This window comes from Acetobacter ghanensis, assembly GCF_001499675.1.
Taxonomy (GTDB): Bacteria; Pseudomonadota; Alphaproteobacteria; order Acetobacterales; family Acetobacteraceae; genus Acetobacter; species Acetobacter ghanensis.
On record NZ_LN609302.1, the window covers coordinates 2479269 to 2645395 of the forward strand.

140 protein-coding genes, 2 tRNA genes, 2 rRNA genes, 9 pseudogenes and 1 riboswitch (2 of these 154 cut by a window edge) are annotated in these 166127 nt (G+C 59.0%); of the genes and pseudogenes, 67 read left to right on the plus strand and 86 right to left on the minus strand.

Going from position 1 to position 166127, the window contains the following annotated elements:
* The 7 genes in view from xdhB to AGA_RS11545 are tightly spaced (at most 60 nt apart) and all read right to left on the minus strand, a layout consistent with a single transcriptional unit that may run on beyond the window.
* On the minus strand, nt 1-1499 hold the 5' portion of the coding sequence (gene xdhB / locus AGA_RS11515; RefSeq protein ID WP_059024413.1) for a xanthine dehydrogenase molybdopterin binding subunit. The gene continues 880 nt to the left of window position 1, outside the view; 1499 of the gene's 2379 nt are visible here — the first part of the coding sequence; it begins with the start codon at nt 1497-1499; the stop codon falls past the left edge of the window.
* Entirely contained in the window at nt 1492-2997 is a 1506-nt protein-coding gene (gene xdhA, locus AGA_RS11520) for a xanthine dehydrogenase small subunit (RefSeq protein ID WP_059024414.1), read from the minus strand. Before xdhA ends, xdhB begins: the two co-directional genes overlap by 8 nt.
* A 60-nt stretch (nt 2998-3057) precedes the next feature.
* Nucleotides 3058-4470, minus strand: a complete 1413-nt coding sequence (locus AGA_RS11525) for a nucleobase:cation symporter-2 family protein (RefSeq protein ID WP_083503697.1) — start codon at nt 4468-4470, stop codon at nt 3058-3060.
* A gap of 51 nt (nt 4471-4521) precedes the next feature.
* Entirely contained in the window at nt 4522-4854 is a 333-nt protein-coding gene (gene uraH, locus AGA_RS11530; RefSeq protein ID WP_059024415.1) for a hydroxyisourate hydrolase, read from the minus strand.
* Nucleotides 4851-5369, minus strand: a complete 519-nt coding sequence (gene uraD, locus AGA_RS11535; protein WP_172793743.1) for a 2-oxo-4-hydroxy-4-carboxy-5-ureidoimidazoline decarboxylase — start codon at nt 5367-5369, stop codon at nt 4851-4853. Before uraD ends, uraH begins: the two co-directional genes overlap by 4 nt.
* The gene (gene puuE / locus AGA_RS11540; RefSeq protein WP_059024416.1) at nt 5366-6262 is read right to left on the minus strand and encodes an allantoinase PuuE; all 897 of its coding nucleotides are present in this window, start codon (nt 6260-6262) and stop codon (nt 5366-5368) included. The genes uraD and puuE overlap by 4 nt, the downstream gene beginning before the upstream one ends.
* Before the next feature lie 24 nt (nt 6263-6286).
* Entirely contained in the window at nt 6287-7705 is a 1419-nt protein-coding gene (locus AGA_RS11545) for an NAD(P)-binding domain-containing protein (RefSeq protein ID WP_059024417.1), read from the minus strand.
* A 150-nt stretch (nt 7706-7855) separates the two neighbouring features.
* On the opposite strand from AGA_RS11545, the gene AGA_RS11550 reads away from it, so the two are divergent.
* Nucleotides 7856-8758, plus strand: coding sequence for a LysR family transcriptional regulator (locus AGA_RS11550; RefSeq protein WP_059024418.1), 903 nt, complete (start codon nt 7856-7858; stop codon nt 8756-8758).
* Nucleotides 8759-8777: 19 nt separating this feature from the next.
* Entirely contained in the window at nt 8778-10106 is a 1329-nt protein-coding gene (gene guaD, locus AGA_RS11555) for a guanine deaminase (RefSeq protein WP_059024419.1), read from the plus strand.
* Between the two features lie 15 nt (nt 10107-10121).
* Here guaD and AGA_RS11560 read toward each other — a convergent pair.
* Nucleotides 10122-11713, minus strand: a pseudogene (locus tag AGA_RS11560) (gamma-glutamyltransferase family protein).
* 170 nt (nt 11714-11883) lie between these two features.
* On the opposite strand from AGA_RS11560, the gene AGA_RS11565 reads away from it, so the two are divergent.
* The 3 genes from AGA_RS11565 to AGA_RS11575 all read left to right on the plus strand — a co-directional run bounded on the left by AGA_RS11565 (nt 11884) and on the right by AGA_RS11575 (nt 14355).
* Nucleotides 11884-12471: a nucleoside 2-deoxyribosyltransferase gene (locus AGA_RS11565; protein WP_059024420.1), complete on the plus strand. Its 588-nt coding sequence runs from the start codon at nt 11884-11886 to the stop codon at nt 12469-12471.
* Nucleotides 12472-12608: 137 nt separating this feature from the next.
* The gene (locus tag AGA_RS11570) at nt 12609-13859 is read left to right on the plus strand and encodes an FAD-dependent oxidoreductase (protein WP_059024421.1); all 1251 of its coding nucleotides are present in this window, start codon (nt 12609-12611) and stop codon (nt 13857-13859) included.
* Nucleotides 13852-14355, plus strand: a complete 504-nt coding sequence (locus AGA_RS11575) for a c-type cytochrome (RefSeq protein ID WP_059024422.1) — start codon at nt 13852-13854, stop codon at nt 14353-14355. The genes AGA_RS11570 and AGA_RS11575 overlap by 8 nt, the downstream gene beginning before the upstream one ends.
* Before the next feature lie 25 nt (nt 14356-14380).
* Here AGA_RS11575 and AGA_RS11580 read toward each other — a convergent pair whose 3' ends face one another.
* Complete coding sequence (locus AGA_RS11580) at nt 14381-14767, minus strand: hypothetical protein (protein WP_059024423.1); 387 nt, start codon at nt 14765-14767, stop codon at nt 14381-14383.
* 141 nt (nt 14768-14908) lie between these two features.
* Between AGA_RS11580 and AGA_RS14225 the strand changes: the two genes are divergently transcribed.
* The 3 genes from AGA_RS14225 to AGA_RS11590 all read left to right on the plus strand — a co-directional run bounded on the left by AGA_RS14225 (nt 14909) and on the right by AGA_RS11590 (nt 16671).
* On the plus strand, nt 14909-15208 hold the full coding sequence (locus tag AGA_RS14225; protein ID WP_231945799.1) for a hypothetical protein: 300 nt from the start codon (nt 14909-14911) through the stop codon (nt 15206-15208).
* Nucleotides 15205-15696 carry an META domain-containing protein gene (locus AGA_RS14230; protein WP_231945801.1) on the plus strand — a complete coding sequence of 164 codons (492 nt, stop codon included), beginning with the start codon at nt 15205-15207 and terminating at the stop codon, nt 15694-15696. Before AGA_RS14225 ends, AGA_RS14230 begins: the two co-directional genes overlap by 4 nt.
* Nucleotides 15697-15996: 300 nt before the next feature.
* The gene (locus AGA_RS11590) at nt 15997-16671 is read left to right on the plus strand and encodes a hypothetical protein (RefSeq protein ID WP_059024424.1); all 675 of its coding nucleotides are present in this window, start codon (nt 15997-15999) and stop codon (nt 16669-16671) included.
* 43 nt (nt 16672-16714) lie between these two features.
* On the opposite strand, the gene AGA_RS11595 is transcribed toward AGA_RS11590, so the two are convergent.
* Nucleotides 16715-17110: a hypothetical protein gene (locus tag AGA_RS11595; RefSeq protein ID WP_059024425.1), complete on the minus strand. Its 396-nt coding sequence runs from the start codon at nt 17108-17110 to the stop codon at nt 16715-16717.
* A 175-nt stretch (nt 17111-17285) separates the two neighbouring features.
* Between AGA_RS11595 and AGA_RS11600 the strand changes: the two genes are divergently transcribed.
* From AGA_RS11600 to AGA_RS13870, 3 genes are all read left to right on the plus strand, one after another.
* Nucleotides 17286-18005, plus strand: coding sequence for a YoaK family protein (locus AGA_RS11600; RefSeq protein ID WP_231945803.1), 720 nt, complete (start codon nt 17286-17288; stop codon nt 18003-18005).
* A gap of 5 nt (nt 18006-18010) precedes the next feature.
* Complete coding sequence (locus AGA_RS11605; protein ID WP_059024426.1) at nt 18011-18640, plus strand: hypothetical protein; 630 nt, start codon at nt 18011-18013, stop codon at nt 18638-18640.
* Between the two features lie 190 nt (nt 18641-18830).
* Nucleotides 18831-19007 carry a hypothetical protein gene (locus tag AGA_RS13870; protein ID WP_172793744.1) on the plus strand — a complete coding sequence of 59 codons (177 nt, stop codon included), beginning with the start codon at nt 18831-18833 and terminating at the stop codon, nt 19005-19007.
* A gap of 79 nt (nt 19008-19086) precedes the next feature.
* On the opposite strand, the gene AGA_RS11610 is transcribed toward AGA_RS13870, so the two are convergent.
* Nucleotides 19087-19383: a YggT family protein gene (locus AGA_RS11610; RefSeq protein ID WP_231945805.1), complete on the minus strand. Its 297-nt coding sequence runs from the start codon at nt 19381-19383 to the stop codon at nt 19087-19089.
* 118 nt (nt 19384-19501) lie between these two features.
* Here AGA_RS11610 and AGA_RS11615 point away from each other — a divergent pair.
* The 4 genes from AGA_RS11615 to AGA_RS11630 all read left to right on the plus strand — a co-directional run bounded on the left by AGA_RS11615 (nt 19502) and on the right by AGA_RS11630 (nt 24240).
* Nucleotides 19502-19577 (plus strand) — tRNA-Ala (locus AGA_RS11615).
* Nucleotides 19578-20348: 771 nt separating this feature from the next.
* Nucleotides 20349-20810, plus strand: a complete 462-nt coding sequence (locus AGA_RS11620) for a (2Fe-2S)-binding protein (protein ID WP_059024428.1) — start codon at nt 20349-20351, stop codon at nt 20808-20810.
* Nucleotides 20807-22993 (plus strand): xanthine dehydrogenase family protein molybdopterin-binding subunit, encoded by a 2187-nt coding sequence (locus tag AGA_RS11625; RefSeq protein WP_059024429.1) that lies wholly within the window; start codon nt 20807-20809, stop codon nt 22991-22993. Before AGA_RS11620 ends, AGA_RS11625 begins: the two co-directional genes overlap by 4 nt.
* Entirely contained in the window at nt 22993-24240 is a 1248-nt protein-coding gene (locus tag AGA_RS11630; RefSeq protein ID WP_059024430.1) for a cytochrome c, read from the plus strand. Before AGA_RS11625 ends, AGA_RS11630 begins: the two co-directional genes overlap by 1 nt.
* 99 nt (nt 24241-24339) lie before the next feature.
* On the opposite strand, the pseudogene AGA_RS11635 reads toward AGA_RS11630, so the two are convergent.
* From AGA_RS11635 to AGA_RS11685, 11 genes and pseudogenes are all read right to left on the minus strand, one after another.
* Nucleotides 24340-25685, minus strand: a pseudogene (locus tag AGA_RS11635) (aldehyde dehydrogenase family protein).
* Between the two features lie 199 nt (nt 25686-25884).
* The gene (locus tag AGA_RS11640) at nt 25885-26748 is read right to left on the minus strand and encodes a LysR family transcriptional regulator (protein WP_059024431.1); all 864 of its coding nucleotides are present in this window, start codon (nt 26746-26748) and stop codon (nt 25885-25887) included.
* Nucleotides 26749-26761: 13 nt separating this feature from the next.
* The gene (locus tag AGA_RS11645) at nt 26762-27598 is read right to left on the minus strand and encodes an aldo/keto reductase (protein ID WP_059024432.1); all 837 of its coding nucleotides are present in this window, start codon (nt 27596-27598) and stop codon (nt 26762-26764) included.
* Nucleotides 27599-27783: 185 nt separating this feature from the next.
* The gene (locus AGA_RS11650; RefSeq protein WP_231945808.1) at nt 27784-28392 is read right to left on the minus strand and encodes a thioredoxin domain-containing protein; all 609 of its coding nucleotides are present in this window, start codon (nt 28390-28392) and stop codon (nt 27784-27786) included.
* A gap of 31 nt (nt 28393-28423) precedes the next feature.
* On the minus strand, nt 28424-29785 hold the full coding sequence (locus AGA_RS11655; protein ID WP_059024433.1) for an outer membrane beta-barrel protein: 1362 nt from the start codon (nt 29783-29785) through the stop codon (nt 28424-28426).
* 123 nt (nt 29786-29908) lie between these two features.
* A complete protein-coding gene (locus tag AGA_RS11660) occupies nt 29909-30397 on the minus strand; it encodes a c-type cytochrome (RefSeq protein WP_059024434.1) in 489 nt (162 codons plus the stop codon).
* A gap of 2 nt (nt 30398-30399) precedes the next feature.
* The gene (gene mauA, locus AGA_RS11665) at nt 30400-30990 is read right to left on the minus strand and encodes a methylamine dehydrogenase (amicyanin) small subunit (RefSeq protein ID WP_059024435.1); all 591 of its coding nucleotides are present in this window, start codon (nt 30988-30990) and stop codon (nt 30400-30402) included.
* The gene (locus tag AGA_RS11670; protein WP_059024436.1) at nt 30977-31582 is read right to left on the minus strand and encodes a redoxin family protein; all 606 of its coding nucleotides are present in this window, start codon (nt 31580-31582) and stop codon (nt 30977-30979) included. Before AGA_RS11670 ends, mauA begins: the two co-directional genes overlap by 14 nt.
* Entirely contained in the window at nt 31579-32169 is a 591-nt protein-coding gene (locus AGA_RS11675; protein ID WP_231945810.1) for a MauE/DoxX family redox-associated membrane protein, read from the minus strand. The genes AGA_RS11670 and AGA_RS11675 overlap by 4 nt, the downstream gene beginning before the upstream one ends.
* Nucleotides 32166-33365: an amine dehydrogenase large subunit gene (locus tag AGA_RS11680; protein ID WP_059024437.1), complete on the minus strand. Its 1200-nt coding sequence runs from the start codon at nt 33363-33365 to the stop codon at nt 32166-32168. Before AGA_RS11680 ends, AGA_RS11675 begins: the two co-directional genes overlap by 4 nt.
* Before the next feature lie 129 nt (nt 33366-33494).
* Nucleotides 33495-34394, minus strand: a complete 900-nt coding sequence (locus AGA_RS11685) for a LysR family transcriptional regulator (protein ID WP_059024438.1) — start codon at nt 34392-34394, stop codon at nt 33495-33497.
* 94 nt (nt 34395-34488) lie between these two features.
* Here AGA_RS11685 and AGA_RS11690 point away from each other — a divergent pair, with 94 nt between their 5' ends.
* The 4 genes from AGA_RS11690 to AGA_RS11705 all read left to right on the plus strand — a co-directional run bounded on the left by AGA_RS11690 (nt 34489) and on the right by AGA_RS11705 (nt 37154).
* Nucleotides 34489-34950, plus strand: coding sequence for a PACE efflux transporter (locus AGA_RS11690; RefSeq protein ID WP_059024858.1), 462 nt, complete (start codon nt 34489-34491; stop codon nt 34948-34950).
* A 170-nt stretch (nt 34951-35120) separates the two neighbouring features.
* Complete coding sequence (locus AGA_RS11695; RefSeq protein ID WP_059024439.1) at nt 35121-35357, plus strand: (2Fe-2S)-binding protein; 237 nt, start codon at nt 35121-35123, stop codon at nt 35355-35357.
* Nucleotides 35358-35438: 81 nt separating this feature from the next.
* On the plus strand, nt 35439-36419 hold the full coding sequence (locus tag AGA_RS11700) for an NAD(P)H-dependent glycerol-3-phosphate dehydrogenase (RefSeq protein WP_059024440.1): 981 nt from the start codon (nt 35439-35441) through the stop codon (nt 36417-36419).
* A 201-nt stretch (nt 36420-36620) separates the two neighbouring features.
* Nucleotides 36621-37154, plus strand: coding sequence for a Dps family protein (locus AGA_RS11705; protein WP_059024441.1), 534 nt, complete (start codon nt 36621-36623; stop codon nt 37152-37154).
* 90 nt (nt 37155-37244) lie between these two features.
* Here AGA_RS11705 and AGA_RS11710 read toward each other — a convergent pair whose 3' ends face one another.
* Together AGA_RS11710 and AGA_RS11715 are read right to left on the minus strand one after the other, a co-directional pair.
* Complete coding sequence (locus AGA_RS11710) at nt 37245-38876, minus strand: bifunctional aspartate transaminase/aspartate 4-decarboxylase (RefSeq protein ID WP_059024442.1); 1632 nt, start codon at nt 38874-38876, stop codon at nt 37245-37247.
* A gap of 131 nt (nt 38877-39007) precedes the next feature.
* A complete protein-coding gene (locus AGA_RS11715; protein ID WP_373319909.1) occupies nt 39008-40204 on the minus strand; it encodes an AI-2E family transporter in 1197 nt (398 codons plus the stop codon).
* A gap of 247 nt (nt 40205-40451) precedes the next feature.
* Between AGA_RS11715 and AGA_RS11720 the strand changes: the two genes are divergently transcribed.
* Nucleotides 40452-41219 (plus strand): TetR/AcrR family transcriptional regulator, encoded by a 768-nt coding sequence (locus AGA_RS11720; protein WP_157065352.1) that lies wholly within the window; start codon nt 40452-40454, stop codon nt 41217-41219.
* Between the two features lie 7 nt (nt 41220-41226).
* On the opposite strand, the gene msrB is transcribed toward AGA_RS11720, so the two are convergent.
* The gene (gene msrB, locus AGA_RS11725) at nt 41227-41670 is read right to left on the minus strand and encodes a peptide-methionine (R)-S-oxide reductase MsrB (protein WP_059024444.1); all 444 of its coding nucleotides are present in this window, start codon (nt 41668-41670) and stop codon (nt 41227-41229) included.
* Nucleotides 41671-41961: 291 nt separating this feature from the next.
* On the opposite strand from msrB, the gene AGA_RS11730 reads away from it, so the two are divergent.
* From AGA_RS11730 to AGA_RS11745, 4 genes and pseudogenes are all read left to right on the plus strand, one after another.
* Nucleotides 41962-43458 carry a sodium:solute symporter gene (locus AGA_RS11730; RefSeq protein WP_059024445.1) on the plus strand — a complete coding sequence of 499 codons (1497 nt, stop codon included), beginning with the start codon at nt 41962-41964 and terminating at the stop codon, nt 43456-43458.
* A pseudogene (locus AGA_RS11735) lies at nt 43455-44421 on the plus strand (N-acetylmuramic acid 6-phosphate etherase). Before AGA_RS11730 ends, AGA_RS11735 begins: the two are co-directional and overlap by 4 nt.
* Complete coding sequence (locus AGA_RS11740; RefSeq protein ID WP_059024446.1) at nt 44421-45401, plus strand: N-acetylglucosamine kinase; 981 nt, start codon at nt 44421-44423, stop codon at nt 45399-45401. Before AGA_RS11735 ends, AGA_RS11740 begins: the two are co-directional and overlap by 1 nt.
* A 93-nt stretch (nt 45402-45494) precedes the next feature.
* On the plus strand, nt 45495-47666 hold the full coding sequence (locus tag AGA_RS11745) for a beta-N-acetylhexosaminidase (RefSeq protein WP_231945818.1): 2172 nt from the start codon (nt 45495-45497) through the stop codon (nt 47664-47666).
* Nucleotides 47667-47693: 27 nt separating this feature from the next.
* Here AGA_RS11745 and AGA_RS11750 read toward each other — a convergent pair whose 3' ends face one another.
* Nucleotides 47694-49391, minus strand: coding sequence for a Na+/H+ antiporter (locus AGA_RS11750; RefSeq protein ID WP_059024448.1), 1698 nt, complete (start codon nt 49389-49391; stop codon nt 47694-47696).
* A 99-nt stretch (nt 49392-49490) separates the two neighbouring features.
* A complete protein-coding gene (locus AGA_RS11755; RefSeq protein WP_059024449.1) occupies nt 49491-50036 on the minus strand; it encodes a DUF4142 domain-containing protein in 546 nt (181 codons plus the stop codon).
* Nucleotides 50037-50446: 410 nt separating this feature from the next.
* On the opposite strand from AGA_RS11755, the gene AGA_RS11760 reads away from it, so the two are divergent.
* The gene (locus tag AGA_RS11760) at nt 50447-50944 is read left to right on the plus strand and encodes a hypothetical protein (protein WP_059024450.1); all 498 of its coding nucleotides are present in this window, start codon (nt 50447-50449) and stop codon (nt 50942-50944) included.
* A gap of 27 nt (nt 50945-50971) precedes the next feature.
* Here the strand turns inward: AGA_RS11760 and AGA_RS11765 are convergent, their stop codons facing one another.
* Nucleotides 50972-51877, minus strand: coding sequence for a LysR family transcriptional regulator (locus tag AGA_RS11765; protein ID WP_059024451.1), 906 nt, complete (start codon nt 51875-51877; stop codon nt 50972-50974).
* Nucleotides 51878-52018: 141 nt separating this feature from the next.
* On the opposite strand from AGA_RS11765, the gene AGA_RS11770 reads away from it, so the two are divergent.
* Both AGA_RS11770 and AGA_RS11775 read left to right on the plus strand, forming a co-directional pair.
* A complete protein-coding gene (locus tag AGA_RS11770; RefSeq protein ID WP_059024452.1) occupies nt 52019-52792 on the plus strand; it encodes an SDR family oxidoreductase in 774 nt (257 codons plus the stop codon).
* Between the two features lie 236 nt (nt 52793-53028).
* Nucleotides 53029-55290: a TonB-dependent receptor gene (locus AGA_RS11775; protein WP_059024453.1), complete on the plus strand. Its 2262-nt coding sequence runs from the start codon at nt 53029-53031 to the stop codon at nt 55288-55290.
* Here the strand turns inward: AGA_RS11775 and AGA_RS11780 are convergent.
* Both AGA_RS11780 and AGA_RS11785 read right to left on the minus strand, forming a co-directional pair.
* The gene (locus tag AGA_RS11780) at nt 55287-56483 is read right to left on the minus strand and encodes an MFS transporter (RefSeq protein ID WP_231945820.1); all 1197 of its coding nucleotides are present in this window, start codon (nt 56481-56483) and stop codon (nt 55287-55289) included. The two genes, AGA_RS11775 and AGA_RS11780, sit on opposite strands and share 4 nt — an antisense overlap.
* Before the next feature lie 184 nt (nt 56484-56667).
* On the minus strand, nt 56668-57207 hold the full coding sequence (locus AGA_RS11785; protein WP_059024860.1) for a DUF1269 domain-containing protein: 540 nt from the start codon (nt 57205-57207) through the stop codon (nt 56668-56670).
* 215 nt (nt 57208-57422) lie between these two features.
* Here AGA_RS11785 and AGA_RS11790 point away from each other — a divergent pair, with 215 nt between their 5' ends.
* Complete coding sequence (locus tag AGA_RS11790; RefSeq protein WP_059024454.1) at nt 57423-57821, plus strand: hypothetical protein; 399 nt, start codon at nt 57423-57425, stop codon at nt 57819-57821.
* A gap of 93 nt (nt 57822-57914) precedes the next feature.
* Here the strand turns inward: AGA_RS11790 and nhaA are convergent, their stop codons facing one another.
* The 3 genes from nhaA to AGA_RS11805 are packed head-to-tail and all read right to left on the minus strand — an operon-like array spanning nt 57915 to nt 60740.
* Complete coding sequence (gene nhaA, locus AGA_RS11795) at nt 57915-59135, minus strand: Na+/H+ antiporter NhaA (RefSeq protein WP_059024455.1); 1221 nt, start codon at nt 59133-59135, stop codon at nt 57915-57917.
* 57 nt (nt 59136-59192) lie between these two features.
* Complete coding sequence (locus tag AGA_RS11800; protein WP_059024456.1) at nt 59193-59801, minus strand: histidine phosphatase family protein; 609 nt, start codon at nt 59799-59801, stop codon at nt 59193-59195.
* Between the two features lie 6 nt (nt 59802-59807).
* Nucleotides 59808-60740 carry a ribose-phosphate pyrophosphokinase gene (locus tag AGA_RS11805; RefSeq protein ID WP_059024457.1) on the minus strand — a complete coding sequence of 311 codons (933 nt, stop codon included), beginning with the start codon at nt 60738-60740 and terminating at the stop codon, nt 59808-59810.
* A gap of 660 nt (nt 60741-61400) precedes the next feature.
* Between AGA_RS11805 and AGA_RS11810 the strand changes: the two genes are divergently transcribed.
* From AGA_RS11810 to AGA_RS11825, 4 genes and pseudogenes are all read left to right on the plus strand, one after another.
* The gene (locus AGA_RS11810; protein WP_059024458.1) at nt 61401-62864 is read left to right on the plus strand and encodes an MATE family efflux transporter; all 1464 of its coding nucleotides are present in this window, start codon (nt 61401-61403) and stop codon (nt 62862-62864) included.
* 22 nt (nt 62865-62886) lie between these two features.
* The gene (locus AGA_RS11815) at nt 62887-63096 is read left to right on the plus strand and encodes a hypothetical protein (protein ID WP_059024459.1); all 210 of its coding nucleotides are present in this window, start codon (nt 62887-62889) and stop codon (nt 63094-63096) included.
* 9 nt (nt 63097-63105) lie between these two features.
* Complete coding sequence (locus AGA_RS11820; protein WP_059024460.1) at nt 63106-63684, plus strand: YqaA family protein; 579 nt, start codon at nt 63106-63108, stop codon at nt 63682-63684.
* A 153-nt stretch (nt 63685-63837) separates the two neighbouring features.
* A pseudogene (locus AGA_RS11825) lies at nt 63838-64847 on the plus strand (SDR family oxidoreductase).
* Between the two features lie 48 nt (nt 64848-64895).
* On the opposite strand, the gene AGA_RS11830 reads toward AGA_RS11825, so the two are convergent.
* The 4 genes and pseudogenes from AGA_RS11830 to AGA_RS14345 form a co-directional block, all read right to left on the minus strand.
* Entirely contained in the window at nt 64896-66773 is a 1878-nt protein-coding gene (locus AGA_RS11830) for a Hint domain-containing protein (RefSeq protein ID WP_059024461.1), read from the minus strand.
* Between the two features lie 125 nt (nt 66774-66898).
* Nucleotides 66899-67803: pseudogene (locus AGA_RS11835) on the minus strand (4-(cytidine 5'-diphospho)-2-C-methyl-D-erythritol kinase).
* Nucleotides 67800-69614, minus strand: coding sequence for a tetratricopeptide repeat protein (locus tag AGA_RS11840; protein ID WP_231945823.1), 1815 nt, complete (start codon nt 69612-69614; stop codon nt 67800-67802). The pseudogene AGA_RS11835 and the gene AGA_RS11840 overlap by 4 nt, the downstream one beginning before the upstream one ends.
* A 29-nt stretch (nt 69615-69643) precedes the next feature.
* Nucleotides 69644-69775, minus strand: coding sequence for a hypothetical protein (locus tag AGA_RS14345; protein WP_264811874.1), 132 nt, complete (start codon nt 69773-69775; stop codon nt 69644-69646).
* A 38-nt stretch (nt 69776-69813) separates the two neighbouring features.
* On the opposite strand from AGA_RS14345, the gene AGA_RS11845 reads away from it, so the two are divergent.
* Together AGA_RS11845 and AGA_RS11850 are read left to right on the plus strand one after the other, a co-directional pair.
* On the plus strand, nt 69814-70671 hold the full coding sequence (locus tag AGA_RS11845) for a uracil-DNA glycosylase (RefSeq protein WP_194299244.1): 858 nt from the start codon (nt 69814-69816) through the stop codon (nt 70669-70671).
* A 211-nt stretch (nt 70672-70882) separates the two neighbouring features.
* Nucleotides 70883-72823, plus strand: coding sequence for a transglycosylase SLT domain-containing protein (locus AGA_RS11850; protein ID WP_059024464.1), 1941 nt, complete (start codon nt 70883-70885; stop codon nt 72821-72823).
* Between the two features lie 142 nt (nt 72824-72965).
* Here the strand turns inward: AGA_RS11850 and AGA_RS11855 are convergent, their stop codons facing one another.
* Nucleotides 72966-74267 (minus strand): hemolysin family protein, encoded by a 1302-nt coding sequence (locus AGA_RS11855; RefSeq protein ID WP_059024465.1) that lies wholly within the window; start codon nt 74265-74267, stop codon nt 72966-72968.
* A 255-nt stretch (nt 74268-74522) separates the two neighbouring features.
* Entirely contained in the window at nt 74523-75734 is a 1212-nt protein-coding gene (gene hpnH / locus AGA_RS11860; RefSeq protein ID WP_059024861.1) for an adenosyl-hopene transferase HpnH, read from the minus strand.
* 437 nt (nt 75735-76171) lie between these two features.
* Between hpnH and dxs the strand changes: the two genes are divergently transcribed.
* From dxs to murA, 9 genes are all read left to right on the plus strand, one after another.
* A complete protein-coding gene (gene dxs, locus AGA_RS11865) occupies nt 76172-78214 on the plus strand; it encodes a 1-deoxy-D-xylulose-5-phosphate synthase (RefSeq protein ID WP_059024466.1) in 2043 nt (680 codons plus the stop codon).
* Between the two features lie 2 nt (nt 78215-78216).
* Nucleotides 78217-78870: an ABC transporter substrate-binding protein gene (locus AGA_RS11870; RefSeq protein ID WP_059024467.1), complete on the plus strand. Its 654-nt coding sequence runs from the start codon at nt 78217-78219 to the stop codon at nt 78868-78870.
* Nucleotides 78871-78944: 74 nt separating this feature from the next.
* A complete protein-coding gene (gene hpnI / locus AGA_RS11875) occupies nt 78945-80120 on the plus strand; it encodes a bacteriohopanetetrol glucosamine biosynthesis glycosyltransferase HpnI (protein WP_059024468.1) in 1176 nt (391 codons plus the stop codon).
* 143 nt (nt 80121-80263) lie between these two features.
* Nucleotides 80264-81691 carry a hopanoid biosynthesis associated radical SAM protein HpnJ gene (gene hpnJ, locus AGA_RS11880; protein ID WP_172793745.1) on the plus strand — a complete coding sequence of 476 codons (1428 nt, stop codon included), beginning with the start codon at nt 80264-80266 and terminating at the stop codon, nt 81689-81691.
* A gap of 122 nt (nt 81692-81813) precedes the next feature.
* The gene (gene hpnK / locus AGA_RS11885) at nt 81814-82668 is read left to right on the plus strand and encodes a hopanoid biosynthesis-associated protein HpnK (protein ID WP_059024862.1); all 855 of its coding nucleotides are present in this window, start codon (nt 81814-81816) and stop codon (nt 82666-82668) included.
* Between the two features lie 382 nt (nt 82669-83050).
* Complete coding sequence (locus AGA_RS11890; RefSeq protein WP_059024470.1) at nt 83051-84808, plus strand: carbohydrate porin; 1758 nt, start codon at nt 83051-83053, stop codon at nt 84806-84808.
* 124 nt (nt 84809-84932) lie between these two features.
* Nucleotides 84933-85157 (plus strand): hypothetical protein, encoded by a 225-nt coding sequence (locus tag AGA_RS11895; protein WP_059024471.1) that lies wholly within the window; start codon nt 84933-84935, stop codon nt 85155-85157.
* On the plus strand, nt 85148-85702 hold the full coding sequence (gene dcd / locus AGA_RS11900; RefSeq protein WP_059024472.1) for a dCTP deaminase: 555 nt from the start codon (nt 85148-85150) through the stop codon (nt 85700-85702). The genes AGA_RS11895 and dcd overlap by 10 nt, the downstream gene beginning before the upstream one ends.
* A 4-nt stretch (nt 85703-85706) precedes the next feature.
* Nucleotides 85707-86969 carry a UDP-N-acetylglucosamine 1-carboxyvinyltransferase gene (murA, locus tag AGA_RS11905; protein ID WP_059024473.1) on the plus strand — a complete coding sequence of 421 codons (1263 nt, stop codon included), beginning with the start codon at nt 85707-85709 and terminating at the stop codon, nt 86967-86969.
* Nucleotides 86970-87071: 102 nt separating this feature from the next.
* Here murA and AGA_RS11910 read toward each other — a convergent pair whose 3' ends face one another.
* The 9 genes and pseudogenes from AGA_RS11910 to budA all read right to left on the minus strand — a co-directional run bounded on the left by AGA_RS11910 (nt 87072) and on the right by budA (nt 98412).
* The gene (locus AGA_RS11910) at nt 87072-87665 is read right to left on the minus strand and encodes a LutC/YkgG family protein (RefSeq protein ID WP_059024474.1); all 594 of its coding nucleotides are present in this window, start codon (nt 87663-87665) and stop codon (nt 87072-87074) included.
* Entirely contained in the window at nt 87662-89068 is a 1407-nt protein-coding gene (locus AGA_RS11915; protein ID WP_059024475.1) for a lactate utilization protein B, read from the minus strand. Before AGA_RS11915 ends, AGA_RS11910 begins: the two co-directional genes overlap by 4 nt.
* On the minus strand, nt 89065-89808 hold the full coding sequence (locus AGA_RS11920; protein WP_059024476.1) for a (Fe-S)-binding protein: 744 nt from the start codon (nt 89806-89808) through the stop codon (nt 89065-89067). Before AGA_RS11920 ends, AGA_RS11915 begins: the two co-directional genes overlap by 4 nt.
* Before the next feature lie 29 nt (nt 89809-89837).
* On the minus strand, nt 89838-91535 hold the full coding sequence (locus AGA_RS11925) for a thiamine pyrophosphate-binding protein (RefSeq protein ID WP_059024477.1): 1698 nt from the start codon (nt 91533-91535) through the stop codon (nt 89838-89840).
* Nucleotides 91536-91593: 58 nt separating this feature from the next.
* Nucleotides 91594-92928 (minus strand): glycolate oxidase subunit GlcF, encoded by a 1335-nt coding sequence (gene glcF / locus AGA_RS11930; protein ID WP_059024478.1) that lies wholly within the window; start codon nt 92926-92928, stop codon nt 91594-91596.
* A gap of 11 nt (nt 92929-92939) precedes the next feature.
* Nucleotides 92940-94148, minus strand: coding sequence for an FAD-binding protein (locus tag AGA_RS11935; RefSeq protein ID WP_059024479.1), 1209 nt, complete (start codon nt 94146-94148; stop codon nt 92940-92942).
* Between the two features lie 21 nt (nt 94149-94169).
* Nucleotides 94170-95657, minus strand: coding sequence for an FAD-linked oxidase C-terminal domain-containing protein (locus tag AGA_RS11940; protein ID WP_456303784.1), 1488 nt, complete (start codon nt 95655-95657; stop codon nt 94170-94172).
* Nucleotides 95658-95845: 188 nt separating this feature from the next.
* Nucleotides 95846-97534 carry an acetolactate synthase AlsS gene (alsS, locus tag AGA_RS11945; protein WP_059024481.1) on the minus strand — a complete coding sequence of 563 codons (1689 nt, stop codon included), beginning with the start codon at nt 97532-97534 and terminating at the stop codon, nt 95846-95848.
* 96 nt (nt 97535-97630) lie between these two features.
* A pseudogene (gene budA, locus AGA_RS11950) lies at nt 97631-98412 on the minus strand (acetolactate decarboxylase).
* A 120-nt stretch (nt 98413-98532) separates the two neighbouring features.
* On the opposite strand from budA, the gene AGA_RS11955 reads away from it, so the two are divergent.
* Nucleotides 98533-99465, plus strand: coding sequence for a LysR family transcriptional regulator (locus AGA_RS11955; protein WP_059024482.1), 933 nt, complete (start codon nt 98533-98535; stop codon nt 99463-99465).
* 45 nt (nt 99466-99510) lie between these two features.
* Here the strand turns inward: AGA_RS11955 and AGA_RS11960 are convergent, their stop codons facing one another.
* On the minus strand, nt 99511-99972 hold the full coding sequence (locus AGA_RS11960; protein WP_059024483.1) for an Lrp/AsnC family transcriptional regulator: 462 nt from the start codon (nt 99970-99972) through the stop codon (nt 99511-99513).
* Nucleotides 99973-100350: 378 nt separating this feature from the next.
* Between AGA_RS11960 and AGA_RS11965 the strand changes: the two genes are divergently transcribed.
* The 3 genes from AGA_RS11965 (at nt 100351) to AGA_RS11975 (ending at nt 103741) form a co-directional block, all read left to right on the plus strand.
* Complete coding sequence (locus AGA_RS11965) at nt 100351-101841, plus strand: amino acid permease (protein WP_059024484.1); 1491 nt, start codon at nt 100351-100353, stop codon at nt 101839-101841.
* A 106-nt stretch (nt 101842-101947) separates the two neighbouring features.
* Nucleotides 101948-102520, plus strand: coding sequence for a TetR/AcrR family transcriptional regulator (locus tag AGA_RS11970; RefSeq protein WP_059024485.1), 573 nt, complete (start codon nt 101948-101950; stop codon nt 102518-102520).
* Nucleotides 102521-102619: 99 nt separating this feature from the next.
* Complete coding sequence (locus AGA_RS11975) at nt 102620-103741, plus strand: glycosyltransferase (protein ID WP_059024486.1); 1122 nt, start codon at nt 102620-102622, stop codon at nt 103739-103741.
* Between the two features lie 42 nt (nt 103742-103783).
* Here the strand turns inward: AGA_RS11975 and AGA_RS14350 are convergent, their stop codons facing one another.
* From AGA_RS14350 to AGA_RS12015, 8 genes are all read right to left on the minus strand, one after another.
* Nucleotides 103784-104287, minus strand: coding sequence for an RcnB family protein (locus AGA_RS14350; protein WP_059024487.1), 504 nt, complete (start codon nt 104285-104287; stop codon nt 103784-103786).
* A gap of 83 nt (nt 104288-104370) precedes the next feature.
* Nucleotides 104371-104829 carry a 23S rRNA (pseudouridine(1915)-N(3))-methyltransferase RlmH gene (locus AGA_RS11985; protein ID WP_059024488.1) on the minus strand — a complete coding sequence of 153 codons (459 nt, stop codon included), beginning with the start codon at nt 104827-104829 and terminating at the stop codon, nt 104371-104373.
* 53 nt (nt 104830-104882) lie between these two features.
* Complete coding sequence (gene rsfS, locus AGA_RS11990) at nt 104883-105431, minus strand: ribosome silencing factor (protein ID WP_083503637.1); 549 nt, start codon at nt 105429-105431, stop codon at nt 104883-104885.
* 17 nt (nt 105432-105448) lie between these two features.
* Nucleotides 105449-106108, minus strand: coding sequence for a nicotinate-nucleotide adenylyltransferase (locus tag AGA_RS11995; protein WP_059024863.1), 660 nt, complete (start codon nt 106106-106108; stop codon nt 105449-105451).
* 29 nt (nt 106109-106137) lie between these two features.
* A complete protein-coding gene (locus tag AGA_RS12000) occupies nt 106138-107451 on the minus strand; it encodes a glutamate-5-semialdehyde dehydrogenase (protein WP_083503701.1) in 1314 nt (437 codons plus the stop codon).
* Between the two features lie 96 nt (nt 107452-107547).
* The gene (ychF, locus tag AGA_RS12005) at nt 107548-108642 is read right to left on the minus strand and encodes a redox-regulated ATPase YchF (protein ID WP_059024490.1); all 1095 of its coding nucleotides are present in this window, start codon (nt 108640-108642) and stop codon (nt 107548-107550) included.
* Complete coding sequence (pth, locus tag AGA_RS12010) at nt 108642-109223, minus strand: aminoacyl-tRNA hydrolase (RefSeq protein ID WP_059024491.1); 582 nt, start codon at nt 109221-109223, stop codon at nt 108642-108644. The genes ychF and pth overlap by 1 nt, the downstream gene beginning before the upstream one ends.
* A gap of 94 nt (nt 109224-109317) precedes the next feature.
* Nucleotides 109318-109923, minus strand: a complete 606-nt coding sequence (locus AGA_RS12015; RefSeq protein ID WP_059024492.1) for a 50S ribosomal protein L25/general stress protein Ctc — start codon at nt 109921-109923, stop codon at nt 109318-109320.
* Nucleotides 109924-110089: 166 nt separating this feature from the next.
* Here AGA_RS12015 and AGA_RS12020 point away from each other — a divergent pair.
* From AGA_RS12020 to AGA_RS12030, 3 genes and pseudogenes are all read left to right on the plus strand, one after another.
* A pseudogene (locus tag AGA_RS12020) lies at nt 110090-111168 on the plus strand (threonine aldolase family protein).
* Between the two features lie 156 nt (nt 111169-111324).
* Nucleotides 111325-113121, plus strand: a complete 1797-nt coding sequence (gene aspS / locus AGA_RS12025; protein ID WP_059024865.1) for an aspartate--tRNA ligase — start codon at nt 111325-111327, stop codon at nt 113119-113121.
* Nucleotides 113122-113195: 74 nt separating this feature from the next.
* A complete protein-coding gene (locus AGA_RS12030; RefSeq protein ID WP_059024493.1) occupies nt 113196-114041 on the plus strand; it encodes an EipB family protein in 846 nt (281 codons plus the stop codon).
* Between the two features lie 19 nt (nt 114042-114060).
* Here AGA_RS12030 and AGA_RS12035 read toward each other — a convergent pair whose 3' ends face one another.
* The 10 genes from AGA_RS12035 to AGA_RS12080 all read right to left on the minus strand — a co-directional run bounded on the left by AGA_RS12035 (nt 114061) and on the right by AGA_RS12080 (nt 126178).
* Entirely contained in the window at nt 114061-115479 is a 1419-nt protein-coding gene (locus AGA_RS12035) for a hypothetical protein (protein WP_059024494.1), read from the minus strand.
* 111 nt (nt 115480-115590) lie between these two features.
* A complete protein-coding gene (locus tag AGA_RS12040; protein ID WP_231945835.1) occupies nt 115591-116133 on the minus strand; it encodes a hypothetical protein in 543 nt (180 codons plus the stop codon).
* A gap of 14 nt (nt 116134-116147) precedes the next feature.
* Nucleotides 116148-117368 carry an aminopeptidase gene (locus tag AGA_RS12045; protein WP_231946141.1) on the minus strand — a complete coding sequence of 407 codons (1221 nt, stop codon included), beginning with the start codon at nt 117366-117368 and terminating at the stop codon, nt 116148-116150.
* Between the two features lie 154 nt (nt 117369-117522).
* Nucleotides 117523-118104, minus strand: coding sequence for a DUF1643 domain-containing protein (locus tag AGA_RS12050; RefSeq protein ID WP_059024496.1), 582 nt, complete (start codon nt 118102-118104; stop codon nt 117523-117525).
* Nucleotides 118105-118192: 88 nt separating this feature from the next.
* On the minus strand, nt 118193-118783 hold the full coding sequence (locus AGA_RS12055) for a sugar O-acetyltransferase (RefSeq protein ID WP_059024497.1): 591 nt from the start codon (nt 118781-118783) through the stop codon (nt 118193-118195).
* 176 nt (nt 118784-118959) lie between these two features.
* Nucleotides 118960-120189: an MFS transporter gene (locus AGA_RS12060; protein WP_059024498.1), complete on the minus strand. Its 1230-nt coding sequence runs from the start codon at nt 120187-120189 to the stop codon at nt 118960-118962.
* A gap of 258 nt (nt 120190-120447) precedes the next feature.
* Nucleotides 120448-122430 (minus strand): acetate--CoA ligase, encoded by a 1983-nt coding sequence (gene acs / locus AGA_RS12065; RefSeq protein WP_059024499.1) that lies wholly within the window; start codon nt 122428-122430, stop codon nt 120448-120450.
* A 52-nt stretch (nt 122431-122482) separates the two neighbouring features.
* Nucleotides 122483-123415 (minus strand): methylisocitrate lyase, encoded by a 933-nt coding sequence (gene prpB, locus AGA_RS12070; protein ID WP_059024500.1) that lies wholly within the window; start codon nt 123413-123415, stop codon nt 122483-122485.
* A complete protein-coding gene (gene prpC, locus AGA_RS12075; RefSeq protein ID WP_059024501.1) occupies nt 123412-124581 on the minus strand; it encodes a bifunctional 2-methylcitrate synthase/citrate synthase in 1170 nt (389 codons plus the stop codon). The genes prpB and prpC overlap by 4 nt, the downstream gene beginning before the upstream one ends.
* 34 nt (nt 124582-124615) lie before the next feature.
* Complete coding sequence (locus AGA_RS12080) at nt 124616-126178, minus strand: MmgE/PrpD family protein (protein WP_059024502.1); 1563 nt, start codon at nt 126176-126178, stop codon at nt 124616-124618.
* A 130-nt stretch (nt 126179-126308) separates the two neighbouring features.
* Between AGA_RS12080 and AGA_RS12085 the strand changes: the two genes are divergently transcribed.
* Entirely contained in the window at nt 126309-127727 is a 1419-nt protein-coding gene (locus tag AGA_RS12085) for a helix-turn-helix domain-containing protein (RefSeq protein WP_059024503.1), read from the plus strand.
* A 471-nt stretch (nt 127728-128198) separates the two neighbouring features.
* Here AGA_RS12085 and AGA_RS12090 read toward each other — a convergent pair.
* A pseudogene (locus AGA_RS12090) lies at nt 128199-128849 on the minus strand (YfdX family protein); the annotation flags it as partial.
* Nucleotides 128850-129324: 475 nt separating this feature from the next.
* On the opposite strand from AGA_RS12090, the gene AGA_RS12095 reads away from it, so the two are divergent.
* The 5 genes from AGA_RS12095 to AGA_RS12115 all read left to right on the plus strand — a co-directional run bounded on the left by AGA_RS12095 (nt 129325) and on the right by AGA_RS12115 (nt 135066).
* On the plus strand, nt 129325-129900 hold the full coding sequence (locus AGA_RS12095) for an RNA polymerase sigma factor (protein ID WP_059024504.1): 576 nt from the start codon (nt 129325-129327) through the stop codon (nt 129898-129900).
* Nucleotides 129851-130786: a FecR family protein gene (locus AGA_RS12100; RefSeq protein ID WP_059024505.1), complete on the plus strand. Its 936-nt coding sequence runs from the start codon at nt 129851-129853 to the stop codon at nt 130784-130786. The genes AGA_RS12095 and AGA_RS12100 overlap by 50 nt, the downstream gene beginning before the upstream one ends.
* A 121-nt stretch (nt 130787-130907) precedes the next feature.
* On the plus strand, nt 130908-133385 hold the full coding sequence (locus AGA_RS12105; protein WP_231945837.1) for a TonB-dependent receptor domain-containing protein: 2478 nt from the start codon (nt 130908-130910) through the stop codon (nt 133383-133385).
* Entirely contained in the window at nt 133382-134650 is a 1269-nt protein-coding gene (locus AGA_RS12110) for a histidine-type phosphatase (protein ID WP_059024506.1), read from the plus strand. Before AGA_RS12105 ends, AGA_RS12110 begins: the two co-directional genes overlap by 4 nt.
* Entirely contained in the window at nt 134647-135066 is a 420-nt protein-coding gene (locus AGA_RS12115; RefSeq protein WP_059024507.1) for a hypothetical protein, read from the plus strand. The genes AGA_RS12110 and AGA_RS12115 overlap by 4 nt, the downstream gene beginning before the upstream one ends.
* Before the next feature lie 5 nt (nt 135067-135071).
* Here the strand turns inward: AGA_RS12115 and AGA_RS12120 are convergent, their stop codons facing one another.
* Nucleotides 135072-135755, minus strand: coding sequence for a Fe2+-dependent dioxygenase (locus tag AGA_RS12120; protein WP_059024508.1), 684 nt, complete (start codon nt 135753-135755; stop codon nt 135072-135074).
* Nucleotides 135756-136042: 287 nt separating this feature from the next.
* Between AGA_RS12120 and AGA_RS12125 the strand changes: the two genes are divergently transcribed.
* Together AGA_RS12125 and AGA_RS12130 are read left to right on the plus strand one after the other, a co-directional pair.
* The gene (locus AGA_RS12125; protein ID WP_172793746.1) at nt 136043-137377 is read left to right on the plus strand and encodes a GGDEF domain-containing protein; all 1335 of its coding nucleotides are present in this window, start codon (nt 136043-136045) and stop codon (nt 137375-137377) included.
* A 338-nt stretch (nt 137378-137715) separates the two neighbouring features.
* On the plus strand, nt 137716-138384 hold the full coding sequence (locus AGA_RS12130; RefSeq protein ID WP_059024510.1) for an HD-GYP domain-containing protein: 669 nt from the start codon (nt 137716-137718) through the stop codon (nt 138382-138384).
* Between the two features lie 14 nt (nt 138385-138398).
* On the opposite strand, the gene AGA_RS12135 is transcribed toward AGA_RS12130, so the two are convergent.
* Nucleotides 138399-138995 (minus strand): PadR family transcriptional regulator, encoded by a 597-nt coding sequence (locus AGA_RS12135; RefSeq protein ID WP_059024511.1) that lies wholly within the window; start codon nt 138993-138995, stop codon nt 138399-138401.
* A 107-nt stretch (nt 138996-139102) separates the two neighbouring features.
* A riboswitch (Fluoride riboswitch) is annotated at nt 139103-139183 on the plus strand.
* A 138-nt stretch (nt 139184-139321) separates the two neighbouring features.
* On the opposite strand from AGA_RS12135, the gene AGA_RS12140 reads away from it, so the two are divergent.
* Nucleotides 139322-140140, plus strand: a complete 819-nt coding sequence (locus tag AGA_RS12140) for a universal stress protein (RefSeq protein ID WP_059024512.1) — start codon at nt 139322-139324, stop codon at nt 140138-140140.
* Nucleotides 140141-140172: 32 nt separating this feature from the next.
* Nucleotides 140173-140586, plus strand: a complete 414-nt coding sequence (crcB, locus tag AGA_RS12145; RefSeq protein WP_059024513.1) for a fluoride efflux transporter CrcB — start codon at nt 140173-140175, stop codon at nt 140584-140586.
* Nucleotides 140587-140614: 28 nt separating this feature from the next.
* Here the strand turns inward: crcB and shc are convergent, their stop codons facing one another.
* Nucleotides 140615-142618, minus strand: coding sequence for a squalene--hopene cyclase (gene shc, locus AGA_RS12150; protein ID WP_059024514.1), 2004 nt, complete (start codon nt 142616-142618; stop codon nt 140615-140617).
* A gap of 140 nt (nt 142619-142758) precedes the next feature.
* Nucleotides 142759-143319, minus strand: coding sequence for a TetR/AcrR family transcriptional regulator (locus tag AGA_RS12155; RefSeq protein WP_059024515.1), 561 nt, complete (start codon nt 143317-143319; stop codon nt 142759-142761).
* Nucleotides 143320-143516: 197 nt separating this feature from the next.
* On the opposite strand from AGA_RS12155, the gene AGA_RS12160 reads away from it, so the two are divergent.
* The 6 genes from AGA_RS12160 to AGA_RS12185 are packed head-to-tail and all read left to right on the plus strand — an operon-like array spanning nt 143517 to nt 151713.
* Nucleotides 143517-144182 carry a TetR/AcrR family transcriptional regulator gene (locus tag AGA_RS12160; RefSeq protein WP_231945839.1) on the plus strand — a complete coding sequence of 222 codons (666 nt, stop codon included), beginning with the start codon at nt 143517-143519 and terminating at the stop codon, nt 144180-144182.
* On the plus strand, nt 144179-145285 hold the full coding sequence (locus tag AGA_RS12165) for an efflux RND transporter periplasmic adaptor subunit (protein ID WP_083503642.1): 1107 nt from the start codon (nt 144179-144181) through the stop codon (nt 145283-145285). The genes AGA_RS12160 and AGA_RS12165 overlap by 4 nt, the downstream gene beginning before the upstream one ends.
* A complete protein-coding gene (locus AGA_RS12170) occupies nt 145263-148385 on the plus strand; it encodes an efflux RND transporter permease subunit (protein WP_059024517.1) in 3123 nt (1040 codons plus the stop codon). The genes AGA_RS12165 and AGA_RS12170 overlap by 23 nt, the downstream gene beginning before the upstream one ends.
* Nucleotides 148382-149818 carry an efflux transporter outer membrane subunit gene (locus AGA_RS12175; protein ID WP_059024518.1) on the plus strand — a complete coding sequence of 479 codons (1437 nt, stop codon included), beginning with the start codon at nt 148382-148384 and terminating at the stop codon, nt 149816-149818. Before AGA_RS12170 ends, AGA_RS12175 begins: the two co-directional genes overlap by 4 nt.
* A 43-nt stretch (nt 149819-149861) precedes the next feature.
* A complete protein-coding gene (locus tag AGA_RS12180) occupies nt 149862-151178 on the plus strand; it encodes an Hsp70 family protein (protein WP_083503643.1) in 1317 nt (438 codons plus the stop codon).
* Nucleotides 151179-151233: 55 nt separating this feature from the next.
* Complete coding sequence (locus AGA_RS12185) at nt 151234-151713, plus strand: YaiI/YqxD family protein (protein WP_059024519.1); 480 nt, start codon at nt 151234-151236, stop codon at nt 151711-151713.
* A gap of 36 nt (nt 151714-151749) precedes the next feature.
* On the opposite strand, the gene AGA_RS12190 is transcribed toward AGA_RS12185, so the two are convergent.
* The 3 genes from AGA_RS12190 to AGA_RS12200 form a co-directional block, all read right to left on the minus strand.
* On the minus strand, nt 151750-152730 hold the full coding sequence (locus tag AGA_RS12190; protein ID WP_059024870.1) for a COG2958 family protein: 981 nt from the start codon (nt 152728-152730) through the stop codon (nt 151750-151752).
* A 195-nt stretch (nt 152731-152925) separates the two neighbouring features.
* Nucleotides 152926-153198, minus strand: coding sequence for a hypothetical protein (locus tag AGA_RS12195; RefSeq protein WP_059024520.1), 273 nt, complete (start codon nt 153196-153198; stop codon nt 152926-152928).
* A gap of 262 nt (nt 153199-153460) precedes the next feature.
* Nucleotides 153461-155782, minus strand: coding sequence for a TonB-dependent hemoglobin/transferrin/lactoferrin family receptor (locus tag AGA_RS12200; RefSeq protein ID WP_059024521.1), 2322 nt, complete (start codon nt 155780-155782; stop codon nt 153461-153463).
* 160 nt (nt 155783-155942) lie between these two features.
* Between AGA_RS12200 and AGA_RS12205 the strand changes: the two genes are divergently transcribed.
* Nucleotides 155943-156530, plus strand: a complete 588-nt coding sequence (locus AGA_RS12205) for a biliverdin-producing heme oxygenase (RefSeq protein WP_059024522.1) — start codon at nt 155943-155945, stop codon at nt 156528-156530.
* Nucleotides 156531-156608: 78 nt separating this feature from the next.
* Here the strand turns inward: AGA_RS12205 and AGA_RS12210 are convergent, their stop codons facing one another.
* The 11 genes and pseudogenes from AGA_RS12210 to AGA_RS12260 all read right to left on the minus strand — a co-directional run.
* Complete coding sequence (locus AGA_RS12210) at nt 156609-156929, minus strand: antibiotic biosynthesis monooxygenase family protein (RefSeq protein ID WP_059024523.1); 321 nt, start codon at nt 156927-156929, stop codon at nt 156609-156611.
* Between the two features lie 24 nt (nt 156930-156953).
* Complete coding sequence (locus AGA_RS12215) at nt 156954-157763, minus strand: ATP-binding cassette domain-containing protein (protein ID WP_059024524.1); 810 nt, start codon at nt 157761-157763, stop codon at nt 156954-156956.
* Nucleotides 157760-158812 (minus strand): annotated as a pseudogene (locus AGA_RS12220) (FecCD family ABC transporter permease). The gene AGA_RS12215 and the pseudogene AGA_RS12220 overlap by 4 nt, the downstream one beginning before the upstream one ends.
* On the minus strand, nt 158809-159702 hold the full coding sequence (locus AGA_RS12225; RefSeq protein WP_059024871.1) for a heme/hemin ABC transporter substrate-binding protein: 894 nt from the start codon (nt 159700-159702) through the stop codon (nt 158809-158811). The pseudogene AGA_RS12220 and the gene AGA_RS12225 overlap by 4 nt, the downstream one beginning before the upstream one ends.
* Before the next feature lie 80 nt (nt 159703-159782).
* Nucleotides 159783-160100 (minus strand): antibiotic biosynthesis monooxygenase family protein, encoded by a 318-nt coding sequence (locus AGA_RS12230; protein WP_231945843.1) that lies wholly within the window; start codon nt 160098-160100, stop codon nt 159783-159785.
* A 148-nt stretch (nt 160101-160248) separates the two neighbouring features.
* Nucleotides 160249-161088 carry an alpha/beta fold hydrolase gene (locus tag AGA_RS12235; RefSeq protein WP_231945845.1) on the minus strand — a complete coding sequence of 280 codons (840 nt, stop codon included), beginning with the start codon at nt 161086-161088 and terminating at the stop codon, nt 160249-160251.
* 185 nt (nt 161089-161273) lie between these two features.
* Nucleotides 161274-162416 carry an SMP-30/gluconolactonase/LRE family protein gene (locus AGA_RS12240; protein ID WP_231945846.1) on the minus strand — a complete coding sequence of 381 codons (1143 nt, stop codon included), beginning with the start codon at nt 162414-162416 and terminating at the stop codon, nt 161274-161276.
* A gap of 189 nt (nt 162417-162605) precedes the next feature.
* Nucleotides 162606-163730 (minus strand): DUF1176 domain-containing protein, encoded by a 1125-nt coding sequence (locus AGA_RS12245; protein ID WP_059024527.1) that lies wholly within the window; start codon nt 163728-163730, stop codon nt 162606-162608.
* 153 nt (nt 163731-163883) lie between these two features.
* Nucleotides 163884-163961, minus strand: a tRNA-Met gene (locus tag AGA_RS12250).
* 53 nt (nt 163962-164014) lie between these two features.
* Nucleotides 164015-164130: ribosomal RNA gene (gene rrf, locus AGA_RS12255) — 5S ribosomal RNA — on the minus strand.
* Nucleotides 164131-164242: 112 nt separating this feature from the next.
* Nucleotides 164243-166127, minus strand: a 23S ribosomal RNA gene (locus AGA_RS12260) (it continues 856 nt past the right edge of the window).

Consider the following 166127-nt stretch of genomic DNA (forward strand, 5'->3'; position numbering starts at 1 on the left):
ACCATTTTGGTGTGCAGCCCCTGCCCCATTTCCGTGCCGCCGTGGTTCACCTGCACGGAACCATCGGTATAAACATGGACCAATGCGCCTGCCTGATTGAAATGCGTGGCAGTAAAGGAAATACCAAATTTGACCGGCGTTAACGCAATACCCCGCCGTAGATGGGGGCTTGTTCGGTTAAATACCCTTATCTGTTCACGACGTTTTCGGTAATCACAATCCGCTGCAAGCTGGGTCATAATCTCCCCGGCAATGGAATCCTCCACCGTCATATGGTACGGGGTCACATTACGGTCTGTTGTGCCGTAAACATTGCGCAACCGAACATCCAGCGGGTCCAGTCCGGTGGCAAACGCTATTTCCTCCATTATGCGTTCCGCTGCTGCCGCTCCCTGCGGACCACCAAACCCACGGAACGCGGTGTTGGACTGCGTGTTGGTGCGCAAGGGGATGGAGCGCAGGCGGACATCGGGGTAATAATAAGCGTTATCCGCATGGAACATGGCGCGGTCTGTAACCGGGCCGGACAAATCAGCCGACCAGCCACAACGTGCGGCCAGTTGCATATCCACTCCCAGAACGTGGCCCTGCGCATTAAAACCCACGTCATAATCAATAACAAAATCATGCCGCTTGCCTGTCACCAGCATGTCATCATCCCGGTCCATACGCAGCTTTGCGGGTTTGCCCGTGCGTTCTGCGGCTAGGGCAGCAAGGCAGGCGGCTATATTGGCCTGTGTTTCCTTCCCACCAAAGCCGCCCCCCATGCGCCGTACTTCCACGGTTACAAGGTTGTTGGGGCGGCCCAGAATATGCGCCACCATATGCTGGGTTTCGGTCGGATGCTGGGTAGATGAGCAGATGCGTATCTCCCCGTCCTCTCCCGGCCATGCCAGAGCGGCCTGCCCTTCCAGATAAAAATGCTCCTGCCCACCTACGGCAAGCTGGCCCGCAAGCCGGTGCGGAGCCTGTGCCAGTGCGTGGGGTGCATCCCCCCGTGTCATCTCCAATGACCGGCAGACCAGAGGGCTTCCCTGTGCCCGCGCCTGCTCAATGTTGAGGATAGCGGGCAGGTCTTCGTATTCCACCTGCGCCAGCACGGCGGCATGGCGGGCAGCGTGGCGGGTTTGCGCCACGACGGCAAACAGAGGCTGCCCGCAAAAGAACACCGTGTCCTCTGCCAGCAATGGCTCATCCCCCGCACCCACGGGGCTGACCTGATTATGACCGGGTATATCCTGCGCAGTCAGCACACAGACCACGCCAGGGTAAGCCCGGACCGCATCCAGCCCCATATGTGTAATACGCGCATGGGCGCGGCTGCTCAGGCCCAGTGCAACATGCACGGCCCCCTGTGGCAGCGGCACGTCATCCACATACCGGGCGTCTCCCGCTACGTGCAGATGTGCGCTTTCGTGCCGGAGGGAGGAGGACGCTGCTCCTGCTGGTGATTTTGGCTGTGCTTCGGTTTGCTGTAAGACTGTTGTTTGCTCAACCATGCGCCACCTCCTGCCAGTTCTGAAGTGTTTGCGCAGCAGGCGGGCTGCCGGGCATCAATGGCTCAAACAGACGGGCCAGCAGATTGGCGGCCACCGTTGTGCGGTACCACGCACTAGCCCGCATATCGGACAGGGGAGTAAAATCCTCTTTGACGGCAGCCTGCGCTGCATACAGGGTTGCCTGTGTTGCGGGCTGACCACGCATGGCGGCTTCCGCCCCACTTGCCCGACGGGGTATGCCCGCCATGCCGCCATAGGCCAAACGGGCATCCTGTATGGTGCCATCTGCCCCCATGCGCAGGACAAAAGCCCCCATAACGGCGGAAATATCCTGATCAAACCGTTTGGAAACCTTATACACGCCGCACACACTCCCCTGTGCCAACGGAGGGACAAGCACCCCCTCTATGAACTCACCGGGTCTAATGTCCTGCTTGCCGTAATCGAGAAAAAAGTCTTCGAGCGGTACAACTCTGCGCTCCTGTGCGCAACGCAGATGCAACTCCGCCCCAGCAGCCATAAAAATGGGAGGACCATCCCCAATAGGGGACGCATTGCCAATATTGCCGCATACCGTGGCGGCGTTCCTGACCTGAGTGGAGCCAATACGCCGCAGCGTATCTTCCGCCGCGGGCAGATGCGCCACCAGCAGCGGCATGGCCTCGCTATAGGTTACAGCCGCTCCAATCCACAATGCGCCATCGGGGCGGAGGCCACACTGGTGTAGGTCCTGCGCGGACCGCACGGCAATAATATGCGGTAGCCTGCGCAGCCTTTTGGTCACCCATAGCCCCACATCCGTGCCGCCAGCCACCAGCACGGCGGCCGGGTCTGCCGCATAGGCCGTGGCCAGCGCATTTGCACTGGCGGGCAGCGTTACGCGGCCTTCCCGGCTGGTCAGTTCCACTGTCTGCCCATCGTGCAGTTGCCGCAAACGGGCGGTTATTTCCGCAGTGCGCGCACCAATGGGCTCCCCGTTGCGGGCGCAATACAGGGCGGCTTTTTTCATGGCGCGCACAATGGGAGCATAGCCGGTACACCGGCACAAATTGCCTGCCAGCGCCTCGTTTATAACCCGCTCGCCATCCAGCGTGCCTTCCAGCTCCGCCAGATTGGCCCGTGTGGACAGCGCCACCATGGACATGACAAACCCCGGTGTACAGAACCCGCATTGTGACCCATGTTCATCCACCATGGCCTGCTGCACGGGGTGCAATGCGCCATCAGGCCCGCGAATATCCTCCACGGTCAGAAGCTGCGCGCCATCCAACATCCACATAAGATGAATACAGGCGTTAACGGCGCGCCAGACCAGTTGCCCCTGCTCCAGCCGCCCGACCAGCACCGTGCAGGCCCCGCAATCTCCTTCGTTACACCCTTCTTTGGTGCCCGTGCGGCCCTGCTGGTCACGCAGCCAGTCCAGCAAGGTGAGTTCCGGCGGCAGGTCAGACAGATGGTGGAGCGTATCCCCCACATAAAAGCTGATGTGGTGGCGCATGTGTGCCCTCCGGTAAGTATTTTTTTGTGTATCTGGCAAAGGGGCCGCAAGGGCCTGTGATTATTCCGGCTGAGTGCGCCCGATCTGCCCACCTGCTACGGTCGGCTTGTCCTGCGTGCTCACCACGTTCCACACCGGGGTTTCCAGTATAACCGCATCCTGTTCCTCCTCCTGCGGGGTGGAGCACAGGTTGCCGAAGTTAAACACCAGATGCAGCAGAATGGCGGACATGGCGCCCAGCGTAATGCCACTGCCAAAGATAACCTGCATCCACGCGGGAAAATGGTCAGCAATGTGGGGCTGAGCGGTTGCCAACATACTTAGCCCAATGCTGGTGCCCACAATAACCGTGTTGTTCAGGTTATCGAAATCCACTTTAACAAGGGTCTGAATCCCAACCACCGCCACGGCAGCAAACATGGCCAAGGCCGCCCCCCCCAGTACCGGCAGCGGCACACTGGCAATAATGGCAGCCAGTTTGGGCAGGCAGCCCAGCGCCATCATAATAAAGGCTGCAGCCACCACCACCCAGCGGCTGGTGACACGTGTGAGCCGCACAAGACCCACGTTTTCCGCAATGCAGGTGTAGGGGAAGGAATTCAGCACCCCACCAATAATGGTCGCCAGACCATCTGCCCGGATAGCGCGCGTAATATCCTCTGACGTAATATCTTTTTTGACAATGGAACCGGTTGCAAACACATCACCCGTTGTTTCCAGCATAGTGATGATCATAACCACAAGCATGGACAGCACAGGCACCACATGGAAGGTGGGCAGACCAAAGTAGAACGGTTGCGCCACCGTAACCCACGGCGCGGTCATCACACCATCAAAACTGGCATCACCCAGAAACCACGCGGTCAATGTGCCCGCCACCAGCCCGAACAACACGGCAATGCTGGCGATAAACCCCTTGAACATGCGCTGGATCAGCAAAATGGAGGCCAGCGTCCCCAGCCCATATGCCACATTGCGCATGTTGACCGGGTTTTGCATGACCCCCGTGCCCTGCCCGTTCACAATATCATTAGCCGCTACAGGCAGCAGAGCCAGCCCGATAACCAGAATGACAGACCCCGTAACCACGGGCGGGAAGAACTTGACCAGCTTGCCGAACCACGGAGCCGCCAGAAAAGTAAACAGCCCCCCGGCAATAACCGCGCCAAAAATCTGGGGTAATCCCTGCACACCCCCACCAGCCGCCACACCAATGGCGATCATGGGGGTAACAGCCACAAAGGTAACGCCCTGCAACAGCGGCAGCTTGACCCCAATGTAACGCCCAAGCCCTGCGGACTGGATGAAGGAGGCAATACCGCAGGTAAACAGATCCGCCTCAATCAGATGTTCAAGGGCGGCACGGGGCAGCCCCATGGCCCCCGCCAGCAGAACAGGCACAATAACGGCGGCTGCATAGAATGTGAGCACATGTTGCAGGCCATAGAACCCGAGCTTCCATGCCGGAAGCATCTGGTCCACAGGATGAACGGCGTGTGGCTTGTTGCTGGCAGGTTGCACGTGTCAGCTCCCCCTGTAGGTCGAATAGGCGTATGGGGCGACCAGCAGCGGCACATGGGCGTGCCCGCTACCGCCAAGACCAAAGTGGATTGGCACAATGTCAAGAAACGGCGGGTCTGCCAAAGGCGTACCCTGCTGGCGAAAATATGATGCCACCTCAAACTCAAGGCAATAGGCCCCGGCGGGCAGGTCCAGCGTCTTCAACTCCGGGCAGCGGCCATCCGCATCGGTTCGCCCTGTAAACAGAACACCCTGCGCACCACTAAGCCGGAACGCCACCCCCGCAGCCGGACGGCCGGAGACCGTATTGAGGACGTGGGTTGAAAGAGAACTCATGCCACCACCTTATCGTGCAAACGTAACGCGGCTATCGCGTCAATCTGGTTCAGGGCTTCGGCCAGTTCGCACTCTGGCGTACTGGCAAGCCGCCGTTCCATGGCCTGGGCAATAACCTGTTTGGCATTTCCGCCAACCTTGCGCACGCAGATAACAAACGGCATGCCAAATTTTTGTCCGTACGCATCATTCAGGGTCCGAAAATGCGCGTATTCCTCCGGCGTCAACCGGTCCAACCCTGCACCACCCTGCTCCCGTGCGGATGCATCGGTCAAACCCGGGTCCACTCCCAAACGGTGCCCCAGTTCGGGGTGGGCACGCACCAGAGCGTAGTGCTCGGCAACGCTTGCGCTCCGCATGGCGGCGGAAAAAGCCCTGCACATACCATCAACATCAGCAAAAGGCCGGCTACCTGCCGCCTTGGCCGCAACCCACGGTGAGTGTTCGTAAACACTCCCGAATGCCTCCACAAATGCTGCGACCGGCATGGTGTTAATGTCTGCCAGCGTCATCATGCCGGGTGGACCTTAAGCCAGTGGCGGGCAATGTCGGCCCGTGTTGCCACCCAGACATCCGCATGGTTGGCAACGTGCTCCAAAAAGCGGGCAACAGCCAGTGCCCGCGCAGGTTTGCCAGCCAGACGGCAGTGCAAACCGATGGACATCATACGCCCGCCCTCACGGTAGAGCATGTCAAAATTATCGCGCAGGTAGTGGAAGAACTGCTCGCCCTCGGTAAAGCCATTCAGGGCGGCAAACTTCATGTCATTCACATCCAGCGTGTACGGCACGATCAACTGGGGTTTGCCGTAGCGCCGGTCGTAATAAGGCAGGTCATCGGCGTAGGAATCTGCATCGTACAGAAAGCAGCCTTCCTCCACCACCAAACGGGCGGTGTTGGGGCTGGTGCGCCCCTGATACCAGCCTAGCGGCGGCGCACCAGTAACCTGCGTGTGCAGAGCTATGGCCTCGCGCATATGGGCGCGTTCCACATCCTCGGGCACATTCTGGTAATCTATCCAGCGCAGGCCGTGGGTTGCCATTTCCCACCCCCTGGCCTGCATGGCTGCTACGGCCTGTGGGTTACGGGCCAGAGCCATGGCAACACCAAAAACCGTTACGGGAAAACCTGCTTTTGCAAACAGGCGATGGAGCCGCCAAAACCCTGCACGGCTGCCATATTCATACAGACTTTCCATTTGCATGCAGCGCGCACCTGCAATGGAACTGGTGCCCACCATTTCGGACAGAAAGGCCTCGGACCCGCGATCTCCGTGGAGGATGCAGTTTTCCGCCCCCTCCTCGTAATTGATGACGAACTGCACGGCAATCCGTGCGCCACCGGGCCACTGTGCATCGGGCGGGGTGGCGCCATAACCGATCATGTCACGCGGGTATGTCTGGCTCATTTCTGTCCTGTTTTACGCTTGGTTTCAGGCCTGCTCAGGCGGGTCAAAACTGGTAAGTTCATCCACATCATAGTCCAGCAGGCTTTGCAGATGCAGGGCTCCATCTTGCACAAACAGGCTGCGCCCGATGCATGTTGTCAATTTTTCCACCCCAAAGCGCATACCGCTGATGGACGCACCGGAAAGCCCCATGCTGGGCATGGCGGAAAACGTAAAGTTGTAAATGCACGCAAGCATGGGGGCCAGCGGGTCATCCTTTTCCAGCGGCTGGAACTGGAACGACCGGCTCAAATAAGGGTGGCTACCCAGCAGGGTGCTCTGCTCATCCGTCGGCGCTTCAAACCGGTCTCTCCACAGGGCAATACGGCTGGCGACACGCGCCAGTTCAGGCCGCTGGGCAAGGTCGATGACAAACCCGGTGCCAATAATCAGGAAGTCGAACGTCATCTCCCCATGCGGGGTGGTCACAACAACCGCACCGTTTTCTTCCCGCACGGACAGCCACGGTGTGCCGGGGTGGAACGCAAAGTTGGGGTGCTTGCGGCACCGCCAGAACGTATCCTGCGGGGGCGGCTGGTTCAGGTCGTAAATCCGGCGCATAAACCGCCAGCGCAGAATATCCGGCAGGTCGGACAGGTAGCTCAGGAAGCCCGCATTCTCCATCCAACGGTAAGGGTTAACCGTGGGGATCTGCTTGCGGCGCAGGCAAAGGTCCACACTGGCCGCACCGTGTTCAAGCGCTGTTGCCGCGTTATCAAACGCCGAGGCACCAGCACCCAGCACACCAATGCGCTTGCCACGCAGGGCTTCAAAGTCGATCTGCTCACAGGTGTGGGCGTAACGGCTTTTGGGCAGGACGCTGGTAATAAAATCGGGCACATGCCACGCACCACCCCCTTCTATGCCGGTGGCCAGCACAACGCGGCGTGCCCACACAACATGTTCGGCCCCACCTGCACAGGCAAAGGTCAGCTTAAGCAGCCCATCTTCCCATGCAATATCAGCCAGACGGTGTTCGTTCTTAACCGGCAGGTCCAGAACATCCCGCAGCCAGTCCAGATAGTCCTGCCAGTCCTGACGGGAGATTTTATCCAGCTTCCGCCATGCTTCCTCGCCGTATTTTGCCTCATACCAGGACTGGGGCGTCAGGCTGGGAATACCAAGGTCGGGACCGGTAACATGCTTGGGCGTGCGCAGGGTGATCATGCGGGCAAAAGTGACCCACGGCCCTTCGGCCCCCTGTGGGGCCATGTCAAAAATGCACGTGTTGGTTACGCCACGCCGCCTTAGCCCAAAGCACGTGGCCAGCCCACCCTGACCACCGCCAATAATGGCCACATCCAGCACATCCTTACCGTCGTGCTGGTGGGGAATACACCAGTTGCCAGAAGCAAACTGGATTTTGGCAAGATCGTCCCGGACGCGTCTGTTAAGATGTTCCATACCTGTTTATCAGTCCACATTATGCACATCGGGAATCCTGTGTGGTTCCTGATCATGCCAATAAAATCAGACTTACTGTTTCACACACGTATCGTTCTTGTATATGATTTAATTCAGCATGGTGCGTTCGCAAAAAGAGAGCAAAAGCTGATGCCCGTTTTCTCCCGGTTCCTGCGTTATTTTATGGCGGTGGCCCAACATGGCTCCATCAGAAAAGCCTCGGACGAGTTGCACATTGCCGCCTCCGCCATAGACCGGCAGGTGTTGCAGGGGGAAAAAATTCTGGGCACCCAGTTGTTTGAACGCCTGCCCTCCGGCCTGCGGCTGACCACAGCGGGGGAGCTACTTCTAACATCCTGCCGCCGCTGGTCGCGCGACCTGAACGCCCTGCAAACACAGCTTGATAACCTCAAAGGCTTACGGCAGGGCGCTACGGATATTCTAATCCCCGATGCCCTGACAAAAGGGTTTTTACCCACTCTGCTCGGCAAGCTGCGCCAAACGCACCCCGGCATTATGGTGAGTGTACATGTGCGCAAAAGCCATGATATGGGCGAGCTTTTGGTCAAAGGTCATGCCGATTTTGCGTTGATGTTCAACCCCGGCCACATGCGTGAACTGACCGTGCGGACCCACAAGGAAATTCCACTCGGCTTTGTCTGCCTTCCCTCGCACGAGATCGCCACTCTGGCCGAGGCGCGCTTCAGCCTTGCGGCGGAATACCCGATGATTATTCCAGCCCCCCCACTCGCCCTCTGGCGGCCCATTGGCGTGCTGGAAGCAGAAACAGGCGTCAAGGTCGCAACCGTGGCCAAGGCGGACAACATCCAGATGATCAAATCCATGGTGCTGGAAGGGGCCGGTGTGGGTATTCTGAGCTACCTTGATGCGTATGATGAGGTGCAGAAAGGCCAGCTTGCCTTTACCCCCATTGTTAACCGCAAGCTGCCCCCTCTTACGCTCGCCCTGTGCGTGGACCGCTCGCGCCAGCTTTCCACGGCCGCGCGGTTCATTATTACCGAAATTGAAAACTTTTTTGCCGAACAGTTTTAACTGCCAAAAAGCCATTACCATGCCACACCCCCATGACCGCCGCGCCATACGTGGCAGCTACATCACCTTCCGCGCCAACCCGTTTGATGTGCCCGCACACGATGCGCTGGTGTACGAGGAGGATGGCCTGATTATTATGGAGCATGGGCGCATTACGCATTGCGGCGCCTATGCCAGCCTGCACGGACTGCTGGGGGACAACACCCCCCTGACCCATTACCCTGACAGCCTGATTAGCGCAGGGTTTATAGACGCGCATGTGCATTACCCCCAGATTTCGGCCATCGCCTCATGGGGGGAGCAGCTTCTGCCTTGGCTGGAACAATATATTTTTCCAACCGAGGCCGAATTTTCCAATAAAGATGTCGCCCGGCAGACCGCACGCTTTTTTCTGAGCGAACTGCTGCGCAATGGCACTACCACGGCAGCGGTGTACTGCACGGTGCACCCGCAGTCTGTTGATGCGTTTTTTGAAGAATCCGCCCGCCTAGGCACCCGCATGATTGCTGGCAAAGTGCTGATGGACCGCAACTGCCCCCCCAACCTGCGCGACACAGCCCAAAGCGGGTATGACCAGTCCAAGGACCTCATCAGCCGTTGGCATGGCAAGGACCGCCAGCTTTATGCCGTAACCCCGCGCTTTGCCATAACCAGCACACCAGAACAGCTGGAACTGGCGGGGGACCTGCTCCGCAGCACACCCGGCCTGTACATGCAGACCCATCTGGCCGAGAATCTGGATGAAATGGCCGCCGTGCGCAGCCTGTTCCCCAACCATGCGTCCTATCTGGATGTGTATGCCAAAGCCGGATTGGATGGACCACGCGCCATATTTGGCCACGGTATCCACATGACCGAGCATGACTTTGCGCACTGCCACCATTCAGGCTGCACACTGGCCCATTGCCCCACCTCCAACCTGTTTTTGGGCAGCGGCAGTTTCCGCCTGTTTGAGGCGCTCAACCCTGCCCGACCCGTGCATGTTGCTCTGGGCACAGATGTTGGGGCGGGCACATCACTCTCCCTTCTGGCCACAATGGGGGAGGCTTATAAAGTGTCTCTCATGGCGGGGGATGCGCGGCTTTCGGCCATTCAGGCGCTTTGGCTGGCAACAGCGGGGGCAGCCCGTGCGCTGCACCTGCATGAGCAGATCGGTCGTATAGCGCCGGGTATGGAGGCTGATCTGTGCGTTATGGACCCGGCCGCCACCCCGCTTATGGCGCAACGTACCGCACGCTGCACCAGCCTGAGCGAACGCCTGTTCGCCCTGATGGTGCTGGGCGATGACCGGGCCATCCGCGCCACATGGGCAAATGGCCGCCCGGTCTATGAAAAACCTTTGGATTAAACGGAAGGTTTTAAACTAGAAACCCGCCACGCAGCCATCGCTACGGGGGTCTGCTGCACCTTCCAGCAGACCGCCCGCATGGCGCACAATGGCCCCGGCATGGCCCATCATGCTGGTAAAGGGCGCCACGCGTTCCACCACATGGCCGGCCTGTTCCAGCCAGTCTACAACGCCGGCGTCAAACCGGCTTTCTATTTTGAGCGAATGGCTGTTGCTGCCCCATGTGCGCCCCAGCAGCCAACGTGGCGCGGTGACCGCCTGCTGCACCGGCACACCAAACATGGCATAACGCGTAAACAGGGCCGCCTGTGTTTGCGGCTGCCCCTCGCCCCCCATGGTGCCGTAAACCATCACCCGTCCATCATCAAACCGGGCAAGGGCCGGGTTAAGGGTATGAAAAGGCTTGCGTCCGGGCACAAACGCATTCCACGCTCCCTCCTCCAGTTGGAAGGACGCTCCGCGGTTCTGCCACAAAAGTCCTGTTTGCGGCAGAAAGACACCGGACCCGAACTCAAAATACAGGCTCTGGATCATGCTAACAGCAACACCGGCGGAATCCACAGCCCCCATCCATGTGGTGTCCCCCATTTGGGATGGGGCAGGCCACGGCATGGCCCGATGCGGGTCAATGCGAGCGGCCATGGCATCAAACCGGGCATCATCATCCAGAAAAGCCTGCGCATCTTCCGTCATCCAGCGTGGGTCCCCCACATGCGCGTTGCGGAAGAGGAACGCATGTTTGGTGGCCTCTACCAGCCCATGCACATACGCAAAGCCATCCACCTCCTGCACGTTGAGTTTTTCAAACAGCTTGAGAATGGCAAGGGAGGCCACGCCCTGTGTGGGAGGCGGAACATTATACACCTGTGCACCCGCCACACTTGTATGCAGGGGGGAGGCGTTGCAACTGCGTGGTGTGCAAAATCCTGCGCGCGGAGCGGGCTGCCTGCGCGGGCCAGATCGGCCAGCAGGCTGCGCCCGACCTCGCCTGTATAAAAACTTTCCAACCCATCCCGAATCAGGCTTTGCAATGTTGCGGCCAGAGCGGGGTTTTTGCGTATATCACCCGCAGCAGGCAGGCGACCCTGCGGGGCGTAGGCAGCTGCAAAATCTGCATTACCCAAAAGTTCCGCCTGCTTTTCCGCCAGCAATGCGGCCTCGCTCCCCGTCAGCGCGTAGCCATTACGGGCGTACCATATGGCATCTTCCAGCACGGCCTCCAGCGGCAGAGCGGGCTGGAGTGCGGCACTCCGCTGCAATGCCGCCTGCCAGCCGGAAACAGCACCCGCCATGGTATTGGCCGCCCAGCCCCCACGCCACGGCACAGTCCTGTGGCCTGCTGCGGCATAATCCTGCACACTGGTGTGCAACGCCGCCGCACCACAGGCCTCCAGCACCTCCGTTCGACCATCGGGGTAGGAGATCAGCCAGAAGGCATCCCCCCCCATCCCCGTCATATGGGGGTAAACCGCGCAGAGCGTGGCCGCCATGGCGGTCACCGCCTCCAGCGCCGTACCGCCCTTTTTTAAAATAGCCAGACCACTCTGGCTGGCCAGATGGTGGGGGGATGTCACCATCCCTCGGGTGGACTGAAAACTGTGCAGCATGGTCTGGGTCACTCCCGCTTCGGTCTGGCCTGTGTCTTGCGTTCAGGATACCGCGCTTTTCTGCCAGCCCCCATAAGCAAAAAAAGCACGCCCCCATTGCCAAAGAGCGAGAGGGCTGCTGGGTTGGGCACTTATACCCGCAAGACCCCACAGGCCGGAGGACCACCCCCATGCCAGACCTGACAGACCAGCCACACAGCCCTGCCGTTTATCTGGCTGGCCCAGACGTGTTCCGCCAGAACGCCATGGAACATGGGGCGCAACTGGTCGCCACATGCGCGCAGGCAGGGCTGAAAGGCCTGTACCCTCTGGATGCCGAACTGGGGGCGCACACCCATGACAGCCCTTCCACTCTGGCCGCAGCCATTGCCCGCGCCAATATGGGGCTCATCCGGCAAAGTTGCGCCGTTATTGCCGACCTCTCCCCATTCCGTGGTCCCAATGTGGATGACGGCACAGCGTTTGAAATTGGATATGCCCATGCGCTTGGCCTGCCGATTTTTGGCTATGTTTGCACCGGCGCACACACCGCACCTTACCCGGAGCGGGTGCGGGCCAGTGGTGAAAAACTGACCACCATCACGCATGACAATCGCCCCACTCTGGTGGATGAAACCGGGATGATGGTGGAAGACTTTGGCCTACCCGTAAACCTGATGATCGCCACCATTCTCCATGAACCCGGCCACATTTTTACTTCTGCTACAGCGGCCATTGCGGCGGCGGCCACCCATCTGCGCAGCCAGAACCGCCCGTAACGTGCGCCTGCACGCCTGATTTTTCCATATCCGGCGCCATATGGACTGTTTTACCCTCGGGGGTAGCGCAGGCGGGTCAAACTCCCTTATGGTAAGAGTCTTACCCGCCAGTTGAAACACCATTAGGAATACGCAGATTGAAACGTAGAGACCTGTTTGCGGCCTCTCTGGCAGCCGGGATTGTGGGAAGCACGCGCCGTGGCTGGGCAGCCGCCCCCGATGCAGCTGCCGCCCTTGGTCGCACCGCGCTGCATGGCACCATTCCCCGCCTTGTGCCCATTCGTGCCCATGCCGACCAGATTATGGATATTAAGGTCTGTCTGCGCCCCTTCCGCCCCGCAGGCCCCCGGATGGATGTGGAGCATGTCGCGGGCAAGACCGTGGTGCACAATTACGGCCACGGCGGTAGCGGCTGGTCCCTCTCTTGGGGGGCGGCACATATGGCCGTTGGCCATGCCGCCACCACGCTGGAGCGCAAGGTAGCGGTGATAGGCTGCGGCATTATTGGCCTGACCTCGGCCCTGACCGCGCAACGCGCCGGGTTTGATGTTACCATTTACACCCGTGACCTGCTGCCCCACACGCGCTCCGTCCGCGCCAACGGAAGCTGGACCCCGGATTCCCGCATAGCCCTGACCCAGCAGGCTGGCCCCGGCTTTGCCCAGACGTGGGAAAAAATGGCCCGTTACTCTTGGCAGACATACCGCGACTATCTGGGCCTGCCCGGCAACCCGATCGACTTTAGGGATAATTATACCCTGTCCGACACACCGTTGGATGCGGCCGACCATGCCCCTGCCCCCGTGGACCCCGCCAAAGGCACCTTTGCCACCACAGGCGCACCGCAAAGCAATGCTGAATTTGCAGAATACGGCAGCCGCATAGCGGACATCATCCCCGCATCCGAGCTACTGGCCGGGGCCGATAATCCGTTCCCCGCGGCTTATGCCCGCCGCACACCGTTGATGATCTACAATTTTGGGGCATACAGCCACCTGCTGCTCTCGGAGTTCCATCAGGCTGGTGGACGTATTGTGATCCGTGAGTTCCATAGCCCGTCTGATCTGGCGGAACTGCCCGAACGGGTGGTGATCAACTGCCCCGGCTATGCCGCGCGGGACTTGTGGAACGACAAATCGCTTATTCCCGTAAGGGGGCAGACCTGCTGGCTGCCACCCCAGCCAGACGCCCTTTACGCGCTGGAATACAAGGGCGCTGCCATGATCTCCAAAACCGATGGTGTGATGATTCAGGGCTACGACCTGAACGGACTGGGCGACATGGATGGCGTAGGCAACAGTTTTGAACGCCCCGACCGCGCGGAAGCGGAAAAGGCGATTGCGATTGTTGAAGACCTGTTTTCCCGCTTTCAGCCACGCAATGGGTAAGGGCGGTATGATGAGCTTTGTATTCCCCCTGCGCACAAGCCTGCTGGCCTGCGCACTGGCGTGCCTGCCTCTTGCCCATGCGGCATGGGCCGACCCGCAGCACACCTCCCGCACCGGCAGCCGTGCGGGTAATGGGCAGCCCGTCTCCTTCTCTGCCGAGCAGGTCGCACATGGTGCCCAGATTTACGCGGGTGCTTGCGCCATGTGCCACGGCGCTGACCTTGAAGGCGGGCATGATGTGCCCGATCTGGGCAATTATTTTGCGGCTCGCTGGGCCAACACGCCGCTCGACAGGCTGGCCGGGTATATTACCCACGCCATGCCACTTATGGCGCCCGGCACCTTGCCCCCGCAGGATACGGCAGCCCTTGTTGCCTTCCTGCTCCACCAGAACGGTGTAACCTCAGCCAGCAATGCCCCGCTTCCCATGGAGGAGGACAGGCTGGCCAAAATGCGTTTTCCCGCTCCCGGTCAGAGCACAGGCAACAGGCCCTGACAAAGCCTGAGGCTGGGCCACAGCATTAGCCCTGTGGCCCAGCCTCCAGCGCTGCCTGACAACGGACATAGGAATCCTTGTCCCTAAAAACAAACAGCACATAATAATCCAGCGCCCGCCCGCGCCTACGGGTGGTGTGGGTATAAAACGGGTAAACATCCTGCGGTGCGTCATACCCGGTCGGCAATGGCTCCGATGCCATTACCGTATCCACCCGGAACAGTGGCACATACACATGGACAGGGCCGGGGTTGCGGCGCACATGCCATAAATGACGACGGAACTTGCGCAGCCGGTCTGGCAGAATGAACACCATGTTCTCTTCAATAAACCGTTCATCCGGCTGGGCGCGGCGCAGGTAGCGTGCATCCTCCGGCATATCGCAAAAATAATTGTAGCCCTGAATAATCATACGCCGCTTTTAATCCGCCCTTGCCGGAAGGAACACCCCATCTGCACTGCGCCTGCTGCCACCAAGGGAAAGAAACCCGTTGTGCCCGCGCGCCAAACAGCCATACTGCTGGTGTCCGTAATAAAGAGGAGGAGCCGCTTCATGGCCCTGCCACGCATTCGTTCTTTTTTGGCTCCTTGTGCGCTTGCCTTTGTGGCGGGGTGTGCAGCGCAGTCTCATCCCATAGCCCTGAACGGGGCAGACAGCAGCGTCTATGAAGCACGAGGGAACGAGCCATTCTGGAACCTCAGCATGGCGGATGGCACATTGGCCCTGACCTCCCCTGACAGCCCACGCCTGACACGCACAATAAGCCGGGCCTACACGCGCGGCCATTCCCGTTATTATGAAGCGCCCGACATGACCGTGGTTACAGCCCCTCCCGCTGCGAGGACACCATGAGCGGGCAACTGTTTACGGAGACTGTGCGCATTACAACCAAAAACCGCACACTCAAAGGGTGTGGTGGCAGCCTTCTGCCCCCCACACGACTGAACGCCACGCGCTGGGTTGCCACAGAACTGGACGGCCACAAGCTGAAGAATGGCAACTTCCTGCCCGATGCGCATGATAGCGCCACGGATGAAAACCCCGATCCGGCGGCCGATATGTTCACCCCCACGCTGGATATTAACGATAGCGGTAAAATATCGGGTTCGGATGGCTGCAACCGTTACGCCGGGGGGCTTGTATTTGGTGATGCAGGCAAAGTAACACCCGCACAGCAGGCAGGCATAAGCACGCTTATGGCCTGCCCCGGCGCCCATGGCCGCGTCTCTGGCCTTTTCCTCAGCCTCCTGCACACTGTGCAGTCGTGGACAATTGAGGATAACGCACTTGTGCTGCAAACGCGGGACGGAAAAACCATACGCCTGCGCCAGACCTTTTAAACCATAGGTGGCATTTCCTCCTGCGCGGCATGAGGTATGCCACCCTCTGGTCCTTGCGTAAAATACGCACAAACATCCCCTCGCAAGGCACCGATCCTGACAGATTTTTCAGCTATTCTGAAAAAAATATTCCATTTTGCAGTAAAAGTTAATTGTTAACGCAAAATTCACATTTTCTGTGCCATAAACGGATGAGCGTATTTTAAGCATGGCATCCTTCAAAGGATTCAAACGCACACCATGATACCCCCAGTTTTGCAAACCCTACCTGTTTCAGACCCTTTTTCCTGAAGTACCATCATGCCCAATCCCCAGCTTTCAGGGCCTTTCATCCTTACCAAAGCCAGATTTTACGATAAATTTGTCGAATTAACCCATGCTCCGAGCCAAAATTTCCGCACAGTTGTCAATGGCATTAATCAAGACGAATTACTTGCCGTAACACTGCGCGCATTCCGGGCCTCGCAACTTCGGGTTTCCGGTATTTTAAGCGTAGCAAAGCGCTTTGCCGATCTGAATGACACCCTGCCCTTTGAGGTCTGCGCCTGCCTGTATAAGAATTTTCTCAAGGCAACGGCGCGTGATATTGGTATTTATACAAAAATTACATTTTCGGAATATTTATACTACTCGATCCATTACGAAAAATGCAAAGAAACCTATTCTGCAGATACCCTCATCCCGGCCATTTATAGCCCGGAGCAGCCGTTAGGCCGCGTTATGGGCGGCCACATTGCGTTGGAAATTGTACTGCTCACCATCTGCCAGGCCAACGCCAGACGCCTGAATGACACAGAGTGGCTGGACACAATACCGGACATGGGATGCCATGCGCATATCATGCACATTCTGCTACGCAACCAGTTGCTGACCTTTGAGGATGTGCAGGAAGAATTCGAGCACATCATGCTCTGCGCAACCGAATTCATTTTTGATGCAGTCAGAACATCATCCAGCAAAAACCCCCTTGGCTGAACCAAGAGGGTTTTTAAGGCATACCGGATAAAATACCTGTGCGTTACAGGTGTTCCTCACCCTGCTGCGTAGCTGGCTGCTGCGGCTGAGCTGGCGCGGGCTGCCCCTCCGGCTTGGCTGTTGTGCTGCCGGGGCTGGTGGAATGTTCCACGTCATAGGCCGTGGCTTTCTGCTCATACGTGCCTTTTGCGCCGGGATGTTCCTGATCGTACAGTTTGGCCTTGTTCTTGGCTTCCTTGCGGTATTCGTGCCGCCGGTACATGCCGGTTACGCATCCGGCAGCCGCACCCATAACGGCGTGGTTGGCCAGATGCCCGCCAACCGCACCCGCGGCACCATATTTAAGACAGCCGCCCGGTTCAGCCTGAACAACAGTGCTTCCCACTGTTGCGGCCATAAGCCCTGCCAGTCCCAGTGTCATCACGCGGTGCAGTGTCATACGCTTTCTCTTTTCTCTCAACAAACTGGCCCGACTGTATGGGCCAATCCTTCTGATACCTGTATCTGGTGGCAGGATTATGGTTTTTAAAGCCCTGCCATCTTATGCGGTCCAGCCATAGCGGCCTGCCATACCAGGCGGAGTTTACACGGTTTTGCACCATAGGGCAGTATGCTTGAAGCGGTTCCACTTTCTGCTGGTCCAAAACCTGCCCATGCCAGATGCCCAGACACCTTTAACTCCCATAGCTGTTTCCGCGCGCCGTATTCTGGTGCTTGGTATTCTGGCGGGGCATGTGGATGCACTCAGCTTTGCCCATCTGGGAGGGCTATTTGCCAGCGCCATGACCGGCAACACCACGCATCTGTCCGCGGCACTCACCCATGCCAACTGGCATTACGCCGTACGGCTGACCTGTGTGCTGGGCATTTTTTTTGGCACGGCTTTTCTGGTCAGCCTTGGCCGCCTGCGCTGGGGTGTAACCAAAAGCATCGGGCTCATGGTGCTGTTGCTGGTTATTGTGCAAGCTGCGCAGTTCTCCCCTCATGCACGCCTTGCCGAGCTTGTGCTGCTGCCTGCCCTTATGGCTGTGCAGGGGGCAAGCTTTGCCCGTTTTTCCGGCAACGCCATTCAAACCGTGGTTATTACCAGTAACATGCTCAAATGCGCCTCTGCTCTGGCATCTGCCGTGGCCGTACACTGCAAAAGCACCAGAGCCGCACCACCTGCACCCGGCGCCATTGTGCTACCTGCCCTCTCATGGGGTGGGTTTGCCTGTGGAGCGCTTATTGGCGCGCTGGCCCTGCTATGGGGGACGCCCATGCCTTTTCTGTGGCCATTACCGTGGCTGGCTATTCTTTATATTGACATAAAGCGGGCAGGAGCCAGAAACTAAGAGGCATGACGTCTCGCCTTGCCTCCCGCTTTTCCGCCCCTCTTCCCCACGTTTTCTCCCGTGCCGCCCTTGCCAGCCTTCTGGCTCTTGGTGGGTGTGGCTACTATTCATCCCGCGTTGCCCATAAAGGGCAACTGGTTGTGCTGGGCATGACCAACGAGGACCTGCAAGCCTGCATTGGCGTACCCGACAAAATGCAGACCATTAACAAACATGTGCAGATCTACCAGTACACACGGGGCACCAACATACCTGCCACAAACGATTCGACACTGATCCCGCTGCAAACACTGGTAAATCTGACGCAAACAACCCTTGGGGGCGCAGGGGCAACCTGTGTGGCATCCATCCGACTGGTAGATGGCAGGGTGACGGACATGCATTACAGCGGCGATAATGACCAGATGATTGGCAGCGATGGTGTTTGTTCCACCATTGTAAAAGGGTGCCTGAACACCCCTGTAGCCTCTGGGCATAACGTATCGAGCAACATTTTTGGCCCGGTCTCGGCCTTTCATGCCCCTGATATTTCTCAATATACCAAGCAGCAGAAAATGGTCCTGCCCAAAGAACCGACCGAACCCGACACGCAGCCAGCAGGCCCAGCACCAACCACCCAACCAACAGCGCCATAACCCGCAACCTGCGCCGCACCGCCCGAAAACGCCGGAACGCCATGCAACAGATAGCTGTTGACCCCCAAAATCAAAGGAGTAGTGTGACGCTGTCAGATTTGTGAATGAATCCGGCAGGTTCTGCACAGTAGGCTTTCCCCGCCAGAACACCAGCAGCTCCTGCCTTACAGGCTACAAAAGGGTTTTTGGAATGGGCATTTATCTGTGTGTAACACTTCTGGGTCTTGACCTGATTGCTTACCTGCTGGGTGGCAACACCACTGCCTTTGGCATTGCGGTTGTGGCCTTCCTGATTCCGGTTGTCATCATGAGCAGCTACACGCTGACCCATATTGAAAAAGACGGCTCCCCCTCCGCTCATCACTGAGCCTTTACGGGTTATCCGTTAAAAAAGCCGCCAGCCCGCAAGGACTGGCGGCTTTTTTGCGCCGGGAAAACCAAAAAAACTAATGCAGGATAAGCGCGCGGAAAATATCTACCAGCAGCGGCTGCACGATGTACTGAATACCCAGCAGCACCACCATGGGGCTAAAGTCCACTCCCCCCGGTGTTGGTAGCACACGCCTGACGGGCGCAAGAACAGGTTCGGTCAACCGTTCCAAAAACATGCCAATCTTCCAGACCAGCTGGTTGCGGCTATCCAGTATGCCAAACGCATACAAATTAACAAAAATGCAGGATATGAGGAGAATCCAGCAATAAATCTCCAGTATCCGCGTCAGCACCATGAAGAGCAAAAACACGATTAAAAACCAGCTCCTTACGAACAGCCCACAGGCATACCACCTTTGGTTATACACATTACAATACAGCTTGACAGAAAATTGGTAAGCCCTATAAACCACTCGCAACAAAACAGGCGGGGCTGTAGCTCAGATGGGAGAGCGCCTCGTTCGCAATGAGGAGGTCAGGGGTTCGATTCCCCTCAGCTCCACCAACCGCCTTGTTTTCCTGTTATTGTCTTCCCAAAATTCCCAATGACTGTAAACCGCAGACAACAGGGTTTACAATTATCGCCATAGGGTGAATTTCGTTTTCTCTCGTCTGGCCCCAAGAGAAACTGACATGGCCATTTTCCCCAAGGTCAGCAAAATGGCATGACCAACGGCGCTCATGGGCAGCGGAGAGCCGTTGGCTGCGGCACCTTACCACATGCGTCATTTCCAAGGCAGGGTCCGCCTCCACACGCAAGAAGTATTTCCAAAATACGCGCAGAACGGCTGGGCAGACTGTGCCCGCCCACACCAACGCAAACCATATGACCACAATCCCCAAATACTATATTTAAATATCGTATAATTGATTATGGCGTAAACAACACGCTACCTTGCACCGCCGCCACATACCGCGTTAATCTTCTATTTCTAAAATCTTCCTATATATAAAATATGTATTGCAATTCCAACGCATCCGCTCACCCTATTTAGTTCTGATGCAGAAGCGCAAATTCCATTCACAATCATTGGAAAACAGACTATAAATACTTGTATTTTCATATTTTATGGATCAATCCACCTCACAAACCTCCGGCAGCAAATGACCTTCAGGATATATGATATATCCGCGTCTTCATTTCTTCATCTCATACAAATATATTCTTACATATACAGATAAAATTTCGAAAACCGCTTACTTTCGTCATCATTCCCATTTCGAAAACAAATCAGTTCCATTACATTACAGTTCCGATAGACCCCAAGGAGCCCCCATGCTGACCCTGAACATAAACGGACAATCCCACCAGGTGGATGTCGATCCAGACACCCCTCTTCTGTGGGTTCTGCGCGATGTTCTGGGCATGAACGCCACCAAATTTGGCTGTGGCATAGCGCAGTGCGGCGCCTGCACCGTGCATATGGATGGCCGCGCCGTACGGGCCTGTAACCTGCCTGTGGGCCTTATTGGGGACCAGCACATCAGCACATTGGAAGGGCTGGACACCACAGACCCCGTGGCAAAAGCCGTGCAGACCGCTTGGATTGCGCTGGATGTGGTACAGTGCGGCTATTGCCAACCCGGGCAGATTATGGCCGCCGTTGCCCTGCTACGCAGTGTTCCCCACCCAACGGATGAGCAGATAGACAGCGCCATGTCCGCCAACCTGTGCCGTTGCGGCACCTATATGCGTATCCGCGCCGCAATCCACCATGCGGCAGGAGAACTGGCATGACATCTCACACCGTTCCCAACGCCAGCCGTCGGCAGCTTCTGGGGGCCGGAGGCGCGCTCCTGCTGGCTACCCTGTGGCCCGTCCCACGTGGGCGAGCACAATCCTCCCCCCGGCCCGAGCAGGGTATGCTGGTGGAAAACGCACCGGGAGCCTTTGCCCCCAACGCCTATATCCGCATTACAGCAGACAACCGCATAACGCTCATCCTCCCTAATGTGGAAATGGGTCAGGGCATTTACACCTCATCCGTCATGCTGATTGCCGAAGAACTGGGCATAGATCTGCCGCAGGTGGATATTGAAGCAGCGCCGCCCGGTGCCGGGGCCGAAATTACGGGTGGCTCCACTTCCGTCATGACCGAGTGGCTACCGCTGCGTCAGGCTGGGGCAGCAGCACGGAGTATGCTGGTTCAGGCCGCTGCCACGCGCTGGCACGCCGCACCGGAGGACTGCATAACCCGCTCCACCACCATTATTCATGTGCCCACCAAACGCACACTGCCCTTTGGTGCAGTGGTTGCGGATGCTGCCGCCCTGCCCGTGCCGCAAAAACCAGCACTCAAGGACCCGGCCAGCTATACCCTTCTGGGCCGCTCCCAACATCGGATAGACAGCGCCATAAAGGTTGAAGGACGCGCCATTTTTGGCATGGACGTTCAGATTCCGGGACAAAAAATTGGCACCGTGGCCGCCTGCCCCGTGGAGGGTGGCACCCTGTCCGGCATGAACAAGCAGGCTGCGCTAGCCGTTCGGGGCGTACTGGCCGTTCTGGTCAACGAACCCGGCAACACCGTATGCGTGGTGGCCGAGCATTACTGGGCCGCACGCAAGGGCCTGCGCGCCCTCAAGCCCCAATGGCATTATGGCCCCAATGCCCACGTAACCACCCAGACCATTTACGACCAGTTGCACGATGGGCTGACCGGGCCGGCCATTGTTGCCAATACCAAGGGGGATGCCCCGGCCATTCTGGCCCATGCGCCCACAACGCACACCGCCATCTACCAACAGCCCCTGCTGGCCCATGCCCCCATGGAGCCCATAAACTGCACGGCGCATGTCCGCACCGATGGGTGCGACGTATGGACCGGCACGCAGATTGCCGACCGTGCGCGGGACACAGCCGCAGAGCTGACCGGCCTGCCCAAAGAGAAAATAACCGTCCACTGCCAGTATATTGGTGGGGGCTTTGGCCGCAGGCTGGAGCATGAATATGTCACCCAGTGCATTCAGTTTGCCCGGCAGGTGCCCTACCCGCTCAAAATCATCTGGAGCCGTGAGGAGGACCTGACGCGGGACCGCTACCGCCCCGCCTATGTGGACCAGATGACCGCAGCACTGGATGACAAAGGCTTTATTACCGCCCTGACTCACCGCATTGTCGGCCCCGCCGTGGTGGCACGCTGGGACCCGCCAGAACTGACCAAGGACGGATATGACGAGGACCTTTCGGTCGCCACCGTCATCACCCCTTACACTTACCCTGCCTACAGGCTGGAATTTGCCCGGCGGGAAGCCCCCGGCATTGTAACCGCATGGTGGCGCGGCGTTGGCGGCACACGGGGCCTGTTTGTGGTTGAAGGGTTTATTGACGAACTGGCCCACCGCGCAGGCATGGACCCCGTAGCCTACCGGCGCGCCATGCTGGCCGAAAACCCGCGTGCTCTGGCCGTGCTGGACAGAGCCGCACACGCAGCCGGATGGGACACTCCCATACCACAAGGGCGCGCACGCGGCGTGGCCGTGCAGTTTGCCTTTGGTTCCTACATGGCCACCATTGCAGAGGTGGAAATGCCCAGCCCCGACACGGTCATTATCCACCGCGTAACTGCTGTGGTGGATTGTGGGCGTGTGCTCAACCCCGATCAGGTTGTCTCGCAGATCGAAGGCGGGCTGATCTTTGGCTTTAGCGCCGCCCTGTATAATGAAATTACGTTGGAAGGCGGCCGGGTGCAGCAAAACAACTTCAACACATGGCGCGTCATGCGCATGAACGAAGCGCCCCGCCAGATTAATGTCCTGCTTATGCCCAGCACGGAAGACCCCGGCGGCATTGGTGAAGTTGGTACGGCGGCGGCTGCCCCCGTGCTGGCCAACGCCATGTCTGCCGCACAGGGGCGGCGTTACCGTACGCTGCCTCTTCTCTCCCCCCGCAATGGGGCAGACGGCAAGGAGCAAGGCTGATGCCCACACGCCACACACCTTACCTGCTGGGCATGCTTGCGGGTGTAGCCCTGCTGGCAGCCAACCCGGCCCATGCCGCCACATCCGCCGCTAATGTGGAAAACGGGCGGTATCTGGCCCACGCGGCAGACTGCGAGGTTTGCCATACAGCGGAAGGCGGCACGCCCTACGCTGGTGGCCGCGCCTTCAACCTGCCGGGTATTGGGGTTATCTACTCCCCCAACATCACACCGGACAAAGCGGCAGGCATTGGCGCATGGACAGACCAGCAGTTTGTAGATGCCGTGCGCAAAGGCATATCCCCCGGCTGGAAGCACCTCTACCCCGCCATGCCCTACCCCGCCTATGCCCGCATGACGGACGCACAGGTGCGGGATATGCGCGCTTATCTGGCGACCCTGCCACCTTCCTCCAACAAAACACCAGCCAACAGCCTCAAGTTTCCGTTTTCCATACGCAGTTTCATGGTGTTCTGGAACGTATTAAACGGCCCAGCCTCCACTTATCCGGATGATCCGGGCAAATCGGCGGAATGGAACCGGGGGCGGTATCTGGTGGAAGGCCCCGGCCATTGTGGAGACTGCCACACACCGCGCACCTTCTCCTTTGGGCTGGACAGTAGCAAGGCTTTGGGGGGCAGCGTGGTCAATGGCTGGCGCGCCTATAATCTGACGTCAGACAAACAGAGCGGCCTAGGCGCATGGACGGATGAGGAACTGGCCCAGTACCTTTCCACCGGCCATGCAGATGGGCACGGCACGGCGTCGGGGGATATGGCGGATGTGATCGGCCATAGCCTGCGCTACCTGAACGCGCAGGATATTCACGCCATGGTGGTCTATCTGCGCAGTATTCCCCCGCTCCACACGGCAGCGGATACGGTGGAAACCAGAACTCCTGCCGCGGGGGACGCCACATTACCCCAGAACACGCGTGGCGCGCGCCTGTATGCCTCTGCTTGCGCCGGGTGCCACATGCCAGACGGTACAGGCCGCCAGTCCAGCTTTGCCACCATAACCGGGGCGCGCTCACTGGGGGCCGATAACGGGCGCAACCTTGTACAGGTATTGGTGCAAGGGAGCGGTATGCAAACCGCCACAGGTGTGCAGATTATGCCGCACTTTATTGGCGGAGGCCTTAGCGACCATGATCTGGCCGATATTGCCAGCTTTGTCATGACTCACTTCACCACGGCCACCCCCACCAACATGGAACGGGCCGTGCAAAACGCCAGACAGGCCCCTTAAGCTACACCAGAACGTAGGTTAGGAAGCCCCAAAAGCAGACAGGCTGCGGAGCCATAAAGCGCCGCAGCCTGCACCAAATACCAAGGTCGTTAACGCCTATCAGGCATTCAGGTAAACGGTCTTGGTCTGCACGTAGGCTTCCAGACCGTGCTGGCCGTCTTCCCCTCCAAGACCGCTGTTTTTGTAGCCGTGGTGGAAGCCCTGCGGTTCCTCCCCGGCACCACGGTTGACGTACACCTCACCAAACTCCAGTTCGCGCGTCATCCGCAGCACCCGGCCCAGATCCTTGGTGAACAGGTAAGCGGAAAGGCCATACTGGCTATCGTTCGCCAGCTTCAGGGCTTCATCAAAATCACGCACCTTGAGTAGGGACAGAACAGGGCCGAACACCTCATTCTGCACAATGTCCATACCATGCTTCACATTGCTCAGCAGGGTCGGGGCATAGTAGGTGCCGTGGTCATACGCGCCGCCTGTCAGCCGGTGGCCGCCCAGTTCCAGCTTGGCGCCCTGCGCCACGGCCTTCTGCACCATGGCATCCACCTTTCCAGCTCTGCCAGGCTCACCTTTGGCCCCATATCCGTGCCATCCTGCATGGGGTCGCCCACCTTCAGCTTGGCAACGCGTTCACGCAGGCTGTTGGCAAAGCGGTCATAAACTGCCTCGTGCACATAGGTGCGTTCGTTGGAGGTGCAGACCTGACCACCGTTGAAGAAGCGCGCGCTCACCGCAGCTTCTACCGCAGCATCAATATCCGCATCTTCCATAACAATAAACGGCGCCTTACCGCCCAGCTCCAACCGCACTTCCTTCAGATGTTCGGCAGCAGCAGCCATAATCTTCTTACCCGCAGGGGTAGAGCCGGTCATGGTAATAAGCGGCACATCCTTGTGCGCCACCAGCGGCACGCCCACATCCGGGCCATCACCCGTTACAACGTTCAGGACACCTTCGGGCAGACCGGCTTCCTCTGCCAGTGCGGCCAGCGCCAGACCGGAGAGCGGGCTTAACTCGTGCGGCTTGATGACAATGGTATTGCCCGCGGCTAGGGCCGGGCCAATTTTACGGGCACACAGGGCAAGGGGGAAGTTCCATGCGGCAATCCCGCCCACAACCCCATGCGGCACGCGGTCGATGAGAATTTTTTCCCCTTCGCGTTCACCCGGAATAATCTCACCTTGCAGGCGACGTGTATTTTCCGCGGCAAAGCGCAAGAGCCCTGCTGCAAAATCCACTTCCACCCGTGCTTCTGCAATGGGCTTGCCCATTTCCGATGTAATGATGGTGGCGAGTTTTTCCTTGTCCCGCACAAGCAGTTTTTCCAACGCGTACAGGTAGTCCGCCCGTGCGGAGGCTGTCTTGCGGCTCCATGCGCCAAAGGCTGTGCGGGCTACGGCTACCGCCTTGTCCACATCCTGCGCATTCCCTTTGGCAACGGAGGCCACCTCGGTTCCATTTGCCGGGTTTTTGATGGTGATATAGTCACCAGAGCTGGGTTTAACCCACTGACCATTTATGAACAGGTCATGTTTTTTCAAAGACATTTCCAATATTCCTCTAACAGTGTTGTCATGATTATTGGGAAAAAGACGACACTTTAAAAGTGATGATATGTGAGCAAACAGCTTACAAAAACTGAACAGGCTAAACCGCGGCTGCGCTCAGATGCTCCACAAGGCGCATAAGCAGCGGCATTGTGCCATCTCGCCGCCATACGCTGTACACCGGGGCTTCTGGCAGATCTGGCGGGGTCATAACGTGCAACCCCTGCGCGTAGGCAACAGGCAACATTACATCCGGGCAGCAGCAGACCCCTAGCCCTGCCTGCACGCAGGAAAAAATAACGTGGTAGGACTCGATAGTCTGCACACGCCTTGGCACAATGCCGTTCCTGCGCATCCAGTTTTCAAACACGCTGCGGTAATAACAATCCGTATTAAACAGCAGAACATCCGTTTCTGCCCAGTTGATCTGGGCAAAGTCAGCCACATGTGCCGGGGCCACAAGGCGGAGATGTTCCGTAAAAGCCAGACGACTTTCCAGCAACGGGTGTTCAATCGGGCCATCGGTCAGAGCCAGATCAATCTCCCGCGCCATCAGCATCTGCTCCAGCGTGTAACTGGCCCGTTTAAGCAGATGCAGTTCCACATCCGGGCAGGCCTGCATGAAGGAGGGGAGCTTTTGGGGCAGAAAATGGCGCAACGCCACATCCAGCGCCCCCAGCCGGAGCAGACCACGCGGCACGTCGGGTTCAAAAAAATGCTCCAGAGCCGAAGCCTGGCGCACAACCTCCCGCGCCTCATCATAAAAAGCCCGGCCTGCTGGCGTTTCAATTAACCGGCCTTTTTCCCGCAGGAACAACGGCTGGTTAACAACCTGCTCCAGCTCCCGCAACCGAGCCGTTACGTTGGATGCAACGCAGTTGAGGCGGCGGGAGGCGGCCACAATCGACCCCTCCTCCATGACCGCGCAAAAAAACCGGAGCTGCGCAAGTTTGAGGCTGTCCATACCTCAGACGCCCTCAGAACTCCTCATACGTGGCCGGGTCCTGCCCAAAGGACCGGCCATCTGGGCGGGCCAGCGTGGCAATATCCTTCATATCCTGTTCAGTCAGTTCAAAGTCGAACACGGACATGTTCTCAATCTGCCGTTCACGGTGCGAGGCTTTGGGAATGGGCACGGAGCCAACCTGAACATGCCAGCGCAACACAACCTGAGCAGGAGTTTTGCCCAGCCGCTTGGCAATACGGCCGATCAGATCATCCGACAGGATTTTACCGCCACGGCCAATGGGGCTCCAGCCCTCGGTCACAATGCCGTGTTTCTTATGGTAGGCCCGCATATCATCCTGCGGGAAGTAGGGAGAAAGCTCGATCTGGTTGATAACGGGCAGGATGCCGGTTTCCTGCTTCAGCTTGTCCAGATGTTCGGTCAGAAAATTGCACACGGCAATGGAGCGCACATAGCCCCGCTTCTGGGCTTCGATCAGCGCCTGCCATGCCTCCACGTACAGCCCTTTGCTGGGGTTGGGCCAGTGAATGAAGTACAGGTCGTAATACTCCAGCCCGGCACGGTAGAGGGATTCCTCAATACAGGTCAGGGCTTCGTCATACTTATGGTGGCGGCCGGGCAGCTTGGATGCAATGCTCAGGTTCTCGCGCTTGTGTCCGCTTTTGCGCACAGCCTCGCCAACGGCACCTTCATTTTCGTAATTAAAGGCACTGTCCAGCGCGCGGTAGCCCACATCCAACGCGCTGATCATGCTTTTAACACCTGCCGCGCCGTTTAGTTTGTATGTACCAAAAGCTATAAGTGGAAAGCTTCGGCCATCGGTCAGGGTTAGTTCAGGAATGCTCACGCCTGCGTTCTCCTTGAGTATGGATGGACCCTGTGCAGTAGCTGCACAGTTGCCCTCAACGCCATTATGTGCATGAAGGTTCCGTCATCCACAAGACAGGAACAGGCAATGCGGCTGCATCCACAGCGGGGCAGACAGCCGCACGGCGGAGCATAACCGTAAACGCGGCTTATGCTCCTACGCTCTTAAACCCGCTTTGTTGCGCGGTTGTGGTTGATGTAGGCCTGCACCGTATCAAACCCGCTTTCCCACGCGTTCAGTAGGCTTTCCAGATGCTCACGGTTATTAACCAGCCCGCGTGCAATCAGCACGCCCTGCTGGTCCAGCAGGAAAGCCGCAGGCAGCTTGTCCACCTCCAGCGCACGCCCAAGGGCCGGGTCATTCACAAACAGAGCGGGCGGTGTGCCGGTCTGCTGTGCAAAATGCGCCTGCGCCACCGGGTTATCATCCCCCGCCAGCACAAGCTCCAATTGCTCCTTGGCGCAAAAGTTACGAGCAATGGGAATGACCTTGCGAGAGATGGGGCACGTGGCAGACACAAACAGCAGCAGGCGGGGCCTGCTTCCACCCGCCAGCACCATTGCCTGACCATCCAGTGTGGCAAAAGGCTGAGCAGGGCAGACATCCCCCGGCTGGGGGCCACGCGCATTGGTCAATGCGCCAACAGGCGCAATTTCCTGAAAAAGCCTGCGCAGTCTGAGCATCATGCTGTAGGCCACGCCAAACGCGGCCAACAGCAGCACAGTCAACATGCCGTTAATAACAACAAGGGTTTGCAGACTTGCCTGTGTCATACGTCAGACCTTGAGCCAGTGCGCGCGCACATCAGTAAGACCAGATGGCATCGCAGCTAAACCAGAACATGTTGTTGGTACCGTTATTAGCGTAATTAACCATTGGGTCATCCGTGGGAGAAACACGGTTGAACGGCCGGGTACCATTCAAAGACTTGTCCAGCCGCACTTCCGGACGAATGGAGAAGCTGCCACGTGGCAGTTTGAGGAATTCTGGCCGGTAGGTCACCCCTACCGTCAATTCCCCATAGGTGGTGCCGGGGGCATAATCGTAGGAATAATTCCGCCCACGCAGTTCGTTTACGTAAGACATGGTGGACGTGTTGTTGCCCACAACGCCACCGTTATTATCCCGAAAGATTTCGCCACGTGCGTTGAAGGTTAGAGACGGCGAGAAATCATGCGAGAAGTACGTGGTAATCCCGTACACGTCATCCTGCAGGTAGTCATCGTGGAAGTAGGTGCCGTTTAGGGTAATCGTACTGGTGTCGTTCAGCTTATAGGTCGCCAGAATGTCACCAATATATTCCATCTCGTGGTTGGCATCACTCCCAATGGCATACACACTCTGCTGCGGGCCAAGGTAGGCAATAGCGGCAACATCCAGCTTGCCATCGGCAAGACCACTAAGCTGCACACCAAAATACCCTTTGGGCCGCGTATTGTTTTTGGCGCCGCCAAAGGTGGTGGAGTTACCCGCGTTAACACCCAGAACCCATGCCACTGTATCGGTCATGTGCCACGTAGCCAGCACACCCACCGTTTCAAACGGCACAATGTAATCGGATGAATAGTTGTAGGAATAAAAAGGACGTTCCAGCGCATCCGTGCCTTCAAAGCCCTGAATACCGTATTGCTGGCCAATCTGCAGGTCTATGCCACCCTTGCTCAGCCACGGCAGGTGGGCATCAATATGGGCCTGCGTGGGGGTCCACTGGTACATGCCCGTCAGATTGCCATCGCCCATACCAATGGTCGGGTTAAAGCGCGCATCCGAACCGTAAAGCACCTCGAACACAAACCCTAGACCATACCCCCCACCAATATCGGTTGTGGGGTGGGAGATTGTTCCCGTAATCTGGTTAAGGGTGGCCGTATTGGCCCGGTCCACATAGGACTGCGCCCAGTTACGCCCTGTGTGCGTCCACGGGTTACCGTTAACACCGGCCTCGACCACCAGATGCCCCTCAAGGTCATCAAACCATGTGTGGTTTTTGGATGGCTTGAGGTTCACCTCATCCTTTTCGGCCTGCGATTTTTCCGCCGGGGTTTCTTCCAGCACCAGAGGGCGTGCGGCATCACCGGGGGTTATTTTTTCCTGCGCAAATGCGGGCAGCGCCGCCAGTTGCAGGGTAAGCCACATCCCTACGGGTAATGGGCGGCGAAGAAACATCCTATTTTTGCTCCACAAATCAGAACGACATAACCCAACAGGACCCGACCAACCGGGCGAATACAGTTTTTGGCGGGTACAGGCTGAATGATGCCTGATTAAAAGTCATTTTAAGTTTTGAAGTCATTTTGCCTTTTTACAGGCAGCAAGTGACCGTTCCAGCACATGCGCACGCAGGGCCAGAAACTCCGGATCGGAAAGTGGGTGCTGCCGCCATGTATGAACTTCCGCCGCCGTATAAGGCCGAAACCCCGGTGGCGTGCTGGTGCCGCCCAATGTGATCAGCACAAAATTCATGACATCCGCCAGCGTCTGGTCATCCCGAATAAGGGACATGGAAACACCGGGAACCCGTATAAGGTACTCACGCCCTTCATCCGTGCAGGCAAAGCTGCCTACGGCATTCCGCAGCATGGGTACAAAGGTCGGGCCGGATATGCCCTCAATCCCGTGGCACCCACCACAATGGGACACGTAAACGGATTGCGTATGACTCAGGGTGGTTGCGCCGGGCACGGCATCCGGCCCGGCATGGGCGCTGGCGGTGCCAACCAGAATGGCAAGCACCGCAGCAAAACACCCTGCAACGCAACGTAACAACGTTGCAGGCATGATCAGGAAGATTTCCCGATCACGGCAGCCGTGGAACAGTTGTACATTTCCGACGTGCCCGTGCCAAAGCACCAGATGATGTCGTTATTGGCCATGGGGCGGTAGGACGGCTGGTCACCATCCGTGCCAAGGCAGGTCACCTCGTTACAGGAATCCTGACCACAGCAGTCACGGTAGGCAATCATGTAGGAATTGCCATCCTGCGGGTTATAGCAGCTCCCGATCCATGATGTGGGAGAAGGTGCCGTACCGGGCGGGCAGCTATGTACGCCACCACCGCAGGAGGTGCACAGGTTGCCGTCAATGGCGCAGTAACGCCAGTAGTCACAAGCGTTGGGGTCCTTGGCCTGCGCCTTGGACGCAAAAGGAGATGGGGCTTTGGACGCAGCCTTGCCAGCCGTGGTTGTTGCGGCTGAAGCACGGCTAACCGGCAGCAGCGGAAACAGCGGCACAGCAGCCGCAAGCCCCCCCAGCCGGGCCACAACACCACGGCGGGACGTGCGGCCAGCAAAACGGCGCAGCACGGTTTCGGTCATACGGTCGAACAGGGAAACACCCTGTTCTGTGTTTTGAGTTTTCTCAGAAGGCAACATGGGCATTCGCTCCTGTATCGCTTGGCAATGCGGGGTGGGTGGCGGCAACACCGTCCAGCACCCCTTCAATCTGACGGCGGGTATTCACTAGGTCTTTGGCCAGTATGGTGCCCCGCTCGTCCAGCAGCACCACAGAGGGCATACGATTGATTTGAAGAACCAGAGCCAGCTCAACCCCGGTTATAAGCGGCACACCCTGCATTTCCGGCCGGGCCTTCTGCATGGCGGCAAGCTCGGGTTCCGGGCCATCCCCCACAAACACCAGATCCAGCCCACGCTCGGCGGCAATCTGCCGCGCAATGGGAGAAACGCGTTTACACACAGGGCATTCCGCCGCCACAAACAGCAACAGTTGCCTGCGGCCGGGGGGCAGCACATCCCCCACGGTAAACGGTTTGCCATCCAGTGTATGCAGGACCAGACGCGGGACAATCTGCCCAACATCCAGACCGGGTTTGACCTCCTGATTACCCAGCGGCGCCAACCGTTCGTGCAGAACACCAATCTGGCGTGCTAGGGCAACCAGAACCACGGCCAGAACCAGAACCAGCAGCACAAGCAGCGCCTGCCATATGCTCAACAGCATTATCATGCGCTATGCTCCTGCCCAGCGGAACCGGGCACCTGTACCGGCGGCAGAACCTGTATGGCCTGCCATAGCAAATACAGGCACACACCCCCTGCAACACCCTGCCCCCATAGAGGCAGAGCAAGCCCTCCCCCAGCAGCAAGACCCACGCATGGCACCAACGCCACACCGGCGCAGGCCACAGTACGCAACACCACGGCCCATGAGAGCTTTTCGCTCACAACACCCGGCGTGCACCCGCAGGAAAGGTCGGTGCGTCCACGCAGAACGTTCACCCCCATGGCAAGAGCAAACACAACCAGCAGGGTGGCTGCGGCAAGGCCACCGACCAGCGCACCAAAACCGGAAAACAGAAGAAGAGCCACTCCAGTTTCAGCAACCGCCAGCGCCCATGCCACGCTCTCGTATGACCAGTCAGGCAGCAGGCGGTAAGAGGCCAGCGTGCCCAAAAACGTGTCATGATCGCGCAGCTTGGCAACCCCTGCCACCAAAAACATGGTGCCAATGCAGCCAGCACTTAAAGCCGCAGCCAGTTGCCCAGCCTCAGCGCACCATGCAGGCACCAGAGAGACCGAAGCCGACAGGCTCATCCTTCACCCGGCGCAACCGTGAAGATAAGAGACGTGCCAAGCCCTTTCATCGTACGCAAAAGCTTGCCCGTGCGCGCATCGGAGATAAAGAAATTGCCGCTATCTTCATCCGCAGTAAACATCAGCGGAGCGGCATCCTGCGTTACACCCACCATGGTGCTGGCAACCTTGAGCGGCATACGGCGGATACGCTTGTGCGTGTCCGTGTTGTATACCCATACTTCGGTCCCGGCATCCTTGTGAGTCCAGAAGGTACCGCGGTGCATAAGCACATAGAGTTCGTGCGTATCCTTATGCAGGGCGGACATCTGCCAGCCACCCGGACGCCACGTTACCTCAAACGGAGCGGACGCATCGGATGCGGGCTTGATGCCTGCACCTTCCTGCAAGGACCAAGGGGCCTGCACCGTGCTGTTGGCGGACAGGGTGGTTGGGTAAACCTTGCCGCTATAGCTGATGAAATACGTTTGCCCGTCTTTGGCAACGCTGGGGCTCTGTTCAAAAATACCGTCTTTATCCGGCTCAAAGAACGGGGCGCTGTGGGTCACACTGGCCTTGCCATCTGCTCCGAGGCTGACATTGGTCAGCGTGCCATCGGCACACAGGGAGGAGAAGCCGGAGTTGCCCCATGCGTATGTCAGCGCGCAGCCGGGAATTTCTACCGTCTGACTGACCTTGTGTTCCTTTGTGTCCACCACTTCCACCGCGTTGGCGGGGCTCATCTGGTACACATAAACACGGCCACCATCGGCACTGATTGCCATATTGTTACGCTTGGGCGTGACCAGTGCGCGGGAAGGCAGTTTTTCATCTGCCGTGATTTTCAGCGTCTGGGCATCGTATTCGGCCAGCAGATCATTCCGCGCACCGCGGTTACCGCGTTCCCATGTGGTTTCCCCCACATAAAAACGGCTGGCGTCTGGCGTCATAACCATGTTGGCGTTGTAGGCCGCCTGTACCATACCTAGCAGAACGCCACGGTCGGCATCTACCACGTCAACACGGCCATCCTTGTTATGGGTGTAAACCGCGTCTTCCACCAAAATGGTGTGAGGGCTGTAGGGCTTGAGGGTTACAACATCGCTCTGCTCCGTCTGCAGAACGGGTTCGGCAGCCTGAACGGCAGCGGCTGAAATAAAAGCCGCGCTCCCTAGGAGCAGGCCAAGCCAAGATTTTCGGGGGCGAAGAAAGGACATGCGGACCTGTTTTTCTCTCTCGTTTCCAGCAGGATTTTCATATCATAGTCGTTACTGTTGCATTTTCAACACAAAATATGAACACACCATGCGCTTTACTACCGCCACCCCTCACAACCCGCAGGAAACCTAAGTTCCGCTCGAAAAACTGCCTTCTTTTTTGAAGAATCGTTGCAAAAGCCACCGGGTCGCAACGCCGTGGGAACCTTTGGCGTGCCAGACCACGGCAAGCGGCACCAAACGGTGTCCTGCGTCAAATTGTTGCGGCAATACAACAATATCCGGCGCAGCGGGGGACGCTGCCAGAACATGGTCGGAAACAAAGGCCCAGCCTATGCCGTGGCGCACCAGTTCCAGAATGACCCAGTGGCTCTCCACCCACCAGACTTCCCCCGCCACGCGCAGGTAATGCCGCTCCCGCTCCTCGCCCCGCGCGGCCACCAGAATCTGACGGTGCCGCTTGAGGTCTTCCCACGCCACGGGGCCACCCTGCGCCAATGGGTGGTTGCGTCCACACACCAGCTTGAGCGGCACACGCCCGATGGTGCGAAATGCAAGTTCGGGCGGCATACGGTGCTGCTGCCACATAACCCCAAGCTGGGCGGCTCCATCGCGCACCAGTTGGCCGACATCCTCCATAAGCGGGAACAGGATTTCCATTTCCACATGGGGGAAGGCCTGCGCAAATTCGGCAAAAACAGGGCCAAGGGCATGTTCGGGGTAAAGCTCGTCTATGGCGACAACCAGCTTGTTTTCCACCCCGCTTTCCAAAGACCGGGCAACGCCTATCAGATGTTCGCGCCGGTCCAGCACCACACGGGCCTCCCGCAGCAAACGCTCCCCATCCACGCTCAACACCGGGGTGCGGCCTGTACGGATAAACAGCACCACCCCCAGGTCCACCTCCAGATTGGCAACATGCGTGCTTATGGCGGACTGTGCCCTCCCAAGTTTGCGCGCAGCCGCGGAAAAGGACCCCGCATCCACCGTGGCGACAAAAGCCTCAAGCTGTTCGAGAGAAACATTCATCTATCTGTTTTTCCGATAGGTTCCATCTTTTCTTTAGCAGGAAGGAAGATAGATTGCCCGCATGTCAATCATATCTTCCAGCCAACCTCATACCATGACGACCCCAACCACTCAGTCCGCAGCACCTCTGGTGCCTGCCCGCTCGCGCATGGACCGTCTGCGCCATGTGCTTTTGTTTGAACTGCTGGCCCTGAGCATAGCCATTCCGGCAGGGAGCAGCCTGTTTGGCCTGCACGAATCCACCATGGGCTTTATTGGTATTGGCAGCGCCATAACGGCCATGCTGTGGAACTACCTGTACAATCTGGTCTTTGACCGGGTGATGACGCATCTTTACTGCACCACCCACAAAACCCTGCGCATCAGGCTTGTGCACACGCTGCTGTTTGAGGCCGGATTACAGGTTGTACTGCTGCCGGGCATTGCGCTGTACACCCATGCCCCGCTGCTCCAGACCTTTTCGCTCTCGCTATCACTTGCGCTGTTTTATCTGGTTTACGCCTTTGTGTTTAACATGGCTTACGACCGGGTTTTTCCCCTCGCCCACAAAGCCTGACTCCGCGCCGTAGCGGGAACACCCGGTATGCGCGCCGGGTGGTGCAGCGCCCTCCTCACGCCCAATCACTTTTTGGCCGGGTGGCGCAGTCCGGCAAACAGAAGGTATTGCGACTAATTATCATTTATGGTTCAGTATCGGCAGACTCGTAATGTAGAGGTGCCTAAGGAATGGTTGTCTGCTCCTGCAACCTACTGACACATAAAGATGTTGAAGCCGCTGTGGCCGATGGCGCAAACCACCCGCGCGAGATCTATGCTGCCCGTGGCTGCAAGGCCCAGTGCGGTAATTGCGTTAAAGGCGTGGTGTGCCTGCTGCGTGAGGCCAAACTCCGGCACATGCAGCAGGCCGAACTGGCCGCCCTTGCGGCCCGCCAGCAGGGCACTGCACTGGCTGCATCCGCCTGATCCACCACGCCGGGGACCCACCCGGCCCAGCCACTGTAACCCCGCTTGCGCAGGAGCTGCGCTTCTGGCACCGATGCTGTCATGAGCAATCCTGTTTTTGTACTGGGCGGTGGTGCCTGGGGCACTGCACTCGCACTCCATGCAGCACGCATTGGGGCAGAGGTGCACCTTTGGGCCCGTAATGCCCAGACCCTGCCCAACGGGGCCATGCCCCGCCTGTCGGATTATCCGCTCCCCCCCACCGTACATGTTTGCAGCACCCTGCCGCAGGTAACGCCAGACTGTGTTCTGGTCGCCATCCCCACCCAATATCTGGCCTCCGTTCTGCCCATGCTGCCCGCAGGCGTGCCCGCCGTATTGTGCTGCAAGGGAATAGAACGCCAGACGCTGGCTTTTCCGCTGGATATTCTGGCGCGTGAGCGGGCGGACGTGCCCGGCGCCGTGCTGTGCGGCCCCAACTTTGCGCGCGAGATTGCTGCAGGCCTTCCCGCCGCCGCAGTGCTGGCTGCCCTGGAGCACGCACGCGCCCAAGCCTTGAGCAGCCTGCTCTCCTCCCCCCTTTTTCGCCTGTATGCCAGTACGGACTGCATTGGCGTGCAACTGGGAGCCGCGGCCAAAAATGTTATTGCCGTAGCCTCCGGCGTGACCATTGGCGCAGGGCTGGGCGAAAATGCCCGCGCCGCCCTGATTACCCGAGGACTGGCCGAAATAACGCGGCTGGCTACGGCCCTTGGCGGGCAGGCCGCCACACTGGCGGGCCTTGCCGGGTTGGGAGACCTGCTACTGACCTGCACCGGGGCCGCCTCCCGCAACTATCAGATGGGGCTGGCCCTTGGCCGGGGTATGAACACCCATGCTGCGCTGGGCAGTCTGCCGGGTGTGGCCGAGGGCATTACAACCGCCGCCGCCCTGCAGGCTCTGGCCCGCGCACATGGGGTGGAAACCCCTATTACAGACTGCATCGCCGCCTTTATGGAAGGGCAGATAACCCTCCCACAGGCCACGCACAGCCTGCTCAGCCGCCCGCTTAAAAGCGAGCAGGAACCCTCATCACCCGTCTGATGTAGCCCGGCCTCCAGCCCCCTACGCTACCAGAACGGGAGGCTGATAATACGCAGGGGTATGGCGTGTCACGTTTGTGTGAGAGCTGGAGTCTTTGCCCGCATGGCCTTGCATCTGCCCCCGTACTTTCCACGTTGAATGAAGCGGCGGAGGACACCCTCGGTCCGCAGACTGACATTTATTGGAAAGGCTGGCATTCCCATGACCAAACCCAATGCCTCGGAATTACATATCAAAGAATATCTTGGCACCCCCACAGACCTGAAGGCCGACAAGGTCAAGGCTGTTGCCGCAGGGCTGGCCGAAGTTCTGGCCGATGTGTTCGCCCTTTACGTCAAGACAAAGAATTTTCATTGGCACATGAGTGGCCGCCACTTCCGTGACTACCACCTGCTGCTGGATGAGCAGAGCCAGCAGATTTTTGCCATGACCGACCCCATGGCCGAGCGTGCGCGCAAAATTGGTGGCACCACCCTGCACTCCATTGGCGAGATTGGCCGCAAGACCGCCATTCTGGATAACGATGCCCTCTACGTTACGCCGGAGGACATGCTGGCCGAGCTGCGGGATGATAACCTGACCCTGACCAGACGCCTGCGCGCCGTGCATGACCTGTGTGATGATGCGCACGACGTGGCCACGGCCAGCCTGCTTGAAAACTGGATTGATGAAACAGAGCGCCGCACATGGTTCCTGTTTGAATGTACCCGCCCGGTTTTTGGTAAGAACGACTAACACCCCACAAGGCTGGAGCCCCAATGGGGGCAATGGCCAGACCGGCTGACTGGAGCAGGGTTTACCCCTGCCCCGGTCCCACCCGGCAGGTTAGTGGGTATCGGGCTTGCTTGCGGTTCCCCGCGCGGCCTTTTGCTCACAATACTGCTCGTAATATTCATCCGCCATACGCCGCAGGGCGCTGCCGATGGCGGCATACTGATACTCGCTCAGATTAGCGAGCGATGCGCGGGCCGATGGCCGTTTGACGGCAAACCCATCCCCCGGCAACAACACCACCCCCGTTTCCTCCGCAATGCGGAACAGAATGGTCTGGTAGTCCACCCGGGTTATCAGCCAGCGTGCAAAGCGGCGGCCATAAAGCTGCGTCACCACCTTGGACAGGTCTATGAGCGTATAATAGTGGGTGCTGCCATCATCATCCGGGGCTTTTACGCCCAGATCGCGGTACAGGGCCAGTTCGCGCCGGTGTAGCAGGCGCTTGAGCGCGTTTTTATACGCATCCCGTCCATCCATCAGCGCAAACAGGGCAAACAGCACCATTTGCACCTGTTGTGGGGTAGAGAGGCCCGCCGTGTGGTTCAAAGCCACGGTGCGGCTGTCCGCCACCAGCCGGTCTATGAACTTCAGCCCCCGCACATCCGGCGTCAGGGACGCATAGCGTTTATCCAGTTCCTGTTTTTCGGCTTCTGGCAGGGCTTCCAGCGCCCGGTCCAGCACGTTGGACTGGTGCGTGGCCACAACCCCAAGCCGCCAGCCGGTCGAGCCAAAATACTTGGAAAAGGAATAGACCAGCACCGTATTGTGCGGGCAGGTGGCGTAAATGGACCGGAAGTCATCGGCAAATGTGCCGTACACATCATCGGTCACAATAATCAGATCAGGGCGTTTTTTTACAATTTCGGCAATATGGGCCAACCCAGCGTCACTCATCCGCACCGATGGGGGGTTGCTGGGATTGACGACCAGAAAAATTTTAACCGAAGGGTCCAGCAGTTTGTCCAGCTCTTCGGGCGGGTACTGCCAGCCTGCCTCCGGGTCCGCATTAATAGCTACTTCCTGCAACTGGTAGTCCCGCAGTTCGGGAATTTCCACATAGGGGGTAAAAACCGGCATACCGATGGCGGCCTTGTCCCCCGGCCGGATCAGCCCGTTCTGCCGCAGGGAGGCAAAAATATAGCTGATGGCGGCCGTCCCCCCTTCCAGCGCAAACAGGTCTGTCGTGTGTTCGGGCATGGTCCCGCCGGCCATTTCATGCAGCAGGTAGTGGCGCACCACTTTTTCCGCATAGCGCAGCATACGGGTGGGGTTGGGTAGTCGCACCCTAAAATGCCCGATGTCAGCTCCAGCAAAAAACCAATCTGCGGGCAGCCCCATCTGGTCCCGCACGTAGGAGAGTGCGCGCCGCAGGAAGGAAACTCCGGGCACATCCCTGTTGGCGACCAGGAAAGCCTCAAACCGCGCCTCTATCCCCTCCCGCCGGGGAACACCGCCCACGCCCTCCGCCATGTAGGAAAACGTGAGGGCAGAATCGGCTGCGGCAAACATGCCAAGCTGAAAAAACCCCTGCCGGGGCAACGTTGCCAAAAAGTTGGGGTTGCCACGCCCGGCATCCAGCATGGCCCGCTGCGCACGCCCGGAGGCCAGCCGGATAAGCTGGTCCTTGAGTTCAAACGGGCTGAGATGCCTGTATTTCTGAAAATCATCGGCTGGGGTGGACATGCCGCGCTTCCTTCAAACGGATATTCTTGTTGTTAGGAAACTTGCATGGACAGGGGGAGGAAAACCACCCCCAAAAACGCGGCGTGCCCCTGTGTTGCGCGGTTTAGTCCCCTTTGCCCCCCATCCGTGCGTCAGACCTGCTCATCCTCAGGCAGCGGGGCGGTCAGATGGTCTATAACCGCCAGCAGCACCGCTGTAATGGGCGAGGCAAAAGCAAACCCCCACATGCCCAGAAATGCGCCAAAGATGGTCTGGGACAAAATGGTGAGCGCCGGCGGCATACTGACAGCCCTCTTCTGAATAAAGGGGGACATGACATACCCTTCAAACGCCTGAATAAAGGCATACAGCCCCGCTACCATAAGCGCCTCACGCGGGCTGATGGACAAGGCGATAAGCAGCGCGGGCAACGCCCCTATGAACGTGCCCAGATAGGGAATGAAGTTGGCCGTCCCCGCCACCAGCCCAAGCGGAAACGCCAGCGGCATCCCCAGCAGGGAAAGGCCGCCCCATGTCAGCACGCCCACCACGGTCATATCCAGCAACTGCCCCGCCACCCAGGCAGACAGTACATGCGCCGTGGTGCGGATAAGCCCGCGCGCCGTATGGCGGTACCGCACGGGCACCAGCCGCAACAGGCCATTGGCGTACAGGTGGGGCGAAAGAGCGAAGTAAACCCCCGCAATCACAATCACCACAAGCGTACCTGCGGACCCAAAAGTGGAGGTAAGCACGTTGGTCATGGACCCGGCAAAGTCGATCCCACCTCCGGCTCCTTCCGACCCAAGGGGGCCGGAGGTCTGGTTACCACCAAAAAAGAGAGGAACGTGGTTGAGGACGGAATGCCCGATGGGGTTCTTGTCCAACGCAGCATGGAGCGCATCACGCTCATGGGTTAGCGCTGCGTAGAGGTGGGAAAGCTGGGTGACAAGTTCCGGGCCGGACACGTGCACCACAAACGACACCCCACTCACAAGGGCGGCCAGAAACAGCACCACAGCCACCCATTGCCGCACAGGCAGCACACGGCAGATCAGCCTTGCAGCACCATGCAGCACCACAGCCACAAGGGCGGCGGCAAACACCACCATAACCACGGCCCCGCCCGCATAAATGAACAGCCCCACACACAGGGCCGCCACCACCACAAGGGCAAGCTGGTAAAAACGCCGCAGAATACGCTCCAGCTTCTGGGCGGACTGCGCCAGAGCCGCTATGTGCGCCGCATCGGCCGCACCAATACCGCTGCCGGTGTCTGGCGGAGGGCGTGGGCCGTCCTGTGCGTCGGTCTGGCTGGCCTGTTCCGCCCCGTTATCCTGCTTACCCACGAATGTCTGCTGTTCCACTGGGGTTATTTCCTGACATGATCGCTTGCCACATGGTGTGCCTGCTTTGTGTGTGGCCGAAAAGAACGGCCCGAACACCCCCTTTTCTTGCAACACATTCTTGCATTGCATTCTTGCACCGCGCGGAAAAGACCTCGAAATAAAAGTAGGACCCGGATATAAAACGGCCACATTGCACGTGCGTTAACACTCTTCCTCCTCTGCCCAGCTCACACAAAGCGGATAATCGTTGTCTCACCCCCCTCCCCGGTCGCCCAAAAGCTACCTTAGCAAGGCCCTTACCTTTGCCTCCCGTCCGCTGGACATGGCGAACCCATGCCTACAGGGGCGCAAGCGGCGCTGTGGCCGACCAACAACCGAGGTAACGGAAGACCTTGACCTGTACCTGCTGGAAATAGCAGCGGGGCTGTTTGTGCAGCACGGCTATGCAGGCACCTCCATAGACCAGATTGCCCGCAAGGCGTGCGCCAGCAAACAAACCCTCTACCGGCGTTACCCGTCCAAGGAAGCGCTGTTTATTGCTGTTGTCACCAACCTGACCGGGTCCGTGCTGCGGGCTATGGAAGAAACCCCGCTGACCAACCCGCTGGAAGAGCTGCGCCACATCAGCCGGCTGATGCTGGACCTGACCCTGCGGCCAGATGCGCTGGGCACCTACCGTATTCTTATTGCGGACGGGCACAGGCACCCCTCTTTGCAGCAGCAGGCGGTTGCGGCCATTGGCCAGCCCTTCCACAACAACTTTGTTCGCCTGCTCAAGGCTGCGGAGCAGAAGGGGCAGATCAACCCCGGCTTCGCCAACGATACAACTGCCCGCCTACTCACCGGCATGATTACCGGCTGGCCGATGGAAGACAGCCTGTTCGGCCTTGACCCTCTTAAGACCGAGCAGGAAAAGGAAGCCTTTTTCAACGAGGCATGGTCCTTCTTCCTCAGCGCCGTGGGGGGCAAGCAACCAGCCCCCGCAGCACACGCGCAGGAAGACGCACAGGTCTGAGCGGGCGTCAGGCGCTCCAGCCGCCTTGCTCCACCGGACGGGTGGCCACGTTGGGCTGCTCATCTGGCCGAAAATCCAGCGCAAGCCCGTTCATGCAGTAGCGCAGCCCCGTGGGAGGTGGCCCATCGGGAAAAACATGGCCCAGATGCCCCTCGCACTCCGCACAATGCGCCTCCTCACGGACCATGCCGTGGCTTGTGTCGCGCCGGGTGGCCACACCGCCGGGTTCCGCCGCCCAGAAGGAGGGCCAGCCGCTACCGCTCTCATATTTGGTTGTGGAGCGGAACAGCAGGGTCCCGCAGGCGGCGCAATGGTAGGCCCCTTCCCTTTTTTCCGCATTAAGCGGGCTGGAGCCGGGGTATTCCGTCCCGTGGCCCAGCAGAATCTGCTCCTGCTCGGCAGTCAGGGGCGCGCGTGGACCACACCCGCCAGAACTACAGTTTTGGGTCATAACGGTTCCTCTTTAAGCCAATGCTTGCTGCCAACAGTGCGCTGGCCGCAGCCCCTGCAAAATGTCCCACACGTTACCGCCCGCCAGCCCCGCGCGCCAAGCACCCTCTTTTCACACTCCGGCGATTGGGCTGTCATAAGCCACAGGTGACGCAACAAACAGATTGAGGGTTGATGCGGGGTCCGGCTGTTCCTACAGTTGGTCCCTCATCCGGCACAGCCTGCACGCCCTCCGGTTCGGCCTCCAGCCATCCGCGGGCTCCCCCAACACGGCGTAAAACAGGACCGTACCATGAGCCTTACAGACCTGCTGGTCATGCTGGCCTATCTGGCGGCCATGCCGGTTGTAGCCCTTGTGCTGGCGGGCCGTCAGTCCTCCCCCCAAAGCTATCTGGAAGGGCATGGAGACCTGCCGTGGTGGGCCTTGTGCCTCTCACTCGTGGCAACAGAAACCTCGACCCTGACCGTTATCAGCGTACCGGGCATTGCCTACGGCTCCGGCATGGTTTTTGTGGGGCTGGCACTGGGCTACCTGCTGGGCCGGTCCATTGTGGCATGGCTGTTCCTGCCCCTGTACCAGCAAGGTCAGATGCTCAGCGCATATGACTGGCTGGGCCAGCGTTTTGGTGCCCCCATGCAACGGCTTGCATCCGCCACGTTTCTCATAACCCGGCTGCTGGCCGAGGCCGTGCGCCTGTTTGCAGGCATGTTACCCCTTGCCACCATGCTGGCGGCCATGCACTGGCACCTCCCCCAACCCGTGGTGCTAGGCGCCATCATGCTGCTGACCCTGCTTTACACAGTTTGTGGCGGTCTGCGGGCTGTAGTGTGGTCGGACAGTTTGCAGTTCTGCCTGTACCTGTCCGGGGCAGCCGCGTGTGTGGGACTACTCTGGCACGCGGCCCCAACGGGCACATGGCATACCCTGCAACAGGCCGGACGGCTGCACCTGTTTGCCCACCATGCCTCCCTACTGAACAACCCTTTTACCCCTCTGGCGGCCATTGGCGGGGGCGCTCTGCTCTCCGTGGCATCCCACGGCACAGACCAGCTTATGGTCCAGCGCGTACTGGCGGCTCGCAGCCTGCGCGATGCCCGACTGGCCCTGATGGGCAGCGCCGTGGGAGTGGCCATTCTGTTTGCCCTGCTCTCCCTGACCGGCGTGCTGCTCTGGGTGCACAATGGTGGGCGAACACTGGAGCAGGCTGGCTTTTCCGCCCCGGATGCCATTTTTCCCGCCTATATTGTGTATGGCCTGCCGCCCGGACTGCGTGGGCTTATGCTGGCCGGCATTCTGGCCGCAACCATGGGATCACTGTCCGCCACGCTGTCCGCCATGACCGCCGCCAGTGTGGGAGATTTTGCCCCCCTGTGCGCCCGTGCCACCCGCGCCTTACGCTGCACGCCGCTAGGCTTTGCCCGACTGGTCACGCTGGCATGGGCTATGGCGCTGGTTGGCTGTGCCGGGCTGTTTGCCCATGGCAGCCAGTCCGCCATCATGCTTGGCCTGTCCATTGCCGCATGTGGGTATGGCCCCATGCTGGGCACCTTTGTTGCGGGCATGGCCATACCCCGCACCACAGCCCGTACGCTGGCCCCTGCCTTTGCCATGAGCGTGCCACTTATGGTGTGGACCATGCTGACGCTACGCCCTTACGGGCAGGCCCTTGCCTTCCCATGGCTTATCGTGCTGGGCATGGTAGCCCTGTTTGGGTTGGCAGGGTTATTCCATATAATGCACCTTATGTTTTGCACCCTGCGTGCCCGCAACCGGAAGCCGCTACCATGACCACTTTGCAGACCCCCAACCCGCTCATCCGCACGGAAATGCAGGACCCGCGTTACGATGGGCTGGACACATGGCCCACCAACACCGTGCTGGAAGCCCTGCTGGAAAGCCAGCTTGCCGCCACGGCTTCGGTCAAGGCCGCCCTGCCGGACATGGAAGCCGCCATTGCACAGGCCGTGCCCCGGCTGGAACGTGGGGGAAGGCTTTTTTACGTCGGGGCGGGGCACATCGGGCCGCATAGGGTTGCAGGACGGCGTGGAGCTGATTCCCACCTACGGGTGGCCGTCCGAGCGGCTGGTGCTGCTGCTGGCCGGAGGAGAGGCCGCCCTGTTCAGCCCCGTGGAAGGTGCGGAGGATGATGAGGAGGAAGCCCAGCGCGCCATAACCAGCCACAACCCCAAGGCGGATGATGTGGTCATTGGCATTGCCGCCAGTGGCGGCACACCCTACACCTGCGCCGCCCTTGCCAGCGCCCGCTTCTGCGGCAGCCTGACCATTGGCCTGTCCTGCACCCCCGGCGCGCGCCTAATGGCCGAAACCGATGTGGGAATCCTGACTGAAACAGGACCGGAGGTGGTTGCTGGCTCCACACGCATGAAGGCAGGCACAGCGCAGAAAATCTGCCTCAACCTGCTTTCCACAACACTCATGGTCCGCCTTGGCCATACGTGGCGGGGGCATATGGTGGACATGCGTATTGTCAACACCAAGCTGGTGCACCGCGCCCTGCGCATGATTACACAACTGACCAACTGCTCCGACGAGCAGGCGCAGGCGGCCCTGCTTAAGGCGGATGGTTCCATCAAACTGGCCATATTGCTCCGCCACGGGCTGGAACCGGCACAGGGCCGTATGCTGCTGCGCCTGTGCGATGGCCACCTGCGCAGAGCGCTGGAACTGCTGGCCGTGCAGGCCGCACGGGGCGTTGGCCCTACCGCCCAGCAAAGCCAGACGGTATCCTGATGGCTCATGCGCAAACCATTCTGGCGCTGGATGGCGGGGGCACCCACACGCGGGTTGCACTGATTACGCAGGATGCCCGCGTGCTGGCCCACGCCAACGGGCCAGGCTGCAACCCCTACGACAGGCCGGAATGGGCGCATAACCTGCGGAACCTGCTGCTAACCGTCCCCCATACGGGCCTATGTGCTGCGGTGCTGGGCATGGCGGGGTATGATGCAGCCCGACCCTCCTCCCACCAGCAGGTGGACGTGGCCCGCGCCGCCCTTGGCCCCCACATCCCCATAGCGTTGGAAAACGATGTGCAAACAGCCCACCGCGCGGCCTTTGCTGGTGGTGCAGGCATTTTTGTGCTGGCTGGCACAGGCTCCGTAGCGCAGGCCAGCACGGCTGATGGGCGTACCGCCCGCGCCGGAGGCTGGGGCTGGCTGTTTGGAGATGAAGGCGGAGGCTACTGGATAGGCTGCCACGCCCTTAACCATGCCGCCCGCTTTCTGGACGACCCGGACGTTCCATTTGCCCCGTTCGCACGTGGGCTGCTCCATGCGCTTGACCTCCCCACGCAGGGAGCTGGCGCGGCAGATGCCCTGCGAGAATGGCTGCGCACACGCCCCCACCCACGCTCCGCCGTGGGGGACGTGGCCCCAACGGTGCATATGCTGGCCCATGCGCAGGACCCCCACGCCCGCGCGCTCCTCCATGCGGCGGGGGACCATCTGGCCAATCTGGCCCGAACGGCCAGCAAAGGCATAACGGCTGACCAAACCTCCACCCTGCCGTGGAGTTATGGTGGTAGCGTTATGAACAGCCCATTTGTACGCGAGCGTGTTGCCACCATGCTGGAACGCCCCCCGACCGCCCCCATTCTTCCCCCGCTGGGGGGAGCCGCCCTGCACGCAGCCCAACTGGCCGGATGGCAGGTGGATACGGCATGGGTCCATACGCTGTCCCTCGCGCTCTCGACCCAAAAAATAGCAGCATGACCCAATCGTTTTCAAAAAACTTCCATCCGAACCCTGCTGCTGTGTGGGCTTGCTCTGGCAGGGGCCACACCCCATACGGCTCTGGCGCAGACCGTGCTGGATGCACGCCAGAACAACCTGCCACCTACCTTTGCCCGCAACGGAGTGCGCCTGCCGCAGGTCATGCCCAGCCCTGCCGTTATGCAAAGCACCGGGGCCGCCTTTGCCCTGCCCCAAAGCCTGACCCTGAAATGGAACACGCCACCCACGCCGCTGCTGCTCCGTGCGGCAGAGCGGCTGCGCACCCGGCTTTCCATCCTTGCAGGCCGCACGGTGGACTTTACCACTACACCCGATGCACAAGGCGGGCTTGAGCTCACAATCCAGACCACAAAGGATACGGCATTCCCCGGCCCAACCATGCGGGAAGGCTATATGCTGGATGTTGCGCCCACCGGCATAACACTCACGGCGCAGGGGCCTGCGGGCGTGCTGCACGGCATGGCCAGCCTGAGCCAGCTTGTACGGCAGGAGCTGGATGGCCCCGTTCTGGCACAGGCCCATATGGAGGACGCACCGCGCTTTGCATGGCGCGGCCTCATGCTGGACACAAGCAGGCACTTCATCCCGCTAGCGGACCTCATGCGCCAACTGGACGCCATGGAAATGGTCAAGCTGAATGTGCTGCACCTCCATTTGTCCGATGGCGCAGCCTTTAGGGTGGAAAGCAAAAAATTCCCACGCCTGCATACCGTAGGCAGCCACGGGCAATATTACACGCAGGACCAGATCCGCCAGCTTGTGCGCGAGGCAGCGGATAGAGGCATACGCATTGTGCCGGAATTTGATACGCCGGGACACAGTTACGCCATGCTGCTGGCCTACCCGCGCTATGCCGCCAACCTGCCGCTCAACACCACCGACCGGGCGGAGATCAACCGCGCAGCACTGGACCCCACCAACCCGGCAACGGCAGGCTTTGTTAACGCAGTGTACGCGGAGATGGCCTCCCTATTCCCCGACCCTGTATTCCACATTGGGGGGGACGAGGTGGTGGCAAAACAGTGGACGCAATCCCCCCATATTGCGGCCTATATGAAGCAGCACCACATTGCGTCGGTCGCGGCCCTACAGGCGGACTATACCCGCCATGTGGCGCAGGCCCTCCGCCTGCGGGGCAAAACCGTTATGGGCTGGGACGAGGTGCAGGAGGCGGACATCCCGCCTGACACCATTATAGAAAGCTGGCGTGGCCCCGCCCACACCGCACAGGCCACTGCCGCAGGCCGCGCCACGGTTATATCCGGCCCCTATTATCTGGACCGGCTTCTGCCAGCCAGCGCCTATTACACCACCGACCCGATGGATACGCACAAAGGCGCGGCGGAAGCACAGGCCGCGGCACAAACCACCGGCCCCGCCCCGCCCGATACCCCGGTGGCCACAGCGCCAACACCCGCTGTGCCAGACCAGACGGCGGACGCCCCCCTGCCGCCGCTCAGTGACGCGCAGAAAAGCCATGTGCTGGGGGCCGAGGCCGCTTTGTGGACCGAAGTGGTCTCGCCCGACATGCTGGATGCGCGCCTGTGGCCCCGTGTTATTGCCGTGGCGGAACGCTTCTGGTCGCCTGAAACATGCTGCGATGTTGCCACCCTGTACCCCAGACTGGCCATGATGCAGGACCGGCTGAACCTGCTGGGCCTCAAAACCCGTTCCAACACCCTGCGTATGCTGGACCGGCTGGCACCGGGGGAAACAGAGGCTGCGGACATTCTGCTCTCCGCCGTCTCACCCGTGCGCAATTACGCGCATAACCATGAATTTTTGCAAATCCGGCACAAGCAGACCGCCACCTTACAGCCCCTTGGCACTCCAGCAGACATTGCCAGCCCCGACAGCTTTGAAGCCGAAGCCTTTAATGCCGAAGCGCAGGCCTTTATCAGCGGCCACACCGAGTTACGCCCGGAGTTGGAGCGGATGTTAATCCTGTGGGCTAATAATGACAGCGCGTTTGAGCGGGCCGCCGCACACAATGCGGGCCTGACACCCGCACTGGCGGCCTCCACCCAACTGGCCCGGCTGGCCCGCGCGGGGCTTGCCGCCCTTGGCCCCATCCACCCCCTGAACTGGCGTGAAGATGCGCGGGACGCCCTGAATACGGCCAAAAAGGATATTGCCGCCTCGTCCAGCATTCATGTGGTCACCAATACGCCCCAACCGGAAGGGGATCTGATCCAGCGTATTGTACCCGGCGTGGAAGTGCTGCTTGATCAGGCCATACCCTAAGCGGGGCGCAATGGCGCAAGTCGGGCTTTACCCCTCCCGTGGCAGACGTTGGACGAGGGCGTGAATAACCTCTTCCTCGTAATCAAGCTCTTGCTGGAGCTTCCATTCCGTCTGGTCATTAATCTCCTGCCGGGCAACCAGTTCCCGCATGGTCTGCCGCTCCGCACGCAGAATTTGTAACCGCAGGGCCAGCTCCATACGGGCGTGCCTTATGGCGCTGCGTCGGTCGGCCTGAGCAATACGGGGAGTAGCGTCCTCCTGCTCCAACCGGCTCTGGTAGAGCCGGGTCAGGCGGTCGATCACCTCCATACGCGCGGCTTCTATAGCCGCCTTGTCCTCCTCCGTTTCTGGCGGGGTTTCTATGGCAGGTGTGCCTTCCGCCTTGTGCAGCAGGTCCAGCGCCGCACGCAGCAGCTTCTGCCGGGCCAAGTTTTCTTCCTCTGCGTTTTTGTCCACCTCCTCGGCGGGCACAAATCTGAGGCACAGGGGGATAACAACACTGGCCACCAGCAAGGAGAGAATAATAACCCCAGCCGCAATAACCACCACCGGCTCACGCGTGGGGAATGGCATGGTGCCATCCTCCCCCGTGGGCAAAGACAGCACAGCGGCCAGTGTCACCGCGCCGCGTACACCGGCAAAAGTCAGCAATAGGCTGGCAGCAAGCCCTGTTGGCTCAAACGGAATGTTATTAATCCGCGCCACGGCCCAACGGCAGGCAATGGACAGCCAGACCCCGGCCAGCCGCATAAGCAGCATGATGCCGTAAATTTCCACCACCAGCAGGCCAAGCCGCCACATACCAATATGGTGGGCCAGTACCAACGTACGCGCACTTTGCAGCAGGCTAGGCAGTTGCAGCCCTAAAAACAGAAAGATAAGCGCGTTAAACACGTAGCTGATCATGGTCCACACCGTGGTGGATTGCAGGCGCGTAGTGGTGGATGCGTCCTCTATGATCCCCGAAAGCTTGATGACCATGCACCCCGCAACGGCTGCCAGAATACCCGAACACCCCAAAGCCTCTGCTGCGGCATAAACCAGAAAAGGCAGCAGCAGCACAAACACGATCTGGGACTGTGTCTCATCATACCCGGAGTTGGTCAGCATCTTGTTTAGGCGGGCGGCAACCCATGCCATACACCCGCCAATGGCCAGCCCGCCAAATGCCACAAGCAAAAACGTGCCAAAAGCCTGCTGGTAGGAGAACTCCCCCGTAAGCGCATCCGCCATGGCAAAGCGAAAACACACAAGGCCCGAGGCATCGTTAAACAGCGCCTCGCCCGACAGAAGCTGCAACAGCCGCGTGGGCACACGCCTACCCTTGATAAGGCTGGAGACGGCCACCGTATCTGTGGGGGAGAGCGCCGCCGCCAGTGTAAAGCAGACCGGCAGGCTCATAACCGGCAGAATCCAGTGGATGGCATACCCGCACAGCAGGGTGCTCAGGACCACCAGCCCAAACGCCAAAAACAGGATAGGCCCGCGCAGCTCACCAAACTCGCGCAGCGGCATACGGAACGCATCCGCAAACAGCAGGGGGGGCAGAAAAACGAACATAAACAGTTCGGGGTGCAGCCGCACATTCATGCCCGCCAGCCCAGCCCCCACACCCAGCGCAATCAGAATAACGGGTTGCGGAACCTTCTGGCGCAAGCGCAGGGTTATCAGGCTGCTGACGGCTGTCAGCAGCAACAGAAGCAGGATGAGTTCTATGGTCAGCATGGTGCGCGCCCTTTGCAGGGCTTCCTGCTTTTTTGCAAGCGATTATCAGCTTGTTGCGGCATATCCGGCTACCGGCGGCAGTCAGCCGCAAACAGCGCCTTAGTGCAGTTGTGCCTGATAGGTGGCCAGTTTAGCCTGCGTATCCCGCGCGATTGCAACCAGATCGGTATCTTTGGAGGCTGCTATTTGTTTGGCCAGAACTGGCTTTATTCTGGCATCCGCGCTGGAAAAATAACGGATATAGCGTTTATCAAACGCGGCTCCGTACAGATGCTGCATCTGATCTATCTGCTTTTGGTCAGTGGCGGAGGGCTTGTCTGTTAGGGTCAGGGCGTGGCTGGTTGCCAGTTTGGTCAACCGGGCCTGAAGCGCGGTCAGGTCCTGCCCGATGGTTGCGGCAACAAGCGCAATGTCACTCCGCCCTGCATGGGTTCTGGCGTTTTTGGCCGCGGCAATCTGGGCCAGATTCAGGGCGTTGAGCTTTTGGGCCAAATCCGCGTCCGCAGCGGTAAAGGGGGCGGGCTTTGCAAGCGCGGGCAAAGGCGGGGCAATAGGTTGTTCGGGCGCAATATAAGCGCACCCACCCAACACCATGAGCAGAATGGGAGAAAACACACGCGCCTTATGGCGGAACAGAAACGACATGACTGGGCAGTTCTCCCTGCGGCAAGGTCCAAAAGCGTGGCACAGCTACGCCCAGCATTGGGAGTGATGTTTGCATAAAGCAAACAGGCAGGCTGCACTTGTAACTTTTACATTTGTAACAGTAGCCACCCATGTGACTGCATAACCTATGATGAAAGCTTACGCCGCGGAAGGCAAGACTACGGCGCGTGTTTTACACTTCGGTTTGCGCCTTGCATCTGGCGGACAGAACACAGTAGGCTGGGTGTGGCTAACATGCCGCGCGGGGGCATGCGCCCATTCTGGATGTTGGGATATTCCATTATATGAACTGTCGTCTTTTAAATTTACTCGCTCTTTCCTCTCTCTCCATCGGGTTAAGCGGATGCGGCTATTTTGATTCACGGGCCGCGCACAAGGCGCAGATCACCATGATCGGCATGACCTCCTACGACCTTCAGTCCTGCGCCGGTCTGCCAAGTGCCACCAAGCAGATTAACGATACAACGCAGATTTACATCTACAACGGCACGCAGCCCCAACCGAGTTATGGCGGCTCCACCCTTATTCCCATAGGGGACATTGCAACAACCATTGCCCAGCTTGGCGGCGGCGGCGGCACGACCTGCTCGGCCGTAATCCGGCTTGACCATGACCGGGTGGCCGATGTGCATTACACCGGCAATAATGATGAACTGATTGGCACGGATGGCATCTGTTCCATTATTACCCGCGGTTGCTCCCGCCAGCCCGAAAGCACCATGAACAAGTCCACCGGCAGCCTGCTGTTTGGTCCTGTTTCCGCCTTCCACCAGCCCAAGGCTCCCAACCAGTCCACCAATGCCACCTACTCCCCTCAGGCGGGAACGGTGGAAATGAACACGGATAAAAACTCCAAGGACCCGGCTATTATCCCGCGCAAACAATAAGGCTACCCACGCTCTGGCTGGGCGCCATCAGACCAGATGCCCGGCCAGAAGCCCCTCCAGCCAACCGGCAAATGCCTGCAACCGGGAGGAAAGATGCCGCCTGTGGGGGTATAACAGCGTAACCGGCATGGCGGGCGCGCACCATTGTGGCAGTACCGCACACAGCCTACCGCTCTCCACCAGGGCACGCACATCATACTGCGGCACCTGAATAAGCCCCAGCCCGGCAAGGCAGCAGGCTATTTGTGTTTCCGAGCTGTTCACCGTGACCGGCCCCGGCAGGTCCAACGTGTGGAGTTGGCCATCCGCCTCCCACTCCCACGCCTCCACCCGCCCATTGGCGGGGGACATGTAACGCACGGCAAGGTGTCCGTCCTGCACCAGATCCGCCGGGATGCGGGGCACACCGTGCCGGGCAAGGTATTCCGGACTTGCCACGTTAAGCAGCGTCATCTGCCCCATACGCCGCGCAATCAGCCCTGAATCATGCAAAACGCCGACCCGGAGCACACAGTCCAGCCCTTCCTCCGTCAGGTTAACGGGCCTGTCCGTTACCCCCAGCTCCAGCTTTATACCCGGATAGGCCGCCACAAACTCCGGCAAAGCGGGGGCAACAATCAGCCGGCCAATACGGGCTGGCAGGCTGACGCGCAGCAGGCCCTGCACATGCCCCCGTTCGCGGCGGAAGAGGTCCTCCGCCTCGTCCATATCCGCCACCAACCTGATGCAATGTTCGTAAAAAGCCAGCCCATCGGGCGTGGGCGTTACGGAGCGGGTCGTGCGGGTTAACAACCTTGCCCCCACACGCCCCTCCAGCGCCTGCACAGCCGTGGATACGGTGGAACGGGGCAGGCCCAGCGTTTCTGCCGCACGGGTAAAACTGCCCGTTTCCACCACCCGCGCAAAAATGCGGCACTGATCTATGCGGTCCACCAGCCTACCTCCTGCCCATATTGTTCGTAAAATCTGACAAGTCTTATCATATAGGGGAACTTTATCTGAAATTCACCAATGATACTGTGAGAGGCAGAAAAACGGGCATGGGCCTGTTTGTACCCAAAAGGCAGTCCAGACATGACCAAACACAGCATTGCCGGCAAAACCGTCCTGATAACAGGCGGCGCCAAAAATCTTGGTGGCCAGATTGCACGCGATCTGGCGGCACAAAGGGCCAAAACCATTGTTATTCACTACCACAGCGCCGCCAGCGAGGCAGATGCCAAGGCAACCCTACACGCCATCCAGCAGACCGGCGCACAGGCTTTTGCTTTTCAGGCAGACCTGACACAGCCGGGCGCTGTTGCGGGTCTGTTTGCAAAAACCCTGCACGCTGCGGGGTCTTTGGATATTGCTATTAACACCGTAGGCAAGGTGCTTAAAAAAACCATAGCGGACACAACGGACGAAGAATACGACGCCATGTTCGCCATTAATACAAAAGTGGCGTACCAGTTTATCCGCGAAGCAGGCAAACATCTGAACAACAATGGCAAGCTGCTCAGCATTGTTACCTCCCTGCTTGGGGCTTACACGCCATTCTACAGCACCTATGCCGGGGCCAAGGCTGCGGTTGAACACTTTACCCGCGCCGCCTCCAAGGAGCTGGGGGCACGCGGCATTTCGGTCAACGCCATTGGACCGGGGCCAATGGATACCCCCTTCTTTTACGGGCAGGAAGAACCTGAGGCCGTGGCCTACCACAAAACGGCTGCCGCACTTTCCTCCTTCAGCAGCACGGGACTGACCGAGGTGGGGGACATTGTGCCCCATGTGCGCTTTATGGTCTCTGATGGTTGGTGGATGACCGGGCAGACCATTCTGGTCAACGGTGGATACACCACAAAATAACCCTGTATTATCTCTATTTTTTATAAAACGGCTCTTCCTGCGTCCAAAGCGGGAGGAGCCGTTTGGCTTGGTGGCCCACGCCCCTCCCCCTTGTGTGGCCGCCCCCGCCATACGTTGCACAAATACAACAGACGTTTTGCCGCGTTGCGTGAACCACATAATTTTAGTTGTTATGTTATATTATAACTAATAGCTATGCGGCCCTTGGCTCACTCCAGTTCAGGCAACATGCAACCATGACCTTCCGACCCTCTGGTCTTCTCCTTTGCTCCTCTTTCCTGAGCGGTCTGGTGGTAACGGGCCATACGGCAGCAGCCCAGACGGCCACAACCACACCGCAGGTTACGGCTACAGCCAACACCCAGCCCTCCTCCACCACGGCCAAAAAAATTCCGGTCCGTAAAGGAAGCGAGACTGTAAAGGTTATTCCTCAAAACACTACGCACGAGGCGGAGCAGGTTATTGTAACCGCACACCTTGACCGCGCACGCTCCGAGCTTTCGCCCACCACGGGGGCCAGCGTTTACCGGTTTAGCCGTCAGTCTCTGGAAAACATTCCGGGTGGGGATAATGCACCGCTTAATCAGGTTCTTTTGCAAGCCCCCGGTGTTGCGCAGGATAGTTACGGACAGATCCACGTTCGTGGAGACCATAACGAGGTGCAGTTCCGGCTGGATGGCGTGCAGCTCCCCGAAGGGCTAAGTGTATTCGGGCAGGCGTTGATGACGCGTTTTGCCAACAACATGTCCCTCACCACCGGTGCACTACCTAGCCAGTTCGGTTTTCTACAGGCTGCTGTGGTAGATATTACAACCAAAAACGGCACCACCAATGCAGGGGGCAACCTGTCCATTTACGGCGGTGCGCGGGATTACTTCTTCCCTTCCCTGCAATACGGTTTTCACAAAGGGAAGTGGGATTTTTTTGCCACGGCGGATTTTGTGCATGACCGGGTGGGGATTGAAAACACCACAGGGTCGTTTAATGCCCTGCATGACCTGAGCAACCAGTACCACTTTCTGGGCCACACCCGTTACACGGTGGATGAAGACACGCGTATAAGCCTGATTGCCGGGGTCTCCAACGCGGAATACCAGTTGCCCAACAACCCGGGGCAGGACTGGAACCATGACTACACGCCCCCCGCCAATGTAACGCCAAGCAGCAACAGCCTGAACGAGCACCAAAAGCAGATTACGGACTTTGCAATCCTGTCCCTGCAAAAGGAAATTGGAGCCTTTAGCCTACAGGATTCCGTATTTACCCGTTACAGCAGCCTGCGTTATTCCCCCGACCCAACGGGAGACCTGTATTACTTTGGCAACGCCCAGTGGGCTGCACGGTCTGTTTTTTCCACCGGCACACAGCATGATGTAACGTGGCGGGCCGCACGGGACCACACCGTACGGTTTGGTTTTCAGGTTTTTGTGGAGCGGAACGTTTCCAAATCCACATCCTCCGTGTTCAGTCAGGCGGCGGATGGCTCATACGATGCCACCCCCATCAGTGTGCATGACGGTAGCGGCAAAACCGGTATGGTTTATGGCCTGTATGCGCAGGATGAGTGGCAACCGCTCAAGAACCTGACCATAAACTACGGTCTGCGGTTTGATGGTGTGAGCGAATACACATCCGAACATCAGGTCAGCCCACGTGTGAACGTTGTGTGGAAACCGTGGAACGGCGGCACCCTGCACGCCGGATATTCGCGCTACTTTACGCCGCCTCCGTTCGAGGTTGTCAGCAGTTCCTCGCTTTACCGTTTTGCGAACACAAGTGGCGCGCCGCAGAACTACCAGAATGACAAAGTCCGTGCTGAACGCGACCATTATTTTGATGCAGGCTTTGACCAGACCATTCTGCCCGGCTGGCACGTTTCGTTCGACGCGTATTACAAGCTGGCCAAAAACCTGATTGATGAAGGCCAGTTTGGCGCGCCCATCATCATGACCGGCTTTAACTACCGGCATGGGCAGGTTAACGGGTACGAGGTCAGCACATCCTACGACCGTGGTCCGCTTTCCCTTTACGGCAATTTTGCATGGTCACGCGCCATAGGCAAAGACATTACCAGCGCTCAGTTCAACTTTGACCCCAATGACCTGAAATACATCAGCAACCGCTGGGTCCATCTGGACCACGACCAGCGCTGGACCGCCTCCGCCGGGGCAGCCTATACGCTGTTCCACAAAACGCGCTTTCCGCTCCGCCTGTCCGCCACCATGGTGTATGGCAGTGGCCTGCGTGCGGATGATGATGCCAACGACATCCCCAACGGTCTTGCATTAACCCCTTACGCCACAGTCAATTTTTCTGCCGTGCAGACTATCCATAATACTTTTGGCACCGCATGGCAGGGGGATACGCAGCTGCGTCTGGATGTCATCAATCTGGGAGACCATACCTACCTGCTGCGTGATGGTTCCGGCATTGGCGTGGGCGCACCCCAGTATGGCCTACGCCGGACCATTCTGTGCGGGATTTCCCAAGGGTTCTAACGCCACTCTGGCTGGCAAAGACCACCATACGGCTCTTTGCCAGCCCCCCTGATCAGGCCTGTTTTCTGGCCCCAACCACAAACCGGCCCGCGCCCAGTACCAGCAGGGCCAGCACGGCAATGCCAGCACTCCACGCCAGCACCGCATAAGGGCCGGAGCCCCCCAGCACGACCCCACCACACAAAGCCCCCATACCAATCCCCGCCATTAAAGCCGGTTACGCTAAAGGAGCAGGCGGCCTCCCGCTCATCCGGAGCCAGCTCCATGGCGTAGTTCTGGGGGGCCATGTTCATAAATGCGCTCACAATCCCCCACACAACCATATCCACCCAGATCAGGCCGGGCATCCACCCTGCGGCCACCATAACCCCGTGGCTGGCAACAAGAGCCGCCGTTGCAATGCCAATAAGGCGGCCGGACGAACAGGGCAGCCGCGCCCCAACCCAGTTGCCACCAATGCCGGAAACCCCATAAACCAGAAGCAGAACGGGTATAAGATGTTCCGGACTATGCGGAATATCCTGCAATAACGGCACAACATAAGTATAGGCGGTAAAGTGCGCGGTAATAACCAGCATGGTCAGCACCGCAATATACGCAAATACCGGCTGACGGAGCAGACGCCGCAGGTCAAGGTGCCTGCGCTGCGCGGGCATGGCGGGCAAAAGTGCCAGCACGGCGGCAAACACCACCAACGCACTGACACCGCAAACAGCAAAAGCCGCACGCCAGCCCAACCACTGCCCAATGGCGGACGCCAGCGGAATACCCGCGGCAAACCCAACAGCCACCCCGCCAAAGGCCCAGCCCGTTGCCCGTGCAACCGGCATATCCGGCGCCAGCCGGACCGCAACCCCGGCAATAACCGACCAGAAAATACCATGCCCAAACGCCAGTATAATGCGCAACACGGCCATAACGGCATAGTTGGTCACAAAGGCGCAGGCCACATCCACACACCCGGCCAGCAGTAACAGACCAGCAACAAGCGTGCGCCGGTCCACGCCGGACGTTAACAGGGTTAATGGTATGGCCGTCACCGCCACCAGCCACGCATACCCCGTAACAAGCAGCCCCGCTTGCCCGGGCGAAACGTGCAGGCCTTGCGCAATGTCGGTCAGCAGACCAATGGGCATGATCTCGGTCACAAGCCAGATGAATGTCCCGACCGAGAGTATGACAAGACGTACCATGGTGACAAAACCCGACACAAAAAAGGAGTAAAAGCCACCGAGGCCCTACTATGCCCCACCACCGTACACAACGCTCCGCCGCATAAAGTCTGCTCCAGCTCTACGCGGTGCTCCCAACGGGGCACAAAAAAGGGCTGGCAGACCTATGCCTGCCAGCCCCTTCATAACCACCTGTAACGGCTGTTCAGGCCGTTGGCTGCGCAGCGGTGGACGTATCGCCCAATGCGGCTTTGAGCTTTGTTTCCGCCTCGGGGGAGAGGGACGTCTGAAGAATGCGGGCGTGGCCCTTGAACTGCTGCATGTCGGCCAGCACTTTTTCCGGCTGGGACTTGCGCACCAGCACAAACAGGGCGGATGTGTTGGGCGGAATGGTGTCGCTCAGTTTGGTAATAAACCCGTCATCAATCCCGTAATCGGACATTTTGCCTGCCAGTGCCCCAGCCCCGGCGCCAACGGCGCTACCAATCACAAATCCGGCCAGCGGGTTAAGGCACAGCAACCCAACCACAGCACCCCAGAACCCGCCCGAGAACAGCCCCCAGGATGCCCCTGCCTTTTCCAAATTCACGCTCTGGTGCAGGTGCACCTTGCCGTTGGCATCCCGCGTGACCACAACGGCGTCTTCCAGATCCAGCAGATATTCCTTCTGGAGTGCGCGGCATTCCGTCAGCACCTTGGTGGCGTCATCAATATGGTCAAAGCCCAGAACGATCAGATCAGACATGGTATTTCCTTCTCTTGCGCCCTGCTCCCCAACGGAACCAGCAGCGTAATGCCCATTAATGTAGGGAGCAGCCAAAACCTTTGCCAGAGCCACCCGCACAAGGCTGCCCACACAGAAGGGCCAGATGTGTTTTATTTTTAATGTTCGTGCCCGCAACTCTGCCACCCTGCGGCCCGTTGCACCTGTATCTCCTTTTCAACGACAGGGGGCTTCCAATGACATTCCTTCACTCCGTCACCAATGCCATCACGCATGTTGGGGACTTCATCACCGGGGCGACGTTGGACAGGTCCGGCCTGTTAACCGCCCTGAACGAAGTGCTTGGCCCAGTGCCACGGCCAGACCAGCCCAGTAAGCTGGAAAAACGTGCACAGGCCATGGGCATGACCGACACAATCCGCCGTTGGCAGAGCGCGCCCAACAGCGCACCCGCAACGGAAGAAGAAGTGCGCGGGTTCTTTTTGCAGGAAGAACTGGACTGGTTTTCCGAACAGACGGGTCTGTCTGATCTGGCTACCATGAAAATGATCCGCCGGATGCTGCCGCAATGCGTCAGACTCCGCGCCTTGCATGACCCGTCACTCTTTTCTCAGCCCCCCAGAACGCGGGTATGAGGGCGTTGGCGGACTGCACACGGTGTGTGGTGGCCACACGGTTTTGCCCCCACACCGTGCCTGCTTGCACAGGCCGTTGGACATAGTCTACCGCTACTGAACACCAGCCTGTTGTGGCGGAAGCACGTTGCGCCCATGCAGGAAACGCAGCCATAGCCACCCCATAATAGCGGACAGCACCGACCCAGAAAAAATCCCTATCTTGGCTGATGTAACAAGCCATGTTTCCGAAAACGCCAAATTGGCAATAAACAGGCTGATTGTAAAACCGATACCGCAGAGTAGCGAGAGACCAAACAGCATGGACATGGGTGTTTGGGCTGGCAATGTGGTGATCTTCAGTCTGGTGCACAAAACTGTCGCACCAAAAACGCCCGCAGGTTTACCAATAACCAACCCGGCCATAATCCCCAGCGGAACAGCCTCCAGCATCATGCCTGCATGAACCCCTGCCAGCGAGACACCCACATTCATAAAACCAAAAAGCGGCAGAACCACCCATGTCACAAAAGGGGACAAGGCTGCTGAGGCCCGTGCGAGGGGGCTGGCCTGTGCGGCATCCTTTCCATGTGTCGTGGCGGGCAGGCACAGACCCGTGACCATGCCAGCCAGTGTTGGGTGCAGGCCCGAAGCCAGAAGTGCGCCCCACAGCAAAGCGCAGCCAAGGCCATACCCCCTTAGGGTTCTCACCCCTACCCTGTTTGCACCAATCAGAGCGATTGAGGCCAGCAGAGCTGCCACCATGGCAGGCCAGTACGGGGCACTACCGTAAAACAGGGCAATCACCACAATGCCCAGCACATCATCAAAAATGGCAAGGGCCATCAGCCAGATTCTGGCACCGGGCGAGACATGCCGCCCAAGGGCAAGAATAATGGGCAATGTAAACGCGGCATCGGTTGCAACAGGAATGGCCCAGCCACGCATGGCTTCGGAGTGCCCGTATGTAACCAGCAGGTACAGCAGCGCAGGCACGACCATGCCCCCCAGCGCACCAATAAGCGGCAGGGCAATACGCCGGAGTGATGAGAGATGACCGGAGACGATTTCGGTCTTGATTTCGAGAATGACCACCAGAAAAAACAGGGTCATCAACCCATCAGAAACCCATGCTTCCAGAGTTTCCGGCCCGTGAGCACCAAGGATGGAAAGCCGCATGGGGGTTGTTATCAACGCAGCATAGCCCGCCGCCCATGCCGAATTTGCCAGAACAAGCCCGGCAAGAGAGGCCAGCAGAAGAGCCGTTGCCCCACCAGCGGGAGAGAGTAAAAATCGCCGGATGGATGCAGCCTGTATGCCAGAAGGGTCAGTCATTCACTCTTGTTGAATGAGACCAGCTCGGCACGCAAGCCAGTCACGCCCAAAACGGACTTAGCGCGAAAGGGGGAGTTCGGTCAGGGTCCAGCCCGCCTGCCCGTTATGCTCAGCACTTAGGGGAATGGCGTTGGGCAGGCGCACATTGGCCGGTAATGCCATAACCGCACGCAAAGCGCGGAACAGCGCACCATGCGCTACAATGAGGGGCAGCCCCTCTGGCGCAGTCGCCCGGTTGACTGCCTGCGCCGCCCGGCTTTTGAGCTCCGCAAACGGCTCTGCTCCCGGTGGGGTGTATTGCTCGGCAATCCAGTCATCATACCAGTCGGCAATCGGCTGGCCTTCCTGCTCCCCAAAGCAAACCTCGGCCAGCCCATCATCCACACTCAGCGGCAAAAGGGGCAGGCCGTGGGCTGCCAGTTCGTCCCGCACAATGGATGCGGTCTTATGGGCGCGCTCCAGAGGCGAGCAGACAATACGGGTAATGCTACTCCCCTGCCCTGCCGCACGCACGGCCTGTTCAATCAGCCGACCAGCCTCCACCGCCTGTTCAATACCGGTCTCGTTCAAGGGCACATCTGTGCGCCCTTGCGAAAGACCAGCCCGGTTCCAGTCCGTCTGACCGTGACGCAGATACCAGTAAGGGCGGGGGAGAAGCTGGCTCATGACACCTCAGTCAAACAGGGAGGACACGGAGCTTTCGTCCGCCACGGCACGCATGGCGCGGGCCAGCAGACCGGAAATGGTGATCTGGCGGATATTGGACGCTGCCGTAACGGCTTCCGTTGCCTTGATGCTGTCCGTCAGGGTCAGCATTTCAATCGGAGAATCGGCAATACGGGGAACAGCCTGCCCGGTCAGCACACCGTGGGTCACATACGCCCCAACGGAGGCCGCACCCTGTTCGGCAATGGCGCGGGCCGCGTTGCACAGCGAGCCGCCACTATCCACAATATCGTCCACCAGCAGGCAGTGGCGTCCCTTAACATCCCCGATCACGTTCATGACCTCGGACACACCAGCGCGTTCACGCCGCTTGTCAATAATGGCCAGATCTGTGTTCAGGCGCTGGGCCAACTGGCGCGCACGCACAACCCCACCCACATCGGGGGAGACAATCATCAGGTCACGGTCCCCATACTGTGCATGAATATCGCGCACAAACAGCGGAGCAGCGTACAGGTTATCAACCGGAATATCGAAGAAGCCCTGAATCTGCATGGCGTGCAGGTCCAGTGTCAGCACACGGCTTGCCCCGGCTTCTACCAGAAGGTTGGCAACCAGCTTAGCGCTAATGGGGGTGCGTGGCCCGGACTTGCGGTCCTGACGGGCATACCCAAAATACGGAATAACCGCAGTAATGCGTTTGGCCGACCCGCGACGCAGGGCGTCCAGCATGATCAGCAGTTCCATCAGGTTGTCATTCGTGGGCGTGCAGGTGCTCTGGATGACAAAGACATCCTCACCACGCACGTTTTCATGAATTTCAACAAACACTTCCATGTCCGCAAAGCGGCGCACGGTTACGTTACACAGGGGCAGGTTCAGCTCTGCGGCAACGGCCTGGGCCAGTGGCAGGTTGCTGTTACAGGCGACGATTTTCATGACAAGGACGGTTCCCGGCCTCAGCTGTTACACGAATTAGGAAGGAAGGCTGCAGCGAGGGGGGTTTAGCAACCACACGCCCTATTGTCATCCATCCTTCGGGCCTGCGGGGGCATATGGCGGGTTAGCGTGTCTTAAAAGCCGCGCATCCCCCGCATATGGCCTATCCATTACTTGCGCAAACCTGCCGCTTTCTCTAAGGGGGAGCGTTACGACCAAGCACGGCCCATGCCTATACCGCTTGGTCGCAGCGTCTTACCATTTATGGGGCGACCTTACGGTTTTACCCCCAGCATCTGGCACAAAACAGCAGGGTATTATGTGTTTTCCGCCCTGGCAACATGGCTGGGGCATGGCCAGACCAGCCCTGCACCGCGATAATTCACCGGTAAAGCGCCACCTTGCACGGCACAGGGCGCAGGTGGGCACTCCATACGCGGTACGCATAGCAGGTCGCAGTACACAGCATAACGCATCCCCCGCCCCTTACGCGCAAATATCGCCTCCTCCGGCGCGGACTGCCCCAAAAATCAGCCTTGCCATGCGGTTTAATCCACGCACAGGTTATTCGCAGCGCCGCAAGGACATGACATACTGCCCCACCTTAACAGTCCGTCCACGCGTACCCCTACGCAGGAAGCCAGCCCCAACGGAGCCAGCATGATCCGGCCCTCTTCGCCCGGTAGCCGCCCCAAAGCCTGTTTTACAACAGGCAGCATCATGCGGCATGTGCTGGTTATGGCCGGAACCGGGGCCATTGGGCTTATGGCCGTGTTTGCGGTTGATATGCTCAACATGATCTATATCAGCCACCTCAACAACACGGCCATGACCGCCGCCATAGGCTTTGCCAGTGCTGTTATTGGCCTACAGATTGCCATTTCCATCGGGCTGACCATTGGCATAAGTGCGGCCACAGCGCGCGAGATCGGGGCAGGCAGGCACGAGGAGGCCCGGTGCCTTGCCTCCTCCGCCATGATTGTCATGGCCGGTGTAACCGGGATTCTGGGCCTTGCCACGGCACTGGCCGCCACTCCCATACTCAGTCTGTTTGGCGCACAGGGGCAAACCCTGACCGAGGCCACAGCCTATTTGCGCACCCTGAGCGTGGCGCTGCCCCTGATTTGCGTGGGCATGGGCTGCTCCGCCCTTATGCGGGTTGTGGGGGATGCCAAAGGCTCCATGCACATTACCCTTATGGGGGCCATGGTGGCCGCCGTGCTGGACCCGCTGTTTATTTTTGGCCTGCATGAGGGGCTTATGGGGGCGGCCATCAGTTCCATCCTGTCCCGTCTGGTTGTGGCTGGGGCCGGGCTGCGTGGGGCTTTGCGGCACAGTATGCTTGCCCGCCCCTGCCTGCACCGCATTGTGCCCGACACCCGCCGGGTTGCTGGCATATCGCTCCCCGCCATACTGACCAATCTGGCAACGCCTGCCGGGGGCGTTTACGTCACACGGGCCATGTCCGGCTTTGGGCTGGAAGCCGTGGCCGGGCAGGCCTCCATTGAGCGTATGGTGCCGGTTCTGTTCTCGCTCGTGTTTGCCTTAACGGGTTCTGTTGGCCCCATTATGGGCCAGAATCTGGGCGCAGGCCGCCCCGACCGTGTGCGTGAAACACTGGTGGCCGCCCTTAAGCTGGTCGTGCTGAGTGTGGGGCTAACATGGGGCGCCCTCTATTTTGCACAGAATCTGATTATTGCCATGTATAATGCACAGGGTAACGCCGCGGCCCTCCTGCACCTGTTCTGCACATGGACCATTGGCAGCTATCTGTTTGTGGGCATGTTGTTTGTGGCCAATGCCGCATTCAACAACCTTGGCTTTCCACTTTACTCCACCGCCTTTAACTGGGGGCGGGCGACGCTGGGAACCATTCCGTTTGTTCTGCTGTGCGCGCGCTTTGGCCCGCAGGGGGTACAGGTGGGCCAAGCTATAGGCGCGGTGCTGTTTGGCTCATTTGCCGTCTTGACTGCTTTCCATGTCACGCGAACACTAACAGCTGTTCCCGTGCCGCGCCCTCCGGCGCCGGAACTCCGGAGCACGCCAGTTTCCGACGTGCCAACCACAAGTGCAGAAGCCGCCATGGCGGAACTGGACGAAGTGGAAAGTGCCTCCGACCTTTAACCGAGGGAACAGGAATACGCACATGTCCAAGCTGACCACGGAAGAACGCAACGCCCTGCCCGACAGCGCCTTTGCCCTGCCCGGCCGCCGTTACCCCATACCAGACGCCACCCATGCCCGCGATGCCCTTGCCCGTGCGAGCGAAATGCTGCATCGGGGCAACCTGACACAGGCTGAATACGACCTGATCCACAGCAAAGCCGAAGACGTGCTACGCAGAGAACGACTGTAACTGACAAGAATGCTCGACAAACTTTACGCCCGCGTTCTGCGGCACGCCGCCAGCCCACATGCCCCGTTATGGCTGGCGGCACTGGCTTTTGCTGAGGCCAGCTTTTTCCCCCTCCCGCCCGAAACGCTGCTGGTCCCCATGGTACTGGCCCAAAAGGACAAGGCATGGCGTTATGCCGCCATCTGCACCATGGCAAGCGTTGCCGGTGGCCTGCTGGGCTGGCTGATTGGCGCACTCCTGCTGGATACACTGGCCAAGCCCATTGTACATTTTTACCATGCCGAACACACGCTGGCCGCGCTGCAGGACAAATTCCGCCAGTGGGGGGTATGGATCATCCTGTTCAAGGGGCTAACACCCATCCCCTACAAGTTTGTCACCATTGCCAGCGGCATGGCCCACTTTGCCATTGTCCCCTTCCTCTGCGCCAGCCTTGTCACACGCGGGCTGCGCTTTGCGCTGGTGGCGGGCCTGCTCAAACGGTTTGGCCCCGCCATACAGGGATTTCTGGAAAACCGGCTGCCATTGGTTACAGGCGCTTTTGCCTTACTGCTGCTTGGCGGTTTTCTGGCCCTGCGCTACCTGTAAACACAGCATAAGGCCAAGCCGGAGCCACCTGCACACACAAGGCAGGACCGCTCTGGCGCGCCTTGCACTCCTTCCCCTGCTCGCGCAGGTAGGAAAACATCGTTTCAACCACGCATCCACACCATCACAACCAACGCGGGAGGCACAACAGGCATGGCAACTCAGATTGCGGTCATTACGGGAGCAGGGTCGGGTATTGGCCGTGCGGCAGCCCGTGCGCTGGGGCGCGCAGGGTTTGACGTCGCTCTGCTTGGGCGTGACAAGGCACGCCTGGAGGCCACGGCGCAGAACCTGGCCCAGCACTCCATCCGCACTCTGGTTGTGAGCGTGGATGTAACCGACGCGCAGGCCGTGCAGGATGCCGCTGACCATATTGAGGCAGAACTGGGCCCCATTTCCGTCTGGGCCAACTGTGCTGGTGCTACGGTTGTGGGGCAGGTTGCCGCGTTAACCGCGCAGGACATCCAGCGCGCAACGCAGGTAACCTACCTTGGCAGCGTTAATGGCACACTGGCGGCACTGAATGTGATGCGGCGCAGAGGGCAAGGGGCTATCATCAACCTTGATCTGGCCCCCACCCTGCGCGACCTGCCCCTGCAAGCGGCAGAAAATGGGTCCCGCGCAGCGTTGCGAGCCTTCTGCAATAGCCTGAGAACAGAGCTGCGCCACGATGCGGACCATATTCGCGTTGTTATGGTGGATCTGCCCGCCATTAACACCCCGCATTACAACTGGACCCGCAACCTGACCGGCAAGCGCCTCAAACCCTTTGGTCCTGTCTATGAGCCTGAAGTGGCGGCGGAGGCTATCTGCCGGGCGGCCTTTACTACCAGCCGCTCCATTTCCATTGGCTGGGCCAACAGCTTTGCGGCGCTGTGGCGCTTTGCTGGCCCCGGCTGCCGGGAGGCCCATCTGGCCGACCGGGGTTACAAAGCCCAGATGAGCCATGACTGGGGCAGACGGCCCCCAGCCCAGATGACCTGTACGAACCCGTACCCGGCGCTTACGGGTCCGAAGGTCCGTTTGAGGCCAAGGCCCGCAGGCTGAACAGCCCGTTTACGGTTTTTGTCTCATCCGGTCTGCGGGCCAGCCTGTTTGGTGCGTTGGCCGCCATGGGGCTGAGCGCGGTTTTTAACCATATCCGCCAGTGCCATAAGTCCTGATCCCGCTTTAAATGTGGGGGGCATTTTATTCCCCCCATACCAGCAGGGTCAGGCGCGCAGCTTGTCCGCTTCCACCCTCTCGGGTTGATCCACCTTATAAGGACCGGCTGCAAGGACCTGAATGGTCAGCAGCCCCATCTGACCCTCTTTCATGCCTTTAAGCGGCAACTCGGCATAGCCGGAGGTCCAGCGGCTAGCCCCAGCGGCCTCCACCGTATGCCAGCCGGACCATGCAGCCCCTTCGGCCTTAAGGTGCTGGGTCTGCGCTACATGGCGGCCGCCGCTAAACAGGGTTATGCCTCCAATGGATACCCCCAGCACACGCCGGTCATCGACATAAGGGCCAATGACCCCGGATGGCTTACAGGTGCGTGAGGCCAGAAAAACTTTTTCCACCCCTGCTGGCAGCATGTAAAAAAACTTGTCTCCATCCCGCCGCAGCAGCCGAACGCGCTGCCCCTTGTCCGTAACCAAAAACAACTCCGGGTCCATGCTCAGTGGGGGCGCATCCACACGGGGCCTGCAACCGGGCACACCGGGACTCCGCTCCTGCAACCGGGCAAAAGCCTCTGCCAACACCTGTTGCCCGCCAAGCTGGGGGAGCACTTCCTTTTCCCACACATGCGGGGCGGCATGGCCAATGCGCAGCATATCCCCACCCCACACAGGATTCTGCCTGTGGTCCTGCGCCAGATAACACTCCGTTGGCACACCCTCGGCTACCAGCACTGCGTGAGTTTCTGTTTGTACAAGTGTGTAATTGTAAGCAGTAATACTGTGGTCATAGAAAATACTGCCACCATTAACCAGCGTCCGTACGGGCACAAACTGCCCGTCATGCAGCACACTATGGTGGGGAGTAAGCAGCAGATCCCGCTCCGGCCGGTTTGGCCCCAGCGCGTGCCGCAAAACCCGGATGGGGTAACCTGCCTCTTCCTCCGGCAACGCGGGCCGGACCTGCACATGCCCACGCTCAACCCACAAAAGGCGTTGTGTGGTTGTTCCTCCCTGAGTCCACACATCCACAAGACTGCCGGTCTGGAGTGTGTCCAACATGACCTCGCTCCGGCCAATGTTCAGATGTGTGCCCTCAATAAAGCAGGCTTTTGTGCGGGCCTGTGTTCTATCCTCTGCGACACGGAGCGGGTGCAGGGTATCCGCCACCCGGTATTCCCCCGCCGCCAGCACTGCGTCGTGGGCCAGTTCCACCGTAAACCGCCCAACTTCCGCGTTGTCCGCCCCATGCAGCACAATCGTCCGGCAGGAGCCGCTGGCCGTAATATGGTACGCCGCAACAGGCTGGCTGGCGTGGCGGACCTCAATCATGGTCTGTTCGGGGTTGTAATCCAAAATCGCGGTACCAGACAGGTCAAACACCCTGTGGTCCGCGTTGACGACCAGCGTGCCACCCCCGGCCCCAAAGCGCACCGTGGCGCCACACAGCACATCGGCCGCACCCGTGCCGCAGGTAAACACGCCGCCATAGGCAATATCCAGCACCACACCATTCAGCGTTGCATCAGGTTCCGCTGGCGCAAACATGGCGCAGCCCCCCACAACATGTACGCACAGGCCAGCGGGTACGCCCAGCGCAACACCCAACACGGCATTGCCCCCAATATAAAATGCGCTACCCGACGGCACGTGCCCTGTGGCCGGGCCTATGCCAAATGTTGCCTGTACCCCCGGCGGCACAATGTAAGTGCCCCCTGCCGGAGCGGGAACAACACAAGGGCCACCCTGTTCGTCCAGCAACACGTTTCCATTTGTGCACGCCCCAAAAATGGCCGGATGAATGACACCATCATAAATCCGTGCGCCATCGGGGGCCGTGATGGCCACATGGTACCCATCCCGCACACCCAGAAACCCCTGATGGTCCGTGATCTGGTAAGTGACACCGTTTGTGTTGACGTAATGCGCCATACCCCGACACCTCCCCTTTTGAGAAATACACATGAAGGTGAAGGCATAATGACCGAATTATAAAAATTAGTTAATGAATTTTTATAGATAATACGCGTTGACGATAAATTAACCCTATGGGCTGGTTAAACCAGCCCGCCACCCCACACCCACCATGCCGGGTGCGCGTCTTCCAGCCTGTCGGCCGCCTGCCGTGCGGCCTGCGGTGTGGCAAAGATGCCAAAACACGTTGCGCCAGACCCACTCATCCGGGCCAGCACGCATCCATCCTGCCCGGCAATATCGGCCAGCACATGGCCCACTGGGGGGCATACCACACAGGCTGGCTCTTCCAGACTATTGCCCTGCTGTTTCAAAAACGTCACCACATCCGCAAGGCTGGACCAGCCATCGGGCATGGTGGCACGCGGCAGAAAATCACCCTCCCGGCGGCGAAACACTTCCGGCGTGGACACAGCCTGCCCGCAGTTCACCAACACCATGCCGCATTCCGGCAGGTGGGGGGCCGGAGTCAGGTTTTCACCAATACCTTCCATACGGGTGGTCTGGCTTAACAGGCAGACCGGCACATCTGCACCCAGTGTTTCTGCCACTTTAAGCAGGTCCGCCCGGCTGGCCTGCACGTTCCATGCCCGGTCAAGCAGACGCAGGGCGGCTGCGGCATCGGCCGAGCCACCACCAATGCCAGACGCCACAGGCAGCTTTTTTCCAGCACCAGCCGGCCACCCTGCACATGCGCCTGCGTGCCGCACAGTTCCTGCAAGGCCCGTGCGGCTTTGAGCACAAGATTATCCGCCCCGGCGGCCGAGGAATCCAGCGCACGGCCGAACCGCCCCGTAATCTCCAGTTGCAGAGGAGTGGGGCCGGGCTGGTAGTGCAGCACGTCTCCCGCGCCAGCAAACACCACTAGACTATCCAGCAGGTGGTACCCATCTGCCCGCCGACCTGTGACATGCAGGTACAGATTGACCTTGGCGGGCGCGGCCTCTGTGAATGCAAAGGTGGAAACGTCCAATGCTGCAACAGTCACGGCGTATGTTTTCCTTGTTCCTGAGCGGGTTGAGCAGGCGCGGCCTGCCCGGTTGTCTGGGGTGTTGGGGTTACACCCGCTTTCTGTAACGCAGTGCGAATAAGAGCTTCATCCGCGGGGCTTGGGTGCAGGCCAAGCGCAACATTCCACTGGTCCACCGCCTCGGCCTTGCGGCCCACACGCCAGTAGGCCTCACCCAGATGATAATTCACCTCCGGGTCCTCTGGCGTCTGCTCGGCTGCTTTTTCCAGCAGGGGAATACCACCGGCCAAATCGCCCTGCTCCACACGCACCCAGCCCAGACTGTCTGTTATGGCGGCATCCTGCCCGTCCAGCTCATGAGCCTTGCGTAAGAGTTTTTCGGCTTCCTTCAGGTCTTCATGCTGTTCGACCATGCCGTAACCCAAAAAGTTGAGAAGGAGCGGCTCATCCGGCGCGTAAGCCAGCGCGGCGCGGGTGTCGCTCTTGGCGTGTTCCCAGTCCCCCGCCTCGTGGTAGGCCATGCCGCGCAGGAACAGGAGCGTCCAGTCCGGCGTCTTCTGCGCATTGGCCAGATCAATCGCACGGGTATAGGCCGCTATGGCGCCGTTCCAGTCTTTTGTCTGGCTCAGCGCATTGCCCAGTGCACGTTCAATAACAATTTGCCCCGGCGCCTGCTGGGCCAGATGCTGCAACAGGGGAATGGCGTCTGCCGGGTGGTCGTTGGTGGTTTCCAGCACGGCCAAACGCAATGTTGCTACAATGGCCAGCGGGTCCTGCGGAGGTACACGCACCAGTGTTTCCCGCGCAGCGTCAAAATGCTGCTCATCGTCCTGAATTTCAGCCAGCATCAGGCGGGCATCAACCAGTGTAGGGTCCATGGACAGGGCAAAGCCCAGCATCAGGCGGGCAGCCTCATTAAACTGGTAAAGGTTCAGGGCCGCGCCTTCGGCCCCTCCACCCTGCTGTGCCTGCTCGTGGGCTTGCTGACGCAGCAAAAAAGCCGTCAGCACATAAGCGCGGGCAATGCCCTCCCGCGCGGATGTAACAGGGTAATGGCTGATATTGGCCTGCAACGCTGGACCAGCCAGCCCCAGAATGGAGTCTGTTTCCACCAGTTTACGAATAATGGTGCGCGCTTTGTCCTGCTGCCCGTGGTTCCACAACCATGCTGCATAGGAGCGGGTTAGCAGCATGTCATAACCCGGCATACTCTTCTGCGCCTGCTCAAACAGAGCGCCAGCTTTATCGGACAGGCCAGAAACCTGCGCAATAATGGCGGCGTGCAGGGCATTAAACGGCATAAGCACGGAGCTTTGGGCGTGCAGCAGACTGTCTATTGCCACATCTGCATGACCCTGCGCCTGCTGGCACCACGCCAACAGCAAAGGCATGATCAGATGGGCCATGGGGTCGGCCCCCGCGCGGTGGTAATACTGCACCGCATCGGGCCATGCGCCACGGGTTGCGGCGTCATTCCCCAGAACCAGTGCTGAGATAACGCTGCGGTCCTCGGGGGTTTTGTCCACCAGCCGCGCCAGTTCCACTGCCTGCGGGTCCCCCGCCATAACGTTCCGCACAAAGGCCTGCCGCAACAGGTCCATGTTTGCCGGGTCTGCCTGCAATGCGGTGCGGAAGGCCTGCGCGGCCTCCAGATCATCCCCCAGACGCACGGCTACGATGCCACGCAGGAAGGCTTCCGAATCGACACGCCCTTTGGCGGTCTGGTCAACCGGACCATCTTTATGGTGCAGAACGTGAGCAGGCTCGGGTACGGAGGCAAGGGCGGGCGCCACCAGCATTGTGGCGGACAACAGGAAAACCGTAGGCATAAGGCGACAAAACAGCATAAGAACCCTATTCAAGCTGAGGCGGCAGCACCGGGTTGCCGCGGCAGCCGCCCCACACCTGCCAGCATAGCGGAGAGGAACGACATGAACGGCTGGCTTTTCTCTACCGCGCTCATGCCAAACCGCCAAACCATCCGCGCCATATTCTGCTCCACCCCCTGCTTGTGATACGGTCGGGATAATGCAAGACGCCCTCTCCCTGCTCCGCCTCTATACTGAATGGGGCGTGGATACCGCCGTTACCGACAACGCCACGGACCACCGTCTGGCGGAGGCAGGGGCATTCCGGCTTCCGCCTGTGCGTGAGCAGGGCAGACGCACCGGGCAGCCACAGCCCGCAACCGCTCCTTTACAACACTCCCCAGCACCCGCCACCCCTCCTGCCGTCCAGCGGCCCACCCCGCCCCCACTGGTGGAAGGCGGCATTGCCAGCCTGAGCGAGTCCGTGGCCCTTGCCCAGCAGGTTGCGGCACAGGCCACCACCCCGGACGCCCTGCGCAGCGCCATGGAGCAGTTTGACACATGCTCGCTGCGTGGCACCGCCATGCACACTCTGGCGCCGTCCGGCCCGTTCAACGCACCGCTCATGCTCATAGGTGACGCCCCGGATGCGGATGAGGACCGGAGCGGGCAAGTCTTTGCCGGTCTGTGCGGCACTCTGCTAGACACGCTACTGGCCCCGCTCCCGCTGGAACGCGGCCAACTGGCCCTGAGCACCGCGCTCCCGTGGCGCCCGCCCGGTGGCCGCCCCCCGTCCGAGGCGGAACAACGCATCTGCCTGCCGTTTCTCCAACGCGCGATTACCTTGTTCGCGCCCCGCCGTGTGCTGCTATGCGGCCGCCTGCCCGCCACCATGCTGCTGGGCAAGGACGCCACGCTCCCCAAGCGGGACTGGGGGACGCTGACCCTACCCAATGGTCCAACCCTGCCTGTGCTGGTCATGCGGCACCCACTCCAGCTTCGGGCCTCCCCCACCGCCCGCAGGGAGATATGGCAGACGTTGATGATGGTGATGAAAACACTGCGAGACACACCATAAAGCAACCACAACCACGCCTGTAATAACCTCATACCTGTCACAAAGAATTACAGCATGAAATAACGCCAAATACCTTGGGAAAACAAAGAACTCCGCAAGGAACAACCGGCGCGTTACGGCAAACTTCGTAACGGTTTCTGAAACACGCCAACCAATGTTTACACAGAGTAAACTTGCTTTTTGCGCACAAAACGCCTAGACCCCGCCAGCCATGCGAGCGATAGGTCAAATTCCTCATCAGATCGCGGCAAAAGCCTTTTTGGCTGGTGCCGCTCTTTTGGCCAGCGCTTCCGTCAACACGACGAGAGCCCACGCCAGTTCCCCGGACCACGGGGCAGAACCGCACAGCGAAGAGCTGGCGATGGTTTTGCCGCGCCGGGCTTTTCCGGAAGGTGATGATCTCACCCTACCCAGGCCACTTCCACCGGATGTGGCAACCCATATCCGCTCCATTATCCGACTTCAGCGCATGGGTGCGTTTGCCGAGGCCATCAGCAGCACCACCCATCTGACCGATTCACTGCTGCTGGGCGAGGTAGAGGCCAACCGCTACCTCAACCCAAGCTACCACCCCAGCGCGACAGAACTGCGCAACTGGCTGAAGCAATACACCAGCTACGCGGATGCACCGGCTGTGTGGGCCCGTCTTGCGGCCCTGCCTGACCGGGGTGGGCCCATGCCCGCTGCCCCTTCCACCGAGCATCTGGCCCCCGAACACGCGGCCCTTGCAGCAGGGCCGTTGCAGGAATTCACCCGCAACCCCATGCTGGACCGCACTTTGCGCGAACGCACAACATGGGGCCTTAAAGGTGTGCATAGCGCCCTGCACCTCATCAGCATTACACCGGGCATGACCCCGGCCTATGCCGCCCAGTTGCAGGCGGAAACGGCACAGGCCATGCTGGCTGCGGGGGAAACAGACCTTGCGCTGGACATAAGCCGGACGGCCAACACCGTCTCCCACGGGCAGAATGCGCTGGCAGGCTACGTGACCGGGCTGGCCCTGTGGCAGAAGCAGGCTTACAGCGAAGCGACCGAGTTTTTTGAGCGTGCCTCCCACGCCCCGCGCGCCACGCCGGAAATGCGGGCTGCAAACGCCTTCTGGGCCGCCCGCACGTACGAAAAGACCAACAACCCCCATAACCACCGCTTGTGGCTCCAACATGCGGCTACCTTCCCGCGCACGTTTTACGGGCTTCTGGCCAGCAACATGCTGCGCACGGGTAGCGGCACGCCACACAAGCTGAGCGAACGCCACGGCCTTGCCAGCTTTGCTCCGCTGGAAAGCTCGGGCAATGCCAGCCAGAGCGCGGCCTCCGCGCCGGTTCTGACAGAAATTGACCTGGAGGCCGTGGGGAACACCAATGTCGGCCGCCGCGTCTTTGCCCTGCTACAGGTCGGGGAGCCAGAAATGGCGGAGAACGCCATGCGCCGTGCATGGCCCAGCCTGCACGATGTAACATTGGCCCGCTCCTTCCAACTGGTAGCCGATGCCGCCGGGCTGCATGACCTTGCGCGGGAGATGGAAGACTCCCTGCAAAGTCAGGCCACCACCGCACAAAACATGGATGATGCGCCACTCCCGCAGCTCCGGCCCCGCAACGGCTTTACCATGGACCCAGCACTGGTTTATGCGCTGGCCCGTGTGGAATCCAACTTTGACGCGCGTGCCGTATCCGGTGCAGGCGCACATGGGCTGATGCAGATCCGCCCCATAACGGCTGACTTTGTAACCAGCGCATCTGCCTCCAACCCCAACCACCGGTTCGAGCGCTCGGCCTCAGCTCTGCATGACCCCAGCCTCAATCTGGAAATCGGGCAGCGCTATGTGCAGTATCTGGCCAAGCTGACCCAGCAGGCCAACCATACGGAAGCACGGGGCGGAGACATTATCCGCCTGCTGGCCAGCTACAACGCAGGCCCCAACGCTCTGGCACACTGGGAAAATCTGGCAGCCTCCTCCGATGACCCGCTCTTGTTCATGGAGCTGCTGCCAAACCAGGAAACCCGGAACTACGTGCACCGGACCCTGACCTACCTGTGGCGCTATGCCGCCAAGATGAAGCTCCCAGCGCCCTCCCTGAGCGCTCTGGCGCAAGGCACATGGCCCGACTTTGCGGATGAAACCGCACTGGCCAGCACCCTGCACTAACGAGCCCGGCCTATTCCCCGGCATCCGTACCCTCGCAAGGGGCAACGCAACCGGGGCCGTTAATACCAAAAAGGGGCGCAGCTTTGGCTGCGCCCCTTTTTGTCTTCTCCACTCTGCCCCGCCCAGCGAGGCAAAGAGCCTGTTAGTTCTCCGCCAGAGCCTGACGGCTAGCCCGAACGCGGGCCACACGCCGCCCCTCCACTTCCAGCACCTCAAACAGCCACCCATCGTAAGCGACCTTGTCCCCGGCCGCAGGCACACGCCGCAGCAGGGCCAGCAACAGGCCACCCAACGTATGGTAGCTCCCCTCTTCTGGCAGGGAGCGCAAGCCCAGCATGTCCTTAATTTCATCCACTGAGGCCGTGCCTTCCAGCACAATAACCGCATCCGGGGCGGGCACATTGGCCGCATGGTGGCTGGACTGGGGCTGCTCGTGCGAGGTCTCGCCCACAATGGCGTCAAACAGGTCGGCTGGTGTCACCACACCTTCAAACGCGCCATATTCGTCCAGCACAAAGGCCATGCCCAAGGAGATGCTGCGCATCCGTTCCAGCATATCCAGCGCGGAAATACTGTCCGGCACGACAACCATCGGCCGCATCCCCGCCTCTATGGACACGGGCATACCCTCCAGCACCCGGTCCAGCATATCCTTGGCCAGAATGACCCCTACGGGGTTATCCACCCCTCCTTCGCACACCACGATGCGGGCATAGCTGGTCTGCTTGAGCAGTTGCACCAGCGCCTCGCGCCCGGCATGGCGGTCTATCCAGCACAGTTCATTTCTGGGCGTCATAATGGCCCGTACAGGGCGGTCCGCCAGACGCAGCAGCCGTTCAATCATGCTGCGCTCCTCGTGCTCCAGCACGCCCAGACGGGCGCCCTCGGCAATGTAGGCTTTCAGCTCCTCTTCCGTCAGGCTCTGGTTAACCGCATCACTCGCCCCCATCAGCCGCAGCACCATGTTGGAGGACGCCCGCAGCAGCATGACCACGGGGCCGGTCACCTTGGCCAGCAGTTCCAGCGGCATAGCCAGACGGGCCGCCATTTTTTCCGGCTCACGCAGGGCCAACTGCTTGGGCACCAGTTCCCCCAGCACCAGCATAATGGCGGTAATGAAGACCACCACCACGATCATGGAAATCTGGGAGGCAAAAGGCCGCAGAACAGCAAACTGCTCCAGAATGGGGGTCAGATGTGCCTCAACCTGCACCCCGCCAAACGTCCCCTCCAGAATGGAAACCAGCGTCATACCCACCTGCACCGTGGGCAGAAAAATCTGGGGGTCTTCGGCCAACCGCATAGCCCGGTCCGCACCGCGCACGCCGTTTTCCTGCAACTGGGCCAAACGCGGTTTGCGAACGGAAATAAGAGCCAGTTCCCCCATGGCGAACACCGCGTTGAGGATAACCAGAAAGAAAATAATAAGAATGGAAAGTGCCATGGATAAAACCAACACGCCTTTTGCTGTAGCGGGCTTTGCACAACAAAAGCCCCGCCGTGCAGGATAGGGGATGATCCGGCGTGAGACCAGCGCCGAACATGCGACCCTCCCTACCCGCCATGTCCATGCGGGCAGTGTATGCCTGCCCATCCAATAAAGCGGACCAAATTGGTATTCTTTTTCCGGCAGGCACAAAAAAACGGCCCCCGAGGGGGCCGTTCCTTGTCGCACAAAACCGATTCGCTATAGGGCGAATCAGTCAGCCGCAGTGCTTTCGGCCGGTGCAGCGGCCTTGGGGGCCTCATCATTAGCACCTTCGGTACGCACCACCTTAACGCGCGGAGCCTTGGCAGGCTTGCGGGCTGCAATGGCGTCCATCTGCTCTTCAACCTGCTTGGAGAACACGTACTGAGCAGGACGCTGGTTAGCCAGCGAGATTTCCGGCGCCATCGGTTTTTCGGTTTCGGGGCCAAACAGCGCGACCTTGGCAATGTGCCAGGGGCGGCGAACGGCATCCATTACGGCGGTGGATTCATAACCGGAATGCACCATGCAGTCGGCGCATTTTTCGTAGTTACCGGTGCCGTAATCGTCCCACTTCGTGTCTTCCATCAGCTCACGGAAAGACTTGGCGTAGCCTTCACCCAGCAGGTAGCACGGGCGCTGCCAGCCAAACACGTTACGCAGGGGCTTGCCCCACGGCGTGCAGTGGTACTGCTCGTTACCGGCAAGGAAGTTGAGGAAGAGCGGAGACTGCGTAAACCGCCACTTCTTGCCCTTGCCCAGACGGAACACATCGCGGAAGAGCTGCTTGGTTTTCTGCCGGTTGAGGAAGTGCGCCTGATCGGGTGCACGCTCGTAGGCATAGCCCGGTGCGGTCATGATCCCGTCCACGCCCATGGCCATCACTTCATCAAAGAAGTTGGCCATACGCTGGGGGTCTGCCCCATCGAACACGGTGCAGTTGATGGACACGCGGAAACCGCGCGCCTTGGCCTTTTTAATGGCGGCAACTGCGCGTTCGTACACCCCGTCCTGACAGACGGAGGCATCGTGCATGGTCTTGTCGCCATCCAGATGCACATCCCACGAGAAGAAAGGGGATGGTTCGTAATCGTCCATCTTCTTTTCAAGAAGCAGGGCGTTCGTGCACAGGTAGACGTACTTCTTGCGCGCGATCAGCCCACGGATGATTTCGGGCATTTCCTTGTGCAGCAGCGGTTCCCCGCCGGCTACGGCAATAACTGGTGCGCCTGCTTCCGCATCCGCATCCAGACATTCCTGCACGGTCATGCGCTGGTTGAGAATAGCCGCTGGGTAATCGATTTTTCCGCAGCCTGCACAGGCCAGGTTGCAGCGAAAAAGCGGCTCAAGCATGAGCACCAGCGGATAGCGCTTGCGCCCCGTAATATGCTGTTTGACAACGTAACTGCCGACCCTGACGGCCTGCATTATCGGTACGGCCATAAACCCCCGCTTTGGCGCATCCACTTAACGCCTGTATCGTGACTGGTAGTAAGACAAGTCAGTATTGAGTATGTCCATAAAGCGCGCGACCGGACCTGCTGCCTGCCTGGCCTGCTACTCCACCCGTGGACTGTTAGAAGGAGCAACAGGCGCGGAACATGTATAGCCACGCGTGTATGAGGTATTCGCCTGCATATAGGTGGCCTCGTTTGTCAAGCTCAAGTCTTTTTCGCTACCTGTTGCAAAAAAGACACAATCAGCAGCGAGTTTTGTTTCCGTGCTTGCGTTCTTTCACAAAACATTAAACCAAACCCCATTGGTTCGCGATGTCTGTCGGCATGTTAACGCGATGTAAGGCACGCCGGGGAACAGCATACCCTGCCTGAAAAAGGCAGTTATGTGCCGTTTTCCGCTAAAAAGAAGATGGAAACAATCGCATGGACAGTTCTAAAAACCAGAACGCCGCGTCACCGATTCCCACTTTTGGCCGTTTTCCTGCGCTGGATCGTGTTCGGGTTCCTGCGGACCTGCGCAACCTGTCTGTTGAGCAGCTCAAGCAGCTTGCGGACGAACTGCGGGCCGAAACTGTGGACGCGGTCTCCACCACCGGGGGGCACCTTGGGGCCTCGCTTGGTGTTGTGGAGCTGACCGTAGCCCTGCACGCGGTGTTCGACACGCCCGATGACCGGGTGATCTGGGATGTGGGCCATCAGGCCTACCCGCACAAGATTCTGACCGGACGGCGCGAGCGCATCCGCACCCTGCGCCAGCCGGGTGGGCTGTCGGGCTTTACCCGCCGCTCCGAGAGCGAATACGACCCGTTTGGCGCGGCCCATTCCTCCACGTCCATTTCCGCAGGGCTTGGCATGGCGGTGGCGCACCACCTGCGTGCCGAGGATGACCCCTCCTACCGTGAACGCAATGTGATTGCGGTGATCGGCGATGGCTCCATCTCTGCCGGCATGGCGTATGAGGCCATGAACAACGCCGCAGTGGCCGGGCCGGGCGCTGAACGCCTGATCGTGATCCTCAACGATAACGAGATGTCCATTGCTCCGCCGGTCGGGGCCATGTCCAACTACCTCTCGCGCCTCATGTCGTCGCGCAAATTCATGGAACTGCGCGAACTGGCGGGTAAATTCGTCAAGAAGCTGCCCGCTCCGGTGGAACGCACCGCCCGCAAGGCGGACGAATACGCCCGCGGCATGATTACCGGCGGCACACTGTTCGAGGAGCTGGGCTTTTACTACGTTGGCCCGGTAGACGGGCACGACCTGCCGCAGCTGGTCAATATCCTGCGCAACCTGCGCGATACGGATAAAGGCCCCATCCTGCTGCATGTGATTACGGAAAAAGGCCACGGCTACCGCCCGGCAGAAAACGCGGGCGACAAATACCACGCCGTAGCCAAGTTCAACGTCATTACCGGTGAGCAGAAGAAAGGCCCCGCAGGCCCGCCCAGCTACACCTCGGTGTTTGCGCGTGAACTTGTCCGCCGTGCCCAGACCGACAAGCGCCTGACCGCGGTTACCGCCGCCATGCCGTCCGGCACCGGGCTGGATGCGTTTGCCAAGAACTACCCCGACCGCTTTTTTGACGTAGGCATTGCCGAGCAGCACGCCGTAACCTTTGCCGCTGGTATGGCGACCGAAGGGCTGCGTCCGTTCTGCGCCATTTACTCCACCTTCCTCCAGCGTGCGTATGACCAGGTCATGCACGATGTGGTGTTGCAGAACCTGCCGGTTCGCTTTGCCATTGACCGTGCCGGTCTGGTTGGGGCCGATGGCGCCACCCATGCCGGGTCGTTCGATATTGCCTATCTGGGCTGCCTGCCGGGCATGACCATCATGGCCCCTTCGGACGAGCTGGAACTGCTGCATATGACAGCCACAGCCATTGAGTTTGATGAAGGCCCGATTGCCCTGCGTTACCCGCGTGGCAACGGGCTGGGTCTGGACCTGCCTGCCGAAGGGCAGGTGCTGGAAATTGGCAAGGGCCGCATTATCCGCGAGATGGGTCGCCAGTTTGGGGCAGAAACGGGTGGCATTGCCATTCTCTCGCTCGGGCCAAGGCTTGGCGCGTGCCTGAAGGCCGCCGACATGCTGGCGGCTCAGGGGCTGCCGCCCACGGTGGCGGATGCCCGCTTTGCCAAGCCGATTGACACCGCCCTGCTGGAAAATCTGGCCCGCAACCATGCGGTGCTGATTACCATTGAGGAAGGGTCCGAAGGTGGGTTTGCCACACAGGTCTGCCACCATCTGGCGCGCACCGGTCTGCTGGATCAGGTCCGATTCCGCCCGATGACCCTGCCCGACCGCTTTATCGACCACAACACGCAGGACGCGCAGTATGACGAGGCCGGGCTCTCCGCTCCACACATCGTCGCAACCGCTCTTAACGCACTGGGTGTGAGCGCTACGGGCATCGGAGACATGCTCGAAGCAACCTTGTCAAACCGCTCAACCGGGACAAAATCGTAAGCATGAAACGTATTTCTTTACGCGCAGGGCTTGTGCTTGGCATGAGCATGGCGCTCCTTCCCGTGGTTGGGGCTGGCGTGTCCGCCCCGGCTGCTTTTGCTCAATCCGCTCCGAACAGCCCGGTTATTGCACCCGTGCAGACGCTCTACAAAGCGCTGGACCAGATCGTGCAGTCCCACGGCAGCTTTGCAGAGCGTAGCCAGATTGTGGCGGCCGCTGTTGACCAGTCCTATAATCTGGAAGCGGTGCTCAAGGCCTCCATCGGCCCGCGCTACGCTGGGCTGAGCGCTGACGAGAAGCAGAAACTGCTTGTCGCGTTCAAGGACTATACGGTTGCGCGCTATGTCAGCAACTTCAAGCCCGGTGCGGACGTCAAGTTCACCATCCAGCCCACCGTGACTGACGCCCCTATTGGCGGTAACAAAATTGTGGTCACCGACCTTGGCGCGAGCGATGGCTCAACCCCGACCGAAGTCAGCTACATCATGAACAATGCTGGCGGGTCATGGAAAATTGTGGACGTGCTGCTGAGCGATGCCCGCATCAGCCAGACGGCCGCCCAGCGCGCGGACTTTAGCTCCACGCTCACCTCTGGTGGTGTTTCTGGCCTTATCAGCGTTCTTGAACGCAAGGCTCAGGCCTACTCCAAAGGCTAAAGGAACAGGACAAGGCGCGTGCGGCAACGCAAACAGACACCAATCCCCATTACGGGGCGCATAATGGTTGGGGCATGGTAGCGGTTTTTCCGATTCTGGCAGCTGCCAGCGCGCTTCTTTCTGTTACCGGCTGTATACAGTCCTCGCTGGGGGCTGGTCTGCTGGCACGCTTCCGCCGCAATGAGCGGCGGCCAGTGGTGCTGGGCAGCACCCCCCCGGTGAGTGTGCTCAAGCCTCTATACGGGTCCGAACCCCTGCTGGAAGAAGCGTTGGAAAGCTTCTGCACGCAGGACTACCCCCAGATGCAAATCCTGTTTGGTGTGCGCGATGCGGATGACCCCGCCATTGCCGTGGTGCGCCGCTTGCAGGAACGCCACCCGCATCTGGATATGGAGCTTGTGGTTGACCCCGCCCTGCACGGGCTTAACCGCAAGATCAGCAACCTGATGAATATTCTGCCCAAGGCGCGGCACGATATTCTGGTTATTTCCGATTCCGACATCCATGTGCGGCCGGACTACTTGCGCCACATTGTCTCGGCCCTGCACCAGCCCAATACCGGGCTTGTCACCACCCTGTATGCGGGCCTACCCGCCAGTGGCTCCATTGTGCAGATGCTGGCGGCCTGCCAGATCAACCACAACTTTCTACCCGGCGTCATGCTTTCCCGCTATCTGGGGCGGCAGGACTGTTTAGGGGCCACCATGGCCCTGCGGCGCCAAACGCTGGATGAGGTAGGCGGGCTGGAAGCCCTTCTACCCCATGTTGCGGATGACGCCCTGCTTGGCAGGCTTGTCCGGCAGACAGGCATGAACATTGCCATTGCCGAATGCATGACATGGACCACCATTGCCGAGTCCAGCCTTGGCGAGCTGCTCCGGCATGAGCTGCGCTGGGGCCGCACGGTGTGCACACTGGCGCCAGCGGGCTATGCGGCTTCCTCCATCCAGCTTCCGCTGTTCTGGGCCTCTCTGGTTGTGCTTTTTCAGCCACACGCGGCATGGAGTTTGCCATTCTTCTGGGGCATATGGGCCATGCGTGCCCTTACATCCCTGCTGATTGACCGCGCCGTGGGCGCTCGCGCACTGTGGCCGCTGCTGCTGCTCCCCCTGCGGGACTGGCTGTCTGCCGCCATTATGGTAGGGAGCGCAAGCGGTACGGAGGTCCACTGGCGGGGGCAGACCATGCACATAGCACCCCACCCGCCAGCGGCACCTGCCCCGGTGCGCAGCCTCTCCCCCGGCCCATAGCGAACGCACGCAAAGGCTTGCCTTCTTCATATGCGCCAGAGTAATTGCCTAAACCAAAGCAGACGGAAGTCCTTGAACCAGCATTTATGCCGGAGCTTACCGTTGGACCCCACCGTTCTACGCCCTTGTCAGGATAGAAACCGATGACGATGAGAACCCTTTTTCTCCAGCCGCCAACTTTTGATGGTTTTGATGGCGGCGCAGGCTCGCGCTATCAGGCACGCCGTGAAATCAAATCTTTCTGGTATCCGACATGGCTGGCCCAACCTGCCGCTCTGGTCGAAGGCAGCCGCCTGATTGACGCGCCGCCCGCCAACATGGGCATGGAGCCCATTCTGGAAGACGTGAAGAACCGCGATCTGGTGGTACTGCACACCTCCACCCCGTCCTTTGCCAAGGACGTGCAGGTGGCCCAGATGCTCAAGGACGTTAACCCGAACCTGAAGATTGGTATGGTTGGCGCCAAAGTGGCCGTTCAGCCGGAAGAAAGCCTGCTCAAGGGTGCGCCCATCGACTTTGTTGCCCGCAATGAATTTGATTACACGATCAAGGACATTGCCGACGGCATGGACTTCAAGGACGTGGACGGCATTACGTGGCGCAACAAGAATGGCGAAATTGTCGCCAACCGCGACCGCGCCATGATCGAAGACATGGACTCCCTGCCCTTCGTGACCGAAGTGTACAAGCGTGACCTGCGGATTGAAGATTACTTCATCGGCTACCTCATGCACCCGTACATCTCCATCTACACGGGCCGTGGCTGCAAATCGCGCTGCACGTTCTGCCTGTGGCCGCAGACCGTGGGTGGCCACCGTTACCGCACCCGCAGCCCGCAGCATGTGGCAGCCGAAATCCGTCTGGCCATGCAGTACTTCCCGCAGGTCAAGGAATTCTTCTTTGACGATGACACCTTCACCGATGATCTGCCGCGTGCGGAAGCCATTGCCCGCGAACTGGGCAAGCTGGGTGTAACCTGGTCCTGCAACGCCAAGGCCAACGTCCCCTATGACACGCTGAAAGTCCTGCGTGACAACGGCCTGCGCCTGCTGCTGGTTGGTTACGAAAGCGGCAACCAGCAGATCCTGCACAACATCAAAAAAGGTATGCGCGTTGAAGTGGCGCGTGAGTTCACCAAGAACTGCCACGAACTCGGGATCAAGATCCACGGCACCTTTATTCTGGGTCTGCCGGGCGAAACGAAGGAAACCATTCAGGAAACCATTCGCTTCGCGCAGGAAATCAACCCGCACACGTTGCAGGTATCCCTTGCTGCTCCGTACCCCGGCACGGCACTGTTCAAGGAAGCCACGGAAAACGGCTGGCTGGACGAAAGCAACGCCGAGCTGCTGGACGAAAACGGCGTGCAGATTGCACCGCTGCACTACCCGCACCTCTCGCACACCGAAATCTTCAACAGCGTGGAAGAATTCTACAAGAAGTTCTACTTCCGCGCTCCCAAGATTGCGTCCATCGTTGGGGAAATGGTGCGTTCGCCCCAGATGATGAAGCGCCGCCTGCGCGAAGGTGTGGAGTTCTTCCAGTTCCTTAAAGGCCGCAAGGCTGCCTGATCTGGCATAATCTACGGCGCTGGGTGGGGGTGGCGCATAAGTCCCCCACCCAGAACAGCCATGACAGCCCCCGCCCGCCGGTGTTAGACACAGGCAAAGCTTACCAAGGGGCCGCCAGAACCATGAAACGCGCCATTATTTCCGCCGATGATTTCGGCATGTCGGTTGAAGTGAACGAGGCCATTGAACAGGCCCACGTAAACGGCGTGCTCTCAACCGCAAGCCTTATGGTTTCCGGCCCCGCTGCGCAGGATGCGGTGGAACGGGCCAAACGCCTGCCCTCCCTAAATGTTGGCCTGCATCTGGTGGTTATTGAAGGACCATCGGTTCTGCCCCACAACCGCCTGCCGCTGATTACTGGCGATAATGGCTGGTTCTCCTCCTCCCAACTTGGGCTAGGCGTGGACTATTTTTTTCGCCCTGAAGGACGGCGGGAGCTGGAAGCCGAAATTACCGCCCAGTTCGAAGCCTTCAGCCGTACGGGGCTAGCGTTGGACCACGCCAACGCCCACAAGCACATGCACCTGCACCCGACCGTGGGTAAGCTGATGATCGGCATTGGCAAAGGCTACGGGCTGAACGCCGTGCGCGTGCCGCTGGAACCCCCTAAACCGCTCTACGCCGCGGGAACCTATACAGACACGCTGGGCGATGCGGCCCTGCGCCGCTGGACCGCCCTGCTGCGGCATCAGGCCCACGCGGCGGGCATGGCCACCAATGACTGGTGCTTTGGTCTGGCATGGAGCGGGCATATGACCACAGAGCGGATGGCGGCCCTTGCGGCGCACCTGCCCGATGGGGTGTCCGAAATCTATTTCCACCCCGCTACCCACAAGAACCCCATGCTGGAAAAGCTGATGCCGACCTACGAGCACGAGGCCGAATTTCAGGCGCTCTGCTCACCGGGCTTTCGCAAGGGGCTGGAACACGCAGGGGCGCAACTCTGCGGCTGGCAGGATATAGCACGGAGTGCATAGCAACCACGCCCATGTTGCAAATTTATCGTTATAACAAAAATTTGCATTCATATTTTTCTAAAATGCTCATTTTTGGTCGTTTTGGGTAATAATATTTCAAACCCTCCCTTGACCGGGCATTTCCCTTCATGCTCCTGATGGCAGACCGACAACAACAAAAACAATGACGGTCTGCCCCATGGTCGCACATTCTGCCCACCGGAATATCCGCCTCCGGTCTTATGCCGCCCGACCCAGTACGCTCTGGTGCGGACTCTACCCTGCGCCTGCTGCCACGGTTGTTCTGACCGTCTGAACATCAGGCCCGAAGTCTTTCCCCAGCGGAAACACTGCACGCACAAGACAACTCCCTCCAGCAAGAGCGAGAGGAAGCGGAATAACAATGTCAAAAACACACCGCCCCCTGCGCCGCCGCACGCCCGAGCGTGCGTTGTGCGCCCTGCACACCAGCACCGCCGCCGCCATTGCGCTGGCATCCGTCTGGCACGCCCCGTTTGGTGCGGGAGCGGCAAAGGCCCAGACGACCCATGCCTCGGCCCTTACAGCCCAGCCTGCCGTTGCGCCCATTTCCGACACGATCATCAACCCCGGCAGCAAGGTCCATGCCCTGCCTGCGCAGTCCCTACGCCCGCTAGATGCGGAGACCATTGGCCCGGACCTGAGCGCCATCCGCCGCCCGCCCAACACGCCCATCCCACCCAGCGGGGTGCCCATTCTGCCATCCCCCGGTCTGGCTCCTTTGAGCGTGATGCCGATTATGCCGTCGGAAACCCCACACTCCCTGCACCAGATCGAACTGGACGCCCTGAGCAATAGCGAAGGCCCCTCCGCCCTGCTGCCCGCAGGAGTGGACGCCCAGCGGGACTACGACCTGCCAGACCCGTACTACGTGCCCACAGCCGGTACGGGGCACCTTATTCCGCAGCTCATGCCCTTCCGCGACCGGTTGAGAGACAAGGGGTTTTCGTTCTCGTTCTCCTACAAGGGAGAAGCCATGGGGCTGGCATCTGGCGGGTTACCCGGCCAGAAAGGCATCAGCTACGTGCATGAGTTGACCTTGCAGACCACGTTTGACCTTGGCCGCATGAACGCCGCCCTTAACGGCTGGTCCGTGCATGGGTTGGTTATGGAGCGTGCAGGCCGTGCGGCGCAGAATGTGCGCGTGGGCGAATACTATGTGGCCCTGCAGGAGGTGTACACGCTCTCGGGCAACGTGGCGGCCCATCTGGTGGACATGTACGCCGAGAAAAAGATGCTCAACAACAAGCTGGACATCATTTTTGGCCGTATGTCGCTCACCCACGTCTTCGCCACATCTCCGCTGCTGTGCTCCTTTATGGTCACCTGCTCCGCTCCTGTGGCCATCAAGCAGTTGCCGGGCATGAGCGTGTACCCAAAGGCCACATGGGGCGCACGGGCGCGCTTCCGCCCCACGCGGGACACGGCCATACAGGTGGGCGCTTACTCCGTGAGCACCCTGACCGAAAACCCCTCTGGCTGGTCATGGGGGTCCGAGAACGCAACCGGCCTCTCCCTGCCTATCGAATTTACGTGGGCGCCGTTCCTCACCCGCAACCGCCTGCCCGGCCACTACGTGCTGGGGTATGAGCATGACACCACCCGCTACGCGGACAAGATTGGCTCGGTCCTGCCCAAAAGTGTAGCCAACACACTGCCGGGCACACATTCCGCACCATCCGACTCCATGTGGCTGGAAGCAGACCAGATGATCTATCGCCTTGGTGGGCGTAACCAGATGGCCGGTGGTTACCTGATGGCTGGGTACGTGCACGCAACCCCGCATGTGGTGAACATTTCTGACCAGGCTTATGGTGGCCTGTCATTTGTCGGGCTGATTCCCGGCCGTCTGACGGACCGGTTTGGTGTGCTGTATTCTTGGTACAAAGTTAGCCGCAGGCGGCGCGAAAGCCAGATTCTGGCCGTGGACAACGGGTATTCCCTCGGCTCAACCATCCGCGGAATCCAGAACGATTCAGAGCTGATCGAAGCCTATTACGGCATTGATGCAACCCATGGCGTGCTGGTCCAGCCTGAATTTCAGTACATGATCCACCCGGGGGAAACACACAACATCCCCAATGCAGCGCTTGTTGGGCTTAAAGTCATCGCGGCTTTGTAAGACGGTGGACTTACCCGCCATAAATGGTGGCTGCCCCCGTGGCAGGCTCTAGGCATGGCGGGCCGCCTCTGCTAGTCAGCTAGGCGAACGTTCAACCTGTACGCGACTGGCCTGCTGCATTGGCATGACTGATACGCCCGACACCACTCCCCCACACGGACAGACCCTTTCTGCCAAAGCAGAAGCGGCCCGCGCCGAACGGCTTGCCCGTCAGGCTGCGGCACTGCGCGCCAACCTGCGCCGCCGCAAGGAGCAGGCCCGGACAAGACAGGACCAGACGGCGGGGGACCAACCCCCGACCACCACACAGCCCACCCCCGGCAATGGAGAGAGCAAGACATGCCCGTGATGCCCGATACATGGATCCGCCAGATGGCGCACGATCACGGCATGATCGAACCGTTTGTGGAAAACCAGAAGCGCGAAGGCGTTATTTCCTACGGTCTGTCCTCCTACGGGTATGATGCCCGCGTGGCCGATGATTTCCGTATTTTTACGGATGTGAACAACGCCATTGTGGACCCCAAGAACTTCAGCCCCGAAGGCTTTGTGTCCCGCCGTGCGGATGAATGCATTATTCCGCCCAACAGCTTTGTGCTGGCCCATACCATTGAATACTTCCGTATCCCGCGGGATGTGCTGGTGGTCTGCCTTGGCAAGTCCACCTATGCGCGGTGCGGCATTATTGTAAACGTGACCCCGCTTGAACCGGAATGGGAAGGGCAGGTCACCATCGAGATCAGCAACACCACACCGCTGCCCGCGCGCATTTACGCTAACGAGGGCATCTGCCAGTTCCTGTTCTTCAAGGGCGATTCCCCGTGCGAGGTCAGCTACGCCGACCGGGCGGGCAAATACATGGGCCAGCGTGGCGTTGCCACGCCACGGATGTAAACACATGGATCACTTTGTCATCCGGGGTGGACGCCCCCTGCATGGGGAAATTACCATTGGCGGGGCCAAGAATGCGGGCCTCAAGCTACTGGTGGCGGGGCTGCTGACATCCGAACGGCTGGTCCTGTCCAACGTGCCCCATATTGCCGACATTGGCACCATGCGTGCACTGCTGGAGCAGCACGGGCTGGAAGTGCGCGACGTAACGGGCGATGGCTCCACCCTTTCGGTCGGTGGGGAAATTACCAATACCGAAGCCCCGTATGACATTGTCTCCAAAATGCGGGCGTCCATTCTCGTGCTCGGCCCTCTGCTGGCCCGCTGCCGGGAGGCGCGCGTGTCCCTGCCCGGTGGGTGCGCCATTGGTACCCGCCCGGTGGACCTGCACCTTAAAGGGCTGGAAACACTGGGCGCGGAAATTACGCTGGAAAACGGCTATATTAACGCCCGCGCCCCCAAGGGACTTGTTGGCGACCGCATTATCCTGCCTTTTGCCTCGGTCGGGGCGACTGAAAACCTGATGATGGCGGCAACGCTGGCTCAGGGTAAAACCGAGATCATCAACGCCGCGCGTGAGCCGGAAATGGTGGATCTGGCCAACTGCCTGAACGCCATGGGCGCACGCATTACGGGTGCAGGCAGTTCCGCTATTCTGATTGATGGCGTGGAAGCCCTGCATGGGGCCGAACACCGCATTATGCCTGACCGTATTGAATGCGGCACCTACGCCTGTGCGGCCGCCATTACGGGTGGCGACCTGCGGCTGGTAGGCGGGCAGATGGACCACCTTGGCGCTGTTGTGCGCGCGCTGGAAGAATGTGGGGTTGAAGTCACGCAGGATGGGGACACCATGCGCGTGCGCCGCACGGGGGCCTTGCGCGGGATCGACATCATGACCGAGCCTTACCCCGGCTTCCCGACCGATATGCAGGCCCAGTTCATGGCCCTGCTCTCGGTCGCTGATGGTGCATCCATGATTACCGAAACCATTTTTGAAAACCGGTTCATGCACGTGCCCGAACTCAACCGTATGGGTGCGCGCATTAACGTACACGGGTCGTCCGCTATTATCCGTGGCGTGCACAGCCTGTCTGGCGCACCGGTTATGGCAACAGACCTGCGGGCCTCGTTCTCGCTTATTCTCGCAGGGCTTGCCGCCCATGGTGAGACCATTCTGAGCCGCGTGTACCACCTGGACCGGGGGTATGAGGCCGTGGAACGCAAACTGGCCAAATGTGGCGCATTAATCGAGCGCGTGCGGGACTGAACACCCTCGAACAAACGCCGTAAGTGCAAAAAAAGCCGAGGCAGACGTAACGTAGCGTACGGCCGTTTTACTTTGTCTTCAGGCAGAATGGGGGGACAATACTCAGTCTTCCCACCACACGCTCAAAGTACGCACACCCTGCGCACCACGGATCAGCACACCCTGAATATCCGCCGTGGCGGATGGCCCGCTCATGAGCACACCGTAATTGGCGGTATGGAATTCCGGGCGGTCCATATAGGCCGTGTGCATGTTGGCCGTCAGGTTTTTGGGCGAGAGAATGACCACAATATGCTGGGTCAGATGAGCGGCCGAGTTCAGGTCATGCAGTTGGGCTTCGCTCAGGTAGATCGAGCCCATTTCCGCAATGCCGAAGGGGGAGCGCACAACCAGCACATCCACCGATGCCGCCTGCTGGGGAGTGCCCAGCTCTTCTATGCGGATCGTGCCTTCAAAATCCGGCACGGCGGAGCAGATAACCTTGGAATCGGGGAAGCGGCGGGCAATGGCGGTTGCCAGTGTATCCCCTTCCTGCCGTTCCAGCACCTGCCCACCCAGAATCTGGAGGCTGTTCTCAAACCGGGCCTGCCCGTTATCCATATCCCCCAGCCGTGCAACGGGGGGGAGCGGGTGGGCCTTGGGGTCCGGCCGGTTATCCCGCAGCCGGGTCAGAATGGCATCGCGCGAGGTGCTCATGCGCCTTCCCCTTCCTTCTTTTTGGTTTTCAGGCGGTTCTGCTTGTACCAGCTGTGGAATGTCTGCTTGACCGGGTGCGGCAGTTCACGGTGTTTGCCCCATGGATTAAGCCAGTTATACAGCACAAAGCGCGGCATGGTGCTTAACGCGACTTCCGTGCTGTTGATGGCAGCACGGTACAGGGTCGGCTGCCCCATAAGCTTGCCCGCCATGTGCATGACCTCACGTTTTACAAACGGCAGTTCATGGTGTTCGGCCAGAACCCTGCGCCATTTGTAAAGCTGCTCATGGATGTTGATCTTGACCGGGCACACATTGGTGCAGCTCCCGTTCATGGTCGAGGCAAAAGGCAGTGTGCTGTATTTGCGCTCGTTAAACGTGGGGTCAATAATCGCGCCAATAGGACCGGAATACACAGCACCGTAGGACAGACCACCCGAGCGGCGGTAAACCGGGCAGGTGTTCATGCATGCGCCGCAGCGGATACATTTGAGCGAGGTCCAGAAGTCCTCCATGCCCAAACGGTGCGAACGTCCGTTATCCACCAGTACCACATGCATCTCGCTCCCCTTCTGCGGGCCGCGGAAATGCGTTGTGTACTGCGTAATGGGCGACCCAAGTGCGGAGCGGGAGAGCATACGGATGAACACGCCCATATCCGCCATACGCGGCACAAGCCGTTCAATCCCGATTGTGGCAATGTGCAGCCCGGGCACAGTAGCACTCAGGTCGGCATTGCCCTCGTTGGTGCAGACCACAAAGGACCCGGTTTCGGCCACCACAAAGTTGCCGCCAGTCATGCCCGCATCGGCAGACAGAATAACCGGGCGAGCCGCCAGCCGCTGCTGCCATGCAAGGGACTGCGCACTGTTGTCGTTAGGGTCCGTATGGTAGTATTTGGCAAAAATCTTGGCCACATCGGGGATCAGCTTGTGTACGGCTGGCACCACAATGTGGCTGGGCATCTGGTCATCCAACTGCTGGATGCGCTCGCCCAGATCGGTTTCTGTCACCACAACGCCGCGTGGTTCCAGATACTCGCGCATACAACATTCTTCGGTCACCATGGACTTGCTCTTGATGAGCGATTTGGCACCGTGTTTTTCCAGAATTTCGCCAACTATGCGGTTATGTTCCGCACCATCGGCAGCCCAGTGCACATGAATACCGTTCTTTTTGGCGTTGGCCTCAAACTGTTCCAGATATTCTGGCAGATTGGCCAGCGTGTGTTCCTTAATGGCGGATGCACGCGCGCGCAGTTCCTGCCATTCTGGCAGAATGTGCATTTGCTCATCGCGCTTCTGCCGCAGGTCCCACAGCCGCTCGTCATGGAAGTCCATGTGGGCGGTGTCTTCAATAAACTCTTCTGCCGCCTTGGCGTGGTTGACAGGTTTGACTTTCATTCCCGCGCTCCATTCAGAATTTCAGCAATATGAATGAAGCGGATGGGAACACCGGCCCGCTCCGCACACCCCTGCTGGTGCATCATGCATGACGTATCGGCCGAAACAATGTACTCCGCCCCGGCATTATGGTGGTCCCGCACCTTGTCCGTGCCCATCTTGGCCGAAACAGCCTCCTCCGTAACCGAGAAGGTGCCGCCAAAGCCGCAGCATTCATCGGGCCTTTTGGGCGTTGCAAAGGAAATACCCTTGACCTTGCTAAGCAGATCCATGGGCTTGGAGAAGAACGGCTCCCCCAGTTCGGACATGCTTGCCGTGCGCAGCGCACGCAGGGTGCCACAGCTATTGTGCAGCCCCACCTTGTGGGGGAATTCGGCCCAGGGGAAGTCTTCCACCTTCAGCACGTCATGCAAAAACTCAACCAGTTCAAACGTGTTTTCACGCACATGGCGCACTTCGTCCGTCTGGTCGATGGCGTCAAAATTATCCCGCACATGATGTGTGCAACTGCCTGACGGCATGACAATGACATCATACTTGGCGAAGTTTTTGACAAACAGAGCCTCTGCCGCAGCCGCATCCTTGTTACAGCCGGAATTGGCCATGGGCTGGCCACAGCAGGTCTGGTTCATGGGGTATTCCACGTCCTGCCCCAGCTTTTCCAGCAGTTCCAGTGTGGCAATCCCCGCGTTTGGATAAAACGCGTCTATATAACAGGGAATAAACAACCCGATTTTCATACGCACCCCCGGTAAAGAAGCGAGCCTCCTCAGCCCGCTGCAATCACAATTTCCACTAAAGATGGGCCATCAGTTGCCAGAGCCGCCTCCAGTGCAGGGGCAATATCGGCTGCCCGTGTCAGTCTGGTCGATGGCACACCCATGGAACGGGCAAGCGCCTGATAGTCTATGCTCGGGTTCACAATATCCATGGCTGGATAAGTATCCTCCCGCGCGGAAATATAGTCTTTTTGCTGCCGCATGAAGTTCTTGAGCACATTGTACTCCTGATTATTCATGACCACAAAAGTAACAGGCAGCTTCTCATGTGCCGCAGTCCACAACGCCTGAGGCGAGTACAAGGCTGCGCCATCCCCCACAAGAGACACAACCCGGTCACGCCCAAGGCCAAGCGAGGCCCCAACGGCAGCAGGCATACCCCAGCCCAGTGCTCCCCCCCGAAGGAAGGAATACTGGGCAGACCATGCACTTTCCAAAAACAGGCGCACATCGGAGGATGTGGCTATGGCCTCGTCCACAATGGCGATTTCCGGCCCAATGGCGCGCACCACCTCCCACGCAGCAACTCGTGGGGAGATCACGGCATCATGGTAATGGGCCTGCACATCGGCCCGGGCCTGCGCCTTTTGGCTCCTGCGCTCCTGCGCAACCTGCTGGCCCACCTGCCTGTAACGGCTGGCGTTGGCTTGCGTAGCCCGGTGCAGCTCGGGCAGCAACGCCTGTAACGAGGCCTTTACATCCCCCACGACCGAGAGCGGGGTCCAGAACGTCCGCCCCAGATCCCGCACATCGGATGACATCTGATACACCGCACAGCTTGGCGGCAGGGCCGGGCCTTCTGTGTACAGAATGGTAATGAGCGACTTGCCACCCAGTGCAAAAATAGCGTCATACGCGCTTAGTTTTTCAGCAATGGCGGTCGCCTGCGTTGGCAGGTTGCCACACCACAACGGGTGGGCCGTTGCAAACGGAATGCGCGATGGCCAGGAAGACCCATACACCGGCGCACCAAGGCACTCGGCCACAGCCGCGACTTCCGCAGCCGCATCGGAGCCATAAACCTCGTCCCCTGCAATAATGGCCAGCCGCCCTGGCGCTATGCCCGCCAGCGCCTGTGCCAGTTCGGGCAGGCCACCCGCCACAGCCTGACGGTTAATCTGCGATGGCACACCAATATCCACCGCGCTCAGTTCTTCCATCACATCCATTGGCAGGGACAAAAACACCGGCCCGCTGGGGGCTGCCGTGGCATCATGAAAAGCGCGGCGCAACAACACGGGCAACTGGTCCGCGTGGGCGACTTCCTGCGCCCATTTAACGGCGGGGCGGGCAATCTGCACCAGATCCCCAAACAGCAGCGGGTCGGAGATGGTGTGGCGCGAATCCTGCTGCCCTGCGGTCACCACCAGCGGGGTTTGGGACACACTGGCATTCAGCAGGTTGCCCAAGCCATGCCCCAGCCCTCCTGCCGTATGCAGGTTGAGGAATCCGGGCTTGCGGGCCGCCTGTGCGTAACCATCGGCCATGGCCACCACGCTGGCTTCCTGCAAACCCAGAACGTAATGCACATCCGGCACTTCCAGCAGGGCGTCTATTAACGGAAGTTCCGTCGTACCGGGGTTGCCAAAAATGTAATCAACGCCCTCGCTACGCAGCACCTCCAGCAGCACCGCAGCGCCCCGGCGCAAGCTGCCTCCGGCCGTATCCACACCTGTTATGCCTGACATGCCTTTTGCTCCCCCGCGCTGTTTGCCCGCTATACCTGCCCCAACCTACTGCTGGCGGTTACTCCGCCGCCAGCTTCTGGCCTTTGAGGGCCGCAGGTTCCGGCCCGCCGGTGGCCCAGTCCAGCAGTTCCACCGTGTGCACAAATGGCAACCCGACCTCGCTGGCCAGTTGGGTCATGCAGCCAATGTTCCCGCTGGCAGCAATCTGGGCATCAACCGAGCGGATGTTGCGCAGCTTGCGCTCCTTAAGCTCATTGGCAATTTCTGGCTGCAACAGGTTGTAGGTGCCAGCAGACCCACAGCACAGATACCCTTCGGGCACATCCAGCACGGTAAACCCTGCCTCGCGCAGCAGGTCCTTGGGCTGGTTCACAATCCGCTGGCCGTGCTGCATGGAACACGCGGAGTGGTACACCACCCGCAGCCCGGTGGGGGTAGTGGGTTTTTCCAGCCCGATCTCGACCATAAACTCGGTAATATCACGCGCCATGGCGGATACGCGGGCAGCCTTGTCTGCCCATTCCGGGTCCAGCCGGAGTGCATGGCCATAGGCCTTGATGGATGTGCCACAGCCGGATGTGTTAATAACAATAGCATCCAGCCCGTTGGGGCCATCGGCCTCGCGCAGCCATGCGTCAATATTGGCTTTGACCAGTGGCAGGGCCTGTGCCTCGTCCCCCATATGCTCGGCGGGGGCACCACAGCAGCCTGAACCTGCGGCAACCACCACTTCCACTCCGTGGCGCTGGAGCAGGCGGATTGTGGCCTCGTTAATGGCGGTGTCCAGCACAGTCTGCACGCAGCCGTTAAGCAGCGCTACACGCTTACGCGGTTTGACCGCCTTGCCCCCCTCTGGCGCGGGCAAGAATGTTTGCGGCCGGTCCACCGGGCTGGGGGCTGGTAGCGGCGTGGTTGGCACCATGTCCAGCATGGCGCGCAAGGTGCCCGAGAACAGCCCGCGGAAGGGCCGCCCCAGACGCCCGCCAAAAATAGCCAGACGGAACAGCCGCGCATTGGGAATAAGCCGGATCAGCAGTTCACGCACCGCACGCTGGAAGAGCGGACGCTTGTAATGCTCCTCCACATATTCGCGGCCATGCGCAATAAGCTTGGAATATTCCACGCCTGAGGGGCAAATGGCCTCACACGCAAGGCAGGTCAGGCAGCGGTCCAGATGTTCGACCGTTTTGGCATCGGGGGCCCCACCTTTTTCGTACATGTCCTTCATCAGGAAAATACGGCCACGTGGGCTGTCATTTTCCTCATGCTTTACGGCGTATGTGGGACAGCGCGAGAGGCAAACGCCGCAATGCACGCAGTTGCCAATAATATCTTTGGCCAGTTTGACGTTCGGGTCCGCATCCAGCGCGGCCTGAGGAATATGGCTGAGCATTGGTGCGTCTCCTATGCCTGAACGGTCATGCGGCCGGGGTTGAGAATACCGGCCGGGTCAAAGGCTTTGCGGGTACGAGCGGCCAGAGCCGCCACACCTGCGCTTACGGGTGGGAACGCACCAAACTGCGCGCGCACGGCATCTGGCGCACGCAGCAGGGTAGCCCGCGCACCTGCCTTTTCCGCCATTTTGCGGTAGCGCAGCGTATCCACTTCCGGCTGCACACCGCGCATGGTGGAGAACACCGCCCCACCGGCCCAGTCCACAAAAAAGCGGTTGATACAACCTGCACTGCGCGCCTGCTCCACAAAGGTGGGCATGGTTGTAGCGGGCAGGTTAACACGCCAGACCAGCTCATCCGGCTGGGCGTTCAGGCAATCCAGTTCGCGCACACCGGCCCACAAGGCATGGCTTTGTTCCTGCTCCAGCACAACCATGGCTCCACGGGTAGCCAACATACCGTTAAGCACCTGCTGGTTACCGGCAACACCGGGCACTGTGCCTTCCACCCGCACCAGCACCTCACACGCTCCTGCGGCATTCACCCGGCGGGCAAGCCCACCTATGCCCAGCGGCAGGGCGCGCATTCTGGCAAACAGGGCCACGTCCTCTTCCAGACTGGCGGCGGGCAGCACCAGCGTAACCTCTGCCCGTGGGGCGGGCAGCACCTTGAGGGTTACAGTTGTCAGTGCGGCCAGTGTGCCGTTGGCACCAGTAACCAGTTTGCTAATGTCGTAGCCGGTCACGTTCTTCATGGTACGGCCACCGGCCTTGAACACGTCTCCCTGACCGTTCACGCCCTCAACACCCAGAACAAAATCACGCGCAGCACCGGTTAGAATCCGGCGCGGGCCAGACAGGGCGGTGGACACAGCCCCGCCCAGCGTGCTGCGTGCGCCATTGGTGCCATACAGCCCGGCATAGCGTGGGGGTTCAAACGGCAGGTACTGCCCTTTTTGTGCCAGAACCTGCTCCACCTCATCCAGCGTGGCCCCAACACCTGCGCGAATAACCAGATCATCAGGGTCATAAAAATCTATCTGGTCCAGCCCGCCCAGCTCCAGCACGCGGGTTGAGGCAACGGGGTTGCCCAGCCCGGCACGGGTCCCATTGCCCCGCACCACCAGAGCCTCACCCCTGCTGGCCGCGTCCATAAGAATATCTGCAACATCCTGTGTAGTGGCAGGACGCATGGATGCAGTAATTTGTGTGTCTGTCATGCTTGCAATGCCCTACCAGAATCAGAAACGCGGAACGTCCGCAAAACGCAGGTTACCGTTGTGCACGTGCATCCGCCCGAACTCCGCACAGCGGCACAGGGTGGGGAACATCTTGCCCGGGTTCAGCAGGTCTTTGGGGTCAAACGCACATTTGACCATCTGCTGCTGCTGCAAATCTATTTCGGTAAACTGGTGGGTCATCAGGTCACGTTTTTCAACGCCAATGCCGTGCTCACCACTGAGCACCCCGCCCGCATCCACGCAGGCAATCAGAACATCCGCACCAAATTCCTCGGCTTTTTCCAGATCCCCCGGTTTGGCTGCATCATACATAATAATGGGGTGCAGGTTGCCATCCCCCGCATGGAAGCAGTTGGCGTAATCCAGCCCGTATTTTTTGGACATGTCCGCCATCTTGTTCAGAACTTCGGGCAGTTTGTTACGCGGGATGGTGCCGTCCGTGCAGTAATAATCCGGGCAGAGCTTGCCAATGGCGGAAAAAGCCAGCTTACGGCTGCTCCATATCCGCTGGCGCTCTTCTTCCGTGGTGCTGACCTTGAGCTCGATCGCCCCCTGCCCGCGTGCCACATCGCTGACCACGCCTACCAGGGCGTCCACCTCAACCGCTGTGCCGTCCAGTTCGCACAGCAGGAGAGCTGCCGTCCGGTCGTCGAATTTTTCCTTGATCAGGACCGAGACGGCATCCAGCACCTTGCGGTCCATGAATTCCAGCCCGGCGGGAATAATGCCAGCACCAATAATGGCACCCACACATTCACACGCCTCCTCCACGGAGGAGAAGCTCATGGAAATAACACGCGCCACCTCGGGCACAGGCTCCAGCCGCACGGCAATTTCCGTCACCACAGCCAGCAGCCCTTCGGAACCGGTCAGAACCCCCATAAGGTCCAGCTCGCCTTCCGCCGCGCCAAGGTAGGCACCGCCCAGTTCCACCATTTCGCCGGTCATCAGAACAGCCTGAATGCCCAGAATATGGTTGGCGGTCACACCGTATTTGAGGCAATGCACGCCACCCGCATTTTCCGCCACGTTACCACCAATGGTGGAAATAAGCTGGCTGGACGGGTCGGGCATATAACACAGCCCCAGATGGCTGACTGCCTCGGTAATTTTGATGTTAGGCACACCGGGCTGCACTCGCGCCACACGGTTATGCTCATCCACCGACAGAACATGACACAGGCGCGATGTCACCAGCAGCACGCCATCTTCCAGCGGCAAAGCCCCGCCAGAGAGCGATGTGCCAGAACCACGGGGGACAATTTTGACCCCTTTTTCGTTACAAAAACGCAGAACAGCCTGCACTTCCTGCGCAGAACCCGGCAACACCACCAGCAGCGGCACGGCCATGTAGGCGGTAATGCCATCGCACTGGTAGGGTTTACGCTCGGCATCGTCGGAAATGACCCAGTCTTTTCCCACAATCTGCCGCAGGCCATGCGCCAGTGCATCACGCTGGCTTATGATGGCCTGACTTGGTTCGGGCATCTGCATTTTTGTTCTCTTTCATACTGCGTTGCCGCGTCATGGAAGAAAAAAGGCAGTGTGCCTGCCTCCTTTGCTCCGTCCGCCAGTAGTGCCGTGTTGTGGTGTTATAACAACATTGTCGCGCTAATGAAACGGACGGAGCGGATGACAGCAATAGAACCTGTTCTGCGTCAAGCGCAGCCCTTTTGTCAGGCTGCTGCCGTGGTTTCTCCCAACTGAGCCAAAGGCTGCATCAGCAGGTGGTTGTGGGAGTAGTCAACCGGCACGGCAATAACCACCGGCCCTTCCACGTCCATGGCCTCCCGCAGAGCCTGACGCACCCCATCCTCCGTGGTGGCCGTAATGCCTTTTGCCCCGCAGGCTTCTGCATATTTTGCAAAATCAATCGGACCAAAATGCACGCCCGACCCACGGCCGTATTTTTTCTGTTCCTGAATTTCAACCATGTTGTAGGCCTGATCAATCCAGACCATATGGATCAGGTTGCACTTCAGGCGCACGGCTGTTTCCAGCTCCATGCTGGACATCATGAATCCGCCATCGCCAGAAATTGAAACAACTTTTTGCGAGGGGTTCACAAGGCTGGCGGCAATCCCCCACGGCAGGCCCACGCCCATGGTCTGCTGGCCGTTGCTGATCAGCACCTGACGGGCACGGAAGGACAGCAGGTAACGGGCCAGCCAGATGTGGAAGGTCCCCATATCCAGACACAGGGTCATATCCGGGGTTACAAACTGTTCCAGCTCACGCACGATCTGGAGCGGATGCACGGCGGAGTTGCTGCTGCTACGCGCATCCAGCAGAGCAGTGCGGCGGGCTTTTTTATACCCTTCCAGCACGGCTTCCAGTTCTGGCGCGCGGGCAAGACCACCCGCCTTGCCACCCAGCCCTTCAAGGGTCAGTGCAATGTCACCAATCAGTTCAATGGCGGGTACAAAAGCGTTGTCCAGCTCGGCGGGAACAATATCAACATTAATAATCTGGCGGGCGTCATTCACGTTCCACAGCCACGGGTCATATTCCACCGGGTTGTAGCCCACGGCCACCACCACATCGGCCTCGTGGAGCAGCTGATCACCATGCTGGTTGCGGAACAGGCCAATACGGCCGCCAAACCGGTCCACCAGCTCTTCCGACACCGCACCAGCGGCCTGATATGTGCCCACAACCGGCACGCCTGTCAGTTTAACAAAGGCGCGCACGGCATCGGCCACGTCCGGGCGGCTGGCCAGCATACCCAGCAGCATGACCGGACGTTTGGCTTTTTTAAGCAGCGTTGCGGCCTCGGCCACCACATCCGCCGGAGCGCCACCCATACGCGGAGCCAGACGGTCGGCCAGAACCGGCGCATTGGCAGGCATGGACAGCACATCCATGGGCGTGCTGACAAATGCTGCACCCGGCCGCCCACTTTCTGCAAAGCGGAAGGCATTGGCCATAACTTCCGAAATGGCGGTGGGAGTGGTCAGCTCCACGCTGTATTTGGTTACGGGGCGGAACAGGCTGACCGTGTCCATGGTCTGGTGGGTCAGCTTAAGCCGGTCGGCCAGCTTGACCGCGCCACCAATGGCCAGAACGGGGTCGCCTTCGGAATTGGCTGTGGCCAACCCGGTTACAAAATTGGAAGCACCGGGGCCGGATGTTGCAATGCACACCCCTGCCTTGCCGGTAATGCGGCCAAGGCCACCAGCAATAAAGGCGGCGTTCTGCTCATGCCGGGTCACTACGGTTTCGATCGAGGAATCGACCAGTGCATCAAACAGCCGGTCCACCTTGGCGCCGGGAATACCAAACACATGGGTAATGCCATGCGCTTCCAGATTTTTGACAATAAGCTCCGCACCGCATTGTGCGGTGGTGTCTGCCGTTTTTGACATTGTAGAAAAACCTCGGATCAAGGTGGGCTACCGGGAAACAAAGCGCACAGCAGCCCAACACCATTCAGAAAAAAAACAGGTTAGCCCCAGAGAACGTCAGCCACCTTCGGCAATGCGAATGGCCTCACTCAGGCTTTCGGGGTTCAGGTTGGCCTGCGCAAACTGCTTGGTGCGCGGCAACTGCACCTGAAGGTCAGAAATTGTTGCAACTTCCAGCATACCCTTAACAATTTTGTATTCCGTAACATGCCCACCACGTTTGTGATCTTCGGACAGGAAGTGCAGGTGATACCCCGCCACGTTCACGCCCTGCATGTACACTGGGGTGCGGAAGCCGATCATGGTTCCACTGACCGATTCCATAGTAAAAGTCGGCTGTTTTTTAACAACTTCCAGCATATGGGGGTATGGCTTGCACTGGCAGAACACCGTGCGGGTATCCACCCGCTCGAACAGGCCGGTAAAGCGCACGGCACCAAACAGGTTGGGGTTGCCCAGAAGCTGGTCCACCAGCGCTTCAAAACTTTCCTTATCCTTGGGCGTATCGACCGTCACATTTTTTCGGGTTCAAAATACGTCACGCAGGCAAAAGGTGTTTTAAGGGAGCCGGGCACTTCCGCCGCCAGCCCTTCCGCACGGAACTGGCGCACAACGCCATCCGTTACAATCATCTCCCCATCAAGGGAGTTAAAGGTGCCAAGGCCAAAGTTGCCGTGCTGGAGCAGCTCATCCAGCGTGGTTTCGCCATCGTACACCGCATCCAGCAGAGCGGCCATGGTGGAGGTCTGATAAAGACGGTTGATCGGAGGCTTGCCAGAAACTCCGTTACCCAAGGCAGAAGACCGTAGGTCCATATCCGCCACTGGCTGCTTTACCATCGTCCGCACTCCTTCAAACTCATACTGGGTCTAAAATCATCTGACGCAGATGTTATAACGGCTTGAAGCAGTCTTCCAATATATCTTGGCGGTGTTATCCATATCGGATATGTATGGGTTATGGACATCCGACACCTCCGCTATTTTGTGACCGTAGCCGAGCATGGCAGCATTACCCGCGCGGCCGAGGCACTGGGCATGGAGCAGCCGCCGCTTAGCCAGCAGATCCGGCAACTGGAGAAAAACCTTGGCGTGGTACTGTTTGAACGCCTGACACGCGGCGTAAAACTGACCGACATAGGTGCGGTTCTGCTGCCTCGCGCCAAAACCATACTGGAATTGCAGGCCCAGTTCCTTTCCACAGCGCAAGGCTTAGCACGGGGGGAAATGGGGCATATCCGCCTAGGGCTGGCGGGCGCGGTCTCGCTGTTGCCGGTTATTCCTTTCACCATCCGCCGGTTTCGGGAAATGGCTCCCGATGTCACGATTTTTCTGGAGGAGAGCAACACGCCCTCGCTGTGCACAGCACTGCATGAACCCAGCGTCGACATTGCCATTGTGCGCCCCCCCGTGCCCGACCCGGTAAGGCTTTCGGTTTTTCACCTACTGGACGAACCCACGGTTATTGCCTTGCCCCGCGGGCACAAGCTGGCGGATACGCCCGTGATCAGTCTGGACATGGTGGCGCAGGACCCTCTGATTATCTTCCCGCGAGAACTGGGGCCGGGTTTTCACGATGCCATTTTGTCCGCCTATCAGCTTGCGGGAGTTACACCGGTTATGGGCCAGCAGGCACCACAGATTGCAGGCACCATTCCCCTGGTTGCGGCAGGGCTTGGGGTTTCGGTCGTGCCACGCTCACTCAGCCAGATTCATGCGGGCGGGGTGACCTTCCACACAATTAGCGAACCCGCACCCTGTGCAACGCTGGCTGTGGCCATACGGGCGGGGCAGAACATGCCACTGGTCACACGCTTTGCCCGTGTGCTTCGCACGGCCTGCCGCAAATGGACAAACCGCCAGCCCGGTCAGGATTTTTTTGATCTGGAATAGGCTTGCTCCGCATAGTGGCGGGCCGCACACCCCATAAGCCTCTGCCTAAAAAGCGTATTCTCTGGCATCTGCCACAGCCCGGAGTACAAAAAACGTGCGTGTCTGCCGCACATGGGGCAATGTGCTCAGCACATCTGCATGGAACTGGTCAAAACCTTCCATGTCCTTGACCCGTATTTTCAGAAAATAATCAAAATCTCCGGCAACAAGGTAGCAGTCCAGCACGGCGGGCTGTTCCGCCATGGCCGCCTCAAACGCGGGAAAACTGTTTGCCGTGCGCTCCAGCACCACCCCGACCAGCACAACCATACCAAGCCCGACCCTGCTGGCGTTAACCGTGGCCCGAACGGAGGAAATATACCCTTCATCAAACAACCGCTGCACCCGGCGGTGGCAGGTTGCGGGGCTGAGCTGCACCTTGTCCGCCAGTTCCGCATTATGGATGCGCCCATTATTCTGCAACAGGCGTAAAATCTGCCGGTCCGTCTTGTCCAGACAGTTCTCCATGAAATAGCCCCCTCCAATTGCCTTAATATATGAAATTTTGTTATTTATATTCCGTTATAAAAGAAATATTCCGCCAAAAAATCCGTCCTTTTTGAAAAAAAGACCGCCCAGACCGGTTCCGCAGCATTTCATACTCTTATTCGGATGCACAAGCGCAAAAATGAAGAGCCACACACCGTGCCAGCACGGGAGAAAACGATAAAATTATTTGCTGGTCAGGACGGATTTTGCTTAATTTATATAAGTTGCAAAAGGACTTACACCCCATCCAGTTTGTTGCGGCCCCGGAACCGCCAACCACGCCTTTCGCCCCACCGGCTCCATACCGGAACAACCGGGCAAGCCCCGTTCCCGCTGCCAGCACGGAGACAGAAAACCTTGAACGCCACACCCCCGCCACCACCCCATGCCACCCCAAACCAGACGGCGGAAGGTTACCGGCAAGGTCTGGGCAAACGGCAGATCCAGATGATCTCCATTGGAGGGGCCATTGGCACGGGCCTTTTTTTGGGAGCAGGCAGCAGGTTGCAAGCCGTTGGTCCCTCGCTTGCCATTGTGTATCTGGTCTGTGGCGTTTTTTCCTTCCTCATGCTCCGCGCTCTGGGGGAACTGGTTATGTACCGCCCCACCAGCGGCAGCTTTGTTTCTTACGCGCAGGAATTTCTGGGGGATAAAGCCTCCTACGTGGCGGGGGCGCTCTCGTTCTTCAGTTGGGCCATGACGGGTATTGTCGATATTACCGCCGTGGCGCTTTACATGCACTTCTGGGGTGTTTTTGCCGCCGTGCCCCAATGGGTCATGGCGCTTATGGCGCTGGTCGTCATTACCTGCATGAACCTGATTGGCGTTAAATGGTTTGGGGAGATGGAGTTCTGGTTCTCCATCATCAAGGTTGCGGCCCTGCTTGTGTTTCTGGTGGTGGGCACCGCCATTTTGGGCCTGCGTATGCCGGTGGATGGACACGCCACGGGGTTACAGCTTGTTACCGAGCATGGTGGCCTGTTCCCCCACGGTATTCTGCCTGCGCTGGTGCTGGTTCAAGGTGTTGTGTTTGCCTATTACGGCATAGAGATGATCGGCACCGCCGCGGGCGAATGCAAAAACGTGCGGGATGTTCTACCCGCCGCCATTAACAACGTTATTTGGCGGATTATGATTTTTTATGTGGGCACGGTTACGCTGCTGGTCCTGCTGCTGCCCTGGTCCTCCTACCAAGCTGGGGTCAGCCCGTTTGTGACCTTCTTCTCCCGCCTTGGGGTGCCGGGGGTAGATTCGGTCATGAACATGGTGGTGCTGACCGCAGCCCTTTCCAGCCTGAATTCCGGCCTGTATTCCACCGGGCGTGTGCTACGCGCACTGGCCATGAACGGCACAGCCCCCCGGTATCTGGCACATATGAACAGGCAGGCCGTGCCATCCGCCGCTATTCTAACAACAGTTGCCATTTATCTGGTTGGGGTTGGGCTGAACTACCTGCTGCCCTCCCAGATTTTTGAAATTGTTTTGAACATGGCCTCCGTTGGCATTGTCAGCACATGGTGCTTTATCCTGCTTTGCCAGATCAGGCTGCGGCAGGCCATTCGCGCAGGGCGCATTGCCCCCACGGGTTTTGCCATGCCGGGTGCGCCGTTTACCGCTTGGCTGACCATTGCCTTTTTTGTCAGCATTCTGGGCATGATGCTGTTTGACTACCCAACAGGCACCTACTCCATTCTGGCCATCCCCGTACTGGCCGCCCTGCTGTTTGCGGGGTGGAAGGCGGCCAGCCATACTCCGCTTAACGTGGTGCCCCAGACCATTCCCTCGGCAGAATTAACGGATGATGCCGACTTTACCCCCACACCCAGACCCGACCGTTTGGGCCAGTAAGCCTGTGCCCCCGCTACAAGGCGGGGGCTAACGCCCCCAACACGGCGCCGCACTGGTATGCAGGCGCCACCTTTACACAAAACCGTCCGGACGGTATGTTTTGTGTATGAAGACGCATAAGACCCTTACCAACGACCCGGAAGCCGTTAAAAACGGCCTTCTGGATGCCGCAGCCGAGATACTGGCAACAGACAGTGTGCAAAAGCTCACACTCAGTCTGGTTGCCCAAAAAGCGGGTGTGAGCAAAGGCGGCCTTCTGCACCACTTCCCCAACAAGGAGCAGCTTCTGGACGGGTTATTCCGCCGTGAGCTTGACCTGATGCGGCAGGAAATGCTGACCGCCATGCAAAACGACCCGCTAGAAACCGGGCGGGCCGCGCGGGCCTATATCGGCTTATGTAACCCCAATCCCCCAGCGGACAAAAGCTACCTTATTCTGCGGCAGCTTTTGTCCGTCATGCTGTCGGACTACCAGTTGTCTCAGGAATGGACGCGGATTTACTGGGACACCATCAAATCCACCGGGCTCTTCAAGGACAGTTCTCCCCTCAGCCTCATGTGCTGCCTGGCAGCAGATGGCATGTTCCTGTGGGAAATGCTCGGTATTGAAAAAATAGATGGCTTCAATACTGACGATTTTTACAAACTGGCCGATAAAATAACCAGATCAACAGAATAAAATAAAAATCCAACCAGTATAAATCTCTAATTCCTGAGCGCATTGCATATCCTGCAATGTTTTGTCATGCCCACTTCACTTATGCGGAACAGAAAACCCGTGCCTGCAAACAAAATTTCCATTGGTGTTGTACTCCGGGACTTCAGACTGGGAGGCAGCGAGCGGGTGGCTATTGGCCTTGCCAACTGCTGGTCCATGCTGGGTTTTCCCGTAACTGTTTTTGTCGGCCGGGCAGAAGGGGATATGCAGGATTTACTGCACCCCGGCATTACCGTGCACAATGCGGCGCTCTCCCCCCATATTCCAGATGGCAAACTGGGCGACAAAACAGCCCATGCGGCCGAGCAGTATTTTTATGCTCACCCGGTCAAAGCCTGTTATGTGCCGGGGAATGGCCATTGGCCCGTGGCACGCCGCTTGGCACGCCTGCCTCTTCCGCTGCGGCCTGTTATTGTTACGCAGGTCAGTTCACCCATCTTCAAAAAAGGGCGGAAGGCCATAGGGCAATGGCTTTACAACATGCGTATGCGCTTTCTGTTACGCTACAGTGACCATGTTGTGACCATAAGCCAGCTTCTGGCGCGCAATACCCGCACCGTGCTCAGGCGGAACGACATTAACGTTATCCCCCTGCCCGTTGTATGGGACCCACAACCGCCCCGCCCCGTGCCCACCGGCACGCAGGAAATTCTGGCAGCCGGACGGCTGGTGCCCATTAAAGGGTTCGACCTGCTTATTCAGGCCATTGCGCTGGTCAAACAGCATATTCCCACCATCCACCTGACCATCTGCGGCAAAGGGCCAGAACATGCCAACCTGACGGAACTCATCCGCAAGTTGGGCCTTCAGTCCAATGTAACGCTTCAGGGGTATGTCTCGTGCATTCGGCCGTGGCTGGATAGAAGCCGGCTGTTTGTGCTGTCCTCCTACGCGGAGAGCTACGCCGCCGTACTGGTTGAGGCACTGGCCGCCGGACGCCAGACAATTAGCACGGACTGCACACCTGCGGTGGAAGACCTACTGCAAAACCCCGATACGGGGGCCGTTGTCCCCGTTGGCGACGCACCAGCACTGGCCGAGGCCATCCTGCGCACACTCAAAACGTCCCCACCCTCATGCACGTATCTGGCAAACCTCGTCAGGTCTTTTCATCTCACCAGCGGGGCAAACCGGTATCTTTCTCTTATGTCCCGCTACCGCTACGACCCCGTGCCGAATTAAAAAAGGGGGAACCAATACGGCCCCCCCTCCCTGTTCGTCAGATCAGTAACCCGGTGGAGGGGGATACGGCACAGGTGCCGGCGCCACCGGATAAGCACCATACGCGGGGTACGGTGTGGCAACGGGGTACGGCGTAGCCGGGTAAGCCCCGCCCGTAATCACATTGGAAATAATGCCCGTGGCAATGGCCGCCAGCAAAAAGCTGCCACCATAGTTGATCCAGCGGTAACCCGGCGGGGGAGCATACAGGCCACGGTAACCGCGCCAGTTGTCCACAAAAATACCGCCACCATCATACCGGTCGCCCGAGCGCCACATGCCGCCATGCGGGCCTCCCCGTGGACCGCCGCCCCAACCACCGCCAGGACCACCTCTTCCACCACCATGAAAGCCGCCGCCACCGGGGCCACCGCGACCGTGCCCATCGCCCGGACCGCCACCGCCGCCCGGCCCGCCGGGGCCATGTTGTGCGTGCGCGGCAAGTGGGGCCGCCGCCAGCGCCAGCCCCATAAGGAACGCCATTGAACTTTTTGCCTTGAAGATCATCGTCAATCTCCTTCCTTCTTCTACCATTCAGATACCATGATGTGGCGGAAGTTTGTCGACATCATAGCCGAATAACGATGGGCTTAATCCGGCCTGCCAGCCCTATGGTACGGGTGGCCTGCCGCAATGGCCTGCGCACGGTAAATCTGCTCTACCAGCATAATCCGTACCAGCATGTGCGGCCATGTGAGTGTGCCAAAGGAGAGGGTCGCCCCGGCCCTTTGCAAAACAGAGGCATCCAGCCCCTCTGCCCCACCAATAACAAAACAGGGCGTGCGGCCCGTGGCCTGCCATGTCTGCATGGTGGTGGCAAAAGCCACACTGCTGTAGGTGCGCCCGCCCTCATCCAGCGCCACAACAAGGCTCTGGGCCGGGCAGGCCGCCAGAATGGCCTGCGCCTCGCGGCGTTTGATCTCGTCCGGGCTACCGCGCCCGTCGGGCAGTTCCACAATATCCAGCGCCGGGCGCAGGCGTTTGAGGTACCGCTCGACCAGCGCGCGCTCGGATTTGTCCTTCATACGCCCGACTGCCACCAGCCTCATGTCTGGCTTCCGTGGCAGCGGGGCGTGAGATGTTGTAAACCGAACACCAGCACTTACAGACGGGTTACGCCGTCTTCGTTGCTTTCATCCAGTTCCGCACCCCACATTTTTTCCAGACCATACAGCGTGCGTGCTTCGGGCTTGAACAGGTGGACCACAATGTCCCCCGTATCCAGCAGCACCCAGTCGGAACCATTAGCGCCTTCAACCAGCACACGCTTGATGCCAATATCACGCAGTTTGCGCTCAATATGCTGGGCCATGGCGGCAATCTGGCGGTCAGCCAGACCTGTGGCGATCACCATCTTGTCGGCAAAGGATGCGCGGCCGGTCAGGTCGATGACAACCAGATCTTCCGCCTTGTCATCTTCCAGACTGGTGGTGATGATAACCAGCGACTGCTCCAGCAGATCGGGGGCCACCGCCTCGCGCTTGGTGGGTTTTTTAGGCCCGGCAGCGGCAGCTTTTTTACGAACAGACCCCGGAGCAGCAGCGGCTCCAGAAACTGCGGCGGCGCGGGAGGCGGCCGTGCGGCCCCCTCGGGCGGAGGCCGTGGACGGGCGGGCGCGTGCCGGCGTCTCGGCGGGTGGCTTGGTGGTTATGACCGTTCTCCTGAAAACTAGATAACTTGTGGGGTGGTGGGCTGATCCGTGGTGGCGTCAAACCCGCCCCGCTGACGAATGGCTGTTGCAGATATACTGTTTTGTACCCCCGGAAGGAAAGCCCAAGCTGGGGGGGAAAGTGTGGCAAGCCGTGCTGCCTGCCGTGCAGGCACGCGCCAGCGGGCCAGATAATGCGCCGCCAGACCGCCCAAAGCCGCAACATTCTGCCCCGGACGGGGGAAAACCGCCAAAGGCACGGCCTGGACCAGTTGCCGCCAGTGCTTCCAGCGGGGCAGGGTTACCAAACCATCTGCCCCCATCAGCCATACAAACCGCACATGGGGAAAACGGGCCTTAAGCCGGGCCAGCGTATCCACCGTATAACGGGTACCGAGTCGGGCTTCCAGATCCGTCGCCACCACATGCCGCCCATCCGCCAGTTGGCGAGCTGTTGCCAAACGGGTGGCAAAAGACGCCATCTCCCGCCCCGCCTTAAGCGGATTACCGGGAGAGACCATCAGCCAAACCTGATCGAGCCGTAATTCACGCAGGGCGCGACGGGCAATGGCCTGATGCCACCTGTGACCGGGGTTGAATGACCCCCCCAGCAAACCAACGCGGCTACGGCGGTTATCCCCCCATGTGGGCAGGTTGGCCCCCTGCCCGCTGCCCCCCATAACGGCGCGCACACTATGGCGGAGCGCAGTCAGGGACGAACCTGACCGTTGCCGATAACCTCGTAACGGAAGGTTGTCAGCTGTTCCACACCCACCGGGCCACGTGCATGGAAGCGCCCGGTGGCAATGCCAATTTCCGCCCCAAAGCCGAATTCACCCCCATCACAGAACTGGGTAGAGGCGTTCCACATAACCACGGCGCTGGTCACACCGTTCATAAAGCGGACGGCAACGGCCTCATCCGCCGTCACAATGGCCTCGGTGTGGGAGGAGCCAAAGCGGGCAATATGGTCCAGCGCCTCGTCCACGCCGTCCACAACCGCCACGTTCAGCACCGCATCCAGCCACTCGGTTGCAAAGTCCTTCTCGGTTGCGGCGGGCAGGTCGGGCATAATCTCCCGCGCCGCAGCATCGGCCTTAAAGGTGCAGCCATGCTCGGCCAGATCAGCCACAATCTGCGGCAGCAACACGGAGGCAATGGCCGCGTCAACCAACAGGGTTTCGGTCGCGCCACAAATGCCCACACGGCGCATTTTGGCGTTCAGCACAATACGCCGCGCCATGGCGTGGTCCGCCGCCGCGTGCACATAGGTGTGGCACAGCCCTTCCGCATGAGCCAGAACGGGCACGCGGGCCTCGCGCTGCACACGCTCCACCAGAGAACGCCCCCCACGCGGAATAATCAGGTCCACAAGGCCAGATGCGGTAAGCATATCCGCCACATGCCTGCGGTCAGAATCCGGGGCAATCAGCACCGCATCTTCTGGCAGGCCCGCGTTACGCAGCCCTGTTTGCATGGCGGCATGAATGGCGCGTGCACTATGCAGGCTCTCGGACCCACCACGCAGCAGGATGGCATTGCCGGATTTAATGCACAGGCCCGCTGCATCCGCCCCCACATTGGGCCGACTTTCGTAAATAACGCCAATAACGCCTACGGGTGTGGCCACCTTGCGAATACGCAGACCATTGGGGCGGGACCATTCCTCCAGTATCTGCCCTACGGGGTCGGGCAGATCGGCAATGTTTTCCAGCCCACGGGCCATAGCCTCCACCCGCTCCGGGGTCAGGGTCAGGCGGTCGCGGAAGGCGGCATTGGCCGTTGATGCCTCCAGATCGCGCGCGTTGGCCTCCAGAATGGTGGCCGCAGACTCACGCAGCGCACTGGCTGCGGCCCACAAGGCCTTGTCCCGTTCGGAGGAAGAACTTTGCGCCAGCGTGCGGGCCGCCAGCCTGGCCCTGTGCGCCAGACCGTGCATGGGGCATGGCGATGGCACGCCCTGTGCGGGTGCGTGCGCTTCTGCCGTGGCCATGTGCAGCCGACTGTCTTCCTCCGTATTCATGCTGGCGTCCCTTATCTCCATTGCCTTGTTTTCTTTTTTGTCTCTCATGGCCCGCCCCGTGTGAGCGGGCCTATCTGGTCTGTTTAGACTGCCGTATCAGACATTAAAGCGGAAGAGCAGAACGTCACCATCCTGAACAACGTAATCCCGCCCTTCAATACGCAGACGCCCGGCTTCCTTGGCGCCTGCCTCCCCACCATAACGAACATAATCGTCAAATGCGATGGTTTCGCAGGCAATAAAGCCACGCTCAAAATCATTGTGAATAACAGCAGCAGCCTGTGGCGCCTTGGTGCCGACCGTAATGGTCCATGCGCGGGCTTCCTTGGGGCCAACCGTAAAGTAGGTGTTCAGCCCCAGCAGCTTGTACCCGGCGGCAATAACGCGGTCCAACCCGCTATCCTTCAGACCCAGCCCTTCAAGGAACTCACGCCGTTCCTCATCTTCAAGCTGGCTCACTTCGGCCTCAATGGCAGCGGAGACAATAACCACCGCAGCCCCTTCGGCTTCGGCCTTTGCCTTCACCTTTTCGGAGAACGCATTGCCTGTAGCGGCGGAATCCTCGTCCACATTGCACACATACAGCACGGGCTTGGAGGTCATGAGCTGGAGACGGCGGACCGTTTCCTCCTCCCCGGCGGGGATGGCGGTGCGGGCGGGTTTGCCATCACGCAGGGCGGCCAGAATGGGGTCCATAATGGCAAGCTGGGCCGTGGCCTCCGCGTCCTTGTTGCGGGCGCGCTTTTCCAGTGCGGGCAGGCGCTTTTCCAGCGAGTCCAGATCTGCCAGCATCAGCTCGGTTTCAATAATTTCAGCATCACGCACGGGGTCCACGCCGCCTTCGACATGGGTGATGTCATCATCCTCGAAGCAACGCAGAACGTGGATAATGGCGTCCACCTCGCGGATATTGGCAAGGAACTGGTTGCCCAGCCCTTCCCCGCGGGATGCGCCGCGCACAAGGCCTGCAATATCCACAAACTCAAGGCTTGTGGGCACTTCGCGCTGGGACTTGCCAATAACCACCAGCTTGTCCAACCGGGGGTCTGGCACGGCCACGCGGCCCACGTTTGGCTCAATCGTGCAGAACGGGTAGTTGGCGGCCTGCGCCGTTGCCGTTGCTGTAAGCGCGTTGAACAGGGTGGACTTGCCCACGTTGGGCAGACCTACAATACCGCAGTTAAATCCCATCAGCCCTTGCTCCCTTGTGGCAGTGCAACCTGAGTCATAAACCGGTCAGCATGACCTTCCGCCAGCAGCGGGGCGGCATCGGCCATGCGGTCCAGCAAATGATCGAGCCATTCCTGCTGGTCTGTCTGTGTAAAATTACCAAGCACCCAGCCATGCACCCGTTCCTTGGCGCCGGGGTGGCCTATGCCAATGCGTACGCGCCAGTAGTCCGGCGTGCCCAGCATTTTGTCTGTCGAGCGTAAACCGTTATGGCCCGCAGCGCCGCCGCCACGCTTGATGCGCAACTTGCCCGGAGCCAGGTCCAGCTCGTCATGAAAAACTGTTATCTGCTCGGGGGCTATTTTGTAAAAAGCGGCAGCCTCCTGCACGCTCTCGCCCGAGCGGTTCATATAGGTCATGGGCAGCAGCAGCAGCACCTTATGACCACCTATGCGGCCTTCGGCCACCTCGCCCCTAAAGCGATTGCGCCAGGGCGAAAAACCATATCTGGCGGCAATAGCCTCAACCGCCATGAAACCAACATTGTGCCGGTGCCGGCGCATGGAGGACTCGGGATTACCCAGTCCGACCCAGAGCAGCATTACGGATTCTGCCTTACGTTATGAACAGAAAGGGGGGCACATGCGCCTGCACGTGCCCCCGCGTTCCATCAGACTCGGATTGCTCCGCCCCCGATTAGGAAGCGTCAGCTTCTTCCGCCGGTGCTGCTTCAACAACCGGAGCAGCAATGGAGGCAACCACAAAGTTGGCTTCGTGAGAAACCGGGGTTGCGCCTTCCGTGCCCTGCACATCGTCCCAACGCACGTTGTCGTTGATGTCGAGCTTGCTCAGGTCAACCGTGAAGAATTCGGGGATGTTTTCCGCCGCCACTTCCACGTCAACCGTGTGGCGCACAACGTTGAGCATACCGCCACGCTTGATGCCGGGGCTCTTTTCTTCACCCACAAAGTGCACAGCCACTTCAACATGCACGCGTGAGCCAGCGGACAGACGCAGGAAGTCGATGTGGATGGGCATGTCTTTGACCGGGTGGAGCTGCACGTCACGCACCAGAGCGCGCTCGGTCTTGCCGCCTTCAACCTTGATGTCATACACGCGGGAGCGCCAGCCAGAGGTCTGGATTCCCTTAATGACAATGCGCGGGTCAAGCGCGATCAGTGTGGCTTCCTGCTTACCGCCGTACACAACGCCGGGCACCAGGCCAGCACGCCTCGTCGCCCGCGCTGCCCCCTTACCAGCCTTCGCGCGCGCAGAAGCTTCGATTGTTGTAATTTTGGACACCTTGACTTCTCCTGAAAAACTTGAGCACGCAGGCCTCCAGGGGTGCCTGCGCGATGGCTGCGGCCTTACAGCAAAACCCCGCCACAAGCAAGGTCCGGCATCATGCCGCGTACCGTGCCCAGCCCGTGCCAACAGGCACACCTAACCCTAAGCCGGAGAGTTTGCCATGACCCTTCCCCAGCCGGCAGCACCCCGCCAGCCCCCCGCCACCATCCCCCACCAGCAGTTTGGCAGCGACAACTACGCAGGCGTGTGCCCGCAGGCGCTGGAGGCCATGAACCGCGCGGCATCTGCCTCCGCCCCGCCTATGGGGACGACCCGTGGACCCGCCTTGCCGCCAAAGCCGAGGCCGAGCTGTTTGCCGCCCCGCAGGCGCGCGTGTTCTTTGTATTTAACGGCACGGCCGCCAATGCGCTGGTGCTGGCAACGCTGTGCCCGCCCTATTGCAGCATCATCACATCAGAAATCGCGCATGTGGATACATCCGAACGCGGGGCGGCGGAGTTCTTTTCCGGCGGGGCAAGGCTCATTACCCCGCCCACGCCAGATGGCAAGGTCACCCCGGCCTCCATTGCGCAGGCCATGCGCCGCACGCGGGACTTTGATGCCTCCACCCCGGCGGTTGTCAGCATTACCCAGCCTACCGAAAACGGGTTGCTCTATTCGCTGGATGAGATCCGCGCCATTGCCAATGCCTGCCACGACAACGGGCTGCGCCTGCACATGGATGGCGCCCGCTTTGCCAATGCCGTAGCCGCGCTGGAATGCACCCCCGCCGCCATGACGTGGCAGTCCGGTGTGGATGCGCTCAGCTTTGGCGGCACCAAAAACGGTATGGCCGTGGGCGATGCCGTGGTGTTCTTTACCCCGCAACTGGCGCAAGGCTTTGCAGAGCGCGCCAAGCAGGCCGGGCAGATTGCCTCCAAAATGCGGTTTCTGTCCGCCCCGTGGCTGAGCATGGTCCAGTCCGGCGCATGGCTGGACAACGCACGCCACGCCAATGCCAGCGCGCAGGCTTTTGCACACGCCATAGCGGGTATGGATGAGGTGGAACTGGCATGGCCAGTGCAGAGCAACGCGGTGTTCCTACTTATGCCAGAACGCGTAGCCAACGCCCTGCGTGCGCAGGGGTGGCGATTCTACACCATGTTTGGGGGGGTGTACCGCTTTATGTTCGCGTGGGATGCACGGGCAGACTCCATTGCCGCCCTTGCAGCGGAGCTGGGCCGGTGCGTGCGGGTCTGAACCCTGCGTAAAATGCCCCTTGGTAGCAAAACAGGCCGGGTTACCCCCGCTCCAGCCTTGACATAAGGCCCCGGCCCCTGCTTCCTCCACCCCAATTGAACTATGGCAAAACCAACGCCCGCCCGCAGGCCGGGCCACAAAATTCGGGACAAGACCATGCACCCTTACCGTACCCATAGCTGCTCGGCCCTTCGCGCGGGCGATGCTGGCACCACCGCGCGCCTGTCCGGCTGGGTGCACAGTAAGCGGGACCACGGGGGCCTGCTGTTTATTGACCTGCGGGACGAAACGGGAATCACCCAGATTGTCATCCCCGCTGGCTCCGAAGTTATGCAGACAGCCGAGCACATTCGTGTGGAAAGCGTAATTACGGTAACCGGCGATGTGGTCCTGCGTGAGGAAGGTACGCGCAACCCCGACCTTGCCACGGGTGATATTGAAGTGCGTGCAAAGGACTTTGTGGTGCAGTCCCACGCCGCCGTGCTGCCCCTGCAGGTTGCCGGGCAGGAACATTATTCCGACGAACTACGCCTGCGTTACCGCTACATCGACCTGCGGCGCGAAAAAGTGCACGCCAACATCCGCCTGCGTTCCGCCGTTATTGCCAGCATGCGCCGCCGCATGACCGAGCTGGACTTTATTGAGCTGCAAACCCCCATCCTGACCGCCTCCTCCCCCGAAGGGGCGCGCGACTTTCTGGTGCCCTCACGCAACCACCCCGGCAAGTTCTACGCACTGCCGCAGGCACCGCAGCAGTTCAAGCAGCTGGCCATGGTGGCGGGGTTTGACCGCTACTTCCAGATTGCGCCGTGCTTCCGTGATGAAGCCTCCCGCGCAGACCGCTCCCCCGGTGAGTTCTACCAGCTTGACTTTGAAATGGCCTTTGCCACGCAGGACGAAATTTTTGCGGTGATGGAAGAGGTCATGAGCGGGCTGTTTACCGAGTTTGGTAATGGCCGCACGGTCAGCACCGCTCCGTTCGAGCGTATTCCCTACGCCCGCGCCATGAAGGTGTATGGCTCCGACAAGCCGGACCTGCGCAACCCGCTGCTGATTACGGACGTAACGGAAGACTTTGCAGGCTCGGGCTTTGGCCTGTTTGCCCGCATTGCCGCCGATGGTGGTGAAATCCGCGCCATTCCCGCTCCCGGTGCGGGCGACAGGCCCCGCTCCTTCTTTGACAAGCTCAACGCCTGGGCGCGTGAGAACGGGGCCGGTGGTCTGGGCTACATCACCTTTAACGCCGAAGGTGGGCAGGGCCCGATTGCCAAAAACCTGGAAGCCGACCGCGCCGAGTCCATTCGCACCAAGCTGGGGCTGAAAGCCGGGGACGCCGTGTTCTTTGCCGCTGGCAAGGGGCTTGACGTAGCCAAGTTCTCCGGCCTTGTGCGCACCCGCATTGCCGAAGAGCTGGACCTGATCGAGAAGAACGCCTTCCGCTTCTGCTGGATCACGGACTTCCCCATGTATGAGCTGAATGAGGAAACGAGGCTGGTAGACTTCTCCCACAACCCGTTCTCCATGCCGCAAGGTGGGCTGGAAGCGCTGAATACCAAAAACCCGCTGGATATTCTGGCCTACCAGTATGACATTGTGTGCAACGGGATCGAACTCTCCTCCGGTGCGGTGCGTAACCACCTGCCAGACGTGATGGTGCGGGCGTTTGAAATTGCAGGCTACCCCGAAAGTGAAGTGGAAGCCCGCTTTGGTGGTATGCTCAACGCCTTCCGCTACGGTGCCCCCCCGCATGGTGGCTCCGCTCCCGGCGTGGACCGCATTGTAATGCTGCTGGCCGATGAGCCGAACATCCGCGAGGTTATCCTGTTCCCGCTCAACCAGCAGGGCGAAGACCTGATGATGGGCGCACCAGCCCCCGTGCCGCCCGAACGCATGAAGGAACTCTCCCTCGCGCTCAACCTGCCCAAGCCCAAGCCAACGGTCAAAAAAGACTGATAAACGCCCCTTGGGCCAATAAACACGCATCCGGCCGGTTGCATGACCGCGCCGGATGTTTTTTTGTAGCGGGTATGACAATACGCTCCCTGCGCAACCGCTCAGCCGTACTGGCCGCCACCGTGGCAGCCCTTACCCTTGCCCTGCCAGCCATAACCGCACAGGCGGCCACGCCTGCTTCCGCCCTTGTCTCGCAACAGGCGGTGTATGATCTGGGGTTAGTGGAATCGGCCGGGGGGCAAACACTTTCCGCCACCGGGCATATGCAATACGCGGTGCTCAAAACATGCCTCGGCTGGTCCTCCCACCAACGGCTGGACATCCAGAGTGTAACCCGCAAGCAGGGCGAGGAGCACCTGCTGTCCGACTATGCCGCGCAGGAGAGTCTGGACGGGCGACACCTGACCTTTAAAAGTCAGGAGGCGCGTAACGGCAAACTGTTACGGGTTGTGAGCGGGGAGGCCAGCCTCAACCCCGATGGATCGGGCCTTGTGCAATACCGCCAGCCCCTTGCCAAAACACTGCACCTGCCTGCGGGCACCATGTTCCCCATAACGCACACAGCGAGCATTCTGGCCGCAGCGGAAAAAGGCGAGCGGGAACTGACCACCCCCCTGTTTGACGGCACCCTGCCTGATGGGCCGGAAGATACCTATGTCTCGCTGCTCAACTGGGCACAAACCCCTAATGACAGCCCTTACCGGCCGTTGCAAAAACTGGCGGCAGGGCACGTGCACATCGCTTTTTATGACCGTAATGCCCACACCATGATGCCGGAATACGAAATGGGTATGCGCTATTTTGCCAATGGCGTGTCGGACCAGCTGCATCTGGACTTTGGTGATTTTAAAATGCAGGGCACGCTCAGCACACTGAACCTGCCCGCCACCCCCACCTGCTCGCAGGATGCGCAGCCCTAAGGGCGGATACCCCGCCCCCCTAAGCCTGCGCGTCCACCGCATTGCCCATGAACAGCAGGTTCTGAAAATCCATTTTCTGGTTCTGTTTTTTCCTGCGCCACTTCTTCTTGTTCGCACGCCGCCTCACACGCGGCACAAACGAATAGGCACGCGGCAGAAAGCCCGATAGCAGGGCCGCCCAGCTCATAATCAGAATAGGGGTCAGGCTTGTGCTGGCCAGCGCGCCCATATAGGTGGATTCCGCCATAAGGTCCTGCGATGACACCAGAATGGCGCTGGACTGAAGGGCCTCTTCCGCCAGTTGTTCGCGGCTGAGCTGGGCCGTGCCCCACCCTGCCAGCCCGGCCTCCACCGTCTCGGCCTCCTGCCTTTGAGTGAGCTGAAGCACATGGTTCAGCAGTGGTTTTTGCACCGATGCCAGATACGCGGCGTTTCTGGCCAGAACAGCCCGCAGGCCACCCGCCCCGGCGGCAAAGCGGCCGGATACTTCGGCCTCCTCCGTTTGCCCCATATCTTCCACGTCTTCAGCCAGAGCAGCACGGACCAGCCGCCCCCGTATGGATGGGCTGACCGCAGGCATAAGCGCCGCAGCCAGCAGGGGGTTCAGAAGGGCTTGCGGGATCTGGGTAGAATCATCAGACGCCTCAAACGTCTGAAGCAGGGCTGTGGCAGCCTGCTTTTGCTCGGTTGTGGCGTTTTCGTCCGACAGGACAGACGCCATCGCCTCAAACAGTTCGGGCAAAAGGGCGTTTGACAGGGCATTGCCAGACAGTTCGGACAGGCCAGCAGCGGAAGCCGCAACCGCCTCCTCCGTGTTCTGGGGAAGTTGCACAATGCCGCCGGGCAGCACAATTTCCTCCGCCTGCGCTGTGCTTGTGCCCAGCAAAGCGGAGGCCATGTTCCGCGCACTCTCCTGCATGGCCGTGCTGGTCAGGCCGTACAACCCCGATGAGGTCACAACAGCCCCACCAAGCAACCCGCCGGGCTGCGCGGCCAATGTGGACTGCCCAGCCAGTTGGGAGGCAGACGTGCCAGCCGCACCACTAGCGCTTTGAGTGGTCATGGTTGTGGCCACCTGCATAAGCTGCTTGGCCATGGCCTTTTGCTCAACCGTGGCGGACGGGTCATTCAGCACCGCATCCGCGGCCTGCATCACATCTGCCGCCAACGCATTGGTGCCTGCGGTGGCCACCACAGCACCGGCTGCGCCGCCATTCGCCAGCAGACTTTGCGCCCCTTCCGACAGGGTGAGCATAACATCCGCCTGCTGGGCCTGCGCATCGGCCACAGTAGAACGGAGCGAGAGGGATTGTGCGGCAGAGGATGCCCCGGACTGGGGCTGCACGAGCGACTGCCCTGCCCCCTCCACCATAGCGGCACCCAACCCGGCCCAGTTCCCCGAGCCGGACAGACCGCCTGATCCTGCTGTTGCCGTCATGGCCTGCTCCGTCACACTTCAGAACAGGGCGGGCGGGGTGCACACGCCCCTACGCTCCTGTTCGCCAAGCCTGCCACAACCCGCAGGCTCAGGCCAACAGGAGATCGGGCGTTAGTTTACCTGTGCGCTGCTGCCTGCCGCAGCCCCACCACGCAGAACGCCCACCAGTTCCTGCAAGGCCTGCGGATTGTTCTTGAGGATAGCCACATTGGCCGGGTCCGGCACAGGCATATGGGCACCGCCCTGACCGGGAGGAACGTTGAGCAGGCTGCCGGTCAGGCCCACGCAGGTCAGGCTCATAACAAAGTCCCGCGCGCTCATGCCGTGCGCCTTGAGAATGGCATCCAGCCCCGGCACCTGCCCCACCAGGGCAATCTGCTGGTCAAGCGACATACCAACCCGCCCCGGTGGCTGAATGTTGGCGGCCTCAATGGCTTTGAGGGTGGCGCTCAGGCGGGGCAGCACATCCGGGGCCAGCTTGTAGTGCAGGGCGGTGTCCATATCATGCTGCATGGTTGCCACCTGTTCTGGGGTAAGGGAGGGCGCCTGCGGCGTAGCTCCCCCCACAGGGGCCACGCTCTGCGCCTGTGCAGCGCCTGCGGCCAGCAGGGCCACAGCCCCCAGAACAGTTGATGCCTTGCGGATAAAACCCATGTTGTCCAACCTTATCATGCTGCAATCACCCATTCGCCTTTGCGCATGAGCGGCACGCGGCCACCCTGCGCATCCAGCCCGTCCACATCAATCTCACCCGAGCCGATCATCCAGTCTATGTGGATCATGCTGCTATTAGCCCCACGGGCGGCCAGTGCGGCCTCATCCTGCCCCTGCGTGTCCCGCATACATTTGGAGTAGGACTGGCCAAGGGCAATGTGGCTGGCGGCGTTTTCGTCAAACAATGTGTTCTGGAACAACAACCCGCTGCGCGAGATGGGGGAGGAATGAGGCACAAGGGCGACCTCGCCCAGCCTTCTGGCTCCTTCATCCGTATCCAGCACGCGTTCCAGCACGTCCTGCCCACGGGTTGCGTGCATTTCCACAATGCGCCCGCCCTCAAACCGGACCTTTATCCCGTCAATCAGCGTGCCTTGGTGCGAGAGCGGTTTGGTGCTGGCCACGGTCCCTTCCACGCGCAGGCGATGGGGGGTGGTAAACACCTCCTCGGTCGGAATGTTGGGGTTGCACACAATGCCGTTGCCGGCTTTTTCCGCCCCGCCTGCCCAGTCATGCCCATCGGCCAACCCAACCAGCAGGTCCGTGCCGGGGCCGGAAAAATGCAGGGCGTCGTAACGCACATCGTTCAGAAATGCAGCACGGCGGTGCAGAATGGCGTTGTGTGCCTCCCACTGGCCTACCGGGTCATCCCCGTTCAGGCGGGAGACGGAAAAAATAGCCTGCCAGAGTTTTTCCACCGCCTGCTGCTCGGGCAGGTCGGGGAACACCTGCATGGCCCATGCCGGGGTTGCTGCGGCAACAATGCACCAGTTCACATCAAAATTGGTAATGATCTCCATAGCCGGGCGGTTGACCTTGGAGGCCGCCTTACTTGCACGGGAGACATGGTCCGGGTTTTGCCCGGCCAGCAAGGCGGGGTTGGAGCCGGTAATGGCCATACGCGCTGCACCGGAGCGAAAGCCCTCCGCCATACCGGCGGCCAACCAGCCTGCGGCCGTGTCAAACGTGCTTTCCTCGCCATACTGGTAGCGGGCCAGCGTGGTTTCCTCATCCGAGTAGAATGTGGTGACCAGCGATGCACCTGCCTTGTAGGCATGTTCCGTAATACGGCGCACCAGCGGCACCGCATACAAAGGCGCTGTCATAATAACCTGCTGGCCGGGAGCGACGTTCAGCCCCGTGCGGGCAGCCACTTCGCCCAACCGGTCCAACATGGCTGCAAATTCGGCCGAGGCCAGATAGCCACCTGCGGCCTGCGTGTTCTGTTCTGTCACGTTTTTGTCTGTCCCTTTATGTGGCGCAATTCTTTGGAGGTATCGGATACCCATGGGGCGCGTGCGTCAACTCCCGCTATGTTGCCCCCTGCCCTTATGCGCCTGCAGGCTGAACCTCCGGCTGGTCCACTGGCAGTTCAAACGGCTTGAGGTCCGCTGGGAGATACAGCGGGTGGCAGGGCCGCCCCCCTGCACTCAGCCGCAGCGCGTACACGGCAATACCGTGGCTTTGCAGCATATGCACAACCTGCGGCCCCCGCGCGCGCAAAGCCTTGTGGTGGGGGGAGCCATATGCCGCCACCACAAGGTCCGCCTGCCGGGCCATATCTAGCAGGGCTGCGTCATTCTCTGGGCCAACGGGGTCCGGTGTTTCCACCAGCCGCATCTGATCGGTGCAGCGGTAGGCAAAGGTATTGCCCACAAACAGGCCACCATAGCCCCATGCACGGGCATAACGCTGGCATTTGGCCACGGTTCGGTCATCACCATATTCGGTAGCGACGGAAGGGTTCATCATCAGCCACATGACCAGAGGCTTCCCCTCCTCCCACACGCGGCGCAGGGTGTAGCGGTAACATTTGTCTGGCCCGCCATACGTGGCCGTGCTGACAACATCCCCCGATAGTTTGAGCGGGCGGGACTGGCCTACATGGTGGCCTGTAAACAGATCTTTCATCACTCTTCCGGCTGGCAGGGGTTAGGCACGTCATTTTCCCCCACGTTTACGGCGCAATGGCGTGTGGCACAAACCCACATGCCCCGCCCTAGGGGGCAAACCCTGTACGATCGGCCGGAGTAAGCGCGCGCAGCACCCGGCACGGCACACCGGCCGCCACCACCCCTACGGGCACATCGCGCGTAACCACACTGCCCGCACCAATAACGCTGCCCTCGCCAACGCTCACACCGGGGGTCACATGCACCCCTGCTCCCAGCCAGACACCGCTGCCAATGCTGATGGGCTGCGCGTAACATCCCCCTGCCGCGCGTTCGTGCGCATCCAGCGCATGGTTGGCTGTGTACAGGCCCACACGTGGACCAAACAGAACATTATCGCCAATTGTAATGGGCGCGGCATCAAGCAGAATACAGTCAAAATTAGCGTAAAAATTATTACCAATGCTAATATTGCGCCCGAACTCGCACCGTAATGCCGGTTCAAAATGCACCTGCTGCCCAACACGGCCCAGCAGGGTACGCAGAAGCTCCTCCCGCTCGGCTGCCGGGCGGCCAAAACTTGCATTGTAGCGGTTGCTCAGCACAACGGCATCTGCACGGGCCTGCACCAGTTCTGGCGCAAGGTCATTGTACATTGCGCCCGTTTGCATAAACGCCATGTGGTCTTCCAACGTCATGGCTTGCCATTCTCCCTGCTCTTGCCCGGCACCTGAGCACACAAGAGAGCATGTGCAGGCCTAGCCGGGATGCGTTGCATGCCAGTGCGCCACATAAGCAAGCACGCAGAATACTGCACAGGTTAAGAGGCCAAATGTTTAACCTGTGCATAAACACGCATCTTTTTGCGACTTCTTCAGCCCAGAGTGCTCTGCGGATGCAAACGGGCGTTAAGCAAGGTTAACACCAGCACGGTCAGGGCGGCCATCCCTACCGTGAGCATAAGGGCCGGAGCAAGGCCAACACCCATCCATGCTGCCAGACGGGTTTGCAACAGCGCGTTGCTGGCCGCAATCAGATTACCGCACTGGTAAGCCAACCCCGGAAACGTGGCGCGGACAGATGCGGGGGACAATTCGCTCAGATACGCCGGAACAACGCCCCATGCACCCTGAATACAGAACTGGATGCACACCGCCCCAACCCCAAGCCAGATAACGGAATGTGGTAGCGTCCATAAGGGCAGAATTGGCAGGGTCAACAGGGCCGCAAGGGCAATGGAATACTGGCGGCCAATACGCTGGGAGAGCACGCCAAACACCACCCCACCCGCAATGGCGGCCAGATTGTACAGCACCGCGAGCGACGTGATGGAGGACGGTGGCACATGCCGCTCAAGCGCCAGAAATACCTTGGGGTACAGGTCCTGCGACCCGTGGCTCATAAAGTTAAAGGCCGCCATAAGCACCACGGCAAACACGCAAAGGGCCATGTTCTGCCGGACAACTTCCAACATACCGGGCTGGTGCTCGGCCTCCGCCCCCTGTGCCTGACGGGCAAGCCAGTCCGGGCTTTCGGGCACGGCCAGCCAGATATAAATGGCCGAGACAACCGCCCCGCCCCCTAGTATGAACAACCCGCGCCAGCCCAGAACGGGCAGCAGCAGAAACATAAGTGAGGCCAGCAGATACCCCGCCGGGTAACCCGCCTGCAAAATACCCGATGCCGTGCCCCGCCATGATGGCGGCACGCTCTCCATGATCAGGGAGGTCCCCACCCCCCATTCCCCGCCAAGGGCTATGCCAAACAGGGCGCGCAAGACCAAAAAAATGGTCAGCGTTGGGGCGAAGGCTGAAAGCACCTCGATAAGCGAGTACACGGTAATTGTGCCGATCAGCACAGGTTTGCGCCCGTACTTATCCGCCGCACGACCGCACAGAAAAGCCCCAACAGGGCGGGTTATCAGGGTTAATGTGGGAGCAAGCAGCACGGCCTCCAGCGAGGTTGAAAAACTGTGCGCCACATTATCCAGCGTGAAGAGAACAATAAAAAAATCGCACGCATCAAGCATCCACCCCAAAAAGGAGGCAGCCACAACATGCCGGGCTGTTGTGCGGTCGATGGAAGAGAGAGCACTGGCGGACATGGGTTACTCCTGCTTGCCGGTTCCCCACCTTGTTGCATGTCTCCCCTGCGCTCCGCCACGCAGGCGTGATCACGAATACGCCAGTATTTTAAACAGATTTTTCATAACATTATAAAAAGTGCAGCCCCTCCGCCGCAGGCCGCACAAAAACTGACACCATGGAAAAGCGCCATAAATGCAGAAGGGCCGGGGCGTTCCCGCCTCGACCCCCCGGTCTTGCCGCGCAAAGCAAGATTTCTTCCGTGTCAGTCCATAAGCCTAGGCTCTGGCCTGCACAACGCCTGACTGCCCAAAAGCCATCTGCCCCCACACGCGCTCGCGCAGCATGGGTACAATGGACTGATCGCTCAAGGCAGACAGATCACCTAGTTCATTCGTATCCCCACTTGCAATCTTACGCAACAGGCGGCGCACAATTTTGCCTGACCGGGTGCGGGGCAAGTCGGGCACAAGGTACACCGCTTCCGGCGCAGCGTACCGCCCGATCAGATGAACCACCAGACGGCTGATCCCCTCCTCATCCAACCCGGCGGTTACATCCTTGCGGGGGATGGCAAATACAACCAGCGCCTGCCCTTTGACCGGGTGCTCCACCCCCACGGCCGCGCATTCCACAATTCTGTGGTCCTCGCCCAGCGCATCCTCCACCTCTGCCGTGCCAAGGCGGTGCCCGGCAATGTTGATCACGTCATCCATGCGGCCGGTTATCCAGTAATAGCCATCCTCATCCCGTCGTGCGCCATCACCCGTAAAATACAGGCCGGGGACCAGCGCAAAGTACGTCTGGCAGAACCGGGCGTGATCCCCCCATATGGTGCGTGCCTGACCGGGCCATGAGCGGGCTATGCACAAGGCCCCCTCGGCCTCTCCCTGCTCTACCTTGCCCTGCGGGTCGGTTATGACCATCTCCACCCCCGGCAGGGGCATGGTGGCTGAACCGGGTTTGAGCGACTGCACACCCGGTATGGGGCCAAGCACAATGCCCGCCGTCTCGGTCTGCCACCATGTATCGGCCACGGGGCAGCGTTTTTTGCCTACGACATTATGGTACCACAACCACGCATCCGGGCTTATGGGTTCGCCCGCCACACCCAGCAGACGCAGGGAGCCGAGGTCATGCCTGTTCACCACCTCATCCCCTTCCGCCATCATGGCCCGCACGGCGGTCGGGGCGGTAAAGAACATGCTCACCTGATAAGCATCTATCAGGTCCAGCCACCGGCCGGGCTGGGGGTATGTTGGCAGGCTGTCCGAGATCATGGTGGTGCCACCATTGGCCAGCGGGCCATACACGACCGAAGTATGCCCCGTAATCCACGCCACATCGGCCGTGCACCACAGCACGTCACGCGGCTGGTGGGTATACACCATGCCCATCGTATAGGCGGCCCAGACCATATACCCACCGGTTGCATGGACAACCGCCTTGGGTTTACCCGTGCTGCCCGAGGTATAGAGCATAAACAGAGGGGCTTCCGCCTGCATGGTTACGGGCACAAAATCTGCCTCAAAATTATCTACAAAATCATGAAAATCGTAATCCCGGCCGGGGAGCATGGGCACCGCCTCGTCCGATGTGCGCACGACCAAAACAGACTGCACGCAGCTTTTGCCGCCTGCCCTGCACAGGGCATCGTCCATGCTCTGTTTGTAGGCCACCGGTCTGTTGCCACGCCACGCCATGTTGGCGGTAATAACGGCAACGGCCCCACTATCCACAAGGCGTTCGGCTATGCCCTCGGCCGAAAAACCACCAAACAGCACCACATGCACCGCCCCTATGCGGGCACAGGCCAGCATGGAGACAACCGCCTCCGCCACCATAGGCAGGCAAATGGCGACCCGCTGCCCTTTTTCCACCCCCAGATGGGTAAGCGCATTGGCTAGGCGGCAGACCCGTTCGTGCAGATCCCTGTATGTCAGTTTTTCAGAGCGGTCCGGTGCTTCGCGGTGGCTGATCAGGGCAATCTGGTCGCCCCGGTCGGTCAGATGCTGGTCTATGCAGCAGACCGAGGCGTTCAGCGTGCCATCCGCAAACCAGCTTATGGACACGTCTTTGTCAAAACTGCCCTCAAACCCCACGGTAGGTTTACGGCACCAGTGGATACGCCGCGCCTGTTGCAGCCAGAAGGCATCCGGGTCACGCGCAGCCTGCTCCCGCATGGCCTGCAACTGTTCCGGCGTCATCAGTGCTGGGTAGTCCGGGTAGGCGCGGGTTGGAATAATGGTATGGTCCGTCATGGTCTTGTATCCCCTGTTCTTTTTGTTGTGTTCGGGACAGAAGTCTGCGGTTTTAGGCGGCGGTGCGGTCAGCCTGCCCGATATGCGGGAGAACCGTGGCCACAATGCCTGCGTCCAGTGTTTCGTAATCATAATACCGGAGTGTTTTGTACAGTTCCTCACGGGTTTGCATCCGCTCCAGCATGGCCTGCGTGCCACCCGTGCGCGCAATGGTGGCAAATAGGTCCGCCTGAGCCCTGTTGGCCACGCGGAGTGAACTGACCGGCCATATGACCATGCTGTAGCCCATTGCCTCGAACTGGGACGCCGTAAAATAGGGTGAGCGTCCAAACTCGGTCATATTGGCCAGCAGCGGCACATCGGGCAGTCGTCTTGCAAACTCCCTGAACATATCTTCCGATATCAACGCTTCGGGGAAAATGGCGTCCGCCCCGGCCTCGTAATACAGTCTGGCGCGGGCCACTGCGCCATCCAGCCCTTCCGAGCTGGCAGCATCGGTGCGGGCGATTACCACCATATCCCGCCGCGCACGGGCGGCGGCGGCCACTTTTTGGGCCATCTCCTGTGGGGAGACGAGTTTTTTGTCATTCAGGTGCCCGCATTTTTTGGGCAAAACCTGATCTTCAATATGCACGGCGGCGGCCCCGGCCTCCTCAAACGCGCGGACCATGTTCATCACGTTCAGGATTTCACCATAGCCGGTATCGCCATCCACCAGCACTGGCAGGCCCGTGGCACGCACAACCTGACGGATGAAAAAACACACCTCGTCTATGGTAATAATGCCTAGGTCAGGCAGCCCCATGCTGGCGGTCATGGCTGCACCCGAAAGGTACAGGGCCTCAAACCCGCAATCCTTCGCCTGCAGGGCAGCCTGCCCGTTATGCGCACCGGGGATTTGCATAATGCCCTTGCGGTGCATCATGTTCTTAAAACGCTGGCCCGCAGGCGTTGCGGGCAGGTCTTTGCCTACCAGATAGGTCATGCGGCGTACTCCAGTCCGTCACGTTCACGCAAAGGGATGAGCGGGCGGGCATCCGGCCCAGTATAGTTGGCGGATGGACGGATGATTTTTCCATCCATGCGCTGCTCCATAATGTGCGCGCACCAGCCGGTCACGCGGGCCATGACAAAAACAGGTGTGAACATGGCTGTGGGAATATTCATGGCGTTGTAGGAAACAGCACTGAACCAGTCGAGGTTAGGGAACATCCTCTTCTGTTCAGCCATAATTCGCTCTATGCGCTCGGCCACGGTATAGAGCCGCATGGTGCCGTTACGGCGGGAGAGGTCCCTTGCCGTTTCCTTGATAATTTCGTTCCGCGGGTCGGCCAGAGTGTACACCGGGTGGCCAAAGCCGATAATCACCTCTTTGGCCTCCAGCCTGCGGCGAATATCTGCCTCGGCCTCATCCGCCGTGTGGTAGCGTTGCTGGATGTCCAGCGCCACCTCATTCGCTCCCCCATGTTTGGGGCCACGCAGCGCGCCAATGGCAGCCGTTACGGCGGAATACATGTCCGACCCAGTGCCCGCCACAACACGCGCGGCAAAGGTGGAGGCGTTAAACTCGTGCTCGGCATACAGAATGAGCGATGTGTGCATGGCCTGCACCCAGTCCGATGGCGGCACCTGACCATGCAGGAGGTGCAGAAAATGCCCGCCCACGCTGCCATCATCCGTACGGGTTTCTATCCGCCGCCCGTGGTTGGAATAATGGTACCAGTAGAGCAGCATGGAGGCCGTGGAGGCCACAAGCCTGTCTGCTATCTCCCGCGCACCGGCGACCGGGCAGTCACTCCGTTCCGGCAGGGCACAGCCCAGAACGGATACCGCCGTGCGCAGCACATCCATGGGGTGGGTGGAGGCTGGCAGACGTTCCAGTGTTGCCCGCACAATATCGGGAATATCGCGCATACCCATCAAATGCCGCCTGTAACATTCCAACTCCGCTGTGTTGGGCAAGTAGCCATGCACAAGCAGGTAGGCGACCTCCTCAAACGTGCAGGAGCGGGCAAGGTCTTTTATGTCATACCCACGGTAGTGCAGGTCATTCCCGCTGTGGCCAACCGTGCTGAGGGCTGTATTGCCTGCCACGGTGCCGGACAGAGCAACGGATTTTTTGGGTTTGGTACGGTGCAGTTCGGTATGCATTGTTCTTGCTCCCCTGCGTTTTAGGCTGCGTCTATCAGGACGTAAGGGCTGCGGGCTTTTGGGCCGCTTTTGTGCCCATGCCAGACTGACCAAAGTTAAAAATGCCTTCCACCCGGTTAAGCTGCATGTCCTGCGGGGGAATATGCAGTTCAAGCTGGTAAAGGTCCCCCGCTCCCAGTTCTGGCAGGCGCTGCACGACTGCCAGAAAACGCTCCACTTCCGCAGAAGGCACGATTCCTTCCGACAGGGTGCGGAATTTTTGAATATAGTCCGCCCGCTGCCACGGCGTTGCCCCAAGCGTGTGGGCGTTGGCTACCGCCAGTTCATCCTCCAGCACGCTTCCATCCTTCATGCGGATGATAATGCGGCCGCCAAAGGCCTTTTTTTCCGGGTCCGTCTGGTGGTAGCGTTGTGTCCACTCGGGTTTTTCAATCGTGTGGATTTTCTTCCATAGCCGGACCGTATCGGGCCTGCGGGCACGTTCTGGCTCGTAAGAGCGCACGTGGTGCCAACATCCGTCCTGCAACGCCACAGCCACAATATACATAATGGAATGGTCCAGCGTTTCCCGCGTGGCCTGCGGGTCAAACTTCTGCGGGTCGTTGGACCCTGTGCCAATAACGTAATGCGTATGGTGGCTGGTTTCGATCAGCACATCTTCCACATCATCCCAGTTGCTGATTTTTTTGCCCATGCGGAAGGCAAGGTCGATCAGGGCCTGACTCTGATATTCCGCCGAATGTTCCTTGGTAAAGGAGGAGAGAATAGCCCGCTTTGGCTCGCCCATGCCGGGCAGGGGAACGGTGTAGTGTGCATCCCTACCATCCAGCATCCAGGCAATAACGCCATCTTCCCCTTCATAAATTGGGGCTGGAGATGTCTCACCCAGCATCGCACGGTCCACCGATTCCACGGCCATTTTTCCGGCATGGGCCGGTGCGTAGGCCTTCCATGACGAAATTTCGCCCTTGCGGCTTTGGCGTGTGGCGGTGGTTACATGCAATGCCTGCCCAATGGCCTGATAAATGACCGAAGGCGGCAACCGCAAAAGCGTGCCAATCCCCGCCGCGACCGAAGGACCGAGATGGGCGACGTGGTCAATCTTATGTTTATGCAGGCAGATGGCGCGGGTCAGATCAATCTGGATTTCATACCCCGTGGCAATGCCTCGGATCAGGTCTGCGCCACTCCGCCTGCATTGCTGGGCTACCGCCAGAATACCGGGAATATTATCCCCCGGATGGGAATATTCCGCCGCCAGAAACGTGTCATGAAAATCCAGTTCCCGCACAGCGGTGCCATTGGCCCAAGCCGCCCACTCCGCATGGACCTGCACATCCGGCCCCATGCCAAACACCGTTGCACCACCCGGCCGACTATGGGCCAGCGCCTCGGCCCGCGCGCTCATGACCGAATGGCGGTTGACTGACGCCATGGCAACAGCGGCATTATCAATCATACGGTTGATAATCATATCCGCCACGGCGGGTTCCACCGGCACGGGGTCCGCTGCAACCTGCGCAATCTTCCAAGCCAGTTGGTCTGCGCGGTTCAGTCTGTCGCTCTCAGGGTGTACGCGCACATTATGATTTTGCATTGTTCCATCCCTTGCCATCTTGTGATCTGGGGAAACAGTTGCAGACTGTTGCGTAAAGCAGCAGAGGAATAAGAGTAAAAAGAGGCGAAGGAATTTGCCCCTGTTGCAAAGTCTGTAAAGGTTGGTGTGCATGGCCAGAACAAAAACCAAGCTGTTTGCCGGCAACAGGCTGCGCCAGTTACGCCAGCGCGAGGGTATGACACAGGCCGCTCTGGCCGAATGTGTGGGCATTTCCCTCAGCTACCTTAATCAGTTGGAACGCAACCACCGCCCCCTGCCCGACCACCTGCTGCAAAGCCTGTGTGAACGCTTTGCCGTTGGCACGTCATGGTTTTCCGACACGCGAGAGGCCCATGCCGTGCAGGCCCTGCGCGAGACAATGGCTGACCCGGTTTTTAAAACTGCGCCCCTCTCCCTTGTGCAAATGGCCGAGGCCGCACGGCATAGTCCGGAACTGTGCGAGGCTTTTTTAACTCTTTACCGCGCTTACACGTTTGATCAGGAGCGCCGCTCCCATGCACCTTCTGCCAATACGCCACCGCTGGAACCCTACGAGGCCGTGGGCAACTGGGTGCAGGACCACAACAACTATTTTCATGAACTTGATTGTGCGGCCGAGTCTTTTTACGAACACCTTTTTTCTGATGATGTTCCGCTTGCCACAGCCCTTGCACAACATTTGCAAGACCGACACGGGCTAAGCATAACCCACAGCACGGCCCTACAGGCACGCGGATTGGTCTGGCGCATAGACCGGCACAAACACCAGATCCAGCTCCCCCACAACCAGCCGCCAGAAAGCACTCTGTTTTTTCTGGCCCAGATTATTGGCCAGCTGGAACACAACCGCCTGATGACGGACATTTTGCGCAAGGAAGGACCAAAAGACCGCAACGCGCAGGAACTCGCCCGCGTGTATCTTGGTAACTACTTTGCCGGGGCTCTTATTTTACCCTATGCCCGTTTTCTGCACACAGCGGAAACGCTGCGTTATGATGTGGATGAACTGCGCCGCCACTTTGAAGTCAGCTTTGAACAGGTGTGCCACCGGTTAAGCACCATGCAGCGCGTTGGTGCGGAAGGGATTCCCTTCTATTTTCTCAAACTCGATATTGCAGGAAATATTCTTAAAAGTTTTTCAGCCAACCGTTTTTCACAAGCCCGCTTTGGTGGCCCCTGCCCGTTGTGGAACGTTTTTCGCGCTTTTGCCACACCGGGGCAGATTCAGGTCCAGCTTTCGCAAACAACGGATGATTCCATCTATCTTAATGTTGCCCGTACAGTCGGGCGGGAAGGGCTGAGCTATGCAGACCGCCCCCGCCAGATTGCCATGGTGCTGGGCTGCACCATAGCCGATGCCACAAAAACCGTTTACGCCGCTGGCCTTAATCTGGAGGACCACACATTGGTGGTGCCTATTGGACCGGGATGCCGTGCATGTGGGCGGGAGCAATGCAGCCACCGCTCGCTCCCTGTATCTGGCCGGGCGTTGGATACGGGCAGCAATGCCAGAGGTGTTGTACCCTACAGGGCTTTACCCGAACATTAAAAAACCCGCTGCAAGAGCGGGTTTGGGCTGGTGGGGCAAGGGGGAGGAGTAGAAAGAGATCTTACGGACTGACCGGGGATGCAAAACAGCCCGTAAGTTCGGGGGGATAGTATTTTACGGTATAGTCACGACAACCACAGATTGTCGCGGTGATGCCCCTTGCCCCACCAGCAGAAACGCCTTCATCACCGCGACAAGTTAATAATAAGAACCATTCTCATTAAAGCGCAAGCAAAAAATAGAGGGCGGTGCATTTTTTTTTGCACCGCCCCACCTACTTTTCTGTAAACCTTTGTTTGGTAAGGTTTTTTACTGCGCGCTACCTGTAGCAGACTCCGCCTTGGGAGCAGCCGGTGCGGGTGCCGCAGGTGCAACCGGCGCCGCAGCAGGCGCGCTGGCCGGAGCCGGAGCGGCAGCAGCATTGCCAGTTGCGTGATCCGCAGCCTGCCCTTTGCCCGAAGCCTGCCCGTTTGCGGGCTGGTCAACATAGTCGTCCGAGACGAACACAATGCTATCCAGCAACTGGTCCAGCGCTTCCTTTGCCTGCGCAGCCTGACGGCCTTCCGTCAGCACGCGAGCGCGGTACAGGGTGCTCTTGGTCTGTTCCAGCGGGGCCAGCGCAACAATAAAGTCCGCGTCCTCACCCACAACCTGTAGGTTCTGCTGGGCCTGCGTGTTCTGCCCGGCCTTGAGCGCCTGATTAGCCTGCTGGGCTGCTGCTTTTTTCTCGGGGGCCAGTGTTTCGGTCAGGATGAATTCACCCCCAACAGGAATCCACGTAATGGCCCCTGTTATGGGTTTGTGCGTAGCCGAGGCGGGGTGCTGGGGAGCAGGCTGCAACTGGTCTTCTGCTGCAAAAAAGCGACGGTTATCTTTTTGCGCTGCCACAAAACGCTTCTGCGCATCATAAAGAGGGGGAATGGCCGCATCCGTTTTGCCCTGCGCCAGCAGGTCACGCGCCTGCAACACATCCTGCATGGCCTTCTGTCCATCTACAGAGAGGTGGTGCAGCGCACGACCGGCCTTGAACTTTTCCCAATCTGTGTGAATAGCGCCAGCATGTGCAGCAGAGGCACCGAGCATAAGAGCGGCCACTGCCGCTAAAGGTGTTTTAAACCGCATAAAAACAATCCTGACCGAAAATGTTGACCTGTAACAAAGGATTCAAACCCAATATTTGGTTAGTGCAACATATTTCTCAAGACGTTGGCGAGAAAATGGCCAGCATTAAAAAATTTATTATTTTGTGTAATAGGCCCCATACCCTGCGCCTTCTGACCATGACTTTAGAATTATGCAATACAGGCATGTTTTAAACACACACACTCATTTGCCGGACCGAAACACATGTGCGCGCGTGTTTTTACACGCCCCTCCCACCGCGCAAAATTAGTCTTTCCGTTAGATTCGTCCACAGATTCTGCGGATGCTCCGGTGCATAAGCCTGTGGATAATGTGTACAGTTGGTGTGAAAGCCGGGAACCCGCAGCGCCACCCTCCCCACACCCTGCCTTTGTCATGCAACTGTCACACTGCTTCAGCCATGTGCTTGCTACATGCCTGCCAATCAACCACACCGGCGGGGCAGAGGGTTCGATTGTTAGACAACACAGACGAGTGCAGCATCTGGCTGGCCACCCATATTCTCCCGCATGAAGGCCATATCCGTACATGGCTACGCCGTTATGGTGATATTGAAGCGGATGACATTATCCACGAGGCCTATGTGGTCATGGCGCAGGCGGACTGGGCGGCTGTTACCAACCCACGGGCCTACTTTGTGTCCATCTGCCGCAATCTGGTTATGCAGCATTACCGGCGTGCGCGCGTGGTGCCTGTTACCAGTCTGGCGTTAATGCAAACAGACACCATGCCAGACACCACCCCTTCCGCCGAACGCGTGGTCCATGCCCGGCAGGAAATTCGTTTTCTGGAAAAAGCCATTGCAAAACTTCCATCCCGATGCAGAGATATTTTTATTCTGCGCCGGGCCAGAGGGCTGACACAGAAGGAATGTGCGGCACAATTAAGCATTTCAGAAAATATTGTAGAAAAACAGCTTGCACGCGCGCTTGTTTTTCTTTCCAAGACATATTCGGAATCAGACAGGGAGATGACCGTTGATGAGGAGAGGCGCCCGCGTCTCGCCCACTCTCGCAAACGCCAGCCCTGAAGAGGCGGCAGCAGGATGGACGGCCAGGCTAGACAAAGGCCCCCTGTCCACAGGCGAACAGCAGGCATTCCAGCACTGGCTGGATCAGGATATACGACACAAGGGAGCCTTCCTGCGTGCAAAGGCCATATGGCATGCAAGCGGCAGGCTGGGCGCGTTACAGGGGCCAAAAGGGCCAGCCATTGCGCACCCGGAGCGGCTGCCTACCCTGCCCCGCCGCCGCTTTTTTGCTGCGGCCGCCGCCGCGGTTGTTCTGCTTGCAGCCCCCAAACGGCAAGGCAAGGCCAACAGCCTGTACACCACCAACAATGCCGTATCCGCCCCGCTGAACACCGCATTTGGCACCATTACGCTGGATTGCTTCTCCCGCCTTAAAATGGGGTTGGAGAGCAACCGCCTTGTAAACGGCCGTTGCTGTGTGCAGGGCCGCACTGGCATGATTATGAAGGCGGGAGATTTTATTTTTGCGCCCCATGGCCGCATGTTGCTGTCCTGCACGCCAACACAGGTTATGGCCACGACCGTTTCTGGCACGGTGCGGCTGCGCAGGCACCACTCGGATGAATGGTGGACCCTGACATCGGGCGCACAAATAACATTGCGCGGAGACCTCCCCCCAGAAATCCGCAGCCTTCTGCCCGAAGAACTGGACTCCCAAAACGCATGGAGCATAGGGCGGCTGGAAGTGCATGATGAGAGCATGGCCAGCATTGCCAACACGTTCAACCGCTATAACCAGCGGCAACTCCACGTGGCACCCGCTCTGGCCAACCGCCGCCTGACAGGCGTTTTTAGCCTGAACCACCCCGAGGAATTTGCAAGTGCTGCCAGAACAATACTGGGCGCGCGACTGACCGAAAACACTCAAAGCCTTTTATTATATTAGGTTTTTTTAAATACCCCCAACGCCACTCCCTTTGACTTATTTGTGTAACAAAAAAAAGCAGCGGAAAACACAGCGACTTTGACTCTTAACGGTATGTTCCGTCACTTGCAGGGCCACTACCGTGCGATCTTTTACCTTACGCCTTTCCTCCCTTTCCCTCTGCCTTTCTGGCGTATCCTTTTTGTCTGCTTCCCATGCTCTGGCGGCTCCGGTTCCTTTTGCCATTCCCGCAGGACCGCTTAGCCAGACGGTTGTCACCTTCAGCCGCCAGTCCGGCCAGCAGGTTGCGCTGGATAGCGCGCTGGCCGCCAAAGCCACCTCCGCGCCGGTGTACGGCACCATGGAGCCCGAAGCGGCAATAAACCATCTGCTGCAAGGCACAGGACTCAATGTGGCAGCACATCAGAAAAACATGCTGATCCTGCAAAAAGCGCCTGTCTCCAAGGCGGCGGCCCATACATCTGCTTTGAAAAAAGAGAAGAACACAGACGAGCACATTACCGTTCTGGGCCGCGCCATGCGCCTGTCCCCCGCTGTTGTGCCGCTGGATATTACAGAGCCGACATCGCGCATTCAGAGCAACTTCATCAACAACAACATCATCCCACTGGCCAGCGTGGATGATATTATCAAATTCCAGCCCAGCATATGGACACAAAACCCCAACGGTCCGGGCATGGGCAAAGCCGAAACCATGAGCCTGCGCGGTTTTCAGGACGGGCAGTATAATATGACTTACGACGGCATTCCGTTTGGAGATGCGTCGGACCTGCACCATACAACATCCTCTTTGTTTATCTCGCATTTTTTGGGTGAAGCACAAATTGACCGTGGCCCCGGTACGGCGTCTACCATTGGTAACGCCACCTTTGGCGGCACGGTTGGCTTCCGCTCCAAAACGCCGCCCAGCAAGGCAGGCGCTCAGCTTTATGGCACCTATGGCAGCTTCAACACCCGCGCGGGTGGGTTGGAACTGGACAGCGGACAAACCCGCTTTGGCAAAGCCGTGCTGGACATGCAGCATGAGGAAACCGACGGCTACCTGACCAATTCCTACGAAAAACGCAGCAACATCCTGTTCAAAGATGAGATCAAACTGGCGGAAGACACAACACTAACCGTCCAGACAACCTATAATAAGGAATGGCAATACACCACGCAGGGCGCCACGCTGGCCGAATACGCCACCTATGGTAAAAATTATGGTCTGTGCGACGACCGTGCCAGACAGTGCTATTACGGCTACAACCCCAGCACCTATACTTCCGACTTCAGCTACATTGCGCTCAAAACCCGCCTGAATGACTGGCTGACCCTGCAAAACAGTGTTTACACAACAGGGTTTGAGCATGAATACACAGAATCAACCGATGCCAGCCAGCGTTCACTCAGCGCCAATGGCGTGACTTTTTACAGCACGGCAGGCAAAAAAGTCGCGACATATGCGGATGATATTCCCGGCAAATATGCCGATGCCCACTTCCGCAATTATGGTGATACGCTGAACCTGACAGCCAAAACCCACTACGTGGATGTGCAACTGGGGATGTGGGCCGATGTGCAAAAGGACAGGCGCATAAGCTATGCTGTGGACCTTTCCAAAGGGTCCATCCCTGTTCCCGGCAAAACGGGCTCTCCCTACAGCTACAATATTTCGGACACCAACACCACGCTCCAGCCTTATCTGGAACTGGACGTGCACCCCCTGCCGGGCATGACCATAAAACCCGGCGTCAAATGGTCCTACTTCCATCGGGACTATGATGCGGCTTTGAACAAGTCCACCAAACAACCGCTGAACGCTACACAGACTTTTACATCCTGGCAGCCATCCATTGCCATTAACCAGCGCATCATGAAGCAGTGGAGCGCTTACGGGCAGATTGCCCGTGGTTTTCTTGCGCCCCCCATCTCGGTTTTTCAGGTTGGTGATATTGGCAATGTCAAACCGGAAACAACCATGAACTATCAGGTTGGCACCGTTTACCGGGATAAAAAATGGATGCTGGCGGCAGATGCCTACTACATCAACTTTTCCAACTACATTGCCGCAGCCCAGATTAACGACCCCATTCAGGGCGTAACCAGCACCTACGTCAACAGCAGCGGCGCCATTTACAAAGGGCTGGAGCTGGAAGCCCAGTATGTTATTGGCTATGGTCTGTCTGTTTATGGCAACTACAGCGTTAACAGTGCACGCTACAAACACACGCAGGTGCATGTTGCCGCCAGCCCCAACATGCTGGCCTCCTTTGGCCTGCTGTATGAGAACGACAGGGGGGCTTACCTCTCCCTTATCGGAAAATACGTGGGCAAACACTGGGGGCTGGACAGCGTGACCAACGGCAGCGGCAACACACAGTTTGCCAACCAGTATAAAATTGGCAGCAATGTCACCGCCGACCTTGCCATGGGCTGGCGCATCCGCAACGTTGGCAGTGTTTTCCGCGAAATTACGCCAAGCCTTAAAATTGGCAACCTGTTCAACAACCGCTCCGTCAGCAACTTTGCAGGGAACCAGAGCGTGGGAGATGCCCCCCTTTACTGGCGCAACCCCGGACGGAGCGTCTTCTTCAATCTGGCGGTGACCATACCATGAGACACCTTACGCTCCTTTGCGCGCTGCTTGTGGCAACACCTGCCCTTGCAGCCGCCCCCTCCGCACCGCAGGACGGCGCAGTGCTGGAACGTGTGGTGCTGGTAGCCCGCCACGGCATACGGAGCCCCACCAAAGCACCGCAAACGCTACAAACCCAGACCGGCCATGTATGGGCACAATGGCCTGTTGCACCGGGTGAACTCACTGACCACGGCAAACAGGCGCTGGCACAAATGGTGGGCATGGTGCGCCAATACTACACGCAGGCCGGGCTGCTCCCCTCCGCTGGCTGCCCCCAGCCCGGCACCGTTGCCATATGGGCCGATGCCAAGGACCACCGCACGCGGGAGAGTGGCGCCATATGGGCAAACCAGTTGGCGCCATCCTGCGCCGTGCAGGCACAATCCCTTGCAGATGGGCAGGAAGACCCGGTTTTTGCTGGGCCATCCACCCCGTTAAGCCAGCAGAACCAAGCCGCCATTACGCATGAATTTGACCAGCGCGTAAGCACCATACCCCCAGGCATTAGGCAGAGCCTAAACACGTTGCAGGCTGTTCTGGCTCCCACCGCCTGCACCACGGACAAGCCTCATTGCCTGAGCGCCAACATGGCCGCACTGGCATGGAAAAAAGGCAAACCCCATCTGGAAGGCGGATTGGCAACTGGCGGTACTGCGGCAGAAAACCTGCTGCTGGAATATGCGCAGGGGATGCCCAAACAGGCTGAACCCTTTGCCCCCCACGACCCCGCCCCCCTGATTGCGCAGGTTTTTCCGCTACACACGGAAGAAAGCTGGCTTATCCGCCGCCTGCCCACATTGGCGGCGCGCAAGGGGGCCGTTATGGCGGCCATTGTGCAGAATACCCTGTTTGGCAAACCCGATGGAACACTGCCCAACGTAACGGAGCAGACAAAGCTGCTCGTGCTTTCGGGGCATGATACCAATCTGGACGTGCTGGCGACCCTGTACGGGCTGGACTGGTCCTTTACCGACCAGCCAGACCCCACCGCGCCCGATACAACACTGGCCTTTGAGCTATGGCGCACGGCCAGTGGCCCCAAAGTTACCGTCCGGTTGTTCCATCAGGGGTTGGAAGACCTGCGCACGCTGGCCCCCCCACCCCTGCTGCGGATATGCAGGTTATTGCCAAAGGCGCTTCCCTCCAGACGCTGCGCCCCACCGCCACGCAGTAAGGCTGGGGCGCACATTCTGTGGCCGGGCGCCTTCCCAACCACCCGGCCACGCCCCATATTGATACTATGACGGATGCACGGAACCGCGCCGGGGCCAACGCCCCCTCCGAACTTGTGCGGCAGCGCCGCATGGCTCTCCTGCTTGTCCGGCTGCCGGACAAAACACGGGGCTGGCTCTTCTGGCTGCGTGAACCCCGGCAGAAGTGGCTCCGCCTGCCAACTGGCATTTTGCTTATAGCAGGGGGCCTGCTCTCCTTTTTACCCATACTCGGCCTATGGATGTTACCGTTGGGCGTTGCCCTGCTGGCGGAGGACTTTGCCCTCTGCCGCAAGGCCAGTGCACGTATGCTGGACTGGGTCATCCGGCGCAAACCACACTGGCTCGGCATTGCCCCGGACGAGACAGAGGAGGACGCCTACAGCCGTATCCGCCCCCTTATTCCGCCCCACCACATGCCGGAAATGGCGGAACAGGCGGGCGGATAACCCGCTTACAACTCGGCCCATTGCCGCATAAGGTTATGGTAGGTGGCCGTCAGGCCCAGCACGGCGGAGTGGTTATCTGGCAAACTCTGCCGCGTTTCCATAATGGCGCGGTCAAACTGGTAAAGCAGCGCGCGCTGCGTATCATCCCGCACCATGGACTGTGTCCAGAAGAAGGACGCCCAGCGGCTCCCCCGCGTAATGGGACTTACCGCGTGCAGGCTGGTGGAAGGGTACACCACCATATCCCCCGCTGGCAGTTTGACGGTCTGCTGGCCGTAGGTGTCCTGTATAACCAGTTCTCCCCCATCGTATTCATCCGGCCCGCTGAGAAACAGGGTGGAAGACACATCCGTACGCACACGGAAGCCGGTGTCCGGCACAGGACGAATGGCGTTATCCACGTGCATGTCAAACTGCATACCCTGATCGTAGCGGTTGAACAGCGGCGGATAAACGCGCAGCGGCAGGGCAGCACTATGGAATACGGGGTTCCGGCCCAGTGCCTGCAAAATCAGGTCTCCCAGATGTTTGCTGGCCTCGCTCTCCTGCGGGATCTGAAGGTTGTATTTGGCTTTGGCGGACTGGTCCCCCGCCGTTACCTTGCCATCCACCCAGCTCTGCTGCTCCAGAATCTGGCGGAAATAGGCGACCTCATCCGCTGTCAGAACCTTGGGAATATGGACCAGCATACGCGTGTGCTCCTTGGCTGAATGCGTTGGCTGGTTATAGGTTCATTTGCGAATGATTATCAAACAAAATGAGCGATGAAAGAGCAGACCCCCAACAGGGCACCTTTATTGTGGTATGCGCAAATACCGCAGCCCCTGCTTTGTGTTATAAACGGGGTTCGTATTATACTGGAGCGCGTATGTTCTGATACGGCGTTTGGCTTTCTCTTTAACCATCCTCGCGCAAACACATTTTATACTTTTATATCAAAGGGTTCTGCAAAAATATGTCTCCCGCCTTCATGAATATGTCCCCACTGAACCAACTAAAGGAGACAATCAACGGAACCCCGGGCCATATCCGGCAGATTTTACGGTCCGTTGTGCAGGAGACCGGGCCACACTGTGTGGACCTTTTTTATAAAACCCTGTTCCACCACGAACGTGCGGCGATTTTTTTGGAAAAGGAAACCGTTGAGGTCAAAATGCGGCCTCAACTGCTGGCGTGGATTCAGAGCCTGTTTTCCACCGAGGCCGATCAGGCGGAAGACCTGAGCGAACTCCAGTGCCGGATTGGCGCGGTCCATGCCCGGTTGGACATTCCGACCGACATTGTTGTGTACGGCATTTACATTATAAAACAGGCACTTGTTGTGGGGATCAAAGAGGCCACCACAAACAAGGATGATGTTATTGACGCCATTATCTACCTGAACACCATGATGGACTTCGCCTTCAAGTTCATGATCAAGGCGTATGACATCAACTTCCGCAAGAAGGTGGAAAGTGACGAGGCCTTCCGCCTTGTCTCCCTCGGCCACAATATTTCCTACGAAAAAGAAACGCAGATCAGCACATTTTCAAGCTGGAGCACGCAGGCTTTCTTCTGCCTGTGCAAAGGGCACGCCACGGACCTGCCCACCATTGCGGAATCTGAATTTGGCCTATGGCTGACCCATAAGGGGATGAGCCTGTTCAAAGGCACGCATGAAGCAACGGAAATTCAGCACAAGGTGCGCGATCTGGATACCAAGATTGAGGCCATTCAAAAAAGCGGCGTCATTCCGCCCGAATTCCCGACCGAGCTGCACGCCACCATTACCAACCTTACGTTTCTGATCGGCCGCGTCTTCCGGCATCTGGAGGAAGTGGAAAACGGGCGTGACCCGCTGACCAAGGTGTTCAACCGCCGGTTTCTGGAGGTGGTCATCCAGAACGAGATCACCTTTGCCCTCACGCATGAAAAGCCGTTCAGTCTGGTTATTCTGGATATTGACCACTTCAAAAAAATCAACGACCGGTTTGGCCATCTGGTTGGGGATGAAGTGCTGTGCTTTGTGGCAGAAATTATTGCCGCCAACGTGCGCGCCAACGACTTTATCTTCCGTTACGGCGGGGAAGAATTTTTGGTTGTTCTGACCGAAACCACAACAACGGAAGCCCTCGCCTGTGCAGAACGCATCCGCCGCGCACTGGCGGAACAGGCCCTGACTCTCTCCTCCAACGACAAGGTGACCGTCACCCTCTCTGGCGGTGTGACGTCTTTTGCGGGGGAAACCAACAGCCGTCTATTGATCCATCAGGCGGATGAGGCACTCTACAAAGCCAAGAATTCAGGCCGCAACCGCATTGTTACGGCATAGGGCTGGCGCAAAATTTCTCAAATTTACGAATAAATTACCATACGCATGTAGCATTTCTTCTACCAATAAGAAGAAACGCTCTTGCGGATATCTGCATCCCACTTATGTGCGGTGCAGATATAATCCCCTGATTAAAAACAATTTTATATCGCTCACACCTGCATTTTTCCATACGGTTGGCTGGAATTCCTTTCTGGCATTGCAACAGTTGCAGTGCAGAGACGCCATGTTTTCTTGGTAATAATTTTTTTTCCGAGTTTACGGCGAATTTTATTGCTTATAAAATCGTCCAACGAAAACTGAATAAATCACTTTCAATCTCCACGAGTACACTATGTATGCCTGACTGCACCATCGCCTCCATGTGGGATGCCGGAACGCTTCCCCCTCCCACTCTCCCCCATAAGGATTTCATCAAAGGGGTGAGCAATATCCAGAACGGGCATGGTCGTCGTGTTGGGCTGCTGGCTGTACGAATCAACCAACTGGCGCGGCTCGGGCTGGACCCTGACACCATGCAACTGGCTGGAGAATTGCATGATACCGGCAAGGTACTGACCGGGCGGGACATCCTGCACGCCCCCCGCGCCCTGACGCCGGAAGAAAAAAGCATTATTCGCAAGCACCCCCTGCTAGGGCTGGGTGTGCTGCAATGGTACGAACACTCCTTCCCGCGGGAGGTCATGGATGCCGCCCTGCTCCACCACGAACGATGGGACGGCACAGGCTACCCGCTGGGGCTAAAGGGCCGGAACATTCCGCTCTGGGTGCAGGTCATATCCGTTGCGGATACTATTGATGCCTGCCTGTCCAAGCGCAATTACAAACATTCATGGACGCCGGATGCCGTCCGGCAAATTCTGCAACAGGAGGCCGGGCGGGCGTTTGAACCCAAGCTGGCCACGCTGTGTGCAACCCATATGGATGAATTGCTGGACGTGTGGAAAGCCGATTATGCTTGGCAGAATGCGGGTAACCACCCGCCCGCCAACCAGCACGCCAACTAACCCCCGGCAGCCCCTCAGACCTGCCCGATTGTGCGGGCTGCCTCATCCAGCAGGGCGGCAATTTTGTCTTCTGCCTGCGGGTCCAGCCCGCCATTGCGCAGCTTAAGGCGCAGGGCGGTTTTCAGGTTTTCCATCGCACGCACCACAGGCACAGAGGCATGACGCCGCCCACTCCGCCCTTCTTCCGGGGCTTTTGCCACGCGTGAGAGAATTTCGGCCAGTCCGGCGTGGTTTGCGTTTACAAATGCCTCGCCTTCTGGCGTGACGTGGTAAGTCTTGCGCCCGTCTTCCTCAACAGGGCGAATATAGCCAGCCTCTTCCAACCATGTGAGTGTTGGGTAAATAACGCCGGGGCTGGGCGTATAGCTGCCTGCAAATTTCTCCTCAATGGTTTTGATCAGTTCGTACCCATAGGTTGGTTTTTCCCCAATCAGATTGAGGACGAGCAGGCGCATCTCCCCATAATCAAAAAGCCGATGGCGGCCACCCCGCCGGCCAGCGCCGCCACGACCATGATGATGGCGACCACCACCTGTTAGAGCGGGCAGACCTTCAGGAGCAAAAAACTGGTGGCGGTTACGACCGCCTGCGTGTCTGTTTTTGTGTTTCATAATTCCGATATAGGTTCCGATATATCGTAAGTCAAGATATATCGGGATATAATCTTTATTCCGCCTGCTTCCGGGTCATATTGACTTGTCTGCTGCGTTTTCTTCATACTACGCACGGCAATGGACTCTGCCGGATTTTGGCTTCCCGAAATCGAACCGCCCTGTTGGCTGATGATTCCTACCCCGCAAAAACCATGCGTGAGGGAGGAGTGTGTCCAGCGCCATGCGCCCACAAACAGATTTGCCACCCCGCGCCAGTGCAATGCCCGTGGTGTCTCCGCTCCCAGCCCTGCCACCACGCCCTTACCGAGAGGCCAGAGCTGCCTATGCGTATTCTCGCTGTTCTTGACCAACCCGATACCGCAGCCCTAACGCTGGACACAGCCAGACAACTGGCGGAACGCGTGGCCGGTACGGCAATATGCGTCCTTCACCCCAAACTGGCCACCAACCCGGATTTTCAAAGCCCGGATGAAGGTTTGCCAGACGCAGCCGAACAAGCCCGCTTTGCACAAAGTGTCACAGCCCGCGCCACGGCTTTGCACCAGATTTTTGACAACTGGCGCACAACGCACTCCGACATAGCCAACGCCCAATGGGAAGAACAAGCGGGAGACACGCGTGCACTGGTCCGCCTTGCGGCAGAAAAAGCCGACCTTGTTGTGCTGGACCGCCCGACAACTACCACCCCAAAAACAACGGAGCAGGCGTTTACCGCAGCACTTTACGATGCACAGGCAACCGTTGTGCTGGCTCCATTAGCAGCACAGGCCACACTTGGCTTGCACCCGGTCATTGCATGGCAGGACACCGCCAACCTTGCCCACGCCATCCACAGCGCACTCCCTCTTTTGCAAAAAGCGCTGCATATCACTTTTATTATTGGAGAATCTTTTCCCCTCACAGTTCCTGACCCTGCCTTGGTTGCAGAACTCCGCGCTGGGGGAATTACGGTCACCGTGGAGCGGTTCATACTAACGGATGAGCCGGTTGGGGAGCAGATAAAGGCCCACGCTCTGCGCGCCGGAGCGGACCTGCTGATTATGGGCGCTTATGGTCGGCCCCGCTTTATTGAATGGCTATGCCATGGCCCAACGGTGGATATTCTGGCCCACACATCCTTGCCTATCCTGACCCACCATTAACAAAAACCCATTACTGGAGAAAATGTTTTCCTATGTCCGCCAATATCTTCCCTTCTCTTCTCATCGGCCTTGCAGGGGCGGCTGGTACATTGCTGCGCTACTGGGTCGGGCTGGCCACCATGCGCTGGAGCCAGGTGCTACCTTGGGGCACAATTTTGATAAATGTTACGGGGTCTTTTGCCATTGCCTTTTTTGGCACCCTGACCGCAGCCAGTGGCCGCCTGCCTGTATCCGAAACCGGCAGACTGGTTTTTATGGTCGGGCTATGCGGTGGCTACACCACCTTTTCGTCCTTCAGCCTGCAAACGCTCGATCTGTTGAAAAATGGCACACCGGGCCGCGCACTGCTGAACATCGGTTTATCCGTGGTGCTGTGCATGGCCAGTGTAACCGCAGGCTACATGGCTGCTCAGGCCATAAATGGCCTGAGCGATGGTAAAAGCTAAAGCGAAAACAACAGAAAATTAAAAGCGCTTAGTTCTTTATGGGAATAATCCGGGCGGCCCGGCTAAGCGCCATAAGCGGGAAGAACTGGCGGTACAGGTCATACCGCAGCATGAATGCGCGGGAGAGTTCCGCCCCCTGCTGCAACCGTTTGGCCACCGCCGGGTCATCCAGCTTAATGGTCTGCCCAACCCCATAACCGGGGAAGCCAGTGCCGGTAAATTCTTCCTCCGTCCAGCTCCCGTCTTCTTCCTGACGGTCAATCAGGAACCGGCAGCCCCGCGCAATGGCCTCATGGTCCTGCGGGCGGTTAACGGCAATCAGCCCCATAAGCGCCCATGCAGTTTGCGAGGCTGTAGGCGTGCCATGACCAATGGATGCAACATCCATATAAGATGCACAACTTTCGCCCCAACCGCCGTTTTCCTGCTGGTGAGCAACAAGCCAATCACACGCACGAGTAATGTACGGCTGCGTCATGTCCTCGCCAATGGCGGCAAGGGCGGGCAGCACGGCCCCGGTGCCGTACAGGTAGTTCACACCCCAACGGCCAAACCATGCCCCGGACGGCTCCTGCTCTGCACGAATATATGCCAACCCGCGCTGGATGGAGGGAGTCTCCCTTGGCAGGCCAAGCAGGCCAAAGGCTTCCAGCACATGGGCTGTCACATCCACAGAGGGTGGGTCCAGTGCTTCACCAAAGTCACAGAACGGAATTTTGGAAAGCAGGCTGCGGTTGTTGTCCTTATCAAACGCCCCCCAGCCGCCGCATGTGCTCTGCATGGCAATCAGCCAGTTCACACCGCGGGTAATGGCGGCTTCTACGCCTTTTTTCTTCCATTCCTCCCGATGACGGCAGGCGGAAAGCGCAATAAGAGCCACGGCCGTATCGTCCGTATCCGGGTAGCGGTCATTGGCATATTCAAACGCCCAGCCGCCCGGTTCCACACCCGGCAGTTTGATCGACCAGTCCCCCGTCACACGCACCTGCCGCTGGAGCAGCCAGTCCAGCGCCTTGTCCATTTCTGGCGTGTAGCGTTCTTCCGCCCCGGCGTCATGCAGGGCCATAAGGGCCAGCATAGTGTCCCACACCGGGCTGTTGGTTGCCTGAACCCACGAGGCATCGCCCCGGTCCTGCCGCCAGCCGGGGTCATCCAGCGCGGCAAGGGCTTTGGCCATAACGGGGTGGTGGAACTGGTAGTCCTCCCCATGCAGGGCCATAAGACCATAGACCCACGGGGGTTGAATTCCACCCCAACCGCCATCCGCATCCTGATGCCGGATAATCCATTCCAGCATGTGCTTAATGGCTGCCTCACGCAGGGTGTTGCGTTTGAGGAATTTGGACTGGAGCCAGTGCAACCCACGATCTGTGGTACGGAAAAAGCTTGACCACAGGTCCATCCCATCCCTTTTGGGCAGAACGTAATCAAAGTTCTCACGCCCACCGGGGAAGAGTGCATCCAGCCGGTCCTGCGGGCGCAGGGGGCGGCTAGGCCTACGGGCGGACAAAATGGCCAGCGGCACCAGCGTTGCCCGCGCCCACTGCGCAAAATTGTAGATTGAGAAAACAAATTTGTTGGGGAACCAAATAATTTCCGGCGGGAGGTTGGGGGTCTGCTCCCACGGCCATTCCCCAATTAATGCCAGCCAATAACGGGTAAACACCCGGATGTTCCTTAGCCCGCCCATGCGCATAATCCATGCACATGCCTTGCTCAGGGCTGGCGTATCAGCCGGGTAACCCAGCGAGCGCAGGGCCGCGTAGGCCTCCACCGTTGCGTTAATATCCCCGTTCCCTGCACCCCAGTAAATGCCCCAGGACCCGTCCTCTCGCTGCATTTGCAGCAGGGCGTTACCAAGGCGGGGGCGCAGCGGATGGTCCTCCAGCCCTAAATACCACAAAGCCAGACACCACTCCGCCTCCATGGAGGCATTGGAGGCAACTGGCCCAACCCAATGCCCATCGGCCTTCTGCTCCCCTATCAGCCAGTCACAGGCCGCAGCCACGGTGTGGGCCAGACTGTTATCCATGCCTTTAAAAGGCGTGGGCGTTGCAGAGGTGGGAGTATGAGAATCAGACACGGCCGCCTTCACTTTCGAGGGGTGAGAAATCGTATTCATCTGAGAATACCCGAACGTCATATCAAAGTATATTCATGCAGGCTCAGGGCTTATGCGGCACCCGCCTCCACTGGTAAAGTGAGTTTTTGAATATCCTCAAAAACGCTGCTCCACTCAGCATCCTGCATATCGACAAAACCGAGGCTTCTTAGGAAAAAAGCGCCTTCTGCGGCAAAAATCATGGTGCGTATCTGCCGTGCTTCCACGGTATGGCCCTGCCCCGCCTCCAGCCAGCGGGTGTACCACGCCCGAACCCGCGCAAGATGCCGGGGGGACTGAAGCAGGGTGACAAGCATACCCACCATCCGCGCGCGCGTTGCATCATCTATCTGGCTACAGGCGCGGGCATAGGCGCGGGCAAGGTTGGTGGGGTCTTCTGCTTCCGCCCCGCGGCAATGCTCCACCTGCGTATCAAACACCAGAATCCAGCGGTCAATCAGGGCGGCAATCAGGTCATCCTTGCTGCCAAAGCAATATTGCAGCCCCCCTTTTGTAATACCGGCCTCACGGGCCACGGCGTCCAGCGTCAGGGCTTTTGCACCATTGCGCTGCACAAGCTGCTCCGCACAGGCCAGCACTTTTTCCCGGTCTATGGTTCTGGGGCGTGCCATAGGCGACCTCAATCCAGTTTAATTCCGTCCGGATGGAATTAAATAAAGCCGCTCCCCTTTTCAAGCCCCTGTCTGTTCAGCCCTGTTCCGCATCATTTTAGCGCACACAGCACATTGCGAGACGATACGGTCCCGTTTATTAATTCGGAACGTCAGAGTGATTCGGCACACAACCAGCGGGGGGAGCCAGCATGGGTATGAAGCGGCACGGAGGACGGCCAGATACAAAAATGTCTGGCGAGCTGGACCGGCTGATCCTGCAAACGGCCAGCCAACTGTTTGGCGAGCAGGGTTATGCGGCCACATCCATGGAGCAGATTGCCTCCTGCGCGCAGGTCAGCAAGCAGACCATCTACCGCCGCCATGCCTCCAAGGAGGCCCTGTTCATGACCGTCATGACCGATCTGGGCCAGAGCTTTCTATCCGCTGCGGCTCCAGCGGCGGACATGCTCTCCACCGACCCGCTCCAGGCCCTGCGCCAGACCATGCGCAGGCTGCTGGACCTTGTTCTCAGCCCCCGGACCATAGCGCTAAGCCGCACCTTTGTGGCCGAGGGCTGGCGGTTCCCCGACCTTGTGCAACATGCGGGTGTGCATATTTTTGAACCGCTGGAACGCCTGACATACGAACTGCTGGTTGCCGTGGAAAAAGCGGGCCTGCTGAACGGCATTTATGATCTGGTCGAAACCAGCCGCGCCCTGTCCGCCCTGCTGCTGGGTGGCCCACACCAGAACATGCTGTTCGGCCGCAACACCTTTGCAACGGCAGAGGCACGCGACCACTACCTTAATCAAGCGTGGGCCGTGTTCATGACCGGTATTCTCTCCCGCAGGACCACAACAGAACAGGGCATAACAGCATGACCCGGCACAGGCCCTTCCGCCACGTGGCTCCCCTTGTTGCAGGCGGTTGCCTGCTTGCCCTGCTCTCCGGCTGCCATAAAAAACCCACCCCGCCGCCGGAGGTACGGCCCGTGCGCTCCGTTGTGGTGCAACCACAGGACAGCACACAGGGCGACCTACTGAGCGGGCAGGTCGCAGCCCATAAAAGCGTCAACATGGCATTCCGCGTTCCGGGCAAAATTGTCGCGCGGGAGGTTGATGCAGGCAGCACGGTCCATGCCGGGCAGGTTCTGGCCCGGCTGGACAACACCGTAGCCCTGCAAACCCTGCGTGCCGCCACAGCGGATGCACAGGCGGCGCGGGCGGCGGTCGCACAAGCGGCGCCATTGTATAAACGCGCCACAGCGCTGCTGCCGGTCCGCGCCATCTCCCGCAATGATTATGACGAGGTGGTGCGCCGCTACAAAACCGCGCAGGACGCCGTGCAGTCCACACAGGCGCGGGAGCGGATTGCGCAGGAGGAGTTGGACCACACCCTCCTGCGGGCAGATACGGACGGGCTGATTACGGAGCGTCTGGCTGAGGTGGGCGAGGTTGTGGCTGCGGGCCAGCCGGTCCTGCGTATGGCACAAGCCGCCGGGCGGGATGCCCTGTTTGATATGCCCGCCGACCTTGTGCGGGCAGGACTGGCCACCGGCACGGACCTGTCCGTCTGCTTGGATGCGGACCGGCACATCTGCACCAATGCCCGCCTGTATGAACTGGCCCCCGATGCGGATCTGCTCACCAGAACCTACCGTGCCAAGGCCCTGTTGCAGGCAACACCCCCGGCCATGGTGCTGGGTTCCATTGTGGTGGGGCGCGTGGTCCACGCGGCACCCTCCGCCATCCACCTTCCCCCCGCTGCCCTGACCACACAGGGCAGCAACCCGGCCGTATGGGTCATAGACCCGGCCAGCTCCACCGTAAGCCTGCGCCCCGTTACCATTGCCAGCTATGGCGTGCAGGACGTGGCCATTGCCTCCGGCCTGCAACCGGGGGAGCGGGTGGTTACGGCGGGTGTGCAGGCCCTTTACCCCAACCAGAAGGTCTCCCTGCTGGATGAAGCCGATGTCCGACCCTAACAAGCCCACCGCCCCCACGGGCATCAACCTGTCGGACTGGTCCATCCGCCACCGTGCGCTGGTCCTGTTCTTCATGCTCGTTATTGCGGTGGCGGGCATCCGCTCCTACTTCAACCTTGGCCGTAACGAGGACCCGCCCTTTACGGTCAAGACCATGGTCATTGAGGCCATGCTTCCGGGGGCATCGGTTGAGGAAACCACGCACCAGCTTACGGACCGGATAGAAAAAAAGCTTCAGGAAACACCGTATTTTGACTACGTCAAAAGTTATACGGTTGCAGGCAAGACCACCATTCTGGTCAACCTTCTGGGCAGCACGCCCAAGGCGCAGGTTGCAGGCATATGGTACCAGGTCCGCAAAAAGGTGGGAGACATAAAACCCTACCTGCCCTCCACCACCGTTGGCCCCTTTTTTGATGATGAATTCGGGGACACCTACGGTATTATCTACGCCTTTACGGCCGATGGTTTTTCCCACCGTGAGCTGCGCGATTATGTGGAGACTGTGCGGGACGAACTGCTGCGTGTGCCCGATGTTGCCAAAATTGACACGCTGGGCGCGCAGGATGAGAAAATCTACGTCGATTTTTCCACCCACCACCTCTCCCGCCTTGGCATCAATGGCGTCATGATTGCCGCCGCCCTACAGGCCCAGAATGCACTGGTGCCCTCCGGCACAATGGACACCGGCAAGGAGCAGATTCTGGTCCAGCCCACAGGGCGCTTCAACACCGTGGATGACGTTGCCCGTGTGACGGTTTACGCAGGCGGCAAAAAAATCCGGCTGGGCGATATTGCCACCATTACCCGCACATATTCAGACCCACCGCAAACCCGGTTCCGTGTGAACGGGCACGATGCCATAGGCCTTGCCCTCTCCATGACCACAGGCGGCAATGTACTGGCGCTGGAACAAAACATTGTCGCCAAAATGGCCGAACTGCACGCCAGAATGCCCGTGGGCATAGAGGCGCATCTGGTGGCCAACCAGCCCAAAGTGGTCAAGGACGCGGTGGGTGACTTTACGGAGGCTTTGTTTGAGGCCATTGCCATTGTGCTGGGGATCAGCTTTCTCAGCCTTGGCGGGCGGGCCGGTACGGTGGTTGCGTTCTGTATTCCCTTTGTGCTGGCCGTTGTTTTTACCTGCATGGAAATACTGGGCATTGACCTGCAACGCGTCTCCCTTGGTGCGCTAATTATTGCACTGGGCCTGCTGGTAGATGACGCCATGATTACGGTGGAAAGCATGGTCAGCAAGCTGGAGGAAGGCTGGAGCCTGCCCCGCGCGGCCACCTTTGCCTACACCTCCACCGCTTTTCCCATGCTTACGGGCACGCTGGTTACGGTAGCGGGGTTTATTCCAGTAGGGTTCGCCCACAGCATTGCGGGGGAATACACGTTCTCCCTCTTTGCCGTTGTGGGGCTGGCGCTTATTGTCTCTTGGTTTGTAGCGGTGCTGATTGCGCCCCTTATTGGTGTCACCCTGCTGCGCGCCAGACCGGCCCGCAAAACGGCGGACACCAGCACCACGCCCCCCAAACGGGGGCGCATTATGGCGCTGTTTGAGCGGTGCCTGCTGACCTCCATGCGCCACCCCCGCACAACCGTGCTGCTGAGTGTGGGCGCACTGGGCATTTCTGTCCTGCTGGTCCCCCTTATACCGCAGCAGTTCTTCCCCGCATCGGACCGGCCGGAGCTGCTGGTCAACCTCTCCCTCCGCCAGAGCGCCTCCATTCGCGCAACGGATGCGGTCTCGCAAAAGCTGGACGCCATGCTGCGCGGAGACCCCGATATTGACCACTGGAGTTCATACATCGGGCGGGGGGCCATCCGCTTTTACCTGCCGCTGGACGAGCAGCTCCCCAACGACTTTTTTACCCAGACCGTCATTGTCACCAAAAGCACGCAGGCGCGGGAGCGTGTGCAGCGCAAGCTGGATGCCGCCCTAAGCCGGGACATGCCCGATGTGGTGCACGGCCTGTTCCCACTTGAGCTAGGACCGCCCGTTGGCTGGCCGGTGCAGTACCGCGTAAGCGGGCGCGACCCGGACAAGGTGCGCCAATACGCGCATGACGTGGCGCGGATTATGGCAGACGGTGGCAACCTGCACCTGATTAACTTTGACTGGGGCGACCCTGCCAGAAAACTGCGCATAGACGTAAGGCAGGAAGAGGCGCACCGCCTTGGCCTGTCCTCCGCCGCCATTGCGCTGGCCATTAACTCCGCCGTAACGGGCACGACCGCCACACAGGTGCGCGACAGCATTTACCTTGTGGATGTGGTGTTGCGCGCCAACCATGATGAGCGCCAGTCCATTGAAGGGCTGCGGAATCTGGACATACGGCTCCCCAATAACCTGACTGTCCCCCTCTCCTCCGTGGCGACAGTCGGCTATGTGGAGGACTATCCCCTTATCTGGCGGCGTAACCGCCTGCCCACCATGACCATTCAGGCCCAGCTGGCCAATGGCGTACAGGCCAATACCGAGGTCTCGGCTCTGGCAGGCAAGATTGCCGCCTTTGCTGCCCACCTGCCCCCCGGCTACTCCGTTGCGGTTGGCGGCACGGTGGAGGAAAGCACCAAATCGCAAAAATCGGTCATAGCGGTCATGCCTGTTATGGCGCTGATTATGATGGCGGTGCTTATGGTCCAGCTTCAGAGCTTCAAGCGCCTGCTGCTGGTGCTGAGTGTGGCCCCCTTTGGGCTGATTGGGGTGGTGGTAGCCCTGCTTATAACCCGCAACCCCATTGGCTTTATTGCCCTGCTTGGCCTTGTGGCCCTTGTTGGCATGATCATTCGCAACTCGGTCATTCTTGTGCACCAGATTACGATTGAGCAGCAGGAGGGCCGGTCCGAATGGGATGCGGTGGTGGCTGCGGCCATGATCCGTTTCCGCCCCATTATGCTGACCGCTGTTGCCGCCATTCTGGGCATGTTGCCCATTGCCTCCAGCGTGTTCTGGGGGCCCATGGCCGATGTGATCATGGGGGGGCTGGCGGTTGCCACGGCGCTGACACTCATCTTCCTGCCCTCGCTGTATGTTCTGTGGTTCCATGTGCGCGAACCCGCGCCGCCCAAGGTGGAGGGCCAAGCGCCATGAAAAAACTGCTCGTCCTGACCCCGCTGCTGCTGGCAGGGTGCGCGTGGCTTGCGCCGGACTACAAGCGCCCCGTCATGCCCCTGCCCAAAACATGGCAGAACGCCCCCACCACCCAGCGGGACGACAGCACATGGTGGCGCAGCTACAACGACCCGGTGCTGGACCAGTTAATTACGCAGGCCCTTGCCGGGAGTGATGACATTGCTCTGGCCAAAAACCGGCTGGGGCAGGCACAGGCGCAGTATAATTACGCCTTTGCCAACCAGCTCCCCGTCCTGTCTGTGGCGGGGACAGATGCCTACGGCAAGTTTGCCAATGGCCGGGTCAACGCGCTGGGGCAGTCCTTCCACTTCCCCAATAAAACAAGCAACTTTGGTTTTGTCGGCGGGATGCTCAACTACGAGCTGGACCTGTGGGGCAAAAACGCCAGCCTGAGCAACGCAGCCAAGGCCGGTGTACACGCGGCCCTGTATGCGCAGGCCGCAGCCCGGCTGAGTGTTGCCGCAGGCGTTGCCCAGCTTTACTTTACCCTGCGCGCACTGGATGCGGATGTAGCGCTGCTCCAGCAGACCGTACAAACGCAGGACGCCCTTTTAGCACTGGTGCAACGCCAGTACGATGTGGGCGCGGTAGATGCGCTAACCCTGCAACAGGTCACCGAGCAACGGGATGCCGTACACGCAACCCTGCCAGATATGGAAGACCGTAGAGACAAGACGGAAAGCGCACTGGCCGTGCTGGTTGGCCAGTCCCCGCAGGACATTGTGCAAAACGCAGTCCAGCGCGGGCAGGCCATACAGGCGCTGGTGGTGCCAGACCCCACGCCCTCTGTCCTGCCTTCGGCCCTGCTGGAACGCCGCCCGGACATTGCCATGCATGAACAGATGCTGATTGCGAGCAACTTCAATATTGGCTACGCGCGGGCGGCCTACTTCCCCTCCATTTCACTCGCCTCTCTGGCGGGCGTGAACAATATTGATATTGATAACCTCTACCGCGCCTCCAGCCGGTCATGGACATTAGGGGCCGCCATGGCCGCCCCCGTGCTGGACTTTGGCCGGACGGAAAGTGGTGTCAAACTGGCCAAGACAGGGCGGGACGAGCAGATCGTTCTGTACAAACAATCCATCCGCACCGCGTTCAAGGAAGTGCGGGATGCGCTGCTGGCCCAAGCGACCGCGCAAACGCGCGAGCAGGATACGCATGACCGGCAGACCGCGGCACAGGAGCGCCTGAACCTGACAAACCTGCGTATGGAGCAAGGCTATGCAAGCCAGATTGATGTTCTGGCGGCGCAGTCCTCCCTCCTTCAGGCCCAGCTTTCCTGCGTGACGGCCCGGCTGCAACGGCTGACCGCCTCGGTCGATCTGTATAAGGCAACGGGGGGCGGATTCCACACCTCTCCCTTAACAAACGCCAGACAGCCCCATTAACCCGGCAGGGAGCCCCATCCCGCCCACATATCGCACACAGGGCATGGACAGCATGGCAGGCGGGCTCTATTTTCCGCCGGTCATGACCTCCATACCCAACCTTACCCGCATTGGCATCGACTTTGGCACCACCAACAGTGTCATTGTCATCGCACGGCCTGACCGGACAATTCAGACCATCCGGTTCCCCACCCCTGATGGGGACACGAGCGAAACATGCCGCACATTGCTGGCCTTATGGCAGGAGCTGGAAGGCGGGCGGCGCGTTAACGAGCGGGCTGTGGGGGCGCACGCCATTGAAGCGCACCTTGATGACCCGTCCGAGACGCGGCTCATCATGTCCATGAAGTCCTATCTGGCGCAGGCCAGCTTCCGCGAGACACAGGTGTTTGGCCAGCGCCTGTCGCTGGAAAGCCTGATTGCGACCTTCTTGCAGGAATTCATGGCGCTTGGCGGCCTCTCCCCCGCTGACTGCCACGTAACAGTGGGGCGGCCTGTCCACTTTGTGGGTGACAATGCCGATGATGCGTTGGGAGAAACCCGACTGCGGGCTGCGTTTGCTCAGGCCGGTTTTGCCCAGATCTCCGTCATGATGGAGCCAGAGGCCGCAGGCTGGCGCTTTATGCAACGGCTGGACCGCCCGGCAACCGTGCTTGTTGGGGACTTTGGCGGCGGCACAAGCGATTTTTCGGTCGTACGCTTTGACCCCACCAGCCAGGACGCCACCCGCCCGCTAGGCCACGCAGGCGTGGGGCTGGCGGGGGACCAGTTTGACTTCCGTATTATCGACAACGTGGTAGCCCCTTTTCTGGGCCGGGACTGCACATTCCGCATTATGGGGGGCGAGCCGCTCCCCGTGCCGATTGAATGGTACCATGCCCTTGCCCGCTGGCACCGTCTCTCCCTCATGCGTACGCCGCGCATACTGAACGAAATAGCGGATGTGACCCGCACGGTCTCCGAGCCTGACAAGCTGAAAAACCTGATCGAGCTAATCCGCGAACAGCGTGGGCAGGAGCTCTACAACGCTGTTTCGGCCACCAAACGTGCGCTATCCTCCAACCCAACGGCCGAACTTGCCTTTTCCCAACCTGGTCTTGATATTCGGGCTACCGTCTCCCGCGCGGATTTTGACCGCTGGATTGCCCCCGACATTGCCCGTCTGGGCGCGGGCATTGATGCCGCACTCAACGAAGCATCCCTAAGCCCGGACCAGATCGACCGCGTCTTCCTGACCGGGGGCACATCATTTGTGCCTGCCGTACGGGCACTATTCACCTCCCGCTTTGGCGAGGAACGAGTGGAACTGGGAGGCGAATTTGTCTCCGTTGCCGAGGGGCTAGCTCTGGCAGGCGCATAACCTCCCCTCCCCCAAAAGGTTTACTCTGCGTCCCAGTCGGGGCAGTTCTGGGGGTATGACCCGTATTTTTATCGATTCCGATGCTTGTCCCGTCAAAGACGAGGTGTATCGCGTGGCTGGCCGCTACGGCCTGCATGTTTTTGTTGTCGCCAACCGGATGATCGCGGTGCCAGATGCCCCATTGGTGGAACGCATTGTGGTGGAAGCCGGGCCGGATGTGGCGGATGACTGGATTGCCGAACACACGCAGGATGCAGACATTGTCATTACCGCCGATATTCCACTCGCCGCACGCTGCGTGGAAAAAGGCGCTTATGTGCTGGAACCCAAAGGCCGCCTGCTGGATGGAGATGCCATAGGCATGGCGCTGGCTATGCGGAACCTGATGACCGACCTACGCTCCGCGGGAATGATGACACCGGGCGGCGCCCCCTTTGGCAAGGCAGACCGCTCCCGCTTTCTGTCCGCGCTGGATACACTGGTCATCAAGGCCCGCAAACCACGCCCGCGCCCGCTTACACCCCCGGTCTTTTAACCAGACTGACCAGCGGCCCCCTCCGGCTTGGTAGGCTTACTTCTTCTTTTTCCCCTGCTGGGGTTCACGGTAATCCCAGTCCTGTGGCCGCAGGTCCTTGGTCTGGTAGAACTGCCGGACAAGATTCAGAAAATGCGTAAAGTCCCGGCTGGACGCTGCCAGCCGGTTGGCACTGTTCCAATCAATGGCAGTCCGTTCCAATGCGGGAATCAAAAGTTCACTCTCGCTCGGGTTAGCCTGATCAAGCCGAATAACCCCAATCCCATGTGTGCCAGACAGCACCCGTAACTCACTAAGCGTTTCGCTTCCCTGAATTTCCGCAGCAACCAGATAGGGAAAATTCGCCCATGACGAATTGCTGACAGCCTGAAAAAAGGCTTCGCGCACATTGGCACGGTTAAGCAGCAGCTTGACCTCAAACGAATACAGCTTGCTCCGTGTTTCCGAACTGGCGGAAACGCAGTCTATAATCTCCCGCTCCCAGTTTGCTGTCAGATCTTCAATGCCGACCAGATCGGGATAAAGCCATTTGTTCCCATCCGACCCATGCTGGTTGCGTGCCCGTTTTTCATCAATGCGCATGGAATAAATGCCCAGTTCCGTTAGCAGAAACTGGGACAACAGGGGATACAGATCAAACTCACGCAGCCGGACCGGACCAGCAACCTGCGTATCGGCCTGCCCCGCCTCCTGCAAAGGGGCTTCTTCCCCTTCCACGGCTGCAACCTCATCGGAGTCAGAGTTCGTGGAGTAATAATATTTACGTGGCCGCTCCTCGGTTGTTTTAAGGTTGAAGCGCGCCTCCAGTTGTTTGCGCTGTGCGGCTATCTCTGCAACAATTTGTTGGAGCAAAGCATCATCGCTATCCAGCGTCTTGCTCCGCTCGCGCTTGTCTTCACACGCCTGCGGATACGTCTGCATGATCAGACGGGCAATATCCCGTGCAATCAGGCGTTGACCCGGCCGCTGTTTTAAAAGCTCTGGCACAAATTTAATAATCGAGAATTTTTCAGTCATAAAATAGTCCTGATCGTTTTCGGACATCATAAAAGAATGGAGCGCTCTGCCGCAAGTTGCCAAGTAGCGGAACACCCATCCGTGCATCAGCGCTTAAGGATGTGCACACATATCCCAATGGTCACAACCGAGACTTGCAATAAAAAAGGGCACCCTTTGCAGGGTGCCCTTTTTTATTAACAGGATAACCGGCAATTAGTTGCTCTGGTTATCGTCATGAGAATGTTCATGACCTTCGTGGCCTTCATGCCCTTCGTGGGACTGCTGTTCACCACCGCGATGTTCTTCACCACGCTTTTCGTGCTGGCCGCCTTCATGGCCTTCACGATGACCAGACTGACCTTCATTCTGGCCGGACTGGCCATCACGCTGTTCAGACTGGTGGTCACGATGTTCGTGATGTTCTGCGTGTGCAGCAAGCGGAAGAGCAAATCCAAGAACGGCTGTCAGAGCAATAAGTTTTTTCATCTTTAAAATCTCCTGAACAAACTGGTGTCATAAACTATCCCAGCGTCACACGAATTGTTAGGAACTAACCGAAGATGAATAAAGCAATTCATGCACATATATATTATATAATAAATACATATATGCGAATTTATCAAAATACCGTGATAATCATGACTGGCATTTTAGGCTTATTCATCCAACTACAGAATACAATATAGGCATGACGTCCTGTTGATCCATACGGAACAAAGCAGGAAGCCAGCCTATGTTACAGAATAGTTTAAAACTCAATTCGGGCTGTTACTTTAAAGGAGCGACCGGGTTGTGTGTAATACCGCTCGGAAAGAGAGGTAGAAGACTGACCATAGGGCAAAGAAGCCGCGTTATAATAAGCCTTGTCAAAAATATTGTACATACCGGCCTGAATCCGAAGAGGCTTGTAGAACGATGGGCTATACCATGCATTCAGGTCAAAAATAACATAACCCGGTGTTTTCCACTGGTTGGTCAATGTGCCGGTGGAGGTCAGATACTTGGCATTGTCACGCCCGGTGGCAAATGTGCCCGACAGGTCCGCCCCCCAACGCTGGGTTTTATATCCAAAGCCAATAATCCCACGGAACGGCGCGACCGAGCTCAGATGGAAGTTCATGTCCTGATCACGCCCATCGGCATAGGCCAGTGAACCCCATACATGCCAGTGGTCATCAAACGCCCAGTTTCCGCTGGCTTCCACCCCATAAATCCGCACATGCGCCAGATTGGTATAACCGTAACACAGCATATAACCCGTGCAGCCGCTTATCCCCATCATATCAATGAAGTTGTGATAATGGTTGTCATAGAAAGAAATTTTGGCACCCCGTTCCGAATTGCCGTATTTCATCCCGACTTCCCACCCCCGACTGCTTTCGGGTTTGAGGTTTGGGTTCCCAACAACCTGATAAACCGGAGGTGTGCTGTAGTTCAGATACTCCTCGGTGGCTGACGGTGCCCGATAAGCCTCTGCGTACTGACCGTATAGGACAAAGTCCTTGGCAATACGGGCTTCCACCAGCACCTTGGGAGAAAAGTGGGAGCCATGTGCCCCATGTGGCAGGCCTGCATAACCGGCATTGGCCATGTAGGATGCCGTGTTGTGTGGGTCGCGCTGGAAGTAGTCAAACCGGAAACCCGGAGTAATATGCAGCCATTCCCCCCGGCCAATGCCAATACGGTCCTGCACGATTGCCCCCATATCCGTCCCATGCACCTTGGGCATGTCCGAAAAATTGTCATGGGTATAGGCGTTGGACACGGCGCGCTGGCCGGTTTGCGTCTGGTAGGTATCGGTCAGGAAGACCTCTCCACCGTAAGTCAGGGCGTGGTGGAGCGGACCTGTAAAGATGTTGTTGGTCGCGGACCCGGTCACACCGTAAGATTCAACAGGCAGGGTCAGGTGCTGGTGCACATAGGACGTGGGTCTGGCCGGGTCCCTGTTGGTAATATCCGTATCGGTCTTTATGCTTTGCCAGTAAGCCAGAAAATGGGCCTCGCTGAACAGGGCCGTGGGGCTCTCTGCCTGATAGTCATAATTGGCGGACACGCGCGAACGCTGGTTCTCGCTCCGGGTGCGATAGACGTTGGTGGCGGTTGTTTCGGACGTTCTGGTGCGTTCGTTATAATTACGGTCAAACCATTCGCCCGTCAGGCCGACCCTGTGCCCTCCTTCAAAATAATGCCGGATTTTGCCCAGAAAACTCCCCTGATCATACGTTGCCGGGTTTTTGGCGGTGCGGGTGCGGCCATACCCTTCAATGTCGCCCCGGTTGCCGGTCTCGCTCCCGTTCTGGTAGCCACCTTGCAGCAGAAAAACCGTGTTTTTATACCGTGCGGCAAAAGCCTGATTCAGCAACGCAGCCTCGCTTGAGCCATTATAGGTGAGCTTGGTCAGCCCCCCAAAGGTCTTGCCCGGCTTAAGCAGATCTTCCGGGTCCAGCGTGCGCAGGGCAATAATCCCACCCAGCGCTCCGGTGCCAAAAAAGCTGGAATCCGCACTTTTAACCACGTCTATGGTCCCAAGGGAGTTGAAGTCAAAGTTGTTGACACCCCCCTGTGCCGAATTGAAAGACCCAGCATACGCGCCATCGTTTGCCCAAGGCATACGCACGCCATCTATGGTTGTTAAAATGCGGTTCTGGTCCAGACCACGAATGTTGATGCTGGAATTACCATTGCTGTAATTGACCGAGGCATCCACACGGCGGGCGTAGTCCTCCAGACTGTCTATCTGGCGGTCACGGAAGGTTTTAAGGGTGGTTGTTGTTGTCAACACACCTGCCTTGCCAACCGCGCTGTGGTCTTTATCGGGGTCAAATTTCATGGAATCCAGAATATCCGTGGCTCCACGAACCCTGACAGGCCCCAAAACGACAGTACTGGAAGAAACCGCAGGAGGCTTACTGGCGTTTTTACCAGTGTTGGCCTGCGTGGCTGTTTCTGCCCTGGAAGGTGCGGACTCTGTTGTCGCGGCTAAAGCGGGCGCTGTGCAGGCATAAACCAGAGCTGTGGTTGCCAGCATCCGGTAATGCGCAGCCCGGCAGAAAAGGGGCAGCCTTGTCATTGTGCATCCATGATGTTGATAATGAGAATCATTACGATTTAATGATGCAGAGTTAAGTATTCCCAAGCAAGCATTTATTGCATATGATTCTTATTTGCGTTAAATGCGCCACACTTTGCGTTCTTCCCAAATGCCACTTCTGTCGTAGAGGCCAAAAACCATGACCAGAACGTCCGACACACTCTCACTTTCTCTACGCCTTAAAGACGCCACGCACACGATTCATGAGGATCTGGACAGGGGAATTATGGCGCAGGGGCTGTTCTCCAGTGCTGATAAGTACCGGAATTTTGTGCAGCTTCAGTACCAGTTCCACAGAGATATTAACGGCCTGTACAGCCATGCCGATCTGGTGGAAACCATTCCTGATCTGGCGATCAGAAACCGCTTTGCACTGGTTCATCAGGATATGCGCGACCTTGGCCTGCCCCTGCCCGACGCCCAAAACCCGGTGGAGGCCAAAGACGCATCCACCGCCATAGGCTGGCTATACGTGGCGGAAGGCTCCAAACTGGGGGCGAATTTTTTAACAAAACTGGCTGAAAAACTGGGATTTACCGAAACCTTCGGGGCACGTCATCTGGCAGCGGACCCCGGGGGGCGTGGCCCGTCGTGGAACGCCTTTAAAAGCGCCATTGACCATGCGGGGTTTGACCCGGCTCTGGCGGTAACGGGGGCACGGGCTGCGTTTTTGCGCGTTAAAACCTATCTTAACGCACCAAACGCATCGCTCAACACTCCAGCCTGAACGAGCACCCTATAAAAATGGCCTGAAATGCCAAGCATTCTCAGGCCATTACAGCGTTTATCTATTAAGGCCTAAAGTCTAGGCCGAGACATCCTGCAACACGGTAAAGCCTTCAAACACCGGGGGGCCAGCCGTCAGCACACGGCCCTGCCCTGCCCCTGCATGGGCCTGACGGAACTGCTCGGACTGTGTCCAGCCCACAAACGCATCGTATGACTCCCACACCGTATGAGAGGCATAAAGCCTGACCCCATCTTTTTCCGGCCCTTGCAAAAACTGAAAACTGATAAATCCGGGCACTGTCTTTAATAAAACTTCACGCTCCAGCCAACGCTTCTGGAAGGCCTCCTCATTTTCATGGGAAACCAGAAAACGGTTCATGGCAATATACTGGGACATAGCCTGTTTTTTCTCCTTCAGCCTTTATTGGCAAATCATATCATGGGGCAGAACATAGGGCTTGCCGGTCCCCCCATGCATATGCACGCGCCCCTCTTCCACCCCAAACACCCGGCTAACCAGCGCGCTGGTTAGCACCTGTTCTGGCGGCCCCTGTGCGTCAATGCCCCCCTCATGCACCACAACAATGTGGTCCGCACAGGCGGCAGCCCAGTTCAGGTCATGCATCACCATCCCCACGCCTCCGCCACATCTGGCATGGGCGCGGGCAAGGTCCAGCACCAGATGCTGCCGCGATAGATCCTGCGCCGAGATCGGCTCATCCAGCAGCAAAAAGCCCGGTGGCTGGTCTGTACCATGCACCGGAGCCTCCAACTGCATCAACACCCGTGCCAGATGGGCACGCTGGCGCTCCCCTCCCGACAGGTCCATAACGTCCCGCTCGGCAAAGGCCGCCAGCCCTACCCGCTCCAGCAGCAGGCCCGCCAGCGCCCAGCGGGCCGAATGCCCCATGAATGGCGCGGAGACCTGCCCACCCATTGCCACCAGCTCACGTAGTGTAAACCGGGCCCGCAAGGCGCAATCCTGCGTTAACATAGCGCGACATGCCGCCAGTTGGGCGGGGGAAAAACTGGTTAAAGGCGCATTGCCAAGCCACACGGCGCCACTGGTTGCAGGCAACAACCCGCTGGCAAGGCGCAGCAACGTGCTCTTACCCGCACCATTTGGCCCGACAATGGCCGTAACCTGCCCCGGCTCAAACGCCAACGTAGCCCCGTGCACAATGGGCTTGCCCCCCACGCGCCAGCCCGCATTCCGCAAGGAGAGGCTCATGCCAGCACCTCCCGGTCATGCGCCCGTGTTAGGAGCCATACAAAAACCGGCGTGCCCAGCACTGCTGTTACAATACCCACCGGCACATCGGCTGGCATGGCAATAACCCGCGCCAACGTGTCCGCCGCCATAAGCAGGGCCGCACCCAGCAGGGCGCTACCCGGTAGCACCAGCCTGTGGTCCGGCCCTGTGACCAGCCTTACCAGATGCGGCACCACAACCCCCACAAACCCGATTGCCCCAGCAAAGGAGACGGTAGGCCCCACCGCGCAGGCCACCGCAAGCATGGCCAACCGCTTGATCCGCTCCACAGGGTACCCCATAAGCCGGGCGTCACTCTCCCCCAGCAACAGGGCATTCAAGGGGGCAGCCAAACCTGCCGTTATCCATGCCGCCACCAGCAGGAAAGGGCACAACAACCCAATACGCGACCATGTTGCACCGGCAAAACTGCCCATGGTCCAAAAGGTGAGGTCACGCAGCGCGGTATCGTTAGCACGGAAGATGAGAATACCCGTTAACGCACCAGCAAACGCGCTTAGCGCCACCCCGGCCAGCAAAATCATGCTTACAGAGGTTACCCCGCCACGCGTTGCAAACACATAAAGCAACTATGCGGCGGCAAAGCTACCCAACATACCGGCCACAGGCACTGCCCATGCCGTGCTCATAAGCGCCGCCTGTGCGGCCCCTGCCCCAACGTCCACCCACGCGCCGCCCAGCACAATGATGCAGGCCGTAGCCAGTGCCGCCCCGGAGGAGACGCCAATCAAACCCGGATCGGCCAACGGGTTACGAAAAAGCCCCTGCATGACCGCCCCGGCCACAGCCAGCGCGGCCCCCGTAAGCCCGGCCATAACAACGCGGGGGCCACGGATCTGGGTCAGCACAACCCGGTCTGCAAAGCCGTCCACCTGTGCACCGCTATGCCATAAGGCCATAAGATGCACCCCTGTTGCCCCAACATTGAGCGAGACAGCCGTAACCAGCGCCAGCAACGGCAACAGAGCGCACAAAAACAACACTGCGCGCCGCCGCTCCCCCGTCATGCGGGGTGGCCCACCGCCGCCAGCATTCTGGCCAGATCAAGTGCCGCCTGAGGCGTGCGGGGGCCAAAACCCAGCAGGCGCTCCCCTTCCATAACAACAAAGGCATTGCTGCGGCCTGCTGGCGTCAGCTTAAAGCCGGGGTCAGCCTGAAGAGCGGTACGAATGGGGGGCGCGGTCTGGTCCATCAGCAAGATGACATCGGGCCGCAGGGCCACCAGATTTTCCTGATCCACAATTTTGTAGCCTTGCATGGCCGCTCCGGCGTTAACGCCCCCGGCAAGGCGGATCATGGCGTCGGCTGCGGTGCCGCTCCCTGCGGCCATGGGGCGGTTGTTGGTCATACGCATAACAAACAGCACACGTGGCATCCACGTATGTGCGGCGCGCCACGCCACCAACTGCCGGAACTGCCCGGCAATGGTGGTGCAGAGTTGTTCACCCGCCTCTTTGGCATCTACCAGATCGGCCAAAAAGCGGGTCCGGCCCTCAATCGCCTCGGGGGAGGGTGTGGCATCCACAAACACCACGGGCACGCCCGATGCCACAAGCTGGTCCATGGCGGCGGGTGGTCCGGCATCGTTCATGGCCAGCACAAGGTCTGGCCGTAGGGAGAGAACCCCCTCGGACGATATGGCGCGCATATAGCCCAGACCTTTTTTCTCCTTCTGCGCCTGCTCTGGCCATGTGGAGGTTTGGTCCACAGCCAGAATAGCGCCTGACCGCCCCAGCGCATAAAGCGTCTCGGTTATGGGGCCACCAATGCTGGCTATTCTTGCAGCACTACGGAGCGTAACGTGTCGGCCTCGGCAGTCTGTGACCGTCCGACCCGCCTCCTCCTGCGCGCACCCAATGCGCGGCATAATGGCCGCAGCCGCGCCAGAAGCCAGCATAGCCGCAAAAGACCGGCGAGGAAGTGCCGCCATAGGGGGCAGAAGGGGAGCGGAGCGGGGTGTCATCCATGCGTTTTTCATCAGGCAGCCTGCTCCTGCCCTTCGACCGTGCGCAGCACATCGTAGCCACTGAATTCACGCTTTTCGAGCGTTAGCGGTTCGCCCTGCCCCATGCCTTTATGGGCAATGTGGAACAGTTCCGACTTACGCCAGGCCTCATACGCCTCGCGCGATGCCCAGATTGTTTGGGACGCATAGGCCACGTAAGCGGGCTGCACATCCCCCCGCATGAACTGGATCATTAAAAAACCGGGGGCCGTCCGCAGCAGAACCTCGCGGTCCAGCCAGCGACTTCTGAACTCGGCCTCTTTTTCCGGTCGGACTTTAAAACGGTTCATGGCAACAAACATTGGCCCCTCCACACTGCATGATGCCGCCCCGACCTGCGTTTTTTTCACAAACGCAGCAAGGCCATGCGCGTTAACTGGTCATGAGCTTCCCATAAACGCAAATGCGAATCAATATCACTTTATGCGTATCATCCCCTCAATCCAGCGCCCGCAGCAGTGCTTTATGAAAAAGGTCAGGTGCTTGTAGCTGCGGCGTGTGCCCGACATTGGGGAATTCAACCAGCTTTGCACCGGGAATAGCCGCAGCAGCAGCCCGCCCCAGTTCGGGGTAATGCCCCAGCTTTGCGCGTACTTCCGCCGGTGCGCCATCGCTCCCTATTGCGGTTACGTCCTTATCCCCAATCATCACTGTTGTCGGGGGTTTAAGGCGGGGCAAGTCATACACAACCGGCTGCGTTGCGATCATGTCATACAGCAGGGCGGAGTTCCAAGCGACACTATCCGCCTCTGGTCCTCTATACATACCAGCAAGCATTTGGACCCACGGCTCGTAATCTGGCCGCCATTCATCCGCATAATAGACTTTTTGCTCGTAAGCGCGGATCTGCGCAGCCGTTTTACCCCGTTCACGCGCATACCATGCGTCAACAGTTCTGTACGGCACACCCTTGGCCTGCCAGTCCTCCAGCCCAACCGGGTCAACCAGAACCAGTCGGGAAATATCCTGTGGGTACATAAGAGCATAACGAATAGCCAGCATTCCCCCTGTGGAATGACCAACCATGGCAACCTGTGGGATATTCAGATGCTCCAGCAGGGCGTGGGTGTTACTGGCAAGCTGGCCAAAACTAAACTGGTAGGCCTGTGGTTTGCTGGACTTACAAAATCCGACCTGATCCGGTGCAATAACCCGATACCCCTTCTCTACCAGAACATGAATGGTATTGCCCCATGTTGCCGCACAGAAGTTCTTGCCATGCAAAAGCACAACAACCTGCCCATTAGGGTTGTCCGGCCTGACATCCATATACGCCATGTGCAGCGTTTGCTTCTGGGAAGGAAAAGAAAATTCCAAAACAGGCCACGGATAGGAAAACCCCTGTAATTCAGGTCCATAAACAGGACCATCTGGGGGGGCTGCCTTGGCCAATGAGCTAAAGAGCAGGGCCGCGCCAGCTAAAAACAGACATAACGTAGAGCCACAGCCTGACAGAGCGGTTCTCATCCTTCCACCCCTTCCCCTAGCGGAATACCGTCCACACTTCTTGGCAACGGTATGGACAGAACTAAAAACGGTGCATGCACCTCATCCCGGCCATTGTTCAAAAAAGCCAGCTTCTGCAACTGCGGGCAGGGGATATACAATGTGCGCTCACGGTCTATGAACAACGCATCGGGGGAAATCAGGCGCTCATCCTGCACCAGCGTTGTCCGCTTACCCTCAGGTGACAGCACGGTAATCCGGCTATTTTCCGCATCTGCAAGGTAAAAATTGCCGCGCGTATCCATGCAGGTGCCGCCCACACTGGGAATTTCCGCAACAATCTCAACCTTTTGCGCAAGCTGGTCATCCGTAAGAGCCATATCCAGAAGGTCCGCAACCCCAATGCGCTTGAGCGGGCCGGCTGGGACAGCAAAGTAAAACCACGTTCCACCGGCATCGACTTCAATATCATCGCTGGCAATATCAGGGCGCTTTCCATTTCCGTCGGCCAGAATACGCCCCCCTATGCCTTTATGCAGATGCACTCCATCATTTTGCATAACCTTCTGGCCAGACAGCCGCCGGAGCGTTGTTCCGGTCGAAAGGTTATGGATAATCACGCCCCCAAGGCCGCTATCCGTCACAAATATCAGATCACCATGTATTCTCAGGTCATTAAACCGCGCACCAGACGGCATAACGGCATGAGGGAAGCTCAACACACGGAGAATACGGCCTGTTTTTACGTCCAGTTGCACCAGTTTCTGCGCGCCGGGCTCCGGCTGGCTGCCAACGGGTGCCCCCTGATCCACAACCCAGAGCGTATTATCGCGAAAAAGGTGAATGGCGTTCACCATAACAAAAGCCCGGCTGCCATCCTGCCCTTTTTGCCACGTGTTCCAACTACCACCGGGAAAAGGAATAGGCTCCCCACTCTTATTCACCCGCGCCAGAGAGATCGTTTTTTCCATACCGGGGAAGCGTGGCAGCCCCAGAAAAACCTCCCCCTCGTGCGAGACAGCAACACCACTGGCAATAAAAGGAGACCGCGCAACAACAAAAAGCGTCTCTTTGGCACTGGCCTTCATCACCGGGGCACTCACACACGCAGCGGCTACGCCATTCAGCACAAGCCTTCTTGTTATCAAGCCGGATGCCATGGACTACTTCCCCTAAACAGAAAGGCCGTATTATGTGTCTTCAGTTTTGCCTTGAATGTGCCACCCAAAAATGCTGGCGACCTTTAACAACAGAACGTCATATAAAAGACTGTGTTGTTATTTCTTGATCTTTGTCACGTAAAAAACGGTATTGTGAAGATCAGCCTCTGGCAGAGTGCCTTTAAAGACCTATTGCGCCTTCTGTTCCTTTTGCGGGTCTTGCGATCGGTATAAAATGGGCCAATCACCCGACATGCTGCCGCCACAGCCAAGCTGAAAGGTCATCCCCGTCAGAACGAAGTGCTGGCCATCCCATCGCCATGCATGAGAAGCACCGCAATAAGCCAGACCCATGCCTTTGTAAAAGTCCGTAAGAGTTCCAGTCGCCACGTCAAAATCAGGGCTTGTCACAATACTTCCTTCATCGCCTGGGTCTCCCTTGATCAGGACGGGACTTGGCAGGCTGGCGGGCTCAGGTTGGCCATTGCCGGTGCGCGGCACAACAAAAACCAGGGACGCCCCCTGATATGCCGCCATCGAACACCCGAACAGGATAAGCGCATTGTTCTTGTCCAACCCGTAAACCCCTGATTCCAAAAGGCTATCAGTCCCTTTATCCGGGTTATCACAACTCTGCTTTTTTATGAGCTTGGCCTGCGTTCTTTCTGTCCATGCCATCAAGCGGTCCCGCTCTCTGCGGGCAAGAACGATGGAGCGATGAGCAGATGGAGCCGGCGGTAGTAATGGCGCAGGGGGTACGGCACTGGCTGATTTTGCCCCCGTGCGGATCAGTGCAGTTACACCACCCACTCTTCCCTGTCGGTCATCCATGTGCAGCACTGCAGCACTTAACCCGTTCAATGGCACAATCCCATCACGTACCTGCAGTACTGTCCCATCGCGCACCTGCGCCACAAACGCCGCAATAACTTCGGGCCGTTTGCTAGATAAGATCGTGTTTCCGTCCCGTGTGTTGAGTGCCCATGCCGAACGGTCCAGCAACAACGGCCTGCCGTCCACACGCAGATCCGCCAGCCCAAAGGGAAACCCAGCGCTCAGCCGCGCTTCAATCACACCATCCGGTCCGGCATTACGAATAAAGCGCAGGTCAACCGATCCGTTGATTGGCCTGTTGTCCGGCATGCTCGAAGTAACATCGTCATCACTCTGCACAAAGCCTTTAGCTTCACAGGTCAAGATATTGTCGCATGCGACCAACCACGAGCCATAAACATCATAAGATGGCTTTGCTGCCCAAGCTGCCCTCGCCCACAGCAGACACAGAAAGATCAGGGGTACCCGTCCATATTTCATCCTGCCCCTTTCTCCAACTGACTGATTAGCCCAGCCATACAGGAATGGTGGCTCACCTTTCCGTCAGCCCGATTTCCTCCTACACGGGATTCCGATCACAAAAAAACCCGCCGAGTAAGGGCGGGTTCATCGTGTCTTTTCATTTGGAATTCATGGTTGCGGGGGACAGGATTTGAACCTGTGACCTTCAGGTTATGAGCCTGACGAGCTACCGGGCTGCTCCACCCCGCGATGGTGATTGTGTTGATTTTGTTATGAGAAGATTTGTGAGGGTAGACTGGAAGACCTGGCGGCGACCGACTTTCCCGCGGCTTAAGCCGCAGTATCATAGGCGCTGGGGGTTTTCACGGCCGAGTTCGGGATGGGATCGGGTGGAACTCTCCCCGCCATGGCCACCAGGTCATCCAGACCACCCTTTAGGGTGTGTGGATGCGGTTGGTGCGTTTTGGTGTTTTAGCGTGTGACGCGGTTATGGATGATTTCTGTGCACGGGCCATCTTTTCAGATGGTGTGAGAGTGAGCCTATTGGGTGATTAGGACCAGTTAGCTGCACGTGTTACCACGCTTCCACATCTGGCCTATTAACGTGGTGGTCTACCACGACCCTCAGGGAGATCTAGTTTTGAGGTGGGTTTCCCGCTTAGATGCTTTCAGCGGTTATCCCGTCCATACTTAGCTACCCGGCTGTGCCGCTGGCGCGACAACCGGTGCACCAGAGGTATGTTCATCCCGGTCCTCTCGTACTAGGGACAAATCCTCTCAAATCTCCAACATCCACGGCAGATAGGGACCGAACTGTCTCACGACGTTCTAAACCCAGCTCACGTACCACTTTAATCGGCGAACAGCCGAACCCTTGGGACCTGCTCCAGCCCCAGGATGTGATGAGCCGACATCGAGGTGCCAAACCTCCCCGTCGATGTGGACTCTTGGGGGAGATCAGCCTGTTATCCCTAGAGTACCTTTTATCCGTTGAGCGATGGCCCTTCCACGCGGGACCACCGGATCACTATGGCCGACTTTCGTCTCTGCTCGAGCTGTCACTCTCGCAGTCAGGCGGGCTTATGCCATTGCACTCAACAGCCGGTTTCCGACCGGCCTGAGCCCACCATCGCGCGCCTCCGTTACACTTTGGGAGGCGACCGCCCCAGTCAAACTGCCCACCATACAGGGTCCCGGACCAGGCTTACTGGCCGCGGTTAGACATCAGAAAAATTCAGGGTGGTATTTCAAGGATGGCTCCACAGGAACTGGCGCCCCTGCTTCAAAGCCTCCCACCTATCCTACACAGAATGTCTCTGATGCCACTGTAAAGCTACAGTAAAGGTTCATAGGGTCTTTCCGTCTGACCGCGGATACCCCGCATCTTCACGGGGAATTCAATTTCGCTGAGCCGATGCTGGAGACAGCGGGGAAGTCGTTACGCCATTCGTGCAGGTCGGAACTTACCCGACAAGGAATTTCGCTACCTTAGGACCGTTATAGTTACGGCCGCCGTTTACCGGGGCTTCAATTCAGTGCTCTCACACCTCCTCTTAACCTTCCGGCACCGGGCAGGCGTCAGACCCTATACGTCGTCTTTCGACTTCGCAGAGTCCTGTGTTTTTACTAAACAGTCGCTACCCCCTGGTCTGTGCCACCCACAAATGGTTGCCCAAATGTGGGTCTCGCTTATCCCGAAGTTACACGAGTAATTTGCCTAGTTCCTTCAGCATCGTTCTCTCAAGCGCCTTGGTATGCTCTACCAGTCCACCTGTGTCGGTTTAGGGTACGGTCTATACGCCAGAGCTATTTCCTGGAATGCTCCAAAAGCCGGTCCAATCCGTTAAGGACCAACAACATATCGCATTCGTCACTTCTGGCAGGTTCAGGAATGTTCACCTGATTCCCATCGACTACGGCTTTCGCCCTCGCCTTAGGGGCCGACTAACCCTGCGTGGATTAACCTTGCGCAGGAACCCTTGGACTTTCGGCGACAGTGTTTCTCGCACTGTTTGTCGCTACTCATGTCAGCATTCGCACTTCCGATATCTCCAGAAGGGGTCACCCCGCTTCCTTCACAGACTTACGGAACGCTCCGCTACCGCGCATACATAGTATGCACCCACAGCTTCGGCACGTGGCTTGAGCCCCGTTACATTTTCGGCGCAGGGTTTCTAATAGACCAGTGAGCTATTACGCTTTCTTTAAAGGATGGCTGCTTCTAAGCCAACCTCCTGGTTGTTTTGGAATCCCCACATCCTTTCCCACTTAGCCACGATTTAGGGGCCTTAGCTGGTGGTCTGGGCTGTTTCCCTCTCGACAATGGACCTTAGCACCCACTGTCTGTCTGCCAGGCTAAACTTCCGGGTATTCGGAGTTTGGTTGGGTTTGGTAAGGCTTTGGGCCCCCCTAGCC

Coding starts and splice junctions, on each gene's coding strand:
- AGA_RS11545 (WP_059024417.1), bottom strand. CDS start 7,705: ATGGAACATCTTAACAGACGCGTCCGGGACGATCTTGCCAAAATCCAG.
- uraD (WP_172793743.1), bottom strand. CDS start 5,369: ATGATGACGCTGGCAGACATTAACACCATGCCGGTCGCAGCATTTGTG.
- AGA_RS14230 (WP_231945801.1), top strand. CDS start 15,205: ATGAGCGGGCAACTGTTTACGGAGACTGTGCGCATTACAACCAAAAAC.
- AGA_RS12180 (WP_083503643.1), top strand. CDS start 149,862: ATGGACAGCATGGCAGGCGGGCTCTATTTTCCGCCGGTCATGACCTCC.
- AGA_RS11995 (WP_059024863.1), bottom strand. CDS start 106,108: ATGGGGGGCAGCGGGCAGGGGGCCAACCTGCCCACATGGGGGGATAAC.
- AGA_RS12170 (WP_059024517.1), top strand. CDS start 145,263: ATGAAGCCGATGTCCGACCCTAACAAGCCCACCGCCCCCACGGGCATC.
- AGA_RS12040 (WP_231945835.1), bottom strand. CDS start 116,133: ATGGGTTTTATCCGCAAGGCATCAACTGTTCTGGGGGCTGTGGCCCTG.
- AGA_RS12030 (WP_059024493.1), top strand. CDS start 113,196: ATGACAATACGCTCCCTGCGCAACCGCTCAGCCGTACTGGCCGCCACC.
- murA (WP_059024473.1), top strand. CDS start 85,707: ATGGATCACTTTGTCATCCGGGGTGGACGCCCCCTGCATGGGGAAATT.
- AGA_RS11970 (WP_059024485.1), top strand. CDS start 101,948: ATGAAGACGCATAAGACCCTTACCAACGACCCGGAAGCCGTTAAAAAC.
- AGA_RS11855 (WP_059024465.1), bottom strand. CDS start 74,267: ATGGCACTTTCCATTCTTATTATTTTCTTTCTGGTTATCCTCAACGCG.
- uraH (WP_059024415.1), bottom strand. CDS start 4,854: ATGAGTTCTCTTTCAACCCACGTCCTCAATACGGTCTCCGGCCGTCCG.
- prpC (WP_059024501.1), bottom strand. CDS start 124,581: ATGCATACCGAACTGCACCGTACCAAACCCAAAAAATCCGTTGCTCTG.
- AGA_RS11605 (WP_059024426.1), top strand. CDS start 18,011: ATGACGTCTCGCCTTGCCTCCCGCTTTTCCGCCCCTCTTCCCCACGTT.
- AGA_RS12140 (WP_059024512.1), top strand. CDS start 139,322: ATGCGTATTCTCGCTGTTCTTGACCAACCCGATACCGCAGCCCTAACG.
- AGA_RS11915 (WP_059024475.1), bottom strand. CDS start 89,068: ATGAAAGTCAAACCTGTCAACCACGCCAAGGCGGCAGAAGAGTTTATT.
- AGA_RS12120 (WP_059024508.1), bottom strand. CDS start 135,755: ATGCTGGTCCATATTCCCAAGGTTCTGACAGCGGATGAGGTCGCCTAT.
- AGA_RS11690 (WP_059024858.1), top strand. CDS start 34,489: ATGACGACCCCAACCACTCAGTCCGCAGCACCTCTGGTGCCTGCCCGC.
- AGA_RS11805 (WP_059024457.1), bottom strand. CDS start 60,740: ATGAAAATCGTCGCCTGTAACAGCAACCTGCCACTGGCCCAGGCCGTT.
- AGA_RS11940 (WP_456303784.1), bottom strand. CDS start 95,657: ATGCCCGAACCAAGTCAGGCCATCATAAGCCAGCGTGATGCACTGGCG.
- AGA_RS12245 (WP_059024527.1), bottom strand. CDS start 163,730: ATGAAATATGGACGGGTACCCCTGATCTTTCTGTGTCTGCTGTGGGCG.
- crcB (WP_059024513.1), top strand. CDS start 140,173: ATGTCCGCCAATATCTTCCCTTCTCTTCTCATCGGCCTTGCAGGGGCG.
- AGA_RS11760 (WP_059024450.1), top strand. CDS start 50,447: ATGATCGGCATGACCTCCTACGACCTTCAGTCCTGCGCCGGTCTGCCA.
- AGA_RS12160 (WP_231945839.1), top strand. CDS start 143,517: ATGAAGCGGCACGGAGGACGGCCAGATACAAAAATGTCTGGCGAGCTG.
- AGA_RS11780 (WP_231945820.1), bottom strand. CDS start 56,483: ATGGTACGTCTTGTCATACTCTCGGTCGGGACATTCATCTGGCTTGTG.
- AGA_RS11640 (WP_059024431.1), bottom strand. CDS start 26,748: ATGGACAGCCTCAAACTTGCGCAGCTCCGGTTTTTTTGCGCGGTCATG.
- AGA_RS11660 (WP_059024434.1), bottom strand. CDS start 30,397: ATGCCTGCAACGTTGTTACGTTGCGTTGCAGGGTGTTTTGCTGCGGTG.
- AGA_RS11960 (WP_059024483.1), bottom strand. CDS start 99,972: ATGGAGAACTGTCTGGACAAGACGGACCGGCAGATTTTACGCCTGTTG.
- AGA_RS11710 (WP_059024442.1), bottom strand. CDS start 38,876: ATGTCCACCCCAGCCGATGATTTTCAGAAATACAGGCATCTCAGCCCG.
- AGA_RS12085 (WP_059024503.1), top strand. CDS start 126,309: ATGGCCAGAACAAAAACCAAGCTGTTTGCCGGCAACAGGCTGCGCCAG.
- AGA_RS11685 (WP_059024438.1), bottom strand. CDS start 34,394: ATGAATGTTTCTCTCGAACAGCTTGAGGCTTTTGTCGCCACGGTGGAT.
- AGA_RS11565 (WP_059024420.1), top strand. CDS start 11,884: ATGCCAGACCTGACAGACCAGCCACACAGCCCTGCCGTTTATCTGGCT.
- AGA_RS12055 (WP_059024497.1), bottom strand. CDS start 118,783: ATGACGTTGGAAGACCACATGGCGTTTATGCAAACGGGCGCAATGTAC.
- AGA_RS12125 (WP_172793746.1), top strand. CDS start 136,043: ATGTCCCCACTGAACCAACTAAAGGAGACAATCAACGGAACCCCGGGC.
- AGA_RS12240 (WP_231945846.1), bottom strand. CDS start 162,416: ATGGCATCCGGCTTGATAACAAGAAGGCTTGTGCTGAATGGCGTAGCC.
- AGA_RS12035 (WP_059024494.1), bottom strand. CDS start 115,479: ATGACGGCAACAGCAGGATCAGGCGGTCTGTCCGGCTCGGGGAACTGG.
- guaD (WP_059024419.1), top strand. CDS start 8,778: ATGCCACACCCCCATGACCGCCGCGCCATACGTGGCAGCTACATCACC.
- AGA_RS13870 (WP_172793744.1), top strand. CDS start 18,831: ATGGGCATTTATCTGTGTGTAACACTTCTGGGTCTTGACCTGATTGCT.
- AGA_RS11525 (WP_083503697.1), bottom strand. CDS start 4,470: ATGCTTCCGGCATGGAAGCTCGGGTTCTATGGCCTGCAACATGTGCTC.
- AGA_RS12235 (WP_231945845.1), bottom strand. CDS start 161,088: ATGGCGTATATGGATGTCAGGCCGGACAACCCTAATGGGCAGGTTGTT.
- AGA_RS12000 (WP_083503701.1), bottom strand. CDS start 107,451: ATGAATACGGAGGAAGACAGTCGGCTGCACATGGCCACGGCAGAAGCG.
- AGA_RS12190 (WP_059024870.1), bottom strand. CDS start 152,730: ATGACTGAAAAATTCTCGATTATTAAATTTGTGCCAGAGCTTTTAAAA.
- AGA_RS11775 (WP_059024453.1), top strand. CDS start 53,029: ATGACCTTCCGACCCTCTGGTCTTCTCCTTTGCTCCTCTTTCCTGAGC.
- shc (WP_059024514.1), bottom strand. CDS start 142,618: ATGGATAACAGTCTGGCCCACACCGTGGCTGCGGCCTGTGACTGGCTG.
- AGA_RS12210 (WP_059024523.1), bottom strand. CDS start 156,929: ATGTCCCAGTATATTGCCATGAACCGTTTTCTGGTTTCCCATGAAAAT.
- AGA_RS12110 (WP_059024506.1), top strand. CDS start 133,382: ATGAGACACCTTACGCTCCTTTGCGCGCTGCTTGTGGCAACACCTGCC.
- msrB (WP_059024444.1), bottom strand. CDS start 41,670: ATGACCCAAAACTGTAGTTCTGGCGGGTGTGGTCCACGCGCGCCCCTG.
- hpnK (WP_059024862.1), top strand. CDS start 81,814: ATGAAACGCGCCATTATTTCCGCCGATGATTTCGGCATGTCGGTTGAA.
- nhaA (WP_059024455.1), bottom strand. CDS start 59,135: ATGACTGACCCTTCTGGCATACAGGCTGCATCCATCCGGCGATTTTTA.
- AGA_RS12080 (WP_059024502.1), bottom strand. CDS start 126,178: ATGCAAAATCATAATGTGCGCGTACACCCTGAGAGCGACAGACTGAAC.
- AGA_RS11680 (WP_059024437.1), bottom strand. CDS start 33,365: ATGTCCTTTCTTCGCCCCCGAAAATCTTGGCTTGGCCTGCTCCTAGGG.
- AGA_RS11580 (WP_059024423.1), bottom strand. CDS start 14,767: ATGATTATTCAGGGCTACAATTATTTTTGCGATATGCCGGAGGATGCA.
- AGA_RS12135 (WP_059024511.1), bottom strand. CDS start 138,995: ATGAAACACAAAAACAGACACGCAGGCGGTCGTAACCGCCACCAGTTT.
- AGA_RS11935 (WP_059024479.1), bottom strand. CDS start 94,148: ATGACAGACACACAAATTACTGCATCCATGCGTCCTGCCACTACACAG.
- AGA_RS11815 (WP_059024459.1), top strand. CDS start 62,887: ATGTCCAAGCTGACCACGGAAGAACGCAACGCCCTGCCCGACAGCGCC.
- AGA_RS11620 (WP_059024428.1), top strand. CDS start 20,349: ATGCTGACCCTGAACATAAACGGACAATCCCACCAGGTGGATGTCGAT.
- AGA_RS11630 (WP_059024430.1), top strand. CDS start 22,993: ATGCCCACACGCCACACACCTTACCTGCTGGGCATGCTTGCGGGTGTA.
- AGA_RS11730 (WP_059024445.1), top strand. CDS start 41,962: ATGAGCCTTACAGACCTGCTGGTCATGCTGGCCTATCTGGCGGCCATG.
- AGA_RS11590 (WP_059024424.1), top strand. CDS start 15,997: ATGCCCAATCCCCAGCTTTCAGGGCCTTTCATCCTTACCAAAGCCAGA.
- AGA_RS12195 (WP_059024520.1), bottom strand. CDS start 153,198: ATGAAAAAACTTATTGCTCTGACAGCCGTTCTTGGATTTGCTCTTCCG.
- AGA_RS11955 (WP_059024482.1), top strand. CDS start 98,533: ATGGACATCCGACACCTCCGCTATTTTGTGACCGTAGCCGAGCATGGC.
- prpB (WP_059024500.1), bottom strand. CDS start 123,415: ATGACCTATCTGGTAGGCAAAGACCTGCCCGCAACGCCTGCGGGCCAG.
- AGA_RS12230 (WP_231945843.1), bottom strand. CDS start 160,100: ATGAACCGTTTTAAAGTCCGACCGGAAAAAGAGGCCGAGTTCAGAAGT.
- dxs (WP_059024466.1), top strand. CDS start 76,172: ATGGACAGTTCTAAAAACCAGAACGCCGCGTCACCGATTCCCACTTTT.
- AGA_RS12100 (WP_059024505.1), top strand. CDS start 129,851: ATGAGGAGAGGCGCCCGCGTCTCGCCCACTCTCGCAAACGCCAGCCCT.
- AGA_RS11755 (WP_059024449.1), bottom strand. CDS start 50,036: ATGTCGTTTCTGTTCCGCCATAAGGCGCGTGTGTTTTCTCCCATTCTG.
- AGA_RS11920 (WP_059024476.1), bottom strand. CDS start 89,808: ATGAAAATCGGGTTGTTTATTCCCTGTTATATAGACGCGTTTTATCCA.
- AGA_RS11830 (WP_059024461.1), bottom strand. CDS start 66,773: ATGGCGCATTACGTCAACACAAACGGTGTCACTTACCAGATCACGGAC.
- AGA_RS11840 (WP_231945823.1), bottom strand. CDS start 69,614: ATGCCTACGGTTTTCCTGTTGTCCGCCACAATGCTGGTGGCGCCCGCC.
- mauA (WP_059024435.1), bottom strand. CDS start 30,990: ATGTTGCCTTCTGAGAAAACTCAAAACACAGAACAGGGTGTTTCCCTG.
- AGA_RS12060 (WP_059024498.1), bottom strand. CDS start 120,189: ATGTCCGCCAGTGCTCTCTCTTCCATCGACCGCACAACAGCCCGGCAT.
- AGA_RS11670 (WP_059024436.1), bottom strand. CDS start 31,582: ATGATAATGCTGTTGAGCATATGGCAGGCGCTGCTTGTGCTGCTGGTT.
- aspS (WP_059024865.1), top strand. CDS start 111,325: ATGCACCCTTACCGTACCCATAGCTGCTCGGCCCTTCGCGCGGGCGAT.
- alsS (WP_059024481.1), bottom strand. CDS start 97,534: ATGTCAAAAACGGCAGACACCACCGCACAATGCGGTGCGGAGCTTATT.
- AGA_RS12165 (WP_083503642.1), top strand. CDS start 144,179: ATGACCCGGCACAGGCCCTTCCGCCACGTGGCTCCCCTTGTTGCAGGC.
- AGA_RS11650 (WP_231945808.1), bottom strand. CDS start 28,392: ATGACACAGGCAAGTCTGCAAACCCTTGTTGTTATTAACGGCATGTTG.
- xdhA (WP_059024414.1), bottom strand. CDS start 2,997: ATGCGCCACCACATCAGCTTTTATGTGGGGGATACGCTCCACCATCTG.
- AGA_RS11655 (WP_059024433.1), bottom strand. CDS start 29,785: ATGTTTCTTCGCCGCCCATTACCCGTAGGGATGTGGCTTACCCTGCAA.
- AGA_RS14345 (WP_264811874.1), bottom strand. CDS start 69,775: ATGGCGCGGATGGTTTGGCGGTTTGGCATGAGCGCGGTAGAGAAAAGC.
- AGA_RS11890 (WP_059024470.1), top strand. CDS start 83,051: ATGTCAAAAACACACCGCCCCCTGCGCCGCCGCACGCCCGAGCGTGCG.
- AGA_RS12200 (WP_059024521.1), bottom strand. CDS start 155,782: ATGACAAGGCTGCCCCTTTTCTGCCGGGCTGCGCATTACCGGATGCTG.
- AGA_RS11695 (WP_059024439.1), top strand. CDS start 35,121: ATGGTTGTCTGCTCCTGCAACCTACTGACACATAAAGATGTTGAAGCC.
- ychF (WP_059024490.1), bottom strand. CDS start 108,642: ATGGGATTTAACTGCGGTATTGTAGGTCTGCCCAACGTGGGCAAGTCC.
- hpnJ (WP_172793745.1), top strand. CDS start 80,264: ATGACGATGAGAACCCTTTTTCTCCAGCCGCCAACTTTTGATGGTTTT.
- puuE (WP_059024416.1), bottom strand. CDS start 6,262: ATGAGCCAGACATACCCGCGTGACATGATCGGTTATGGCGCCACCCCG.
- AGA_RS12050 (WP_059024496.1), bottom strand. CDS start 118,104: ATGAAAGATCTGTTTACAGGCCACCATGTAGGCCAGTCCCGCCCGCTC.
- AGA_RS11675 (WP_231945810.1), bottom strand. CDS start 32,169: ATGAGCCTGTCGGCTTCGGTCTCTCTGGTGCCTGCATGGTGCGCTGAG.
- pth (WP_059024491.1), bottom strand. CDS start 109,223: ATGCTGCTCTGGGTCGGACTGGGTAATCCCGAGTCCTCCATGCGCCGG.
- hpnH (WP_059024861.1), bottom strand. CDS start 75,734: ATGGCCGTACCGATAATGCAGGCCGTCAGGGTCGGCAGTTACGTTGTC.
- AGA_RS11705 (WP_059024441.1), top strand. CDS start 36,621: ATGACCAAACCCAATGCCTCGGAATTACATATCAAAGAATATCTTGGC.
- AGA_RS11595 (WP_059024425.1), bottom strand. CDS start 17,110: ATGACACTGCACCGCGTGATGACACTGGGACTGGCAGGGCTTATGGCC.
- AGA_RS11985 (WP_059024488.1), bottom strand. CDS start 104,829: ATGAGGCTGGTGGCAGTCGGGCGTATGAAGGACAAATCCGAGCGCGCG.
- AGA_RS11770 (WP_059024452.1), top strand. CDS start 52,019: ATGACCAAACACAGCATTGCCGGCAAAACCGTCCTGATAACAGGCGGC.
- AGA_RS11820 (WP_059024460.1), top strand. CDS start 63,106: ATGCTCGACAAACTTTACGCCCGCGTTCTGCGGCACGCCGCCAGCCCA.
- AGA_RS11575 (WP_059024422.1), top strand. CDS start 13,852: ATGGGTAAGGGCGGTATGATGAGCTTTGTATTCCCCCTGCGCACAAGC.
- glcF (WP_059024478.1), bottom strand. CDS start 92,928: ATGCTCAGCCATATTCCTCAGGCCGCGCTGGATGCGGACCCGAACGTC.
- AGA_RS11625 (WP_059024429.1), top strand. CDS start 20,807: ATGACATCTCACACCGTTCCCAACGCCAGCCGTCGGCAGCTTCTGGGG.
- acs (WP_059024499.1), bottom strand. CDS start 122,430: ATGACGGACCATACCATTATTCCAACCCGCGCCTACCCGGACTACCCA.
- AGA_RS12205 (WP_059024522.1), top strand. CDS start 155,943: ATGACCAGAACGTCCGACACACTCTCACTTTCTCTACGCCTTAAAGAC.
- AGA_RS12130 (WP_059024510.1), top strand. CDS start 137,716: ATGCCTGACTGCACCATCGCCTCCATGTGGGATGCCGGAACGCTTCCC.
- AGA_RS12185 (WP_059024519.1), top strand. CDS start 151,234: ATGACCCGTATTTTTATCGATTCCGATGCTTGTCCCGTCAAAGACGAG.
- AGA_RS14350 (WP_059024487.1), bottom strand. CDS start 104,287: ATGATCTTCAAGGCAAAAAGTTCAATGGCGTTCCTTATGGGGCTGGCG.
- AGA_RS11925 (WP_059024477.1), bottom strand. CDS start 91,535: ATGTCAGGCATAACAGGTGTGGATACGGCCGGAGGCAGCTTGCGCCGG.
- AGA_RS11700 (WP_059024440.1), top strand. CDS start 35,439: ATGAGCAATCCTGTTTTTGTACTGGGCGGTGGTGCCTGGGGCACTGCA.
- AGA_RS11810 (WP_059024458.1), top strand. CDS start 61,401: ATGATCCGGCCCTCTTCGCCCGGTAGCCGCCCCAAAGCCTGTTTTACA.
- AGA_RS11895 (WP_059024471.1), top strand. CDS start 84,933: ATGACTGATACGCCCGACACCACTCCCCCACACGGACAGACCCTTTCT.
- AGA_RS12215 (WP_059024524.1), bottom strand. CDS start 157,763: ATGAGCCTCTCCTTGCGGAATGCGGGCTGGCGCGTGGGGGGCAAGCCC.
- AGA_RS11785 (WP_059024860.1), bottom strand. CDS start 57,207: ATGTCTGATCTGATCGTTCTGGGCTTTGACCATATTGATGACGCCACC.
- AGA_RS11790 (WP_059024454.1), top strand. CDS start 57,423: ATGACATTCCTTCACTCCGTCACCAATGCCATCACGCATGTTGGGGAC.
- AGA_RS12175 (WP_059024518.1), top strand. CDS start 148,382: ATGAAAAAACTGCTCGTCCTGACCCCGCTGCTGCTGGCAGGGTGCGCG.
- AGA_RS11870 (WP_059024467.1), top strand. CDS start 78,217: ATGAAACGTATTTCTTTACGCGCAGGGCTTGTGCTTGGCATGAGCATG.
- AGA_RS12155 (WP_059024515.1), bottom strand. CDS start 143,319: ATGGCACGCCCCAGAACCATAGACCGGGAAAAAGTGCTGGCCTGTGCG.
- hpnI (WP_059024468.1), top strand. CDS start 78,945: ATGGTAGCGGTTTTTCCGATTCTGGCAGCTGCCAGCGCGCTTCTTTCT.
- dcd (WP_059024472.1), top strand. CDS start 85,148: ATGCCCGTGATGCCCGATACATGGATCCGCCAGATGGCGCACGATCAC.
- AGA_RS11845 (WP_194299244.1), top strand. CDS start 69,814: ATGCAAGACGCCCTCTCCCTGCTCCGCCTCTATACTGAATGGGGCGTG.
- AGA_RS11550 (WP_059024418.1), top strand. CDS start 7,856: ATGCCCGTTTTCTCCCGGTTCCTGCGTTATTTTATGGCGGTGGCCCAA.
- AGA_RS12115 (WP_059024507.1), top strand. CDS start 134,647: ATGACGGATGCACGGAACCGCGCCGGGGCCAACGCCCCCTCCGAACTT.
- AGA_RS11740 (WP_059024446.1), top strand. CDS start 44,421: ATGGCTCATGCGCAAACCATTCTGGCGCTGGATGGCGGGGGCACCCAC.
- AGA_RS11850 (WP_059024464.1), top strand. CDS start 70,883: ATGCGAGCGATAGGTCAAATTCCTCATCAGATCGCGGCAAAAGCCTTT.
- AGA_RS11750 (WP_059024448.1), bottom strand. CDS start 49,391: ATGCTGACCATAGAACTCATCCTGCTTCTGTTGCTGCTGACAGCCGTC.
- AGA_RS12045 (WP_231946141.1), bottom strand. CDS start 117,368: ATGTTGGACCGGTTGGGCGAAGTGGCTGCCCGCACGGGGCTGAACGTC.
- AGA_RS12225 (WP_059024871.1), bottom strand. CDS start 159,702: ATGCTGGCTTCTGGCGCGGCTGCGGCCATTATGCCGCGCATTGGGTGC.
- AGA_RS11910 (WP_059024474.1), bottom strand. CDS start 87,665: ATGAGCACCTCGCGCGATGCCATTCTGACCCGGCTGCGGGATAACCGG.
- AGA_RS11800 (WP_059024456.1), bottom strand. CDS start 59,801: ATGAGCCAGCTTCTCCCCCGCCCTTACTGGTATCTGCGTCACGGTCAG.
- AGA_RS14225 (WP_231945799.1), top strand. CDS start 14,909: ATGGCCCTGCCACGCATTCGTTCTTTTTTGGCTCCTTGTGCGCTTGCC.